The sequence below is a fragment of the Paraburkholderia sp. ZP32-5 genome, from assembly GCF_021390495.1.
Taxonomy (GTDB): Bacteria; Pseudomonadota; Gammaproteobacteria; order Burkholderiales; family Burkholderiaceae; genus Paraburkholderia.
In genome coordinates this window covers 284,457-515,142 of the sequence record NZ_JAJEJP010000003.1, presented here as the reverse complement: position 1 = coordinate 515,142, position 230,686 = coordinate 284,457, and the positions used below count along the sequence as shown (strand labels likewise).

187 protein-coding genes and 1 pseudogene (2 of these 188 only partly in view) are annotated in these 230,686 nt (G+C 62.7%); 87 read left to right on the top strand and 101 right to left on the bottom strand.

What is annotated here, in order from left to right; genetic code table 11:
• Nucleotides 1-1,101, top strand: the 3' portion of a protein-coding gene (locus L0U82_RS34810; protein ID WP_233838176.1) for an IscS subfamily cysteine desulfurase. It extends 129 nt beyond the left edge of the window; 1,101 of the gene's 1,230 nt are visible here — the last part of the coding sequence; the start codon falls outside the window, past its left edge; it ends in the stop codon at nt 1,099-1,101.
• 8 nt (nt 1,102-1,109) lie between these two features.
• On the opposite strand, the gene L0U82_RS34805 is transcribed toward L0U82_RS34810, so the two are convergent.
• The 4 genes from L0U82_RS34805 to L0U82_RS34790 form a co-directional block, all read right to left on the bottom strand.
• Nucleotides 1,110-2,408 (bottom strand): HlyD family secretion protein, encoded by a 1,299-nt coding sequence (locus L0U82_RS34805; RefSeq protein ID WP_233838175.1) that lies wholly within the window; start codon nt 2,406-2,408, stop codon nt 1,110-1,112.
• 55 nt (nt 2,409-2,463) lie between these two features.
• Nucleotides 2,464-3,954, bottom strand: a complete 1,491-nt coding sequence (locus L0U82_RS34800) for an efflux transporter outer membrane subunit (protein ID WP_233838174.1) — start codon at nt 3,952-3,954, stop codon at nt 2,464-2,466.
• Nucleotides 3,955-4,024: 70 nt separating this feature from the next.
• The gene (locus tag L0U82_RS34795) at nt 4,025-4,462 is read right to left on the bottom strand and encodes a MarR family winged helix-turn-helix transcriptional regulator (RefSeq protein WP_233838173.1); all 438 of its coding nucleotides are present in this window, start codon (nt 4,460-4,462) and stop codon (nt 4,025-4,027) included.
• A gap of 63 nt (nt 4,463-4,525) precedes the next feature.
• The gene (locus L0U82_RS34790; protein ID WP_233838172.1) at nt 4,526-6,097 is read right to left on the bottom strand and encodes a DHA2 family efflux MFS transporter permease subunit; all 1,572 of its coding nucleotides are present in this window, start codon (nt 6,095-6,097) and stop codon (nt 4,526-4,528) included.
• A 246-nt stretch (nt 6,098-6,343) separates the two neighbouring features.
• Between L0U82_RS34790 and L0U82_RS34785 the strand changes: the two genes are divergently transcribed.
• Nucleotides 6,344-6,946 carry a TetR/AcrR family transcriptional regulator gene (locus L0U82_RS34785; protein ID WP_233838171.1) on the top strand — a complete coding sequence of 201 codons (603 nt, stop codon included), beginning with the start codon at nt 6,344-6,346 and terminating at the stop codon, nt 6,944-6,946.
• 152 nt (nt 6,947-7,098) lie between these two features.
• Here L0U82_RS34785 and L0U82_RS34780 read toward each other — a convergent pair whose 3' ends face one another.
• Entirely contained in the window at nt 7,099-8,373 is a 1,275-nt protein-coding gene (locus tag L0U82_RS34780; protein ID WP_233838170.1) for a YbfB/YjiJ family MFS transporter, read from the bottom strand.
• 309 nt (nt 8,374-8,682) lie between these two features.
• Here L0U82_RS34780 and L0U82_RS34775 point away from each other — a divergent pair, with 309 nt between their 5' ends.
• Nucleotides 8,683-9,699, top strand: a complete 1,017-nt coding sequence (locus L0U82_RS34775; protein WP_233838169.1) for an alcohol dehydrogenase — start codon at nt 8,683-8,685, stop codon at nt 9,697-9,699.
• Between the two features lie 73 nt (nt 9,700-9,772).
• Here the strand turns inward: L0U82_RS34775 and L0U82_RS34770 are convergent, their stop codons facing one another.
• Nucleotides 9,773-10,474, bottom strand: a complete 702-nt coding sequence (locus tag L0U82_RS34770) for a nitroreductase (protein WP_233838168.1) — start codon at nt 10,472-10,474, stop codon at nt 9,773-9,775.
• Between the two features lie 437 nt (nt 10,475-10,911).
• Between L0U82_RS34770 and L0U82_RS34765 the strand changes: the two genes are divergently transcribed.
• Nucleotides 10,912-11,463 (top strand): 4-hydroxylaminobenzoate lyase, encoded by a 552-nt coding sequence (locus tag L0U82_RS34765; protein ID WP_233838167.1) that lies wholly within the window; start codon nt 10,912-10,914, stop codon nt 11,461-11,463.
• Nucleotides 11,464-11,496: 33 nt separating this feature from the next.
• Here the strand turns inward: L0U82_RS34765 and L0U82_RS34760 are convergent, their stop codons facing one another.
• The 5 genes from L0U82_RS34760 to L0U82_RS34740 form a co-directional block, all read right to left on the bottom strand.
• Complete coding sequence (locus L0U82_RS34760) at nt 11,497-12,471, bottom strand: LysR substrate-binding domain-containing protein (RefSeq protein WP_233838166.1); 975 nt, start codon at nt 12,469-12,471, stop codon at nt 11,497-11,499.
• A gap of 87 nt (nt 12,472-12,558) precedes the next feature.
• The gene (locus tag L0U82_RS34755; RefSeq protein WP_233838165.1) at nt 12,559-13,815 is read right to left on the bottom strand and encodes an NAD(P)/FAD-dependent oxidoreductase; all 1,257 of its coding nucleotides are present in this window, start codon (nt 13,813-13,815) and stop codon (nt 12,559-12,561) included.
• A 4-nt stretch (nt 13,816-13,819) separates the two neighbouring features.
• Nucleotides 13,820-14,143, bottom strand: a complete 324-nt coding sequence (locus tag L0U82_RS34750; protein WP_233838164.1) for a 2Fe-2S iron-sulfur cluster-binding protein — start codon at nt 14,141-14,143, stop codon at nt 13,820-13,822.
• A gap of 29 nt (nt 14,144-14,172) precedes the next feature.
• Entirely contained in the window at nt 14,173-15,609 is a 1,437-nt protein-coding gene (locus L0U82_RS34745; protein ID WP_233838163.1) for a glutamine synthetase family protein, read from the bottom strand.
• Nucleotides 15,610-15,665: 56 nt separating this feature from the next.
• The gene (locus L0U82_RS34740) at nt 15,666-16,982 is read right to left on the bottom strand and encodes an aromatic ring-hydroxylating dioxygenase subunit alpha (protein WP_233838162.1); all 1,317 of its coding nucleotides are present in this window, start codon (nt 16,980-16,982) and stop codon (nt 15,666-15,668) included.
• Between the two features lie 385 nt (nt 16,983-17,367).
• On the opposite strand from L0U82_RS34740, the gene L0U82_RS34735 reads away from it, so the two are divergent.
• The 3 genes from L0U82_RS34735 to L0U82_RS34725 all read left to right on the top strand — a co-directional run bounded on the left by L0U82_RS34735 (nt 17,368) and on the right by L0U82_RS34725 (nt 19,533).
• Complete coding sequence (locus tag L0U82_RS34735; RefSeq protein ID WP_233838161.1) at nt 17,368-18,099, top strand: GntR family transcriptional regulator; 732 nt, start codon at nt 17,368-17,370, stop codon at nt 18,097-18,099.
• A gap of 228 nt (nt 18,100-18,327) precedes the next feature.
• Nucleotides 18,328-18,870, top strand: coding sequence for a DUF488 domain-containing protein (locus L0U82_RS34730; RefSeq protein ID WP_233839321.1), 543 nt, complete (start codon nt 18,328-18,330; stop codon nt 18,868-18,870).
• A 48-nt stretch (nt 18,871-18,918) separates the two neighbouring features.
• Complete coding sequence (locus L0U82_RS34725) at nt 18,919-19,533, top strand: uracil-DNA glycosylase family protein (RefSeq protein ID WP_233838160.1); 615 nt, start codon at nt 18,919-18,921, stop codon at nt 19,531-19,533.
• 15 nt (nt 19,534-19,548) lie between these two features.
• Here the strand turns inward: L0U82_RS34725 and L0U82_RS34720 are convergent, their stop codons facing one another.
• From L0U82_RS34720 to L0U82_RS34700, 5 genes are all read right to left on the bottom strand, one after another.
• A complete protein-coding gene (locus tag L0U82_RS34720; protein WP_233838159.1) occupies nt 19,549-20,799 on the bottom strand; it encodes an ABC transporter substrate-binding protein in 1,251 nt (416 codons plus the stop codon).
• Between the two features lie 182 nt (nt 20,800-20,981).
• Nucleotides 20,982-21,833 (bottom strand): fumarylacetoacetate hydrolase family protein, encoded by an 852-nt coding sequence (locus L0U82_RS34715; RefSeq protein WP_233838158.1) that lies wholly within the window; start codon nt 21,831-21,833, stop codon nt 20,982-20,984.
• A gap of 37 nt (nt 21,834-21,870) precedes the next feature.
• Nucleotides 21,871-22,551 carry a DUF4286 family protein gene (locus tag L0U82_RS34710; protein ID WP_233838157.1) on the bottom strand — a complete coding sequence of 227 codons (681 nt, stop codon included), beginning with the start codon at nt 22,549-22,551 and terminating at the stop codon, nt 21,871-21,873.
• Between the two features lie 30 nt (nt 22,552-22,581).
• Entirely contained in the window at nt 22,582-23,391 is an 810-nt protein-coding gene (locus L0U82_RS34705) for a shikimate dehydrogenase family protein (RefSeq protein ID WP_233838156.1), read from the bottom strand.
• Nucleotides 23,388-24,995, bottom strand: coding sequence for an acyl CoA:acetate/3-ketoacid CoA transferase (locus tag L0U82_RS34700; protein WP_233838155.1), 1,608 nt, complete (start codon nt 24,993-24,995; stop codon nt 23,388-23,390). Before L0U82_RS34700 ends, L0U82_RS34705 begins: the two co-directional genes overlap by 4 nt.
• A 302-nt stretch (nt 24,996-25,297) precedes the next feature.
• Between L0U82_RS34700 and L0U82_RS34695 the strand changes: the two genes are divergently transcribed.
• Together L0U82_RS34695 and L0U82_RS34690 are read left to right on the top strand one after the other, a co-directional pair.
• Nucleotides 25,298-25,753, top strand: a complete 456-nt coding sequence (locus L0U82_RS34695; RefSeq protein WP_206000243.1) for a MaoC family dehydratase — start codon at nt 25,298-25,300, stop codon at nt 25,751-25,753.
• 99 nt (nt 25,754-25,852) lie between these two features.
• Nucleotides 25,853-26,911 (top strand): LacI family DNA-binding transcriptional regulator, encoded by a 1,059-nt coding sequence (locus L0U82_RS34690; protein WP_233838154.1) that lies wholly within the window; start codon nt 25,853-25,855, stop codon nt 26,909-26,911.
• Nucleotides 26,912-26,926: 15 nt separating this feature from the next.
• On the opposite strand, the gene L0U82_RS34685 is transcribed toward L0U82_RS34690, so the two are convergent.
• Entirely contained in the window at nt 26,927-27,829 is a 903-nt protein-coding gene (locus L0U82_RS34685; protein WP_233838153.1) for an aldo/keto reductase, read from the bottom strand.
• A gap of 205 nt (nt 27,830-28,034) precedes the next feature.
• On the opposite strand from L0U82_RS34685, the gene L0U82_RS34680 reads away from it, so the two are divergent.
• From L0U82_RS34680 to L0U82_RS34670, 3 genes are all read left to right on the top strand, one after another.
• A complete protein-coding gene (locus L0U82_RS34680; RefSeq protein ID WP_233838152.1) occupies nt 28,035-29,291 on the top strand; it encodes an MFS transporter in 1,257 nt (418 codons plus the stop codon).
• A 503-nt stretch (nt 29,292-29,794) separates the two neighbouring features.
• Entirely contained in the window at nt 29,795-31,087 is a 1,293-nt protein-coding gene (locus L0U82_RS34675) for an MFS transporter (protein ID WP_233838151.1), read from the top strand.
• 178 nt (nt 31,088-31,265) lie between these two features.
• Nucleotides 31,266-31,667, top strand: coding sequence for a GFA family protein (locus L0U82_RS34670; protein WP_233838150.1), 402 nt, complete (start codon nt 31,266-31,268; stop codon nt 31,665-31,667).
• A gap of 29 nt (nt 31,668-31,696) precedes the next feature.
• On the opposite strand, the gene L0U82_RS34665 is transcribed toward L0U82_RS34670, so the two are convergent.
• Nucleotides 31,697-32,659 (bottom strand): LysR family transcriptional regulator, encoded by a 963-nt coding sequence (locus L0U82_RS34665; protein WP_233838149.1) that lies wholly within the window; start codon nt 32,657-32,659, stop codon nt 31,697-31,699.
• Nucleotides 32,660-32,841: 182 nt separating this feature from the next.
• Here L0U82_RS34665 and L0U82_RS34660 point away from each other — a divergent pair, with 182 nt between their 5' ends.
• The 3 genes from L0U82_RS34660 (at nt 32,842) to L0U82_RS34650 (ending at nt 36,135) form a co-directional block, all read left to right on the top strand.
• Nucleotides 32,842-33,621: an aspartate/glutamate racemase family protein gene (locus tag L0U82_RS34660; RefSeq protein WP_233838148.1), complete on the top strand. Its 780-nt coding sequence runs from the start codon at nt 32,842-32,844 to the stop codon at nt 33,619-33,621.
• 40 nt (nt 33,622-33,661) lie between these two features.
• Nucleotides 33,662-34,690, top strand: coding sequence for a D-cysteine desulfhydrase (locus L0U82_RS34655; protein ID WP_267929920.1), 1,029 nt, complete (start codon nt 33,662-33,664; stop codon nt 34,688-34,690).
• A 143-nt stretch (nt 34,691-34,833) separates the two neighbouring features.
• A complete protein-coding gene (locus tag L0U82_RS34650; protein ID WP_233838147.1) occupies nt 34,834-36,135 on the top strand; it encodes a dicarboxylate/amino acid:cation symporter in 1,302 nt (433 codons plus the stop codon).
• A 202-nt stretch (nt 36,136-36,337) separates the two neighbouring features.
• On the opposite strand, the gene L0U82_RS34645 is transcribed toward L0U82_RS34650, so the two are convergent.
• The 6 genes from L0U82_RS34645 to L0U82_RS34620 form a co-directional block, all read right to left on the bottom strand.
• On the bottom strand, nt 36,338-36,754 hold the full coding sequence (locus tag L0U82_RS34645) for an organic hydroperoxide resistance protein (protein ID WP_233838146.1): 417 nt from the start codon (nt 36,752-36,754) through the stop codon (nt 36,338-36,340).
• Between the two features lie 285 nt (nt 36,755-37,039).
• The gene (locus L0U82_RS34640; RefSeq protein WP_233839317.1) at nt 37,040-38,344 is read right to left on the bottom strand and encodes a cation:proton antiporter domain-containing protein; all 1,305 of its coding nucleotides are present in this window, start codon (nt 38,342-38,344) and stop codon (nt 37,040-37,042) included.
• A gap of 74 nt (nt 38,345-38,418) precedes the next feature.
• Nucleotides 38,419-39,720: a phosphatidylserine decarboxylase family protein gene (locus L0U82_RS34635; protein ID WP_233838145.1), complete on the bottom strand. Its 1,302-nt coding sequence runs from the start codon at nt 39,718-39,720 to the stop codon at nt 38,419-38,421.
• A gap of 326 nt (nt 39,721-40,046) precedes the next feature.
• A complete protein-coding gene (locus tag L0U82_RS34630) occupies nt 40,047-40,304 on the bottom strand; it encodes a hypothetical protein (protein ID WP_233838144.1) in 258 nt (85 codons plus the stop codon).
• A gap of 258 nt (nt 40,305-40,562) precedes the next feature.
• Nucleotides 40,563-41,147 (bottom strand): helix-turn-helix domain-containing protein, encoded by a 585-nt coding sequence (locus L0U82_RS34625; RefSeq protein ID WP_233838143.1) that lies wholly within the window; start codon nt 41,145-41,147, stop codon nt 40,563-40,565.
• Nucleotides 41,148-41,420: 273 nt separating this feature from the next.
• The gene (locus L0U82_RS34620; RefSeq protein ID WP_233838142.1) at nt 41,421-44,624 is read right to left on the bottom strand and encodes an amino acid adenylation domain-containing protein; all 3,204 of its coding nucleotides are present in this window, start codon (nt 44,622-44,624) and stop codon (nt 41,421-41,423) included.
• Nucleotides 44,625-45,258: 634 nt separating this feature from the next.
• Here L0U82_RS34620 and L0U82_RS34615 point away from each other — a divergent pair.
• A complete protein-coding gene (locus L0U82_RS34615) occupies nt 45,259-45,966 on the top strand; it encodes a response regulator transcription factor (protein WP_233838141.1) in 708 nt (235 codons plus the stop codon).
• 14 nt (nt 45,967-45,980) lie between these two features.
• Here L0U82_RS34615 and L0U82_RS34610 read toward each other — a convergent pair whose 3' ends face one another.
• Together L0U82_RS34610 and L0U82_RS34605 are read right to left on the bottom strand one after the other, a co-directional pair.
• Entirely contained in the window at nt 45,981-48,758 is a 2,778-nt protein-coding gene (locus tag L0U82_RS34610; protein WP_233838140.1) for a LuxR C-terminal-related transcriptional regulator, read from the bottom strand.
• A gap of 324 nt (nt 48,759-49,082) precedes the next feature.
• Nucleotides 49,083-49,853, bottom strand: a complete 771-nt coding sequence (locus tag L0U82_RS34605; RefSeq protein WP_233838139.1) for a response regulator transcription factor — start codon at nt 49,851-49,853, stop codon at nt 49,083-49,085.
• A 1,064-nt stretch (nt 49,854-50,917) separates the two neighbouring features.
• Between L0U82_RS34605 and L0U82_RS34600 the strand changes: the two genes are divergently transcribed.
• Nucleotides 50,918-51,778: an EAL domain-containing protein gene (locus L0U82_RS34600; protein WP_233838138.1), complete on the top strand. Its 861-nt coding sequence runs from the start codon at nt 50,918-50,920 to the stop codon at nt 51,776-51,778.
• A 61-nt stretch (nt 51,779-51,839) separates the two neighbouring features.
• On the opposite strand, the gene L0U82_RS34595 is transcribed toward L0U82_RS34600, so the two are convergent.
• Nucleotides 51,840-52,778 (bottom strand): enoyl-CoA hydratase-related protein, encoded by a 939-nt coding sequence (locus L0U82_RS34595; protein ID WP_233838137.1) that lies wholly within the window; start codon nt 52,776-52,778, stop codon nt 51,840-51,842.
• Nucleotides 52,779-53,512: 734 nt separating this feature from the next.
• Between L0U82_RS34595 and L0U82_RS34590 the strand changes: the two genes are divergently transcribed.
• The 4 genes from L0U82_RS34590 to L0U82_RS34575 are packed head-to-tail and all read left to right on the top strand — an operon-like array spanning nt 53,513 to nt 58,303.
• Nucleotides 53,513-55,552 (top strand): FUSC family protein, encoded by a 2,040-nt coding sequence (locus tag L0U82_RS34590; protein WP_233838136.1) that lies wholly within the window; start codon nt 53,513-53,515, stop codon nt 55,550-55,552.
• Nucleotides 55,549-55,761 carry a DUF1656 domain-containing protein gene (locus L0U82_RS34585; RefSeq protein ID WP_233838135.1) on the top strand — a complete coding sequence of 71 codons (213 nt, stop codon included), beginning with the start codon at nt 55,549-55,551 and terminating at the stop codon, nt 55,759-55,761. The genes L0U82_RS34590 and L0U82_RS34585 overlap by 4 nt, the downstream gene beginning before the upstream one ends.
• An 8-nt stretch (nt 55,762-55,769) precedes the next feature.
• Nucleotides 55,770-56,864 carry an HlyD family secretion protein gene (locus L0U82_RS34580; RefSeq protein ID WP_233838134.1) on the top strand — a complete coding sequence of 365 codons (1,095 nt, stop codon included), beginning with the start codon at nt 55,770-55,772 and terminating at the stop codon, nt 56,862-56,864.
• Nucleotides 56,861-58,303 carry an efflux transporter outer membrane subunit gene (locus L0U82_RS34575; protein WP_233838133.1) on the top strand — a complete coding sequence of 481 codons (1,443 nt, stop codon included), beginning with the start codon at nt 56,861-56,863 and terminating at the stop codon, nt 58,301-58,303. Before L0U82_RS34580 ends, L0U82_RS34575 begins: the two co-directional genes overlap by 4 nt.
• A 145-nt stretch (nt 58,304-58,448) precedes the next feature.
• Here the strand turns inward: L0U82_RS34575 and L0U82_RS34570 are convergent, their stop codons facing one another.
• The 3 genes from L0U82_RS34570 to L0U82_RS34560 form a co-directional block, all read right to left on the bottom strand.
• Nucleotides 58,449-59,855, bottom strand: a complete 1,407-nt coding sequence (locus L0U82_RS34570) for an amidase (RefSeq protein WP_233838132.1) — start codon at nt 59,853-59,855, stop codon at nt 58,449-58,451.
• A gap of 22 nt (nt 59,856-59,877) precedes the next feature.
• Nucleotides 59,878-60,507 carry a cysteine hydrolase family protein gene (locus tag L0U82_RS34565; RefSeq protein WP_233838131.1) on the bottom strand — a complete coding sequence of 210 codons (630 nt, stop codon included), beginning with the start codon at nt 60,505-60,507 and terminating at the stop codon, nt 59,878-59,880.
• Between the two features lie 245 nt (nt 60,508-60,752).
• A complete protein-coding gene (locus tag L0U82_RS34560) occupies nt 60,753-61,133 on the bottom strand; it encodes a DUF4148 domain-containing protein (protein WP_233838130.1) in 381 nt (126 codons plus the stop codon).
• A 490-nt stretch (nt 61,134-61,623) separates the two neighbouring features.
• On the opposite strand from L0U82_RS34560, the gene L0U82_RS34555 reads away from it, so the two are divergent.
• Both L0U82_RS34555 and L0U82_RS40055 read left to right on the top strand, forming a co-directional pair.
• Nucleotides 61,624-62,535 (top strand): LysR family transcriptional regulator, encoded by a 912-nt coding sequence (locus L0U82_RS34555; protein WP_233838129.1) that lies wholly within the window; start codon nt 61,624-61,626, stop codon nt 62,533-62,535.
• A 105-nt stretch (nt 62,536-62,640) separates the two neighbouring features.
• A complete protein-coding gene (locus L0U82_RS40055) occupies nt 62,641-63,015 on the top strand; it encodes a MarR family winged helix-turn-helix transcriptional regulator (protein WP_442793712.1) in 375 nt (124 codons plus the stop codon).
• A gap of 9 nt (nt 63,016-63,024) precedes the next feature.
• On the opposite strand, the gene L0U82_RS34550 is transcribed toward L0U82_RS40055, so the two are convergent.
• On the bottom strand, nt 63,025-65,007 hold the full coding sequence (locus L0U82_RS34550; protein ID WP_233838128.1) for an SPFH domain-containing protein: 1,983 nt from the start codon (nt 65,005-65,007) through the stop codon (nt 63,025-63,027).
• A 572-nt stretch (nt 65,008-65,579) separates the two neighbouring features.
• On the bottom strand, nt 65,580-68,237 hold the full coding sequence (locus L0U82_RS34545) for a glycosyl hydrolase family 28 protein (RefSeq protein WP_233838127.1): 2,658 nt from the start codon (nt 68,235-68,237) through the stop codon (nt 65,580-65,582).
• A 564-nt stretch (nt 68,238-68,801) separates the two neighbouring features.
• Here L0U82_RS34545 and L0U82_RS34540 point away from each other — a divergent pair.
• The gene (locus L0U82_RS34540; protein ID WP_233839313.1) at nt 68,802-69,416 is read left to right on the top strand and encodes a LysE family translocator; all 615 of its coding nucleotides are present in this window, start codon (nt 68,802-68,804) and stop codon (nt 69,414-69,416) included.
• A 40-nt stretch (nt 69,417-69,456) separates the two neighbouring features.
• On the opposite strand, the gene L0U82_RS34535 is transcribed toward L0U82_RS34540, so the two are convergent.
• Both L0U82_RS34535 and L0U82_RS34530 read right to left on the bottom strand, forming a co-directional pair.
• Nucleotides 69,457-69,873 (bottom strand): PPC domain-containing DNA-binding protein, encoded by a 417-nt coding sequence (locus L0U82_RS34535; protein ID WP_233838126.1) that lies wholly within the window; start codon nt 69,871-69,873, stop codon nt 69,457-69,459.
• Between the two features lie 226 nt (nt 69,874-70,099).
• Nucleotides 70,100-70,963 carry an alpha/beta hydrolase gene (locus L0U82_RS34530; RefSeq protein WP_233838125.1) on the bottom strand — a complete coding sequence of 288 codons (864 nt, stop codon included), beginning with the start codon at nt 70,961-70,963 and terminating at the stop codon, nt 70,100-70,102.
• Between L0U82_RS34530 and L0U82_RS34525 the strand changes: the two genes are divergently transcribed.
• From L0U82_RS34525 to L0U82_RS34480, 10 genes are all read left to right on the top strand, one after another.
• The gene (locus L0U82_RS34525; RefSeq protein WP_233838124.1) at nt 70,949-71,866 is read left to right on the top strand and encodes a LysR family transcriptional regulator; all 918 of its coding nucleotides are present in this window, start codon (nt 70,949-70,951) and stop codon (nt 71,864-71,866) included. The two genes, L0U82_RS34530 and L0U82_RS34525, sit on opposite strands and share 15 nt — an antisense overlap.
• A 266-nt stretch (nt 71,867-72,132) precedes the next feature.
• Nucleotides 72,133-72,483, top strand: coding sequence for a BON domain-containing protein (locus L0U82_RS34520; RefSeq protein WP_233838123.1), 351 nt, complete (start codon nt 72,133-72,135; stop codon nt 72,481-72,483).
• 221 nt (nt 72,484-72,704) lie between these two features.
• On the top strand, nt 72,705-73,175 hold the full coding sequence (locus L0U82_RS34515; protein ID WP_233838122.1) for a ribonuclease: 471 nt from the start codon (nt 72,705-72,707) through the stop codon (nt 73,173-73,175).
• Between the two features lie 319 nt (nt 73,176-73,494).
• Nucleotides 73,495-74,226: a GntR family transcriptional regulator gene (locus L0U82_RS34510; RefSeq protein ID WP_233838121.1), complete on the top strand. Its 732-nt coding sequence runs from the start codon at nt 73,495-73,497 to the stop codon at nt 74,224-74,226.
• 88 nt (nt 74,227-74,314) lie between these two features.
• Nucleotides 74,315-75,634: an NAD(P)/FAD-dependent oxidoreductase gene (locus L0U82_RS34505; RefSeq protein WP_233838120.1), complete on the top strand. Its 1,320-nt coding sequence runs from the start codon at nt 74,315-74,317 to the stop codon at nt 75,632-75,634.
• A gap of 127 nt (nt 75,635-75,761) precedes the next feature.
• Nucleotides 75,762-77,093, top strand: a complete 1,332-nt coding sequence (locus L0U82_RS34500; RefSeq protein WP_233838119.1) for an MFS transporter — start codon at nt 75,762-75,764, stop codon at nt 77,091-77,093.
• Between the two features lie 80 nt (nt 77,094-77,173).
• Nucleotides 77,174-78,082, top strand: a complete 909-nt coding sequence (locus L0U82_RS34495; RefSeq protein WP_233838118.1) for a dihydrodipicolinate synthase family protein — start codon at nt 77,174-77,176, stop codon at nt 78,080-78,082.
• Nucleotides 78,082-79,584, top strand: coding sequence for an aldehyde dehydrogenase (locus tag L0U82_RS34490; protein ID WP_233838117.1), 1,503 nt, complete (start codon nt 78,082-78,084; stop codon nt 79,582-79,584). The genes L0U82_RS34495 and L0U82_RS34490 overlap by 1 nt, the downstream gene beginning before the upstream one ends.
• Before the next feature lie 112 nt (nt 79,585-79,696).
• On the top strand, nt 79,697-80,623 hold the full coding sequence (gene yddG / locus L0U82_RS34485) for an aromatic amino acid DMT transporter YddG (RefSeq protein ID WP_233839311.1): 927 nt from the start codon (nt 79,697-79,699) through the stop codon (nt 80,621-80,623).
• Between the two features lie 804 nt (nt 80,624-81,427).
• Complete coding sequence (locus tag L0U82_RS34480; protein WP_233838116.1) at nt 81,428-83,770, top strand: S53 family peptidase; 2,343 nt, start codon at nt 81,428-81,430, stop codon at nt 83,768-83,770.
• 112 nt (nt 83,771-83,882) lie between these two features.
• On the opposite strand, the pseudogene L0U82_RS40050 reads toward L0U82_RS34480, so the two are convergent.
• Nucleotides 83,883-84,065, bottom strand: a pseudogene (locus L0U82_RS40050) (transporter substrate-binding domain-containing protein); the annotation flags it as partial.
• A 251-nt stretch (nt 84,066-84,316) separates the two neighbouring features.
• On the opposite strand from L0U82_RS40050, the gene L0U82_RS34470 reads away from it, so the two are divergent.
• Entirely contained in the window at nt 84,317-86,179 is a 1,863-nt protein-coding gene (locus tag L0U82_RS34470; RefSeq protein WP_233838115.1) for a methyl-accepting chemotaxis protein, read from the top strand.
• A 22-nt stretch (nt 86,180-86,201) separates the two neighbouring features.
• Here the strand turns inward: L0U82_RS34470 and L0U82_RS34465 are convergent, their stop codons facing one another.
• The 3 genes from L0U82_RS34465 to L0U82_RS34455 are packed head-to-tail and all read right to left on the bottom strand — an operon-like array spanning nt 86,202 to nt 89,321.
• The gene (locus tag L0U82_RS34465; protein WP_233838114.1) at nt 86,202-87,050 is read right to left on the bottom strand and encodes a transporter substrate-binding domain-containing protein; all 849 of its coding nucleotides are present in this window, start codon (nt 87,048-87,050) and stop codon (nt 86,202-86,204) included.
• A gap of 40 nt (nt 87,051-87,090) precedes the next feature.
• The gene (locus L0U82_RS34460; RefSeq protein ID WP_233839308.1) at nt 87,091-88,230 is read right to left on the bottom strand and encodes an iron-containing alcohol dehydrogenase; all 1,140 of its coding nucleotides are present in this window, start codon (nt 88,228-88,230) and stop codon (nt 87,091-87,093) included.
• On the bottom strand, nt 88,230-89,321 hold the full coding sequence (locus L0U82_RS34455; protein ID WP_233838113.1) for a class II histone deacetylase: 1,092 nt from the start codon (nt 89,319-89,321) through the stop codon (nt 88,230-88,232). Before L0U82_RS34455 ends, L0U82_RS34460 begins: the two co-directional genes overlap by 1 nt.
• Before the next feature lie 266 nt (nt 89,322-89,587).
• Here L0U82_RS34455 and L0U82_RS34450 point away from each other — a divergent pair, with 266 nt between their 5' ends.
• The 3 genes from L0U82_RS34450 to L0U82_RS34440 all read left to right on the top strand — a co-directional run bounded on the left by L0U82_RS34450 (nt 89,588) and on the right by L0U82_RS34440 (nt 93,224).
• Entirely contained in the window at nt 89,588-90,961 is a 1,374-nt protein-coding gene (locus L0U82_RS34450; RefSeq protein WP_233838112.1) for an aminotransferase, read from the top strand.
• A gap of 20 nt (nt 90,962-90,981) precedes the next feature.
• Nucleotides 90,982-92,424 carry an NAD-dependent succinate-semialdehyde dehydrogenase gene (locus L0U82_RS34445; protein WP_233839306.1) on the top strand — a complete coding sequence of 481 codons (1,443 nt, stop codon included), beginning with the start codon at nt 90,982-90,984 and terminating at the stop codon, nt 92,422-92,424.
• Between the two features lie 155 nt (nt 92,425-92,579).
• The gene (locus L0U82_RS34440; RefSeq protein ID WP_233838111.1) at nt 92,580-93,224 is read left to right on the top strand and encodes a TetR/AcrR family transcriptional regulator; all 645 of its coding nucleotides are present in this window, start codon (nt 92,580-92,582) and stop codon (nt 93,222-93,224) included.
• Nucleotides 93,225-93,230: 6 nt separating this feature from the next.
• Here L0U82_RS34440 and L0U82_RS34435 read toward each other — a convergent pair whose 3' ends face one another.
• The 5 genes from L0U82_RS34435 to L0U82_RS34415 all read right to left on the bottom strand — a co-directional run bounded on the left by L0U82_RS34435 (nt 93,231) and on the right by L0U82_RS34415 (nt 98,609).
• Entirely contained in the window at nt 93,231-94,547 is a 1,317-nt protein-coding gene (locus L0U82_RS34435) for an NAD(P)/FAD-dependent oxidoreductase (RefSeq protein WP_233838110.1), read from the bottom strand.
• A 61-nt stretch (nt 94,548-94,608) separates the two neighbouring features.
• Nucleotides 94,609-96,294 (bottom strand): gamma-glutamyltransferase family protein, encoded by a 1,686-nt coding sequence (locus L0U82_RS34430; protein WP_233838109.1) that lies wholly within the window; start codon nt 96,292-96,294, stop codon nt 94,609-94,611.
• 31 nt (nt 96,295-96,325) lie between these two features.
• Nucleotides 96,326-97,162, bottom strand: a complete 837-nt coding sequence (locus L0U82_RS34425; protein ID WP_233838108.1) for an ABC transporter ATP-binding protein — start codon at nt 97,160-97,162, stop codon at nt 96,326-96,328.
• Nucleotides 97,159-97,902 carry an ABC transporter permease gene (locus L0U82_RS34420; protein WP_233838107.1) on the bottom strand — a complete coding sequence of 248 codons (744 nt, stop codon included), beginning with the start codon at nt 97,900-97,902 and terminating at the stop codon, nt 97,159-97,161. Before L0U82_RS34420 ends, L0U82_RS34425 begins: the two co-directional genes overlap by 4 nt.
• A complete protein-coding gene (locus L0U82_RS34415; protein WP_233838106.1) occupies nt 97,899-98,609 on the bottom strand; it encodes an ABC transporter permease in 711 nt (236 codons plus the stop codon). The genes L0U82_RS34420 and L0U82_RS34415 overlap by 4 nt, the downstream gene beginning before the upstream one ends.
• A gap of 390 nt (nt 98,610-98,999) precedes the next feature.
• Here L0U82_RS34415 and L0U82_RS34410 point away from each other — a divergent pair, with 390 nt between their 5' ends.
• Nucleotides 99,000-100,334: an MFS transporter gene (locus tag L0U82_RS34410; protein ID WP_233838105.1), complete on the top strand. Its 1,335-nt coding sequence runs from the start codon at nt 99,000-99,002 to the stop codon at nt 100,332-100,334.
• Between the two features lie 509 nt (nt 100,335-100,843).
• Here the strand turns inward: L0U82_RS34410 and L0U82_RS34405 are convergent.
• Nucleotides 100,844-101,887 carry a LysR family transcriptional regulator gene (locus tag L0U82_RS34405; protein WP_233838104.1) on the bottom strand — a complete coding sequence of 348 codons (1,044 nt, stop codon included), beginning with the start codon at nt 101,885-101,887 and terminating at the stop codon, nt 100,844-100,846.
• 129 nt (nt 101,888-102,016) lie between these two features.
• On the opposite strand from L0U82_RS34405, the gene L0U82_RS34400 reads away from it, so the two are divergent.
• Together L0U82_RS34400 and L0U82_RS34395 are read left to right on the top strand one after the other, a co-directional pair.
• Entirely contained in the window at nt 102,017-103,192 is a 1,176-nt protein-coding gene (locus tag L0U82_RS34400; protein WP_233838103.1) for an alkene reductase, read from the top strand.
• Nucleotides 103,193-103,557: 365 nt separating this feature from the next.
• Nucleotides 103,558-104,346 (top strand): alpha/beta fold hydrolase, encoded by a 789-nt coding sequence (locus L0U82_RS34395; RefSeq protein ID WP_233838102.1) that lies wholly within the window; start codon nt 103,558-103,560, stop codon nt 104,344-104,346.
• A gap of 177 nt (nt 104,347-104,523) precedes the next feature.
• On the opposite strand, the gene L0U82_RS34390 is transcribed toward L0U82_RS34395, so the two are convergent.
• Nucleotides 104,524-105,321, bottom strand: a complete 798-nt coding sequence (locus tag L0U82_RS34390; RefSeq protein WP_233838101.1) for a GntR family transcriptional regulator — start codon at nt 105,319-105,321, stop codon at nt 104,524-104,526.
• A 212-nt stretch (nt 105,322-105,533) separates the two neighbouring features.
• Between L0U82_RS34390 and L0U82_RS34385 the strand changes: the two genes are divergently transcribed.
• The 7 genes from L0U82_RS34385 to L0U82_RS34355 all read left to right on the top strand — a co-directional run bounded on the left by L0U82_RS34385 (nt 105,534) and on the right by L0U82_RS34355 (nt 112,117).
• Nucleotides 105,534-106,943, top strand: a complete 1,410-nt coding sequence (locus tag L0U82_RS34385) for a 3-isopropylmalate dehydratase large subunit (RefSeq protein ID WP_326489787.1) — start codon at nt 105,534-105,536, stop codon at nt 106,941-106,943.
• Nucleotides 106,944-107,086: 143 nt separating this feature from the next.
• Entirely contained in the window at nt 107,087-107,695 is a 609-nt protein-coding gene (leuD, locus tag L0U82_RS34380; RefSeq protein ID WP_233838099.1) for a 3-isopropylmalate dehydratase small subunit, read from the top strand.
• 35 nt (nt 107,696-107,730) lie between these two features.
• The gene (locus L0U82_RS34375) at nt 107,731-108,744 is read left to right on the top strand and encodes an ABC transporter substrate-binding protein (RefSeq protein ID WP_233838098.1); all 1,014 of its coding nucleotides are present in this window, start codon (nt 107,731-107,733) and stop codon (nt 108,742-108,744) included.
• Nucleotides 108,745-108,755: 11 nt separating this feature from the next.
• Nucleotides 108,756-109,604 (top strand): ABC transporter ATP-binding protein, encoded by an 849-nt coding sequence (locus tag L0U82_RS34370; protein WP_233838097.1) that lies wholly within the window; start codon nt 108,756-108,758, stop codon nt 109,602-109,604.
• Nucleotides 109,601-110,416 carry an ABC transporter permease gene (locus tag L0U82_RS34365; protein ID WP_233838096.1) on the top strand — a complete coding sequence of 272 codons (816 nt, stop codon included), beginning with the start codon at nt 109,601-109,603 and terminating at the stop codon, nt 110,414-110,416. Before L0U82_RS34370 ends, L0U82_RS34365 begins: the two co-directional genes overlap by 4 nt.
• Nucleotides 110,409-111,188: an ABC transporter permease gene (locus L0U82_RS34360; RefSeq protein ID WP_233838095.1), complete on the top strand. Its 780-nt coding sequence runs from the start codon at nt 110,409-110,411 to the stop codon at nt 111,186-111,188. Before L0U82_RS34365 ends, L0U82_RS34360 begins: the two co-directional genes overlap by 8 nt.
• A 56-nt stretch (nt 111,189-111,244) precedes the next feature.
• Entirely contained in the window at nt 111,245-112,117 is an 873-nt protein-coding gene (locus tag L0U82_RS34355; protein ID WP_233838094.1) for an isocitrate lyase/PEP mutase family protein, read from the top strand.
• Nucleotides 112,118-112,204: 87 nt separating this feature from the next.
• Here L0U82_RS34355 and L0U82_RS34350 read toward each other — a convergent pair whose 3' ends face one another.
• From L0U82_RS34350 to L0U82_RS34270, 17 genes are all read right to left on the bottom strand, one after another.
• Entirely contained in the window at nt 112,205-113,452 is a 1,248-nt protein-coding gene (locus L0U82_RS34350; RefSeq protein ID WP_233838093.1) for a porin, read from the bottom strand.
• A gap of 79 nt (nt 113,453-113,531) precedes the next feature.
• Complete coding sequence (locus L0U82_RS34345; protein WP_233838092.1) at nt 113,532-114,428, bottom strand: amidohydrolase family protein; 897 nt, start codon at nt 114,426-114,428, stop codon at nt 113,532-113,534.
• Nucleotides 114,425-114,871 carry a carboxymuconolactone decarboxylase family protein gene (locus tag L0U82_RS34340; RefSeq protein ID WP_233838091.1) on the bottom strand — a complete coding sequence of 149 codons (447 nt, stop codon included), beginning with the start codon at nt 114,869-114,871 and terminating at the stop codon, nt 114,425-114,427. The genes L0U82_RS34345 and L0U82_RS34340 overlap by 4 nt, the downstream gene beginning before the upstream one ends.
• Nucleotides 114,872-115,005: 134 nt before the next feature.
• The gene (locus tag L0U82_RS34335) at nt 115,006-116,286 is read right to left on the bottom strand and encodes an MFS transporter (RefSeq protein WP_233838090.1); all 1,281 of its coding nucleotides are present in this window, start codon (nt 116,284-116,286) and stop codon (nt 115,006-115,008) included.
• Between the two features lie 82 nt (nt 116,287-116,368).
• Nucleotides 116,369-117,388: a 4-hydroxy-2-oxovalerate aldolase gene (gene dmpG, locus L0U82_RS34330; protein ID WP_233838089.1), complete on the bottom strand. Its 1,020-nt coding sequence runs from the start codon at nt 117,386-117,388 to the stop codon at nt 116,369-116,371.
• Complete coding sequence (locus L0U82_RS34325) at nt 117,385-118,347, bottom strand: acetaldehyde dehydrogenase (acetylating) (protein WP_233838088.1); 963 nt, start codon at nt 118,345-118,347, stop codon at nt 117,385-117,387. The genes dmpG and L0U82_RS34325 overlap by 4 nt, the downstream gene beginning before the upstream one ends.
• A 45-nt stretch (nt 118,348-118,392) precedes the next feature.
• Entirely contained in the window at nt 118,393-119,160 is a 768-nt protein-coding gene (locus L0U82_RS34320; protein WP_233838087.1) for a 2-keto-4-pentenoate hydratase, read from the bottom strand.
• Nucleotides 119,157-119,963, bottom strand: a complete 807-nt coding sequence (mhpD, locus tag L0U82_RS34315) for a 2-keto-4-pentenoate hydratase (protein WP_233838086.1) — start codon at nt 119,961-119,963, stop codon at nt 119,157-119,159. Before mhpD ends, L0U82_RS34320 begins: the two co-directional genes overlap by 4 nt.
• Entirely contained in the window at nt 119,960-120,169 is a 210-nt protein-coding gene (locus L0U82_RS34310; protein ID WP_233838085.1) for a tautomerase family protein, read from the bottom strand. The genes mhpD and L0U82_RS34310 overlap by 4 nt, the downstream gene beginning before the upstream one ends.
• Before the next feature lie 136 nt (nt 120,170-120,305).
• Complete coding sequence (locus tag L0U82_RS34305) at nt 120,306-121,214, bottom strand: LysR family transcriptional regulator (protein ID WP_233838084.1); 909 nt, start codon at nt 121,212-121,214, stop codon at nt 120,306-120,308.
• Between the two features lie 154 nt (nt 121,215-121,368).
• A complete protein-coding gene (locus L0U82_RS34300; RefSeq protein ID WP_233838083.1) occupies nt 121,369-122,334 on the bottom strand; it encodes a S1 family peptidase in 966 nt (321 codons plus the stop codon).
• Nucleotides 122,335-122,436: 102 nt separating this feature from the next.
• A complete protein-coding gene (locus L0U82_RS34295; RefSeq protein ID WP_233838082.1) occupies nt 122,437-123,741 on the bottom strand; it encodes a flavin monoamine oxidase family protein in 1,305 nt (434 codons plus the stop codon).
• Between the two features lie 67 nt (nt 123,742-123,808).
• Nucleotides 123,809-124,390, bottom strand: a complete 582-nt coding sequence (locus tag L0U82_RS34290; protein WP_233838081.1) for a phage tail protein — start codon at nt 124,388-124,390, stop codon at nt 123,809-123,811.
• Entirely contained in the window at nt 124,387-127,359 is a 2,973-nt protein-coding gene (locus L0U82_RS34285; protein ID WP_233838080.1) for a hypothetical protein, read from the bottom strand. Before L0U82_RS34285 ends, L0U82_RS34290 begins: the two co-directional genes overlap by 4 nt.
• Before the next feature lie 52 nt (nt 127,360-127,411).
• Entirely contained in the window at nt 127,412-128,647 is a 1,236-nt protein-coding gene (locus tag L0U82_RS34280; protein ID WP_233838079.1) for a papain-like cysteine protease family protein, read from the bottom strand.
• 110 nt (nt 128,648-128,757) lie between these two features.
• Nucleotides 128,758-129,351 (bottom strand): hypothetical protein, encoded by a 594-nt coding sequence (locus L0U82_RS34275; protein WP_233838078.1) that lies wholly within the window; start codon nt 129,349-129,351, stop codon nt 128,758-128,760.
• Nucleotides 129,352-129,466: 115 nt separating this feature from the next.
• Complete coding sequence (locus L0U82_RS34270; protein WP_233838077.1) at nt 129,467-130,015, bottom strand: hypothetical protein; 549 nt, start codon at nt 130,013-130,015, stop codon at nt 129,467-129,469.
• Nucleotides 130,016-130,644: 629 nt separating this feature from the next.
• Here L0U82_RS34270 and L0U82_RS34265 point away from each other — a divergent pair.
• The 9 genes from L0U82_RS34265 to L0U82_RS34225 all read left to right on the top strand — a co-directional run bounded on the left by L0U82_RS34265 (nt 130,645) and on the right by L0U82_RS34225 (nt 143,213).
• Nucleotides 130,645-131,658, top strand: a complete 1,014-nt coding sequence (locus L0U82_RS34265) for an FHA domain-containing protein (RefSeq protein WP_233838076.1) — start codon at nt 130,645-130,647, stop codon at nt 131,656-131,658.
• Nucleotides 131,659-131,756: 98 nt separating this feature from the next.
• Nucleotides 131,757-135,842 carry a TOMM system kinase/cyclase fusion protein gene (locus tag L0U82_RS34260; RefSeq protein ID WP_233838075.1) on the top strand — a complete coding sequence of 1,362 codons (4,086 nt, stop codon included), beginning with the start codon at nt 131,757-131,759 and terminating at the stop codon, nt 135,840-135,842.
• A complete protein-coding gene (locus L0U82_RS34255; RefSeq protein WP_233838074.1) occupies nt 135,835-136,188 on the top strand; it encodes a BMA_0021/BMA_0022 family TOMM bacteriocin in 354 nt (117 codons plus the stop codon). Before L0U82_RS34260 ends, L0U82_RS34255 begins: the two co-directional genes overlap by 8 nt.
• Before the next feature lie 7 nt (nt 136,189-136,195).
• A complete protein-coding gene (locus L0U82_RS34250; protein ID WP_233838073.1) occupies nt 136,196-136,549 on the top strand; it encodes a BMA_0021/BMA_0022 family TOMM bacteriocin in 354 nt (117 codons plus the stop codon).
• Nucleotides 136,550-136,700: 151 nt separating this feature from the next.
• On the top strand, nt 136,701-138,932 hold the full coding sequence (locus L0U82_RS34245) for a TOMM precursor leader peptide-binding protein (protein WP_233838072.1): 2,232 nt from the start codon (nt 136,701-136,703) through the stop codon (nt 138,930-138,932).
• Nucleotides 138,933-139,042: 110 nt separating this feature from the next.
• On the top strand, nt 139,043-139,852 hold the full coding sequence (locus tag L0U82_RS34240; RefSeq protein ID WP_233838071.1) for an alpha/beta fold hydrolase: 810 nt from the start codon (nt 139,043-139,045) through the stop codon (nt 139,850-139,852).
• Nucleotides 139,853-140,283: 431 nt separating this feature from the next.
• Nucleotides 140,284-141,393: a sugar ABC transporter substrate-binding protein gene (locus tag L0U82_RS34235; RefSeq protein WP_233838070.1), complete on the top strand. Its 1,110-nt coding sequence runs from the start codon at nt 140,284-140,286 to the stop codon at nt 141,391-141,393.
• Entirely contained in the window at nt 141,394-142,404 is a 1,011-nt protein-coding gene (locus L0U82_RS34230; protein ID WP_233838069.1) for an ABC transporter permease, read from the top strand.
• Complete coding sequence (locus L0U82_RS34225; RefSeq protein ID WP_233838068.1) at nt 142,404-143,213, top strand: ATP-binding cassette domain-containing protein; 810 nt, start codon at nt 142,404-142,406, stop codon at nt 143,211-143,213. The genes L0U82_RS34230 and L0U82_RS34225 overlap by 1 nt, the downstream gene beginning before the upstream one ends.
• 120 nt (nt 143,214-143,333) lie before the next feature.
• On the opposite strand, the gene L0U82_RS34220 is transcribed toward L0U82_RS34225, so the two are convergent.
• Together L0U82_RS34220 and L0U82_RS34215 are read right to left on the bottom strand one after the other, a co-directional pair.
• Nucleotides 143,334-143,627, bottom strand: a complete 294-nt coding sequence (locus L0U82_RS34220; RefSeq protein ID WP_233838067.1) for a GYD domain-containing protein — start codon at nt 143,625-143,627, stop codon at nt 143,334-143,336.
• Nucleotides 143,628-143,807: 180 nt separating this feature from the next.
• Nucleotides 143,808-144,449 (bottom strand): glutathione S-transferase family protein, encoded by a 642-nt coding sequence (locus L0U82_RS34215; RefSeq protein ID WP_233838066.1) that lies wholly within the window; start codon nt 144,447-144,449, stop codon nt 143,808-143,810.
• Between the two features lie 369 nt (nt 144,450-144,818).
• Here L0U82_RS34215 and L0U82_RS34210 point away from each other — a divergent pair, with 369 nt between their 5' ends.
• Complete coding sequence (locus L0U82_RS34210; RefSeq protein ID WP_233838065.1) at nt 144,819-145,730, top strand: LysR family transcriptional regulator; 912 nt, start codon at nt 144,819-144,821, stop codon at nt 145,728-145,730.
• 105 nt (nt 145,731-145,835) lie between these two features.
• On the opposite strand, the gene L0U82_RS34205 is transcribed toward L0U82_RS34210, so the two are convergent.
• The 8 genes from L0U82_RS34205 to L0U82_RS34170 form a co-directional block, all read right to left on the bottom strand.
• Nucleotides 145,836-147,344, bottom strand: a complete 1,509-nt coding sequence (locus L0U82_RS34205; protein WP_233838064.1) for an efflux transporter outer membrane subunit — start codon at nt 147,342-147,344, stop codon at nt 145,836-145,838.
• 10 nt (nt 147,345-147,354) lie between these two features.
• Complete coding sequence (locus L0U82_RS34200) at nt 147,355-150,627, bottom strand: efflux RND transporter permease subunit (protein WP_233838063.1); 3,273 nt, start codon at nt 150,625-150,627, stop codon at nt 147,355-147,357.
• A gap of 34 nt (nt 150,628-150,661) precedes the next feature.
• A complete protein-coding gene (locus tag L0U82_RS34195; RefSeq protein ID WP_233838062.1) occupies nt 150,662-151,837 on the bottom strand; it encodes an efflux RND transporter periplasmic adaptor subunit in 1,176 nt (391 codons plus the stop codon).
• 292 nt (nt 151,838-152,129) lie between these two features.
• Complete coding sequence (locus tag L0U82_RS34190) at nt 152,130-153,125, bottom strand: LysR family transcriptional regulator (protein ID WP_233838061.1); 996 nt, start codon at nt 153,123-153,125, stop codon at nt 152,130-152,132.
• Between the two features lie 34 nt (nt 153,126-153,159).
• Entirely contained in the window at nt 153,160-153,831 is a 672-nt protein-coding gene (locus L0U82_RS34185; protein WP_233838060.1) for a gamma-glutamylcyclotransferase, read from the bottom strand.
• Nucleotides 153,832-154,029: 198 nt separating this feature from the next.
• Entirely contained in the window at nt 154,030-155,127 is a 1,098-nt protein-coding gene (locus tag L0U82_RS34180; RefSeq protein ID WP_233838059.1) for a M14 family metallopeptidase, read from the bottom strand.
• Between the two features lie 56 nt (nt 155,128-155,183).
• Complete coding sequence (locus L0U82_RS34175; RefSeq protein ID WP_233838058.1) at nt 155,184-156,377, bottom strand: M20 aminoacylase family protein; 1,194 nt, start codon at nt 156,375-156,377, stop codon at nt 155,184-155,186.
• 127 nt (nt 156,378-156,504) lie between these two features.
• Nucleotides 156,505-157,830, bottom strand: coding sequence for an MFS transporter (locus L0U82_RS34170; protein WP_233838057.1), 1,326 nt, complete (start codon nt 157,828-157,830; stop codon nt 156,505-156,507).
• Nucleotides 157,831-158,119: 289 nt separating this feature from the next.
• Between L0U82_RS34170 and L0U82_RS34165 the strand changes: the two genes are divergently transcribed.
• A complete protein-coding gene (locus tag L0U82_RS34165) occupies nt 158,120-158,992 on the top strand; it encodes a LysR family transcriptional regulator (RefSeq protein ID WP_233838056.1) in 873 nt (290 codons plus the stop codon).
• A gap of 407 nt (nt 158,993-159,399) precedes the next feature.
• On the opposite strand, the gene L0U82_RS34160 is transcribed toward L0U82_RS34165, so the two are convergent.
• The 7 genes from L0U82_RS34160 to L0U82_RS34130 all read right to left on the bottom strand — a co-directional run bounded on the left by L0U82_RS34160 (nt 159,400) and on the right by L0U82_RS34130 (nt 168,430).
• Nucleotides 159,400-159,615: a hypothetical protein gene (locus L0U82_RS34160; RefSeq protein ID WP_233838055.1), complete on the bottom strand. Its 216-nt coding sequence runs from the start codon at nt 159,613-159,615 to the stop codon at nt 159,400-159,402.
• 171 nt (nt 159,616-159,786) lie between these two features.
• On the bottom strand, nt 159,787-162,729 hold the full coding sequence (locus tag L0U82_RS34155) for a GH92 family glycosyl hydrolase (protein WP_233838054.1): 2,943 nt from the start codon (nt 162,727-162,729) through the stop codon (nt 159,787-159,789).
• Between the two features lie 156 nt (nt 162,730-162,885).
• Nucleotides 162,886-163,086: a hypothetical protein gene (locus L0U82_RS34150; protein ID WP_233838053.1), complete on the bottom strand. Its 201-nt coding sequence runs from the start codon at nt 163,084-163,086 to the stop codon at nt 162,886-162,888.
• A gap of 84 nt (nt 163,087-163,170) precedes the next feature.
• Complete coding sequence (locus L0U82_RS34145) at nt 163,171-164,964, bottom strand: methyl-accepting chemotaxis protein (protein ID WP_233838052.1); 1,794 nt, start codon at nt 164,962-164,964, stop codon at nt 163,171-163,173.
• Nucleotides 164,965-165,393: 429 nt separating this feature from the next.
• Nucleotides 165,394-165,840, bottom strand: coding sequence for an SRPBCC family protein (locus L0U82_RS34140; RefSeq protein WP_233838051.1), 447 nt, complete (start codon nt 165,838-165,840; stop codon nt 165,394-165,396).
• Nucleotides 165,841-166,014: 174 nt separating this feature from the next.
• Entirely contained in the window at nt 166,015-166,887 is an 873-nt protein-coding gene (locus L0U82_RS34135) for a DMT family transporter (protein WP_233838050.1), read from the bottom strand.
• Between the two features lie 100 nt (nt 166,888-166,987).
• Entirely contained in the window at nt 166,988-168,430 is a 1,443-nt protein-coding gene (locus L0U82_RS34130; protein ID WP_233838049.1) for a DNA-3-methyladenine glycosylase 2 family protein, read from the bottom strand.
• A gap of 379 nt (nt 168,431-168,809) precedes the next feature.
• On the opposite strand from L0U82_RS34130, the gene L0U82_RS34125 reads away from it, so the two are divergent.
• Nucleotides 168,810-169,547, top strand: a complete 738-nt coding sequence (locus tag L0U82_RS34125) for an OmpA family protein (RefSeq protein WP_233838048.1) — start codon at nt 168,810-168,812, stop codon at nt 169,545-169,547.
• A 116-nt stretch (nt 169,548-169,663) separates the two neighbouring features.
• Nucleotides 169,664-170,437, top strand: coding sequence for an acetoacetate decarboxylase (locus tag L0U82_RS34120; RefSeq protein WP_233838047.1), 774 nt, complete (start codon nt 169,664-169,666; stop codon nt 170,435-170,437).
• 141 nt (nt 170,438-170,578) lie between these two features.
• Here the strand turns inward: L0U82_RS34120 and L0U82_RS34115 are convergent, their stop codons facing one another.
• Nucleotides 170,579-172,075, bottom strand: a complete 1,497-nt coding sequence (locus tag L0U82_RS34115) for a dipeptidase (RefSeq protein WP_233838046.1) — start codon at nt 172,073-172,075, stop codon at nt 170,579-170,581.
• A gap of 135 nt (nt 172,076-172,210) precedes the next feature.
• On the opposite strand from L0U82_RS34115, the gene L0U82_RS34110 reads away from it, so the two are divergent.
• The gene (locus tag L0U82_RS34110; protein WP_233838045.1) at nt 172,211-172,603 is read left to right on the top strand and encodes a VOC family protein; all 393 of its coding nucleotides are present in this window, start codon (nt 172,211-172,213) and stop codon (nt 172,601-172,603) included.
• A 1-nt stretch (nt 172,604) separates the two neighbouring features.
• On the opposite strand, the gene L0U82_RS34105 is transcribed toward L0U82_RS34110, so the two are convergent.
• Complete coding sequence (locus L0U82_RS34105; RefSeq protein ID WP_233838044.1) at nt 172,605-173,195, bottom strand: NUDIX domain-containing protein; 591 nt, start codon at nt 173,193-173,195, stop codon at nt 172,605-172,607.
• 30 nt (nt 173,196-173,225) lie between these two features.
• On the opposite strand from L0U82_RS34105, the gene L0U82_RS34100 reads away from it, so the two are divergent.
• Nucleotides 173,226-174,029 (top strand): DeoR/GlpR family DNA-binding transcription regulator, encoded by an 804-nt coding sequence (locus L0U82_RS34100; RefSeq protein ID WP_233838043.1) that lies wholly within the window; start codon nt 173,226-173,228, stop codon nt 174,027-174,029.
• Nucleotides 174,030-174,115: 86 nt separating this feature from the next.
• Here the strand turns inward: L0U82_RS34100 and L0U82_RS34095 are convergent, their stop codons facing one another.
• From L0U82_RS34095 to L0U82_RS34075, 5 genes are all read right to left on the bottom strand, one after another.
• On the bottom strand, nt 174,116-175,018 hold the full coding sequence (locus L0U82_RS34095) for a transporter substrate-binding domain-containing protein (protein ID WP_233838042.1): 903 nt from the start codon (nt 175,016-175,018) through the stop codon (nt 174,116-174,118).
• A gap of 37 nt (nt 175,019-175,055) precedes the next feature.
• On the bottom strand, nt 175,056-176,261 hold the full coding sequence (locus tag L0U82_RS34090) for an aminotransferase class I/II-fold pyridoxal phosphate-dependent enzyme (RefSeq protein ID WP_233838041.1): 1,206 nt from the start codon (nt 176,259-176,261) through the stop codon (nt 175,056-175,058).
• Nucleotides 176,262-176,331: 70 nt separating this feature from the next.
• Entirely contained in the window at nt 176,332-177,012 is a 681-nt protein-coding gene (locus L0U82_RS34085) for an RraA family protein (RefSeq protein ID WP_233838040.1), read from the bottom strand.
• A gap of 25 nt (nt 177,013-177,037) precedes the next feature.
• Entirely contained in the window at nt 177,038-177,538 is a 501-nt protein-coding gene (locus L0U82_RS34080; RefSeq protein WP_233838039.1) for a LeuD/DmdB family oxidoreductase small subunit, read from the bottom strand.
• Nucleotides 177,535-178,812: an aconitase/3-isopropylmalate dehydratase large subunit family protein gene (locus L0U82_RS34075; protein WP_233838038.1), complete on the bottom strand. Its 1,278-nt coding sequence runs from the start codon at nt 178,810-178,812 to the stop codon at nt 177,535-177,537. Before L0U82_RS34075 ends, L0U82_RS34080 begins: the two co-directional genes overlap by 4 nt.
• A 124-nt stretch (nt 178,813-178,936) precedes the next feature.
• On the opposite strand from L0U82_RS34075, the gene L0U82_RS34070 reads away from it, so the two are divergent.
• From L0U82_RS34070 to L0U82_RS34045, 6 genes are all read left to right on the top strand, one after another.
• A complete protein-coding gene (locus L0U82_RS34070) occupies nt 178,937-179,992 on the top strand; it encodes a LysR family transcriptional regulator (protein ID WP_233838037.1) in 1,056 nt (351 codons plus the stop codon).
• 254 nt (nt 179,993-180,246) lie between these two features.
• On the top strand, nt 180,247-181,047 hold the full coding sequence (locus L0U82_RS34065; protein ID WP_233838036.1) for a transporter substrate-binding domain-containing protein: 801 nt from the start codon (nt 180,247-180,249) through the stop codon (nt 181,045-181,047).
• 513 nt (nt 181,048-181,560) lie between these two features.
• Nucleotides 181,561-183,702 carry a TonB-dependent receptor gene (locus tag L0U82_RS34060; RefSeq protein WP_233838035.1) on the top strand — a complete coding sequence of 714 codons (2,142 nt, stop codon included), beginning with the start codon at nt 181,561-181,563 and terminating at the stop codon, nt 183,700-183,702.
• 22 nt (nt 183,703-183,724) lie between these two features.
• Complete coding sequence (locus L0U82_RS34055; RefSeq protein ID WP_233838034.1) at nt 183,725-184,339, top strand: MotA/TolQ/ExbB proton channel family protein; 615 nt, start codon at nt 183,725-183,727, stop codon at nt 184,337-184,339.
• Entirely contained in the window at nt 184,336-184,734 is a 399-nt protein-coding gene (locus tag L0U82_RS34050) for an ExbD/TolR family protein (protein WP_233838033.1), read from the top strand. The genes L0U82_RS34055 and L0U82_RS34050 overlap by 4 nt, the downstream gene beginning before the upstream one ends.
• Nucleotides 184,727-185,497, top strand: a complete 771-nt coding sequence (locus L0U82_RS34045; RefSeq protein WP_233838032.1) for a TonB family protein — start codon at nt 184,727-184,729, stop codon at nt 185,495-185,497. The genes L0U82_RS34050 and L0U82_RS34045 overlap by 8 nt, the downstream gene beginning before the upstream one ends.
• Nucleotides 185,498-185,547: 50 nt before the next feature.
• Here the strand turns inward: L0U82_RS34045 and L0U82_RS34040 are convergent, their stop codons facing one another.
• A complete protein-coding gene (locus L0U82_RS34040) occupies nt 185,548-186,402 on the bottom strand; it encodes a phytanoyl-CoA dioxygenase family protein (RefSeq protein ID WP_233838031.1) in 855 nt (284 codons plus the stop codon).
• 187 nt (nt 186,403-186,589) lie between these two features.
• On the opposite strand from L0U82_RS34040, the gene L0U82_RS34035 reads away from it, so the two are divergent.
• Nucleotides 186,590-187,447, top strand: a complete 858-nt coding sequence (locus L0U82_RS34035; RefSeq protein WP_233838030.1) for an IclR family transcriptional regulator — start codon at nt 186,590-186,592, stop codon at nt 187,445-187,447.
• Between the two features lie 81 nt (nt 187,448-187,528).
• Here L0U82_RS34035 and L0U82_RS34030 read toward each other — a convergent pair whose 3' ends face one another.
• Complete coding sequence (locus L0U82_RS34030) at nt 187,529-188,872, bottom strand: MFS transporter (protein ID WP_233838029.1); 1,344 nt, start codon at nt 188,870-188,872, stop codon at nt 187,529-187,531.
• A gap of 326 nt (nt 188,873-189,198) precedes the next feature.
• The gene (locus L0U82_RS34025; protein WP_233838028.1) at nt 189,199-189,975 is read right to left on the bottom strand and encodes an IclR family transcriptional regulator; all 777 of its coding nucleotides are present in this window, start codon (nt 189,973-189,975) and stop codon (nt 189,199-189,201) included.
• A 361-nt stretch (nt 189,976-190,336) separates the two neighbouring features.
• On the opposite strand from L0U82_RS34025, the gene L0U82_RS34020 reads away from it, so the two are divergent.
• The 5 genes from L0U82_RS34020 to L0U82_RS34000 all read left to right on the top strand — a co-directional run bounded on the left by L0U82_RS34020 (nt 190,337) and on the right by L0U82_RS34000 (nt 195,362).
• Complete coding sequence (locus L0U82_RS34020) at nt 190,337-191,683, top strand: MFS transporter (protein ID WP_233838027.1); 1,347 nt, start codon at nt 190,337-190,339, stop codon at nt 191,681-191,683.
• 19 nt (nt 191,684-191,702) lie between these two features.
• Entirely contained in the window at nt 191,703-192,707 is a 1,005-nt protein-coding gene (locus L0U82_RS34015; RefSeq protein ID WP_233838026.1) for an asparaginase, read from the top strand.
• 37 nt (nt 192,708-192,744) lie between these two features.
• A complete protein-coding gene (locus tag L0U82_RS34010) occupies nt 192,745-193,695 on the top strand; it encodes a polysaccharide deacetylase family protein (RefSeq protein WP_233838025.1) in 951 nt (316 codons plus the stop codon).
• Nucleotides 193,692-194,453: an SDR family NAD(P)-dependent oxidoreductase gene (locus L0U82_RS34005; RefSeq protein ID WP_233838024.1), complete on the top strand. Its 762-nt coding sequence runs from the start codon at nt 193,692-193,694 to the stop codon at nt 194,451-194,453. Before L0U82_RS34010 ends, L0U82_RS34005 begins: the two co-directional genes overlap by 4 nt.
• A gap of 84 nt (nt 194,454-194,537) precedes the next feature.
• Nucleotides 194,538-195,362: a phytanoyl-CoA dioxygenase family protein gene (locus L0U82_RS34000; RefSeq protein WP_233838023.1), complete on the top strand. Its 825-nt coding sequence runs from the start codon at nt 194,538-194,540 to the stop codon at nt 195,360-195,362.
• 53 nt (nt 195,363-195,415) lie between these two features.
• Here L0U82_RS34000 and L0U82_RS33995 read toward each other — a convergent pair whose 3' ends face one another.
• Nucleotides 195,416-203,614, bottom strand: a complete 8,199-nt coding sequence (locus L0U82_RS33995) for an autotransporter-associated beta strand repeat-containing protein (RefSeq protein ID WP_267929914.1) — start codon at nt 203,612-203,614, stop codon at nt 195,416-195,418.
• A gap of 550 nt (nt 203,615-204,164) precedes the next feature.
• On the opposite strand from L0U82_RS33995, the gene L0U82_RS33985 reads away from it, so the two are divergent.
• Both L0U82_RS33985 and L0U82_RS33980 read left to right on the top strand, forming a co-directional pair.
• Nucleotides 204,165-204,836 carry a response regulator gene (locus L0U82_RS33985; protein WP_233838022.1) on the top strand — a complete coding sequence of 224 codons (672 nt, stop codon included), beginning with the start codon at nt 204,165-204,167 and terminating at the stop codon, nt 204,834-204,836.
• Entirely contained in the window at nt 204,833-206,713 is a 1,881-nt protein-coding gene (locus L0U82_RS33980) for a sensor histidine kinase (RefSeq protein ID WP_233838021.1), read from the top strand. The genes L0U82_RS33985 and L0U82_RS33980 overlap by 4 nt, the downstream gene beginning before the upstream one ends.
• Before the next feature lie 57 nt (nt 206,714-206,770).
• Here the strand turns inward: L0U82_RS33980 and L0U82_RS33975 are convergent, their stop codons facing one another.
• On the bottom strand, nt 206,771-206,998 hold the full coding sequence (locus L0U82_RS33975; protein WP_233838020.1) for a hypothetical protein: 228 nt from the start codon (nt 206,996-206,998) through the stop codon (nt 206,771-206,773).
• 25 nt (nt 206,999-207,023) lie between these two features.
• On the opposite strand from L0U82_RS33975, the gene L0U82_RS33970 reads away from it, so the two are divergent.
• Nucleotides 207,024-208,094, top strand: coding sequence for a M35 family metallopeptidase (locus L0U82_RS33970; protein ID WP_233838019.1), 1,071 nt, complete (start codon nt 207,024-207,026; stop codon nt 208,092-208,094).
• A gap of 16 nt (nt 208,095-208,110) precedes the next feature.
• Here the strand turns inward: L0U82_RS33970 and L0U82_RS33965 are convergent, their stop codons facing one another.
• The 4 genes from L0U82_RS33965 to L0U82_RS33950 all read right to left on the bottom strand — a co-directional run bounded on the left by L0U82_RS33965 (nt 208,111) and on the right by L0U82_RS33950 (nt 211,563).
• The gene (locus tag L0U82_RS33965) at nt 208,111-208,527 is read right to left on the bottom strand and encodes a VOC family protein (protein WP_233838018.1); all 417 of its coding nucleotides are present in this window, start codon (nt 208,525-208,527) and stop codon (nt 208,111-208,113) included.
• Nucleotides 208,527-209,075 carry a helix-turn-helix domain-containing protein gene (locus tag L0U82_RS33960; RefSeq protein WP_233838017.1) on the bottom strand — a complete coding sequence of 183 codons (549 nt, stop codon included), beginning with the start codon at nt 209,073-209,075 and terminating at the stop codon, nt 208,527-208,529. The genes L0U82_RS33965 and L0U82_RS33960 overlap by 1 nt, the downstream gene beginning before the upstream one ends.
• Nucleotides 209,076-209,179: 104 nt before the next feature.
• The gene (locus L0U82_RS33955; RefSeq protein ID WP_233838016.1) at nt 209,180-210,163 is read right to left on the bottom strand and encodes a hypothetical protein; all 984 of its coding nucleotides are present in this window, start codon (nt 210,161-210,163) and stop codon (nt 209,180-209,182) included.
• Nucleotides 210,164-210,489: 326 nt separating this feature from the next.
• Entirely contained in the window at nt 210,490-211,563 is a 1,074-nt protein-coding gene (locus tag L0U82_RS33950) for an AI-2E family transporter (RefSeq protein ID WP_233838015.1), read from the bottom strand.
• A gap of 558 nt (nt 211,564-212,121) precedes the next feature.
• Here L0U82_RS33950 and L0U82_RS33945 point away from each other — a divergent pair.
• The gene (locus tag L0U82_RS33945; protein ID WP_233838014.1) at nt 212,122-213,360 is read left to right on the top strand and encodes a hypothetical protein; all 1,239 of its coding nucleotides are present in this window, start codon (nt 212,122-212,124) and stop codon (nt 213,358-213,360) included.
• Between the two features lie 9 nt (nt 213,361-213,369).
• On the opposite strand, the gene L0U82_RS33940 is transcribed toward L0U82_RS33945, so the two are convergent.
• Nucleotides 213,370-214,611, bottom strand: coding sequence for an NAD(P)/FAD-dependent oxidoreductase (locus L0U82_RS33940; RefSeq protein WP_233838013.1), 1,242 nt, complete (start codon nt 214,609-214,611; stop codon nt 213,370-213,372).
• A gap of 189 nt (nt 214,612-214,800) precedes the next feature.
• Nucleotides 214,801-215,586 (bottom strand): ABC transporter substrate-binding protein, encoded by a 786-nt coding sequence (locus L0U82_RS33935; protein ID WP_233838012.1) that lies wholly within the window; start codon nt 215,584-215,586, stop codon nt 214,801-214,803.
• A gap of 293 nt (nt 215,587-215,879) precedes the next feature.
• Between L0U82_RS33935 and L0U82_RS33930 the strand changes: the two genes are divergently transcribed.
• Nucleotides 215,880-216,896, top strand: coding sequence for an ornithine cyclodeaminase family protein (locus L0U82_RS33930; protein ID WP_233838011.1), 1,017 nt, complete (start codon nt 215,880-215,882; stop codon nt 216,894-216,896).
• A gap of 90 nt (nt 216,897-216,986) precedes the next feature.
• Nucleotides 216,987-217,631 carry a helix-turn-helix transcriptional regulator gene (locus L0U82_RS33925; protein ID WP_233838010.1) on the top strand — a complete coding sequence of 215 codons (645 nt, stop codon included), beginning with the start codon at nt 216,987-216,989 and terminating at the stop codon, nt 217,629-217,631.
• A gap of 16 nt (nt 217,632-217,647) precedes the next feature.
• Here L0U82_RS33925 and L0U82_RS33920 read toward each other — a convergent pair whose 3' ends face one another.
• Nucleotides 217,648-218,436, bottom strand: coding sequence for a ceramidase (locus L0U82_RS33920; protein WP_233838009.1), 789 nt, complete (start codon nt 218,434-218,436; stop codon nt 217,648-217,650).
• A 373-nt stretch (nt 218,437-218,809) separates the two neighbouring features.
• On the opposite strand from L0U82_RS33920, the gene L0U82_RS33915 reads away from it, so the two are divergent.
• Nucleotides 218,810-220,423 carry a phospholipase D family protein gene (locus L0U82_RS33915; RefSeq protein WP_233838008.1) on the top strand — a complete coding sequence of 538 codons (1,614 nt, stop codon included), beginning with the start codon at nt 218,810-218,812 and terminating at the stop codon, nt 220,421-220,423.
• 105 nt (nt 220,424-220,528) lie between these two features.
• Here L0U82_RS33915 and L0U82_RS33910 read toward each other — a convergent pair whose 3' ends face one another.
• The 3 genes from L0U82_RS33910 to tssH all read right to left on the bottom strand — a co-directional run bounded on the left by L0U82_RS33910 (nt 220,529) and on the right by tssH (nt 225,643).
• Nucleotides 220,529-221,083, bottom strand: coding sequence for a hypothetical protein (locus tag L0U82_RS33910; RefSeq protein WP_233838007.1), 555 nt, complete (start codon nt 221,081-221,083; stop codon nt 220,529-220,531).
• Between the two features lie 390 nt (nt 221,084-221,473).
• Nucleotides 221,474-221,857 carry an SHOCT domain-containing protein gene (locus tag L0U82_RS33905; protein WP_233838006.1) on the bottom strand — a complete coding sequence of 128 codons (384 nt, stop codon included), beginning with the start codon at nt 221,855-221,857 and terminating at the stop codon, nt 221,474-221,476.
• 1,107 nt (nt 221,858-222,964) lie between these two features.
• Nucleotides 222,965-225,643, bottom strand: a complete 2,679-nt coding sequence (gene tssH / locus L0U82_RS33900; protein WP_233838005.1) for a type VI secretion system ATPase TssH — start codon at nt 225,641-225,643, stop codon at nt 222,965-222,967.
• 350 nt (nt 225,644-225,993) lie between these two features.
• On the opposite strand from tssH, the gene L0U82_RS33895 reads away from it, so the two are divergent.
• The 5 genes in view from L0U82_RS33895 to tssG are tightly spaced (at most 6 nt apart) and all read left to right on the top strand, a layout consistent with a single transcriptional unit that may run on beyond the window.
• Nucleotides 225,994-227,025: a TagK domain-containing protein gene (locus L0U82_RS33895; RefSeq protein ID WP_233838004.1), complete on the top strand. Its 1,032-nt coding sequence runs from the start codon at nt 225,994-225,996 to the stop codon at nt 227,023-227,025.
• Complete coding sequence (locus L0U82_RS33890) at nt 227,009-227,854, top strand: type VI secretion system accessory protein TagJ (protein WP_233838003.1); 846 nt, start codon at nt 227,009-227,011, stop codon at nt 227,852-227,854. Before L0U82_RS33895 ends, L0U82_RS33890 begins: the two co-directional genes overlap by 17 nt.
• Entirely contained in the window at nt 227,851-228,369 is a 519-nt protein-coding gene (gene tssE / locus L0U82_RS33885) for a type VI secretion system baseplate subunit TssE (RefSeq protein WP_233838002.1), read from the top strand. The genes L0U82_RS33890 and tssE overlap by 4 nt, the downstream gene beginning before the upstream one ends.
• Nucleotide 228,370: 1 nt before the next feature.
• A complete protein-coding gene (tssF, locus tag L0U82_RS33880; RefSeq protein ID WP_233838001.1) occupies nt 228,371-230,251 on the top strand; it encodes a type VI secretion system baseplate subunit TssF in 1,881 nt (626 codons plus the stop codon).
• Between the two features lie 6 nt (nt 230,252-230,257).
• Nucleotides 230,258-230,686: the start of a type VI secretion system baseplate subunit TssG gene (gene tssG, locus L0U82_RS33875; protein WP_442793726.1), read on the top strand. 645 nt of this gene lie beyond the right edge of the window; 429 of the gene's 1,074 nt are visible here — the first part of the coding sequence; it begins with the start codon at nt 230,258-230,260; its stop codon lies beyond the right edge, outside the window.

Genomic DNA, 230,686 nt, shown 5'->3' with positions numbered 1-230,686 from the left:
CGCTCGCACTCGTACGGCTGGACCGCCGAGCAGGCGGTGGAAACCGCGCGGGAACATGTCGCGGCGCTGATCAATGCCGATCCGCGCGAAATCGTCTGGACGTCCGGCGCGACCGAGTCGAACAATCTGGCCATCAAGGGCGCTGCGCAGTTTCTCAGCGGACGCGGCAAGCATCTGATTACCGCGAAGACCGAACACAAAGCGGTGCTCGACACGATGCGCGCGCTGGAGCGCGAAGGCTTCGAGGTCACGTATCTCGATGTGCAGGAAAACGGCCTGATCGATGTCGATACGCTCGCCGCGGCAGTGCGCGCCGATACGATTCTGATTTCGCTGATGCTGGTCAACAACGAGATCGGCGTCGTGCAACCGGTCGAAGCGGTCGGCCAGTTGTGCCGCGAACGCGGCATCGTGTTTCATATCGATGCGACCCAGGCGCCCGGCAAGCTGCCTATCGATGTACTCGCGCTCAACGCGAGCCTGATGAGCATGACCGCGCACAAGGTCTATGGTCCCAAGGGCATCGGCGCGTTATACGTGAGCCGCAAGCCGCGCACGCGTCTGTCCGCGCAGATTCATGGCGGCGGACACGAACGCGGCATGCGCTCCGGCACGCTCGCGACGCATCAGATCGTCGGCATGGGAGAAGCGTTCAGACTCGCGGGATTGCAGATGGCGGAAGACACCGCGCGCATTCGCGGCTTGCGCGACCGGCTGCTGGAAGGCCTCGCGCCAATCGGGCAGATCTTTCGCAACGGCGACGCGACGCACTGTGTGCCGCATATCGTCAATCTGAGCTTCAATTTCGTCGAAGGCGAATCGCTGATCATGGCGATCAAGGACCTGGCGGTATCGTCCGGTTCGGCGTGCACGTCGGCTTCGCTCGAACCATCCTACGTGCTGCGCGCACTCGGCCGCAGCGACGAACTGGCCCATAGCTCGATCCGTTTCAGTATCGGACGGTTTACGACCGCGCAGGAAATCGACTACGCGACGGCGCTGCTGCGTGACAAGGTGGCACGGCTGCGCGAGATGTCGCCGTTGTGGGAGATGCATCTGGACGGCGTGGATATCAGCACGATCGAGTGGGCCGCGCATTAGCGCGACGCTCACCGGACCCCACGCTTCGCCACCACCTTACTCCCCACCCCCGACGGCGCAGTCTCGTTCTGCGCGACGATCCTCGCAATCTCCGCATCCGCCTGCGCGCCATACTGCGCAAACACATCCGTCTGATAGCTGGTGTTGGTGGCCGCGCCAAGCTGCGAACCCGAATCGTCGCGGATATCGACATCCGCTTGCATCGACAGACCGATACGCAGCGGATGCGCCGCGAGTTCGCGCGGATCGAGCTGCACGCGCACCGGCAGACGCTGGACGATCTTGATCCAGTTTCCCGTCGCGTTCTGCGCGGGCAATATCGCGAAAGCGCTACCCGTCCCCGCTGAAAAGCCTTCGACGTGCCCGTGATACTTCACGGCCGAGCCGTAGACGTCGGCGGTCAACGTCACCGGCTGTCCGATGCGCATATGCCGAAGCTGGCTTTCCTTGAAGTTCGCGTCGACCCACACACCGTTGAGCGGCACGATCGCCATCAACGGCGAGCCCGGAGAAACGCGCTGTCCGACCTGAACCGAACGACGCGCGACATAGCCGGTGACCGGCGCCGGCAGCGTGTCACGCGCGTACGCGAGATACGCGTCGCGCACCTTCGAGGCCGCGGCCTGCACGTCCGGGTGTTGCTCGATCGTCGTGCGATCGGTCAGCGCGCGGTTCGCGGCGGCCTGCTCGCGCGCGGCGTCAAGTGCGGCTTGCGCGGCCTTCACCGCGTCGCGCGCATGCGCGATATCTTCGGCGGAAACGGCGCCGGTGCCGGCCACCGCGTTGCGGCGCGCGAAATCGTCGTTGGCGCGCGCGAGGTCGGATTCGCGTTGCGCCACCGTCGCCGCATAGAAGTCGTTGTTCGCATAGAGACCGCTCACCTGCCGCACGGTTTTGCCGAGCGTGGCTTCGGCGTTTTGCAACGCGATGGCCGTGTCGGCGGGATCGAGCTTCACGACCGGATCGCCGGCTTTGACGATCTGCGTATCGTCGGCGTTCACCGCGATCACCGTGCCCGTCACTTGCGGCGTCAGCTGCACGAGGTTGCCGCTCACGTAGGCGTCATCGGTCGACTGGTGAAAGCGTCCGAAGCCGGCGTAATACGCACCCCATGCCGCGCCGGCCGCCAATGTCGCGCCGACCAGAAGGGCCAGCAGACGCTTGCGGCGCGCCGGGTTGCCGGTGGCGGCCTGGGGCGTTGCATCGGCGGTGTGGGTCCGTGCGGTTTGCGAATCTGCCGTGGCGCTTTCGGACACGCTTTCGGACTCGCTTTCGGCCGCGCGTTCGGATGTGATGGTATCGCTCATTTTCGTGCTCCTTGATCGGTTTGCTCGACGCTGTGTGCTGAACGAATCGCGCCGCTCAACGCGCGGCGACGACGGAATGGCTTGGCGGTACGGCAGGGTTCGACGTATCGACATAGCCGCCGCCCAACGCGGCAGCCAGCGCGATCTGGTCGTCGCGACGGCTCATCTGCAGGCTCACGAGCGCCTGGTCCGCATCCAGTGCGTTCATGTCGGCGTTGAGCACGGTGAGCTGGTTCGTGAGTCCCGCCTTGTATTGCGTGACGGCGAGCGCGTCGGCCTCGCGCGCGGCCTGTTGCGCGGCTTGCGAGTCGGCGAGCTGCGCATCGCTCGAACGGATCTGCGCAAGCTGCGTGGCGACCCCGCTGAGCGCGGTGACGAGCGTCTGGTTGTAGCCGGCCACCGCTTTATCGAATTCGGCGTAGCGGCCTTTCAGTTGCGCGCGCAACGCACCGGCGTCGAAGATCGGCAGATGAATCGCGGGACCGGCGCTCACGGTGCGGCTCGCCGCCGTCAGGAATCGACCGAAGCCGAACGCGTCGAGTCCGATCGCGGCGCTCAGGTTGATGTCGGGATAGAACTCGGCCTTCGCTTCCTTCACTTCGTGCGTGAGCGCATCCACGCGCCAACGCGCGGCGACGATGTCGGGCCGGCGGCTGACGAGGTCGGCGGGCAGGTTGTCCGGCAGACGCACGTCGTCGCCGGTGCCGAGCGACGGACGCGCGATCGCGAGTCCCCGGTCGGGCCCTTCGCCCATCAGCGCGGCCAGTTGATAGCGCGTCGTGACGATGTTGCCGTCGAGCGCCGCGAGCCGGGCGCGGCTCGTCGCCAGTCCGGCCTGCGCGGTCTTGCGTTCGACCTCGGTATCGAGCCCGGTTGCGATGCGGCCCGCGGTGATGCGGTCGATCTGCTCGCGGCGCGTCACCTCCTGCTGCGCGATGTCGCGCAACGCGTACTGCAGCGCGAGCCGGTTATACGCGCGCGCCATCGATTCGCTCAACGTGAGCCGCACCATCTCCGCGTCCGCGCGGCTCGCCTCGGTCTGCGAAACGGCGGCCCGCAGTGCCTCGCGATTCTTGCCCCACAGATCGAGGTCGTAGGACGCAGTGAGCAAGCCCTTGTTTTCGGTCTGCCACGAGCCCGCATACGGCGGCGGAATCAGCGCGGTGCTGCTGTACTGCGTGCGGGTCAGCGAGTAATCGGCATCGACGCGCGGCAGCGTGCCCGCCTTCGCTGTTTCTCCATATGCCTCGGCGGCCGCGACACGCGCGCGGGCCTGTTCGATCGTCGGACTGCTCGTGAGCGCCTCGGCGATCAGTGCCTTCAACTGCGCGTCGCCGAACTGATCCGCCCAGTCGGCCGACGGCCAGTGACCGCTTTCGGCGGGCAGGCTTTGCGTCGTCTGGTACTGTTGCGGCGCCGCGATCTGCCGGTCGTCATGAATGCCGGCATAGTTTGCGCAGGCGGAGACGATCGCGGCGCACATCACCGACATCGCGAGCCTGACCACACGGATCGGCCGGATCGATGTTGAATTCTGAGTTTTCATTTTCTGACTCGTCAGATAATTAGTTCAAAAAAAGCGAGGCGCACTTCACCTCGCCATCGATCAGTGCCGATCACTCGCCGATGAACTTCGCCAACAGCCGCTTCAATTCCTCGAACTCGGCGCGGCTGAAGTTACGCAGCCGCGCATTGAGCACAGGCGGTACGATGCCGGGAATCTGCGCGGCCACCTGCTCGCCTTTGCGAGTCAGATGCAGATTGACCACGCGGCGGTCTTCGACGCTGCGCGAACGCGCAAGCAACCCCTTGGTCTCCAGCTTGTCGAGCATGCGCGTCATCAGGCCGGTATCGATGCCCAGCAGCTTCGACAGTTCGAACGGCGTGGTCGCGATGCCGCGCTGCAGCGACAGCACGATGCCCATTTGCTGGCTGGAAATGTCCAGATCCTTCAGCGCTGTGTCGACTTCCGCTGCGACAAGATTGCGAGCCTTGGTCAGCGCGAACCCGATGCTCTGGGTCATGCTGAAATTGGCCGAGGTATAGTGATTCATCGCGTGCTCCGTCATGATTGACTTTAACAATAGCTGCACAGTCAGATAAAGTCAAGGCGGGTTTCAGTGCCCCGCCACGCTGGCCGCACCGCCGGCACCGCCGGCACCGCCTTTCGCCGGCCGGGTCACCCAGATCAACGGCACGATCACGATAAAGATCACGGCCGACAGCCAGAAGATGTCGTTCAGGCCCAGCATCGTGGCCTGCGCGTCGAGCGAATGCTCGAAGAACGCGAGCGCCTTCGGCGTGCTCGCATCGAGCGTGGTCTGAAGATTGCCGAGCGCGTCGACGAAGGTCGGGTTGTTGACGCTCGCCTGCTCGACGAGACGAGCGTGATGCAAAATCGTACGGTCGTTCCATCCGGTGCTGATCAGCGAGGTGCCGACTGCGCCCGCGAAGATCCGTACGAAGTTCGACAGGCCCGCTGCAGACGGGATTTTCTCCGGCGGCAAACCCGAAAGAATGATCGCCGTCAGCGGGGTGAAGAACAGCGCGGTCGGAATGCCTTGCAGCAAGGTCGGCAATACGAGCGTGAAGCGGTCTACGTCGGTGGTGTAATGCGAGCGCAGCAGGAACACGCCGGCAAAGCCGAGGAACGCAAGCGTCGCGAGCACGCGCATGTCCGAACGCGGCATCAGCTTGCCGAGCACCGGCGCGAGCAGCACCGCGAAGATGCCGAGCGGCGCCGTGACGAGTCCGGCATCCACCGCGCGGTAGCCGAGCGAGCCCTGGATCCACTGCGGCAAGATCACGAGGTTGGCGAAAAACACCGCATAAGCGACCGAAATGGCCACCGTCCCGCCCAGGAAGTTGCGGCCCTGAAAGAGTCGCAGATCGATCACGGGCTTATCGTGAGTCAACTCCCAGATCACGAAGAACGCGAAGGCGATCAGCGCGACGATGCCGAGCGTCCAGATCACCGGCGAGTCGAACCAGTCGAGATCCTTGCCCTTGTCCAGCATGACCTGGAACGCGCCCACCCAGACGATCAGCGAGAACAGACCGACCTTGTCGAGCGGCAGCTTTCGCGCGGGCGTCTCGCGGTCGCGGTAGATCGCCCAGATCGCGCCCGCGGCGAACAGTCCAACCGGCACGTTGATGTAGAAAATCCACGACCAGCTATAGCTGTCGGTGATCCAGCCGCCCAGCGCCGGCCCCGCGATCGGGCCGACCGTCGCGGTCATCGCCCATAGCGCCAGCGCGCTCGAGCTTTTCTGCTTTGGAAAAGAGGCCAGCAACAGTGCCTGCGAAAGCGGTACTAGCGGCCCGGCCACCGCGCCCTGCACGATACGAGCGACAAGCAGCACCGGCAGGTTCGGCGCGAGCCCACACGCGGCGGACGACAGCACGAACAGCAGAATCGCCCCCACGAACAGGCGCACCTGGCCGACGCGTTGGGTCAGCCAGCCGGTCAGAGGGATCGACACTGCATTGGCGGCCGAGAACAACGTGATCACCCACGTGCCCTCGTCGACCGACACGCCGAGGTTGCCCGACAAAGTGGGGATCGCGACGTTGGCGATCGACGAATCGAGCACGTTCATGAACGTCGCGAGCGCGACTGCGAACGTGCCGATCATGAAGCGCGCGCCGGTAAGAGGAATGGGCACGCCGGCTGGACTGGATGGCTTCATCTTCACTCCCGCTGAATTTCGCTAAATACTCAATATCTGATTTATCAGATATATGGCTCAAAATATGGGCGGACACCACCTATGTGACCGCCCTGCTCCGGATCAGATACGCCGACGCAAATTCCTGACTCGGAATATATTTGACTTTGCAGTGAATATCAAGTTTTTCTTCGCGCGCACTGTCGTCAGGACATTCCGTATCACTTGATCTAAAATTACGGTTTCACCCTTACCCCGGAGCGACACATGGGCCGTCCGCGCCAATTCGATGAAATCAGCGTGCTGGAAGCGGCATGCGGTGCCTTCTGGGCGCGCGGCTACGAAGCCACGTCGACGCGCGATCTGGTCAAGGCGACCGGCCTGACGCAGCCGAGCCTTTACAACGCGTTCGGCGACAAGCGCGGACTGTTTCTGCGCGCCCTCGACTACTACCTCGATACCACGCTGCGCGACCGTATCGCACGGGCGGAGGGGTCCTATACGCCCGGTGCGGCGATTACCGCGTTCTTTGCCGAAACGGTGCAGCGCGCGCTCGACGACGACGCGCAACGGGGCTGTCTGATGGTGAATTCGGCGCTCGAAGCCGCGCCTGGCGATAGCGAATTGAAAGCCGCGATCACGGCGGAGCTGACGCAGATACGAGACTTCTTTCTGCGCTGCGTCGAAGGCGGGAAAAACAGCGGCGAAATCACCACACAGATTGCGGCGACCGATGTGGCGCAGCACCTGCTCGCGGTGCTGCTGGGATTGCGTGTGCTCGCGCGTGTGCATCCCGATCGGGACTGGCAGGTGCGGGCCGTTACGCCGGCGTTGATACAACTGGGGCTGCTGCCGGTGGCCGGCGAGTAATCGCCGGAACCGGAACTCGAAACAGTGTCAGCCCGACGATAAAACTCACCTCCTCATCCAGCAGAAAAGCAATGGACGCTGCCCAAGGCGTTCGCCCAGCGCGCGTCCAATCCCTTACTAGCGCCGGTAATCAGAAAACGCCCGCTTAACGTTTAATTTAATGCCCTTTCCTCGTAGCTGGACTGAGCCTGCACCACCGGTTGCGTCCTGAAACGAACGACAAAATCAGCGACGAAGGCCACAGTTAGTGCCGCCATCCCGCATCCGAAGATCAATACGTAGTTTTCGCCCGAATGCGCGAACAGAAACGAGTACGCGTAGCCGCCGAGCGCCTGGAAAAGCGCAAACGACGTAGTCGCGCGGCTCCATGCGGCCCGCTGCGCGTGATGATCGTGCGCGAGCACCTCACGGATACGGCCGAGCATCGTCGGCACGATGCCGCAGGTCAATGCACCGGTCACGAACGTAGCGACGACCAGCGCTGCCGAATGACCGATGAACGTCAGCAGCGCCGCCGCTACGATCTGCACGAACAGCGCGATGCGCCACGTCGCCTTGAAGCCGATGCGATCACCAAGTTGCCCGCACACGAGCGGCCCAATCACCGATCCCACGCCGTACAACACCCAATAGTGAGCACCGCTGCCCGCACCCTGATGCAGTCCGCGCGCGACGTAGTCGACGAGCAGCACCATCGCCGGCACGAGGCCGAGCGCATTGGCCGCGTATTGCGCATATAGCAGCCGCAGCGTGCCGGCGGTACGCGCCGCATCGCCGTGCGTGGGCGCCGCCGGTTCATCCGTTTGCGGTATGACGGTGTACACGTCGTCACGTGGCCAACCCGCCCAACTGATCGCGGTCAGCACCAGCGACAGCGCACCCAGTCCCAGCCACGTGGTGCGCAGCCCGAATTGCATCAGCCATGGAATCACGGTACCGGACGCCGCGATACCGACCCCCAGTCCAACGAAGATCATCCCGCTGACGAAGCCGCGGCGAGCGATGGGAATATGCGGCAGGATCGACGTCGCGACCAGCACCATGATCACGCCGCCCGCCACGCCCGACGTCAGGCGCCACACGAAAAACCACGACAGCGACAACGGAAATGCACAGGCAACGAACGCGACGGAAGCCGCGAGCATCATCCAGCGCAGCGTGTGCTGACTCGTGAACCGATGCGCGATCGGGCGCCCGAGCATCGCGCCGATCAGATACCCGACGAAGTTGGCCGCGCCGAGCGTGACCGACTGCGACGCCGAAAACCAGTGCGCCTGGATCAGCGAAGGAATCAGCGGCGTGTATGCGAAGCGCGCAAGGCCGATCGCGACGAGGCTGCCGCAGAATCCGGCCACCGTCGCGTAGACGGCGCGCGAATCGAACGTTTGCGTGTCGAGCACACCGAGCGCTGGAGATTGAGTGGACATGACGGGTTCCTGACTCTTGCAACCGATGTTGCGATTGACGGCGCGCGCTTGCGCACAAAGGCCCGCGAACACCGACGGTTCACCTGCGGTTTCACTAGACCAATCGTTTTATATCGACGGATACAATATCTGGTTGATTCTATATCAATCGAAATAAAAAGCAAGTTTGCTTCGGTCCGCATGCCGAACGGGAACGGACTATCATGTGCTGGTTTCGTCCCAAGCCGCGCCGGTTTTCCCGCTCGAATATTCACCCACGCGGCCCGTGTTCCCCTCTTGTCCCGCTCACCACTGGAAAGGAAGAACATCATGCGCAAAATGAAAGCGATCGAAGTGAAACAGGCCGGCGGTCCGCTCGAAGTCGTCGAGCGCGACGTGCCCGAAGCCGGCGAAGGTCACGTGCGGATCAGGATTCAGGCCTGCGGCATCTGTCACAGCGATATGCTGACCAAGGAAGGCGCGTGGCCTGGTCTGACCTATCCACGCGTGCCCGGCCACGAAATCGCGGGCGTGATCGATTCCGTCGGCGCGGATGTCGACGGCTGGCAGGTGGGGCAGCGTGTCGGTGTGGGCTGGCACGGCGGACATTGCGGCAAATGCGAACACTGCCGCCAGGGCGACTTCGTGCTATGCAAATACGCGCTGATTCCCGGCATCAGCTACGACGGCGGTTACGCCGAATACATGGTAGCGCCCGTCGAGGCGTTGGCGCGAATTCCCGATGATCTGTCCGATGTCGACGCCGCGCCTCTGCTTTGCGCGGGCATTACGACGTTCAACGCGCTACGCAATAGCGGCGCGCGCGGCGGCGACGTGGTGGCGATTCTCGGTATCGGCGGTCTTGGCCATCTCGGCGTGCAGTTCGCGCGCAAGATGGGCTTTCGCACGGTGGCCATCGCGCGTGGTCAGGACAAGGCGCCGCTCGCCGAGCAATTGGGCGCGCATCACTATATCGACAGCAAAGCGGAAAACGTCGCCGAGAAACTGCAGGCGCTGGGCGGCGCAAAGCTGATTCTCGCCACGGTGACGAGCGGCAAGGCGATGAGCGCCGCGCTCGGCGGTCTCGGGCTCAACGGCAAGATGATGATGGTCGGCATTTCGGAAGAGCCGGTTGAAGTGCCGATCGCGCAATTCATCATGGGACGCAATTCGGTGCAAGGCTGGCCGTCGGGCACCTCGGCCGATTCGCAGGACACGCTTGCGTTCAGCGCGCTCAGCGGCGTCAAGCCGATGATCGAAAAATTTCCGCTCGCCGATGCGGCGCAAGCGTACGACCGGATGATGAGCGGCCACGCGCGTTTCAGGGTCGTGTTGACGATGGGCTAAAAGGGAACACAAAGGCGCGGCCTTAGGGGCTCTCGATGAGGGCCTCGCCATCAGCGCCGCGCATGCCGTCGCGCTACGACTCGAATCCCCGGAACCGTGCGAAGTTCTGCACCGGCTCGCGCTTCATTTCGAGGCTGCCGACCGGCGAATCGCAATCGGACAACCCCAGACTCATGCCACACACAACCTCGAATCCCGACGGAAGTTCGAGGTGCTCCGCGATCACATTCTGAAATCGCGCAAACGACACCTGCGGACATGTATCCAGACCCACCGCTCGCGCGGCCATCATCACGGTCTGAAGGAAGATGCCGTAGTCGAGCCAACTGAACTTCGTCAACGTCGAGTCGATCGAGAAAATCAGCCCGACTGGTGCGCCGAAAAAGTCGAAGTTGCGGGCGGTCACGCGCGCACGTTGCTGGAAGTCTTCCTTCGGCACACCGAGCGCGCCGTAATAGGTTGCGCCGAACGACTCCTGCCTCGTGCGCAACGTGTCGGGCAACAGGTCCGGCAGATACTTGAGCGGCGGATGCAGGTCTTCGTCATGAGCACGTCGCAGTACTTCGCTGAGCGCGGCTTTTTCGCGGCCGGCAAGCACATCGACGCGCCATGGCTGCGTATTCGCGTTGCTGGGCGCATTGCGCGCGACGTCGAGAATCTGGTCGACGACATCGCGCGCGATAGCGTCCTGCCTGAAGGCTCTGACAGCGCGGCGCGAACGGATAACCGCGTCGACGACGCGAGCATCCGGATGAGTGTAACGATCGTTGTTCATAGGTCGATGTCCATTAAGCGCGCTGCGCGCAGCGCACGCCGATAGATGGCAACAAGGGATGTCCGTCAGCTTAGGGACCGGCCATCAACGCGACAACGGGGAAACCCCGAAGCCGCAAAGCGGCGAGTGACCGGCAAGCAAACGACGAAAAGTACTTACCACTCCCATTCGGACGATCGCGGCGTCAGTTACCGCCCCTGAGTCAAAGCTTTACAGAAAAATCCACTGCAATAGCGATGATTTCGCCATCCCCTCATCGGGCACGCTTCGGCGATGAATTGTTTTCAAGCCGGTCTTGAACGAACCGAATTATCGAACGCACATCGCACATCGGCAGATGAAGCCGGTGCAATCCGGTAGTGCAGGAAATTCGCTTCTTTCACTCCGCCCGCTATGGCATCTTGAAGGCAAGGGCTAAATTCAAAGGAGAAGCCGCCATGTCGCAAGCAGAGACCATCAGCAGCAAAGATCAACTCGTCGCGTACTGTCTGCCGTTTCTCGAAGAGATCAGGGACATGACCACGAGCACGGAAGTCGAGCAGTGGCTGAATACCCGGTATGGCGTCGACAGCGAGCTGTACCAGAATCTCGCCCGGCTGATCAGACTCGGCGTCGACGAGGGCTGGGCCGCGGACGTTGAAATCGCGGGCCCGCAATACCGGCGTGCGCGTCTCGTTGCGCCGAGCGCGGAAACGTTCTTCTTCAGCATCACCGCGGTTCTGATGGACAGTACCGCCAACACGCAGAACAACCCGGAAAACAGCTTCCGCGGCGACTACCACTCGCATCCGTATGGCGAATTCAACATGGTCGTGCCGCTCGACGAAGGTGCCGCGCTCGCCGGTCCGAATGGCTGGTGCTACGGCGGCTGGACCGCGCCGGCGCCGGGCAGTCATCACTTTCCGGAAACCAAAGGCGGTGCGGTGATCGCACTGTTCTTCCTGCCGGCCGGACGCATCTCTTACGACATCCAGCCGACCACCCATTGAGTACCGACCGTTGCGCGCGCATTCGCGCGCAGCTCAGCAGGTTCGCACCTGCCGAGCGACATCGGCAAGCTGCTGCCTGAGCCACTGCAGCGCCGGATCGGCATCGTTGCGTTCGTGCCAAACGGCAAGCACCGTCACGTTCGGACATTCATACGGCGTCGCGTGCATTTTCAGCTCGCCGTAACGTTCGAGTTCGCGGCCCAGCGGCGACGGCACCAGCGCGAGCATATCGCTATGGCGCAATAGCGCCGGAATCACCAGCGAATGCGCGACGGCCATGCGCATGCGCGGCATCTCGGCGGTGTCGGCGAATGCGCGATTGAGTGCGGCGCGATCGAACATCTCCGATTGTCGCGCCAGCCCGCGCTCGACGATAAAGCCGCTCACCGCGCCCTCCTCCTCGCCGCCTTGTGAAATCGCCACGAGCGGATATGTGAGCAGATCATCGCGCGTAATGGCGCGATCCGCGAGCGGATGCTCGCGATTCAGAAGCAGCACGTCCGACTGCTCCCACAGCCTCATCGAACGAAAACGCGACGGCACGTCGGCAAAGATACCGATCGCCAGATCGATCCTGCCGACATCGATCTGCCCCGCGAGATCGAGCCGTGTCGACGGCCGCACGACGAGATCCACCAGCGGCGCCTCGGCGCGCAGGCGCTGACTGAGCCGCCCCAATAGCAATGCGGTGATGTAGTCGTTGGCGGCAACGACGAACTTGCGCTGCGCGACACTCGGGTCGAACCGGTCGACGCCCAGCGCCGACCTGATCTGCTGAAGCGCGGCGCGCACCGGCGCGGCCATGTCGATCGCGCGCACGGTCGGTTCCATGCCCTTGCCGGTACGCACGAAAAGATCGTCGTCGAGCACTTCGCGCAGCCGCGCCAGCGCGTGGCTGATCGCGGACTGACTGAGGTTCAGACGCTTGCCCGCCAGCGCGAGATTACGGTCTTCGAAAATCGCGTCGAAGACGCGCAGCAGATTCAGGTCGATACGATCGGCCGACATGGTCTTACCTCTTCTGATCGCTATAGTTCGCGCGAGACAAATCAAACGTGCCGGCCAAGCACCGGCCGCAGACCGGAGCGGCACATATCATGCGATTCCAGGCACCGCTGCTTCACTGCGATTCGCGAGTACCTTGAGGTCGAACGCAGGATCACCCGCCTGTTGCATCGAAATCGGCGCGCGGTTCGCGAGCAGCTTGCGCGCGAGCATATGGTCTTGTGGGCGGTTGATACTGTCAACGGCGATCAGCGCGTCATCGCGGAAGTAGAACAGCGAGAACTTCCGCTCTTCGACATTGCCGCGCACGGTAAAGCCGGTGAAGCCCGTATTCACGCCTGCCATTTGCAGCTTCAGGTCGTATTGATCCGACCAGAACCACGGCAACGCGAGATACGGTTCGGCGCGGCCGATCAGCGTCGATGCCGCCGTCTTTGCCATATCGTTCGCGTTCTGCACCGATTCGATCCGGCATGCGGACGCGCCCGCTGGCGCCCAATGCGGAACGAACGACGCGCAATCGCCGGCGGCGACGATCGCCGGATCGCTGGTGCGCGCGCACGCATCGACGGCAATACCGCCCGCCACCTTCAGCCCGCAATCCGCCGCGAGTTCCGTGTTCGGAATCACGCCGATGCCGACAACGACCAGATCGCACGGCAGACCCGTACCGTCATCGAGTTCAACTGAAACCTCACCGTGCATGTCGCGCAGGCTCACTACCTTGCGCCCGAATTCGAAATGCACGCCATGTTGCTGATGTGCCCGCAACATGAACTCGGAAACCCACGGCGACGCGACACGCGCGAGCAGCCGCTGCTCGGTCTCGACGACGGTCACGTCCACGCCCTTCTGACGCAGCGATGCCGCCGCTTCGAGGCCGATATAACCGCCGCCGATCACCACCGCGCGCCGCGCGCTGCTTGCGGTTTCAGCAAGCAGCGTGGCATCGCGCAAATCGCGCAGATAGTGAACCGCAGCGAGCGCCGCGCCCGGGCAATCGAGCTTGCGCACGCGCGCGCCGGTGGTCAGCGCGAGGTGGTCGTAGTCGATACGCGTGCCGTCGTACAGTTCGATTTGCTGCCGGTCGCGATCGATAGAGACAGCGCGCGTCGAAGGCATCCACTGGATCCGCTCCTCGTCGAAAAACGCCTGCGAACGCAGCGGTAAACGCTCCCGCACGACCGTTCCAGTCAGAAAGCCCTTCGACAATGGCGGCCGTTGATATGGCGTGTCGGGCTCGTCGCCGAGCAGCAGGATCGAGCCATCGAATCCCAGTTCGCGCGCGGATGCCGCCAGTTGCACACCCGCATACGACGCGCCGATAATCACAAGCGTGCGTTTCATGATGTCAGCCCTGCCTCGCCGGAATCTGCACGACGAGGCCGTTCATCGCGGGCGCCATCACGAGCTGGCAGCTCAAACGGCTCTCGGGCCGCCGTTCGGCGGCGACGCCATCGAGCAGTTCGAGTTCCGAATCATCGGGCGACGCAAGCTCGGCGGTCGATGTTGCATCGACATACACATGACAGGTCGCGCACGACAGGCACCCGCCGCATTCGGCGTCGATGCCGCGCACGTTGTGGTGAATCGCCGCTTCCATCACGCTGGTGCCGACGGGCACGTCGATGTCGCGGCGCTCGCCGTCGCGCAGAATGTAGGTGACGATAGGCATGATTGCTCTCCTTGACGATGGGAACACCATCAGAACGTTTCGAAATACTCCCGGTGTTCCCACTCGGTGACTTCCAGGTTGAAGCGATTGATTTCCGCTTCCTTCAGCTCGCAGAAGTAATCGACGAACGCGCTGCCGAAACCTTCACGCAGACATTCGTCGGCACGCAGCGCGTCGATTGCATCGGCGAGCGTGCGCGGCAGTGCTTCGGCATGCGTTTCATAGGGCGTATCGGCCGACGGCGGCAGCGCGAGCTTGCGGCGCAGACCGTCGAGCCCCGACAGCACCTGCGAGCCGAAGTACAGATACGGATTCGCGGTCGGCTCGCCGACGCGATTTTCGACGCGCGTCGCCGGATCGTTCGCGCCGCCCAGCACGCGCAGCATCACACCACGGTTGTCGCATCCCCAGATCGCGCGATCGGGCGCGTTCGAATACGGCCGGTAGCGTCGATAGCCGTTGATGGTCGGCGTCGACAACGCGGTCGCGCCTTTCGCGTGCGCAAGCAGCCCTGCCAGATAGTGCTGACCGGTTGTAGAAAGCGATGCACTGCCATCGGCCGGTATAAAAGCGTTGCAGCCATCGCCGACGTTGACCAGCGACTGATGCAGATGCCATCCGCTCGACACCACATTCGGAATGCGCGGGCGGCACATGAAGGTCGCGTGATAACCGTTGCGCTGACAGATCTGCTTGACCGCGCTGCGAAACAGGATCATGTCGTCCGCGCTACGAATCCCCTTGGCCGGCGCGAACGTGAATTCGAACTGACTCGGCCCGTACTCGACTTCGAGCGAGCGCACCTGCAGATCGAGTCCGTCGATGCCCCGCCGCAGCATCTCCATCACATGATCGACGGCGTCGTAACGCAGCTCGGTCAGGTATTGATAGCCATGCGACAGCAGTTCGACCTCGGGCGGCAAGCCGGGCTGTCCGGAATGCTCGGGCTTCATGTGCGGATCGGTGACCTTGAACACATGAAACTCCACTTCGAGGCCCGACATGAATTCGAAGCCGTGATTGGCGAGCTGATCGAGCGCGCGGCGAAACAGATGACGCGTGCCGAACGGCACCGGCCGCCCATTCGTGAAGTAGACGTCGCACAGCACCCAGCCGGTATGCGGCGCCCACGGCAGGATGCGGAAGGTTTCGGGGTCCGCGACCATCAGCGTGTCGCAGGCGCCCTGCATCTCAGGCATATGGAAGCCACCGCCGGTCGTGAACACCGGAAACACCGTGCGATGCGACGTATCTTTTGCAAACAGCGTGCTGGTCAACGTCACGCCAGATTTAAAGGCCTTGATCGCCTCATCGACGACGAGCGTCTTGCCGCGCAACAAGCCGTGCTGATCGGGAAACGAAAAACGTACGACCTGGATGTCGTGCTGTTTCAGCCGTTCGAGCAGATCCGCGTAGGCGGTGTGCTGCGCATCCGTCCACAAGCCATGGTTTTCTACGAAAGACATGTCGATTCGCGCGGCTCGACGCGCCGCGCGCTCCATTCAGGTTGCGGGATGCGTGCTCAAACCTTCGGCGCGGGCCACGGCGCGGCCGCGCGGCGCTTCACGTCGGAGGCCTTCCAGTAGTCGTCCCAGCCATCGGCCGGGCCGATGCCGTCGATCGACGCCGGGCCTGTCAGATGCGCGGCCTGCTGCGCGTCGAGCATCATCAGCGTCTTCTCGCCCGCCTGAGTCTTGTCGAGCGCGTCGAGCAACAGCCGGCGGAACGCGATGATGCCCTTGTCCGTCGTGCCCAGGTGTTCGCGCGTGCGGTCCTGAATCGGCCCTTGCGATTCGACCGCCCACTGATCGTGCACGTTGATGTCGAAACCCATCCCCGTGTAGGTCTCGTTCAGTTGTTCGCTCGCGTTGAAGCCGTAGTTGTTGCGACGGTTCTTGCGCGACGTGTAGTCGGGCAGCTCGTACAGTTCCAGCCGTTGCGCGCGCATCTGTTCCTTGTCGGTCGGCGCGCCGAAGCTCGTGAAAATCGCGTACCAGTAGCAGTTTTCGTCGTCGACGGGCACATGCCATTGCGTGATCGTCATCTCCGCGCTCATCGGAATCACAAACGCTTGCGGGAATACGACGTTGGTCACGCGCACATGTGTTTGCTCGTCGTTCAGCGGACGCTTTGCGATCAGACGCAAGCCGTAGTCGGCGGGGCTGACGAGAATTTCCGGCGATTCGAATTCGCGCAGCACCTTCGTGATCGGCATGTCGGAGTCCGCCGATGCGCCGCGAAACTGCTTGCCGTAGCTGTCGCTGACGTCTTCGTCTTCGAAGAAGCGATGCAGGAACGACGCGTGAGCCGGATCGATACCGACTTCCAGCGCCTGCAGCCAGTTGCATTCGAACAGCCCCTTGAACGCGAACGTGTATTCGTTCGGCGCGGCGAAGCAGTCGAAGTTGGGGAGCGCGGGCGGTTCGCCCTTGCCGATGTACGCGAACAGGATGCCACTGCGCTCGATGACCGGATACGCGCTCTGCCGAACCTTCTTGCACAGCGTGCTGCCGACGGGTTCGCCCGGCGTCGACAGACATTGCCCGTTGACGTCGAACAGCCAGCCATGAAACGCACAGCGCAAGCCGCCTGCTTCGAGACGGCCCGCCGCGAGGTCGGCGCCGCGATGCGGGCAGTCGCGATCCAGCATGCCGTAGCGGCCCTGCTCGTCTCTGAATACGACGAAGTCCTGGCCCATCAGACGCACGGCTCGCACTGGCCGCTCGGCGGGCAGTTCGTCGAGCAACGCGACCGGCTGCCAGTAGTTGCGTAGCAGTTCGCCTGCCGGCGTGCCTTTGCCGACGCGCGTGATCGTATCGTTTTGCTGGGAACTCATCATGGCCTGTCTCCGGTTGGATTGAATGCATTCGCCGAATCTCTGTATGCAGATCGGCGTTTGATGAGAACGAAGGATAGGCTAAGGAATTCACTTGTTCAATCTGTGTATGCAGGACACCAACGACTCCAGATCTTTATCTGGCTGTTTCATCTCAAAATTTCTCGATTAAAGCATTGATTTTATTATAGTTTCATACATAACCCAGGAGTTTACCTGGTACACACCATTCTCCGCGCAGCCGGGGTGAAATCGACATGTTGCATACAGCAAAGAACATCACATCGACATTTCGTGTGCAATCCCTGCCACGCCCGCCTAGCCTGATCTACAATCAGCAACACACCCAGACCACATCGCGCTGGCCCGCCCTTCACCGGAGAAAGAAATGGAATCGCAGCAAGAACGCGTACTCGTCTATCTGCGCGACCTGATACTGAAGGGCGAATTCGCGCCGGGCGAGCGCCTTGGCGAAGTCGCGCTCGCCGAACGGCTGCAGGCTTCGCGCACGCCAGTCCGGCTCGCGTTGACCACGCTCGAACAGGAAGGGCTCGTCGAACCGTCGCCCGCGGGGGGTTATGTGATGCGGCGCATCACGTCGGCCGAAATCGCCGATGCGATTGCCGTGCGTGGACATCTGGAAGGAATGGCCGCGCGCCTCGTCGCCGAACATGGCGTGCCGCGCCAGCTTGCCAATGCATTGAACGAATGCCTGCGTGCAGGCGACCGGCTGCTGGCGAAATCCAAACTCGATCTCGACGACTATGCCGGCTACACCGACATGAACAATCGCTTCCACAAGCTGATCGTCGAAGGCTCGGGCAACGCGGCGCTGATTCGCGCGATCGATATGAACAACCGCCTGCCGTTCGCCGCCGCGAGCGCGATGCTGCCGATGCAATCGGCGATCGAGGAAGGGCATCAGTGGCTTTTTATCGCGCATCAGCAGCACCACAGCCTCGTTCAGGCGATGGAGCATGGCGAAGGCGCGCGGGCGCAATCGCTTGCCACCGAGCACGTGCAGATTGCGCAACGGAACCTCACGTACGCGCTCGAACGGCCGGAGATGTATCTGAAGCTCGCGCCCGCGTTGCAGCTCGTCGCGGAAGCGGTTCTGTAGAGATCGCGAGCAAACCACGCAACGGGTCTCGCCCGTACGTCGAGCGGCGGGCCTTTTCCTGCAAGCATGAGGACTGATTCGTGCTGCGAGGATCGGTGTGTGTCGCGTCGACCCGGCGGGGCTGACCGTTAGTCGCTTTAGTCGCGTTGGTCGCAATGGATCTCAGCGCGCACACTCAACCGTTGCAAAGCCAACGTCATCGTCGCCACCAACACAGGCGAGGTCATGATGAAACGCCCGTTTTTCACGATCGGTCATTCGACCCGGCCGCTACAGGAATTCATCGAGTTGCTGAAGGGCCCGGAGATTGCGCTGCTCGTGGATGTGCGCAGCATCCCGCGCTCGCGCACCAATCCGCAGTTCAATCGCGACACGCTGCCGGCGGCGCTCGCGCCCGAGCATATCGACTACGTGCATGTCGCGGCGTTGGGCGGCCGCCGTGGCAAGCGTCGCGACGATGCGCCGTCGCCGAATGCGTACTGGACGCATCCGGCTTTTCGCAACTACGCGGACTATGCAATGGGCGACGCGTTCCACGAAGGACTGGCGCAGCTTCTCGCGCTTGGCCATCGGCAGCGCTGCGCGATCATGTGCTCGGAAGCGGTCTGGTGGCGTTGCCACCGGCGTATCATCACGGACTATCTGTTGATGCACCGCGAAACCGTGCTGCACATCATGGACGCGCATCACACGCCCGCCGCCACGATGACGCCCGGCGCGCAACCCCAACCCGACGGCACGCTGATCTATCCGGCTCAAGCGGAAAGCTGAGCCGGCTACCGTCACGACTGCCCGTCCTACTCCAATCGCACCACTTGTATGGCTGCCACGACCTCACGCGCCGCGAAGCCCGCGGCCTTCGACCTGTTGCTGAAGGACATCCGCGCCTGCACGCTGTGCGCGCCGATGCTGCCGCATGCGCCTCGCCCCGTGCTGGCGGCATCCGAACAGTCGCGCATTCTGATCATCGGCCAGGCGCCGGGCGCGCGAGTGCATGCGTCGGGCGTGCCATGGAGCGATGCGAGCGGCAAGCGTCTGCGCACATGGCTCGGCGTCGACGACGCGACCTTTTACGACGCGTCGAAATTCGCGGTCGTGCCGATGGGCTTCTGCTTTCCGGGCCGCGGTGCGAGCGGCGATTTACCGCCCCGGCCGGAGTGCGCGAACCGCTGGCATAGCGAGTTGCTCGCGCATATGCGCTCGATCCGCTTGACGCTGCTGATCGGACAGTACGCGCAACGCTTCGGACTCGGCGATGCGTTTGGACCGACTTCGACGGATACGCTCGTGCGATGGCGCGAGCTTGGGCCGGCGGTGATGCCGCTGCCGCATCCGTCGCCGCGAAACATCGCGTGGTTCAAGCGCAATCCGTGGTTCGACGGCGAGGTATTGCCGACGTTGCGGGAGCGGGTCACGGCCGCGCTGACGGAGTAAGCGCGGCCAGCACCGTCACTTGACCTTCGCCGCCACCGCCAGCGCCTGCACCGCGCTCTTCGAGTCCTGATTCGAGTGCATGAACTTCGTCACCACATCGGTCAGCGCGCCGGCGACCGCTTCGGTCTGCGCCATGCCCTGCGCGAGTGACGGCACGATCGTGTTGCTCTTGATCGCTGCCTGTTCGTCGGCATAAGAGCGCTTCGCGCAGTCGTCGAACTTGTCCATCGGAATACCGATGCGCGCCGGAATCGAGCCTTTATACAGGCTGAATTGCTCCTGGAAGCCGGGGGCCATCACGGCTTTTGCCAGCACCAGTTGAGCCGGCGTCGCGGTGTTTTGCCCATTCTGCGAGAAGAACGCGAGCGAATCGGAATTGAACATGAAGCTTCCGGCGGTTCCCGGGCGCGGCACGCAGAGATAGTCCTTCCCGGGCACCTTGCCGGCTCTCGCGAACTCCCCTTTCGCCCAGTCCGCCATGAACTGCATGCCGGCCTTGCCGTTGATGACCATCATCGTCGCGAGATTCCAGTCGCGGCCCGTTGTACTGTTGTCGAAGTACGTTTCGATCTTCCGCACGGTGTCGAACACCTGCACCATCTTGTCGGAAGTCAGCGCTTTCGGATCGAGGTCGACGACCGCCTTCTTGTAGAAATCAGCGCCCTGCGACAGCACCACGCCTTCCCACAGATTCACGTCCTGCCACGGTTGCCCGCCATGCGCGACGGGGATATAGCCGGCCGCCTTCATCTTGTCGGCGAGCGCGAAGAATTCCGGCCATGTCGTGGGTGGTGTGCCGCCCACCTTGTCGAGCACATCCTTGTTGATATACAGCCAGTTCATCCGATGGATTTCGACCGGCGCCGCCACGTAGTGACCGTCGTACTTCAGAAACTTGCCGACCTGCGACGGAATCAGTTTGTCCCAATCCTGCGTCGCCGCATCGATATTGACGAGCACGCCCTGGTCCGCCCAGTCATGAATCGACGGGCCTTTCAGTTGCGCCGCCGCGGGCGGATGACCCGCGACGACATTTGTTTTAAGAACCGTCAGCGCATTGCTGCCCGCGCCGCCCGCGACGGCAAAATCCTTCCACGTGACGCCCTGCTTCTCGACATCCTGTTTCAGCACCGACACCGCTTTCGACTCGCCGCCCGACGTCCACCAATGCAGCACCTCGATCTGGTCCGCGCTCGCCGATGCGCAAAGCCCGCTCATCAGCACGAGCACGGCCGCATGGGCCCACGATCTGGAAATCTTCGCCATTGTCTGTCTCCTCGTTTTATGTCCATCGCTCGATGGTCACTTTCGGATACGCGGACGCCGCCCGGACAACATCGACTATCGCGGTTCACCCCGGTCCGCACTGAAGGGACCGACCCAGCCTATCGCGTTCTGATGCGATCGATTTCACCGGGCCGGCGACGCTACCGCTTAGTGCTTACCGCCTACTGATCGCCCCAACGGCCGACAACCTGCTCCTGCACGCCGAGACCTTCGACGCTCAGCCGCATCACATCGCCGGGTTTCAGGTACTTCTCCGGCTTCATACCGAGTCCGACGCCAGGCGGCGTGCCCGTCGTGATCACGTCGCCGGGTTCCAGCATCACGAATTCGCTGATGTACGACACGAGCTTGCTGATCGGGAAAATCATGTCGGACGTCGACGAGTTCTGGATCCGCTTGCCGTTCAGCTCCAGCCATAGCGGCAGGTTCTGCACGTCTTCGATCTCGTCACTGGTCACGAGCCACGGCCCGAGCGGTCCGAAGGTCGGCGCCATCTTGCCCTTCACCCATTGGCCGCCCTGTTCGAGCTGGAATGCACGCTCCGATACGTCGTTGCATACGCAATAGCCGGCGACATAACCGAGTGCATCTTTCTCGCTGACGTTGTGCGCGCGCTTGCCGATCACGAACGCAATCTCGACTTCCCAGTCGGCCTTGGTGGATTTCAGCGGCAGCAGCACGCGGTCATTCGGCCCGCTGATACACGAAGGCGCCTTGTTGAACAGAATCGGCTCGTTGGGGATCGGCGCATTGGTTTCGATCGCGTGCTGAACGTAGTTCAGACCGACCGCGATAAAGTTGCCGGGGCGTGAAATGCACGCGCCGATACGCGGATTGCCGTCGACGACAGGCAGCGTCGCGCTATCCACAGCGCGAATCTTCCCGATGCCGTTTTCAGCGAAGAACGCCGGATTGAAATCGCCGACATGCTTCGACAGATCGCGAAGCTTGCCGTTTTTATCGATCAGACCAGGCTTTTCCTGTCCGACGTTGCCGAAACGTACCAGTTTCATGATGGTTTCCGTTATGCAAACAAAGGGGAAATACGGATCAGCGCGCTTTGCCCAGCCTGCTGATCTCGAGGGTATAGGCCTGTGCCGACTCGCCTGCCGCCGCGCACTGCGTCCAGTCGACCGCATTCAACACGCGGGCCGCTTCGCTCGCGCCGTGTTCGGTCGTGCATTCGATCAGCAGCACGCGCGAGGGCACCGCAAATACGCCACCGCGATGTTGAGCTTCGGTGGTCTTGACGTTGCTCGCGTCGGTGTCCGCGACGAACAGATGCGCGGCAACCACATCGGGCCGCTGCAAAATGCGCGGAAACAGGTCCTCGGATACGAAGCCGATGAGCCGCGCCGCCGACTCTTCTTCCACCCGCAATTGCAGCGTGATTGCATAAGCGCCCGTGCTTTCTCCACGCGTGTGTTCGATCTGACAGATCGAACGCGCAGTATTGCGGAAGTGCTTGACGTTGGCTTGCGTTGCGGGCGTCGGATTGTTCAGACGCTCCAGATAAGCAGGACCGGTCAGCGTATCCAGACCAGCAGCCTCGTAGACCGTCAGCCATTCAGGCGCCGCGCTTGCACCGCGATAACGCCGGCCGCGCAGAAAACCGTCGAGAGAAAGGCGCTCGGGAATATGTTCCTTGTTGTGCCACTCGTAGAAATCCGTGCGCGCTGTTTCATCCACGTCATTCCAGATCAGAACGACCGCGGAACCTAGTAACGACATGATCCATGCCTCCCGTTGCGATGAACGCGGTTAGCGAATATGAAAAAACTCGAGAATCGCGTCAATCTGCCCCGAGTGCATATCGACTCCGGTGGCAACCGGGCAGCCGTATCGGCGCGCGTGCGCGATCAACGCAGTGGGACTCTGTTGCGGGCGCAACACCACGTCGCCGACGATCACCGTGCTATCGAGCGGACCGAGATCGACCGGCATGCCGTCGCCGTCCCGCATGCCGACCACCGAAGCGTTGACGATCAGCTCCTTGCCGTCCGCGCTCGCCGGCCCACAGCGAACCTCGCAATTGCGCGATTCCTGCGCAAGCAGCCGGGCCAGTGTCGACGCGCGCGCTTCGTCCTTATCGAACAGCGTGATTTCCTTCACACCGGCATCCATCAGCGCGCCCGCGATTGCGCTGCCCGCGCCACCGCATCCGATCAGCAGCGCGCGCTTTCCGCCGACGCGATGGCCATGCGCGAGCAGGCCACGCACGAAGCCTTCGCCATCGAACATATCGCCGAACCACGTGCCGTCCGCCTCGCGACGTAAAGCATTGACCGCACCGACCCGCTTCGCGCGCGGATGCACGCGACCGGCAATCGCAAGCGCGTCGGCCTTGAATGGCGCCGTCACCAGCACACCATCGAGATTGCGCAGCTTCAGCAAGGCGGGCAGCACGTCGTGGATGTCGGCGGCGGCAATGTGGACCGGCACCAGCACGGCATCGATACCCGCCTTTGCCAACTGCTCGCAATACACTTCAGGCGAGCGCACCTGCACGATCGGATCGCCGACGATCGCATACAGCCGCGTTTTGCCGCTAATCGAAGGCAGCGCGTTCATGCACGGCTCCGATACCATTCGGCGACGCGCTCGGAGCGATAGCGACGTTCCTTGCGCGATGTCTCTTCGGCGATGCCCATCAACCCAGGCGCGAAGATGCGCGCATCCATCTCACGCAGATCCGCTGCAACCGGAGTGCGGAAATCCATCTGCCCGAAGACGTCGCGCTCGATATCGATACCCGGCGCAACTTCAATCAGCTCCAGCCCGGATGCGCCCACGCGGAACACCGCGCGTTCCGTCACGAACAGCGCGGAGTTACCGCGCTTGTTGGCGAGCGCCGCGTTGTAGCAGATCTGCTCCAGCGAGCGGACGAACTTGCGATGCCGCCCTTCCTGCACGATCGTTGCACGCCCATCGTTCCACTGCACGTCGAGTCCGCCCGCGGTCAACGTGCCGCTGAAGATCACACGTTTCGCGTTCTGGCTGATATTGATAAAGCCGCCGACGCCGACGATCTTGTCGCCGAAGCGGCTGATATTGACGTTACCGTGCGCATCGACCTCGGCGAATGAAAGAAACGCCAGATCGAGGCCGCCGCCGTCATAGAAATCGAACTGCGACGGCTGTTCGATCATCGCCGCGAAGTTCTGCGCGCCGCCGGAATCGCGCCCGGTGATCGGCGCGCCGCCAATCAGCCCCTGCTCGTTGGTCAGCATCACCGAATCGAGCAGGCCCTCTTCGGCAGCAACCGTCGAAAGCCCGGTCGAAATACCCGCGCCGAGATTACAGACCGCCGACGGGTACAGTTCCATCGCCGCGCGCCGCACGATGACCTTGCGCGGCCCGAACGGCAGCGGCTTGATTTCGCTGAGCGGCACGCGCAGTTCACCGGCGTAGCTCGGGTCGTAATCGGTCGCATAGGTTTGCCGCTGCTCCGCTTCGACGACGACGAAGTCGACCAGAATGCCGGGAATCTTCACCTGCTTCGGCGGCAGCGTGCCGCTGCGTGCCATTCGCTTGACCTGCACGATCGTGATGCCGCCCGCGCGACGCGTGGCCTGCGCCATCGCGATCATCTCGCCGAGCACCGCTTCCTGCTCCATCGTGATGTTGCCGTCTTCATCGGCCGTCGTGCCGCGCAGAAATGCGACGTCGATCGGGAAAGGCTTGAAGCGCAGCCATTCCTCGCCATCCAGTTTGATCAGTTCGACCAGTTGCTCTTCGGTGCGCGGGCTTTGCCGGGCGCCCTGCTGACGCGGATCGACAAAGGTATCGAGACCTGTCTTCGTGATCAGGCCGGGGCGGCCGCCCGCCATTTCGCGCATCAGTTGCGACAGCACGCCCTGCGGCAACGTATAGGCCTCGATGCGGTCCTGCGCGGCCATCTCCAGCAGTCCCGGCGAGTCGATCAGCGCGCTGGTGATTGCGCGCTTGAGCAGACCGTCATGAGCAAGGTGACTCGCACCGAGCGCCGCGCGGTCGCCAATGCCGACCACGCTGATCGACGTCAGATCGCGTGGCTGCTGCTCCGCGAGAAAGCGTCGCTCGACCGCGGCAAGCAGCGCTTCGGGGACCGCATGACCGCCTCCCGAGCCGCTGATCACGACCGAGTCGCCGGTGCGCAGCAGGTTTGCCGCTTCGTCAGAGGTAATTCGTTGCATAGGAATGTCTGCTTCGATTGAGATTGAAGGCCCGGCGTTGCGGCCCATTGATCTCAATGTAACCGGTCTCATTTGAAGCATCAAGGACGGTTTCATCATTCCAGGGAATACACCTACCTCATTATATTTATTCGGTAGCCGCCGCAAATTGTTCAATTTCGACGTTGCTAAATTCTCAATGTAACCGGTATTATTAAATCGCCACGCAAGGCATTCAGGTACCCAGGCGTCACGCCGAGGCCGACCATCCCGCGGGTTTCGCGATCGCGCACCCATCCCAGCGGCTTTACAGGAGCAATCAAATGGCAATCACAGGTGTTGAAATCGGCGATGAATACCGGTTCGCGAAGACGGTCGGCGAAACCGACGTGACGTTGTTCGCGGGCCTGACGGGCGATTTCAGCGATACGCACATCAACGAGCAGTACATGCAGGAGAAGTCCGCGATCGGACGGCGCATCGCGCACGGCGCGCTGCTGGTCGGCTATATGTCGACGGCGTCGACCATCAGCATCGCGCACATCATCCACCGGACCGATCTGGATGAATTCCCGGTGTCGGCCGGCTACGACCGCATCCGCTTCATCAAGCCGGTGCTGCTCGGCGACACGGTGACCGTCATCTACCGGGTCGCCGAAATCGATGAAGAGAAGCGCCGCAGCACGGCCGACATGGAAGTCATCAACCAGCACGGCGAAGTCGTCGCGGCCGGGCGTCACCTGATGAAGTGGGCGAAAAAGCTGTCGAACAAAAGCTAGCGGCGCTTCAGCGCGAGCGCTATCCGGATTCCGGCGCCGTTATAATCCGGAAAAACTGCGCACACGAACCGGCCACGCATGGCGAAGACGAAAACGACAATGGAAGACACTGCCGGCGGCAGAAAGCCGCGCGCGGCGAGCGTCACCCTGCGTGACGTGGCGAAATTCGCCGGCGTGTCTTCGGCCACCGTGTCGCGGATGATGAACGCGCCGGAACTCGTCTCGGACGAACTGCGGGCGCGCATCACCGCCGCGATCAATCACCTCGGATGGGTGCCGCACGCCGCCGCGCGCGCGCTGGCCACCCAACGCACCGGCACGATCGGCGCGGTGTTTCCGACCGTCTCGAACGAGCACTTCGCGACCGCGATCCAGGAGTTGCAGGACGTGCTGGAATCGGCGGGCTATACATTGCTGCTCGGCTGCACGCAATACGACGCGAGGCGCGAACTCAATCAGGTCCGCACGATGCTGGAGCGTGGCGTCGACGCGGTGGTGCTCGTCGGCGAATCGCATCACCCGGACCTTTATCCGTTGCTTGCGCAACGCAACGTGCCGTTCGTCAATACGTTCACCTTTCATCCGCAAAGCGAGCATCTGTGCGTGGGCGTGGACAACCACAAGGCGTTCTTCGATTTCACGACTTACCTTCTTGGTCTTGGACATCGACGGTTCGCGATGCTGTCGCAGACGGCGGATTCGAACGACCGCGCCTTCGATCGCCGCGAGGGCGTGCGCGATGCGCTCGCCGAACATGGGCTCGGCATTTCGGCGGCTCATATGGTCGAGGGATTCTGGGGCGTGCGCGTGGGCCGCGAACTGTTCTCACGTGTGATGAGCACGCCGCAGCCGCCTACTGTGATCATCTGCGGCAATGGCTCGTTTGCGATCGGCGCGATGCTCGAAGCCATGCAGGCGGGCTACGAGATACCTAAGCAGTTGAGCCTCGTCGGCTTCGACGACTTCGAGGTGATGTCCGAACTGCCGATTCCGATTACCACCGTCAGCGTGCCGAGCGCGCAGATCGGCCGCAACGCCGCGCAGATGATCCTCGCGGAACTTGCCGGCAAAGAGCGCGCGCAAAGCATCGAGTGCGAAGCAGAAATCATCATTCGCGCGTCGTCCGGGCCGCCGCCGCGAGGCAAAGGTTCGCGGTAGTTCACCTGCGGTAGTTCAACGAACCGGCTGGCCGCGCGCGGCTTCGAGAATCGCGTACCAGTCCGGTCTGCTCAATTCGATCCGAAGTCCGTCCACCGCTGCCTGCACCGATTCGAGCCGCCGACTTCCCGAAACGACATACGGCGCGCCGGGCAGCCGCGCTACCCACGCATAGGCGATCGACAGCCAGTTCGCCGCTCCATACTTGGGCTGCAGAGCGGTCATCACGCGACGCACGCGCAGCGCCACGTCATCGTCATTCGCCAACAGGCGGCCGCCACCGAGCGGCGACCAGATCATCGGCGACACGTTCGCTTGCGACAAGACGGCGAACATATCGCCGTCCAGCGCCGCCAGTTCGAAAGGAGAGAACTCGATCTGATTGGTGGCGAGCGGCACCTTCGCGTGCAGCAACTCGAATTGCCGCGCGGAAAAATTCGACACACCGAACGCGCGAATCTTCCCTTGCGCAACCAGCGCGTCAGCGGTGAGCGCGATATCGTCGATGCTCGCCAATGAATCGGGCCGATGAATCAGGAACAGATCCAGATAATCGGTCTTCAGGCGCCGCAACGATTGCTCGACGGCCTCGCGCAGATAGCCTGAGTCAGTGTCGTAGTACTTGATCGGCGCACCGTCAGCCGAAGCCGTCGCGAACCTGATCCCCGCCTTACTGACGAGCTGAATCCCGGCGCGCAGCGAGGGCTTCAACGCCAATGCTTCGCCGAACGCGGCTTCGACCGCGCCACGACCATAGACCTCCGCATGATCGAACGTGGTCACGCCACGCTCGATGCAACCCTCGACAAAGCCCAACAACTCGTTGGCAGACATCCTCCAGTCGGGCAGACGCCACAAGCCGGCGACGACCCTCGACATGCCCAGTGCCGACAACGCATGCATGTTATCCGGCTCCATATATGTAATCGGTTTCACAAATAGATAAGCACCCACTCGACAGCACGAATTCTCGGATAAATCCGGCCAATCATCAATACGTTAGGTGTATTCCCTGGACTTCATGCATCCACATTGCACACCATCATGAGACCGGTTACATTGCAAACTTCAATGACCATTTATTCAGCCGGTGGAGACAGACAGCATGCAATCGGAAGCCATCTTGTCACGGACCTCAGCCAAGCCGTGGTACCGGGAAATCACAGCGTCGCAGTGGCGCGTTCTTCTGGCTGCATGGGGCGTGTGGGTCAACGATGCACTGGATTTCCTCGCAATCACCTTCGTGCTGCGCGACATCGCGCACGCGTTCGGCGTTTCGCTCGATACCGCGTCGCTACTCCTTCTCGCGACCTATGGCGTGCGCTGGATCGGCGGTCTGTTTTTCGGCGGTCTGAGCGACCGGATCGGCCGCAAGATCCCGCTGCTGATCACGCTGGCATGGTTCACCGCCGGCGCGGTCGCCACCGGCCTGTCGTGGAATTTCATGTCGCTGGCGGTGTTCCGCCTGCTGCTGGGTTTCGGCATGGCACCGGGCTTCTCGCTCGGCGCGGCGATGGTCGCGGAGTCGTGGCCTGAACGGTATCGCGCAATCGGTATTGGCATTCTCGATACGGGCTGGGGCGTCGGCGCAATCGGCGCGGCTCTCGCGTATGAGTTCGTCTACCCGTCGTTCGGATGGCGCGGCATGTTCTTCGTCGGCCTCGCACCCGCGTTGGTGCTCGCGCTTTTCATCATCTTCTTCGTGCCCGAATCGGCGGCGTGGAAAGAAAAGCGCGCGATGTCGACCACTGAAGGCAGCAAAAATCCAGTGTCCCAGCTATTCAGCCGCTACCCAGGACGCGTCGCCTATCTCGCGCTGCTGATGTTCGTGCTGTGCTTCGGTTCGTGGCCTTTCCAGGCCTTGCTGCCGACCTACCTGCGCTCGCTCGAACTTCCCGCCGCCTTCGTCAGCTCCGTTGCGATGGCGTCGGCCGTGGGCCAGATATTCGGCTTTATCGCGTCCGGCTTCATTGCCGAACGGCTCGGCAGGCGCCTCGCCATTTCGCTGATGATCGGCGTGGGCGCGATCTGCGTCGCGGGCGTGGTCGCGGCTGCACAGACGATCGCCATCGCGCTCGTGTGCGCATTCCTGAGCGGCTTCTTTCTAGTCGGCTCTTCCGGCATATGGGGCACGATATTGACGGAGAATCTGCCGCGCGACGTTCGTGCATCCGGTGTCGGCTTTCTTTATAACTTCGGCGTGATCGGCGGCGGTGTCGCGCCGTTTATCGTGCTGTCGACGATGCATCGGCTTTCGCTGTCGATGGCGATCGGCATCGTGTTGTTCACGGTTGGCGCGGCGATTCTGGGCATGGTGTTGCTTCGCTTCGCGCGCGAAACGAAGGGCGTCGATCTGGCGCAACTCGATCAGCAGGGCTAGGTACGCAACACGAGCCCGATACGAAGCCGGCACGAGCCCAACGCGGCTCGGGCACAATCATCGAACCACGGGCGCCTGCGTCGCAGGTGTGAAGGTCCGCATCACTCGCCAGCGTAGGGTCGGAAGATCGCCCGACACAGTGATGCGGACATAGCAGCCGGCGTAACGTCCGGTCGCCCGTGGCATTCCAATAGACGGCCGCTGAAATCAGCGGCCGTATTCGTTTTCAATGCGCTAAAGCTGAAGCGAAGCCCAAACGATTCGCGCAAGTACGCACTGCGCGAATTTCGTCCTTTTCTGCAGACGAAAGTCGCTTCACCACTGCGGCGCAAGCCACCCAACCTGACGCACGGAACAACGCGGAACACGACGAAACAGGTCTCACGCGCACTCATGCGCTTTGCGTATAACATCGGGTAGCCGCGGCAAACACGATCGCGAGCACAACCCGCCGCGCACGGCGTACAACGCGCCGGCGCGGCACATGAGGTGGAGAGAGACAGTTGAAGCAGGATATCAATCGATGGTGGACCGTCGTCGGCGGTGCCATGTGTCTGTCGGTCGGCGCGGGCGTGATTTCCGCGTTCATGTTCGGCACGTTTATCAAAACGATCGCGGCGGAAAACGGTTGGAGCCGCGCACAGGTGTCGCTCGGTCTGACCATCTTCGAGTTTGCGATGGGACCCGGCACCATCGTCCTCGGCTCGCTGATCGACCGTTGGGGCGTGCGGCGTCCCACTCTGTTCTTCCTCGCGATGTTCGCACTGTCGATCGCGCTCGTCGCCGTGATTCCGGTTTCGCTGCCGCTGTTCTGTCTGGTGTTCGTGATGGTCGGCCTGTTCGCGCCGGGCAGTAATGCGCTGCCGTACGCGAAGGTGGTCTGCGCGCGCTTCGATCGGCGTCGCGGTCTCGCGCTCGGATTGACCGTGGGCGGCACCGCGATCGGCGCGATGCTGATGCCGCAATACGCGGGTTTTCTGCTGCGTCATTTCGGCTGGCGCACCGGCTACCTCGGTGTCGCGGCGATGATGGCCGCGATCTCGATTCCCGCGCTCTATCTGCTGGTACGCATGCCGTCCGGCACCGACGAAGCGATCGCGCGGCGCACCCGCCAGGCCGCCGACAAACTGCCTTCGTTGTGGACCATCTTCCGCCACGACCGCACGTTCCGGCTGCTGGGCATCTCGATCTTCTGCATGTCGGGCGTGCTGCTCGCGCTGCTGTCGCAACTCGTGCCGATGATGACCGATCGCGGCGAAACCGTGCGCGCCGCCGCGAGCATGCTGTCGATCGCGGGTTTGTCGTCGGCGGTTGGGCGGCTGTTTGCCGGCTATCTGATGGACCGTATTCACGCGCCCTATGTCGCGGCGATGTCGTTCACGCTGACGCTGTGCGGCGTGCTGATTCTCGCCGCCGGCGCAACGGGGCACGCGGCGATGGTCGCGGCCGCGCTGTTTGGCGTCAGCATCGGCGCGGAGGCAGACATCATCACGTTCATCGTCAGCCGCTACTTCGACCTGCGGCTGTTCGGCCGCGTGTGCGGCGGTATGTGGGCATGCTGGGGCTGGGGCGCGGGCATCATGATCTTTCTGTCGGGCCTGTGCTACGACCTGCTGCATTCGTATCACGCGGCGTTGTGGGTGTTCGCCGCGCTCGCGCTGGTGTCGATCGTGTCGATCCGCCGGCTCGGGCCGTATGCGTATCCGGAGCAGCGCAGTCCGCGCGATTCGGCGCAGCGGGCGCAGGGTGGCAATGCGATGGCGGCTGCCAGCGAAGTCCGTTACGAAGCGGGCTGATTGTTTGCCGGCGGTGTGAAGCGCGAGTTCGCTATCATGCATGCGCCGCTGCGTGCTGAAGGTGCCCAAGATGCCTATAAGCCAGCAAGCACGCGGCGAAGCAACGCGTCCTGCCGCCACGCAACAGACCACCCAACCGACCACGCAGCAGGCCACCCAACAGTCGAAAGGATCAGCAATGAAAGTCGAAGGAAGTTGTCACTGCGGTGCGATTGCCTATGAAGCGACAGTCGATCCGCAACGCGCGGGGCTCTGCCACTGCACCGATTGCCAGACGTTCTCCAGCGCGCCGTATCGCGCCAGCGTTCCAGCCAGCGCCGACGCGTTTCACTTGTTGAGAGGCGAACCGAAGCGCTATGTGAAAACCGGCGATTCGGGCGCGAAACGCGTGCAGGCATTCTGCGCCGATTGCGGCACGCCGATCTATACGTGTGCGCCGGACCATCCCACCCAGTTCAATCTGCGGCTCGGCACGATCCGGCAGCGCGCGCTGATCCCGCCATTGCGGCAGATATGGTGCGACTCGGCGTTGCCGTGGTCGTCGAATATCGAAGGGTTACCGAAGTCCGAGCGAGGCTGATCGCAAATGCGGCTGATGTCGAATGCCGCTCACGCGCTCCGCACCTGTTCCTTTTCCTGTTGTGCACGGGCCGCCTTCACGCGCGGCTCCGCGCTCACCGCGTCGTTCCAGATACGCAAAGCCGGCTCATGCGCGGCTGCGCCCGACGCCGTCGGCCAGCAGAGCAGGATCGATAGCGGCGCGGTCAGCGACGCATCGCCGACGATCTGCAGCGTGCCCGCGCGCAGTTCACCCCCGATCATCGACTCCGGCAGCCACGCCACTCCCTCGCCGAGCAGCGCCTCGGCCTTCAACGCTTCGACGAGCGCGCATTCGTAGCGCAGCACGGCCGGTGCATAAGACTCCATCTGCGCATGCAGCATGCTCGCGATGCGGCCGAGAAACGAATTGCGCGGATAACCGAGCAACGGCGTCACCGCGCGCGTGCCGGCGACAAGATCGAATCGCACGTGCCCTTGCGCGTCGCGCGCCGACACCGGCACCAGCCTGTCGCGCCCAACCTGCACGCCGCGCACGCCGTGCGCGTCCAGCCCGTGCGGCACCGCGTCATGGCAATAGCACAGCAGAAACTGACAGGCACCGCCGAGCAGCAGCTCGACGCATTCGTCGAAATCGGCGGTCACCACCGTGGCCGTGAGTTCGCCCTGTTGCGACTGACTCTTCCACCAGTTCGGAAAGAACGACACCGCGAGCGAGTGCGGCATCGAGAAGCTCACCGCCTGGCCGTTCGTGCCGAACTCCGCGCGGGCCTCGCGGCGGCTGCGATAAAGATCGGCGACGATCTGCTCGGCGAGCGGCAGGAAATGATCGCCGGCCGGCGTCAGCACCACCGGATAGGTACTGCGATCGACGAGCGGCACGCCGTACCAGGCTTCGAGCGCTTTCACACGACGGCTCAAGGCCGGCTGCGTCGCGTGACGCTCACGCGCGGCCTGCGAAAAATTGCGCAGCTTCGCAACTGAAAGGAAGTCCTCCAGCCACTTGAACTCCATGTCCGTTCTCCATGCATGACAGGCAAGCGGCCCAAACTATTCCGCTGCCGCATAGTTTCGGCCCAAAACGGCATTGGCGCAGCAAACTCTTAAAAACTAACATGGGTCGACGTCGCGAAGACGGCCGCGGAATCGGGCCACCAAACCGGGCCGCGCAACACAAAACAGGACGGGAGACAGCAATGAGCGAACAGGCAGCAATCGCCGCCGGCGATGAACTCGTCATCGGCGTGCTGGGCGGCATGGGCCCGCAGGCGAGCGCCGATTTTCTCGCCAAGCTGGTGGCCGCCACGCCGGTGCAGCGCGAGCAGGACCATTTGCGCGTGCTGCTCGATTCCAACCCGAAAGTCCCCGACCGCAATCGCGCGATCGCCGCCGGCGCAACCGGCGACAACGGCGCCTCGGCTACTGACGGCCCCGGTCCCGTGCTTGCCGCGATGGCGCGTGGTCTCGAACAAGCCGGCGCCAATCTGCTGGTGATGGCCTGCAACACCGCGCATGCGTTCGAAGCCGACATCCGCGCGGCGATTAGCGTGCCGTTCGTCAGCATGATCGAAGAAGCCTGCGATGCATGCGCGCGCGGCTTGCCCGGCCTGCGACGCGTCGGCGTGCTGGCCGCGCAAGGCTGTCTCGATGCCGGCCTCTATCAGCGCGCGCTCGCGCGACGCGGCTACGAGGCGCTGCTGCTCGCCGCGCCGCAACAGGCGCACTTCATGCAGCTGCTTTACCGCATCAAGCTCGGCGATCTGTCGAGCGAGCTGCGCGCGGAGATGCGCACGCTCGCGATGAACCTGATCGACGCCGGCGCCGACGCATTGGTGGCCGGCTGCACCGAAGTCCCGCTGGTGCTGGACCCCGCCGACCTCCCCCAACCGCTCGTCGATGCAACCGCCAATCTCGCGCAGCGCTGCGTGCGCTACGCCCGCCGTCTCGAAGCACTGCCGGCGGATGCGCTTCGTTGAATGCACCTCTTTCTATCAACCGCTGAACCCAGGACCCATCATGCATCTCTCCCGCTTTCCCCGTATCCCGCTCGGCCACCTCGATACGCCGCTGGAACCGTTGCCGCGCCTGTCAGCGTTGCTCGGCGGCCCGACGCTCTATATCAAGCGCGATGACTGCACCGGCCTCGCTACCGGCGGCAACAAGACCCGCAAGCTCGAATTTCTGATGGCCGACGCGCAGCGCCAGGGCGCCGATACCGTGATCACGCAAGGCGCGACGCAATCGAATCACGCGCGCCAGACGGCCGCCGCCGCCGCGCGGCTCGGCATGAAGTCGATCGTGCTGCTGGAGGACCGCACCGGCAGCCGCGACAACGCCTACCTGTATTCGGGCAATGTGTTTCTCGAACGTCTGATGGGCGCGCCGACGCGCACCTATGCGGGTGGCACCGACATGAACGAAGCGATGCGCGCGGTGGCCGACGAAGTTCGCGCGGCCGGCGGCAAGCCCTACGTGATTCCCGGCGGCGGCTCCAATGCGCTCGGCGCGCTCGGCTATGTGAACTGCGCGCTGGAAATTCTCGAACAGGCGAACCGTAGACAACTAAGAGTGCATCGTGTGGTGCACGCAACCGGCAGCGCCGGCACCCAGGCCGGCCTCGTAGCCGGCTTCGAAGGCACGCACAGCGGCATCGACGTGCTCGGCATCGGCGTGCGCGCCGCGCGCGAGCAGCAGGAAGCGAACGTGTTCAAGCTCGCGAGCGAAACGGCCGAGCTTCTCGGCATGCCCGGCGTCGTGAAGCGCGAGCGCGTGATGGCCAATTGCGATTACGTCGGCGACGGCTACGGCAAGCCGACCGCCGGCATGGTCGAAGCGGTGACGCTGCTCGCGCGCACCGAGGGCATCCTGCTCGACCCGGTCTATTCGGGCAAGGGCATGGCCGGTCTGATCGATCTGATCCGCAAAGGCCAATTCTCGCGCGACGAAAACATCGTGTTCGTGCACACCGGCGGCAGCGCCGCGCTGTTCGGTTACATGGACGCGTTCGCGGCCGGGCTGCCGCCTGCTACCGATACGCGGGGCTGAGTGGAGACCTGGGACCCGCGGGTCCCAGCGGGCTCCGCGCTCAGCCAGAGCAGTCGCGCATAAGTCGCGCATAAGTCGAGCATAAGTCGGGCATCAGAGGTCATTCGGTCATACGGCCGCCGCCGCGCGGCAAAGGAGCAGCCATGAAGCAGAATCGACTTGGCCTCGCCATTCTGATCGGCATGCTGGCCGGCATCGTCACCGGCTACCTGTGCCATCAGTACGCGGCGCCCGCTACCATCAAGACGATTGCCGCGCAGTTCTCGCTGATTACCGATATCTTCCTGCGCCTGATCAAGATGGTGATCGCGCCGCTGGTGCTCACCGGTCTGATCGCCGGGCTCGCGGCGCTCGGCAATGCGCGTACCGTCGGACGCATCGGATTGAAGGCGCTCGGCTGGTTCTTCTGCGCGTCGCTGGTGTCGCTGACGATCGGCCTCGTGCTCGCCAATCTGTTCGATCTCGGCCACACGATGCAACTGCCGATGCCGCCCAATGCGGCGGATGTCAGCACGTCGGCATTCAACCTGCGCAACTTCGTCGCGCATATCGTGCCGAGCAGCGTTTTTGCATCGCTGGCTTCCAACGAGATTCTGCCGATCGTCGTCTTCGCGGTGTTTTTCGGCATCGCGGCGGGCACGCTGAAAGACCGGCTGCCGCCGGCGCTACTCGCGTCGATCGACGGGCTGTTCGCGATCATGCTGAAGGTCACGTCGTACGTGATGTGGTTCGCGCCGGTCGGCGTGTTCGGCGCGATCGCCGCGGTGATCACGGTGCAGGGGCTCGGCATGCTGGTGACCTACGGCAAGTTCATCGGCGCGGTCTACTTCGGCATGATGGTGCTATGGGGCGTGCTGTTGCTGGCCGGCTACGGCGTGCTCGGCAAGTCGATATTCGCGCTGATGCGGCTGATTCGCGAACCGATGGTGATCGCGTTCTGCACCGCCAGCAGCGAGGCCGCGTATCCGAAAACGATCGAGCAGTTGACGCGCTTCGGCGTCAAGCCGGGCATCAGCAATTTCGTGCTGCCGCTCGCGTATTCGTTCAACCTCGACGGCTCGATGATGTACCAGGCGTTCGCCGCGCTGTTCGTCGCGCAGGCGTACAACATTCATTTGTCGTTCGGTCAGCAGTTCCTGATGCTCGCGGTGATGATGTTGACCAGCAAGGGAGTGGCCGGTGTGCCGCGCGCGGCGATCGTCGTCATCGCGGCGTCGCTGCCGATGTTCGGCCTGCCGGCCGAGGGCGTGGTGCTGCTGCTCGCTATCGATCAGTTCATCGACATGGGCCGGACCACTACCAATGTGGTCGGCAATAGCGTTGCGGCCGCGGTACTCGCGCGTTGGGAGAATGCGCTGGCGCCGTGGACTGGGCGCGCTTATCCGTTGAACGACGAGCTTGTGGTGGTCGCGCAGGCGCCTGAGCCGCTGCATCATCCGGGGTAGGCTGCGCGGGTGGCGATCGCTGATATCGCGACAATTGCCGCGATATCGAGCGGCTTGTCGCTTGGTTTGCTTCGACGTGCAGCCGCACACTTGCGGCAACGCTTCACGCTTGCCACGGAAGGGCCGACGAATCCGTCGGCCAGCCGAAACATCGATCCGGCTATCTTCCGCTTAGCGTTTCAGCGTGCCGCTTCACCATCGCTCAAACCAGCGACGTCTGCACATCCACATTGCCGCGCAACGCCTTCGAATACGGGCAGGTCTGATGCGCGCGCTCGATCAGCGCCAGCCCGACATCGCGCGGCAGACCCGGCAGATTCACGCTTAGACGTGCCTGAAGGAAATAGGCGCCATCGGTCGTGCCCAGATCGATTTCGGCATCGACACTGGTATCAGCCGGCAACGACACATGCGATGCGCGCGCGGCCAAACCCAACGCGCCGATAAAGCACGCGGACCAGCCCGCGCCGAGCAGTTGCTCGGGATTGGTCCCAGCGCCCGCGGAACCCGGCGACGACAATTTGACATCGAGGCGGCCGTCCGAGCTGCGCGCGGCGCCATCGCGGCCGCCGGTCGTGTGTGTCTTGCCGGTGTACAGCACGTTTTCGATTCGGGACATGGTGGTTCGCTCCTGTTGATTGGGTAGTGCGCGGGCGACGTGTGCTGAGTGACATACGCAGCCCGCCTTCAGATTGAAAAATCCGGGGTCGAGTCCGGCGCTGGGAATCCAGCGTGGTTGGTATCGCGGCGCGGGCTCGACTTGCGGTGAACGTATTGAAACGCCCGCGCGTATCCGGCATGTGTCTGGCGATGCCGTTTTGGTAAGCGCGCGTATCAGCGCGGCCGGCAGATACAGTGCGATACAAAGTACAAAGCGGAGATCGGCCGGACTCGGCTACACAGCTCAGCGACGCCGATCGAAGTACCGCCGCAACAGATAGTTGGCGGTCGAACCATGCAGCAGCACGGACAACACGATCGCATCCAGAACCGCGGGCAGCAGCGGCGTCATCGCGCCGCGCGCGTGCTGCAGGCCGAACATCAGGTAGTAGAACGCGCCGACGCCGCGAATGCCCATCCATCCGAGCAGATGACGCTGGCTGCTGTCGACGCGCGCGCCGAACATCGCGACCACGACGGACACCGGCCGCGCGACGAAGAACAGAAACATCGCCGGCAATACCGCGCGCACGTCGAGCATGTCGCGCCAATGCGCGGACACGACGCAGCCGATGATCAGCATCAGCGACAACTCCGCGATCCGTTCCATTTCGAGCGTAAAGCCCATCATCGATTCGGCGAGATACGCGTGCGCCTTTTCCGGATCTTTCGCCACCTCGCGACGTTCGCCGCGTTCGACATCTTCGAGGACTTCCACCGGGTTCTTGTCGCCGGTCGCGCGCAATTCCTCGCGACGCAGCGCGACGCCCGCGACGAACACCGCGACGAATGCGTACGCATGGACCAGCAACGCGGCACCATAGGAGGTCGACATCAGGCCGAGCGCGAGAAAGCCGTCGAGGCCGAGCGCTTCGCCATGACGGGTGCGCAGAAAGAAAATCGCGCGCGCGAAGACGATTGCGAATACGCCGCCGATCACGAGCGCGCTCGCGATGCCCCAGACGACCGAGCCGGCAAATTGCGCGGCGCCGCCGGAGCCCGGCATATCCGCGCCCGCCAGCGCGAGGCCGAGCAGCGCAAACGGATAGGCGGCGCCGTCGTTCATGCCGCCTTCGCCGGATAGCGCAAAGCGCAGCGGCTCGTCATCGCCCGCCTCGGTGACGCGCAGTTCGTTCGCGAGCACCGGATCGGTCGGCGCGAGCGCGGCCGCGAGAAATAGCGCGGCGCCGTCCGCGCGGCCCGTCAGCAGCGCGGTGAAGCCGAACATCAACGCGACGGTGACGAGCATCGCCGGACCGCCGAGCCGCAACGGCAATAGCCACAGCGGATTGCTCAGCCGCACGCGCAGATGCATGCCGATCGAAAACAGCGACACGACCAGCCCGGCTTCCGCGAGCGCGGCCAGCAACGCGGTATTGCCGACCAGATCGACGCCGACGAGACCGAACACGGCCGGACCGATCGCGATGCCGACGAGCAGATAAATCATCGCGCCGGTCAGCGGCAAACGGCGAATCGGCCCGCGCGCGACGGCCATGAAGGTCAGCAGCGCGCCAATCAACAGGTACCAGATCCATTCGTCGTTCATGGCGGGCATTTACGCGCGCACGGGCAGCAATGCACAAGTGAATCCGCCATCGTGAACTCGCGATAGCGTCATCGTTATCGCGAGTTCGGCGAGTTCGGCGAGTTCGGACCTCGGCTTTGTTTAGACGCCGCGGCCCTCGCAATCGCCGCATTCACCTTGACCGGCGGCTTGCCGTCGTCCGGCGGCTTCGCGATAAAGCTTTCGATCACGCCGGCTTCGAACACGAGGCAGAAGGTCGACCCACCATACTGAAAGAAGCCCAGTTCGTCGCCCTTGCGCACGTACTGCCCAGGCAGCGCATCGATCATGCACGACGACACATCGGCCATGCCGACGAACACGCAACCCACCTTCCCCACCGCAGGATCGTCGCAATCGATCACGATCACCGCCCGCGCGGCGAGCGCGGTGATGTAGCCCTGCGAATCGTTCAGCCCGCTCGGGTCCTCGCCTTCGCTATCGGCGTTCGAATAGTAGCTGCCATCCACTGCATAGGCCTGCGCAATCGTGCCGCTGATCGGCGCATGCCAGCGGTGATAGTTGAAAGCGCTCAGAAAGGCTTGATAAATGGATCCGCCCGCGAAGCACCGCGCCAGTTCGCGTTGGTGCGACGTGAACATATCTTCGAGCGAATACGGCTGCGACTTGATCCAGAATGTGTCCTGCAATTGCACGTCGTGCTGGATGTTGTACGGCGACGCCTCGCACGCGCTGACGATCAGCTTGTTGTTGTCCGGCTCGGCAACCGGCCGCGCGCCTGCGCGAAAGCGCCGCGTGAAGAAGTCGTTCCACGACCCGAAGCCCCAATACGGTTGAGACGGGTCGTAGAGGAATTGCGACAGGCCGATCCGTTTGTCGGCTTCGTCGCACAACCAGCCATCGGGCGACGACGTGTTCAGATGTTCGCGCGAATGCGGACCGCTCAGGAAGCCGCACCAGCAGTTCAGCACGTGCTTTAGTTGCGCGTTGAACGCCGGGTCGCGAAACAGTGCGTAGCCTGACGGCATGCACATCGGCCAATCGAGCACCGCATTCAGCGGGCAATGAATCAGATCGGATTCGCTGAACGGCGGCGCGTAGGTCATCAGGTAATCGATGATCGTCATCAGCTCGTCGATCGACGTATAACCGAGCACGTAGCCGGCCTGTCGCGCCTGATCGATCGCGCGCGTCATATCCATGCGCAACACCGGGTCGCCTTGCACCAGCTCCGCGAGTTCGGCGACCGCGCTGGTGCGCGGCCCCCTGCTCGCACGTTCGCGCGCTTTCGCGGCGAGCACCATCCGGTAACGCGCAAGATGCGCCTCCTCGCACGGCAGCCAGCCGCCGAGGCGATATCGGCGCGTGCGCGGCTTCGGCGTTTGATCGTTTTTCATGCATCGTCCTCGATAGGCTGATAGCAGTGCGATCGCGATTCGATCGCGGTTATTTTGCGCGCAGGGCTCGGCTCTGGATTGTCGCCGGCCGCACAGACAAGACGATCCATCTGCGGCTTCAGCACGGCCGTCGAATCGCTGGATGAGCAAGTGAAATACCAGGTCGATAGATCGCGCGGCCAGGCGACGAGTTCGGCAGCCCCATAAAAAGGGCGGCCACGAGGGGCCGCCGGGGGGGAGCTTTGCCACGAGGGCTGCTTAAAAGCCATGCCGTGAAGAGCAAAAACAGGCGATGGCGTACTGCAAAGTCAACAGCAATCACGCAATCAGGCGTGCCGGCTAGCCGATTCGGTGTCGCTCATCAGCACCGTCATCGTGCCCGTGTTCAACGCCGCCGAGATGATCTCAAGGTGATCCTCCGGACAGTCAACGAGATCCACGCTCAGCGACTCGCGCCCGCCCGCGTAGTTCACGTGCACCGACCAGCCGCATACCTGTACCCGATGCTCGATCAGACTTTTCCACACCGCGATGACGCGCAGGGACCCTGGGTTCGCATAGATCGTCAGACGTTTTACGTTCACGCTTGAACACGGCGCTACGCCGCGCCTCGATGGAGACCACGTGCATGCATCGTTGGGGACTTGCATTGAGGTTAGCTGCGCGAGCTTTCAACTCAAAGTACTCTGCGTGACAGCAATGCGACGCTTACGGACAGAGGGCGATGGCGTGCATCGCGTGTTCAGCGCGTCTGAATGCGCTGGCGCCTTTCGCGGAATGGTTGGCGCGAAACGCATCGCTCGCGTTTCGCGACGCGCGACTGTAGCGCTACGAAGTCGGTCCTACGCGGCAGGTGCGTCCGCGCGAATTCGCATCACGGTTTGGCGCGACGTGCCGAAGCGGCGCGCGACCTCGCTAACCGACTGGCCGCCGCCGAGCGACTGCAGGATTCGCTCGCGCTGTTGCTCGGACAACGACGGCGGCCTGCCGGTGTGTTTGCCCGCCGCGCGCACGGCCGCGAGACTGTCGCGGCTGCGCAGGCTGCGGCATGTAGCGTCGAGCCGTACCAGCGCGCGCAACGCTTTCATCGCGGCCGGTTCTGGCCGCCCCGCGAGGTCGGTGTGGCCGACTTCGATGCATCTGAGCAACACCTCGGCTTTGCGACATTGCATCACGGTGCCAAGGATGTCGCGCGCGTTGCAGCCGAGCGCGGCCAGCTCCAGCACCACGAGCGTATCGCGGGGCGTAAGCCTTCTTAGCAGGCATTGCAGTTCTGGCCGTTGACGCGCCTGCGTGTAGGTCGGCAAATGCTCCGTCACGAGCCGCGCGAGCGTAACCATGTAGCCGGCCTTGTCGAGCCGGATCAGCGCCTGCTCGCGCTTTGCCGCGTCGTGCGCATCAAACAGGTAAATATGAACTTTTTCCACGTCACCTTTTCCGTCATCGCAATCTGCTGATCGCGGGGTATTTCGCGTGGGTGCGGGTCTCCGCGCGAAGCTCCTTGCTGGCACTGACAGTGAGCCATGACATGCGTCGGGCAATCGTAGAGGCGACGCAATACGCGTTCCCGAGTGGTTTGTGATTCGTGTGGCCGGTTGGTCGGTTTGTATCGGCGATACGTCTGACGGATGAGTGGTCGCGTTTAGTGGCTATGTTTCAGCGGCCGCGCGAATGGCGGCCGCTCGTCACGCGCTCGATGCTTATTCAACACCTACGTGTAGCGCGCACGCTGCCTCTTCATCGAGGAATCCGATGGCCGTCCAATAGTCCAGATATCGCTGCAACAGCGCGCGATCGAAAGGTGTGTACGCGATACCGTTCGACATCGCCAATGCCCGCTCGGTATTGCTGGTGTCGTACACCGGCATCCCTTCGTAGACCTCCCATCGCGTCAGCGGACCATAGACCGGTTCGACAAGCATCGGCACGAGCGGCATCAACGGGTTGTCTTTTAGCTGTGCATCGTCGGCGAGACGCCGGACCCATTGCTGATAGCTCAACTCGTCGAGCGCGTAGCCGCAGTCGATCAGCAGTTTGAAGAATCCGCCCAGATCGACGGGCACCGCTGTACGCGGCGGCACGAGGTGATACGCGCGGGTCAGATTGGCGTTGTCGCACGCAATGCCGAGCAACGCGGCGCTGACGTAGTCGACCGGAACGAACTGCTTGCCCTGGCGCGCAAGTGCCGGATACGCGCCGATCATCGCGCAGCCCTTGACGAGGCGAGCGACGAAATCATCCGGATTACCTGCCCCCGTGCGGCTGTCGCCCATGATGAAACCCGGCCGATGAATAGCCGCCGGCACACCGCGGCGAATCGCTTCCCATACCAGTTGCTCCGCCACCCACTTGCTTTGCGAGTACCCGGTGTCGAATTTGAGGCCGCTCAGATAGTCGGTGAGATCGTCGTCTTCGTACACGCCCTCGGTGCGTTCAAGCAGTCCGGCCGGGCCGAATGAGGCGATCGTCGACACGAAGTGCAAGGGCTTGGCCTTACCCGCTGTCGCGAAACGCAGCACATTGATCGTACCGGTGACGTTGCCCGCGCGATGCGTCGAATAGGGTTGAACATAGTTCACGTGCGCGCCGAGATGAAAAACCACGTCGCTCGTTGTCGATAGCGTTTCGAAGCGCTGACGACCGAGGCCGAACCACGACTCGGAAAAATCGCCGGCAAGCGGTGTCAAGCGCGTGAAGAACGCGTCTTCCCAGATGCCATATCTGATCATGTTGTCGCGGATGCGGACCAATGCGTCGCCGTCCGACGACGCTCGCACCAGACACACGACGTCGACCACTTCCGGCATCCGCAGCAGATCGCGCAACACGAACGCGCCGAGAAAACCCGTGACGCCGGTCAGAAACACGTGGCCCTTTCCGCTTTCGCGCCAGCCATCCAGTGAGTCGAGCAATCCGGCGGGAGCCTGAATATCGGCCGGCAATTGCGCGTCGGCGCGCAACGCGGCCATTTCATCGACGGCGGTCAAACCGCCGCCGTTCAGCTTGCCGCGATCGTTCAGATAAGCAGCCAGCTTCGCCGGTGTCGGATTGTCGTAGAGGATGTGGACCGGCAACGGATAACGCAAATGCTTGCTCAATTGCAGAATCAGACTCGCTGCCTGCAATGAATCGCCACCGAGAGCGAAGAAATCGTCGTCGGGTTTGACCGCTTCGATGTTCAGCGCGCGACGCCAGATCGCACCGATGATCGCTTCCATATCGCTCGTGCCACTGGCATCTTCCGGCGTATCGGCATCCTGCTTTCGAGCCGGCGCGTCGCTGGCCTTCGCGAGCATGTCGTACTGTTGCGCGAGCGCGCGCCGATCCACTTTGCCGTTGGCATTCATCGGCAACTTGTCGACGAACGAAAGACGTGGGCGCATATAGGCCGGCAGACGGGTTGCGAGATGGCGAGCCAGTTGTTCGGCTAACGCATCCTGCTTGTGACATGCGGTGTCGCCGCTCACGCGCTGCTCGCGTGGTACGGCGAAAGCCGCCAGGTATCGGTCGCCGAGTTCCGTTTGCTGCACCAGCACGACCGCCTCTTGCAAAAGGCCACTGTCGATCAGCACCGCTTCGATTTCCTCCACCTCGATGCGGTGGCCGCGAATCTTCACCTGGTTGTCGTTTCGTCCATGAAAGTTGATGGCTCCGTCCGCTCGATGACTGCCGAGGTCGCCGGTCTTGTACAAACGCCGCATCTGGCCGTCCGAAAAGACGTCGACGTCAACGAAGCGCTCACGATTCAGTTCGGGACGGTTCCAGTACCCTCTGGCCACGCCGTCTCCACCGATATAGATATCACCCGTATCGCCGCTTTTCACCGGCCGCAGTTCGCTATCGAGAATAAAGATCTGCGTGCTGTCGATCGGCTTGCCGATCGGCACCGCTCCTGCCTCCACTTCTTCGAGGCGAATCTCGTGATACGACGAGAACGTCGTTGCTTCGGTAGGGCCGTACACATGCAGCGCATGTCGTGGCGGCGCCGCCGTCATCATCGTGCGTACCGCGTGCAGATTGATCGCCTCACCGCCAAACAGCAATTGATGAAGCCCACGGAATGTATCGGGATAGGCATGGACGGTCTGATTGAACAACGCCGTCGTAATGAACATGATCGTGATGCGCTGCACGTGCAGGCTATGACGCAACGCGCGCGGATCGATACAGGTTTGTCTCGGCAGCAATACGGTCGTTGCGCCATTGAGCAACGCGCCCCAGATCTCGAACAGCGACGCATCGAAAGCCGGGTTCGCAATCGCGGCGAAGCGATCGCTCGGCGAAATGGTCACATAGCTAGTGTTCACCGTGAGACGGATGATGCCGCGGGCCAGGACTTCAACGGCCTTCGGGCGTCCGGTGGTGCCCGATGTGAACAGGATGTGGGTGCGATGATCGGCGCGGTGTGTATCGTCTGCTGCCGGCGGCGTCGCGGGTTCCGTTGCAGAAGAAAGCGGCGGCCAGCTATCCCCATCGTCGATAAACAGCACCTCGGCAACCGGAATGCGAGGCTGCCCCGCCATCGACGCGAGCACGATACGCACGCCGAGATCGTCCAGCATGAAGCTGATCCGCTCATCGGGCGCGCCGGGATCGAGCGGCACGCAACTGCCGCCCGCGCGTATCACTGCGAGCTGGCAGACGATCTGGTCGAGGCCCGGTTCGAGCAGAATGCCAACCGGTTCTTCGGCCTGCACGCCGCGTTGCTTCAGATAAGCGGCGAGCCGGGCCGCGCGGCGATCGAGTTCGGCATAGGTGAGTTCCTGCGCGCCGTAAATCGCCGCAATTGCGTTCGGGCATCGGGCTACCTGCTGGCGAAAAATATCATCGATACCTATAAGCGCTGAATGATTCGATTCGCGACCGAAACACGCGTCGGCATGGAAATTCTCTCTCGAGTTCATGCACACCTCTTGATGGCGACTCTCAAGGATCCGGACGAATTAACGTCTGAATTTCGCCCGGCGTCGGGTTAACGTGTCGTGCAGGCGAGAACACTCGCATTTGCGTGACAGTGATGAAATAGAAAATCTGCTGCTTATAAAAAGCAGGGACAAAAAATTCGCAGGTGGACGTTCAAATTCGATCGGGCCGTTCCCGATAAAGAGGCACCGTAGCGCCATATCCAGCGTGCGCCGCAGCCATGACAGAATCAAGGCTCACGCATGACATTTCGAATATCTGATGCTTTGCGCATGAGATTATCGGGGGGTATTTGTCGCGAGATTTACTGCTATTTATGCGATCGCAGAAACATATTGCGAAATGCATTGAGCGCGCAAATTTTTATGTTGATTCTATTTTATCGTCGAACGTTCGTTCGCTAATTTTGGTGTCGATTGACAAGGTGATAAATTCAGAGTTTTCTGACTTATTCTTAATTTTTTATTCCCGATTTGAGCAAGCAAATCCTCAATTCATTGCCCAATTCCACATTTCATATCAGAATAGGCCGCCAGCGCCATCCAAAGACGACACTCGTTCACGATCTTCCGGTTCGATTTCGTCACCAATCGTTAAAACATCAAGACTTATCAAATGGATCATTTCGCCATTCGGGTCATGCTCGCCGATGATCACCCTACCGTCGTAGCCGGATTGTTCCATACGCTCAAGGAGCATCGCGCGCTGAACATTATCGACACGGCGGCCAATTCCGACGAACTGCTCGCCGCGCTCGGCCAACAGCCGTGCGATGTGCTGGTCTCCGATTACGCGATGCCGGGCGGCAATTACGGCGACGGCATCACGTTGTTTTCGTTTTTGCGGCGCCGCTATCCGGCTACGCGAATCGTCGTCTTGTCAATGATCGACAATCCCGGCGTGATTCGCGCTTTGCTCAAGCTCGGCGTTCAATGCATCCTCAGCAAAGCCGATGCCAACGATCATCTGATTGCCGCCATTCACGGCGCCTATGCACAGGAGCGCTATTTCTCTCCGACCATTGCAAAAATCGTCGAACGAGTCGACTTCGAAACGGCGGACTCCAGTCACCACACACTGACCGCGCGTGAATTCGAAGTGGTGCGGTTGTTCGTGTCCGGACTCTCGGTCAATCAGATTGCGGCGCATCTCAAGCGCAGCAAGCAGACCGTCAGTTCGCAGAAAGTCAGCGCGATGCGCAAGCTAGGGGTGGATACCGATACGCATCTGATCAAGCACACGATCGGTGCGACGCTCACGGACAAACACGGAAACACTATCGGTGGTGACGGCCCCGGTATAGCGGCTGCGAACCGGGGCTAACGTTCACGACAGCGTTATGCGATGCTTCCTCCCTCGTCGGGTTCATCGCCGAAAGCACTCTGCACGGCTTCGAATCGCGAACTCACATTCAGCTTTTCGAAGACGTTCTTCATGTGCCATTTGACCGTCTCGGGCGCCAGATTCAATTGCCGGCCAATTTCCTTATTCGACAGACCGCGCGCAACGTGGCCCAGTATTTCCAGTTCTCTCGCGCTCAATGCAGCCGACATCGTCTTCATCTGTGCATACCTCGGCAGTGCGGGGGGTGCGTTATTCAAATCATCGAAGGCCGACAGCAATGTGTCGATATAAGCGGTTTCGCCCACGGAGGTTTCCGCTGAATCACGGCGAAACCGTTGCAGTAACGCGCGCACCATCGGCCCTTCGTCGACGAAACCATTGATCATGCCGAGTGCGTTTCCGATCCGCAGCGCGCTCTTGAGCGCCGCGAACGCGTCTTCGAATTCGCGGACCTGCTCATAAGCGAGAGCAAGCAGTAGCAACACGGTGGCCTCCGAATAGCGCCAGCCCATTGCGACCATGTTGTCCAGCAAGCGCGACAGAAAATCGATCGCGTGGCCGCCGGCATTCTCGGCGAGCAGAACGCGCGCCTGCAGCACGCAGTAACTGGCCCACGTTTCCATCGCGGACCCGTGCCGCCCTTCGCACATCATCGGGACGGTCGCGCTCAGTTCGTCGGCGATCTGCCTGGCTTCGACGATATTGCCGTCGGCAAGGAGCTGTCTGACGGTTTCGGCATCACATCCCAGCTTCAGACGCAGCCATCGACGCGTGATCGCGGCCTGCCGGCTGTCTTCGAGAACCGCCAGCGCCGCGCCCTTTTCGCCGTCACGCCACAGCACGCGTGACGCGCAAAGCGTGCAGCGCATCAGCGCGGCGAGCGGCGCGGTCTCCAATACCACCGGCATGCGATCGGCGATCATCCTGCGCGCTTTGGGCAATTCATCGCACTCGTAGTAGATCGACGCAAGACAACCCGACAACGCGGCGACACCCGCGGTCGATTCGCCGAGAATGCCTTCCGCGCGCTGCAGCGTCGCTTCGAAGATCCGCTTCGCGTCGGGCAGCTCGCCATAGACGAGCGCGGCGAGACCGTACACCGCATCGCGAAGCATGTCCGAGTAGTTCGGCGTGTAGCCGCGTTCAATCTGATCGGCCGCCGCTTTCCACGTGTGGAATATCTGCTTGAACTGCCCTCGATACATCAGGCCGAAAATCTGCGCGCTTTGCGCAAAATGCCGCGCCCATTGCGGCACGAGTGCTGTCGACGCGCCAACGGCATTGCCCAGTTCAAGCGCCCGCTCGCTATCGTCACTCATGCTCGCGATCACCGCATCGATCGCATTGATCTCGGCCCATGCTACGTCGGTGACCAACGTCGGATCCTCGCGCTGCATGCGTTCGATGTCCTCGGCAATCGCGCTGGTTTCGTTCGAAGCGCGCACCGTGTCGAACGAAATCGCAAGAGCCCACGCGCTCGCGAGACGCAAGCGCCGCCGACCGAGCATGACGTCCGGCGGAAGTTTGCCGATCCATCCTTGCAGCCGCTGGTGGTCGCCGCGTTCGAGCATCTCCATCGCGCAGTTCTCAGCCCAGTGCGCCGCCTGCTCGTGGTCCCCTGCCGCCAGCGCATGGCGAACCGCCTCGCGCCACAAGCGTTCGCGCGCAAACCATCGGGATGCGCGGCGATGCAGCGACGGCAATTCCTGCGGCACCTGACGAACGAGACGCCGCCTCAGCGCATCGGACAGCAGCGCGTGATAGCGATACCAGTCTTGCGTTTCGTCGAGCGGCCGGATGAATACGTTGTGTCGTTCGAGCCAGTCCAGCTTCTCTCCGCTGCCGCCTTCCTCGCCTACCACCTCGTCGCACAGCGCGGCCGTGAGTCGCTCGAGAATCGACGTGTACAGCAGAAACGTCAGCATCGGCGGCGGCAATTGCGCAAACACCGTATCGTTCAGATAGCGATCGATTCCGAAACGCGAGCCGGAAAGATTACTGGCAAGCGTGGCCGCATCGTCGACCTGACCCAGTGCAAGCGAGGCCAGTTGCAGACCGGCGACCCATCCTTCCGTTGCCTTGTTCAGTAGCTCGACGCTATGGCGACCGAGCGGCACGATACTCGCGCGATCGAAAAACGCCTGAGCGTCGTCGGTCGAAAAGCGCAGATCGTCGGCGGTCACGCGAGTGAGCTTGTCGGGCGATCTCAGTTCGTTCAGCGTCAACGCCGGTTCGCCTCGCGCGCCGAGCAGCATGTGCAGATTTTCCGGCGCATAGCGCAGCAAACGCGCGACGACCGCAAGAACGGGCTCCGCGCTCAGACGATCGACGTCGTCGAGTACGAGGAACACGCTGCGGTTGTACGCGGCGATGCCGTTCAATAGCACCGAGATGATCGTTCTGGCCGACGTCCGCGCATCGTTATCGAGAATCTGCTGCGCGTGCCATGCAATGTCCTTCGACACACGGGAAAACGCCGCGACCAGATACGCACAGAATTGCTGCGGGTCGTCGTCCTCGCCGTCGACACTGAGCCATGCAACCGGACGCTTCTTTCTCGACTGCGCATCGCTCCATCCGGCGAGCAGCGTGGTCTTGCCGAAACCCGCGGGCGCAATCACGAGCGTCACATGATGCGGGCGTCGTTCATCGAGCAGATGCAGCAATGCAGGCCGCTGCACGCATCCCACGGGAAGACGCGGCGGCATCATCTTGGTCTGGATCAGCGACACGATCCATTCGCGCTCGAAGCTATTCAGAGGTGTGTTCATGCTTGTTCCTCTCACCGGCTATCCGCGAGAGGTATCGATGGATCACTGTGAGTGAGTTTTAAGATACGCCGAACTTCGTGACGACTCAACGTCGAACGGCGCGGCGATGCCGCCAGCACTCTGGTCAGGGCTTTGACGGCACGCGCAACGCGTCCGTGACGAAGGGATCATCGACTCATTCGCCGCGCGAGGCCGGCACAATGGATATCCGTGCCGGTTCACAGACGGGGCAGAGCGATGACCAACCCGAGGGCGGCAACCGGTAACCGGTACTCGGTCAAGGCGACGAAAGGGCTCGTTTCAGGATGGCGGGCGAGAATTGCTTCACGCGCCCTGCTCCGACTGGTCACTGCGTTCGACGTGATCGTCGGGCTCGGCAAGCACGGATATCGGCGGTTCCGCTTTACTGACCTCGACCTCGTCGAGCCGGTATCCGTGCGTATAAACCGTCGTCAAACGCACACCGTTCTCCGGACCCAGCGCGAGCTTGCGCCTGAGCCGGTAGATATGCGTATCGATCGTGCGGGACGTGCTGTCCAGCTCGCGGCCCCAGGAGAGCTTCGCTAGCAGCCGCTTGGACACGACCCGGCCAACGTTGCCGAAGAAATAGGCGGCGACGTCGAATTCCTTTTCCGTTAATACGATCGTTTCGCCGCGAAGAAATACACTGCGCTGCGTGATGTCGAACACGTATGGCCCGACCGATATCGCGCTTTCGATCTTTTCGCTGCGCCGCGTGCGACGCAATAGCGCGCTCATCCGCGCAACCAGCTCTTTGGTGCGAAACGGTTTGATCACGTAATCGTCGGCGCCGGCGTCCAATGCCTTCACGATGTCGACTTCGAGAATCCGGCTGGTCAGGAACAGCACAGCCGGTTCACGGCCCAGATTGCGGCGCATCCAGTACAGCACTTCGAATCCGCTCACACCAGGCAATTCCCAATCGAGCACCACCAGATCGACTTCATTGGCCTCGAGATAAGTAATTGCGGCCTGACCATGCGCAACCCTATGCACCGCGTGTCCGGCCTGGCGAATGGCCTTTTCGGCAACATCCGCCTGCGCGGGATCGTCTTCTACCAACAGGATATTCATTTACGACCTTTGTCTTTCGCCCCGGACCGAAAAACCCGACTCCCTCGACAAATGCGGCGAAAAGCATGCAAAGCCGATTCTCCGGCTGCACGGGGAATTAAGTTAAACGTGCCGAAAATATTCATGAAAAATCACATACGCCAAACGATTGCCTTGATCCGTCGCCGGCGGCAGGCCCCTTTTGCTTTGTGAACTTTGTGAACACACGATAGAGGTAGTCGGCTTTGAAAGCCCCCCCTGCGAGGAGGGGGTATTTCGCTTTTTGAAGGGGGGCGATTTCCGTTGACAACCCCCTCTTCGACAACGAGAACAGCCGGCGTCGATAGGTTCGATATCTGACACGCATAATCGACATGGCCGTTACGTACGTCATGGCACAGTGCGCCGCGCCATCGGAATATCGCTCTGCCGCTTGCACCACGAGAGAACGCAGGAAAATCAATGCGTTGATCTGATCTGGACCCACGACGCTCATGTATCGAAGTTGTCATGCCCCCCACCCCACCCGCCAGCGTGGCGGGCGACAAAAACTATCGAGACAGCGTGGCAAACGAAGCCGGCTCCACAACCACCGCTTGCCGCCGCATTCGTTGATTACCTGATTCGGATCCCGCGTTAAATCGGGAAAAAATTTAAACACTTATCGAATTTCGCAATTCACAATTCGTGATTCATTGTTCAAATTTTTCGCTACTCTATCCACTTCCCAAATGGAACCCAATCGCGATCGAATCATATCGATCGCCGGAATCGTTGTTGCAAATCTTTGTGAAATCAGCTGACTTGTGAGCAATCGACTTCATTGGTCACGAATGTTCACACGCCGCGTAATCCGCTCCGATACGATTTCAATCACAGTGCAATCGATCGAAAAATAGGCTCTATAAAAATGCAAAGATCGGTTTGCGAACTTCATCAACACGTGAAGCCATTCACGAAATTCACAGGAAATTGACATCGAAAAGCGTGCATTTGCCCATTCGAATTTCCGTGTATCACGGAATAGTGGTCGACAGGTCGATTCCGGATACGGGACTTGCCGCACACGCGCATCAGAGATCGCCATGAAACATTTCACCGCGCACGCTCCCACCCATTGCACGATCGACGACGCCCAACGTGGGCTCGCCAATCGCGAATTCTTCTTCGTCTACCAGCCCAAGCTGCGAATGGGAGAAGGCCGGCTGTCGGGTTTCGAATCGCTGCTGCGATGGAACCATCCGTCGTTCGGCGTGCTGGCGCCGGCGTCTTTTATCCACCTTGTAGAAGACTCTCCGCTCACCGGCAGCTTCACCGATTTCATCACCGCGGATGCAACCCGGACGCTCGCCGATTGGAGCGTGCGCGGGTACGACACGCTTTCGCTGGCGATCAATCTGCCCGCCGCCGAAATCGCCCGCCCCGGCCTCGCCAGTAAACTGTCGGCACTGTGTTGCAGCCGTTCGGTTCGAACTTCGCGGCTACAGATCGAACTCACCGAATCGAGCGATCCGGGGTCTATCGAAAAGCTCGCGTCGGCGGTGGAATCGCTGAAAAAGTCGGGCATCAGCGTTGCAATCGACGATTTCGGCGCGGGCTGCTGGTCGCTCGCAATTCTTCATCGTCTCGGCGTCGATACGTTGAAGCTGGACCGCAAATTCATGTGCGGCATTCAGGACAACGCGAATTCGAAGGTCGTCGTCGAATCGCTGATCGAGTTGGGGCAGCGGCTAGGGAAGCGGGTCGTCATTGAAGGCATCGAGACGGCCGAGCAGTTCGCATGGCTCAAAACCATCGAACAGATCGAATGCCAGGGCTATTACATCTCCGCGCCGGTCGCGGACGAACAGATCGGCGAACTGGTCGCGCGGCACGGCATGGTTCACCAGGCCCCCGTGAAGATACTTGAATCTTCACGGATGAAAATGGCTTCGGGGTCTCGTTGATCGAGTACCGGGCAGAAACGGTTCTCGAGCGTCTCTACTATCGGTTGCAAGCGAGAATGAATTAGTAGCCCTCGAACTTCGGCTTGCGTCCCTGGTTATCGGCCTGACGACCCTCTTCAAAGTCACGTGTATGAAAGAGTCGGCCGAATTGCGCGTCGATCTGGGACAGTGCAGGGGTTTCGTAGGGAACGATTGCAAGGTGAGCGGACTCGAGTGTTGCTCCCACTCCAAGTGGCGCACATGCTGCAATTTTGCTTGCGATCGCTAAACCTGTCGATAACGCATCGGCTGGAGTGCGCGCGACGGCTTGCACGAGCCCCATCCGGTACGCTTCGTCGGCACTCCAATGATCGCCTGTCAACATGTAGCGCATGGCATTCCCCCATCCAGCCTCACGTACGAATCTCACTGTCGATCCACCACCAGGAAAACGACCGTGCGTATTTTCGTCTTGCCCGAAGTTGGTGTTGGCAGCGGCGACTCGGATATCCGCGGCAAGGAATATTTCGTGCGCCATATTCCACGTATCGCCATGCACGACCGCGATAAGCGGCTTCGATAGTCGAGCTGAAGATGCCTTTTCCAACGGGTCCTGTGCTTCCCGTTCAGATTTCGCCAGAAACGGCTGACCCGATGCAATAAGCGGCGCGAATCCGGCCACGTCGATGCCTCGTGAAAAGTTGTCACCGTGACCAAAGAGAATCGCTGCGCGCAGTGAATTATCGTTGTCGAATGCAAAAAGCGCTTTAGCTAGCGCGAGATACGTCTCCGGATCTATTCGATTTTGAATCTCGGGCCGATTGATGCCAATCAGCGCGACTGTATCGCGACGTTCGATCGTTACCTTGGCGCCCGACGCCAACGAGACCTCTGTCAGCGAGGTGCTTCGTACATTCCCTGGACTTTTCAGTTCCACGGTTGCTGCGGAGACTGGAAGTACCGAGAAACCGCCGAGAAGCGCGGATGCTTTCAGAAAATCACGTCGTTGAATGTCAGGCACGGTGGTCTACTCTCTAGCTGTGGCGTCGTTAAAAACACGAACGATTTACGGGAAATTCTTAAGCGTCTCGACGAAATGAACCGTAGCGCCGCCGTCTTCGGTTTCCATCAGCAGATGGTGGCACGGCGTGCTTACCGACCAATAAGCGTGGTCGCGAGCATCCATCGTCGTCAAACGTCTACAACGAGCATGCGGCGATACCGCTACCGAACGACCACGTCGGACCGCAAATTACCTCAGTGCACGTAGCCCATGTCGAGGCGGTCATCCCGAGCAACGCCTACGCTCAGCATCGCTTCGTCGATAACGCGTTTCCAATGCCTGGCTGAAGTCGGCACCTTCACCTTCTTGCAGATCTATGCGAACGAGTGGCATGTTGGCTCTCCTGAAACGGCTGCCAGTGCGTGATGGCGGTCACAGTATCTGCATATGCTTATACTTTGTCAATTGTCAGCATATGCTGGTAGGAGAGTGACCCTGATCTGTTAGAGGAATGGATCCGTTGCGATGACAGGCGGAAAGCCGCCGCTTTGGCGGTCAGCGACAGACGCGTCGAAGTCATTCATGACGGAAGTGCGAATTTGCACTTGCATGCATATGCTAGTATCATGCATCGGGCGTCCACGCGCATCTGAATCTTTGACGTGATCCCGATGTTTTTCTTTAGACAGACGAATGACATCGATATCTGGGTATAACTATTCTCGTGAACACGCTCTATTCCTGGTGGAAACATGATCTTGAATGAGCGGAACGGGAGAGCAGTCACGATTGCCGCAGGCAGTTACCTGGCCGTGATCCTGGCGCTATATACCGCGTTTTCTTTCGACCTCACTAATCCCTGGTGGGCAATGGTGACGGTCTTTCTGACGCAACCCCTGCAACCTCTGACTGGAGCCATCTGGGCGAAGGCGTTCTATCGCGCGTTGGGTACAGTGATTGGCGGGATAGCATGTGTCGCACTTATTCCAGGAGTCGCGAGCTTCCCGGCGCTACTGCTTTTTGTCGTCGCATCGTGGCTTGCACTATGCATCTACCTTGGCGCACTCGATAGATCGCCTCGGTCGTATGTATTCTTTCTGTCTGGGTACACGTTGGCTTTTCTGGGACTGCCGTCGGCAAAAGCGCCTGAAAATCTGTTCAATACGACCGTAGTTCGCGTTGAAGAAATTCTGGTGGGTGTGTTTGCTTTCGCCATCATACAAAGTCTCTTTTTTTCCAGGAGCGTCGGTCCGGTTGTTCTTGAAAAACTGGATCAATTGATGGATGACGCCAGAAAATGGATCATCGATGGACTTCATGAACCCACTATAGGAAAGCTTCCAGACGGAACCGCCAGCCGTCTCACGGAAATTAATCTGCTAACCACCGACTGGTATTTCGAAACGGAATTTTCAAAAAATCGCAGACGCGCGTTCTGGGCTCTGGAGGAGCGGCTGGTCATGTTGTTGCCGACTGTTGCTGCTGTTCATGATCGTCTTGTCGATATCTCTGTCCAGGGAAATCAAGGCGAAGATATCAAGGAAATTCTCGCGAAGATCAGCGAGTGGATAGAAACGCGCCATGGCAAGGTAGATGCGTCATTTGCAGAATTTGAGCCGTTGCTGACATCACTGGCCCCATCACTTGCCGCGAACTCTGGATGGACGGATCTGGCGCGAGCAAGTCTGGCCGTGAGGCTCGCGGACCTGATTCGGCTCTGGAGAGAATGCGAGGCGTTGGCGGCCGTCGTCCGTTCGCCGGACACGGCGGTGGACGAAGACGCTGCAGCAATGATTGCGTCTGCACAGCCACGCGCCCTTCATGTCGATCATGGAATAGCGCTGCAGTCGGCCGGCGTCGGCGCGTTCATCGTAGTGGCGGCGGGCATTTTCAGCATTGCAATGCAGTGGGAAAGTGGCACATTCGCAGTCGCCATTGCAGCGATGGCATCTGCGCTGTTTGTAGCACTGGATGACCCGACACCGGTGATCTGGGGTGTCACACGCGGCTACTTTCTGGCTCTGCCTTTTGGTCTTTTTTACCAATGTGCCGTTTTGCCGGCGATCGATGGATTCCCGATGCTAGCGGTTGCGCTGTTGCCGATCCTCGGCGCATTGCTTCTGCTTTATGGCAATCCGAAGTACATGCTCACCGGACTCGGCATGCTGGTGGGCTTTTCGTTATTGCTGGCAATACAGCCGACATTTGATGCCGACGTTGCCGGCATGCTGAATACCTTTCTGGGTGCCGGTGTAGGTTTTCTTTTCGCGCTTGGCGGAATTGCGATTGCGCGGGTCATCCCGCTGGAGCGCGCGATCGACCGGCTGTTGCGAGCGGGATGGCGGGAGCTGTCCCTGCAGATACGGGCTCCCGTTTCATTGGGTGTCGCGCAGGCTCGAAGTAAAGCACTGGATCGGGTCGGCCTGCTCGTCACACGCGTCGCTCGTTTGCCGGCAGACGAGCGTAATGCAGTGGCTCAGATTCTACGCGACGCAAAACTGATAAGCGCTGTCGAAGAGCTCAAATCGTTGCGGTCAACGGCGAATCCATTGATCGCTCACGATATCGATATCGCGCTGACGACACTCGCGGACTACTTCGAGAAATTGAGTCGGGGCTTAACCGTCGCCGTTCCCGCAAACCTGATCGAAAAGCTGGATAAGACCATATCGAGCGTTCTGAATCTTGCGCACGAGTACGAGCGTCGAGCGGGGATCGACGCAGCGCTCAACCTCCGGCGGGTTCTCTTTCCTGATGTAACAGGACATAGCTCAATGGTAGAAAGAAGATGATCGGAGAATTCAATCTGTTTGGCGTGTATGTCGCCGCGGCGGTCGTCACGGCAGGCATCGCTGGTGCTTTATTGCTGCCCGTCACGCGGATGATGCGGCAAATGAATTTTTATCGCTTCTTTATCAATCCGCGCCTGGTTGATCTGGCGGTCTTTGTCATTTTGTGGGCGTCCGTGTCCCGACTGATTGCGCTTTTCCGATCTTTTTAAAGGATGTCATGATGCGTTGGACAATTCACGGCAGGCGTGCCGTCGCTACGATGGTCATCGTCGCAGTGGCTTTCCTGGCCGCGCTCTGGTTGTGGAACTACTACCGTATCGACCCGTGGACCAGGGATGGACGATTGCGCGCCGACGTAGCGAAGGTAGCGCCGGACGTGTCGGGTCTTGTCACTGAAGTCGATGTGAGCGACAACATGCCGGTTCGGCGTGGACAGGTACTTTTTGTGATTGACCGGGCGCGATTTGAAATTGCCTTGCAGCAGGCCGACGCGGCCCTCGAACAAAGCCAGGCTGGAGAGGAACTGGCACAGTCGAATATCGCCGAGGCTCAAGCGAAGGTTCAGGCAGCGTCCGCGACGCTCCGTGCCCAATCCATACTGCTTGCCGAAGCACAGCGCGAAGACATCAGAAACCGAAAGCTTGGTACGCTGGTGTCGACCGAGAGCGTTCAGCAAGGGGCCACGAAAGTAGCGCAGCTTGATGCAACTGTCGCGCAGGCGCGTGCGTCGTTGATAGAAACGACTGCCGGCATCTCCCAGGCCAAAGCGTCATTAAGTCAGGCAAAGGCGACTGTCGCGCAATCGACTGCGGCACGAAATACGGCGCGGTTAAATCTTCAACGCGCCTCCGTTGTTGCACCTGTCAATGGTATTGCAGCCGATGTCCAGTTGCGACCGGGCGACTATTTGACAGCGGGTCACCCGGCGTTCGGCGTGCTGGATGCAGCATCCCTTCACGTTGATGGCTATTTCGAGGAAACCAAGCTGCGCAGCATCCACATTGGAGACCAGGCCACCATTCAACTGATGGGCGAAGGGCGGGAATTACGTGGTCACGTGGAGAGCATTGCACCTGGCATTGCGGATCGCGACCGCACGGGAAGTGGGGACCTCCTCGCGAACGTGAATCCTACCTTCAATTGGGTGCGACTTGCGCAACGCGTGCCCGTGCGCATCCATATCGATCAGGCACCTTCTGAACTCCTGCTGATCGCCGGCCGGACAGCTACTGTGACTCTTGAATCCGGCTCAGCGGATCACGCTTCGCTGCAGATAAAGCGGGATCATCAAGGGCAGGAGAAACTGCAATGAAGACCGCGCGGATTTTCATCGTGCGTGGGATAGCCGTGACTTTCTTCTGCGCGATCCTCGCAGGCTGCGAAGTCGGGCCGAACTATAAGTTGCCGGCAACCGCGCAGATCAATTCGGCTGCGGCGCAAGCTTCATTCATCGGAACCCGAAACAACCCCGCAGTCGAAGAAACACAGTTGCCTGATCGCTGGTGGCACCTCTATCAGAGTGACGTTCTGGATCGCCTTGTGGAAGAGGGTTTTGCTGCCAATACGGACCTGCGAATGGCGGAAGCCAACCTGAGCCGCAGCCGGTCGATCGTTCAACTTGCCCAATCACAAGAACAACCGCAACTCAACTTTGGGGGCGCCGTAGAGCGTTCGCTGCTGTCCGCGGAATCGTACCTTTCACCGGCCGACGATCTCCCTCCGGATAACCTCTACGACATCGGGCTCTCCGCGTCATACGAAGTAGACCTTTTTGGCCGTGTAAGACGTGGAGTCGAAGCATCGCAAGCCGATTCAGAGTCAGTTGCCGCGGCACGGGACTGGGTTCGCGTTACCGTGGCAGCCAGAATCACTCGCTACTATGTGGAGGTTTGCTCGGATGGCGATGAACTCGCCGTCGCCAACCAGTCCGTCGACCTTCAGGAACGAAGCCTCGATTTGACGCGGCGGCTTCTCGATGCTGGCAGAGCTTCACGGCTTGATTTGACGCGTTCGGCAGCACTGGTGGAACAATTGCGCGCCGCGGTCCCTGTCATCGAAGCGCGCCGGCAAAATGCGCTGTTCCAGATCGCCGTCCTGACAGGCAAAGCGCCGCGCGAGTTCGATCAGAGTCTCACGAGCTGTGTCAACGTTCCGCCGATCTCTACGCCGATACCCGTTGGGAACGGAATGACGCTGCTCAGGAGACGCCCGGACGTACGGGCCGCGGAACGTCAACTCGCCGCAGCCACTGCGCGTATTGGCGTGGAGACGGCTGATCTTTATCCGAAAGTCGTGTTGCGTGCCGCCATTGGATCGACCGGCGCGACGAGCGATTTTGCGCAGCACCGCACGAACGAGTGGTCGATTGGACCGGTCATCCAATGGCAATTGAATCAAAGTGCCACTCGGGCCCGAATCGCCGGTGCGAATGCAGCTCAACGAACTCAGTTGGCAAAATTTGACGGAACGGTTCTGGGCGCGCTTCGCGATGTCGAAACTTCACTGAATAATTACAGTCACGACCTCCAACGGGAACGCTCCTTGGCGTCAGCTCGTGACGATGCCGCGACGGCCGCGAAGGATGCCCATGAACTTCAGGCTGAAGGCCGGAGTGGCGATCTTGTCACGCTTGATGCGGAGAGAACACTAGCGAACTCGCAAAGTGCACTTGCAGCCGCACGATCGAAAACAGCTGTTGATCAGGTCAATCTTTTCCTGTCTCTTGGCGGAGGATGGGAATCGGCCGGTTGACGTGCTAACGGACCTCCGCTGCGATCGACGCCCGGCCGCTGATCACGCCAAACAGCCCGTTGAGCCGCTTGAGCGCGTCGATGACCAGCAGCCGGATCGGTCGCAGCGGATGGCAGTAGCCAGCCTCACGCGATGATGGTCATGCTCACAACTGCGGATGGAGATCGCGGACCGAACTTACCGACTCGAGCAATGCGCCGAGGTGCAGAATTGTCGATTCCGCCAACCAGGGCGAAACGAGTTGCACGGCGATCGGCATCCCATCTTGACTAGTACCGAAGCGCATCGACAAGCCGGGCAGACCGGTTGCACTAAACGGTGCAGTAGCATCCATCACATGCATGGCCGAAACGGTCTGACCGTTGATGTTGAACTCGCTTGCGTCATGCCCGTGGGAGGCTACCGGCAGCACTGGGCAAAGCAAAGCATCGTAGCGCTGGAAGTACTGTGCGAAACCGTCGCGCATGGTTTCGACCTGCTGCTCGGCGGTAACGAAGTCTTCGATCGAGGTGTCGGGGGTATCCAGTACGGCTTGCACGTGCTTGTAGATCAGGTGTTCGAACCCCGCCGTTGCTGCTTTGAAGGCAGGTTTGGTTTCCATCACCTGAAGTTTCCACGCCAATTCCAAGGCGTTGAACTGTTCCAGCACAGGAATGCGCACCGGCTCGACAACGATGCCAAACTGTTTGAGGGCTTCGCCCGCAGCAAGCACCGTCGCTGCGACCTCGTTGTCGACCAGGCCAAAGCCAGGTTCGACCAGAACGCCCACGCGCACCGGGCGCACTGGCTTGGCCCCCACACCGGCGTCCAGTGTCAGTGGGCTGGTGGAGAAGCCGTCCTGCCCATCCGGGCCGGCTAGCAGTGAGTAAGCCAACGCAACATCGCGCACCGAACGGGCCATGGGACCAATGTGCCAGAGTCGACGCGGTACGCGTGGGAAAATGCCCGTCATGGGAAGACGGCCGTGAGTGGCCTTGAGTCCGACCACACCGGTCAATGCAGCGGGTCCACGAACCGAAATCGTGACATCGGTGGCCAGTCCGATGGGTGACAGGCCGGCAGCGATGGCAGCCGATTCACCGCCACTGGAGCCGCCTGGCGTGCGCTCCAGATTCCATGGATTCAAACTGCGTCCCGAGAGCAAATTATCGCTCTCGATCCAGTAGGCAAATTCCGGCAAATTTGTCTTAGCCAGCACGATGGCGCCGGCGTTCTTCATGCGAGCAACGGTGGTCGCGTCGGTATCCGGCGTGCGACCTTTAAAGATTGGCGAGCCGCGTTGCGTTAGCACCCCCGCGGTATCAATCGAGTCCTTCACGGAAAACGGGACGCCGTGGAGCGGACCGAGGTTTTCTCCTGCCATCACGGCAGCTTCCGCGTGCCTGGCGTTCTTCAAGGCATCGTCCGCTACAGAGACGACAGCATTGATCTTTGGATTAATCGCTTCGATACGATCCAGATGCGCCTGCATGACTTCGACGGGCGACACTTCTTTGGTGCGAATCAGCTCAGCGAGTTTGGTGGCGTCTTGATAAAAGAGTTCGGTTTTCATGGCTTGGTGTCCTTGAGTGAAATTACAGTTGTCCAATGGCGCGGAGGTTTGAAGCAAAAATGTTGTCGCACGACGTGTACGTCGGATCTTGCAATCTTTCGATCCATTCATCAGTCGTCATGGTCGCGGCGTACGTAGACTCCATAATCACGCTGATAATGCGGTGCATCTCTTTTGCGCTTGCCTTGCCCGCCTTGTTTTTATAAGGAAGCGAGCCGGCTGCATCCGGAAGGAATTCGACGTGGTATCCCCTGTGCATCGCCTCGCGCATCGTGGCGTCATTGCAGTTGTGGGTCATGTAACCGATAACGGTCAGGGTATCGATGTCATTCTCTTTAAGCCATTCGTCAAATCCTGCGCCTGAAAACGTACTCGGCAGAACTTTCGTGACTACCAGATCGTGTTTCCGGTTCTTGACAGTGGGGTGTAACTGAACACCGATGCTCCCTTCCGCAAAGATTGGTGCGTCTGCCGGGAGAACGTGCTGAACAAGAACTACTGGAATATCGTTCTCATTTGCCGCATCGATGGCTTTACCAATGTTCGAAAGAGAACTTTCAACGGGCGGATATTCAATTCGAAAGTTTCCATCGACATATTCATTTTGTACATCGATGACGATTAACGCGCGACGTGGTGCTTGCGTGGACATGGTTGATAAGTCTCTGGTGGGTTGTGCTTTAAGGGTTATCCGCGTGAACTTCACTAAAAGAGATATCTGACAGTGCCCTTGCCGCCTTTTTAAAACCAGCATGAATCGGAGGTGAAGCCCCGAACACGTACCCACCGAATGCAGTTCCAGGAACGTGCGACAGGTATCAATAAAGACGCGGGGGGCTTACAGAGGCGCTCTGCCCATACCGCTTTCGAGCGGCATGGTGTTTCAATCAAAGAAAATCAACTGCCGAAATAAATCTGATCGAAATGTCCTACGGAATGCGATTCTTTCGGAGTGAACGTCTTTTGAACCGGCGATTGACCCGCGCCTGCCTTGCCTGACCGACCGGCCTGCGAATTGCCTGCCGTATCAGAGCCGTAAGACGAAGTGGTTTTGCCTTCCGTGGCGACCTGTTGTTGCGCAATACGGGCTTCCGCATTCTGGATATCGTGCGGGTATTGCACGTCATTCGCACCGGGCCTGTAGCCTTCCTGTTCAAGTTGAATCAGCTCTGCACGGACTTGCGTACGAGTGATCGTCGTAGATTGGCTCTGCGCAAAAGAAGTGGAAGCTGCGGTAAGAGCAAAAGCGACGATTGCGGTTTTGATGGTGGCTTTCATGATTTTCTCCAAAATTTTTTCGGGTTAGGCTTCTCTGCGGTTGAGTGAAGCGTTGAGGTCACTTTAGCCATCTGGTCACGTGCGATAAATATCCGCGGTGTGAACGAATTGTTGCGTTTGCGGGAAACAATCGGGAAACAACGGGTATCCATGTCAACAGAACAGGGTTTGGGACCGTCGCGGTGAGCGCTGCAGCGAGCGCTGCGGATATTGAAGTACTTCTTTGTGCACTTGCCCGGGCGGGCTATCGACAGACTAATCCGCAAAGACGGCTCGGCCGGCCAGGTGGCTGGTCACGCACGTCGATCAGTTCGGCTTTTACTATCGAAAAAACTACGAACAGTCCGTCTGGACCGCGTCAACCGGCTTTATCTGCGACCATCAAATAAACATTGGGGGACAGACCAGTGCAATCTTGGTGTGCTTTTGTGGGCGTACTCCTCGCTCATTTCCTAAGCCAGCGTCTAGCGATATTTATTAGAGAACTCCTATGGAATACATCGAAAGCTTGCGTCTATTTCGAGCAATCGTCGAGCTAAAAAGTTTTACGCGTGCAGCTGACCAGCTTGGGTTGTCCCGACCGAGCGTGTCTCGTGCGATTGCCGTGCTCGAGGAGCGCATGGGTGCGCGTCTGCTGACCCGAACAACCCGGCAGCTTTCTCTCACTCGATCGGCCGAGCGGTTTTACGAAGGGTGTGTGCGAATTCTCGACGAATTAGATGCGCTCGAAGCCGATATCGCCGGCGAGCACCGCGAAGTCAGTGGGGTACTTCGACTCGTTGTGCACACGAGCTCCGCCTTGACCCGCATCGGTCCACTGATTGCACAGTTCAAGCGCGCACATCCGAAAGTGGTATTGGAAATTGCCTTAACCGAGCGAGCTATCGACCTGGTTGCTGACGGTTATGATCTCGGTTTGATCATCCCATATCAATTGGCGAGCGAGACGGCTATAGTGCGCACTCTCGAGCGTATCCCCATGGCGATTGTTGCCGCGCCCTCTTATCTTGCCAATCAGCCATTACCGACTAAGCCGTCCCAACTCGCGGATCATCAATACGTCGTTATGGCGCCTTATCTACGTCGTCCAGTCCTCGTCTTCGAGGATGAACAAGATGGAGTAACCATCCCGCTAAATTACGATATTTTCTCCAATAGCCCTATTTTCAATCATCAGATGGCCTTGGAGGGTCTGGGCATTTGTATCGTGCCCGTCCATCTGGTAGAAAATGACGTGGCTGCAGGACGCCTGGTCAGGCTGCTGGAAAATTATCGGATGGCCGAGCACGCCGTTGAAATTCAGCTGGTGTATGTCAATCGGACTCTCGTTCCGGCCAGGCTGCGCGCGTTCATCGACTTTGCTGTGAAATACTTCGAAGAGCTGCCGTCGCGTTACTCCTAGCCCATTGCTCGGCCTGACGAAGTTGCTATTAGTAAAAGAAATGGCAACAGTTTAGTTCGCCCCCAGGCATCGTCAAAGAATGTTCGGGCGACTTATCTTGGGCATATGAAGAGCAATCAAACTCCCAACGACTATCGCGGCACGCTGCAAGCGGCGACTCGGCACCTCTATAAGTTGTATGGGGGTGGTCCCCGGCTATCCGACCTGAGTGACAGCCAGTTCTGCGTTCTGTTGGTGGTTCGACACTTCCCAAACCTGGGCATCTCGGATTTAGCCGACGCCATGGTGATGGACCGAGCCACGTTAGTCAGGGCACTTCGCGCTTTGAAGCGCCGCGACTATTTGCTTGTGAATTTGGACCACCTGGATCGTCACCGATACGAACTAACCTCAACTGGCGTAAAGAAACTGGAAGAGGCCAGGAGACTGAGATTGGATGCGCAACGCTGCGACCCGGTGAACGGGCTGCCGCAACGTTGAGCGCAGCCGTCACGCCCCGCTCTGATCGATCGAGGTCCGGCCGTCGCGATACTCCGCCGGCTGGGCTGTCGACTTCGACAGCTCCACCGCCTTCAACGAACTCATCAGCGTCATCAACGTCGAGAATGCGTTTCCATCGGTGCCGCCACCTAGCTGTATCTGCGGCACGAGCGGCACCTTCGCCGCCTCGAATGCTTCCGCAAGCCGCAGCATCACGGTTTGCATCAACTGCTTGTCGGCACCTTCGCCCTGCAATGCTTCCGACTTCGCCTTGATCGCCGCGGCTTCCGCCTCGCCCACCGAGCGCACCGCCGATGCCCGGCCCGACCCCTCCATTTCCTGGCGGAATTTCTCCGCATGGGCAAGCGCTTCGATTTCCTGGCGGCGCTTTTCGGCCGCTTTCACGCTTGCCGAGCCCTGGTTTTCCTTGATGCTGATGTCCACCAGCGAACCCGTCAGTTCCTTCTGCTTCGCCGCGCGCTGTTCCGCTTCGTTCAATTCGCGCTGCTTGTCCGCGGCAATCTGCTTCTGCGCGAAAGTCTCGACCTGCTCGCGCGCAATCTGGCGATCCCGTAGTTGCGCCATGATGTTCTCGATCTGCACATCGCCCGTCTGCGCCCTCGGTGTGCCGATCAGTACCTCTTCGAATTCGAGCGAATAGGCGAGGAAGCGCTCGCGCATATCGTTCGATGCATTCATCTGCAGTTCGCTGCGCGACTGGATCAGTTCGATAAAGGTCTTCGTCTGCGATACGTTCTTGAAGTAAGACGACACCATCGGATCGAGCGTCTGTTCGACGAGCTGCGCGACGTTGCCGAAACGCTGCACGACCATCGGCGCCTTGCGATAGTCGATGTGCACGACGACCGACAGCGGCAACTGCGGCTCGAATGCATCCTTCGTAATGAGCGTGATTTCGCGCAGATTCGAATCGAAGTTCGAACCGCTTTCGCCCGACTCCCACAGCAGCACGAAGTTCGTGGTCGGCACGAGCTCGATCGTACCGGCGTAGGTATTGAATGCGTACTTGCCGGGCATCAACGGATCGCGCCATACACCACGGCAACCGGCTTCCACCAGTTCTCCGTGACTGTATTCGCTGCCGGACAGATCGTTGCCGCGACGCCCCGTATAGGACACGACAACGCCAACGAAGCCGACCGGAATCACGGTCTTGCGGATGAACTCGACGGTGGCGAACAGCCGGTTGATGTACCAGGTGCCTTCGACGAGCACACGTTCCTGCCGTCCCCGATGGCCGCCGGCAGCGAGGAACTTCTCCGGCTCCTGATACGAATTGTGGACGTCGCCGACATCCGGCGCGAGCAGTTCGTCCTTCGGCAATGCGGGGCCATCCTGGACCGTCACGATGGCCAGAAGATCGGAATCGTGCTCACCCTCGGCGCCTTTGACGATCACAGGCGAGAACCCCTTGCGCTGATCGAGCAGCTCACGCATCGTTCCGTAATAGGCCTTTTCCTGTGCGTTGAGCGACAACGCATAGGTCGCCTCCTCCGTCATCACGACAAACAGCGCAGGGTTCAGGATGTGCGTACCTTCGCGCAATACCTTGCGCTGAGGTCCTTTTTCGCCGCCTTTTTGCAGAAACGCGCCGACATCGCGGAAATCGTCGACATCCGCATTGTTCGCCAGCGTTTGCCCGGCAGGCAGATCGCGTCCGTCACGTGCGAACACATAGCCGATCTTGCCCTGCGTCACCGACACCATCGGATGAATGTGGACGCGATACTGGAACGGCGCAAAGAAATGGAACCCGCCTCGGCGCAAGTCCGGTTGAAAGCCGGCTTCTCCCTGCAACGCAAGCAATCCGTTCTTGACGGACCCATTCAGACTCCACAGCTTCTCCACAACGCCGATCTTATCGTTCGGGATATAGCGGATCACGCGCGCGGCCCAGAACAACAGTGCAATAAGCAGCACAACCGCGAGAACGATGCCCGCCGTTTCGCCGATATGTAATAAATCATTCATATGCGTTGGTCTTCCTTTTCTGGTTAGTGCACATCAACGGCTCGCCCGCGTGAAAACTTTGCGATGCGGCCGCTTTTCTTGAAAAGACGAACAATCATAAGAGCAAGTGTCGATGCCGGCCATCGCACGGCGAACTGTAAGCTACGGTCTGCCTCGCACGTAAGGCGCGCGAGCCGGTCGCAGACGTGGCCTCGCTGCTGAATCGCCGCGCTTTTTATCCATCATCATTACGTTGCGCAAAACCGACGGATTGTTAATTTCAGGCGCATTTCTATTTCTATTGAAGTCAATTGACATGCTCTTCAGTGCCTGCCGGCTATAGCACAAAAAACCAAAAAAAGATCTTTAAATACTGTTCCGCTATATCCGCATCGACCAATAGAGACTTTTTGCTTTTAAAAGCATATCGCAATCAACGGCGCGGAGGTGTCACCAATAGTGACCTGCGCAATCGGGCAATCGGTCTTTCGTGTGAACACTCTCCAGAGCAAAAAAAGCCCCACAGTTGCCTGTGGGGCTAAACACGACTCGCAGCCTGACACCGCGAGTCCACCGCTAGCACGAAACTATCGTTACTTCACATTCGGGAACACCGGCCAGGACGAAGCCTGATCGCACAACTGCATCTTCGAATTGTGCGAGACGATCGTCGCAGCGGGATTCGTATCGCCCGCGGCACCCGCATCGTCGCTGCCATTGACGCTCAGGTTCAGCGTGTTGGTCGGAGCCGTGTACTTGCCCGCGCCGCTCGACGTGTTGGTCAGGATGCCGCCCGAACCGTGTGCGAACGACTGACCGATCAGGCTCACGTTCGCGCCGAGATTCAGCGTGGCGTTGGCCGCTTTCGATTGCGTCGAGCCGTCGAGCGCGCCGATGTTCAGCACCGGCTTGCTCAGGTTCGCGATACCCATCACGACGTCGTTATCCGCAACCACGTTATCCATGTTCACCTGGATCACGCTCTGCGTATTGGCGTAGCTCGTGTCGGCATGCAGACCGCGGAAGGTCAGATTGCCGCCGCCGTTCTTGTTTGCTGCCTTGTTGGCCGGGATGTTCATCATGCGGACATTGCTGATGTTGATGTCATGGAAGCTCGGCACCTGCCAGCCCAGACCGGTGTACGAAATCGGATCGGCACTCGGACCCGTGTAGTACATGTCGTAGACCAGGAAGTCCTTCACACCACGCATACATGCGCCGTCGTAGTAGATGTTGCTGACGTCGCCGCCGCGTGCCTGACCGCTCTTGATCCGCAGACCGACGATGCCCATATCCGTCGCCGCATTGGTGCCGTCGTAGACGTTGTCGAAGTAGTTGTCGTAGAAGTGGATGTTGCGCACGCCTGCATTGGTCGGGCTGCCGATCGACAAGCCGTGGCCGTTGTAGTTGTGGTTGTGCGCAACCGTGATGCCGTAGGTGCGGTTCGACGAAACGTCGCGGTTACCGTCGATGCCCCACGTCATGTTGGCCGCTGTTCCACCACCCTGCGGACCACGTGCCGCGGTCGGCCGCGGATCCTGCAAGCCACCCTTGAACGCGACGTTGTCGTCGGACGGGCTCAGGAAGTTGTAGACGATCGCGACGTTCTTTACGTAGCCGTCGAAATACACCTGCCCCGAAGACGTCGTCTTGCTGCCGGTGCCGAGAGCCGCGTGCTCCGGTCCCGCTGCAACGCTCGGATCGACACCGTCGGTGTTCTTCACGCCGGTCGAGCTGGCGTCGATCGTCGCGCCGGTATAGAGACGCGAGTACGAACCGCTGAGCCCATCGAACGCGTCGTTGTTCATCCCCACGGCGGCCTGGTTGGCCACGTCCGGAAGCAACGGCGTGATGATCTTGATGCCCCACACGGTGAAGCCGTCCACGCCGTCGGCTTCGACGGTGAAGAACGTGCTGTTGCGGAACGTGATCTGATACAGCGACAGATTCTTCGACTGCTGCATCCACAGCATGCCCGGGTTGCCCTGGAAGCTGTACGGACCGCCGCCGATGTCCTTGTTGCCGTGGTACGAGATATCCCACCAGCTTGCCGGCACCCAGCGCGCGCAGCCCGCCGTGCCCGCGACGCAACCGCCGCCGTTGACCGTGTAGCCGCTCGGCACACTGGTGGCCTGGCGGTTCACCACATAGGCGACCGCCGGCGTGGTGAGCGTCGTCTTGCCCATCGCGGTGACCACGTCGCAAGCCGTGCCTTCAGGTGCCAACACGCCCGCGCGATAAGCGGCGATCGTGTTCGTGCAGCTGAACTTCGGCGTCGTCACGCTCGCGATGTTGTTGCCCGAATACGTGAACGCTTCGGTCACGCCGGTGGCCCAGCGGATCGTCGGATACAGCGACGACGAGCTGATCAGCGGCATATAGCCTCGCGCATCGATCGAACCCGTGCCCATGATCGCCGCGTTGACCGTGTGCGTGCCGCGGATCAGCGGATAGCAGTTCTGCATGCCGCTCGTGCCCGCGATCGTCGCCGCGCCCGCGTTGACGGTGCCGGCCGGCGCCGGAAGGCCATCCGGATTGTTGATCGCCGCGCCGCAGGTGATCTGGTTCGGCCGGTCTTGCGTGCTCTTGTCATAGACCACGACGTCACGGCTCGCGAACAGCGTGACGCCGTCGTCGACCCACAGCGTGACGCCCGACGGCAGAACCAGCGGGCCGCTCAGGAATGCATTGCCGGCGCCGCTGCTGTTCTTGACCAGACGCACCGCGAATTTGGTGGCCTTGTAGCTCGGGTTCGACAGCGTTTCGCTCGACGCACCCGCGATGTTCACGAGCGCGTTATTAGCGGACTGTTGCGTGGCCGCGGCCTGCTGATCGGCTTGCGTGATCTTCGCGCCGACTTCCGCGTCCACGGCTGCGCCGCATGCGTCGAGCGCAGCCTGGATGCGCGCCTGGTCCGGATTGTTCAGTGCCGTCGTCGCGCCGCCATAGGTGGCCGGCGTCGGGTCCGCGCTCGCCGGCAGCGAGCCGTCGGCGTTCTTGATCAGGTTGTTGCTGGCCTGCAAGGTCGTGCAGACCTGCGTATCCGCCGGCAGCGACGGCGAGTCGGGCAAGTTGGTATCGGCGGCGTAGCGGCCCGGTGTCCACACCGGATTCGTCGGCGTGGACGGGTTCGACGAGGGATTGTTCGAGCTGGAGCCTGAACCGGAAATGCCATCTCCGCTGCCGCAGCCGGCGACGGTCAGGACAAACAGGCCGAGTACGACTAACTCTCGGGCTGAGCGCATTTTCATAAGTAACCTCCTTGGGAATGGATCCGCTTTGTGCTTGATGACGGGCCGTACTTTCCGTGCGTCGACCGTAAGGAAAGCGGCGGCTCATGCCGAAAGCATCAATATTTGTTATAAGACATCGTATGAGATATGAGGCGAAAATTTGTTAGCAACTATTCGATACGTGCCCGGCTGGAGCCGGGCTTTTCGTACTTATGTCGACACGACGGTTCGGCGTATTGCCGGGATTGCAAGTGCTCTGATGCACTTTGAATCGTTTGCTGCATGGCGTTTCGTAAAAACACGTACGCGGCGACGCTGCTGTCTGCATTGCTCCGTTCGACGCCATGCCCAACCCGCACTCTTCTTCGCAGTTGTTAGGCAACGACATAATTCATCGTACAACATACGACGGATGTTGCTTCAGATAGTGAACTCCTTTCAATTACAGTAAACCCGACCTTGCGCGAATCGAATCGTGTCTGACGCTGCACCACGAAGCTAAAAGTCTGATGATTGGTGCGCGCATCAACCGGCAAATCGAACTCTCAAACGAACTCACATCGAGCTCACCACCGGAGGCCTCTGTTGCAATCCATCAATCTGCTGCTCGCACTCGCGGGCGTCCTGCTGATCAGTGTCGCGAGCCCCGGACCGAACTTTCTGATCGTCACGTCGACGGCGATCGCGTCGCGCAGCGCCGGTGTGATGACCGGCCTCGGACTGGCTGCCGCCTCCGGCACGTGGGCGTTGATCGCCATCGCGGGGCTGAGCCTGATCGTCACGCACATCACGTGGATCGGCGCGGTGCTGCGGATAGCCGGCGCGCTCTATCTGATCTGGCTCGGCATCAAGATGATCGTGAGCGCGCGGCGTCCGTTATCGGCGCCAGCCCGCGCCTCTACTTCCGGCTGGGCGGCAACGAAAAAGGGCTATTTCGTCAGCATGACGAACCCGAAATCCGTCGCGTTTTACGGCAGTGTGTTTGCGCTGATGGTGCCCGCGCATGCGCCGCTGTGGCTCAATTTCGCGGTCGTGGTGTTGTCGAGCGGCATCTCGTGCGCGTGGTACTGCGCGATGGCGCTGCTGGCCTCGCATCCGGCGATCAGTCAGATGCTGATCCGCCGCAAGGCCGCGCTCGATACGGTGGCGGGCGTGCTATTGATGGGGCTCGGTGGACGGATGCTGGCGGGTCGTTGAACGGTGTTGCGCGAGGCGCGCTCGTCACCGCGCTCGCCACTTAGCCGGCGGAGTTCGCGTCGGGTCCGCCGCGAATCACCAGTTCGAGGAAACCTGTTTGCGGATCGGACTCGCGCGCGAACGAATAGCCGGCCAACGACACGAGTATCAATTCGACGGTCGTGCGCACCGTGCAACCGCGCGTCACATGACCGCCGAACACTTTTCCTTGCGCATCCGCGATCGACATATGCAGGTGCGCGCCGTCAGGCGAAACGGAACCGGCGAGCGTCAGTATTTCGAGGTCGCCGCGAATTTCGGTTGGCGTGTCGGCGCCGGCAAATCGCAAAGCCGCGACATCGAGACTACCGATGCCCTGAATGACATAGCCCGCCTGCAGTTTGCGTTCGCGCAGCGCGTGTTCGATGGCGGTGCGCACGTCGTCGCGCGGAGAAAGTCGGAGCGGGTAGGCTTGCATGTCGGGCTCGCGTTCGTCGTTACATGTTGGGGAAGTTGATTGGCGTAGTAGTCGTGGCTCTCCCCATCATATAGATCACGAGTTGCGGATGTGTCTTGCGATTGATAGACCGCTTAAGTGGTGAAGTCGACGAGCATCTGTTGCATGTCGCTCCGGTGAATATGCATCACATGGCTAAGCTCATTCACCCCCAAGCAAACAAGACTTCTCAGAACATCGACAATCGTCACCCGTTCTGAACAGCGGCCGCCGCCTTGCGAATCACGTCGATAACAACATTCGGCTGAGACAGCATCGGCACGTGGCTGCTTGCCACCTCCGTGACGCTCGCTCCCATGCGCTTCGACACCCACCGTTGCAGGTCGGGGTGCACCGTGTGATCTTGCGTCGCCAGAACATACCAACTCGGCTTCGACTTCCACGCGACGTCATTCGCACCGAGCGTCTGTTGCTGGAACAGATCGAAGACGGGAGCGTAGTGGGTCGCCCACACGAGCTTCTGCTCCGCCGGCGGAAGATCTCCCGCAAAGAACTCCGTGCCGTTCGGAAGCATCCAGGCTCGCCCGTCCGCCACTTCGACGCGCGAGAAAATGTCCGACGGATACTTGTCGAGCTGGTTCTGCACGGTTTCGCCGGCATCCGGGGCAACCGCCGCGATATAGACCAGGCCCACCACGCGATCATCGACTCCCGCTGCCGTGATGGTGGCACCGCCATAAGAATGACCGACGAGAATGACGGGGCTGCCGACGCGGTTCAGCGTGCGCTTCACCGTCGCGACATCTTCTTCGAACGAGTCAAGGCCATACTGAGTCGCGATGACATCATGCCCGTCCGCCTGCAATGCGGGGATCACCTTGCTGAAGCACGAGCCATCGGCCCAAATGCCATGACAGAACACGATGCCTGGTTTGCGAGCGCTAGACATTGCCTTCTCCTTCGCGGATTCAACTGGTTTGACTGAGGGCTTTCGTTGGCGCACGAACGGCGCTACCAGGAAGATAGGCGGCGCTTTCTCCGATGACAAAGACTTTGTATGATTCGGCCTATGCCTTGAAGGTATATCGGAGAGCCAGTGGAACTTCGACATTTGCGTTATTTCATTGCCGTTGCCGAAGAAGGCAGTCTATTGACGGCGGCTCAACGGCGACTGCACACGTCACAGCCGTCGTTGAGCCGGCAGATCCGTGATCTGGAATCCGAAGTTGGTGTGAAGTTGCTGGAACGCCAGCCGCGTGGTGTGGCACTCACCGCTGCCGGAAAGATTTTTCTCGATCATGCGCGCCTGGCACTGTTGCAAGTTGAAGCGGCTACCGACGGCGCTCGACGGGCAGAACAGCCTGAAAAACCTGCCCTGTCCATGGGTTTCCTTGCTGGACAGGAAGTCGTGTGGCTGCCCCATGTGCTACGTATCCTGCGCGAAGAATCACCGGAGGCCGAAATCAAGCTGTGCAGTCAGTCCTCTCCGGAACTGGCTCTCGGTCTGATGCGAGGAAAGCTGGACGTTGCCTTTCTTCGTCCGGAGGTGCACACCGTTGGCCTTTCATTCAGATTCCTCGTCAAGGAGCCTCTGATCGCCGTGCTGCCGGCGGGCCATCGCCTGACATCACGCAAAACAATCCGGCCACAGGATCTTGCGCGGGAAATCTACATCAGCTCATCGAGAACATCTCCGGTATTGGAGTCCGTGATTCAGGATTACGCTTCGAAAATAGGGATCACGCTTAAGGCGGGATACGAAGGCGAGAACCTGCCGTCGGCGATGTCGCTCGTGACGTCCACGGGCGGCATCACGCTTATCCCGTTGTATGCGCAAAATATGCTGACACCGAATGTCGTTGCCCGGGCGCTCGACGGCGTGCCTCCGACAATTGATCTCGCGTTGGGATACAACAATGCGAATACCACTTCATTGCTTCATCGGCTTTTGTTGCGTGCCGACGAGTTGGTCGCAAACGTTCAGGACCAGAGCATCATCCGATACGTCGTGTAGATATGGAACCTCGACCTGTAACGATGGATATGCACACTTCGACTGCGAAGACATCGTGAAGTGCGAATCGTGTCTTATTGAATTCCAGTCGCTGTGGCATTGCAGGTCTTCATGAACACGATATGCGATGATGTTTGCGGCACTCGGCATAGCCGCCTTGTCTTGTGAAGCGCCGCGTGCCGTGCTTCCATTTAGCGCCTGCACAGGAAAATCGACTTCATGGCACAGTCCCTGCCTAGTACACGAAACTGGATGCCGTAACTGACATGCGAAACACGCCACACATCAAAACCCGATTGCTGCTCGTCGCTGCGTTCGCGTTGCCCGCGTTCGTGTTCATCAACGGCTGTAAGTCGACGGAACCGCGACCCGTGACCGCGCCGGCGCCCGCGCAGATCGCCACTGACGACGCCGCACTCGCCGCTCGGGTGAAGCAGGCGCTCGCCGCGGACCCGGGACTGAGATCGTTGCCGATGAGCGTTGCGACCTATCGAGGCATCGTGCAGTTGTCGGGCTCCGTGGATTCGGACGTACAGATTCAGAAAGCACTTGCCGTTACGCGTGGCGTGCCAGGGGTGCAGTCCGTGAACAACGATCTACACCTCAGACAGCAATGACGCGCGTTCATCGGCAAACCGATGACGAACGAATAACGTGGGAGAGCGCGCCAAAGCGGACGGCATGCGACGTAGTCCCGCACTGCGGAAAACGGTACAGCGATGTGATTGCCGTGTAAAAAGTGCCTCTTTCCGGCCGAGCATTGATTCACTCTGTCATTAGCGATACCTTTTCACCTATCCTGGTCATCAGGTTCTGGTCAACGAGGGAGAACCGTTCCGTGAAGACAGCGTGGATTTTCTCCTGCATCGTCGTCTTGAGCGCGGCCCTCGGCGGATGCGGCAAGGGTGGATCGCAAAACGCCAACGAGGCATCGGGCGCATCCGCGAGCTCTGCGCCGGTCCTGCCAGCGCAGGGCGCGAGCGATATACCCGCCGCCTCAGGCGCGCAAAAAACGGGCATGCTCGGCACCGTCACTAAAACGCAGTTGCCGGCGGAAGCAGCCGAAACACTGCGGTTGATCAAAGCGGGCGGCCCCTTCCCTTTTGGCGAGGACGGCGTGCTGTTCCGTAACAGTGCACTTTTGCTGCCGCAACATCCGCGCGGCTATTACCACACGTACACGGTTCGCACACCTGGCTCGACGGATCGCGGGCTGCGACGGGTCGTATGTGGCGGCCCGCGCAAGCAAACCGGCGACTGCTATTACACCGACGATTACTACGTGAGTTTTAAGCGTATTGCAGAATAACGACGAACCCTGATCCGGACATTCGGTTGACCGCTGTGCCCAGATAGCGGTCGTCTCGTCTAACCACCGCGCGGCGTCATAGCCGTCGGCGTACCCAACTTCCCCACCCGGTATCGTCTTCACCCATATCTGGGCGAATCCACCCGGTTCACGTACTCTCCAACCCGTTGCGATTCTGCGACTAGGGCTGGTCGCGGCACCGTGACCAAGCCCTCGGCGGACCGCCCCAACACGTCACCACCAAGCGCGTAAACCCTTATTTTTATGCAATCTATTATCAACCTATACTTTGTCTACAGTTTGTAGACACACGTGAGCCATGCCTAAACCGAAACTTCAACTTGCAGCCGCGGACACCGAATCCGGATTGTCGGCAGATCGTAAGAATGTGATGGCGGAGACGCTTCGGCGCCGCATCGTGAGCATGGAGCTCGCGCCCGGGGCCGTGGTCGACGAGCTGGCCATTAGCGAAGAGTTCGGGCTCTCCCGGCCGCCTGTGCGCGAGTTGATGCGCCAGATGGCGGCGGAGGGCTATCTGGAACTCGAACCGAACCGGCCTGCACGCGTCTCGCCGATGAGCTACCAGTCGTTACGTAGCTTCTTTCTTGCGGCCCCGCTCATCTACGTCGCGACGACACAAATGGCAGCGAGCAATGCCACGTCTGAAGACGTAGAGCGATTGAAGGAGATCCAGACACTCTTTCGCGCCTCGATCGAAAACAACGACCTTCAGTCGCGTGTGCTGCGCAACGACGAGTTTCACTTCGAAATCGGCCGGATCGCGCGTAACGCGTACCTGATGCCCAGCCTGCGTCGCGTATTGATCGACCACGCGCGCCTCGGCAAGATTTTCTATCGCTCGCCAACCACGAGCGACATGCAAAAAGACCTGGAAAAGGCCGTTGAGCAACACGACCAGATCATTGAAGCAATCGCTCTTCGCGATGCGCAGAGCGCCGGCGACCTGGTCCGCAGTCATATGGAGTTATCGCGCCGGCGCATGGCTGAGTATGTGATCCCCGAAGGGTTGAACGTACCCATCCAGTTTTAAAGGCCGCGCAGGACGGCGCACATTATTTTCGATGCGCCGCCCCGTTTGAGGGCACGGCGTTGACTCATATGCGACCAAGGAATTAGTAATGCTTAATATCACGTCACTCCCTGCGGACGACAGGATGTGCGGCTGGTATCACACGAGCCAGCGTCGCGAACCGAGACCGCATCACACCGGTGAATCAAAGGCGCGCTGGGCGGTAATCGGCGCCGGCTTCACCGGCCTTGCCGCCGCACGGCAACTGGCTCTGAATTTCCCCGACGACGAGATCATTCTCGTCGATGCTCAAGAGGTCGGCTTCGGCACCTCGGGGCGTAATGCGGGTTTTGCAATCGACCTCCCGCACGATATCGGCGCCGACGACTATATCGGCGATATTGCCACGGCCAAATCCACGCTCAGGCTGAACCTGCTCGGCCAGACGATCCTGCGCGACCTCGTGAGCGAGCACGGTATCGACTGTCATATGACCGCGTCCGGAAAGTATCAGGCTGCCGTGGAAGAGCGCGGCGTGGCCGTGCTCGATGCCTATCGGCGCGGCCTCGACAAGCTCGGTCAGGCATACGAAGTGATCGAAGGCAAAGATCTGCCGCGACACATCGGCACGTCGTTCTATCGCAAGGCGCTGTTCACGCCTGGAACGGTGCTCGTGCAACCGTCAGCGCTCGTCAAGGGATTGGCCGACTGTCTGCCGCCCAATGTGACGCTGCACGAGCACACGCCAATTACCGATGTCGAATATGGCGAAAAGATCGTGCTCGCGCATCGCAATGGCCGCATCACCGTCGACAAACTACTGCTCGCGAACAACGCGTTCGGCACGCGCTTTGGCTTCCTGCAGCGCACGATGCTGCCGGTCTTCCTGTATGCGAGCCTGACCCGGCCGCTGACCCGCGCCGAACAGGAGCAACTCGGCGGCAAGCCGTTCTGGGGCGTGATACCGGCGGACCCGTTCGGCAGCACGCTGCGCCGCACGCACGACAACCGCATTCTGGTGCGCAACAGCTTCAGCTTCAACCCGGACGGTCGGCCCAGGGAGCAGTACCTGCCGCGCTTCGCGGAACGCCACCGGCTGTCGTTCGAACGACGCTTTCCGATGCTGCCGAAAGTCGAGTTCGAATACACGTGGAGCGGCTCGCTCGCGCTCTCGCACAACCATAAGGGATTCTTCGGGCAACTCGCGCCCAATGTCTACGGCGCGCTGTGCTGCAACGGTCTCGGCATTACACGGGGAACGGTGACGGGCACGCTGCTCGCCGACTGGCTCGCGGGCAAGCGCAGCGACCAGATCGATTTTCTGCTGGCGACGTCGGGACCGAGCAGGGTTCCCCCGGAGCCGTTCCTTTCTCTCGGTGTCAACGCCACCCTCTGGTGGGGACAACGCAAGGCAGGACTCGAAAGCTGACGACGTATCGGTCGACGTCGCGAGTCCGCAATTCGGCCGAACCAACCCTATACGAGGGACGCAGATGCAACACCCCATCGCTGACGCGAGGACGGCTTGCGCCCAATTTCATGGAAGGAGACAGACGATGTCGAAGAATCACGTGACCATCGAGGACGTGCCGCTCAATGGCTTTCACCAGCTGCTGACCATTCGCTCGAGCGGCGGCTGGCTGATGGACGGCTACGTGCTCAGCATTATCGGCGTGGCGATGGTGCAGTTTTCCGCCGCTCTGAAACTCAGCAGCTTCTGGGAGGGCATGGTCGCCGCTTCGGCGCTGATCGGTATTTTCTTTGGCGGGTTCCTCGGCGGCTGGCTGTCGGATCGGCTGGGGCGTCAAAAGCCCTACTTCTTCGGGCCGGTTATTTTCTTTATCTGTTCCCTCGCGCAGTTCTGGGTCCAATCGGGTGAAGCGCTATTCGTTCTGCGATTCCTGATCGGTATCGGCGTGGGGATCGAGTATCCGGTCGCGGGTTCGCTGCTCGTCGAATTCATGCCCCGCAAGTACCGTGGACCGCGCCTCGCGATGCTGACCATCATCTGGTTCCTTGGCGCCGCACTCGCTTATATCGTCGGCAACGTGATCCTGGGCTTCGCCGGGCCCGACGCGTGGCGCTGGGTGCTGGCTAGCCCGGCGGTCATCGGTATCGCGCTGTTCGTCGTGCGGATCGGCACCCCGGAATCGCCGCGCTGGCTGCTGAGCAAAGGCCGCGCCACCGAAGCCGAAGCGGTCATCAGGAAAGTCTACGGTCCGTCGTTCTCGCTTAAGAACCTGCCGGAAGAGCAAACCGGAAAGAAGATCTCGCTGTGGGCGCTGCTGCATTCGGGCTATGGCAAACGCATGTTGTTCGTTTCGGTGTTCTGGAGTTGCTCGGTGATTCCGGTGTTCGCGGTCTACTCGTTCGCACCGCGTGTGCTGGAAGCACTCAATCTGACCGGAAAGTGGGAGTCGCTCGGCTCGGTTGCCATTACGTTGCTGTTCGTCGTCGGTTGCATCATCGCGACGCGCATCATCAATGAACTTGGCCGTCGCGCGATGGTGATCCACAGCTTCCTGTGGTCGGGCCTCGCACTGCTCGCACTCGGCGCATGCTCGAACGGCCCCGCGCTGGTGATTCTGGTTCTGTTCGGCGCTTACGCTGTGCTTATCGGCGGTGCGCAGGTGCTGCAACTCGTCTATCCGAACGAGATCTTTCCGACCGACATCCGTGCATTTGCCGTTGGCATGGGCGCGTCGCTGTCGCGAATCGGCGCGGCCATCGGCACATGGCTGGTCCCGATCGCGCTGCAAACCGTCGGTATCGGCAACACCATGTATGCAGCGGCGGCCGTCTCTTTCGTCGGTCTCGCGGCGTCACTCGCTCTCGCACCCGAAACGCGCTCGCTGAGCCTGCAGGAAGCGGCCTCGCTGAATCATTGATATCCCCGTCATCGGTGTGGCGCCGTCACGGACGGCGGCACGCTTTCCATCAAGACTTACGCTCTACCTGGAAGAACATCATGAAGTTTGAAGGCATCTATACCCCAGCCATCACGCCGTTGAATGCCGAAGGTCAAATCGACAGGGCGGCATTTGCCGATGTACTCGAATCGCTGATCGCAGCGGGGGTTCACGGCATCATCATCGGTGGCTCGACTGGCGAGTACTACGCGCAGAGCGCGCAGGAGCGTTTCGATCTGGGCGCATGGGCGAAGGAAGTGATCGGCTCGCGTACGCAGTTGGTCATCGGCACCGGCGCTGTTCGCACCGAGGATTCAATCGAATACGCGAAGGCGGCCAAGGAGATCAACGCGGATGCGATTCTAGTCGGCTCTCCCCCGTATGCGCTGCCCACGCAGCAGGAAAACGCCGCACACGCACTCGCGATCGATCGCGCCGCCAATCTGCCGATCATGCTCTACAACTACCCTGGTCGCATGAGCGTCTCGATGGGTCGCGAATTCTTCGATACGGTGCTGAAGGCGTCAAAGAACTTCGTGGCGATCAAGGAAAGCTCCGGCCAGACGGCGCAACTGCATATGCTCGCGCGCGAATTCCCGAGCCTCGACGTGTCGTGCGGCTGGGACGATCAGGCGCTGGAGTTCTTCGCGTGGGGCGCGCGCAGCTGGGTGTGCGCAGGCTCGAATTTCCTTCCCGCCGAGCACATTGCGTTGTACGAGGCTTGCGCCGTCGACAAGGACTTCGATAAGGGCCGCCGCATCATGTCCGCGATGCTGCCGCTGATGGATTTCCTCGAAGAGGGCAAATTCGTTCAGTCGATCAAGTATGGCTGCGAGATTGCAGGCCTTCGCGCAGGCGGTGTGCGCGCTCCGCTGCAAGGACTGGACGCGCAGGAGAAAGGCCGACTGCGCAGCGTCGTCGCCGAGCTTAAACGTGAAGTCGCATCGGTTACGGGGAGCGACGCCTGATGTCCCATCTGCTCAGTGCGTCAGAGTACGCGTCGATCGCCGCGGAACTGCGGCTGCCGACCCAGGCGTTCATCGACGGCGTGTTCCGGCCGTCGACTTCCGGCAATACATTTCCGGCGATCAACCCGGCCACAGGCAAAGTGCTCGCGGAAATCGCGGCGTGCAATGCCGCCGATGTGGATCTCGCCGTTGCGAACGCAAGGATCGCATTCGAGGACGGACGCTGGCGCTGCCTCACGCCTTCGCATCGAAAGTCCATTCTGTTGAAGTTCGCCGATCTGTTGGAACAGCACGCGCACGAACTCGCGACGATGGAAAGCCTCGACAGCGGCAAGCCGATTCGCGAATGCCAGAACACGGATTTGCCTGAAACCATTCATACGATTCGCTGGCACGCCGAACAGATCGACAAGATCTACGACCACACCGCTCCGGTGGGTTCGAGCGCACTTGCGATCGTTGTGCGCGAGCCGATCGGTGTCGTCGGCCTCGTGTTGCCGTGGAATTTTCCGCTGCTGATGCTCGCGTGGAAAATCGGACCGTCGCTCGCGTCCGGCTGCTCGATCGTCGTGAAGCCCGCGAAGGAAACCACGCTGACCGCCTTGCGTGTCGCGCAACTGGCCTACGAAGCCGGCGTACCGGCTGGTGTCTTCAACGTCGTGCCGGGCGGCGGAAAGGAAGTCGGCGAGCCGCTGGGCATGCATCCCGATGTCGATATGGTGAGCTTCACCGGCTCGACGGAAACCGGGCGGCGCTTCCTCCGCTATGCAGCCGATTCGAACCTGAAGCGCGTCGTGCTTGAGTGCGGTGGCAAGAACCCCGCAGTCGTGTTGCGTGACGTCGACGATCTCGATGCGGTTGCGCAGCACATCGTCAATGGCGCTTTCTGGAACATGGGCGAGAATTGCTCGGCATCCTCGCGCCTTATCGTCCATGCCGATATCAAGGACGCGCTGTTGCAGCGTATCGGCGTGCACATGCGCGAATGGAAAATGGGCAATCCACTCGATCCGGAGCATCGGCTCGGCTCGATGGTGAGCAACGCACATTTCGAAAAGGTGCGCTCGTATCTCGAGCATGCCAGCGCGGAACGCCTGCACGTTGCATTCGGCGGCGACACGAAGAGCGGCATTTTCGTCGAGCCGACCGTGGTGGACGGCGTAGATGCTGATAGCCGATTGTTCCAGGAAGAGATATTCGGTCCGGTCCTTTCGGTGACGACCTTCACCGACATCAGCGAGGCAATCGCGCTGGCAAACGACTCCGTCTACGGACTCGCGGCCTCCGTCTATACCCGCGATCTGAATCAGGCCATTCGCCTGTCGCGGGAAATTCGCGCGGGGGTCGTCACCGTCAACTGTTTCGGCGAGGGCGACGTCACGACGCCGTTCGGCGGCTACAAGCAGTCGGGCTTCGGCGGCCGCGACAAATCCATCTGGGCGCACGATCAATACACCGAGATGAAAACCATCTGGATTGATGTCCCGGCGAGTTTCACGTAGGCTCCTGGCTCGTTGCGTCATGAGCCGGTGGCGGCCATCCATTGTGGTGGTCGCAACCTGCTGCTCCTGTTGCGACGACAACGTATCGAATCATCTGAGGCTGGTGGAAGGCATGAAAAACAGGAAACAGGCAACGCTTATCGGGCTCATCGCAGTCCTGTTGTGGGCTTCGATCGTTGCGCTGATCCGCGGCGTCAGCGAAAGCCTCGGCGCGACCGGTGGCGCGGCGATGATCTATACGGTGGCTTCGGTCCTGCTCTTTTTCACGGTTGGCTTCCCGAAGCTCAGCGAATTTCCGCGCCGCTATCTCGTGTGGGGGAGCTTGCTGTTCATCGCGTACGAACTGTGCCTCGCACTGTCGATCGGTTACGCCAACAACGGCAGACAAGCGATTGAAGTCGGCATGGTCAACTACCTGTGGCCGACCTTTACGCTGATCTGCGCGATCGTATTCAACCGGCAGAAGGCGACCTTGCTGGTCGTCCCCGGTTTCGGGCTGTCGATGCTCGGAATCTGCTGGGTGCTCGGCGGAGACCGCGGATTCGATTTGCCCGGAATACTGGCGAACGTCCGTGACAATCCGCTGAGCTACGGACTGGCGTTTGTCGGCGCGGTGATCTGGGCGGCCTATTGCACGGTGACTGCGCGCATCGCGAATGGCAAAAACGGCATCACGCTGTTCTTCATTCTGGTGAGTGCCGTGCTATGGGCAAAATATCTTGCCGAAGGCGGCGGCACGATGGCATTCAGTTTCGAGGCGATTGTCTATCTCGTGCTGGCCGCTTCCGCGATGGGTTTCGGCTACACGGCATGGAATGTCGGAATCCTGCATGGCAATGTCACCGTGCTCGCTGGCGCGTCGTATTTCATTCCCGTGTTTTCCGCGGCGTTCGCCGCGGCCCTGTTGCACGCGCCACTATCTATTCAGTTCTGGCAAGGTGCATTGATGGTCTGCGGCGGATCGATCCTTTGCTGGCTCGCAACGCGTAAGCGACAAGCACGCACCTCCGTGTCCATCCGGGTCGGCGAGAGTTCCTGACGCAAGCGCTATTAGCTCAAGGAACATACATTGCGTGCGGCACGACAAGCAGCGGCGCACCTGCGCTGAACAGTTCTGAAGACAGGCGTTATCCGCCAGCACACATCCGCCACGCCGGATCGAACGATCGTGTTTAGTGACGCGCCACGCGGCCCTTCTTTTTAAGGACAATCCCTACTATTCATACAGGGAAGCGGCGCGCCATAGGGGCTGAAAATGTGGCCCTGTTTCCTCGAGCCGCACGCCATATTCCCACTTCATAAAAAATGGTAAGGTCGTCTGACCGTCTGTCCAGTAACTAACCCGCGAATAGTCATCAAGTTTGCTCGCGCGGTACCGACAGGCCAATCATCGCTTTGTGCGCCCCAACCCTGTACCCAATGTGACGCGAACAACGATGATCCAGCTCAAACGGATTGCTATCGGCCTTGTCGAAACCGACGAGCGCGCCCAATTCGCCGGCTACTTCGCGAGGCCCGCAGCCCGTTCCATTTCACTAGGTAAACGTAACGCGTGGGCAGGCCTGATTCGCTCACGTGGCATCGTCACGGCAATCTGCGCCGCTTGTGCGCTGATGTCCGGATTAGGCGCATGCAGTTCGCAAGCGCAGACATCGCCCGTTCCACCTTCTGCCCAGCCACCTGCAAGCGTCAGACTCTGGTGCGCCGAACCGCCCGGCTATTACCCGTCCGTACAAACCTGTGCGAGCGGCTGGCAGCGACGCGCGCCCGATCTGCCCGCTTCCGCGGTTTCTCCACCCGTGCTGGTCATTCCGGTCCAGCCTCCCGCAGAAGGACGATCCCGATGAAAACTATCCGACCGGTTCGTTGCACGCTCACGCGTGCCACCTATGTGACAGCAGCGCTCGCGCCGCTACTGCTGGCGGGATGCGGCGGTAGCAGTGACGATTCGACGGCGTCGAGCAGCACGAACTCCGCGAAGCTCGCGGACACCTCGTCAGGCACGAGTTCGGTGTCGTTGTCGCCGCTGTCGAGCACGGTGGCAAGCACGCTGATGAGGCCGGCGTTCTATACGGCCCCGGTGGCGTTGAACTCACCTTCCGACATCGACAGTGCGGCGCCTTCCGCGTCGGCCAATCAAGCTCCTGCCGCGCAAGCGTCGACGTCGGCAATGGCGGCCGTGTCGCTTGCACAGTTGACGCCACAAACGATTGCACGATATGCCACGAGGACGGCGCGAGCAGCGTCGAATTCAACGCAGGTGACGACGTATACGCCGGCGCAGATTCGCGCCGCCTATCAGTTGCCGGCGCTGCCGTCGTCGTGGAGCAATCCGAGCGCGAGCGAGGCCGCGCAAATGGGCGCGGGCCAGACGATCTACGTGATCGACGCGATGAGCGATCCGAACGTCGTCAACGAACTCGCGGCGTTCAACCAGAAGTTCGGTCTGCCGGGTTGCACGACGACCACCATCGCGCCGAACGCATCGCTGCCGCTCGCGGCCCCTGGCAACAACGCGTGTCAGTTCTCGGTCGTGAACTCGACGACCAGCGGCGCGATGACATCGAACGCGCCGGCGTACGACTCGGGCTGGGCCACCGAAATCGCGCTCGACGTGCAGTGGGTCCACGCCACCGTGCCGCTCGCGCGCATCGTGCTGATCCAGGCGCCGGATGCGTCGGCCAACAGCCTGATTGCGGCGGTCAACCTCGCGAACGCGATGGGGCCCGGCGTCGTGTCGATGAGCTTCGGCGCTCCCGAAGGCTCGTGGACCAGCTCGGTCGATTCGGCGTTCAAGCACGCGAATATGACCTACGTGGCCGCTACCGGCGATAACGGCACCGGCGTCGAATGGCCGTCCGTGTCGCCGAACGTGCTGGCCGTCGGCGGCACCCATCTGAACTACGACGGCACGACCAAAAGCGAAACGGTGTGGTCGAGTACCGGCGGCGGCATCAGTCAGTACACCGCGACACCGGCGTATCAGAACACGTCGGTACCTGGCCTCGGCACGCTGACGAAGCGCTCGGTTGCCGATGTGTCGTTCAACGCGGATCCGTTCAGCGGTCAGTACGTCGCGGTCATCACGCCCGACGCGACCGCGCCGAGCTGGTACAGCGTCGGCGGCACCAGTCTGTCGACGCCGCAATGGGCCGGCATCGTCGCCGTCGCCAATGCACAGCGGGCGCGCAACAGTCTCGGTGCACTCGGCCTCGCGCAGACGCAGTTGTACGGTAACGTGTCGACCGACGCGGGTCTGTACGCGACCGCGTTCTACGACGTCACGTCGGGCAACGACGGTTCCTGCACGAGCTGCTCGGCCCATACCGGCTACGATCAGCCGTCGGGCCTCGGCACACCGGTAGCCGGCAGCCTGCTGTCGACGCTCGGCGTGTCGAAGGCGCCGCCGCCGGTCGTGTCGGCCGCGACGGTCAAGGGCACGGCGGGCAGCGCACTGTCGTTCACAGTGGCGGGCAGCTCGTCGGACCCGCTCAGCTGGTCTCTCGCGAATGCGCCGCAGGGCATGAGCATCGATAGCGCCGGTCAGGTGACCTGGGCGAAGCCGGTCGCCGGCACTTACAAGGTGACCGTGACCGCGAAGGATACGGTCACCGGCTCGACGGGCAGCGCGAGTGCGAACGTGACCATCGTCGCGGCATCGAAGCCGGTTGTGCAGGCAGCGACGATCGTGGGCCAGACGAAACAGCCGCTCAGCTATCAGGTCGACGTCAGTGCGGCCGATCCGGTCAGGTTCTCGCTCAGCGGCGCGCCTTCGGGCATGTCGATCAGCAGCGCCGGTGTGATCAGCTGGAAAGCGCCGGCGAAAGGCACGTATAGCGTCAACGTCAAGGCGACCGACACCAGCAACGGCCAGTCCGGTTCGGCGACGATGAGCGTGCGGATCTCGCCCGGGGCAACGGGCCCCGCGATTTCGGCTGCGCCGATCAGCGGTGTCGACGGACGCGCGGTCAGCGGCGTGATCAGTATCGACGACCCGGGCGCGGACAATGTGAAGGTCGACATCAAGGGAGCGCCGTCGGGCATGGTGTTCGTTGAGAGCGGGCCGGGTTTCGTTGCTAAATGGAAGCACCCTGTCGCTGGAACCTACACGGTGACGCTGACGGCGGTCGATTCAGCGGGGCTCAGTTCGCAGGCGAATCTGGTGGTGACGATCGGCTCGCGCTGAGCCGGCTCGTCGTGGTGCCGCAACGTCGCTGTTGGTGACGTTGCGGCGCGTGGTTGGTTGATCGTTCATTGAGCGCGGCGTCGACGGCAACTTGCAAGGGCACAGTGGTCATGCTTGAGAACGCAACCTGTGTTTCGCGTTTCGGTGTGACCGACATCGCAGACAGAATTGCGTCGAACTTTCGCCCTTGCAACGCGGGAATGACGCCGTCGAACGCGGTTTCGACCCACATACACCGGGTGCGGAGCCGTCGGCAGATTTCGTTGCCGAGATCGATTTCAAATCCCACGAGCTTCTTCATGAAAGTTCCTATGAGAAATGATGGCCGGGCGTGGCCGTCGGTTTTTCAAGCATAGGAACTCAATAACTTGAAGAACAGAGGTCTGCCGATGTGCGTTGGTTAAGTATTTCTAAAACGTGGCGTGCACCACGATGCCGGGCGACCTCAATACGTAATCGGTTATGCCTGGCATTCAGGCTGACGTCTCAAGTCCTTCGAAAAGATACCGATAGCTCGGTACTGGTCGCACTTTCCGAGGAACCTTCGTGAACATCTGGCGAAAGCTTTCCATTCAGCACAAGCTGATTCTGAGCATGACGAGCTGCCTGCTCGTCTTTGTCGCAATCACCAGCGGATTAAGCTTCTGCCTGATCGGGAACGCCGTGCGCGAGCGCGTGGTGCAGGACGAACTGCCCACCGCCCTGAACGGCATCCGCGCCGACGTGCAGCGCCAGCTCGCCGGGCCGATTACGGCGTCGCGATCCATGGCGGTCAACGCCTTTCTTCAGCAATGGGAAGCCGATGGAGAGCCCGAGGCCGGCACCGCCATCTGGAAGCGGTTGGCAGCCAACATGAAGGCGGACCAGAAGGCCGCGGGCGTGCAATGGGTGTCCGCGGTTACCGGCAACTACCTCACCGAAGCGGGCCTGCAGCGAAAGATTACCGGCCAGGATGGGTGGCTGCCGGCCTTTCTCGCCTCCGGCAAACCCTACGAAGTCAACATGGACCGCGATGTCAGCGTCGGCGGTTACATGATGTTCATCAACGCCCGTGTGGACGGGGCAAATGGTCCGATGGGCGTAACGGGCATGGCGCTGTCAGTGGACTCGCTGGCCCGGGGAATCGCGGGCTACAAGATCGGCGACACAGGATTCGCCTATCTGGTGCATCCCGACGGCGCGATCATGATGCACCGCGACTCCGCGCTGGTCGACGGCAAGCATTTCCTGAAAGACATGCCCGGGCTGCCGGGCGACGCCACGGCCGCGTTGCTTGCCGGCAAGCCCTACGCTTATCTGAGCTACGCGGCGCCGTCCGGACAGCGCTTCATCGCCACGTCGTTCATCCCGGAGCTGAATGCCTATGTCGTCGTCGAAGTGCCGCAGGCGCAACTGCTTGGTCCGGTGCAGAGCGCAGTCCGCACTGCCTCCCTGATTGCAGCCGTGGTGGGGTTGGGGGTGGCGCTGACGGTGATTCTGCTGGTCGGTCGCACCATTGCCGCACCGGTGCGGCGCGCGGCAAGCCTGTTGTCCGAGATTGCCAGCGGACGCGGCGATCTGACCCGCCGCATGACGCTCGAAAGCGAGGATGAGGTCGGCCAACTGGCCGACGCGTTCAACCGTTTCGTGGCGTCCATGGCCGCCCTCGTACTTCAGGTTCGGGCAGCCTCCAGCTCGATCGCCACGGGATCGACGCAAATTGCAATGGGCAACGCGGACCTCAGTCAGCGCACCGAGGAACAGGCCGCCAACCTGGAGCGGACCGCGGCATCAATGGAGGAAATCACCGCCGCGGTGAAGAACAACACCGACACCGCTCGCACCGCGGCCGGGATGGCGAGCAACGCATCCAGGGCCGCCGCGCGAGGCGGCCAGGTAGTCGGCGAAGTGGTTAGCACGATGGAACAGATCAGCGCCGCGTCACGAAAGATCTCCGAAATCATCGTGGTCATCGATAGCATCGCCTTTCAGACCAACATTCTCGCGCTCAATGCGGCGGTCGAGGCGGCGCGCGCCGGCGAGCAGGGGCGCGGGTTCGCGGTGGTGGCCTCGGAGGTTCGTAACCTCGCGCAGCGCAGCGCGCAGGCCGCCAAGGAGATCAAGGCGCTGATCGAAGATAGCGCGGGAACGGTGAACGTTGGCTCGCGCCTCGTCGTCGATGCCGGCAAGGTCATGGACGACGTCGTGTCGCAGGTTCAAAGCGTCAGCACGATGATGAGCGAGATCACGTCGGCCAGCATCGAGCAAAGCTCCGGCATTGGTCAGATTGGCGACGCCGTGCAGCAACTCGACGAGGTGACGCAGCAGAACGCGGCACTGGTCGAAGAGAGTGCCGCGGCCGCTGCGAGCCTGAAGCAGCAGGCGGCGGAACTGGACCGGTTGGTGGCTGTATTCAAAGTCGAGGGGTGATCTATTGCGCTCGGACGCAGCCTCATTTTTTCGGCGCGATGTCGATGTGAAACCACTTCATCGACAGCCGGCTCAACGTGCCGTCGTCGCGCGCCGCGGCAATCGCGGCGCTGAGCTTGTCGCGCAGATCAGTGTCCCCTTTGCGCACTGTGATCGCCGAGCCTTCGCCGAACAGGCCGCCGTTGAAGCGTGGTCCGATGAAGGTCAGCGCGCGCCCTTCGGGCGTGTCGAGCGCACCGCCGATAAACGCAATGCCGTCGAATGCCGCGTCGATGCGCCCCGAACTGAGGTCGAGCATCATGTCCTGCGAAGTCTTGTATTCGCGCACCTGCACGACACCCTTGAAGAACTGATCGAGAAACTGCGCATGCGTCGTCGCTGTCTGCACGCCGACGATCATCCCCTTCAACGCCGGCTTCAACGCATCGACCGCTTTCTGCACGCCTTGCGGATCCTTGTCGAGCAGCAGCACTTGCTGCGACTCGCCGACTTTCGCGAGCGGTCCGCTTTTCTGAACGACGAAGCTGCGAGCGCCGACCGCATACGGAATCGTGAAATCGACTACCGCCTTACGGGCAGGCGTAATCACCATCGCGGCGGTAATCGCATCATATTTGCCGGCGTTCAGCGCGGGGATGATGCCGTCCCACGATTGCGCGACGATCTGGCAATCGGCCTTCATGCGGCGGCAGAGATCGTGCGTCACGTCTATGTCGAAGCCGGCCAGCTGGCCGTTCGGCTCGACGAAATTCCATGGTGCGTACGCGCCTTCGGTCGCGAAACGGATCGTGTGCCAGTCATTGGCAAACGCGGAGATGCTTGTCGATAGCGCGACGAGCGCGGCCAGCAAAGTTCGGATCATCGGCTTCATGCACGCTCCCGATTGACGACCAACGGTTGACGAAGACAGTTCACATCGATTCGTTCAGTATCGCGACGTAATCTTCACGGCTGGGCGTGCGCGGATTGTTCGCATGACCACGATCTTGGAACGCATAATCGATCAGTGCATCGAACACCGCGTCGGTCACGCCGAGCGCGCGCAGGCCATCCGGTAAGCCAAGGCGTGCGTTCAACTGGCGGAACGCGGGCACGATTGCGTCGACGCGCGCCACGCCGATCGCCTCGGCAATACGCTCCATCTTGTGCGCGTCGACCACCGATTGCGCAGTGCGGTTGAACGACAGCACCGCCGGCAATAGCAGCGCATTCAGCGTGCCGTGATGCAATCGCGGATCGATCGCGCCGAGCGCATGGCTGATGCTGTGCACGCAACCGAGCCCTTTCTGGAACGCAAGCGCACCCTGCATCGACGCGCTCATCATCTGCTCGCGCGCGATGCGGTTATGCGGCTCGAAAGTCGCGGTCTCGATGTGGCGCCACGCGCGGCGCAGACCGTCGATAGCGATCGCCTCGGCCGGATAGTTGATCGCGGGCGCGAGGAAGGTTTCGACGCAATGCGCGATCGCGTCCATGCCGGTCGCGGCGGTCAGTGCTGCGGGTAACGTGAGCGTCAGTTCGGGGTCGCAGATCGCGGCTTTCGGTAGCAGATGCGGCGAGATCACGCCGAGCTTGCGGCCATCCGCGAGGATCAGGATCGCGCCGCTGCCGACCTCGCTGCCGGTGCCGGCAGTCGTCGGAATTGCGATGATCGGCGCCGCGTTCGACGTGATACGCGCGGCGCCGCCTTCGATCGCCGCGTATCGCTTCAGCTCGCCGTCGTGACGCGCGCACACCGCGACGCCTTTGGCGAGATCGATCGACGATCCGCCGCCAAGCGCGACGATGCCGTCGCAATCCGCTTCACGAAAGCAGCGCGCCGCGTCCTGCACCGCGGCCTCGTGCGGATTCGCCGGCGTCGCGTCGAACAGCGTCGCGGCTTTGCGGTCCGCCAGCCGCGCCAGCACGCGCTCCAGCAGCCCCGCCGCGACGACGCCCTTGTCCGTGACCACGAGTGGACGCGCGATGCCCGCGCTCGCGGCCTCTTCGCTCAGTGCTTCGAGACTGCCGTAGCCGAAGCGGACGCGAGTCATGTAGTTGATCAGCGAAATCATGGCGTCGGAACCTTCGCGACATGCTGCTGCGCGCGTTCGATCGCCTCGCTCTGATGCGCGAACAGTTGTTGCGACGACTGCTTCGCGACGTTGGCAAGAAACGGATCGACGACCTCGGTACGCACGCCAGCCAGTGTCTCGATGATCGCGAGTCCGATGAACGGCACCAGCGTTGCGCTGTAGCCGCCTTCGTGACACAACACGAGACGGCCGTCGCAATGGCGTTGGGCCGCGTCCATCAACCGCGTCGTCATCGCGCGATAGCTGTCGGAATGCAGGTTCATGCGGCCGAGCGCGTCGTGGGACGACGCATCGAGGCCCGACGCAACCAGAATCAGCTGCGGAGCGAACCGGTCGAGCGCGGGCAGCACGACCCGATCGAACGCGCTCAGATACGCGTCGTGACCCGAGCCCGCCGGTAGCGGCACGTTCAGATTGGTCGTGCGCCGCGGATCGGGGCCGGTTTCGTCGCTCTGTCCGCCGGGCAGCGCGAACAGTCCGTCCTGATGCAGCGAGATCGTCAGCACGCGCGGATCGTTCCAGAAGATCGACTGCGTACCGTTGCCGTGATGCACGTCCCAGTCGACCACCGCGATGCGCGCGACGTCACGCGTATCGAGCGCGTGACAGGCGGCGATCGCGAGATTGTTGACGATGCAGAAGCCCATGCTGGCGTCGCGCGTCGCGTGATGGCCGCATGGACGCAATAGCGCGTATGCGTTGCGCACCTGACCCGACAGGACCGCGTCCACCGCCTCGATCGCCGCTCCCGCGGCAAGCCGCACGATGCGCTCGCCGCCCGCGCCGATATGCGCGTACCGGCCGATCGACCCACCGCCTGCCCGGCTCGTCGCAACGATCTTTTCGAGCAGTTCGGGCGCATGCGCGCGGAGGATTTCAGCGTCGCTCGCCTCGCGCACCACCAGGGGCTGCAGTTGCGCCAGCAAGCCGCTGACGTCGAGCAGATTGCGGAACCTGCGCTTCGCATCCGCGCTGTCGGCGACAGCGGCCGGCTCGACGTACGGCAGCGGATACGTGCCGGCGTCGTGCCAGGCGAACAGTTCGTGCCACGAGAAACCGGTTTTCACATTGCGCCTCTCGAAGTGGGGAGCGGGGTCAAAGCGAGATGACAACTTGACCTTGACCGGTCACGCCTCTCTCGCCTCATCTTATGTGGATAAAAATTTTATATCAACAAAATCATCGTTGAGTTTGGTTGACATGTATAGCTTGAATTACGCTTTCAAAACGCAACTCCCGTTTACACATAACTTTTATTCAAATAAACTTTTTGCACTGGTCGGGTGCCAGACGTCCCGCCATTCCGTACCCCTTCGCCGCAGGAGAACCGACGATGAATCTTTCCACGCCCGACCAACTCGCCCGCCTCCGTGAGGCTGATCGCAACTTCCATATGCATCCGCAGGCGAACGCGCAGGCGCAGGAGCGCGACGGGTCTGTCGTCATCACGCATGGCGAGGGCTGCTATTTTTTCGACGACCAAGGCAAGCGCTATCTCGACATGCACGCCGGTCTGTGGTGCACGGCGCTCGGTCTCGGCGACGGCCGGCTGCGCGACGCCGCGGTGCGCCAGTTCGACAAGATCGCGTATGCGGCCGTGTTCGGTCAACGCACCACCGAGCCGGTCGCGGAACTGGCCGAACAGTTGATCGCGATTGCGCCGAAGGGCATGGTGAAGGCGACGTTCCAGGGATCGGGCTCGGAGGCGAATGACACCGCCGTGAAGATTGTCTGGTCGTACTGGCGGGCGCACGGACAACCGGCGCGCCGCAAGGTGATCGCGCGCACGAGGGCCTATCACGGCTCGACGATCGTCGCCGCGAGCCTCACCGATCTCGCCCACATGCACGACAGCTTCGGTCTTCCGCTACCCGGCTTTCTGCACGTGCCGCATCCGGATCCGTATCGCGGCAAACACGACGACGAAACCGACGACGCCTACGTGCAGCGTCTCGCACGCGAACTCGACGAGCGCATCGTCGCCGAAGGGCCGGAGACGGTTGGCGCGTTCATCGCCGAGCCCGTGATGGGCGCGGGCGGCCTCTATGTGCCGCCGAAAGGCTACTTCCCGGCGATCAAACGCGTGCTGGACCGGCACGGCGTCCTGCTGATCGCCGACGAGGTGATCTGCGGGTTCGGGCGCACCGGTAACTGGTGGGGCTCGCAATCGTTCGACATCGAGCCGGACATCATCACGTGCGCGAAGGCGCTGTCCTCCGCGTATCTGCCGATCTCCGGCGTGCTCGTGAACGGCCGCGTCTACGATGCGCTGCGTCAGGAAAGCGACCGGGTCGGGCTGTTCGGACATGGCCACACGTATGGCGGCCATCCGGTGTGCGCGGCGGTCGCGTGCGAGGCGCTGCGCATCTATCAAGCCGAAGGGCTCGTCGAGCAGGCCGCGGAAAAAGGCCGAGCGCTGGAAAAAGGGCTGCGTTCGCTCGAAGGCCATCCGTACGTCGGCGACGTGCGTGGCATCGGCCTGATGTGGGGCGTCGAAATCGTCAAGGACAAGGCAACGAAGACGCCGTTCGATGCATCGCTGAAAGCCGGTCAGAACCTGTCGGCGCGATGCTTCGACAAAGGGCTCAATACGCGTGCGCTCGGCGGGCACACGATGGCGTTCACGCCACCGCTGATCGTTACCGGCGAGCAGCTCGACACGGCCGTGAACATCCTCGGCGAAGCGCTGCGCGAGATGGAACAGTGAACGCGTTCAGGGAGGAAAACGTGTATCCGGACACACAACTGTTCATCGATGGCGCATGGTGCGCGGGCGGCGGAGGGAAGTCGTCGGCGGTTCTGAATCCGGCAACGGAAGAAGCGATCGGCTGTGTCGCGCACGCATCGCGCGACGATCTCGACCGCGCGCTCGCCGCCGCCGATCGCGCGTTCCGCGCATGGCGCCGCACCCCCGTATTCGAGCGCTACAAGCTGATGCGGCGAGCGGCCGCGCTGTTGCGCGAGCGTGCCGCCGAAATCGGCCGCGTGATGACGCTCGAGCAGGGCAAGCCGCTTGCCGAGGCGATCGCCGAAGCCGAACGCGGCGCGGACGCGATCGAATGGTTCGCCGAGGAAGCGCGTCATGCTTTCGGGCGGCTGGTGCCATCGAAAGCACCGGAGATCTACCAGATGGTGACGCCCGAACCTGTCGGGCCGGTCGCCGCGTTCACGCCATGGAATTTTCCGATCAACCAGGCGGTGCGCAAGATTTCGGTCGCACTCGCGGTCGGCTGCACGGTGATCCTCAAGGGCCCGGAAGAAACGCCCGCGAGCTGCGCGGCGCTGGTGCAGGTATTCGCCGATGCCGGCCTGCCCGACGGCGCGCTCAATCTCGTGTTCGGTGTGCCGGCCGACATCTCGTCGTATCTGATTGCGCATCCGGTGATCCGCAAGATCTCGTTCACCGGGTCGACTGCGGTCGGCAAGCATCTGGCGATGCTGGCCGGTCAGCATATGAAGCGCGTGACGATGGAGCTCGGCGGTCACTCGCCGGTGCTGATCTTCGATGACGCCGATCTCGACGCCGCCATCAACGTGCTCGCGCAGAGCAAGTTCCGCAACGCCGGCCAGGTGTGCACGTCGCCCACGCGCTTTCTGGTGCAGAGCGGCATCTACGACGCGTTCGTCGAAGGCTTCGTCGCGCAGGCGCGACGCGTGAAAGTCGGCTCCGGGCTGCAGCCGGACACGCAGATGGGGCCGCTTGCGAACGTACGGCGCAAGGACGCGATGCGCGCGCTGGTCGCCGATGCGGTCGCGAAGAAAGCGCGTGTGCTGACCGGTGGCGACAGCCCCAACGGCGCCGACGCGCCCGGCTATTTCTTCGCGCCGACCGTGCTCGCCGACGTGCCGCTCGACGCATCGATCATGAACGACGAACCGTTCGGCCCGGTCGTGCCGATCCGCCGTTTCGACACGCGCGACGAAGCGCTGAGCGAAGCGAACCGGCTCGCGTACGGACTCGCGGGCTACGTCTATACGCGCTCGGCGGCAAACGCGGCGCGCGTCGCCGCGGATCTGGAAACCGGCATGATCTGCGTCAATCATCACGGCCTGGGTCTGGTCGAACTGCCGTTCGGCGGCATCAAGGATTCCGGCTACGGCTCCGAAGGCGGCATCGAGGCGATGGAGAACTACGTCAATCACAAGATGGTATCGATGCTGAATCTGTAGCGTCCGCTTGCATCGCCTAAAATTCGCGGACTCCATGGAAGGCCGTCTATACGGCCATTTAGCGAAGATCGCTTTCTTGAGCTTAAAACTGTCGTCGGCTACACTGCGAAGTCGCCGGCCATCCTGGCCGGACGGCTTCGATCAAGAAAACGAGCATGGTGACAGTCAAGCGGCAAACCGGTCTGCGGGTCAGGCAGCGGGAAAAGCGCAAGGAAAACATCCTGTACGCGGCGGGTGAGCTGTTCGCGTCGGCGGGCTATGACGCGACGAGTCTCGAACAGATCGGAGCGGCCGCGGACGTGTCCGTGCCGACCATCTACACGTTCTTCGCGTCGAAGGAAGATCTGCTGCTCGGCCTGCTCGAAACCGATCGGCGGCTGCTCGTGCCGCATCTCGAAGACATCCTCGCGTCGCCCCCCGACGATCCGATCGAAGCGGTGCTCGCTGTCTCGCTGACCGTGCTCACCGGCGGCTACGACATCGACAAGAAAAGCGTGTGGCGCGAAATCCTCGCCGCATCGTTTCGCGGCAGTCCCGAACGCCGTCATCAGTACACCAAGCTCCAGGTGCTGCAAACCGACTATCTCGAACGCATCGTCAACCTGATGCGCGATCGCGGCAGTTTGATCCGCGGTATCAACGCGCGGCGCACCGCGCGCGTGGTACATGCGATCGGCCGCTACTGCTTCCGCGAATTCCTGATGGAAGACGATCTGAAGCGCGACGATCTGCGCACGCTGGTCGAAGCGGATGTGCGCGAATATCTCGCGCATGCGGTCACCGGCGCGGCCAAAGCCTGAGCGCCGTCACGCACCGCGCTTGATGCCCGCAATCCATCCGAGCGCGCGTCCATACGTGATGCGCGCGGCCGCGCCGATCGGCCAGCACGCGTGAAACGGAATCGGTTTGATCGGTAGCACCGGAACGTCAAGTTCGTGTGCCGGCGCGCCGCCGATGCGCCGCGCGATCTCGCCACCCATTGCCGTCGCCATTGCAACGCCACGGCCGTTGTAGCCAAGCGCGGCGATCAAACCCGGTGCCGGCTCGTGAAAATGCGGATAGTGATCCAGCGTGACCGCGATCTGGCCATTCCACCCGTGGGTCCACGTGACATCACCGAGAAACGGCCATAGCCGCAGCGCGTATCGCGTGAGCATCGTCAGCGCATCGGGACCTTCGATTGGCCGCAACTGGCTGCGTCCGCCGATCAACAGTCGCCCCGCTTCATCGATCCGGTAATACACGGTGATCGATTCGTGTTCGTACAGCACGTAGCGGCCAGGCAGAATGCGGTTGGCGATCGACGGTGGCAGCGGCGCGGTCGCGGCAATACCGCTGAATACCGGCACGATGCTGCGGCGCAGGCCGGGCCATAGATCATCGGTGTAACCATTGGTCGCGAGTACGACCCACTGTGCTGTGATCGTCGCGCGCGGCGTGCGCACCGACCAGCCGTCGTTCGATCGCGTCAGCGACAGCGCCGGCGTGTCGCCACATACGCGTGCGCCTGCGCGCTGCGCGACTTCGGCAAGGCCGCGCGCGTAGCCGAGCGGATTGACCGAGCCGCCGCGCCGGTCGAGCGCGGCAAACACATAGCGATGACAGCCGCTTTCATGCGCGATCGCGTCGCGCTCCAGCGCTTCGACGGGCGCGCCGCGCGCCTGCCACGCCGCGGTCGCCTCACGCAACACGGTCGCGGACTCGTTCGAAAATGCCGCGCGGATCGTGCCGGTGCGCTGCGCGTTGCAATCGATGCGGTGTCGATCGATCAAGCCGAATACCTTCGACGGCGCGTCGCCCGACAAGCGCACCATGCGCGCGCCGAGGTCCGCGCCGAAATCCCGTTCGATCTGCGCCGGTTCGAACTTCAGCCCCGGATTGACCTGCCCGCCGTTGCGCCCCGACGCGCCCCAGCCGGGCTCGTTCGCATCGACGACGATCGCCGCGATGCCCTGCTGTGCGAGATGCAACGCGGCCGACAGCCCAGTGAAGCCCGCACCGATCACCACAACCTGGGTCTGCGCGTTCGCGTCTAACGCAGGCGCATCGACAGGGGCACGTGCGGTTTCGGCGTAGAGACTGCGCGGCAGACGGGACGGCGCGACGCGGGTTTCGGCAAGCATGAAAGGCTCTCTCCTCTATGACGTTCGATCGTCGGGCGATCACATCGCAGGCAACGTAAGCTCAGCGCGCGATCGCATACGCTGGCTGGCGCGGATCGGCGCCCGCGCGCAGGAAACCGCCGCCGGGCTCCGCGAGGATCGCCTCGACGCTCGCAGTCTTGCGCGTGTAGTCGGGATAGACCTCGACCGTATGGCCGCGCTTTTCCAACTCGGCAATCACGTCGGTGGGGATGCGCCCTTCGATGCCGAGCAGCCCCGGGTAGTGCTCGTACGGCGCAAACGACGACGGGAAACTCCACGACCGCACGCGCGGCGCATCGATAGCTTCCTGCACATCCATCCCGAAGTGAAAGATGTTGAGGAACACCTGCGCCATCGACTGCACCTGCGAGTCGCCGCCAGGCGCGCCGAACGGCATCACGGCGCCGTCCTTGCGCACGACGATCGCCGGGTTCGGCGTGAGACGCGGCCGCTTGCCCGGCGCAAGTCCCGACGGATGACGCGGGTCGGGACGCGATTGCGTGCCGCGTCCGGACGGCACGATGCCGAGCCCGGGAATGACCGGCGAGCGCCACGACGCATCGGACGGCGTCGCGGAAAACGCATTGCCCCAACGATCGACCGCGCACAGATACGACGTATCGGGATCGCGCTCCGGAGAGCCCTTGCCGATCCGGTAGCGCTCGGCATCGCGCCCGATCGGCGGCGGCATGTCGGGCATTGCGCGCGCGCGATCGATCAGCGCAGCGCAATCGGCGAGGTGGGCATCGCTAAACAGATGATCGAGCGGCACGTCGAGAAAACTCGGATCGCCATAGAAATACTCGCGATCCGAAAACACGCATTTGATGACTTCAGCGTACAGATGCAGATAGTCGGCGCTGTTGTGCTTCAGCCCTTCGAGGCCGCATTTTTCGAGCAGCAGCAGTGTCTGGATCAGCGTCGGTCCCTGACACCATGGACCGCACGTGATCAGTTCGACCTCGCGCCACGGCGCGCGCACCGCCGGTTCGTAACGGCTGCGGAAGGTCGCGAGATCATCGCGGGTCAGATAGCCGCCATGCGTTTCGTGATACGCGACGATCTTCTGCGCGATATCGCCGACATAGAATGCCGCGCGCGCCGCTTCGAGACCCGCGACGCGACCGCGCCTGGCCGCCGCGCGCTCCTCGTCGGCCATGTACTGGATTGTCGCGGCGAGATCGCGCTGCACGAAACGTTCGCCGACTTTCGGCACACGACCGTTCGGCAAAAAGATCGCCTTGTTCGAGTCCCAGCGCGAATAATCCGCTTCGTGCTTGCGGATCTCGGCTTCGAGAAACGGAAACACCGAAAAGCCGTCGCGAGCGAACTCGATCGCCGCGCTCGCGACATCAGCGAAGGACATCGTGCCGAAATCACGTAACGCGGTGATCCACGCGTCGGGCGCGGCCGGTACGACAGTGCGCAGGATGCCATCGGGCATCTCGCCGCCGTGTTCGCGCATGAAAATGTCCGGTGGAATTGACGCGGGCCAATGGCCGAGTCCCGCGATCGTCACGACCTTGCCCACACCGGTACGGATCATGATCGGCGCGACGCCGGCAAAGTTGACTTCGTCCGGATGCAATACGCCGAGCGCGATGCCCGCGCAACAGCCCGCGTCGATCGCGTTGCCACCTGCTTCGAGGATCGAAAAACCGGCTGCGGCGGCCAGATAGTGGCCGGCCGAAACCGCATGACGATTGCCGTACAGCGTGGGTCTCACGGGCTTACCTCTTCGGATCGGATGAAAAATGTCATTCGCCGGCGCGCTTGATGAAACGCCGGAAGCGCTCGCTCTGCGGCGACGCGAACATCGCCTGAGAATCGCCTTCGGCTTCGATCAGCCCGTCGTACAGAAACACGGTGCGCGTCGACACATCGCGCGCAAACGCCATCTCGTGCGTGACGACCAGCATCGTGCGGCCTTCCTCGGCGAGCTTGCGCATCACTTGCAACACCTCGCCGACCAGTTCGGGATCGAGCGCGGAAGTCGGCTCGTCGAACAGCAGCACGTCGGGGCGCGTCGCGAGCGCACGCGCAATCGCGACACGCTGCTGCTGGCCGCCCGACAGATTGGCCGGGTATTGGTGGCGCTTGTCGGCGAGACCGACCTTCTCGAGCAACGCCTCGGCTTCGTCGATGCATTCGCTGCGGGCGCGCTTCTGCACGAACAGCGGCGCTTCGATCACGTTCTGCAGCACCGTGCGATGCGACCACAGATGGAAGTTCTGGAACACCATCGCGACGCGCGTGCGGATACGCGTCAATTGCCGCTGATCGAGTCGGGCCGCGCGCTGTTTGCCGCCGGAGTTGCGCACGACGACGCGTTCGCCGCATAGATGCAGCTCGCCGCTATCGGGCGTCTCAAGCAGGTTCACACATCGCAACAAGGTTGACTTGCCGGACCCCGACGGACCGAGGATCGCGATCACGTCGCCGGCGTCGGCGCGCAACGACACGCCTTTGAGAACGGCCGAGTCGCCGAACGATTTCCTGACATCGACGACACGGATTTTCTCGCGCGATGCCGGGTTATCTGGCGTGACGACTTGACGCTGCGGGTCGAGAGCTCGGGCGGCGATGGCGTTCATGAGACGGCTCCAGCACTACGCGCGCGCTGCGTCGTGATGCGTGCGATTCGCGCGGCCTGCCGGCGATCGGGCCACAGCCATGCCTCGATGCCATACACGATTCTCGACAGCACGAAATTCAGCGCAAGATAGATGACCCCCGCGCACACGAAGACTTCCACCGATCGATACGTTTCGGAGATCAGCTTCTGCGCGAGGCCGGTGACTTCCATGATCGTGATGATCGACGCGAGCGATGTGCCTTTGACCATCAGGATCAGTTCGTTGCCGTAAGCGGGTAACGCCTGGCGAAACGCGAGCGGCAGGGTCACGCGACGCCATCGCATCGCGCGGCTCATTCCGCAGGCCGCTGCCGCTTCGAGCGCACCAGGAGGCATGGCGCGCAGGCCGCCACGGATGATCTCGCTGCCGTACGCGGCAGTGTTCATCGATAGCGCGAGAATCGCGCACCAGTACGGCTCGCGAAAGAACGGCCAAAGCCCCGCGTCTTGCAGCAGCGGGCGAAACTGGCCGAGCCCGTAGTAGATGAGAAAGATCTGGATCAGCAGTGGTGTGCCGCGAAACACGAATACGTACGCGCGCACCGGCCAACCTAGCGTGCGCGGCGCCGATAGTCGCGCGAGCGTCAACAGTAACGCGCCGGCGAAGCCGATCGACACCGAGACGAAGGTCAGATTGAGCGTCAACGGCACGCCACCAAGCAACGTGCGGAACGTTTCAATCATGAAGGCGGGGCTCATCCGGATTTCCTTGCATGTGGCACGCGCTCGAGCCAGCGGAAAAGCGAACCGGAGACAGTCGTGATCGCGAGATAAAGCAGGATCGCGGCGAAGTAGAACGTGAACGGCTGGCTCGTCGAGCCCGCGCCCACCTGCGAAGCGCGCAGCAGTTCGACGAGGCCCACGACGGAGATCAGCGCAGAGTCCTTGAGCGCCAGTTGCCACACGTTGCCGAGGCCCGGCAGTGCAAGCCGCAGTACATGCGGCCCGGTCACGCGTCGCAACACCAGCCATGCGTTCATGCCGACCGCGCGCGCCGCTTCGACTTCCCCCTTGGGCAGGACCAGCACCGCACCGCGAAACACCTCGGCCTGATACGCCGCCGATACGACGCCGACTGCGACAGCGCCAGCCGTGAACGCCGGCACGCCTATGAAATCCCGATGGCCAAGCCAACGGCCGATTTCAGTGAGCGCCGTGCTGCCGCCGAAATACAGTAGATAGATCACGAGCAGTTCCGGCACGCCGCGAAACACCGTGATGTACGCATCGGCGAGCGTGCGTGGCAGCGCGTGCAGGCGCAGCTTTAAAAACGCGAGCCACGCGCCCAGCAGCGCACCGATCAGCATCGACGCGACGGAGACCAGCACCGTCATCGCCGCGGCTTCGAGCAGCGTTTTCCCCCAGCCGGTCGGTCCGAAACCGACAAGAACGATCCCATCAGGCATGGTTCAGAGCGACATCCTCGAAAGACGACGGTCATGATCGGTGAACCGGCGACATGCCGATTCGCGTTCGTATAGTACGAGTATAAATTTTTTAAGTAAATAAAGTTTGTGGCGTACACGAGTGGAACTGCGGTCGCGATATGGCCCAGCTATTCGTAAGCTACAAGTAAGTCCGGCGAGTCACCGGCAATGAATCCTGGCGACGTAGAGGCGACTTGCGGTCCAGCGGATGACGCTCCCACCTGAGCCAGCGACCCGCCTTCGGTTCTTGTTGACACACATTTTTTACGCGAATAATCTTTTTTTAGTCGATTAAAGTTTGACGTCGGCAGCCGGGCTGGCGACGACAGTCGCGCCTCCCGTCGCGCGGCATCACTGGGAAACGATCCGATGAACGATATCGCTGCTGGTTCCGCGCGCCGCTGGGTCATCGTCGCTGCGCTGTTCGTGCTGTACATCATCAATTTTGCGGACAAGACCGTGATCGGCCTGGCCGCCGAGCCGATCATGCGCGAGATGCACCTCACACATGCCGAGTTCGGGCGAATCGCGTCGAGTTTCTTCCTGCTGTTCGCGGCATCGACCGTGGTGGTCGGGATCATCGCGAATCATGTGAAAACGCGCTGGATCCTCGTCGTGATGGTGATCTTCTGGTCGATATCGCAGTTACCGCTACTGTTCGTGACAGTGCCGGCCACGCTGCTCGTCTCGCGCATACTGCTCGGCGCAGCAGAGGGGCCGGCGTACACGATCTGCGTACATTCGCTCTACAAGTGGTTTCGTCCCAACGAGCGCACGCTGCCGACCGCGATATTCTCCGTGGGCGGCTCGGTCGGGATCGGCATCATCGCGCCGCTTGTCACGTGGGTGATCGTGCATTCCGGTTGGCGCGCCGCATTTATGACGCTCGCGGGCAGCGGCCTCGTGTGGGTCGCGGTCTGGCTCGTGGTCGGCCGCGAAGGGCCGCTCGCCGACAAGCCGGACGCACGTACACGTGCGTCATCGTTGACGCTGACGCGCGCCGACCAGTTCGGCATCTACATGCGCATGCTGTTTTCGCGCACCTGTCTCGGATCGATCCTGCCGGGTTTCGTCGTCTATGTGTCGCTGACGATCGCGACGATCTGGCTGCCAAGCTATCTCGAACGCGTCGACAACTACTCGATGCGCGAGGTCGGCTTCATCATGATTCTGCCGTCGTTCCTCAATATCGTGATTTCGCCGTTGCTCGGCTGGTGGGCGCAGCACATGCAGGCGCGAGGCGTGAGCATGCGTCACGCGGTTGGCACGCTGAACGGCGGCATCGTCGCGATCTCCGGCGTCGCGCTACTGCTGATCCCGGTGCTGACGACGCGCTGGATGGAACTCGTCGCCGTCACCGTCGCATTCTCGATCACGTCTTTTGCCTTCTCCGCGGGCGTCGCGCTCGTCAGCACGATCGTGCCGAGTTACAGGCGCGGCGCATTGCTCGGCATCAGTGGCGCGATGCAGACGATCGCCGGGCTGATCACGCCTATCGCGATGGGCTATGCGATCGACATGTCGTCGTCGGTCGTCGACGGCTATCGGAACGGCATGATGATCGCGGGCGGACTGGTGATCGTCGGCGGTCTGCTCGGCGCTCTGCTGATCGATCCGGCCGGCGACCGCCGCCGCTTCGTCGATGCGGCCGGCACGGAGGATTCAGGCGTGCTGGAACGAAGTGCGATCGAGTCGTCGATATGAATAATTGGTTGGTATGTGCGGATTATTGCTGCTTGGGATATGCGCGGCACTAGCGATAGCAATTGACCGGCGCTGTGTGTGCGCCGGATATCGGGGTGATTTGAAGCGTCAGTTCTTGGGTCCAAATCGGTCGTTCGACGGAAGATTGCGACGGACTCTTCCTGAGCGAGTCCTGCCTGACAGTCAGATCGAGCACTTCGGCCAAAGGAGACGTTGAGCTGTCGACGTTTGGGAGGCAGCTCGACGTCTCCTTTCCGACATCCGTATGTCTGCCACGGTGAATGTCACACGCGTGTTGGGCGAATGCGTACTGTCGTTAAGGGTTATTCGATGCCTGCCCATGCGCACAGGACCGTGCGGCGCTTGCGGGCAGGCGTCGAATAAGCCTTAACGCACGCAGCCGTCCGCGCCTGCGCGACGGGGTCGCTCTGCCGTCCCGGCAAATACGCGGCAGGCACACTAGTGTGCTATCGAGGCGCCACCGAGATGCTGGTCTACACCAGCCAAAATCAACGTAATGCTCGACCCGAAGCGGGCTTCACAAGTCCCGTGGACCCATCCGATGGCTCAGCAGGCATCGACTGGTCGTAGCAGCAGGCATCGGTTGAAACGTCCACGCTGGACCCGCTCGCCGACAACGCATCCCTCACCACCTCCACCGTTAGGCGGCGCAGCCATACCGAACGGCTATCGACCTGGTCGACACGCCGATAAAGCATGGTCACCGGCTCTGCCGGCAGTTCGAACGGCGGTTCCGAAATCGTCAGATCGTATTGCTGCGCCATGCACCGGGCCATGTATTCCGGGATGGTCGCGATCGCTGGAAGTGCCAGCAACGTCGTCGGCAGAGCGGAGAAACGCGGAACCGTCGCTACCACCTGGCGACGCTGGCCGAGCCGCGCAAGCGCTGCATCGACATTGGCTGCACTGGTACTCCCCTCAATCGAGACGCTGACATGCGGCGCGGCAGTGAAATGCTTCAGGCTAAGCGGTGCGGGGTACTTCAGATGACGCCCGTCGTAAATGCAGAGCGATCTTTGTTCGAATAGCGGTGCACGCACATGCCACGACGACGGCTCGTCATGCGCAGAGATGCTGAAATCGTAAGCACCTTCGTCCAGCAAGCGGGCGACATTCTTCCCGTCGAAGGCCACGCTGATCAGCTTTGCATGCGGTGCCTCCTGACGCAGTCGGGCCAGCAGCGGCCCGAAAAATGACGATTCAAGGTTGTCGCATGTGGCGATGCGCAATTCGCCCTGCCAGCTGGCCGGATCGAAGGCGTCCAGCGGCCGGAGGGCCCGCTCGATGTCGGAAAGAGCATCCTCGATCGCAGGCGCGATAGACAGCGCCCTGGGCGTCGGTTGCAACGTGCGACCGACGCGCACGAACAATTCGTCACCCAGCGTCTCGCGGAGCCGCCGAAGTGCAGCGGAAAGACCCGGCTGCCCCACAAACAGTCGCTCGGCCGCACGGCTCACGTTGCGCTCCTGCATCAGCACAGAGAACGTCAACAGCAGATTGAGATCGATTTTTCGCAGCACCGCATCATTCATTGCTGGCAGTAATACCTCGTATGGTTACGATCAATTTCAAATATGGTTTGAGCATATCTAAGATTGGGTCCTGTCGCAACGAACCTCGTTAGATACGGCAACGATTAGCTCTGAAAGGAAACGATCCCGATGACTTCTTTATTCGATCCCCTTGATCGAGGTGGCCTTCACCTCAAGAACCGTGTCGTCATGCCTCCGATGACCCGCACCCGCACGACCGAGGGCGCGCTCCCGACTGATGGCGATCTCCCCAATGCGTTGATGGCCAAGTATTACGGCCAGCGGGCAAGCGCCGGTCTTATCATCACGGAGCCAGGCGACATCGACCAGTCCAGCCATGGCTACGCGCGCACACCGGGCCATCACTCGAAAGCCCAAATGCAAGGCTGGCGCCTCGTGACCGATGAGGTTCACCGTCATGGCGGCACGATTTTCACGCAAATCTGGCATGTCGGCAGGCTCGCCCACTCCTCGATTCTGCCAAATGGCCAGACCCCGGTCGGGGCGACCACGGAACGGGCAGAGACTTCGCAGGTGTTCGCCCACGGTCCAGACGGAAAGCTGCAGTTCATGACCCCCGACACGCCAAGGGCGCTCAGCACGGACGAGGTGGCGGCCATGGCCGGCACTTTCGCCAAAGCTGCCGCCAACGCACGAGCTGCCGGTGCAGACGGTGTCGAGATCCATGGAGCCAACGGCTATATTTTCGAGCAGTTCATGAACTCGGTGCTTAACACACGCACCGACCGCTACGGTGGTGACGTGGAAGGCCGCACGCGTTTCCTGATGGAAGTCGTCGATGCGGTCGTGGCTGAGCTCGGGCCGGGTCGCGTGGGTGTTCGCCTGTCTCCGTTCGGCAGTTACGGCGACATCCCGAAAGATCCACTTGTTGAAGAGACGTTCCTCTATGTCGTCGAGCAACTAGGGCGTCGCGGCGTGGCCTATGTCCATCTGGTCTATGAACTGCTGCCCACTGGAAATATGGAGACGGGGGAAGTCAGGCCTCCGGAATATCTCGACCACGCTCTGCTGACCAAGGCCCGGGCGGTATTCCCTGGCGCGTTCATCTGGTGCGGCGGCTTTACGAACAGGGAGCGTGCTCAGGCCGCGCTCGACACCGGGCTCGTGGACCTGATCGCGTTCGGCAGGACATATATCGCCAACCCGGACCTCGTTGAGCGCCTCCGTCATGGCTGGCCATTGGCGGAACTGGATCGGGCAGGCTTCTATACCCGCAATGGCGAGGTTGGTTACACCGACTACCCCAACTATTCGGACGAGACTGTCGCAGACAGCGCCGCCTGACTGAACAACGGGCTGACGCAAGTCTCACTGGGTCGGCCCTGCAAAATTCACCCGCCGGACCCAGCCAGCCGGCCGACGCCATCGAACGCTTCGAGTGGTTCCTCCCATAGCCGGCATCGCCTTGCAGCTCGCAATGTCGTCGAGCACGCCGACGAAAGTGAGCGCCTTCACGGCATCGAATACGGGTAGAGAGGTCGAGCTGGCTTCGTGCCCGGACATCGGCTCGGGGCGGAAAGAGCAGGTTGAAAAGATCAATGGCCATACGCGCTAAGGGCCCGGCCGGGGTCGGTTATTCGACCGATACCGTCTTGCCGACCGTCTTGCGAAACTGACGCCAGTTTCCAACCATCCCGAGGAGCGCAATCATGAGTCAACTGCTGAAAAAAGTCCTGGCATCCGCCATGGTGGCCGGTAGCCTGTTCGCCGTGGGCGCCACGCAAACCACTCAGGCCGCAACGCCGCAAGATCTCGCGGGCCGCAACATCGTGCTCGTGCACGGGGCGTTCGCCGACGGTTCGAGCTGGAGCAAAGTGATTCCGTTGCTGGAGGCGCACGGCGCGCATGTGGTCGCCGTGCAAAACCCGCTGAGTTCGCTCGCGGACGACGTCGCCGCAACCCAGCGCGTGATCGACGCGCAGACCGGCCCCGTCGTGCTGGTCGGCCATTCATGGGCAGGCGCGGTCATCACACAGGCCGGCAATGACGACAAGGTGAAGTCGCTGGTATATGTCGCTGCGTTTGCTCCGGACAATGGCCAGTCGATCAGCGACGTGCTGAAAGGTCTGCCTGCGCCTGCCTGGACAAATCAATTGCGCAAGGATTCGGCAGGCAATCTGACCTTGACGACCGACGCCGTTATTCATCAGTTCGCGCAGGACCTGCCGCCCGCGCAGGCGCGCATAATCGCAGCGACGCAAGGTCCGTGGGCGTCCACCGCTATCGACGACAAGGTAACCACAGCCGCATGGCACGCGAAGCCATCGGCGTTCGTCATCGCCGATCACGACCACATGATCGATCCGCATCTGCAAGCGAAGATGGCAGCGGAGATCGGCGCGACGGTCACCCACGTGAATGCGAGCCACGTCGAAATGGTGAGCCAGCCGGCGGCGGTCGCCGCGGCAATCATCGCGGCGGCGAAGAAAGTGAACTGAACGCCGCCGCGCCACGCAGCATCGATCGCATCGGCCAGCACTCGCTTGAGCCCGTCCCTGTCGCACTCGCCATCGGTCTCCATGGGACCGATGGCGAGTCCGCGGGGAATTTCCTGCTTCGATCCATGCCTCTCACCACCACACCGCACGGCAGTATGTCCGCCCCTGGCGTGCAACTCACCCGTTATTCCACCCACCATCTCGAGTATTCAACCGCCGCATTCTCGGCTTACCGCCCGCTTCCGCGGCAGGGCTATCCCCCCTGCTGATATCCACGCTGAGCGCCAGACTCGCGCGCGAACCCGCCACGTGTTGCCGCATCAGGCGCTCCGCCAGCTCGCCGTCGCGCGCGCGCATGGCTCGCAGAATCTCGCGGTGCTCGTCGTCGGCGTCCGCGCGCATCGGCGTGACGCCGGTACGCGCGCGGTACAGACGCAGCAGGTAATACATATCGCCGCACAGGTACTGGATCAACTGCGCATTGCGGCTACCCTGCGCGACGCGCGAATGGAAATCCCACTTGTGCGGCTTGCGATGCAGCGGGCTCGTCGCCGGCGGCTCGGCCGACACATGGCGAAACTCCACGCACGCCTCCAGTTCGTCGAGCTCCGCGTCGCTCATATGCAGCGTGGCCAGCCGGCACGCGAGGCCTTCCATCACCTCGCGGATCGCGAAGATTTCGCTGATGTCCCAGTCGGACAACGCCACGACCCGCACGCCGATATGCGGCACGCGCTCGACGAGCCGCCGGCCTTCGAGTCGGCTGATCGCCTCGCGCAGCGGCCCGCGGCTGATGCCCAGCCGCAGCGCGAGTTCGGCCTCGCTGAACTGCGTGCCCGGCGGCAGCTCGCCGTTGAGAATGGCCTGATCGAGCATGTCGCACGCACGATCCGCGAGCGTCTGCGCGGCGAGGCGCTTGACCGTCTTCTGATCGGAATCGTCCGCATCCGGCAGTGAGATGTCAGAAATCTGCATGGTCGTCGTCATCGATTCGTTTAAATTCGACTGTTGACAGTCTAACTTTTGCAAAGCTAATCTTCCAGCACAAATTGAAGGCGCACTCCGCCGGCGGCATTCGTTGCCATCCATCGGACGCGGCGCCTCGGTGCAAGCTCGCGGCAGCAGGCGGTCCTCGCTCGCGGCTGCCGGCGTGACGCGACATGCTGCGTCAGGAGACACAGGAGACAGTGTTGAAAACGCTTTTCGACGTGATCTGGGACGGCCATTTCGTGGCCACGCGCAGCGACGGCCTGTCGCTGATTCATATCGACCGCCACGTGCTGCACGATCTGCACGCGCCGCCCGCCTTCGCGCGGCTCAACAAAAGCGGCTATGCGGTGCGGCGGCCCGACCTCACTGTCGCGGTCACCGATCACACCGTATCGACGCTGCCGGCGCGCAACGCGAACAGCAGCCCGCAAAGCGCCGAATTCATCGCCGCGACGCGTGCCGGCGCGACGCGCCACGGCATCACGCTGCTCGACCTCGATCATCCCGCCCAGGGCATCGTGCACGTCGTCACGCCGGAACTCGGCATCGCGCTGCCCGGCGGTACGCTCGCCTGCCCGGACAGCCATGCGTGCACGGTCGGCGGCCTCGGCACGCTCGCCTTCGCCACCGGCACCACGGAACTGGTGCACGTACTGGCCACGCAGATGCTCGCGCTGCGCCGCCCGCGCCAGATGCGCATCCGTCTCGATGGCGTGCTGCCGCCGCACGTGAGCGCGAAGGATCTGATCCTCTATCTGATCGGCCATTTCGGTTCGAGTCTCGCGCGCGGGCACGCGGTGGAATTCAGCGGCGCGGTCGCGCGCGCGTTGCCGGTCGAAGCGCGCCTCACGCTGTGCAACATGGTGACCGAGCTGGGCGGCCGCACCGGCATCATCGCGCCCGACGACACCGTGTTCTCCTGGCTCGCCGGCCGTCCGTGCACGCCGCAGGGCGCGCAATGGGACGCCGCACTCACGCATTGGCGAACACTCAAGACCGACGACGACGCCCAGTTCGATCACGATCTTTCGGTCGACTGCAGCAAGCTCGAGCCGCAGATCACCTGGGGCGTCGACCCGACCCACGTGCTGCCGGTGTCGGGCCATGTGCCGGACCCCGCCGCGCTCGACGCGAACGCACGCGCACCACTCGAACAGGCGCTCGACTACATGGGCCTCGCGCCCGGCACGCCGCTCGAAGGCGTGCCGATCGATCGCGTGTTCATCGGCTCGTGCACGAACGCGCGTCTGTCGGACCTCGAAGCCGCCGCGCAAATCGTGCGCGGACGCAAGATCGCCGCCGGCATTCAAGCCGCGGTGGTGCCCGGTTCGAGCGGCGTGAAGGCGGAAGCGGAACGACTCGGGCTCGATCGCGTGTTCGTCGAGGCGGGCTTCGAGTGGCGCTCGTCGGGCTGCTCGATGTGCGCGGGGCTCAACGGCGACGAAGGCCGCGCGGGCGAGCGAATCGTCTCGACGACAAACCGCAATTTCGCCGGCCGCCAGGGCGCGGGCGTGCGCACGCACCTCGCGAGTCCCGCGATGGCCGCGGCCGCCGCGCTCGCCGGACATATCACTGACGTGCGCCGCTACAGCGGCCATAGCCACTAGAACCACTAGCGCCACCCAGCCGCGAGGCAAACGCACACCGCCAAACGCGCGCGCGACCAACACGCGCATGCAGCCCGGCGTCGACGCGGTTTCAACATTCACGCACCAGGGCGCGCCAGCGCAGCCCTCGCAGGAGACGGACCATGCAACGTTTCGAACGTGTGACCGGCGCGGCGGTGCCGCTGCTCAGAGAAAACATCGACACCGACCAGGTGCTGCCCTCGGCCTATATGCGCGGACTCAACCCCGACTACGCGGCCGGCCTGTTCGGCACGGCGCGCAAGGATCCGGCCTTCGTGCTGAACCAGCCGGCCTATCGCGCTGCGCGCATCCTCGTGGCCGGCGACAACTTCGGCTGCGGCAGCACGCGCGAACATGCAGTCTGGGCGCTGGAAGCATTCGGTCTGCGCGTCGTCGTGTCGACGAGTCTGCCCGACGTGTTTCGCGATAACTGCCTGAAGAACGGCATCCTGCCGCTCGTGTTGAACGCGGCCGACCACGCCCGTCTCGCCGAGGCGGTGCTCACTACAGCCGGCAACGAACACTTCACCGTCGATCTCGTCGCGCAGCGGATCACAGGTCCCAACGATTTCGCGCTCGGCTTCGACATTCCGCCCGCCCAGCGCAAGGTGCTGCTCGAAGGGCTCGACGAAATCGGCCTGTCGCTGCTCGAAGAAGCCGCGCTCGCGGCCTACGAAGCGCGCGAGCGCGAGCTTCATCCGTGGCAGCAGGCTTTCCATCATCCGGTCTGAGCCGCCCACCTCTTCACGATAAAAAAGGAGACAACATGGCACGTCCTGTTACCCCGGCGCGCGCGTCGCTCGCGGCATGGTTCTCGGCGAGCATCATCGGCTGCGCCGCGCTGCTTGGCTCGACCGTCAGCATGCCCGCGCACGCGGGTCAGGTGGTGGTGTCCCACTACGCCGAACTGATGTACGGCGCGCCGTGGGCCATCGCGCTCGATCAGGGCTACTTCAAGAAGCGCGGCGTCGACGTGACCGCGCTGCTGTCGTCGGACGGCGGCGGCACGACGATTCGCAACATGATGGCCAGCGACATGCCGTACACCGAAACCGCGTTGAGCGCCGCGCTCGCTGCGATTCACGACGGCCTCGATCTGAAGATCGTCGACGGCGCGGTCAACACCGCCGCGGACCTGGTATGGGTCGTGAAGCCGAACTCGCCGCTGAAGAACATCCACGATCTCGCCGGCAAGAAAATCGCCTACACGCGGGCCAGCTCGACCACGCAGATTCTCGGCCTCGCGGCGCTGCAGTCGGCCAAGGTCGATCCGTCGAAGGTCACGATGCTGTCGCTCGGCACGATCGGCGGCGGGCTGACCGCGCTCGACCAGGGCGCCGTCGATGCCGCGCCGGAACTCGAACCGACCTACTCGCGCAACGCCGCGAAGTACCGCGTGCTGTTCGCGGTCTCCGACGTGATGCCGCCGGTCACGCAGCACGTCGGCGTGGTCAGCGAAAAATTCCTCAAGGAACATCCGGATCAGGTCAAGGCGCTGATTCTCGCGCGCCGCGATGGTGTCGACTTCATGAAGGCGCATCCGGATCAGGCGATCGCGATCGTCGCGAAGGCCTACGACATGCCGCCGGGTCCGGTCGCGCTCGCGTTCAAACGGCTGATGGCCGCCAACTACTGGAGCGAAGGCAAGCTCGACTACAGCGCGATGGATCGCGCGGTGGTTGGTCTGCACGTGGCGGGCGTCTATCCCGATGCGAAGGTCGACTGGAGCAAGGTGGTCGACGAATCGGCGCTGCCGGCCGATCTGAGGACCACCAAATGAGCGCGCCGGCCATGACGACATCCATCACGCCGGCCGCTGCTACTTCGGCCACGGCTTCCACCACCGGCAGCCGCGGTCTGCGCATCGACGCGAAAAATCTCGTGCGCCGCTACACCCGCGCGGACGGCACGGTGCTGCAGGCGCTCGGCCCGCTCGACCTGTCGCTCGAACCGGGCGAATTCTTCTCGATCGTCGGACCGTCCGGCTGCGGCAAGTCGACGATGATCGACATTCTGTCGGGCCTGGCTCCCCCCGATGAAGGCAGCGTCAGCGCCGATGGCGTGCCGTATCGCGGCGTGCCCGACGGCGTCGGCCTGGTGTTGCAGGAAGACGCGAGCTTTCCGTGGCTATCGGTGCGCGACAACGTCGCGTTCGGCCTCAAACGGCTCGCGCGCCGCCCCGACGATCTGGCCGAGCGCGTCGATCATGCGATCGACTTCATGGGCCTCGCCGATTTCGCGCACGCCCGCCCGTCGCAACTGTCGGGCGGCATGCGTCAGCGCATGTGCATCGCGCGCACGCTGGTGCTCAGGCCGCGTTTCCTGCTGCTCGACGAGCCGTTCGGCGCACTCGATCAGCAGACCCGTCTGTTGATGGGCGACGAGCTGCTGCGCATCTGGCGCGAGACCGGCGCGACCGTGCTGCTGATCACCCACTCGCTCGACGAAGCCGCGATGCTGTCCGATCGCGTGGGCATCATGTCGGCGCGCCCGGGACGACTGCTCGAAGTGCTGCCGACCGGCTGGCAGCGCGAGCGCGACAGCACCGTCGCCAGCAGCGCCGCGTTCGGTGCACTGACCGCCCACCTGTGGGAGCAACTGCGCGGCGAATCGATGAAGTCGATGCGAGGTAACGTATGAGCCCCTCCGCTCCGGTCGCGGCACGCGCTCCGGCGCGCCGTTGGCTGCGGCCCGCCACTGTCAGATGGGCGCTCGTGATCGGCGTGCTCGCGCTGCTCGAAATCGCCTGCCGCGCCGGCTTCATCGCGCGTATCACGATGGTGCCGCCCAGCACGATGCTCGACGCCGCCTGGCAGGTGCTCGCCGATCCGGCCTTACGCGCGTCGGTACTGACGACGCTCGAAGAGGTGCTGATCGCCGCGGCGCTGTCGATCGTGGTCGGCATTCTGCTCGGCCTGTGCCTGTTCGCGCTGCCCTGGCTCAAGCGCCTCGCCGACCCGGTGCTGTCCGCGTGGTACGCGGTGCCGGTGTTCATCTTTTATCCGGTGATGATCGTGCTTTTCGGCATCGGCGAGCGGCCCATCATCGCGATCTCGTTCGTGTTCGCGCTCGCGTCGATGGTGCTATGCACCGTCACCGCGCTCGAACGCATTCCGCGCGCGCTGCTGAAGACCGCGCGCGTGATGCGGCTCAGTCCCGCGCATCGCTTCATCCATATCTGGCTGCCGGCCGCGCTGCCGCATCTGGTCGTGGGCTTGCGTCTGGTGCTCGCGTATTCGCTGATCGGCACGATTGCGGGCGAGTTCATTCTGTCGAGCATCGGCATCGGCCACGACATCGCGTTCAGCTACGACAACTTCATGACGGCGCGCATGTATGGGCTGATCGTCATCGTGATCGCGGCGTCGGTCGTGCTCAACTATCTGCTGTCGCTTCTGACCGGCTGGCTCGGCGGACCGGGGCGCGTGTTGAAGGGGGTGTCCAGTGGCTGAAGCCTGGCAAATCAAACTGTCCGCCGGTGCGCGGCGCCGCCCGCGCTGGCGTCCGGGCGGCGGCACCGCGGCCGTGCTGTGCGTCGTGCTATGGCAGGCGGCGGCGCTCGCACTCGGACACGACGCGCTGGCGGGCCCGGTGCCCGCGACCCAACGGCTGCTCGCGATTCTGGGCGGCGCGCGTTATCGCCCCGACCTGTTCGCGACGCTCGGCTCGTTCGTGCTCGCGCTGGCGATCTCGTGGTGCGGCGGCCTGCTGCTCGCCGCATGGCTCGGCACGCGACACTTCGCCGGCGAAGTCGCCGAACCGCTGCTGGTGTCGTTCTATGCGATCCCGAAGGTCACGCTGTATCCGATCGTGCTGCTGATCTGCGGGCTCGGCACATGGTCGAAGGTGACCTTCGGCGTGCTGCATGGGATCGTGCCGGTCGTGCTGATCGGCATGGCGGCGATCCGCAACCTGAAGCCCGTGTATGCGCGCACCGCACGCGCGCTGTCGCTGTCGCCGCGCGCGACGTTCGTGCACGTACTGCTGCCGGCGATCGCTCCGCAATTGCTGACCGGCATGCGCATCGGCCTGTCGCTGACGCTGCTCGGCACGCTGATCGGCGAAATGTTCGGCGGCGAGCACGGCATCGGCTACATGCTGGTGCGCGCGATCAACCTCGCGGACAACGACACGATCATGGCGCTCGCGTTGCTGCTGATGGTCTTCGCGATCGTCGCGAACTGGCTGCTCGGCGTCGCGGCGCGGCGCTTCGCCGGCGACTGACGGACCCATCGCAGCGAGCACAAACAAACTCAAGAACACGACAAGGACACTCTCAGATGCATCCTGGAATCCGTTTGCGCGCGCTGCTCGCGCGCCCCGAGATCGTCGTACTGCCCGGCGTGTACGACGCGCTGTCCGCGAGACTCGCGCAATCGCATGGCTTCGAAGCGCTGGTGGCGGGCGGCAATGCCGCAACCGGCGTGCTGCTCGGCGAGCCCGATCTGGGTCAGCTCAGCATGCGCGACTATGTCGATCACTATGCGCGCATCGCCGCGGCGACCACGCTGCCGCTGCTCGTCGATGCCGACACCGGCTTCGGCGGCGTGCACAACGTGCAGCAAATGGTGCGCTTCTTCGAACGCGCGGGCGTGGCAGGTCTTTTCATGGAAGATCAGGCGACCCCGAAGCGTTGCGGTTATCTCGCGGGCAAAGCGGTGATTCCGGTCGGCGAGATGATCGGCAAGATCCATGCGGCGCTCGACGCGCGCCGCGACCCGGCGCTCATCATTTGCGCGCGGACCGACGCGCTCGGCATTCATGGCCGCGATGAAGCGATCGAGCGCGCGCAGCGTTATCGCGAAGCGGGCGCCGACATGACCTTCGTGCAGGGTGCCGACCGGATGGAAGATCTGCGCGCGATTTGCGAGGCGGTGCCCGGCCCGCAGTTGGCGAACGTATCGCAGGCCGCGCAGATCGGCGCGCAGCCGGTGGCGGAAATCGAGCGCGCCGGCGCGGCCGCGCTGATGTATTCGATCACGACGATGCTGGCCGCCGCGCGTGCCGTCGACGGCGTATTGGGCGCATTGCGCCGCGATGGGCACCTTGGCGCGGTCGGATCGCAACTGATGCCGATCCAGCAATACAACGAGATCGTTGGCCTCGCCGCGAAGGAAGAGGCGGAAGCGCGCTACGCGGCGCATTCGTCTTGAGGCTGATGACGGCGACGGCTGAAGTGGAAGTGCGCCGCCATCGGAGCGATCGAACAATAAGCGCAATCGCTCCGTGACGGCTCGCGCTTAGAACTTATGCCGCATCCCCACCCGTAAGATCGCCTGATGATTGTTCGACGACGCGGTCGCCGTGTTCAGGTTGGCGACCGCGCGAGCGCCGGTGGAATCCGTGCCGCTCGCGGTCTGAAAAATACCAGCCACGTACACGTCTGTTCGCTTCGACAGCGCATAGTCGGTCGCCAACGCGAACTGATCGTATCGCGCGCCGCCGAAAGCCTTGCCGTTCGCTCCCGTCACCGAACTGCCCGCGGTATGCGAATAGGCCCCGCCAATTTGCAACGCAGGCGTTACGCGCCAGATCGTATTGACCTCGACCGCATTGAAAATCGCGGTGCCGCGGCCGCCGCCGGCCGGTACGGCATTCGTCCCGATCGCCGACAGGCTGCTGCCGAGATGCTGGAACTGAACGTTCGAATAGATCATGCCAAGGCTCACCGGACCCAATGCATACGAGCCGCCAGCCGACGCCACCTGATACGAATTCGCGCTCATATAGCCGCTATACACCGGTGTCGTTACGCTGGTAGTGGCGGTTCCGATGGTCCCGGCGCTCGTCGCGCTATTGCTGAACACCGACACGTTCGGCTGATTCGCTCTCAGATAAGCCGCCGCCAGATTCAACGGCCCATGCGCATACCCGATGCCCGCCGAGTACACCTGATTGCGCGCGCCCGCGCCTGCCACGCCGCCCAGGCTATACATCGCGCCGAAGGTAAGCCCCGCATAGTTACGGCTCGCATACTTGATCGCGTTATTGATGCGCTGACCGCTGTCGGCATTGTTCATGTCGCCGGGCAGTGCCGAAAAGATCGAGCCCATTTTGCCGGCGAAAATCAGCGGGCCGATATAGTCGACCACGTCGTCATACTGGCGGCCCACGCTAATCGTTCCGTACTCGTCGCTGCTCAAGCCAACGAATGCCTGCCGGCCGAATAGCAGACCGCCTTGCGCAAGCGCGCCGCTATTCAGATTAAAACCGCTTTCCAACGTGAATATCGCTTTGAGCCCGCTGCCCAGATCTTCCGCGCCGCGGATGCCCCAGCGGCTACCGTTGATACCTGACAGCGAATCGAGGTAGTACCGGCGGCCACCGGTGCCCGGACTGCCGGTCGCGGGGTTCGCCGCGGTAATGCGCTGATTGCTTTGCACGACCAGCGCCTCGTCGATAATTCCATACAGCGTGACGCTGCTTTGCGCATGCGCGACGCCGGCAAATACCAGCAGCCCCGCTGCGAGAAAAGGGGACTTGTTCATTTCTTATCTCCACCACTGATCCTCGCGGTTTGGTCTTCGCCACTCCGCGACTGTTATTTTCCAAACGGCTATCAGCCAGTCAGCTATCGAATCCGTACAGGCGCGCCGGGTTATCCACCAGTACCTGGCGCTGCAGTGCCTCGGTCGGCAGCCATAGCGGTATCAGGTCGACCAGGTCGCCGTCGTTCGGCATCGGCACCGGGCAGATCGGATGCGGCCAGTTGCTGCCCCATAGCACCCGGTCAGGACGATGCGCGACCACGCGCTCGATCATCGGCAGCAGGTCCGCATGCGGATAGGCTTCGCCCGACAGCCGGTAGAGGCTCGCGAGCTTGACCCAGCAGCGGCCGGTATCGAGCAGACGCATCATCGTGCTGAACGCGGCCGAGGCCACGCCTTCGGCTGCTGTGATACGCGCCATGTGGTCCAGCACGAAATCGCTTTGCGTACGCTGCAGCAAGGCCTCGACATCCACCAGTTCGCTGGAACGGTTGAAGTGCAGCACCAGATGCCAGCCCAGCGGGCTCGTCTCGCGAGCGAGATCCTGCAGATGCTCGAAGCCCGCGCCGCCGCTTACCACGGTCGACATCCGACAGCCGCGCATCCCACGCCTGTGCATGTCTTCGAGCGTCTTTTGCGGCAGACCCGGCTTGATGACGGCTACGCCACGCATGCGGTTCGGCGAGCGGTCCAGCGCGGCGAGCGTCACCCGGTTGTCGATACCGTGCGCGCCGCCATGTACGACCACCACACGGTCGATACCCAGCGTGTGATGCAGCAGGTCCAGATCGTCCGCCGTGCAGTCTTCCGGCGTGTAGCTGCGTGCGTCACTGAATGGGTAGGCGGCCTGCGGCCCGAATATATGCACGTGGCAATCGCAGGTTCCCCGCGGCAGCCTGAACGCCGGCCGCTTCGTATTGCGATCCGGGCCAGGACACGCGTGATCCGTCGGCCTCGCGGTAGGGTCGACGCTCATTGCGCCGCGCCTTCGGCTTCACGCATCGCGATCGCGGCCAGCATGTCGGCGCCGCGATTGGCGGCCGGCACCCCTCGAAACAGGTAACAAAGATTGATCACGGCCTGCAACTCTTCCCAACTGGCGCCGGCGCGGCGCGCGGCGATTGCGTGCATCTGCGCCGCGTCGTTCAGTTGTCCGAGCATGATGCCGAACACCATCAATTGCGTGGTCTTCTCGTCGAAGCAGGCGGGGGCGAGCGCGTGATCGCGCGCGTCCTCCTGCAGCGACAGCATCGCCGGATCGAGTGCGCCGGTCACAGCCAGGCGAGTCTTGACACGCGGCGGCACGAAGCCCGCCATCTGCTCGTAGGTCTGCGCACGCTGTGCCGCTTTGGGATCGCGCTCGCTCGCGTCGCCGAACGCCTGCTTCAATACCGCGGGATCATGCTTGCTATCAGCCATTTGAGGCTCCTTGAATTAAGTTGATACGCCCGGTGGGTGAAGACGCGAAAACGCGAAAACGCGAGCGCTATCGAGATACCGAACCGGGTGCCGATGATGCAGGCCACTGCCAGGCCGGATACGACCAGGGTCGATCAGGCGGGACGCTCGGAGCGCAGATGGCTTTGCCGCTGCCGGTTATCGTCCGGTTGTTCGTTGGTCAGTTCGTCGCGCCGCGGCGCTTTCATGAACGCCACCGCGATCGCTGCCAGCGCATAGGCCGCGGATGCGAATACCGCAATCGCCATGCCGAGCGACAGATACGCACTGATACCGCCGACGATTGCCGGGAACACCGCGCCCATCCCGCGTCCGAAGCTATACGTGAAGCCCTGGCCCGACGCGCGCAGCAGCGTCGGAAAGAGTTCGGCGAGAATCGCGCCCACGCCGCCGTAGACACCGGACGTAAAGAAGCCGAGCGGCAGCGCCATCAGCGTGAGACCGAGGTGGCCGACGGGAATCAGCATGTACAGCACGATCGCCAGCGCCGCGCACAGTGCAAAGCCGATGAACGTGATGCGCCGGCCGATGCGATCGCTCAGATAGCCATGCGAAAGATTGCCGCTGAACGATCCGACGATCACCACGCACAGGTCCAGCGCGGTATGGCCCATCGAAAAGCCGCGCACGTTGGCGAGATAAGTCGGCAGCCAGCCTTGCACCGCGAAGTACCCGCCTTGCAGACCGAAGGTCATCAGGCAGCCGAGCAGCGTGTTGCGGCGCAAGCCGGGCGCGAAGATCGCACCGGGCGACGGCGGCTGCACGGACGCCTGCTTCGCCTTCACGAACACCGGCGATTCGGGCAGCTTGTGGCGCATATAGACGACCAGCAATGCGGGCACTGCGCCGAACCACAACACGACGCGCCAGCCGATGCTGTCAGGGAACACGATAAACACGCCGCCGACCAGCAGAATCGCGCAGCCCCAACCGACCGACCAGCCGCTCTGCACGATGCCCATCGTCCTGCCGCGATTTTCCGGCCGGACCATTTCGCTGATCAACGCGGCGCCCACCGCCCACTCGCCACCAAAGCCGAATCCTTGCAATCCGCGCAGAACCAGCAACTGGTCGGCGTTGGTCGCAAAGCCGCACAGCGCGGAAAAAGCCGCAAACCACAGCACGACCCATTGCAGCACCCGCACGCGGCCGTAGCGGTCGGCCAGCACGCCGGCCACCCAGCCGCCGAGCGCGGACGTGAAGAGCGCCGCCGATGTGATCGCGCCGGCCTTGCCGTGACTCATGCCGAGCGTCCTGATCAACACCGGCGTGATCAGCGCAAAGCACATGAAGTCCATTGCGTCGAGCGCCCAGCCGGCAAACGTCACGCCGAGCACCCTGTTTTCCAGCTGTTTTTGATTGTCTTGTGTAGTCACCACCGTCTCCATTTATGCTGCTGCCAGGCGCAGGGCGCTCTACGGGCGCTCGTTGCAAATCCTGTCAGCCGATGCTGCGATGTCAGACGACCCGCGAGCGCAAATCCAGCGCCACGTCGACGATCATGTCCTCCTGGCCGCCGACCATCTTGCGCTTACCCAGCTCGACGAGGATGTCGACGGTCTTCAGGTCGTACCTCTTCGCCGCGATTTCGGCATGGCGCAGGAAGCTCGAATAGACCCCCGCATAACCGAGCGCGAGCGTTTCGCGATCCACACGCACCGGCCGGTCCTGCAGCGGACGTACCAGGTCGTCGGCCGCATCCATCAGCTTGTAGAGATCGCAGCCGTGGTTCCAGCCCTGCCGCTCGGCCGCCGCGATGAACACTTCGAGCGGCGCATTGCCGGCGCCCGCGCCCATTCCCGCGAGGCTCGCATCGATGCGATCGCAACCCTCTTCCACCGCGACGATCGAGTTCGCGACGCCGAGGCTCAGGTTGTGATGCGCATGCATGCCGGTTTCGGTCTCGGGCCGAAGCACATCCTTGAACGCGCGAAAGCGCTCGCGCACATCGTTCATGCCGAGCGCGCCGCCGGAATCCACCACGTACACGCACGACGCGCCGTAGCTCTCCATCAGCTTCGCCTGCTCGGCGAGTTTTTGCGGCGTGGTCATATGGCTCATCATCAGAAAGCCGACTGCGTCCATGCCGAGTTCGCGCGCGAATTCGAGGTGCTGCCGCGAGATATCCGCTTCGGTGCAGTGAGTGGCGACCCGTACCACGCGCGCGCCGGCGTCGAACGCATTGCGCAGATCATGCGTGGTGCCGATGCCGGGAAGCAGCAACGTCGCGATCTTCGCGCGCTTCACGCTCTGCGCCGCGGCAGCAATCCATTCGACGTCGCTGTGCGCGCCGAAGCCGTAGTTGAAACTCGAGCCTTCGATACCGTCGCCATGCGCGACTTCGATGCTGTCCACGCCGGCCTCGTCGAGCGCCGTCGCGATGGCTCTGACGTTTGCGACGCTGTACTGATGGCGAATCGCGTGGCTGCCGTCGCGCAACGTGACATCCGAAATATAAAGCTTGCTGCGTGCGGTCATTGCGTGCTCTCCAGTTTGCCGCGAGCGATGCCCGCCGCCATCCGGCGGCTTGCCATCAGGTCGCCGCACGCGAGCGCGGCGGAAGTCATGATGTCGAGATTGCCGGCGTACGACGGCAGATAGTGCGCGGCCCCTTCCACTTCGAGGAATACCGAGGTCTTCAGGCCGTGCATCGGACCGAGGCCCGGTACGTTCAACGGCTTCGACGGCTCGATCACGTCGAACTGGATCTGCTGCTTCAACCGGTATCCCGGCACATAGGCCTGCACGCTGGCGACCATCTTCTCGATGCTGTCGCGCACCTCGCCCTCGTCCGCCAGCTCCGACAGCACGAACACGGTGTCGCGCATGATCAGCGGCGGTTCGGCCGGATTGAGCACGATGATCGCCTTGCCGCGCGTCGCGCCGCCGAGCTTTTCGATCGCGCTGCGCGTGGTCTCGGTGAATTCGTCGATATTCGCCCGCGTGCCCGGTCCCGCCGATTTGCTCGCGATCGATGCGACGATTTCCGCGTAATGCACCTTCACGACGCGCGACACCGCCGCGACGACGGGAATCGTCGCCTGTCCGCCGCACGTCACCATGTTCATGTTGGTGGCGTTCTCCGCTTCCAGATTGATCGCGGGAATCACATACGGGCCGATCGCCGCGGGCGTCAGGTCGATCACCTGCACGCCATGCGCCTGCAGCAGATCGTTATGACGCTTGTGCGCGCCGGCGGAGGTCGCATCGAACACGATATCGATGTCGTTGAACACGTCGAGACCGAGCAGACCGTCGATACCCTCGGCGGTCGTCGCGACACCGAGACGCGCGGCGCGCGCGAGACCATCGGACTGCGGATCGACGCCGACCATCGCGCCCATTTCGAGGTGCCTGGCGTTGCGCATCACCTTGATCATCAGGTCGGTGCCGATATTGCCCGGACCGATGATCGCCACTTTCACTTTGCCGTTCATGAGGTTTCCTGTTGCGGAAGTTTGGCCTGTTTCGGCGCTCTGCATTCAGCGCTTCACATGGAAGCTGGCACTGCCGAGCCGTTCCATGTCGACCGAAACGTGCTGGCCGGGCTTGATCCACTCCGCCGGTGTCGCGCCGCCGGCCATCACGATCCAGCCGGCCTGCAACGGTTCGCCGGCCTGCGCCGACAGACGTGCCGCGGCGACCAGCGAACGCAACGGATGCCCGAGCAACGCGGCCGTCGAACCGATCTGCAGCGGCCGGCCATCGATATTGAGCGTCAGGCCGAGATTGCCGAAATCGATGCAAGGGCTGCACCATGGTCCGACGACGAAGCCGCTCGACGACGCGTTATCCGCGATGACTTCGGGCAGCGTGAACTTGAAGTCCTGATAGCGCGAGTCGATGATCTCGAGCGCCGGTGCAATCGCTTCCACGGCCGCGAGTGCTTCGGGAGCCGAAACATCGCCGGCCAGCGGACGCTTCAGCACGAATGCGATTTCAGGTTCCACCCGCGGATGGACGAAGCGCGAGTAATCGATCGCCGTGCCTTCCTCGATCTGCATGCCCGAGGACAGACGCCCCCAGATCACGTCGGACAAACCCATCTGCACCATCTTCGCGCGGCTCGTGAAACCCATCTTCACACCGACACGGCGCTCGCCACGCGCGACGCGCAACTGAATGGACGCGCGCTGGATTTCATACGCATCCTCGAGAGACAGACGGCCGTCGCTATCGAACTGCGCGGTTGCGCGTGCTTCGCGCGCGGCGCTGTCCAGCGTCAGCGCTACTTCGTCGATCATATTCATGCGCGCACCTCGTCCGGGTCGTGTTCAAAAACGGCCCGCACCGCGCCGAGTCCATTGATTCGTGCTTCGAAAACATCGCCGGGCGTGACGCTCACCATCGGGCCAAGCGCGCCCGACAGCACCAGGTCCCCGGCTTTCAGCGGCGTGCCGAGTTCGGCCATCGTGCGAGCGAGCCACACCACCGCATTGATCGGATTGCCGAGACAGGCCGCGCCCGCGCCCACCGAGACCGGCTCGCCGCGACGCTCGATCACCATGCCGCACAGCCGCAGATCGAATTCCGACAGCTTGCGCGGGCTGCTGCCGAGCACGAATGCCGACGACGATGCGTTGTCCGCGATCGTGTCCGCGATCCGGATATTCCAGTCGGCAATGCGGCTGCCGACGATCTCCAGCGCCGGCAGCGCGTAATCGATCGCATGGATAACGTCGAGATGGCCGGGCTTCGGCACCGTGATATCGCGGCCGATCACGAACGCGACCTCCGCTTCGATGCGCGGCTGCGTCAGAATCGATGCGGGAATCGGCTCGCTGTCGCCGTAGCTCATGTCGTCGAACAGCATGCCGAAGTCGGGACGGTCCACACCTAGTTGCTTTTGCACCGATAACGACGTCAGGCCGATCTTGCAGCCGACGACGCGGCGCCCTTGCGCGAGCCGCTGCTGGGTATTCAATAGCTGAATCGCGTACGCATCGTCGATGCTCAGTTCGGGCCAGGTGTCGCGCAAAGGCGCGATGTAGTGCCGGCTTTGCGCGGCTTCGCGCAGCGCGGCGGCCGCGGCGTCAAGACTGGACGGCGTCATCTTTCGCCATCCTTGAAGGCGGATGCTTCGTCCTTCGTACGATCGCCCACCGCCCAGTGTTGGGCCGGCACAATGGTCGCGATGACGCGGATCGATTCCAACGGCGCGTCGAGCGTCTCGTGGATCGTGCGCGCGACTTCCTTGATGCATTGCTTGACGAGTGACGGATCACGTCCCTCGAGAAGCGAAATCTGAACGATCGGCATGGCTCTCCAATGATGTTGATGACGCGTGGGCCGCGTCGATGAACATCATCTTGTCAAACCATGGGCGATGTCGTCCAATACTGAATTTTCAGATCTTGATACTGTTTCGGTATCGAGTTGGATTGGACTCTGCGCGTCAGATCTCGATACGCCGGCTGCGTTTGGCGGCGAATTGCCTGATGACTTCGAGGAAGAAGTGCAGCGTCGGCGATGCGTCATCGCGACGATACAGACAGCTCAGCTCGATCGCGCCCAGGTGCCTGCTGCTCAAAGGCCGGTAGACCACGTGCGGCAATCGCAGGTTGGCGGCTGACTCCGTCGTGACGGCCACGCCGAAACCGCTCGCGACCAGGGCGATGCATGTGACGACATCTTCGACCTCCTGTTCGACACGCAAGCGCAGCCCTTCCGCGCGAAACGCCAGCGCGACTTCCTGTGCAAGGCCGTGAACCGGGGCGTTCGGATAGAGGATCATCGGTTCGTCGTCGAGATCGCGCAGCGACACCGTTTTTTTCGAACACAGCCGGTGCCCTTCATACAACGCCAGCAAAAAGCGCTCTTTCATCACGGGCTCGACACACAGACCTTCGTCGGGAGGAATCAGACGATTGAAACCGATCGTGATCCGGCGATCATGCAAGGCCGCGATCTGGTCGGCCTTCGACATGTTGTGAACACTGATTTTCACGGCCGGCCGCGCCTTATGAAAATCGGCCAGCAAACGCGGGATCACGTTGAGAATGCCGGAGCTGAAAATACCCACATCGAGGCGGCCAAGATAGCCTTCGCCAGTCAATTTGGTCTCTTCCTCGGCGCGGCTTGCCAATAGCAGCACATTCGGGACCTGGTCGAGCAAGGTCTGCCCGGCCTCCGTCAGCACCGCGCCCTTAGGCGTGCGGATAAAGAGTTGCACGCCCAGTTCTTCTTCGAGCGCGCGGATGTGCCGTGTGAGTGGCGGCTGCGCCATATTCAGCCGGGCCGCGGCGCGGCCGAAATTGAGGTCCTGGGCGAGGGCCAGGAAATAGCGCATCTGTTTCAGGTCCACAGCGTCTCCACCGCATTTTTGGGTCGGCGTACTCTAGCAGACGCGTTGCGATGGGCGTGCACCAATGTCTGTGGCCACGGCGGACGACGCTCGCGGCTTCGACCCGGCCGCGGGCCGGGTCGAAGCGCACAGCATCACGACCACGCAGCGATAACTACAGCGTAACCGTCGGCAACCCCAGCGTCAGATCCAGATCGCGCTCGACATTCATCCACGGGCTGATCACCGCATAGGTGCCGTTATCCGCGGGCGGCCATTCGCCCTGATCGGGCTGGGGGTCCGCGTGGTCGGCGAGCGTCGCGCCGACGTTCAGTCCGACCATGTACACCGACGCACCGTCGGCGACATAGAACACCGGTGCGCCGCTGTCGCCGCCGGAGCTGCGGTAGTTCGCCAGCAGTTGATCGGTCAGCACGCCCTGATCATCGAACGTGACCGTCACGTTCTTCGCGCAGATCACACCTGTGCGCAACGTCGTCTGAGTCGACGCTCCCTGCATCGCCACGGCGACGCCGCGAGCCGGCGCGTCGTAAATGCCGTCGACGGTGTACTCGGTGCCGTTCGATTTCCAGATCGCGCGTTCCCTGATGCCGGTCACGCAGGAGACGAACGCGCTGTCGCTGCTCGCGATGCTGGCGTAGCCGCTGACCGCGACCACCTGCCCCACGAGCCAGTCGTTCGCCTGGCTTTGCCGTGGTTGATAGACCCTGACGTCTTCCCGCACCGCCACGTGTCCGCAGGTCACGAAGCCCGTCTGACCGTGACGTTTCGCCTCGAGACAGAGCGTCCCCTCGCTCTGCACCTCCGGACAGCTGAGATAAAGCCCGCCCAGCAGCGGCCGGTTGTGGTCGCGCTTGTTGGCATGACGCACGGCGGGCGCGCAATGAAAGAGTCGCAGCGGCGCGTCGCCCGCCAGCGCTTCGAGATCGCGGCGCACGTGCGGGATGGCCGCCGCCGTGTCGATGCCGACGGCCACGTGGCCACACTCGGCGTCGATATGACAGAGCGTGACCGGCAGACGCGTACCCGCGCCCGTCATCATGTCGCTGATGCGCTCGTGCGCGCGTTGCAAAACAGCGCTGCGCGCCGGATAGTTCGTTACGCTGACTGTGCGATACATCAGATGGCTCCCTTTATCGATTAACCGCATCGCCGGCCCGTGCCGATGAGTCGGTCCTGACTCCCGCGCGGCGGATGCCGCGCGATTCGAACGCGGCACCGCTCACGTTGCGCGGCTGTCCTCCAGCACCTCCAGCGCCGCGCGCTCGCCCGAGAAATAAGCGGCCTGCAGCGTGCCGTAACACGCGGGGTCGGTGGCCTCGCCCGCGAAGTGAAGCTGCTTCACGGGTACGGCCAGCGCATTGCGCGCTTTCAACGCGTTCGGATCGTCGGGTCCGCCGCCGATGAACGCGCTGTACGAATACGCACCGCGTGCGGCAGGTTCATTGCTCCAGTTCGTGATCGCACGGCCGGTCGTAAAGAACACGCCATCGCACGCGGTCTGGATGCGGCTCTTGAACAGCGTGAACACTTCGCTATCGGCGAGACGATCGAGCGCCGCGGCGAAGTCGCCGGCCGCGTGCGCGATCAGCACGTCGGCCGCGTACGGCAGACGGTAGTACTGCCAGACGCCCGGCGGCTCGTCTTCGGCGAGGTAGTAGTTGGTGCCCGGCACGATGTCGGCGGGCGACGTGCGCAGCCGCAACGCCAGCTTCTTGTACGAGCCGAGGCGCAGCACCTTCAGCGCGTTGCGGTGCGTGTCCGGCAACGCCGGTTCGAAGACGATGCTGCCGTCGCCGAGCACCGACACCGGCACGGTGACGATGCACGCATCCACGGCGAGGCTTTGGGTGCCATACGTGAGCGTGACCTGATCGTCGTCGTAGGCAATCCTCGACACGACCGCGCCGAAGTGCTCAGTGTAGGTGCTGGCGAAGGTCGGCCGCAGTTTCTTGCCCCACGCCGCGACCAGACTGCCGATGCCCTCCTTCACGAACAGATTGTCCTTGCCGTCACCCTCGGCCTCGCGCGCGCGATCGGCGGCGATGTACTGCCACGTCTCCGCCGATTCGGTGAACGGACCATACGTCGACGTCGCATGGCCGAACAGTTCGGCGTCGCCGATCTTGCGCGGTTTGCCCGCGACGATCACGTTGGGCTTCTTGCTGTTCCGATCGAACGACGCCTGAATTTCATCGACGATCGCCTGAACCGCGGGCTCGGTAGTCGGCAGCGTTTCCCAGCCGTTTTCAGTCTCGACGCGCAGGCGGTAGTCGGCGCGTTCCTCGACGGTGTGGAAGCCGAGCTTCGCCGCGATCGCCGTCAGCGGATTGAGCGTCGGGTCCTGGATGTACTGCGCGCCCTTGTCGAATGCAAAGCCGGGAACCGACATGGTGTCGGTGCAGGCCCGTCCGCCGTAGCGACCGGTCGCCTCGAACAGATGCACGGCGCTCACGCGTTTGTCCGCGAGCAGCGTATAGGCGGCCGCGATACCCGCGACACCGCCGCCGACGATTGCAACTTTCATGACAACGCTCCTTTTAACGAAGGGGGCGGCGCGTACGCGGGCAACATCCCGCGAGCCGGCCGCCGGTTCAGCGATAACGGATCAGGTAGTTCAGCGCGAGATTGACCGCGCGCGTTTCGGACGCGACGCGCGGTGTGCCGTGCGTGTTGTCGGTCGTCACGCCGGTGGTCGGCTGTTCGGGCTCGGGGATCAGCAGCGGAGCGCCAGGCGGTTCGGCGGTCTCGGGGCCTTCCATCGTCGACGTGTAGAAGTGTTCGTGGCCCTGGAACGCATCGGCCTGCCACGAGCCCACGTGATCGCCGGATGCGCCGCTCGGCGGTTTCGCGGTGCGCGTGCCCGCGTCGGGATCGTTGCCCGCGCCACCGTCGACGCCGCGCACGAAACGGCCGCGCAGATCGGGCACGTTGAACGTCGTCGCGTCGCCGCCGAAACTCGTGCCGATCACGCCATACAGCTCCCAGTACGCCTGCATCGAATAGGCGCTGCCGTCGCAATAGAGCCAGCCCTGACGGCTCAGTTGAGCGCGGATCTGGTTGATGATCGTGCTGCTCGCATCGGTTGCGGCCAGCAGGCCCGCATACGGAACCACGATGCCGATCGGCCAGCCGAACGGGTCGCGCGGGTCATGGACGGATGAAGGGGTTGTCATGGCGTCTCCGAGGGTTCGTGCGGCGCTTGCGGGCCGAATTGCGGCAGCGCATCGCCGCGTTGCAGATAGATCAGCGGCAGCGGCACGCGCAGCGTCCATGCGCGGCGCGGCTCGGTGAGCACGGCGGGCTCGCCGCGCTGTTCCTCGAGCGCAATGACGGTCGATTGCGCGACCGGCACATCGGCGCCGCCATCGACGCGCGGCACCGGCGGCGCGGGCCAGCGCGCCTGCCATTGCAGTGCGAACAGCGCGGCATCCTGGGTCTCGGCGCGCAGCGGAATCAGCACCCATGCGAGATCGGCAGCAAGGAAGCGGCGAAACAGACGCGCCGACGCAGGTTCGGTCACGACCGGTGCGGCCGGCGCATCGGTCAAACGCGGCCCGGTGCCCGCCGGAGGCGAGTCGTAATGCCAGCTCATGCAGCTCCAGTCAAAGAAGCCGGTCAGTGCCTGCGGATCGTTCGTCGCGCTGGTCGCGCACAGCAGTTCCAGACATTCGCCCTGCAGCACGCCGCGCTGGATTTCCGCGGTTTCGCCGGCACTCGCCGCCGCGATGCGCGCAGCCGCATCGGCGTCGTAGGTGCGTAACTGGTCCTGCCACGCGCGCAGCAGCCGCGTGTAGACCTGCATCTGCCATTCGACGAGCAGCGGGTCCACGACGTTCTGCGTCACCGGATCGGTCAACGTCACGCGCTGACAGCTCAGCTCGACACTGAGCGCGAACAACGGCGCATCGCTCATCACGGTGACGGGCACCGCGCCGCGCGCGCCGACGATCGCATCGGTACTCTGGAACACGGTGGTGCTCAACCACGCAACGGGCGGCGACGGCGGCGTGAGCGTGGGATTGCTGACGCTCGACGACGAGACCGTCGGCATCGTCACGCTCACCGCGGCCGGCGCACCGGCGGTATTGCCCGTCAGCGACGTGCCTCCGACGCTCGCGACGAGACCATACGCGGTGCTCGCCATCGCCAGCGTCGCGCTGCCCGACGCGACCGCATAGCCGTCGGGGACGCGCAGCAGCGACCTGTCGGCGACCGTCACGCGATTGATCTGCGCGGACACGGCGATCTGCTGCGGAGGCGGCGCGGGCAGATCGGTCAGGCCGTATTGCGCGCCCCAACTCTGATAGTTGGTGGGCGTGACGAGCGCATAGCCCTGACCGTCGGCGGTGCCGAAGGCGGCGAGCGGCGTGGGCTTCACGAGCGGCAGCGGCCCTTGCGCGAGCACCTGCGCGATCCACGCGCTCGCGGGCGACTGCAGCTGCACGGCCAGCACCAGATGACGGCCGCGCGGTTTGAGCGCTACGCGCAGCAGCCGGTCGACCCAGCGATAGACGCCGACCAGACGCTCGCCGTCGCGGTTGTCGATACATTGCGATTCGCGGCGCTCGCGCCACTCGCGCCACACGTCGCGCCGCTGCGCGTTCACGCGGTCGGCGACTTTCTGCGCGGCCTGTTCGCTCATCCGCTGCACGAGCCGCGCGACGTTGCCGCTGTCGAGTTTCAGCTTTCCCGAGCCATCGGCGGCGGTCCCGGTCAGCAACAGATTCAGATTGCTGTAGCTCGGCGTCACGTTGCTCAGATTGCGCACGAGTCCTTCGGTGCACATCGCCTCTTTCAGCGTGTCGGCGAGTTCGCTCATCGCGTCGCCGTGGCTCGTCTGATCGTCGCTGCGGCTGCGCTCTTCGTCCTGGCTCGTTTGCCGTTCGCTGGCCTGCACGCTGCGCTCATGCCGTTCCTGCCGCTCACGCGGCATCAGGTTGACGACCTCGGCGAGTTCTCCCGGCGCATAACCTGTCAGCGTCTGACGCGCGACCTCGACTTCGCCGACACCGAGCAGCGACCATTGGCCGATGATGGCGGGGGGTTGGGTTTGGGTTGGTGCTCCCGTGGGCGCTGGTGTGGGCGTCGGTGCTGGTGCGGGCGCCGGTGCGCTGCTGCTGCCCGATAGCGGCGCGGCCGTCACTGCATCGGGCAGCGATGGTGTCGCGTCGAGCAGTAGCCGGCGCACGGCCTCGGCGCACATCGCGGCCGTGTTCGCCGCAAGCGCCTGCAGGTAATGCATCACCCGCAGCACGTCGACGAGTTGCGCGGCCAGCATGCCGTCGACCGTGGTGCCGACCAGTGCGAGCACGAACACGCTTTGCCATGCGTCCTGCAGCGCGGTCGTGTAGACCGGGCTCGCGAGAAAATCGGTGACGCTTTCGCCGAGCAGTGCTTGCGCCTCGCTCAGCAGTTCGTCCAGCGTGCGAGGGCCGGCCGTCGCGAGCAGCGTTACGCGCATCGCCGGCAGCTGGTTGATCGGCGCGGGCTGCGTCGCGACATCGGAGATGAATGACGAGGTGCCGCGAAAAGCCGTTGCCGCTTTCTGTTTCGCCGCGGCCGCACCGGCACCGCTGATCGCGGCAAGCTGCTGGTAAAGCGGCAGACTCGACGGATCGGCGACGCTCATGTAGCGCAGCAGCGCATCGGCCAGTTGCCCCGCGCTCGGCGGACGCAGCCACAGCAGCGGGAACAGATCGGCGGCGCCGGGCAGCGCGTCGATCGCGATTTCTTCGGGATCGTCTGGATCGTCGGGATCATCAGGAATGGGATCGGGCGGCGGCGGAAGCGGCTTGTACTGCGCGATCGCGTCGGAGAAGAACTCGTCGGGCTTCAGCGGCACGTTCGCCCACAGCAGCGAATTCGCGTCCGGGTGTTCGCGGCGCAGGCTCAACGTCACGTCGACCGGCGCGTCGGCCGAGCCGAACACCCAGGTGCGGCTACGCAGACCTGCCGGGGCGAGGCTAAGGATGCCGGTGTAGTGATGCGGCATGCCCGGCCCCGCCAGTTGCAGCAAATCCACGTCGATACGCTGGCCTTCGTCGTGCCACTTCCAGTCGACGCGCAAGCGCACGCCGGTACGGATCGTGACATCCCATTGGCCGTCGCCGCATGGAATCGGCGCTCGGGTGGATTCGTTCATGAACAGCTCCGTGTCGGGTCAGATAGGTATCGGATCGGCGTCAGGTTTGCGGTCAGGTTTGCGACCCGTCGATCGGCCACGACGCGATGACCTTGTGCACGCCTTCCGCCTGCGTCAGCGGATAGGACGCCCACAGGTTGGCCTGAGTCGCCGGACCGCCGGACTTGGCCGACACATGGCTCAGCGTGAGCGTCAATTCGAGCGGCGCGCTCGCCGCGCCGAACTGCCAGATGCCCTGCTTGCTCATGCCGGGAGTGCGGCCCAAAACGGCCTGATAACTGCGCGTCTCGCCGGGGCCACCCGTTTGCGCGATCGTTAGCTGGACGCTGGCGCCATTGCCCTGCGCGGCCCAGTCCACCTGCAGCGCGACATCGCCGCGGGCTTCGCCTGTCCATGGGCTGACCTCGGTGGGGGGCGGTGCGGGTGTGGGAGTTGGTGCTGGTGTCGGCGCTGGCGTGGGTGTTGGTGCTGGCGTGGGTGCTGGTGCTGGCGTGGGTGCTGGCGTAGGTGCTGGTGCTGGCGTAGGTGCTGGTGCTGGCGTGGGTGCTGGTGCTGGCGTAGGTGCTGGTGCTGGCGTAGGTGCTGGTGCTGGCGTGGGTGCTGGTGTCGGCGTGGGAGTCGACGTCGGCGTGGAAGTCGATGTCGGCGTAGGCGCCGCAGCCGCTGTCACAGGCGCGGCCGAACGAACCAGCACCGGCGACTGTGCAATCACGTCATCCGCATCCATGTCTTCGTCGTCGCTTTGCACGTACGGCGAATATTCGGATACATACGATGTGTTCTGCCAGTACACGCCCGGCTGGTAGATCGTGTCGCTATACGGCCGCTGATGAATCAGCCCGTCGTCCGGGTCGAACACATCGATCGTCGCGTCGTCCTGATTGCTGCTGATACCGATGACGACGACCCAATGGCCCTCGGTGCACGCCCGATTCGGGCTTGGATTCGGCGGAACGGCGGCGACGATCGCGAGCAGCGGTTCGCCGAGGTTGATCGAGTCGTAAACTTCGGCCGCGGTAGGAAACGCCCGCTCATCAATGTTGTTGTTGAAATGCAGATTGGCGAGCGCCAGCGCCGCGGATCGCTGGACATTGATATCGGCGTACGCCCGATTATTCGTGGCAGTCGCCCACGCGTTCGCGAACGCCTGATCCGAGCCATAGAACGGCCCGTTCGGAATTCCGCGGCCGGTACTGCGATACCAGTTCGTGATCGAACGCGCCGCGCTGGCCCAGCACGAGTTGGGCGCTTGCTGCTGGGCGTGCGGATAAGGATTGAGTACTGGCATGACTAACCTCGAATGGAATGACGCAGCGGTTGATGAATGAAAGCGGCCTGCCCGGTCCGCATGTTTCTTCGGTACGTTTCAGCGTGTTGCCGTGTGCTTGCGCAGACCCATCAATCAGCCGGGTCGCCCACGTCGCGTTCCCGCGCGGACAACGGCCCGATCAGCGGAAAACCGCCCACGACAGACGACGGCTCGATGACCCACGCGCCCTCAGCCGCCGGTAACCGCTGCACGACGCTCAGACCGTCCTGCACGATCACCAGATCGAGCGGCGCATACGCGATCCGCAGCGTGCGGCCAGGCTCGACGAATCCCGCCAGCCGATACGGACTGTCGAGATAGCGCGCGACGAAATCGAGCATCCCCTTGCTTTCGTTGCGCACGTGCAATCCGGGCGCCGCGGTTTGAGGGCTAGCGTCGAGCGTGAACATACGGGCGCCGCTCTGCAACACGAGCCGCGCGGTGATCGCGCTGACTGCGTCCACGCTGGCCGCGGTGCTGTGATAAGCGACCTGTGTAGCGCGCTCGATGACGCGCGCGTCGAGAGTCAACCGCTGCGGTGCAAAAGCGGGGGCCAGCGCGGCTCCCATCGGCGTAACCCAGACGTCCCAGATCATGTGATCCGCGCAGGACAGCCGCACGCGCGCCGCCCGTGCAGTGCGGTTGACGACGTGCAGCATGTGGCCAGACGTGCGACTGGACATGTGGCTCGAAGCGGGAGAGTTCATAGGTATCGGCTACGCTGGGCACGAGTGAGAACCTTCGCTCGCGGACCGCACATGCGGCGCGCCTCGCGCGCTACGTGTGCGGCCGCGCCAATTACGCCGTGGTGAGCGTGAAGTAGCCCGACTCCAGATCGGTGTTGTCCATCTGCGCCGTGATCACCGCGCTCGCATTGGTGGTCTGCGTCGTGCCCGTCGTCACGCCGTTGATCACCGCGTACATCGAGTACGTGCTACCGATCTGCAGCGTCTTCACGAGGAACGAGTTCTGCACGACGACGCTTTGCAACTGCACGCCGTTCTTCGAGATCGTGAACGTCACCGGGTTGATCGTGGTCTTCTGGAACACCATCTGGTCGGCGGCATTGCTCGCTTCGACCTTCATTTCGAAGTCGTAGGTGCCTTGCTGGTTGTTCTGCTTGACCTGTGCGACGAAGCCCATCGCACCCGACACCGTCGCCGGCGCGGACGTGTACGTGTTGCCTTCGAGAATCGTGCTGGCCACGACCTGGTAGGTGTCGTCCGACGGAACCTGCAGTTGCGCGTTCGGCGCGATGCCCGGCAGGCGGGCTACGATCTGTTCGCCCTTGTACACGACGAACTGGGCAATGTACGGAGTCGTATTGAGAAAAGTCAGTGCGCTCATTTGTAAATCCTCAAGAAAAAATCGGGTTTGGACATCGAAGTTGACAGCGGACCGGTTTCGTTCAACAGGCGCTCGCGTTTCCAGCAAATTCCATGGAAAGCCGTGGAAAACCGTAGAAAACGACGACGCGCACTGCAACGAAGACTCAGAGAAAAAAGTGTTCGTGGCCATCCGTTTGCGTTAAAAAATCAACGCTGAAAGCCCCCCGAGCCACGAAGAATTTCCTGTCGTTCTGAGTGCATTCATGTTGAAACGACTGCGGCGGTTCAGCAATTACAGGCCATTACACCTCGATCCACGCGGAGAATATTGCGCGCCTGCTTCAGCACGGATTTATTGCGTTCTGATGTCCGCCGCATAGCCGATAACTCATAACGCATGAACTTTTTTGCTGCTCCAGCGTTGATGATAGCCATGTAGCGACAAACGCTTGCGCGGACATTAGACCTCGTGCACTATTGGCACCCGCTTATAAAATTTGAATAAAAAATCGCTGCGTATATACATGCGGCATTGAATGGAGGCGATTAAAAATGCCGATCTGGCCATTCGGCAAGTCGATTTATCCATTAGCGATAAACGTAAAATAAATGTAATCGTACAGAGAACAGACACGAGAAGGTGTGGCAGTGGCGACACTTGAAAACAGTTTTCCGGGGAAGTCCTGTCTGCTGCGCGCGCATCACACGTTCGGACGGGACAGCAGGCGGTGCGATACGGTGATCGAAGATCCGTACGTGTCCAGGATGCATGCGCATATCCGCTGGTCGGGCGGGCGCTGGGAATTGCACGATCACAGCAGCAACGGCACGCTGGTTTCCGGCACGCTCGTGCGGGACGGCGAACGCGTGGTGCTGCGGCAAGGCGATCTGATTCACTTCAGCAAGGCAAGCGCGGCGCATTGGCGGGTCGGCGAGTTGAGCGATCCCGCGGACATGTTGTGGCCGCTGTGCGAGCCCGCCAAACCGATTCTTCTCGACACCGTCCATCTGCTGCCTGGCGACGCGACGCCCGCGGTCACCGTGCTGCGCTCCGCCGACGGCGACTGGCTGTGTGACGACACGCCGGCAATGCGCGTATTGCGCGACGGCGACGAGATCGTGTCGGGACATCTGGCATGGCGCCTCGTGCTCGCGCACGGACCTCGTTCGACGCTGGCGATGCGCGAACCGTCCGAGCTGTCCGGACAATTGCAGCAGATCGACTTCACGGTGAGCCGCGATGAGGAGCATGTGCGCGCGGTGCTGCATACGCGCGGCGGAACGGTCGACCTCGGCGAGCGCGCGCATCACTATTGCATCGTGACGCTGGCGCGGCGCCGTTGCGCGGATGCGCAGGCCGGCTACGACACGGCGTCGCAAGGCTGGGTCGATCTCGAAGCGCTCGCGCGGATGCTCGGCACCGATGTATCGCACGTCAACGTGCAGATTCACCGCGCTCGCGCGCAGGTCGGCGCGCTGCTGTCACCGGGAAGCGCGCAACTGGTCGAACGGCGCCGCGGCGGCGTGCGCTTCGGCGCGACCGGTTTTCGCGTGTTTCGCGGCGAAGCGCTCGAATGCCAGTCCGCGCCCGCCGCGCCGGCCGACTGCGCGCTGTATCGGCCGCTCCCGGCGGTCACGCTGCCGTCGTTGCACGCCGGCTGAGCGCGATCGTGACGGCCACGCTCTCCGTGACCTCGGTAACGTCATCAGTGGCGTCCTCGGGGGCGTCCTCAGCGAAGCCTTTATCGACATCACTGCCGATGCTCGATGGCACATTCGCAAGCGGTCCGCGCACGCATCGCTACCTACCCGGTGCGCTGCTCGGTGAAGGGGCGAGCGGCTCGATCTATCGGGCCACCTGCATCGAGACCGGGCACACAGTCGCGATCAAGCTGTTGCGTGAAGACGCGGCGCAGCCCGGCGAGGCGCGCGAGCGTCTGCGCCTGCGTTTCGAGCGCGAAACGCGGCTCTGCGAGCGCCTGCATCATCCGCACGTCGTCGCGCTGCTCGATAAGGGCGAGACGCCGGACGGCAGCCTGTTCGCCGTATTCGAGTTCGTGCCGGGGCGCACGCTGCGCGACGTACTGCGCGCAGGCGGCGCATTGCCGGCCGTCACCACCGGGCTGCTGATGACGCAGGTGCTCGACGGTCTCGCGAGTGCGCATCGCGCCGGTGTCGTGCATCGCGACCTGAAGCCGCAGAACGTGATGGTCGCGACGATCGACGATGCGCCGCACGCGAAAATTCTCGACTTCGGCATCGGCGCGTTGCTGCCGGACATGCGACATGTCGACGAGCACACGCTCACGCAAACGGACGATGTGCTTGGCACGCCGCAATACTGCGCGCCCGAGCAGTTGCGCAACGAAGCGCCGACCGTTGCGAGTGATCTTTACGCATGGGGGCTGATGGTCATCGAATGCCTGACCGGGCAGGCGGTGATGCAGGGCGCGAGCATCGCGGAGATCCTCTATCAGCAACTCAGCCCGGTCGACGTTGCACTGCCGCCGCCGATCGCCGCGCATCCGCTCGGCACTGTACTGCGTCTCGCGCTGAACAAGGACCCGCGGCAGCGGGCCGGATCGGCGGACGAACTGCTCGAACGGTTTCGCGACATTCATTTCGCGGCGCTGGTCGGCGAGTTCGGCTATCGTCCGGCGCGACGCAAGCCGCTTTCGCGCGCGCCCGATTCCGCACACATTGCCGTGCACGTCGCCGCGCCGGATGCAACACCTACAACCACGCCCACGGCCGCACCCGGCGCCGACGCGGCGACGCAACGCGGCGAACGCAGACAGGTCACCGCACTGTGCTGCAACGTCACGATCGCCGGCACGGACGAGCCCACCACGCCCCCCCACCCCGACCCGCTCGACGCCTACGAAGCGCAATGGCTGACCCGCTGCGCGGACATCGCGATCCGCTACGGCGGTCAGGTCGCGGGCATGCTCGGCGACACGCTGCTGTTCTACTTCGGTTACCCGGACGGAATCGATCGTGCGGCGCGGCGCGCGGCGCGGGCCGCCTTCGACATCGTGCGCACGGCGAGCATCGCGCCGAGGCCGCCGCCCGATACCGGCAATCGCACACCGCGCTGGCGCGTCGAGATCGCCGCGGCGCTACACGTCGGCACGCTGTTTTCGCAGACATCGACGCGGCCGGTCGGCGCGATGTCCGGCGAGGCCGTCCGCTTGTTGCGGCGCGCGCAGCCCGGTCAGATCCTGCTGAGCGACGATGCGCGCCGCTCGCTCGAACGCTACATCGATTACGGGCCGACCTCGCTGCAATTCGCGACCGCGGGCGCGGCGGCGCGACCGGTCCATGCGCTGCTGGGCGAACGCCACGAGCATGCGCAATTCGATTCGCTCGATCAGCGCGCATGCGTGCCGATGATCGGCCGCGAGCGCGAGCGAAACACACTGATTCGCGCTTGGCGTGCGTTCGTCGCGGCGCAGTCGCCCGATGCTGTGCCTGCCTCCGGCAAGCGCCCGGATGCGCGGCTGATCGTCGGCGAAGCGGGCATCGGCAAGTCGCGTCTCGTGCATGAGCTATGCGAGGCGGTGCGCGCGGAGCATCGCACGATCGCCCGTTGCGTGTGCCTGCCCGAGCAGATCAATGACGCGTTGTTTCCGGTGCTACGGTTCGTCAGGTCGCACTGGCAGATCGATATCGACGGGCCGCCCGAGATTGCGCTGGCCGTACTCGAACGAATGCTCGCGCCGCTCGACTGCGATCACGCGGCGGCGCGCGCGACGCTGGCCGCATGGCTCGGTATCGGTATGGGCAGCGGCAGCGGTATAGCCACGCTGCGCTGGTCGGGCGCGCGTCAGCAGCAGATGCTGTTCGATGTGTTGCGCCAACTGCTCGTGTCGGTCGACGGCGGCGCGCCGGTGTTGCTCGTTATCGAGGACGTGCAGTGGATCGATCGCGCGACCGCTGATTTCCTCGATGCATTGAGCCGCCATCCCGGCGGCGCACCGGTCTGGGTGGTACTGACGTCCCGTCCCGAGAATCTGGCGCGCTGGCGCGGCCTCGCGAGCTGGCTCACGCTGCGCCGTCTGTCGCGCGCCGACACGCGCCAGCTGATCGCCGCGCTGTTCGCGCACGACGACATCGAGCCCGCATCGCTCGAATTTCTCGCGCATCGCACGGCCGGCATTCCGCTATTCGCCGAGGAAATCATTCGCGAACTGCTCGTGAGCGGCGCGGCGACCGAGCCCGGCCGTCCGCTGGCGGGCGTCGCGACGTCCGGGCATTACCCGTTGCCGGGCAGTCTGCGCGACATGCTCGAACTGTCGTTCGACCGCGTCGACGACGCGCGCGACACCGCGCAGCTCGCCGCGACGATCGGCCTCGAAGTGGATGCGCAACTTCTGGCCGCCGCGTCACCGCACGATGCCGCGGTGCTCGACGAACATCTGCGGCGCCTGCTCGAAGCGCGAGTCGTCTACGCGCGGCATCGACTCGGCGGGGTCTCGTATGCATTCCGTCATGCGTTGATTCGCGACGCCGCCTACGGGTCGATGCCCGCCCGACTCTGTCGCGGCAATCACGAGCGTGTCGCGCATGCGCTCGCCGCGGCGGCCGGAGACCCGGCACGCGTCGCCGACCATTTCGCCGCCGCGAGCCTGCATGCCGATGCCGTGCGGCATGGACTGCGGGCGGCGCGCCGCGCACTCGAACGCGCGCTGCACGACGATGCGATCCGTTACGCGCAGACCGTGCACACATGGCTCGAGCATTGCTGCCACGCGGACCGCGAGCTGGACACCGCGCGCGCGGATCTCACGCTCACGCATGCGCGAATGGCCCGCTTCGGCTGGGCAGCGCCCGAAGTGCGCGTGGATGCGGAGCGCCTGCTGCGGCGCGTCGACAGTCCCGGCGGACTTGGCGAACTCGACGATGGGCACCTTGCCGCCAGCGCGCTGTGGACGCTCGCCACCTATCACCACGTCGCGAGCGATCGCGCCGCCGTGCGCGACATCGCGGCGCGGCTGATGCATCTCGCCACGACCCGCGACGACGACAGCATCGGCGTCGCCGCGCACGCGATGCACGGCATGAGCCTGTGGATCGACGGGTATTGCGCGCCCGCGCGCGTTGCTCTGCAAAAGGCACTCGACTGCTACGACGTGTCGCGCGACGCCGGTCATTGGCGCACGTTTGGCCTCGACATCCGCGCGTGGTCGATGGCCGCGCTGGCGAGCGTGATGTGGTGCATGGAAGACGGCACCGACGCGGCGCTGCAAAAAGCCCACGAAGCGGTGTACAGCGCGACCTGCAGCGACCATCTGCCGACGCTCGGCGTGACGCTGATGTATCTCGCGAGAATGCAGCAATGCGCGGGCGATCGCGACGGCGCGCGTATCACGTCCGCGGAGATTCTGCGGCTGTCGCGCCTATACGGTCTGAACGCCGTCGAGCGCTACGCCGCGATCGTGCATGCGTGGTGCGACGGCGACCGCGACGCGGCCGTCGCGCACCTCGACGCGCTGCGCCGCTCGGGATGCCAGCTTGGCTTGACGTACTACGCGTCGCTGGTTGCGGAGATCGATGCGATGCACGGCGACCGTGCGGCCGCGCTAGCCGGTATCGATCAATGCCTCGCGCTATGCGATGCGCTCGACGAGCGCTATTACGAAGCCGAACTGCTGCTGAAGAAAGTCCTCTATCTGCCAGATGCGGACGCGCACCACGATCGCACCGAAGCCATCGCGCTGTGTCGCCGCGCACTGGCGCTCGCGGAGCCAGTCTCGATGGTTCGCGTCACACGGAAGGCGCAGGAAGCACTGCGACGATTGCAACACACCATTCAACCCCTCCAACTGGAGAGCATCAATGAGTGAGCTTGGCAGTTTCCCGACTTACGACGAGTTTCTCGAGTACCGCGCCGTGATCGTTCAGGCGATCGCGGCGGCGTGGCAGGATCCGGCGTTTCTCGAACAGTTGATCGAGCACCCGAAAGCCGCGCTGCTCGAACGCTTCGGCTATCACTATCCGTTGAACCTCGCGCTGAAGGTGAATCCCGACAGCGCGTCGTGGTCGCCGCCCACCAACGGCGGCTGGATCACAAAGCAGAACAATGCACTCGAACTGATGCTACCGCCCGCACCGGCGCAGCAGGACCAGTTCGCCATCGCGCTCGCGGCATACAACGCGAAGCACATCGACATTCTTGAATGCGGCGAGTGAGGCTGACATGGCACTGAACAATACCGTTCCCACCCTGGAATCGATGCTGGCGTTTCAGGAGGTTTATCTGCGCGCGATCGCGCTCTCGTGGAAGGATCCGGAATTCAAACAGGCGCTGCTGAGCAATCCGTTCGACGCGCTCGGCCGCTATTTCGACTATCAATGTCCGTGGCTGCTGGACCTGAAGATCACCGAGCCGGATCCGGACTTCGGCTGGAACGCGAACACGCAACGCTGGCGTCTGCCGCAGAACGCGATGACGTTCGGCATTCCGGCACGACCGCTGCCGAGCGACGAAGAAGCGGTCGCGCTGTCGGTCTATAACGATGCGGGGCCAAGCTACCTGTTCACCTGCTGCTGACGCGTCCACGCGACGCGTATGAAGCCGGCCGGCGCGTTGTGCCTGACTGCATGCCTGACTGCGCGCCGGCCGGCGTTCGCGATGCGATGCGCCGGGCGTGCTGTTCTCGTACGTTGTTTTCTTCTGCCACTCAACATCCGTGGCCTCTCTCATGCTCGACGACTTTACGCGCACACTGCGCTTCAAGCCGCATCTGCTGATACTCGACGCGGGTCCGGACACGCTTTTCATCGTCGACGAATTCGCGCGCACGATGCTGTCGGGCGCGGTCTATGTGCGGATCGCCGCCTGCGTGCGCGAACGGATGACGATCGCGCGAATCTTCGCCGCGCTGTCGCAGGAGTTCTCCGAATGGCAGGTGCTGGCGGCGCTCGACCGGCTCGTGCAGAAAGGTTGTTTGCGCACCGACGAGCCCGACGAACACGATCCCGCGCGCGGCTTTTTCGAGCGTACCGGCGTCGATGGCGACGCGGCGCGCGCACGCGTTGCGCAGTTACGCGTCGCGGTCCTTGCCTTCGGCACGCCGGCCGTACCGCTGCGGCGCGCGCTGTCGGACTGCGGCATCGCCGTCACCGACGACGCGGATGCGCCGTTCACGATCGCCGTCTGCGATTCTTACGACCGGGTCGAACTGAGCGAAGCCGTCGCGCGCATCACGGCACGCGGCGATGCGGTGCTGACTGTCGTGCAGGAGGGCGCGCAGCCGATGTTGGGGCCGCTGTTCGCGTCACCCGCGCAAGACGGTCCTTGCATTGAATGCGTGCGCTACTGGACCGCGCGCAACCGGCCGGTCGAGGCGCTGCTCGGCCGTTATCACGAGCCCGATTCGACGCGGCTTCCGCCCGCGCATTCGCGCGCCGGGCTCGGCGTGGTCGCCGCGCTCGCCGCCGCGTTCGTCGAACGGCTGGTCGTCAGCGATGAGCGCTGGCGACACGCGCGCTCGCATCTGCTCGCAGTGCGGCTCGATACGCTCGCGACAACGACGCATCGCGTCGTACGCCGGCCGCAATGTCCGCGCTGCGGCAATCCGCACTGGATGCACGAACAGGCGCAACGGGCACCGCAATTGTCGGCGTCGCCGGCGACCGTCCACGGTGACGGTGGTTATCGCAGCGCAGATCCTCAGCAGGTGTTTCAGCGCTACCAGCATCTGATCTCGCCGGTCAGCGGCGCGGTCGCCTATCTGCATCCGATGCCCGGGCGTCATGCGGGGATGCGCAAAGTTTACGTTGCGGGCTATCTGACGTGTCCGGGCGCGGTGCCGCGCAGCAACCGCTTCGACAGGATCTGTTCGGGCAAGGGCCGCACCGACGAACAGGCGCGCGTGAGCGCCCTGTGCGAAACACTCGAACGCTTCAGCGGCGAATATCAGGGCGACGAAGCCACGACGCGCGCGAGCTTCGGCGAGCTGGACGCCGACGGCGCGATTCACGTGAACGCGTTGCAGCAGTTCAGCGACAGGCAGTTCGAACAGCGCGACGTGATCAACGCGCGCACCGATGACATCCGCAAACAGGTGCCGCAACGTTTCGCGCCGGATGTTGCGATCGACTGGACACCGGCGTGGTCGCTTGCAACGGGCCGGCGTCACTGGGTGCCGCTCACCTACTGCTATGCGGATGTGCCGGAGCGCGGCGAGCCGTTCTTCTGCATCCACAATCCAAACGGCAGCGCGGCCGGATCGTGTATCGACGAGGCGATCCTGCAGGGGCTGCTCGAACTGGTCGAACGCGATGCGGCCGCGATCTGGTGGTACAACCAGATCGAACGTCCGGGCGTCGATCTCGCGGGCTTCGCCGATCCGTACTTCGACGCGCTACGGGCCGAATATGACGCAATGGGCTGGCGTCTATGGGCGCTCGACATCACACACGACCTGCGCATCCCGACGATCGTCGCGCTTGCCGAGTGCTCGCAGGCGCGTGCGGACGGCCCGCGTTTTTCGATCGGCTTCGGCTGTCATCCCGACTACCGGATTGCCGTGCAACGCGCGCTGACCGAGGTCAATCAGCTGCTCGACGTGTCGGCGGACGGACCGCCTCCGTGGGATCACGCGCGGCTGTCGTCGACGCGTTTCCTGTATCCGGCGCAAGGCGCCGCCGAAACGAGCGCGCCGGCATGGAGGCATACCGCCGAAGGTACGCTCGGCGATGCCATCGCTTACGTCACCGGGCAGATTGGAGCGGCGGGACTCGACACGCTCGTCGTCGACAAGACGCGGCCCGATATCGGCTTATCGGTCGTGCAGGTCATCGTGCCGGGCCTGTGTCACTTCTGGCCGCGATTCGGCGCACCGCGCTTGTATTCGGTACCGGTCGAGCAAGGCTGGATCGCGCAGGCACGCGATGAAGCGGAGCTTAATCAGGTGCTGCTGTTTCTGTGAGCCGATACGAGACGTCGCGCCCAACGTATCCCCGCGAAGAAATGGCAGTCGAAGTGGTGCCGCATAATGGCCGCCTACTCCACTGACCTTTGCTCGAAGCAATCCAATCAATGACGAACTGGACGACGGGTGTCTGCGAGGCCGACGGCGCGGACATCCACTATCTGAGAACCGGACGCGCGCTACCGCCCGTGGTACTACTTCACGGACTTATGGCAAACGGAGCCTGCTGGACGCCACTGGCACGCTCGCTTGAAAGCGAATTCGGCGTGGTGATGCCCGATGCCAGGGGTCACGGCAAATCGACGGCACCGCTGTCCGGCTATCGATACGACGATCACGCGAGCGACGTCGTCGCCGTCATCAAACAACTCGAACTCGCCGCGCCGATTCTGCTGGGCCACTCGATGGGGGGCATGACGGCGGCCGTAGTCGCGAGCAGATTCGGCACGGACATCGGCGGCGTTATCCTCGTCGATCCGACCTTTCTGAGCCCCGAGCGCCAACGTGAAGTAAGCGACAGCGATGTCGCCGAACAACATCGCCGCGTGCTCGGCCAGAACAAGGACACCGTACTGGCCGATGCGCGTCGTCGCCACCCGCGCCGCTCGGCTGAGATCGTCGAACTGCAGGTCGACGCGAGATTGCAAACGCGGATGCCTGCATTCGATGTGCTCACGCCGCCGAACCCCGACTATCGCCAACTGGTGAGCGCAATTCGCGTGCCGATTCTGCTTGTGATCGGCGATACCGGCGCAGGCGCCGTCGTGTCGCATGAAGTGGCCAGCGAATTGCAAAGGCTGAACCCGCGCGTGCGGATCGAACAGATTCGCGATGCGGGCCACGGTCTTCCCTATGACCACCCCGGCCGCCTCGCGGTAGTAGTGAAGGCCTTTCTGAAATCCATAGTCGCCTGTTAGTAAGGCGACATCGAACGTCTTTCCGCCGACGTCTGCCATTGCGTGATATTCGGCGTGCATCAGCGATGCATGCGCGCGCACCCAGTTCTCTTTCAAACAGCACTTGCAATGGCCGAATATCAACCGCGATTGCTGCCCTCGCTTCGCGCTTCGCGCTTCGGGCCATTTTTCCCAATAATCGGGTATTCGTAACTCGCGCACTCAAATAGTCCGACTAGTTAGGGGTATACAGGTATTAGGAGCGGCAAGCACGTTGCATTAACATTTTTTTCGGTACCGCACGGCGCACATCGAGCGCATTCAAATCGGGGTTGCACGTCTCCATGCCCTAGTCCCGCGCTGCCCAGCGCACTCTCGGTGCCGTCCAGCATCTGCACGCGATCGACTCAACGTCGACCACATCGACCAACGAAGAAAAGAGCGAGGAAGAGATGGCACAGCAACGGGATGACGACCAGGAACACGGCAACAACAGTTTCAATGCAGGACGGCGCGGGCTGATGCAAGGCGCGGGATTGGGCGCGGCGCTTTCGCTGATGGGCGCGCTAGGCGGCACCGGCGGACTGATCAGCAGCGCGCAGGCGGCGGAGGCGGCTTTCCCGTCGCACAAGAAGTGGAAGATCGTGTTCGTCAATCACGTCACCACCAACCCGTTTTTCGTGCCCACGCAATACGGCATTCAGGATGCGTGCTCGCTGCTCGGCATGGACTATCAGTGGACCGGCTCGGCCACGTCCGACGCGGGTGAAATGGTCCGCGCGGTGAACTCGGCGATTGCCGCGAAAGCCGACGCGATCGCCGTGCCGATCGTCGATCCGAGCGCCTTCGACAAACCGATCCAGGCCGCGCTCGACGCCGGCATTCCGGTGTTCGCTTATAACGCCGACGCGCCGCGCGGCAAAAAGAATCCGCGCCTCGCCTATATCGGCCAGGATCTGTATCTGTCCGGCTATCAGATGGGCGAGCGCATCGTGAGTCTGATCGACAGCGGCATGGTCGCGCTGTTCATCGCGACGCCGGGGCAGTTGAACATTCAGCCGCGTCTGGACGGCGCGAGCGATGCAATCAAGAAGTCCGGCAAGAAGATCGACATCCAGACCGTGGCGACCGGCGCAACCGTCAACGAAGAGTTGTCGAAGATCAAGTCGTTCTATCTCGGCCACCAGGACCTGAAAGGCATGTTCGCGGTCGACGCGGGCAGCACGCAAGGCGTCGCGCAGGTGATGAAGGAATCGAACCTGCCGTCCAAAGGCGTGCACGGCGGCGGCTTCGATCTACTGCCGACCACGGTGCAGCTGATTCACGAAGGCTTCCTCGACTTCACGATCGACCAGCAACCGTACGTACAGGGCTTCTATACGGTGATGCAGGCGTTCGTGACGCTGGCCTCCGGCGGCCTCGTCGGCCCGGCGGATACCAACACGGGTCTGAAATTCGTCACGAAAGATACCGTCGAGCCGTATCTGAATACGTCGACGCGTTATGAAGGCAAGACCACCAAGCCGCAAATCGTCCCGATGCAGGGCGCAATCAAGTCGTAAATGAACACAGTGAACGAAACCGGCAAGGTCGAAGCAGCCCGCGCGCCCCGGCGCGCGGGCGTTTCATTCGCATCGCACTGGGCGGCCGAGCTACGCATTCTGCTCGTGGCCGTGCTGCTGGCCGCCTACTTCGAATTCGCGAACCGCGATTTCCTGCTCACCAACGCGAGTCTCATGAACCTGTCGCAGTTCATCGCGCCGGTGGCGATCATTGCGTTCGGCGAGATCATGCTGATGATCGGCGGCGACATCGATCTGTCGGCGGGCATGGTGTTCGCGTTCGCACCCTTCATGATGGTGTTTGCCAGCGACGCGGGCGCGCCGATGTGGCTCGCAGTGGTCGCTGGCCTGGTAGCGGCGGCGCTGATCGGCTTCGTCAACGGCGCGGTAACGGTGTGGCTGCGGCTGCCATCGTTCGTCACGACGCTCGGCACACTGTTTCTGATCAACGGCATCACGCTGACCGTGTCGCGCGGCACGCCGGCCCCCACACCGGGGTCGCCGATGTTCTCCGCAGTCATGGGCGCGTGGGGCTACAGCGAGATCATCTGGACTTTCGCGATCGCGTTCGCGATGCACGTGCTGCTGCGGCATACGCGCTGGGGTCTGCATACGCAGGCCGCGGGCGCGAATCCGATCGGCGCGAGCGAAGCCGGTATCCATGTGAACCGGCTGCGCCTCGGCAACTTCATCATCGCCGCGGTGCTCGCGGGCTTTACCGGCATCCTCGAAGCCTTCCGCATTACATCGATCGATCCGCAGGCGGGCGGCAACCAGATCATGTTCCTCGCGGTGGCGGCTGCCGTGATCGGCGGCACGCCGCTGACCGGCGGCTCGGGCACGATCGTCGGCGGGCTGATCGGCGCGGCGGTGCTCGGCATTCTGAACGACGGCTTCACGCTGATCGGCATCAACGCGTTCACGTTCAACATCATTCTCGGCGCCGCGATTCTGGCGGCGATGATTTTCAACATCCACGTAGGCCGTATTCGCCGCAAGGGAGCGCGCTGATGGACGAATCGCAAAGCGCGTCGCCCAGCGTGCATGCCACCGCCGATGCGCCGCTCGCGCTGCGCGGCGATAGCCTCGTCAAACGTTTCGGCGCGGTGACCGCGCTCGACGGCGTGTCGCTGACGCTCGGCAAGGGCGAAATTCTCGGCATACTCGGCGACAACGGCGCGGGCAAGTCGACGCTCGTGAAGATTCTCACCGGCTATCACCAGCAAACCGGCGGCACGCTGCATATCGACGGTCAGGAGACGCTGCTGCGCTCGGTCGATCATGCGCGTTCGCTCGGTATCGAATGCGTGTATCAGGATCTCGCGCTCGCGAATTCGTTGAGCATTTACCACAACATGTTCCTGAATCGCGAGATCGTCCGGCGCGGGCCGTTCAGGCTGCTCGACCACAAGCAGATGCGCGAGCGCGCCGCGCAATGCCTCGACGACATCGGCGTGCATGTGCCTTCGGTCGATTTGCCGGTGGAACGTCTGTCGGGCGGCCAGCGCCAGGCGATCGCGGTGGCGCGCGCCGTGCATTCCAACGCGAAGATTCTGCTGCTGGACGAACCGCTCGCCGCGATGGGCGCGCGCGAGGCGGGGCTGATCATCGATCTGCTGATGCGCCTGAAGGAGAAAGGCGGTCTGTCGATCATCATGATCATGCACAACTATGCACAGACGCTCGATATCGCCGATCGCATCATGCTGATGCAGCGCGGCCGCGTGACCTATGAACAGAAGAGCGCGCTGACTTCGGTGGCGGAGTTGATGGATATCGTGCGGCGCGAATACCGGGCGATGCGCACCGCCGGTGCGTAGTAAGCGCATCGATCAATGCAACGTCCGGGTGGATAACACCAGCCGCCCGGACGCTTCACCGTTTACCATTTGCATCGTCGCTGCATTTCGCGATTAAACGCGCCGCCTGTAGTGGGGCGTTTATGAAATTTTGCCGACGACCGCGCTGAATTCATCCTTGGTAAAGGCGCGCAGCGTTTGCGTGCGAATGTTGCCCGCGGAGCCGAGCGCGCAACCGAACGACATGAAGCTTTGCTCGTCGGCCGCTTCGATGACCGTGACGAGGTCATATCCGCCCAACGTCCAGTAGATCTGCTTCATTTCGCAGCCAAACGATCTGGCGAGTTCGGCCGCCTGGGTCGCGCGTTGCGGGCTGTTCTTGACCGCGCGGATGCCCTGGTCGGTGAATTGCGCAAGAACCACATACGTCATCATGATGATTCCCCTTACGAATAGGACGAGATGACATTCACGCGCGCAGGCCGGACAAGCGAAGCGGTATTGCAGACGGCGGTGCCCGCCAGCCGTCTGCGCGTAATCCGAGTGTAGGCAATCAGGTAACGGGGGCACCGCCATTTTCTGATGCCCAATGGCCGGCTCGTGCTAGCCGGCTGCTCAGACCGCCAGTTGCTCCTGATGCTGGCGCACCACCTCGGCTTCGTCTTTCAGCGCCTTCTGTACCGAAGGACGCGCTTCGATGCGCGCGATGTAAGCCATCAGATGCTTCAAATGGTCGAGCTTCACGCCGGAGCGCTCGTGCCACATCGTTGCCCACACATACGCGTCCGCGACCGTGAATTGCTCGCCGGTCAGATACGCGCGGCCATCGGCCAGACGCGCATCGAGTGACGCGTACGCGTTCAGCAGCTTGTTGGTCGTGAATGCGATGCCTTCCGGCGTCATCAGTTTGCGCATCAGCGGAATGTGCTTCTGCGCGATTTCGGTGGCGATAAACGTCAGCAACTGGTCCATCCTGACGCGCTCCAGCGTGCCGTGCGCGGGGATCAGCCCCGACTGCGGATGGCGATCGGCCAGATACGCGGCAATGACGATGGTTTCGGTGAGCCGTTCGTGATCTCCGCTATCGAGTTCGAGCACCGGCACGTAAGCGAGCGGATTGACGTTCGCGAAGCTGATGTTGTCGGTCGTGGTCTTGCCGAATACGTCGTAGTGCACCAGTTCGGCGGACAGGCCCAATTCGTTGAATACGGCCTGAACCGCGAGGGAACATGTCGCTTGAGCAATATAGAGTTTCATCGGAGTGCCTTTCGGTAAAGTGAATATCGGATCGTTCGCGGGTGCCCGTAAAACCGCTGGAGGGGAAGAAGTCGTGCACCGTTGGAATCAAGTATTGCGGGATTCACTCGTGCGATAAACACCGCTCGGGGAGTCGCTCTGTCGTGTTCACGGCGACAATCGTCGCGCGTCAGAAGGCTCGAATCGCTCTACCCCAATGGCTGAGAATCTGGCTGAAAAACTGGCTGAAAAGCCGATTGTCGCTTTCAGAGCGACGCTGTGAACACGCGGGTGCCGTTTATTGGCGATGTCGCGGTCGTCAGAATCGCCTGTACGATAGGCCGTCTCCGATAAGACGGCTTTTTTCCCTATTTCCGAACGGATTGAGAAATGAGCGAACGCGTTGATGCACCGATGGCCGAGATCGCGGTATTCGTCGCCGTCGCGCAGACCGGCAGCTTTACCCGCGCCGCCGAAGACCTCGGCAGCAGCAAGTCGAACGTCGGCAAGGCCGTGCAACGACTGGAAACGCGGCTCGGCACGAAGCTCTTTCAGCGCACCACGCGCGCGGTGCGGCTCACCGAGGATGGCGAAACCTATCTGGCCGCCGCGCAGGATGCGCTCGACGGACTGCGCGACGCGGAACAGCAACTCGCGGCACGGCGCTCGGAGCCCGCGGGACGCGTCAAGATCGATCTGCCGGCCGGCTTTGGCCGGCTGCTGCTGCCGAGCTTCGTCGGCTTACGCGAGCGCTATCCGAAACTGACGCTCGAAGTCGCGCTGACCGACCGGATGTCGGACGCGATTGGCGAAGGCTGGGACGTCGTCGTGCGGATCGGCGTGCTGCCGCAGGATAGCGAGCTGACCGTGCGCAAACTGTGCGACCTGCGCCTTGGTTTGTATGCATCGCCGGATTATCTGCAGCGGCGCGGCAACATCACATCGCTCGCCGAACTGGCCGAGCATGACGCGGTGGTGTTCCGTGGGCCCACCGGACGACTGCGTGCGTGGACAGTACGGGACGGCACGCATATTCGCGAGCTGGCGCCGTCGCCAGTACTGGTGCTTGCGGACGGTCAGGCGCTGGTCGAAGCGGCGATTGCGGGCTTCGGCGTTACGCAGATTCTCGACCGCGTCGCGCTGCCGCATGTCCAGGCGGGAAGACTCGTGCATCTGCTGCCCGAGGCCGACACCGATGGGCCGCCGGTCCACGCGATTATTTCGTTGGGTCAGAAGATGGCCGCGAAAACCCGTGCGGTGGTCAATCATCTGGCCGACACGCTGCAAAAGACTGCGGGCTAAGCAGCCCGCCCGACGCTGCAAAGCGCGGCGCACGCCCCAAATAACGAGGCCCATCCGATGCATCATCGGATGGGCCTCTTTTACGCCCGGACAAACAGCGTTCGATTACTTCTGCGCCGCCGCCAGTTGAGCAGGTTGCGGTACGACATCACCCCATCCGCCGCCAAGCGCGCGAATCAGATTCACCGTCGACGCGGCCTGCACACCCTGCAACTGGACCGCGATACGCTGCGCCTGCAGCACTGTACGCTGTGCGTCGATGACGTCGAGATAGTTCACCGCGCCCTCTTCATACTGCACACGAGACAGATCGGCCGCGCGTTGCGACGCCTTCACCGCGTCGTTCTGCGTCGACGTCTGCGCTTCCAGAATGCGCAGGTCCGACAGGTTGTCTTCGACCTCGCGAAACGCGACCAGTACCTGCTGCCGATAGTCCGCCGCATCTTCCTCGTAGACAGCGCGTGCATTCGCCAGATTGCCCTTGCGGCGTCCGCCGTCGAAGATCGGAATGTTCAGCGCGGTGCCCGCCAACGGCCCCAGCAGAAATGCGCGGCTGCTCCACTTGAACAGATCGCCGAGCGTCGCCGACTCGAAGCCGCCGGTGCCTGTCAAAGTCAGCGATGGAAAGAACGCGGCCTTGGCCACGCCGATCCGCGCATTGGCCGCGGCCATCGCGCGTTCCGCGGCAGCAACATCAGGGCGGCGCTCCAGCAGCGACGACGGCAGTCCCGGTGGAATACGCAGGTCCACCGGCTTGAGCGGATCGGGGGCGAGCGAGAATTCCGCCGGCGTGTTGCCGAGCAGCACCGCGAGGCTGTGTTCGGACACCGCGCGCAAGCGTTGCACGGTCATCGCGTCGGACTGCGCGGTCGCCAGTTCGGCGGTGGCGCGCGACACGTCGAGTTCGGTGATCTCGCCCTCGGTGTAGCGGCGCTTCACGAGTTTGAGTGCCTGCTGCCGCAACTGAACAGCCTGTGCGATGACCGCCGCTTCCGCGTCCAACTCGCGCAGCGCGAAATAGTTCTGCGCGACGTCGGCTTGCAGCGCGAGCAACACCGAGCGGTACAACGCTTCATTGCGCTGCGTATCGGCGCGCGCGGCATCGACCGTCGAGGCAACGCGGCCGAACAGATCCACCTCATAGGAAGCGCTTGCCTGCGCGCGCCAGAACGTCTGCGTCGGCACGTTGGTGCCGTCGGGCTGAAAGAGCGACGCCGCCGACACCCGTTCGCGCGTCGGGCCAAAGCCTGCATCGAGCGACGGAAAGAACCCTGCGCGCGCCGCCTGGTTCATTGCGCGCGCTTCCTTCACACGCGCGGCCGCGGCCTTCAGGTTCTGGTTCGCGTCGATCGCACGGTGCTCGAGATCGTTCAGCGTGGCATCGCCGAACACGGTCCACCACTCGCCCCGCGCGACCTCTTCGGACGGCTGCGCGGTTTTCCATGCGCCTGTTTGGTCCGCGGACGGCGTTTGCGGCGCCTCCTTGAAGGTGGCCGCAGTCGGCGCGGCCGGTACTTGATAGGCAGGCGCAAGCGAACATCCTGCAAGCACCAGCAATGTGCCCAGCAGAACCGAACCGGTGAACGCGCGTTTAATCGAAAACCATCGTTTCATGATGTTCTCCTTAGTCCTGCAACGCCGTTTCCGGCTCCTTGGGTTGCGGCGACGGCGTGACGCTTGCGTCGCGCGAATCAGCCGCGCCGCCTGCTTCGGAATCGCCGTCATCCGGGCCATGAATATGCGGCTCGCGACCATGCCTGTCCTTCAACTGCTTGCCGCCGGCGAGCTTGCGCAGCAGCACGTAAAACACCGGCGTCAGCAACAGACCGAAGAACGTGACGCCCAACATGCCGAAAAACACCGCGATACCCATCGCGCGACGCATCTCCGAACCGGCGCCGGTCGAGATCACCAACGGCACGACGCCCATGATGAAAGCGATCGACGTCATCAGGATCGGACGCAGCCGCAGACGTGAAGCCTCGATCGCGGCTCGCACGATAGAGCGGCCCTGCATTTCCAGTTCGCGTGCGAATTCGACGATCAGGATCGCGTTCTTCGCCGACAGGCCCACCAGCACCATCAAACCGATCTGCGTGAAGATGTTGTTATCGCCTCGCGTGAGCCATACACCGAACAGCGCGGACAGAATGCTCATCGGCACGATCAGCAGAATCGCGAGCGGCAACGTCAGGCTTTCGTACATCGCCGCAAGCACGAGGAACACCAGCAGCACGCTGATCGGAAACACCCACAGCGCGGCATTGCCGGCCAGAATCTGTTGATACGTGAGGTCGGTCCATTCGAACTTGATGCCGCGCGGCAAGGTTTGCGCCGCAATCCGCTCGACGGCCGCCATCGCCTGACCCGACGAATAGCCGGGCGCCGGACCACCGTTGATATCGGCGGCAAGAAAGCCGTTGTAGCGAATCACCGTTTCCGGCCCGAACGTCGGCGTGACTTTGACGAGCGATGACAGCGGCACCATGTCGCCGGTGGCATTGCGTGTCTTCAGTTCGAGGATGCTTTCCGCCGATGCGCGAAACGGCGCGTCTGCCTGGGCTCGTACCTGATACACGCGGCCGAACTTGTTGAAGTCGTTCACGTACAGTGAGCCGAGATAGATCTGCATCGTGTCGAACACATCCGTCACGCTGACACCGAGCTGCTTGGCCTTCTCACGGTCCAGTTCGACGTTCAGTTGCGGCACGTTGATCTGATAGCTCGAGAACGACGGCCCGAGTTCGGGCGCCTTACTTGCGGCTGCAAGGAATGCCTGCACGGCCTTGTTCAACGCTTCATAACCGAGCGCGCCACGGTCCTCGATCTGCAGCTTGAAGCCGCCGATCGTGCCGAGACCCGACACCGGCGGCGGCGGGAACGTCGCAATCGCGGCGCCCTTGATACCGCCATATTCCTTCTGCAGGTTGCCGACGATGGTCGCCGCCGATTCGCTCTTGTCGCGATACTTCGACGGGCTCATCACCGGAAACACGAGGCCGCTGCTCGACGAGTTCATCAGGCCGGTCACGTTCAGGCCCGGAAACTCCGGCGTATGTTCGACACCGGGCTGACGACGCGCAATCTCACCCATCTCGTGCACAACCTTCGCGGTCCGATCGAGCGACGCACCCGGCGGCAACTGCACGATGCTGACGAGATAGTCCTTGTCTTGCGCGGGCACGAAGCCACCCGGCACGATCTTGCCGAACAGCACGGTCGCGCCAAGCAGCACGCCGTACACGACCATCATCGCCATCTTGCGGTTGATCACGCCGCTAATGCCCTTGCCGTAACCCTCGGAGCCGCGGCTGAACACCTTGTTGAAGATCTTGAAGAACGGCCCGAGAATGCGGTCGATAATGCGCGTGAGCCAGTCCTTCGGCGCATGGTGACTTTTCAGCAGCACGGCCGCCAGCGCAGGCGACAAGGTCAGCGAGTTGAACGCGGAGATGACGGTCGAAATCGCAATCGTCATCGCGAACTGCTTGTAGAACTGCCCGGTCAGGCCGCTCATGAACGCGAGCGGCACGAACACGGCCACCAGCGTCAGCGCAATCGCGATGATCGGCCCGCTGACCTCGCGCATCGCTTCGTACGATGCTTCGAGCGGCGACAGTCCCGCCTCGATATTGCGCTCGACGTTTTCCACGACCACGATTGCATCGTCGACGACGATGCCGATCGCCAGCACCATGCCGAACAGCGATAGCGCGTTGATCGAGAAGCCGAAGCCGAGCATCAACGAAAAGGTCCCGACGATCGACACCGGCACCGCGACCAGCGGAATCAGCGAAGCACGCCACGTCTGCAGAAACGCGATCACCACGATCACGACGAGCACGATCGCTTCGAACAGCGTGTGGATCACCGCATCGATACTCTCGCGAACGAACTGGGTCGGGTCGTAGACGATCTTCGCCTGCACGCCATCCGGCATGTCCTTCTGCAGCTCGGCGGTGATACGACGCACGTCCTGCGAGATCTGCAGCGAATTGGCATTGGGCTGCTGGAAGATGATCAGTTGAACCGCCGGCTTGCCGTCGAGATTTGCCTGCAGCGCGTATTCGGCCGCGCCCATTTCGATCCGCGCGACGTCCCCCAGATGCGTGACCGCACCGTCAGGCCCCGTCTTCAGGATGATGTTGCGGAACTCGTCTTCGGTCTTCAGCCGTCCTTGAGCATTGACGCTCAACTGCAACGGTACGTTCGTCGTCATCGGCGCGCCGCCGACGATACCGGCCGCGACCTGCACGTTCTGCTCGCGAATCGCGCGGATCACATCGGTGGCCGTCAGGTTATGGCTCGCGACGCGAGTCGGATCGAGCCAGACGCGCATCGAGTAATCGCCGCCGCCCCACATCGCGACTTCACCAACGCCCGGCACCTGCGCAAGCCGGTCCTTGATGTTGATCAGCGCGTAGTTGCGCAGATAGGTCAGGTCATAGCGGCCGTTCGGCGACGTCAGGTTCACGCCCATCGTCAGCGTCGGCGACGATTTGACCGTGACGACGCCGAGCCGCTGCACATCCTCGGGCAAACGCGGCATCGCCTGAGCCACACGGTTCTGCACCAGTTGCTGCGCCTTGTCCGGATCGGTGCCGAGCTTGAAGGTCACCGTGGTGGTCATCGCGCCGTCGCTGTTGGCCTGCGATTGCATATACAGCATGTCTTCGACGCCGTTGATCTGCTCTTCGATCGGCGAGGCCACCGTCTCGGCGATCACCTTCGGATTCGCGCCCGGATATTGCGCGCGCACCACGACCGACGGCGGCACCACTTCGGGATACTCGGCGGTGGGCAGCTTCGTCAGCGCGATAAGGCCGGCGAGAAGAATGACCACCGATAACACGCCGGCGAAAATCGGCCGGTCGATAAAATACCTGGAGATGTTCATGATGAGCTTCTCTGTCGTGATTCTCTGTGTTGAATTACGCGGCGGACTTCGCGGCGTCGGTCATGTCGACCATGTTGGGCCGCACCGTCTCGTTCGGACGGGCGCGCTGAACACCATCGACGACGATGCGCTCGCCGGGCTTCAAACCCAACGTGACGACGCGCAGATTGTCGTGAAGGCCGCCGAGCTGGATCTCGCGGTACTGCACCTTGCCCGCGGCATCGACGACCAGCACGTATTTCTTCGCCTGATCGGTGCCGATGGCGGCGTCGCTGATCAGAATGGCCGGGTGCGCTGCGCCGCCGCCGACTTTCACGCGCGCATACAGGCCCGGCACCAGCGCGCCATCGGCGTTGTCGATACTCGCGCGCACGCGGATCGTGCCCGACGACGTATCGAGTCGGTTATCGACCGACGTGACCTTGCCCTGGTGCGAGTAGCCCGTTTCATTGGCGAGACCCATCGATACCGGCACCGCCGCATTGCGATCGCGGCCGAGGTATTGCAGATACGTCTGTTCGTCGACATCAAACGACACGTAAATCGGCGACACCGAAACCAGTGTCGTCAGCAGCGGCGCGCTTGCGCCGGTCGACACGACATTGCCCACCGTCAATTCCGCGCGCGATACACGGCCCGCTACCGGCGCGGTGACGTTCGTATAGCTGAGGTTGATCTGCGCGGCTTCGAGCGCGGCCTGCGCGGCCTTGACGCCTGCCGCCGCTTCGCGTGCGCTGTTCTGCTTCTCGTCGTAATCGCGTTTGGCAATCGCGTTGTCGGCGAGCAGACGATCGGCGCGTGCCGCATCGGTCGATGCGTAGCTCGCGCGTGCCTGCGCGGCCGCAAGTTGCGCGCTCGCGCGATCGACTTCGGCGACATACGGACGCGGATCGATCGTAAACAGCGAGTCGCCCTTCTTCACCAGCGCGCCGTCCTTGAAGTGCACCGCGACGATGGTGCCGGAAACCAGCGGACGCACGTCGACACGATCGACTGCTTCGAGCCGGCCGGAATAGCTCTGCCAGTCGGTGATCGTTTGCGATAGAACGGTAGCGACGTCGACTTCCGTGGCGGCGCTCGGCATATCGGCTGCCTGCGCCACACTGACGGGCGACGGCGCGTGCCCGCGGCTCACGCCGATGCCCGCGACAGTGCCCACCACGACCAGCGCGCCAAGCGCACCGGCAATACTTTTTCGATGACTAAACATAGCTAGTCTTCCTTATCTACAGAGATTCGTTCAGAGAGATTCAAAGGTCGGGCCGGACACCGGATCGCTCGATGGCGTTGGGTCGGCGTGATGCGTTGACGGGAGTATCGTCTTCGGCCTGGGGGCGATAAAGTAGGCGGCGGTGGTTTCTTTGTCGCTTCGCGGGCGACAATCAAAGCGCTTTAATTCGAGCGCTGGCAGTGCGCGTCAAAGCGCAAGAAGACGCACGACGATGAGGTCGTGGATGGTGCTGCTGGGGTTTCGGTAAGTGCTGTTTTGACTGCTCTTGCTGTCAGACCACAGCCGGGTCTGCTATCGATTGCGCCGCCAAACAGGCAGCCGTTCGTGCCGCGCTATTGGCGATTTCGTTGGGTGATACGTGATGGGTTCTCAGCAACGCACACTGCTCGAAGCGTTGCGCGACCCAATCGATGAACGCGCGCACCTGTGGCGACAGATGCCGGTTCTGCGGATAAACGGCCGACACCGGAAATGGCATGGGACGCCATGGCGCCAACACTTCGACGAGGCGGCCCGATTGCAGATGCGAATACGCGAGGAAATGCGGCACCTGGATAATGCCAAGGCCCTGCAAGCCGCATTGCAGATAAGCGTCGCCATCGTTCGCCGCCAGCTTCGAACGCATCGACACTTCAACAGGCTTGCCGTCCACGACGAAATCCATCGCGACGATCCGGCCGCTGCGACTCGAAAAGTAATTGACCGCGACATGCCGGTCGAGATCGGCCAGTACTTGCGGCGTGCCGTTCTTGCGCAGATATTCGGGACTCGCCACGGTGACGAACTCCGCCACGCCCACTCGCCGGGCAACGAGCGTGGAGTCCTGTAGCGGTCCCATCCGAATCGCACAGTCGACGCTGCTCTGGACCAGATCGACGGCCTTGTCGCCGATGCCGAGCATCAGATCGATGTCCGGATAGCGGGTGTGAAAATCATCGAGTGCCGGCACGATAACCAGCCGGCCTAGCGAACCCGGCATCTCGACCTTCAGTTTGCCGCGTGGAGACGCGGACACGGAAAGCGCATTCTCCGAGTCCTCGACATCGGCAAGAATGCGCAAGCAACGTTCGTAATAGGCCGCGCCGTCCGGCGTCAGACTGATGCGGCGCGTGGTGCGGTTCAGAAGACGCACCTTGAGGTGAGCTTCGAGACCTTGAATCGCGGTCGTCACGGAAGAACGCATCATATCCAGCGCGGCGGCGGCGCCGGAGAAGCTGTTGGTCTCCACCACCTTGGTGAAGACCTGCATCGCCTGAAGTTTGTCCATTGCGTTTACGCCGCGCAAGCATCGACGGCTTGCGTCATTTGCCTGCCGGGCGGCGCGACAACAGCCGTTGCACTTCACCGGCGAGGGCGTCGATATACGGATCGTACAAGCGGCACTCGTCGAGCGCGGCATGCAGCTTGAACAGGTACTCGGCGTTACTGCCGAATCGTCCCGCGGCACTCGCGATCAGCGGCGCAACCGTCGACACACGCGAATCGACCGCGTACTGTTCGACATCCGTTTCGGCGACGAAGGCGATCGCGTGCGTTGTTTCGCCATCGGCCAGCGTAATCGGCACCCACAACGGCCGATACGAACCCAGCACCATCTCGCGAATCCACACGAGCCTCAGCTCTTCGGCCATCGTCGGCGACGACAGTTTCAGTGCGACAGCATGCGTATGACCGCCTTCTTCGAGCGCGAGCATGCGCCCCGGCGTCTCGGTACTGCCGCGGCCGATATGCATGTGAAGACAGAAGCTGCGATGCCAGCCGTGCAGCGTCGCGACCTGCCGGTCGGCGAAGTGCACGAGTGGATTCCACATCAGCGAGCCGTACGCGAAGATCCAGATATCGCGCGTTTGCGCGGGCTTCGATTTGATGGTTTCCGCGAGCGAGCGCTCGATGCGCTCCGTCGACCAAAGGTTCGGCAGCGACTCGAAATGGTCGAGATATTCGCCCGAGTCGATCGCCTGTCTTGTAAGCATGGACGCCGCCAATTGAAAGTTCCAGAAGCGCCCGGAGCCGGCGCGTCGATAGAACGGTGCGCGCTCAGACTCCAGGCATGGAAGCAGTATGGCGGTGCGTCAGTGGCGGATAAACATGCATCCGGGAGACGCTTTGTTGATGTTGCGGAGACAATCCTTAGGGATCTTGGGGATTGCGGAGGGTGCTTTTTTCTAGGGTCAGGCCGCCGCATCTCGCGACAAACCCATCACCGCCTGCAAGATCGCCGCGCGCGCCTGGCCGAGAATCAGCCCGCGCCACACATCGTCTTCGCAATAGAAGCCAGCACGAATCTCCGCGCGAATCGTGTCGATCTGCCGCGGGTCGGCGTCCGGATGCTGGCGCACCCAGCTATCGGCGCGCAGCCGGTGCAGCATGTCGACGAGCGGCACCGTGCCGTATTCGATCGCGATCGCCGTCGTGCGCGCATGCGTGCAAGTGCGGCGCAGCGTGTCGAGCACCGGGCCCGCGACATTGGCCGCGACCGATGTGCCGTCGAGCGGACTCGTCACGTCGGCGCCCCACCATGCGCGCGCCCGTTGCAACTCCTGCGCGCCGAGTTGCCCGACGCAGATTTTCTCGCCGTGTCCGTAAGGACCGAGCCCCGTATGAAAATCGATCCAGCCGATGCTGTCGCACGCTGTGCCGAATTTTTTGAGCAGCGTCTGCAACAGACGCGTGCTCCACACCGTACGCGCGCCACCGAAGAACATTCCGTCGGCATGCCGATATTGCCCGATAGTCAGCGCCTGTTGATAAGCAGATTCGCCGCGTTCCTCGATGTATTTCGCGATCGCCGCCGCGTTCTCCTGCGACGGCGGCCACTCTTGCGGCACCAGCAACGCGTGCAGATCGTCATACGCGGGATTGACCGGCAACGGCTTCGAGAAATCGATGCTGTTGCGGTTCAGGTCGACGTTGTCCTCGTTGGTGCGGCTTAAATGCGAAAAGCCATACGGATTGATCGCATGCACGACGAGAATCGCGACGTTCAGCTTGTCGAGCAGCGCGTGCAGCGGCCGGTCATGCAATAACGCGACCTGTGCGGCCGAGCCGCAAAAGCCTTCGACGCCATGTGTACCCGAAGTCAGCACCAGCAAGCGGCGCGCGCTTTGAGGGCCGAGCCATACGACATCGGTGGCGAGTTCCTCGCCTTCGAGGCCGCGCTGATCCGGGATCACGTGGCTTTCGAAGTACGCGTCCGTATCCGCGGCGGACCGCTGATACAACTGCCGCGCGTTCTGATACGACGAAGCGAAATACGACGATGGATTCATTGCATCTCCAGATAACGCGCGCGGCGAGGATACGGACGGCACAGTTACGACAACGATCAGGCCTGGCTCAGGAACGATTCGGTCAGACGCACCCAGTACGTCGAGCCGAGCGACAGCACGTCGTCGTTGAAATCGTAGCTGGTGTTGTGCAGCATGCACGGCCCGAGCCCGTGACCATGGTCGCGGTGCGCGCCGTCACCATTGCCGATGTACGCATAGCAGCCCGGCTTTTCGAGCAGCATGAACGAGAAGTCTTCGGCGCCCATCGTCGGATCGATGTTCGTTTCGACGTGGTCGTTGCCAACGATTTGCTGCATCACGCCGAGCGCGAAGTGGGTTTCCTTCTCGGTGTTGACGGTCGGCGGATAGTTGCGGCGGAACGAGAACTCGACCGAGCAGCCATATGCGAGCGCGGTTGCTTCGGCGAGCTGCTTCATGCGGCTTTCGATCAGATCCAGCACTTCCACCGAGAACGTGCGCACCGTGCCGGCCAGCGTCGCGGTATCGGGAATCACGTTAACGGCTTCGCCCGCGTTGATCTGCGTGATCGACAGCACGGCCGCGTCGATCGGACGCTTGTTGCGCGTCATGATGCTTTGCAGGCCGGTGCCGATCTGCATCGCGGTGAACACCGGATCGATGCCGTTGTGCGGAATCGCCGCGTGCGCGCCGACGCCCTTCACCGTGATCTTGAATTCGTTGCTCGATGCCTGGGTCGCGCCGACACGCGCGCCGAATTCGCCGGCCGGCATGCCCGGCCAGTTATGCAGCGCGAACACCGCATCGACCGGAAAGCGCTGGAACAGACCATCTTCGATCATCGCCTTCGCGCCGCCGCCGCCTTCTTCGGCCGGCTGGAAAATAAACACTACCGTGCCGTCGAAGTTGCGATGCTTCGACAGATACTGCGCGGCGCCGAGCAGCATCGCGGTATGGCCGTCGTGGCCGCACGCGTGCATCTTGCCCGGATGCTGCGACGCATGCTCGAACGTGTTCAGTTCCTGGATCGGCAGCGCGTCCATATCGGCGCGCAGGCCGACCGCCTTGCTGCTCGAACCGTTGCGCAGTACACCAACCACACCGGTCTTGCCGAGCCCGCGCGTGACTTCGAGGCCCCACGATTCGAGTTGCTTCGCGACGACGTCGGCGGTGCGGTTCTCTTCGTAGCACAGCTCCGGATGCGCGTGGATGTCGCGGCGAATCGCCTGAATGCCGGGATTGGCGTGCGCAATTTCGGGGATGATCTTCATTGGGGTTTCCTTTTCTTCAGCGGCCGTTCGAACGGTGCGCATCATGCGCGCGGATGTGAACGGCCGGGTTCGGGTATCGAAAGTATCAGCGGATCACAGCTTATATCTACAAATAAAGCAGCGACAATCAAAGCAGCGGTTGCTTCGAGCGGTCCTTCAGCATCGCGATCGTCACGAGACCGATCACGCAGCCGAACAGGCCGTAGTACACGACAGCGAGCTTGTCTTCGGTGATCTTGATCAGCAGCGTGGCAATCGCGCCCGCAAAACCGCCGAAGATCATCACCGCAAAGTTGTAGCCGATCGCCATGCCGGTCGAGCGCACATGCGACGGGAACAGCTCGCAGACGAATGCGCAATACGAGCCCTGGAACAAACCGAGCGACGCCATCAGGCAGCACTGCACGAAAATCAGCACCGGCAAGGTCGGGTGGCTCGTCAGCAGCGCGAACAGCGGATACGAGATCACGAGGCTCAGCACGGTCGACGCCACCATCGGCTTCTTGCGGCCCAGCGCATCGGAGATAAAACCGGACGCGAACGTCGCGACGATATACGCGATCGCCGCGCAGCACGACGCAATCACGCTGCTCGCGAACGGGATGTCGAGCGTCTTCGTCGCATAGCTCGGCATGTAGTAATAGAAGATATACGTGCCGATCGTGCCGTACACAGTGAGGCCGAAGCCGGCGAGAATCGCGCGCCAGTGCACGACGATCGATTCGAGAAACGGCGCCTTTCTGGCCGGCGCGTGTTTGGCCTGCTGCCTGAAAACCGGCGACTCATCGAGCTTCGAGCGCACATAGAGACCGACCGGCACGATCAGCAGACCGAGCATGAACGGAATGCGCCAGCCGAAATCTTCGAGTTGTTGCGCGCTCAGCAAACGCGTGAGCGCGACACCGGTCAGTGCGCCGAGCAACATGCTGCAGGCCTGGCTGATCATCTGGAAGCTGCCGTACACGCCGCGCCGCTCCACCGGCGCGTGTTCGACCAGAAACGCGGTCGCGCTGCCCACTTCGCCGCCCGCGGAAAAGCCCTGCAAAAAGCGGCCGATCAGCATCAGGATCGGCGCGAAGATACCGATCTGCGAATAGGTGGGCGCCAGCGCGATGATGCCGACGCCGACCGCCATCAGCGAAATCGTCACGACGAGCGCGGATTTGCGGCCATGACGGTCCGCGTAATTGCCGAGGATGATGCCGCCGAGCGGCCGCGTCAGGAAGCCGACGCCGAACGTGGTCCAGGCGGCGAGCAGCGATGCGGTGGCGTTGTCACTGGGAAAGAACTGCTTCGCGATGATCGCGGCGAAGAAGGAGAAGACGGTGAAATCGAACCATTCGAGCGCATTGCCGATCGTGGCGACGACGATCACCCGAGCGTCGAACGACTTTGCTGCCGGTGCGATATGGGGCAACGCGTCGGCCTCGCGTCGTTGCACGGATACATCCATTCCTGTCTCCTTGTGTGTGCCGCTGGGTGAGTTCCCGAGTGCGGCATCGGTTGTTTTCGCGTGAATCGCGCGGGCTGTAAATCGGGCTTTGAATCTGGCTGTAACCCGCGCTGGCGGCCTGCGCGCGACATCGCCTGATGTTTGAACCTCATTGTCCATAGCCACTTAAATCAAGAAAAGCTAAAATTTCTTGTCATTCGCTTCAAGAAATTTGATGTATCGGCGCGCGGCTGAATGGTCGCGCGCGCACTCGCTTCCCCTCCATCGCTTCTTTCCCGCCGAGGCAATCTTGAGCACGATCCGCTTTCTGCGTACTTTTACGGCCGTCGCGCGCCACGGCTCGTTTGCGGTTGCCGCCGAGCAGATGGCGCTGACCCAGTCGGCGGTCAGCATGCAGATGCGCGCGCTCGAAACCGAGTTCAAACATGAACTGTTCGATCGCAGCGGCCGCAAGGTGATGCTCAACGCGATGGGCAAGAGCCTGCTGCCGCACGCGCAGCGTCTGCTCGCCGTGTACGAGGCGATGCGTATGACGGCCGGTGGCCTCGAGGAAGACGTCGGGCCGGTATCGATCGGCGCGGTCGAATCGGTCGTCGGCGCGCTGGCCGAAGCCGCCGCGCATCTGAAGATGAGCCGGCCGAATCTCGATGTGCGTATCACGGCTGCGAAATCGGTCGACCTCGCCGCGCGCGTCGATTCCGGCGAGATCGATGCGGCCGTGATCATCGATACGCCGGGCCGGCGGCCGGCCAGCGTGCAATGGACGCCGCTCTATTCGGAACCGCTCGTGCTGCTCGCGAATACCAACATGGCCAAGGAGTCGGTCGCGGAACTGCTGCGTACGCAGCGCTTTCTGCGCTTCGACAGAACGCAGCGTACCGGCGCGATCATCGATCGTGCGTTGCGCAAGCAGCGCATCAAGGTCAACGAGTTTCTCGAACTGAACTCGCTGGAAGGGATCGCCGAACTCGTGCGCCAGGGGATCGGCGTCGCGGTGGTGCCGCTGCTGCGGCGTTCATCGTGGATGCGTGATGAAGCGCTGCGCGTGGTGCCGCTGCCGGAGACTGGCGGCAAGCGCAACGTCGGCATGCTGGAGCGTGCGCAGCACGACAAGATGGGGGTGACCGCGGCGATCGTGCGGCAGTTGAAGGAGGTGATTTGAGTGCTGTGAAGGGGATTTTCTGAAGGCGACTGAAACGCGAACCGCGTAAAGCACACCGCACGCACATGCGCTACTGCGCCGGCACCGCCATCGGCCTCGAAAGCCGCTCGGCTCGTCGCGAAAAGTAAGCGCTTCTTTCTGCCAGCCAATAGGAGCGATGGCTCAGCAATAAAACTCGGGGTTGACGTTTGTCTGCGAGAACCGATCGGCTAGACAGTTAGTTGCCTTCCGAAGCCGGCGGGCAAATATCACCCTCGCTCGAATCCAGCGTGATGTCTGATACGTCAGTTAAACCACTCGGCGCTCAGCTCAGCTCAACTCAGTCCGTACGAGCTTCATTACCACCCGGCAAATCCAGCGCGAATTGCGCGTACGAAGAATCACGCATCGCACATCGCGAATCGCAATCAATCGCCGATGTCGCCCGTCGCGCCATGGCGCGCCGCATGGTAGCGAGACACCAGAGCAGCCAGTTCGTCGATCACCGCATACATCGCGGTCGTCGTGTCGACGCGGGTCTCGACGTTGGGCGCCCAATCGGGCGCGGCGCCTGGCCAGGTGCCATGCTTGAGCAGATATTCCCAGGCTGCGTAGCGCGGAGCAATAGGTCGGAAGTCCATCATGTGCCAATACTTGATGACGCCTCATCTGGCATCGGGAAACGACGCTGCGAGGCCATCGGAAATGGCCTCGCAGTTCAGAAGTGATTCATCGAAGCGAGCGGCGCGCTTCCAGCCGCGACGACGCGTACTACACCGTCGTCACATCGGATGCGCGACCGCCCATCAGATGGCTCAGGGAGCCACTGCGATACCGAAGATGTGCATCTTGCCGGCGCTGACATTCGCGGGCAGCGTCACGCTCTTCACCGTCTTGGCCGGATTGATCGTGATGGCCTGCGAGAACAGGTAGCTCTTCGTGTTGTCCTTGCCGCCCGTCGCCGTGTTGCGATACGGCATCAGCGCGACTTGCGTGTTCGTCAACGTACCGCCGCCGCCGTTCAACGTGCCATCGTCCAGCGTCAGCGACGCGGATGTGTTCGTGCCGTCGGTGTAGTTGACCACCACCGTGCCCGTGCTCGGACCGTTACCCGACGCGCCGAGGAACACCACGCTCGAACCCGTCGAACCGGCCGGCATGTCGATCGTCTGACCGGCCACCACGACGTTGTCGAGCGCCTGCTGGTTCGCCGTCAGATTGACCGGCAGCGTGAACGTCGCACCGAGCGTCGTCACCGTGCCTGCACCACCGATCACACCTGCCAGCGCCGTCGTCGAATAGCTGTTCAGGCTGCCGTCGAATGCCGCGCCGAGGCCGGTGTTCGCCACGCTGCCGTCAAGGCTGAAGCCCTGGTTGTTGAACGCGGCGGCAAGGTTTGCGTACTCCGGCAGACCGAACGACGGCGGTACATTCGCCGCACCCGTGCCCCACGACGAAGCCGAGCTACCCATCGCGTAGGTCATCGTCCCGCCGTTCGACACGTCGGAGTACGACAGCCACGGCGTAGCAACTGCCTTGCCGTTCACCTGCAGCGACTGCACGTAGTTCGAGTTCGGCGCACCAGCCGCGGTGATCGCGATCGTCTTGCCGTTTTCGAGCGTGATCGTTGCACCCGAAACTTGCGGGCTATGCAGCGCGAAACCTGCCACACCCGGCACTTCCGGATACATACCGAGCGTCGCCCACACATACCAGCTCGACATCGCGCCCATATCGTCGTTGCCCGGCAGACCGCCCGGCGTTGCAGCGAACTGCGTCGTGACGATCTTCTGGATCAGATCGCTCGTCTTCGACGGTGCGCCTGCCCAGTTGTACACCCACGGAATCGCGAACGAAGGCTCGTTACCGATGTACAGGTTAGCCGCGCCATTGCCCGCATTGAGGTTGGTTTGCAGCGCGTCGAGTCGCGTCTGGACCGTCGTGTTGCCGCCCAGCGTGTTGACGAGACCGGTCAGGTTCCAGGGCACCATCCACGTGTACTGCTCCGCGCTGCCCTGATCGTAGTTGTCGGTACTGGTCGGCGTTTCGCTGTCGAACGCACCGCTCGTCTGACGGCCTTCGAGCAGCGGCGGCGTGGACGCCGTGTTGATCGAATACTGCCAGCCGGCCGAACGGCCCAGCGCCTGCTGCGCCATCCACGTGTTGCCGAGCGCGGCCGCGAACTGCGATGCGGCGAAGTCGGTCTGGTTGTACTCGAGGCTCGACGAAGCGATCGCGGTTTCACCCGACGTGATGTAGCCGAACTTCAGATACGTCGAGCGGCCGCCGTTCACGCCGATCGTCGTACCGGATGCGTTCTTGCAAACGGCCAGGTTGTTCGTGTTCAGCTGCGCCATGATGTGGTTCAGCGCGCTAGCCGTGTTGAAGTTCTTCGCGCCGAATGCGTATGCGCTCGCAACGATGTTCGTGCCGCCGTCGCCGACCATCGTGCCGGAGTCATAGTTGTCGTTGACCCAGCGCGGAATCGCGCCGCACTGATCCGCGTCGTTCAGCAGCGACTGCACCATGTCGCTCGTTTCGGTCGGATACAGCATCGCGCGCAACGGCATCTGCGAACGATAGACGTCCCAATTCGAGAAGCCGGAGTACTGCGCCTGCTGGCCGCTCGCGAGCGTATGGGTCGTGCCGTCGAAGCCGAGGTACTGGCCGTTCGAGTCGCTGAAAATGCTCGGCGCCCACAGCGTGTGATAGAGCGCGGTGTAGAAGTTCGTCATCGTCGCGGCCGGGGTGCCCGACGCGAGGGTGATCGACTGCAGACGCTGGTTCCAGGCCGTGTCGGCGGCATTCTTGGTACCGTCGAAGTCCCAGCCGGCGTTTTCGTTCGTCACGTTCAGCTTCGCGTTCGCCATGCTGACGTACGAGATACCGACCTTGACGAGCACCGGCGTGCCCGCGTCGAACGAGAGCGTCGCTACACCGGAGCTAACCGTCGACGTGGCCGAGAACGGCTGGTTGAACACAGCGTAGAAATAGACCGGCACGCGGCTCGCCGCGCCTTCGAAGTCGCCGCCCACCGAAAAGCCGGCCAGTTCGGTGTTCGACAATTGCGTGATCGAACCCGTCGTCGCCGTCAGCGTGTTGGTATGCGTCGTATCGATCCGGACGAACTCGGGGCTGCTCGCCGGGAACGTGAAGCGCCCCATGCCCGTGCGCAGCGTCGCGGTCAGTTCGACCTTCACCTGGTTGTCGAGCGCCACCGCGTAGTAGCCCGGCTTCGCGGTCTCGTTCGCGTGCGAGAACGTCGGCGTCAGGTTGGCGAGCGTGGTCGTCGCCATGAACGGGATTTCACCGTCATTGCCCTCGCCGCCCGTACCCGTCATATGGGTCAGGCTGAAACCGGCGATCGAGTTGAAGTCGTAGTAGTAGCCCGGCGGCGAGCCCGGCTCGGCGGTGTTGCTGCCCGCCGGGGTCGTGTTGGTATCCGGGCCCCACTGCACCATGCCCGACGGCAAACCAGCCGCCGGCAGCGTGTTGCCGCCCGCGCCGTGCGCGGTCGGCGTCGGCGACGTGCCCGGTGCCGTACCGATCAGCGGGTTCACGTACTGCGTGAGCGAGTTGGCGACCGGGGGAGTCGTCGAACCGCCGCCCGGGTTGGACGTGTCACCGCCCGAAGGTCCCGACGGTTGCGATGCCCCCGTCGACGAACCCTGCGATGACGGATTGTTCGAACCACCGCAAGCCGCCAATAACAGGGTTATGGCTACCCCTACGGCGCCATTCCGTATTTCTCTTAGCATGAAGTTTTACCAGGTTGTACAACGATTGGCGGCTTGTCAGCACCGCCGGATTCTGTCTTTATTTCGCTGGTGTTAAATCGCGTAAATCAGCCGGCCATAGCCGATCGCTGCGCGAGCGAAGGGCGTTCCTCTCGGGCAGTTACGCTTACAGCGAATTTAAGGGAATGAAACAAAGGCCGCATTATTGGCCCGGAATATAAAGAATTTGTTTAGGTTTTGTTTAAAAGGCGTGACGGCAATTGGCCGATTGGATTTTGAAAGACCAATGCGAAAAGGTTCGCGCAGCGTTTGCAACGAACGGGTAAAGCCACAGCCCGTAACACAGCCCATAAACGAAACGCGGGCGGTGAGTGCCATGAACACTCACCGCCCGCTGACCATCGTCCACTCACATCAATTCACATCAATTGCAAGCGCCGTGTTGGTTTAATGTTCCGGACGCTACGCCTCGACACGGAATTGTCCGACCGCTTCCGCCAGGTCCGTCGCCTGCGTTTGCAGCGTCGAAGCGGCGGCGGCCGACTGTTCGACGAGCGCCGCGTTCTGCTGGATCATCTCGTCGAGTTGCGCGACCGCGCGGTTGACTTCCTGAATGCCGCGAGTCTGTTCGTCCGCCGCGCCCGCGATCTCGCCGATGATCGCGGTGGCATTCGAAACGCGTCCAACGATGTCTTCCATCGTCTGCCCGGCTTCCTTGACCAGCGACGCCCCGCCCGAGACGCTGTCGACGTTCGTCGCAATCAGCACCTTGATTTCCTTCGCGGCCTGCGCGCTTCGCTGCGCGAGCGTGCGGACCTCGCCGGCAACGACGGCGAAGCCCCGTCCGCCGTCTCCGGCGCGGGCCGCTTCGACCGCTGCATTGAGCGCGAGAATGTTGGTCTGGAAGGCAATGCTGTCGATGACGCCGATGATGTCATTGATCTTTCCGGACGCCGCTTCGATATCGCGCATCGTCGACACGACGCCGGCCACCACCTGCCCGCCTCGCGACGCCGCACCCGCCGCCGCGGACGTCGTTTCATTCGCGAGACGCGCGGAGCCCGCGGCCTGCGTCACCGTCGACGTGATCTCCTCCATCGACGCGGCCGTCTGTTGAAGACTCGCGGCGGCTGCTTCCGTGCGGCGCGAGAGATCGAGGTTACCCGAAGCGATCTCGCTCGCCGCGTGCTGCACCGACGCGCTGGCATCGCGGATGCGGCGGATCACGTCGTGCAGCTTCGCGACGAAACGGTTGAACGAATCCGCGATTTGCGCGACTTCATCGTTGCCCGCGACCGGCAGCCGCTGGGTCAGGTCGCCGGTGCCGCTGGCGACGGCCTGCATCGCGTCGCGCACTTCACCGAGCCGGCGGAACGCACCGGACGTCAGGAAAATGGCCACACCGACCGCGGCCAGCGTCAGCACGACCATCGCAGTCGCCATTGTGCGGATCATGCTGCGCAGACCGGTCGTCGCTTCGGTCTTGTCGAGCGCAATCACGACGTCCCAATCCGTGCCCTTGACCGGTGTGACCGACAGCAGCTTCGGCGCGCCGGCGATCGTCACTTCGGATGGCGAGTCGGCTCCCGCCATCTGGGTCAACCTGTCGGGTGTCAGTTCGGGCGCGACGTCCGTGGTCGGCTTCAATGCAAGCGCCGCGTCCGGATGCGCGATGACCTGGCCGTCTTTCGACACGACGAAGGCAAGGCTCGAAGGTGTTGGGTGAACGGCCTTCACGACGTCGCGTATCCCGTCGAGCGTCACGGCGCCGCTCAGCACGCCGACCGCCTTGCCGTCGCGAATCATCGGTGTCGTGAAGGCCACGAAGGGTTGGCCCGTGACGGAATCCGGGTAGGGCTTCGTGATCACGAGTTTAGCCGCGTCAATCGCGGCCTTGTACCACGGGCGAGCTGTCGGGTCGTAGGTCGGCGGCGTCTGCGCGGTCGAGAAAAACGTCTTGTCCGTCCAGCCGACGGTCGCGACGAAATCGTCGTTCCTGGCCATCTGCGCGACGTGGCCCTGAGGGTCGCCGTGTTCCACCGTCGCGGCGGTTTCGGTGACCGCGCGTTCCTTCGAAGCCACCCACTGGCTAATGGTTGCCGTATTGCTGCCCGCTATCGAATTCAGGTTCGCGTTGATTACGTCCATCGTGTTGGCACGAACGATTGCGTAAGTCACAGCGCCTGAAAGAATAAGGGCTCCCACAACGGTGGCAGAAGAAATAATGACGATCCTGCCTCTTAACGTTAGAGCCATATCGCAGTCCCGGGTTATTTTGTAATTTAGAGTTCCAGCAAAAGTACTGGATGACCAATTCACGACCGTGTTTTCCGGCACGGGTCGACTTACGGGTAAACGGCAGATAAGCGGGAGATCTTTACCCTCGACCGGCGCGGGATGCACCGGCGGTGTTGACGCGGTTATCGGAGCTGTAACTGCAGGCGCGTAGGGCTTTTCGCTGAGAAGCGCTAAGAAGCGCGGGCGCTCTCGCGGGTGCTCTCGATTGCAACCATTTATACCTGTTTATACCTGCTAACAGGGACTAATGAATCGCGAATGTCATAGCCTTTGCGTCGCACCGCGGCCATGACTGCGTCGATATTGAGCAATATAAATTCGCGGATGAAACGCACACGACAGGCGCCGTCGTGGCCGGCGCCTGCCGTCATACGTAGCGTGCGGACTTCAATCGGGAATCACCGGCTCGACCAGCTTCGCCAGTTGCGCGAGCGATTCCTGCCAGCCGAGGCAGCACATTTCGACGGGAATGACCTCGGGAATGCCTTCCTGCACGATGGTCAATTCGGTGCCGCACGACACCGCGCGCAACGAGACAGTGGTGATCATCTGGCCGGGCAAATTCGGATCGTCGAAACGGTCCGTGTAGCGAATCTTTTCGGACGGCACCAGTTCGATGTACTCGCCGCCGAACGAGTGGCCATTGCCGGTGCCGAAGTTGCGGAACGACATTCTGAACGTGCCGCCGACGCGCGCTTCCATCTGATGAACCTGACACGTGAATCCATACGGCGGCAGCCACTTCGCCAACGCGTCGGGTTCGAGAAACGCGCGATAGAGCCGCTCGGGAGTCGTGCGCAGCACACGGTGAAAATTGACGGTTCCGGTAGCCATGGTGATCGCCTTTCGCTGGAGGGGTTGAACATACTCTCACGACGGACCGGCGACGTGGATATCGACAGCTGGCAGACCAGGAGAAACCCGAATCGGATATTGGCCTGGTCGCTTTGCGCGCCGGATGGCGAGACGACACATTCACATTCGCGCACTGTGTACGGCAAGCCGGTTTCAGCTGGCACGTACGCGCATCGAGCGAAGTTTCCCGATTGCGAGCGCGGTGCCGACAAGAATCGTCGCGCACCCGGCGATCATCCGCGGCGTGATCCTCTCGTCGAGAAACATCGCGCCCCATAGCACGCCGAAGATCGGAATCAGGAACGTCACCGACGCCGCATACGCCGCCCCGGCGTGCTCGACCAGCCTGAAGAACAGCACATAGGCGAAGCCGGTGCACAGAATGCCCAGCGCGGCCACGCACGCCCATGTCGAAGGCGTGACCGCATCACGTGGCCACGCGAGCAGCGCGAGCGGCACCAGCATGATCGACGCGAAAAGCTGGCTGCCGAATGCCACGACAAAAGGCTGCACGCCCGCGAGACGCCGCTTCGAATAGTTGACCGCAAAGCCGTAGAAAAGCGTCGCGAACAGCGCCGCGCCGATCGCAAGCGGAACGCCCTTCACGCCCGCGCCGAACATGTCCGATACCAGTACCACCACGCCGGCGAGCCCGAGCAGCAGACCGAGCGCTTGCAAGCGTCCCATCGGCGACTGGAACAACGTGGTCGCGATCAGCGCGGCCCACAGTGGCGTCGTCGCATTCAGTACCGAGTCGAGCCCGGCATTCAGATAAAGCGTCGAATAAGCGAGCAGACAGAATGGAATCGCGGAGTTGGTCACACCGACGACGAACAGCGGCCACAACTTCGAGCGGAATTGACTGCGTGCGTCCGCCGTGCGTAGCGCGGGGATCAAAACCAAAGTTGCAATGCCGACCCGAAGCGCGATCAACGCAATCGGCCCGAGTTCTGGCGTGGCGACGCGCATGAAAAGAAAAGACGCGCCCCAGATTGCCGCGAGCAGACAGAGTTCGATAAGGTTCATGGCCGTGAAGAGGAATTGACGTCGAAACATCGCCCGCGATGCGCAAAGCGATTTGCGCGCGAGCCGTGGACTGCGGACTGCGGACTAAATCAAACAGCAGTTAGCAGCGGCACTGATCTTCGTGACGGCGCCACATATGGAGCGCGGCGTAGGCGCGCCATGGCTGCCACTGTTCGGCGTGTCGATTCAGCGCTGACGCGCTCGAATAGCCGAGTTGCTTCTTCAGCACCGCGTCCCCCTCGGGAAACGCGTTAGGCCATCCCAGCGAGCGCATCGCGATGTATTGCACCGTCCATTCACCGAGCCCGCGAATACGTCGAAGCGCGTGCAGCGTGGGCTCGAGCGGCGCGGCCGGTTCAAGCATGATCCGTCGCGACGCGACTTCGCCGGCGAGTGCGACGATCGCCTCGGCGCGGGCGCGCGTGATGCCGGTTTGCTGCAATGTGGCGACCGGCAATCGGCTGAACGTCGCCGCGCCTGGAAACGTCCGCGTCAATCCATAAGGGGCCGTTGTCGTCGTTCCGAAGCGCTCCGCGATTCGCGACAGAATCTTCCGGCTATCCGGTACTGAAGCGTGCTGCCCGACGATCGCCCGCACTGCGATTTCGAAGCCATCCAGCGCGCCTGGTACACGCATGCCGGGATGCTCGATCGCAAGTTCGCCGAGACGTTCGTCGATCAGATCGGGACGCGCCGACAGATCGAACATGCGCCGCACTCTCGCGAGCACTTCCGCCAGAACCGGTATCACGGCCACCGGCATCGTCACGTTGATCGCAAAACGTAGCGGGTCGTTCGTGACGCTGATCCAGCCGACCACGCTCTGCTCGCCTTTGTTGATTTCGATGACACGGCTGTAGCGATCGTCGCTGACTGCCTCGACGCCGCTGATCTGTCGCTGCCTGAAAAAGCTCTGCATGCCGGACCATGAAAACGGCGGCCGATATCCGAGCGCGAAACACAGCGTGTCCGGCGGATTCGCGTCGGTTGTTTTGCGAAATCGCTGCGGATTCAGGCCGTATTTCTTCAGAAACAGATCGTTGAATCGCCTGACACTGCCGAACCCCGCCGCCAACGCGATCCGCGTGATCGGCAGACGCGTGTCGGTCAGCAAACGCTTGGCCATCAGCAAGCGCTGCGTCTGCGCATATTCGACGATCGACACGCGATACTCGGCATCGAAAATGCGCCGCAAATGACGATCGGTTACGCCGACGCGCGCCGCCAGTTCGGGAATTCCAGCGCTGTTCAGGAAGCCCTCTTCGATCAGCGTGGCGGCCGATCGCGCGAGTTGCGCGGACAGGTCGAGAAGACCGTTGCCGGGCGCCAGCTCAGGGCGGCAACGCAGGCACGGACGAAAACCCGCTTTTTCGGCGGCGGCCGCGCTGACGAAGAAATGGCAGTTCTCGCGCTTCGGCGTGCGCACCGGACAAACCGGCCGGCAATAGATGCCCGTCGAGGACACGCCGACGAAAAACCAGCCGTCGAAACGACGGTCTCGCGCGAGCAGCGTCTGATAGCAGGTGTCGGGGTCGAGTCGCATGGTTCAACTGTAGCCGAAGCCCGGCCATGATTCTGGCCAGATTCGGACATGTGTATCGGCATCGATCGTGCTGGCAATGCGAACCAGCCATTGAGCGTTTGACAGTCGTTTAACAGGTGTATCGCCGTCGTCTACGTTTATTACCCGTCATTACCCTCGCGGTCGCATCGGAGCGTGCGCTACAGTCGTCTCACTCCCCGCGCAACACCTCACCGATGCACCAAAGCGGCTCGTTCCATCAACGACGTTTGCTTACACTCCGCAAAAACTTTTCATCGTGCGAACCGTTAGCCTTTGACGACGGCATGAATGCCCCTACGCCCCATACGCGCTTTACGCCCAGTACGCGTTGAACATTCAACTCTGATACGACATGAAAATGAAACACGCCAATACACGTGACAACACCGCTAGCCCGCGCCGCCGCCTCGCCATCGCACTGGCGGCAAGCAGCGCACTCGCCGCTGCATTGTTCGCCGGCAGCGCGCCGGCTTCCGCGCAGGTGATGGTGCTCGCGCCGCCGACACCGGTCTACGAAGCGGCGCCCGCGCCGCGCGTCGGCTATGAATGGGAGCGTGGTTATTGGGGCTGGCAGTATGGCCGCTACGTGTGGGTGCCGGGTCACTGGACCGAGGTCGCGCGCCGCGCGGAGTTCGCACCGCGCGTACCGGTCGCACCGGCCGCGCCGGTTTCGCAGGTGATGCGTCTGTCGGCCGATGCTTTGTTCCCGTTCGATCGCGGCGATGTCGGCGACCTGCTGCCGGGCGGGCGCGCCGATATCCGCGACATCGCCGCAAAGCTCGGCGCGACGCATTTCGGCCACATCGAGGTGCGCGGCTACACCGATCGTCTGGGCTCGTCGGCGTACAACCAGCAACTGTCGCAGCGCCGTGCCGACGCGGTGAAGGCGATGCTGATCCAGCACGGCATTCCGGCTGATCGCATCGATGCGCATGGCCTCGGCGAGCAGGATCCGCTCACCCATTGCGCCGACAATCAGCCGCACGACAGCCTCGTCGCCTGTCTGCAACCGGATCGCCGGGTCGAGATCGTCACTTTCGCGCGGACGGACGACCGTTATATGCCGGCGCCGCGCGGCGTCGCGATGATGCGGTAGTAACGCGCGCGGCCATCACTGACACAACAACACCACGAACAATTTCTAGACTTGAAAAGCTTGAAGATTTCGTGTCCCAAGATTGATCTCCCCGGCAACCTTCTACCAGGAACGATATGGACATCGACTCGATCCGCCAGACCGCGTTTGCAATGCCCGCGCACAATCCGGCCTATCCGCGCCCGCCATTCCGGTTTATCAACCGCGAGTACTTCATCATCTCGTACGAAACGGAGATGGACGCATTGCGCGCGATTGTTCCGGAGCCGCTGAAGCCGGAAAACGCGCTGGTTCACTATGAATTCATCCGTATGCCGGATTCATCGGGCTTCGGCGACTATACGGAAAGCGGTCAGGTGATCTCGGTGCGCGATATGGACGGACGCATCGGCAACTACACGCATTCGATGTATCTCGACGACGAAGGTCCGATTGCCGGCGGCCGCGAGATCTGGGGCTTTCCGAAGAAGCTCGCGCGCCCCAAACTGGGCGTCGACGGCAACGACACGCTGCTCGGCACGGTCGACTACGGCACGCAGCGTATCGCGACCGGCACGATGGGCTACAAGCACCGCACGCTCGACATCGAAACCGAGCGCGCGAAGCTTGCCAATACACCGAACTATCTGCTGAAGATCATTCCGCACGTCGACGGCACCGTGCGTATCTGCGAACTGGTGCGTTTCTTTCTGCGTGACGTCACCGTGCTCGGCGCATGGAGCGGCCCGGCCGCGCTCGAACTGCGTCCGCACGCACTCGCGCCGGTCGCGGATTTGCCGGTCAAGCACGTTGTTGGTGCGCGTCATGTGATTGCGAATCTCACGCTCGATCTGGGTGAGGTCGCGTTCGATTATCTGGCGCCGGTTGAGGTGGAAGCGGAAGCTGCATAACGTTCGGCATCCGGCTACTAGCCTCGACTCGACGTACGAGTTTGCCGCTTTCAGAACCCGCAACGATTGTCAGCCAGTCCGGCAATCGTTGCGGGTACTACGGCTACGGGGCGCCGCGCACTATCTGACGCACGGCGCGAATCAGGCCATCGAAGCCTCGAACACGCGCCGGTAGTTGCCACCCAGCAGCAGTTCGGTTTCCCGCTGCGAGAACCCGGCCGAAACGAGCGCCGCGCCCAGCGCCGGCAACTGCTCATAACTGCGGAACACCGGCGGCGAAATAAATCCGAGCATGTCCGTGCCGAGCCCAACATGCTCGACGCCGACGACATCCACCATTCTCCTGAAACCGTGCGCCATGCCGGCGAGATCGCGGAACGTTCCCGAACTCGGCCACACGCCGATCACGCCGCCGGTCGCGGCGATCGCGCGCGCGTGATCGGCGGTAATCAGGCGGCTGCGCGCACCGGGATGCGCGGCGAGCGCGGTATGCGACAGCACCAGCGGCTTCGTCGTCACCGATGCTGCCCGTTTGACGAGATCGTATGTGCCGTGCGCGACATCCACGACGATGCCGAGCGTGTTACAGCGACGCACGACGTCCGCGCCGAAATCGGTGAGCCCGCCATGCACGGGCGCCTCGGTTTGTATATCGCCGAGTTCATTGACGCGGTAATGCGTCAATTGAAGATGCCGCAACCGATGCCGCGAATACGCTTCATCGACGCGATCCACCTGGCCTTCCAGAAAATCGGCGCCCTCGGCCGAGATAATCACGCTCGGCTTCGCCGGGTCCACCGATGCAAGCATGGCCGCGTTCGTTACGACCACGAGCTGTTCGCGCTCGACCAGCTCCGCTGCGCGCACGAACTCCTCCTGGCCGAGCTGATAAAGCTCGCCCGGCTGCGGTGTGCGCCACGCCTCGAAGCGCTTTCGATCGGCCGATACGTGCGTGACGACCGTGTCGGTCACGATCGCGAGGCAGATCACGTTCATGCCGCCCGTGCGCATCGACGCGCTCACGGGTGTCAGCGGCCGGTTCGCGCCAATCTTCAGATTGCGCGACACGGTCACATGGCCGGCGTGGCTATGCATGTCGATGGTCAGCGAACCCGCGGAGGCCTGCCACTGGGCGGGTTCGTCGTCGCGCGGCTGGGCATCATCATGTGCGTCATGTGCATCGGTGTAGCCGGCGAACCGGCCAGGCGCGCAGGCCGCAAGGCCGAACGCGGCGCTGGAGGCCAGAAACGAACGGCGGCTCATTGTCGCCGGCTGCGCTAACGAGCCGCCCGGCTCCGGCACCCGCCGCGCCAGTTCGAGCCGGTAACGCCAGCCGGCCGGATCGTCGATGAGCTGCATCAGGCGGCCACGCAACGGCAATGAGCCGCTTTCAAGCGCGATCGGTTCGCTCGCGGTCACTTCGATACTGCGGCGCGGATCTCGCGGCACGCAGCCGCCGCAGCAGGGTTCGTCTTGCGCGAGCAGAAAATAGTCGGCGCTGCGAGCCGACGGTTCCAGCGGAATCATCCAGCCGCGGATGTCCACCGTCGATCCATGCAGAGTGCTCGCCGCGTCGCCGTTGATCTCATCCCATACTGCTTCTATTTGCGCGGGCGTGCGCTTGTCGTCAGCTGGCATGGGCGGTCCTTGCCGCATCGGTGCATGCAGACCGTTTAATGGCGCATCACCTGGTTAGAAGATAATCGAGCATATCAACGCGTGCTTTCGCGCGGCCTGCAATCGATATCGAGCTTTTCTGTCTGGAGATGCGCGGTGATCTCACACATCTTTATCGGCGTGAACGACTTCGATCGTGCGTTCGAGTTCTATTCGGCTCTAATGCGAGAACTCGGTCATCAGCTCAGGTTCTGTGAGCACGATCAACCATGGGCCGGCTGGATGGCGCCGAACGCACCGCGACCGCTGTTCCTGATCGGCAAGCCCTACGACGGCAATCCGGCATGCGGCGGCAATGGTCAAATGGTGGCTCTGCTCGCGCGCGACAGAGCAACGGTCGATCGCGCTCACGCGCAGGCGATTGCGAACGGCGCGACGTGCGAAGGGCCACCCGGTTTGAGGCCGCAGTACCATCCGCACTACTATGGCGCGTACTTTCGCGACGCCGATGGCAACAAGCTATGCGTGTGCTGCCACGACCAGCCATGAGTTAGTCATGAGTCAGCTCGCGTAACGCGACATACTGCAAAAGCATGATCGTCTTGCCGTCGACGATTTCCCCGTCGTCGATCAGTTGCAACGCGCGGCGCAAAGGCATTTCGATCACTTCGAGATCTTCTCCTTCATCCTCGATGCCGCCGCCGTCATTCACGCGCATCGACGCGTCGTATTCGCCCAGATAGAAATAGAGCTTCTCGGTCACCGAGCCCGGGCTCATATAGGCCTCGAAAACCTTGCGAATATGACCGACGCGATATCCGGTCTCCTCCTCCACTTCGAGGCGGATACGCTCCTCCGGCGATGCATTGTCGAGCAATCCAGCGGCCGTTTCGATCAGCATGCCGTCGTGGCCGTTCACGAACACCGGCATGCGGAATTGTCGCGTCAGCACGACGTTACCGGTGCGCCGGCTATGCAGCAGGATCGTCGCGCCGTTGCCGCGATCGTAGGTCTCGCGGCTCTGGCGCTGCCACGTGCCGTCGCGGCGCAGGAAGTCGAACGTGACCTTCTTCAGCGTGTACCAGTCGTCCGACAGTACGGTGGAATCGACGATGCGAATCCGGTCTTTCGTTGCGGTCATGGCGCCTCCTGTCGACAATCGATAGGGCGCATGGTATCGTGCAGTTTCGTGCAATATCAAGATATTTCGTGCAACGCTGTGTTGACCACCCAACGGAAGAAAGCGATTCTCGACGAGCTCGCGCGCAACGGCCAGGTGCTGGCCGGCGAACTGAGCGCGGCATTCGGCGTATCGGAAGACACGATTCGCCGCGACCTGCGCGAACTGGCGGCGGAGGGGCAATTGCAGCGCGTGCACGGCGGCGCGTTACCGGCCTCGCCGGCGCTTGCGTCGTTCGAGCAGCGCCAGGATATCGAGTCGGCCGCGAAACGCCGTATCGCGCGGCGAGCGGCCGAAATGATCGCGCCGGGACAAACGGTGATCGTCGATGGCGGCACGACGTCGGCGCTGCTGGTGAAGGAACTGCCCGCCGATCTGCGGGTGACGATCGTTACGCACAGCCCAAGCGTCGCGACGGCGCTCGCCGATCATCCTTCGGTGGACGTGATCCTGATCGGCGGACGGCTCTACAAGCATTCGATCGTCGCGGTAGGCGCCGCGGCGATGGAAGGCATCGCGCGCATTCATGCCGATCTGTATTTCATGGGCGTGACCGGTGTGCACGCAACCGCTGGCTTGAGTACCGGGGATTTCGAGGAAGCCGCGATCAAGCGCGCACTTGCCGCGCGCGCGGCGGAGACGGTCGTGCTGGCGTCGTCATCGAAACTCAATGCGGCGTCGAAATTCGTGATCGGCGAGATCACGCTTGCGCAGACGATCGTTGTCGAGAAGAAGACCGATGTGGAATTGACAAAGCCGATCGAGGCGGCGGGGGTGACGGTGGTGCGGGCTTAAGGATTACACTGCGGCGGTTTTTTACAGCCGGAGCAATGCAACGACCGGGCGAGCCATCAGCACGCCCGGCGGTATATCTGTTGCGTTTAATCGTCCATCGGCCGGTCGTTCGGATGCTCGAACACTGCCTTCATCGTGTCGCTCATCGGCATGTCGAGATTGATGCCCTTCGGCGGAATCGGCGACATGAACCACGTTTTATAGAACTTGTCGGCCTGGCCATTCTGTTCAAGCTTTGCAATCGTGCGGTCGACAATCGCCTTCATCGCGGTATCGCCCTTCGGCAACATGCACGCGATTGCTTCGTGCGTTTGCGGCTCGCCGGTCACCACGTAGCCGGCCGGATTGCCGGAGGTTGCGCGTTCCGCGGATAGCACGTCAGAGTCCATAAAGAACGCCTGCGCGCGCCCCGTCTCCAGATTCAGAAACGAACCGCTGTGATCGCGCGCGGACACGATCGTGATATTCGCGTGCTTCTCCTCGACGTACTTGCGCAGGAAGCGCTCCGATGTCGTACCCGCCGTCACCGCAACCGTCTTGCCGCCCAGATCGTTGAACGAGTGGATGCCGGAATCGGTTTTGGTCAACAGCCGGGTTTCAGTGACCGAGATCGTGTCGGAAAAGCCCACCTGCTGCGCACGTTCCTTGTTATTGGTGGTGCCGCCGCATTCGAGATCGATGGTGCCGTTCTGCATCAACGGGATGCGGTTTTGCGCGTTGACCGGAATCATGCGCACCTGCAGCGACGGCGCATTGATCGCCTGCTGGATCTCCTTGACGATTTCCTGCGCGATATCGCGTGAATAGCCGACTACCTTTTGATCGTTGTCGTAGTACGAATAAGGCAACGATGATTCACGGTAGCCGAGCACGATCGTATTGCGCTCCTTGATCGATGCAAGCCGGCCCGTCAGATCCTGCGCGTATGCGCCGACGGAAAGGCAGCCTATCAGTAGCGCCGGAATGGCGCGTCGTATTAGCGTATGCATGGTTGTCTCCTTGTTTATTGTCAGATTCCATTCATGCTCAGGCTTGCAGCGATTCGCACGCGAGCGCTATGCGCCGGCATCCTTCCTGCAACTGTTCGTACGAGGTCGCAAACGAAATGCGGAACGCCGGCGATAAACCGAACGCGGCGCCCTGAATCACGCCGACGTCCTGCGTTTCCAGCAGATACATCACGAAGTCGCCATCGTTCTCGATCACGCGGCCGTCCGGTGTGCGTTTGCCGATGACGCCCGCACACGACGGATACACGTAGAACGCGCCAGTGGGACGCGGACAATAGAGCCCGTCGATTGCATTCAGGCTGTCCACCACGAGATCGCGACGACGCTGAAACTGCGCGCGCCAATCCGCCAGAAAATCCTTCGGACCGTTGAGTGCCGCCAACGCGGCCGCCTGGCTGATCGCCGACGGGTTGGTCGTGCTTTGCGATTGCAGCTTCGCCATTGCCTTGATCAGCGCCTTCGGACCACCGGCGAAGCCAATTCGCCAACCGGTCATCGCATACGCTTTCGATACGCCGTTCACGGTCAACGTGCGCTCCTGAAGCTGCGGATTGCACTGCGCGAAAGTCGCGAATTTGAGGCCGTCGTAAATCAGATGTTCGTAGACGTCGTCGGTCAGAATCCACACGTGCGGATGGCGGTTCAACACCTCGCCCAGCGCGACCAGTTCGCTCGCGGTATACGTCGCGCCCGTCGGATTGCATGGCGAATTGAGCACCAGCCATTTGGTGCGCGGCGTGATCGCGGCTTCCAGTTGCGCGGGCGTCATCTTGTAGCCGCTGTCGACATCGCACTCGACGATCACCGGACTTCCGCCATTGAGCAGCACCATGTCCGGATACGACACCCAGTACGGCGCCGGCACGATCACCTCGTCGCCGTCGTCGACCGTGCAGGTGAACGCATTGAAGATGACCTGCTTGCCGCCGTTGCCGACGCTCACCTCGTCCTGGGCGAATACGAGGCCGTTTTCGCGTTCGAACTTGTCGCGGATCGCGCGCTTCAATTCGGGTGTGCCATCAACCACCGTATAGCGCGTCTTGCCGCTTTTCATCGCGTCGTACGCGGCTTCGATGATGTGCGGCGGCGTATCGAAGTCCGGCTCACCGACGGTCAGGCCGATGATCTCCCGGCCCGCCGCGCGCAATTCCTTGACCCGCGCGGTCGCCATCGAACTCGGCGACGGTTTGATGCGGTCGAGGCGTGCTGCAATCAGTTTCATGTCTGTCCTCTGCTTCTAGCCCATTACTTCTAGTACTTTTGCTTCTGGTGCCTTCGGCTTGCACTGCGTGTCAGGCGATCACGCCCTGCTCTTTCAGATACGCGTCGATCCAGCCGCGTTTGTCCTGGCCCGCGAGAATCGCTTCCTTGCGCTGCGCTTCACGCTTCGCCTGCGCTTGCGCAGCTTGCAGCACTTCGCCGAGCCGCTCGGCCGGTACCGCGACGAGGCCGTCTTCGTCGCCAACGATCAGATCGCCCGCTTCGATCACGAGACCACCGATCGCAACCGGCACATTGATTTCACCGGGGCCGTCCTTGAACGGGCCGCGATGCGTATTGCCGCGCGCGTAGCACGGAAAGTCGGCCTGGTAAAAAGCCGCGACATCGCGAATCGCGCCGTCGATCACGAAGCCCGCGACGCCGCGCACCTGCGCGTGCATCTGCATCAGTTCGCCAACCAGTGCCTGCGTCAGGTCCGCGCCGCCATCGACGACGATCACGTCGCCGGGCTCGGCAATGTCGATCGCCTTGTGGATCATCAGGTTGTCGCCGGAGCGCACCTTGACCGTCAACGCGCGGCCGACGAGCTTTTTCTCGCGGTGATAGCGCTGCAATCCGACCACGCCGCACAGGCGGTGCATGTTGTCGCTGATATGCGGGGTGACGATCGAACGGAACGCGTCGACCGTGTCGGCCGGAATCGCCGCGGGCATCGGCAATATCCGGAATCCCAATCGATTGGGATGGCTCATGGATGTTCTCCTGAATAGGCTCGAATCAGAAATTCGGATGCTGCCGCAGATACGGGACCAGCCCACCTGCGTCGAGAATCGCGAGCATGTCGTGTGCGATCGGCGCAGCCCGCAGCGGTTCGTCCAGGCCATCGCAGCGAACGGTGACGTGCGCGCCGAGTTCGATGTGCAATGCCGCGCCCTCCGCGATGCGGCTCGTGTCGCATTCGATCGGATAGAGCCCGTTGTTCACCGCGTTGCGGAAATAGGTGCGCGCGAAACTTTGCGCGAGCACGACATTGATGCCGGCGCCGACGACGGCTGTTACCGCGACCTCCATCGCCGAGCCGCAGCCGAAGTTCTTGCCGGCGACCAGAATGTCGCCCGCGCGCACCGTCGCCGCGAATTCCGGCGCGATCGTCTCGAACAGATACTGTTTCAGCACCGCGGGATCGAGCGATTCGCGCTTGCGCCGCGATGAAATGATGTAGTCGGTATTGACGTTGTCGCCGAAGCGCCGCGCGCTGCCGTTGATGGAAATTGTCATGTCGATTGGCGCCCGGCGGCCAGCATGCGTGGACTCGCGATGCGGCCGGCGACCGCGCTCGCCGCGCACACTTCCGGAGACGCGAGAAAGATATGGACGCTCGGATTGCCCATGCGCCCCTTGAAATTACGGTTCGCGGTCGAAACGACGTTCGCGTTGTCCTCCGGAATCGCACCGCAAGTGCCGCAGCACGCGCCGCAACCCGGCGTGACGATCACCGCGCCGAAGCCGATCAGCTCGGCGAGTTCGCCGCCTTGCGTCAGTTCCAGCAGCACTTCGCGCGAAGCCGGCGTGATCACCAGTTGCACGCCGTCGGCCGGTCCGCCGAATTCACGGAACACGTTCAGCGCCTGGCGGAAGTCTTTCGTGCGGCCGCCGGTACAGGTGCCGAGAAACACCATCTGCACCGGCGTCGGATCGAGCGATTCGACGCCGACGTTGTTCGACACCGCGTGCGGTAGTGCGACAAACGGTTCGAGCGCGGTGAGATCGATGTCGAGCGTGCGCGAATAAATCGCGTCCGGATCGGCGCTGACCGCGCCGGAAAAGTCAGTCACGCGGTCTTCGAGGTAGGCCCGGCACGCGTCATCGAACGGGAAGATCGCGTTCTTCGCGCCGAGTTCGACCGACATGTTGGCGACCACCAGCCGGTCTTCGAAATCGAGGCTCCGCACGCCATCGCCTTCGAATTCGAGCGTTTCGTAGGTCGCGCCGTCGGTGCCGAGCAGTTGCGCGAGATACAGCGCGAGATCTTTCGGATAGACGCCTTGCGCGAGCTGGCCGTGCAGTCGCACGCGAATCGATGTGGGCACCTTGAGCCAGACCTTGCCGGTCTTCATCACGCCGGCCAGGTCCGACGAGCCGATGCCGGTCGCGAAGCAGTTGGCCGCGCCATAGGTGACCGCATGGCTGTCCGCGCCGACGAGCACACGTCCCGGCGCCGCAAAGCCCTTTTCGACGACGAGCTGATGGCCGATCCCCTCGCCGATTTCGAATAGGCGTATACCCTGTTCCTTCGCGAAGCGGCGGATGCCCACCTGCAGCAATGCCGCTTTCGGGCTCGGCGCCGGCGCGTAGTGATCGAGCGCGAACACCAGCCGCTCCGGCGCATTCACGCGGCCGCCGCCCATCGCTTCGAAGTAATCGACCGCCATCGGAATCGAACCGTCCGTGCCGAGCGCGCAATCGACCTCGCAGATCACGACGTCGCCCGCGCGCACATCGCGGCCCGACTTCGCCGACAGAATCTTTTCCGACAGGGTTTTTCCCGACATGGCCTCGATCTCGCCGATTGGATTTCGCGTTGCCGGACGCCCGTTAGCGCGCGGGGCAACGTAATATCGGCACAGTATGGCAAAGACGTGCATGGCAAAGGAGGAGTAATCGGCATCGCGAACCATGAAAAAAATTCCTGGTTCGGCAAGCGCCGCTTGCCATAAAGCGCGCCGGCCACCGATACTGCGGGTTATCCCGACGCTCGCGTCGACGTCGACCGCGACGCCGCATCCTCTCACTTGCAACTACTTTGTTTTTCCGACCTCCGTGATTACGCTCAAACAGCTCGAAGCGGTTTACTGGGTGGCCCGGCTCGGAACCTTCGCGGCCGCGGCGGATCGCCTGCACACCACACAGTCCGCGATTTCCAAACGCGTGAACGAACTGGAAGTGTTCTTCTCGACGCCGCTATTCGATCGGAGTCACCGCGCGCCGCGTCTGACGCCGAAAGGCCGCGAACTGCTCGATACCGCCGAGGAAATGCTGCAATCGCGCGACCGGCTGCTCGAGAAGATGGGCAAGCAGGTGGAGGAAGTGCGGCGCTTTCGCATCGGCATTACCGAACTGATCGCGCTGACCTGCCTGCCGCGTCTCGTGCGCGAAATCCGGCTTGCGTATCCGGCGCTGTCGTTCGAACCTGAAATCGACGTCAGCACGAAACTGACGTCGCGGCTGTTCGCCGGCGAGATCGACTTCATCATCGCGCCGACCGCGATCAGAACTCCGCGCTTCACGTCGCTCCCGCTGCGCCGGCTCCATCTCGACTGGATGGCGAGCCCGTCGCTGGTCGGCGAAACGCGCACGCTGTCGCTCGACGAAATCGCCGCGTGGCCGATCCTGATGCAAGCCGGCACCTCGGGCGTCGATGCCATCTACGAACGCTGGTTCGAATCGAACAACGTATCGATCCGGCGCGCGTTCGCGGGCAACAGTCTGATCTCGCTGTGTTCGCTGACGATTGCCGGCGTCGGTGTCAGCTATCTGCCGGCGCTTTATTTCGCGGACTTCGTTCGCCAGGGCGAACTGACGGTACTGCACTCGAAGCCGCAACTGCCGCCGGTGCGGTACTACGCGATCTATCGCAACGACGGGCCGCGACAACTCTATTCGCACGTCGCCAATCTGACGCGCGAGTTCTGCGATTTTTCGAAGCCTGAATTTCATCCGCCGGCAAAATAGAAGAACGCATGAACTGTCGCATGGACCTGAGCGGCGGGCTTTCGCACAAAGATCGAACAGACGACTTTTGGAGTGCTAGGATGACGCCGCAACCCGACGCGTTGCGTGCGTTGGCACGACATTCACGGGTCGCGATTGATACGTCGAAGACACGCCATCGAACCGGCAATCTTCGCGAGCAACCCGAGGTAATTCCATCATCGTGGAATCGTCGCGTTGCGCAGCCTGACACTCAAGCACAGAGGAGACACTCAATGAAAATTTCTAAGCTGCTCATAAGCGCGCTGGCTTTGTCGGCCTTCAGCTTTACCGCCGTCGCGGCTCATGCCGAAGATCTGCTCGACTCGGTCAAACAGGCCGGCGTGCTGAAGATCGGTCTGGAAGGCACCTATCCGCCGTTCGACTCGCGCAATAAGGACGGTCAGCTCGAAGGCTTCGACGTCGATGTCGCGAAGGCCGTGGCGGCGAAGCTCGGCGTGAAGCCGGAGTTCGTGCCGACCGAATGGAGCGGCATTATCGCGGGGCTGCAAAGCGGCAAATTCGACGTGATCATCAATCAGGTCACGATTACGCCGCAACGCAAACAGATTCTCGATTTCAGCCAGCCGTATACGTTCTCGGCCGCGCAGCTGATCCAGCGCGCCGATGATAAACGCGAGTTCAAATCGCTCGACGAATTCAAGGGCGACAAGAAGCTCGGCGTGACGCTCGGCACCAACTACGACCAGATGGCGCGGGCCGTGCAGGGCATCAACGTGTTGACCTATCCGGGCGCGCCCGAGAAGCTGCGCGATCTCGCTTCCAAACGGATCGACGCGACCATCGACGACCGGCTGATGCTGCCGTACATCATCAAGAACTCGCAATTGCCGCTGCGTCCGGGCGCTGTGCTGAAGGGCGCCGATCAGGAAATGGGCATCCCGTTCCGCCAGAACAACCCGAAGTTCGCGAAGGCACTCGACGATGCACTGACGCAGCTGAAGCAGGATGGCACGCTGAAGAAGATCTCGATGCACTGGTTCGGCACGGACGTGACCAAGCCGATTTCGCAGTAACGCGCTGTTGATGCGCGCGTTTTGATGTTCCGGTTGCATGTTCCTTCGCGACCTGGCCTGATACAGAAACCGCTGGCTTTTGCCGGCGGTTTTTTTATTGTCGCGGTGAAGCGGTCGCATTGAATTCTCTTTTTATCGCTGCAATGGCGCCAGACATGCGCCATCCCTCCGTTACGTTTTCGCGACACTAACGCAAGCCCGCCGAGCACATATCAAAGCAACGTCCCTTCGCTATGCCCACCATGGTGAACCGCGGACGAACGCATCGCTGAAGCCATCCTCTCAGCGCCAAACATCAAACCTTTCAAAAATCTTAAGCAACGAAGCGGTTTGAATTTCAAACGTTATGATATAACATTCGCAGCCAGCACCCTGGATGCCGCTGTCAGGCCACCGAGCCTGTCCATTGCCGCCACGGCGATAAGCGCGCAGCCGACCCTTTATCCAACGTGACATCGTCCGTGTATCGAGTGGGCGACACGCTGGTTCGATACTTCGCAAATAACTGACAAGATGAAAAATCGCCACCGCATCACTCTGGCTGCGCTGCTGCTGTTCGCGCTCGCGGCCCGCGCCAACGCGTCGGACGACAGCTCGGTCACCGACGTAACCGCCGACAGCACAGCCAAGCCCACCAGCGACACAGTCGATGTGCAGGTCAATGCGCAGCGTCTGAATCAGGCTCGCAACGGCCTGCTCCCCGAGACCGGCAGCAGCGTCTATCGCTTTACCCAGAGCGACATCAGCGATCTGCCGGCCGGACAGAACACACCGCTCAATCAGGTTCTGCTGCAGGCGCCCGGCGTCGCCGCCGATTCGTTCGGCCAGCTGCACGTACGCGGCGATCACGCGAACCTGCAGTACCGCATCAACGGCATCACGATTCCCGAGCCGATCAGCGGTTTCGGGCAATCGCTGGACACGCGCATCATCGACCAGATGAATCTGCTGACCGGTGCGCTGCCCGCCGAATACGGCTACCGCACAGCGGGCATCGTCGATATCCGCACGAAGACCGGCGACGACGGCAGCGGCGGTTCGATCGATGTATTCGGCGGCACCCAGAGCACGATCCGCACGAGCGCCGATGTGTTCGGCAGCAAAGGGCCGTTCAGCTACTACTTCAGCGGCTCGGTCGGCCAGAACGGCCTCGGCATCGAAAACCCGACGTCGACTGTCAACGCGCTGCACGATCAGACGCGCCAGGGCAACGCGTTCGGGACCATGTCGTACATCATCAATCCGCTGACGCGCGTCAGCGTGATGTTCGGCGTCACCAGCAACCAGTTCCAGATTCCGAATACGCCGGGCCTGACGCCCCAGTTCGCGCTCAATGGCGTCAACAGTTTCGATTCGAGTCAGTTGAACGAAACGCAATCGGAGCTGAACCAGTTCGCGGCGATCGCGCTACAAGGCACCAACGGCGGCGCATTCGACTATCAGCTGGCATTCGTGACGCGTTATTCGCGCACGCAGTTCAATCCCGACCCGATCGGCGATCTGCTGTTCAACGGCGTCGCGGCGAAGGACTTCCATAGCGACACCGCGAACAGCCTGCAATTCGACAGCACGTACCGCCTCAACGACAAACACACGATTCGCGCCGGCGTGTTCGCGCAGCAGGAGCACGCGGTTTTCGACAACGATCTCTCGGTGTTCCCGGTCGACGCAGACGGCAACCAGACCTCCAATCAACCGGTCAACATTGCTGATTCGAGTTCGAAAACCGGCTACCTGTACAGTGCCTACGTGCAGGACGAATGGAAAGTCACCGGCAAGCTGACGATCAACTACGGTCTGCGCTACGACAAGATGGACGAGTACGTCAGCGCGAGCCAGTTGAGCCCGCGCGTCGGCATCGTGTATGCGCTGACGCCGTCGACGACGGTGCACGCCGGTTACGCGCGCTACTTCACGCCGCCGGCCTTCGAGCTCGTGTCGAACGGCGACATCGCGCGCTTTGCCGGCACCACGGCTCAGGTGAACGGCCAGAACGATCCGGTGCAACCCGAGCGCAGCCATTACTTTGATCTCGGCGTCACGCAGCAGATCACGCCGGCTCTGAGCGTCGGTGTCGATGCGTACTACAAGAAGTCGACCGATCTGCTCGACGAAGGCCAGTTCGGTACGGCGCTGATCTTCACGCCGTTCAACTACCAGTACGGCCGCGTGTATGGCATCGAATTCACGTCGAACTACCGGCAAGGCAATATCTCTGCGTATGCCAACGTCGCGCTCAGCCGCGCGCAGGGCAAAGACATCAACTCGGCGCAGTTCAATTTCGACCCCGATGAACTTGCCTACATCTCAAACCACTGGGTGTATCTCGATCACGATCAGCGCGTGACGGCGTCGCTCGGCGGCACTTACACCTACGGGCGGACCACCTTCAGCGTCGACGGCATCATGGGCAGCGGCTTGCGCGCCGGCTTCGCGAATACCGATCGGCTGCCCTGGTACACGCAGCTGAATCTCGGCGTCATCCATCATTTCGAGTTCAACAATCCGCTGCTCGGCAAATTCGATGGCCGTCTGCTGCTGATCAACGCATTCGACCGCGTGTACGAACTGCGCGACGGCTCGGGTATCGGGGTCGGCGCGCCGCAGTACGGTCCGCGCATCGCGTTCTATGCCGGCATTACCCGGCACTTCTGATGCGTGACGAGGACATGCCGATATGAACGACTGGATGACTTTTGCGAGTGCGGTGCAGCTTGGCGGATGGGTGATCTATCCGCTTAGCGTGCTCGCCGTGATCGCGATCACGATCGTGATCGATCGCTCGTATGTGTTTCTGCGCTTCGCGCGTACGCCTGATGTCACTGCGCGCACGGCGGCCGATGGCTTCGACCGTCTGCCTGCGCGTCATGTGTTCAGACGCCTGAGCGTGCCGCTGACGGACCACGCCGCCGCGCCGATCTGGTATCGCGAAACGAAGACCGAAGCGCTCGCGGCGACGATCGAACGCGACATGAGCAGAGGCTTCTGGGTACTCGAAACGATCGTGACCGCGGCCCCGCTGCTCGGTCTGCTGGGCACGATCGTCGGCATGATGCATTCGTTCCAGCTGTTCGGCGGCAACGGCCTCGTCAATCCGGGCGGCGTGACGGGCGGCGTCGCGCAGTCGCTGGTGGCAACCGCCATCGGCCTCGTCGTCGCGCTGTTCTCGCTATTCGCGTTCAACTACTTCTCGCGGCGTCTCGAACGGCTGATGGACGAACTCGAATCGTTCGCGAACGAACGTCTCAGCGAGATTCGCCTCGCCGCCGAACAGCAGGGTGCCGCGCCGTGAAGTTCCGCCTTTCCCGCGCCGCACGGCGTGGCCGCATCGAAATCATTCCGATGATCGACGTGATGTTCTTTCTGCTCGCGACGTTCATGCTTGCGTCGCTCGCGATGCAGCGGCTCGATGCGGTCAAGGTGAATCTGCCGTCGGGCCGCGCGCAGCAGATGTCCGCGGATGGACCGCCAACCCTGAGTATCGACCGCGGCAACGCGATCTTCGTCAACCGTGAAGCCGTGCGGCCCGATCAGGTGGAGCCCGCGATCAGGCGTGTGCTGCGCGCGGACCACGACGTCATCATTGCCGCCGATGACGCCGCGTCGCACGGCGTCGTCGTGCAGGCGATGCTGGCCGCGCGACGCGCGGGCGCCGAGCATTTTCTCATTGCGGTTCATCGTGAATAGCGCCGCGCGACGTCTGATCGACGCGAGCGACAACCGGCGCGTCAGAGTCATCGTTGCGGCCGTGCTGGGCACCATCGCATGGGGACTCGTGCTCGTCGCGATGGGACGCGGGCTGAGCGCGACGTCCGTCAGCGAAGAACCGAAGCCGGAACCGCCGCTGGAGATGAGCGTTGTCGAACTGCCGGCTCCGGCTTCAACGCAGCGCTCGCCTTCGGTCGCCACGGCAACGCACGAAGTCTCGCCGCCGAAGCAGCCGGTGGTCCAACCCACGCGCGTGCGTCCGCCGCCCACTCGCCCACTGATAGCCGTACGACCGCCTGCGCCAAGTGCTCCTGCTCCGGCGCCGCCGCAGCCCTCACCGGCAACCGACGCCGCAACCACTTCGCATGCTCAAAGCGCGGCAGCCGACACCCATCCGTCACCATCGGATTCCCACGATACGGCCGCAGCCTCAACGACCGCTGCCCCAGCAGCTACCACCGAATCGGCAAGCGGCAATTCCCCCGCCCGCGCGATTTCACAACCGCTGCCCGCCGTGCCCGACGACTTGCGCGAGCAGGCCTATCGAACCGTTGCGATCGCGCACCTCGTGATTCATACCGATGGCTCCGTCGCGGTCGAACTCGTCAAGCCGACACCGTATCCGCGTCTGAATCAGATTGTCGTCGAGACGCTGCGAGGCTGGCGCTTCGCTCCGGCGCTACAGAACGGGCACCCGGCGGAAACGCAGCAGAACGTGCGGGTCCATTTCAACGTGAGCTGATAGCGCAGGCGGCACGTTGGTGTTGGTCAAACAGCGGCGCTGTGCCTCGCTCAATACTTCGCCGCCTGCTCCGCGATCAACTGCTGGAACTTGCCCACCGAATGCGCGTGCGCCGCGCGTTCGGCTTCGCCGTAATCGACCTGCGGACGCGGCTCGTCATCGTAGTAGCCCCATTTGTCCTCGCCGCGCACCAGCATCGCGGTCATCCGCACGTCGCTGACGCAGCGCGACGATGCCGGGATATAGCTGAATGCCATGCCCACCCGGCGAAAATCGGCCTGATTCGGCCCGGACGCATGAATCAGATACGTGTCGTGCAGCGAGCATTGCCCTGCTTTCACCGGCATGAACTCGGTGCGCGAGCGATCGTAGGGCACGTCGATCGTCTGGCCGCGCGACAGCAAAATCGTGTCCGACGGCACTTCCGAGTGATGCAACTGACCGAGCTTGTGCGAGCCGGGCACGACCTCCATGCAGCCGGCCTCGACCGGCGCATCGGCGAGCGCGATCCACACGGTGACCTGCGATGCCGGGTCGAGCGCGAAATACGTCGAATCCTGGTGCCAGCTAATGTAAGCGGGATCGCGCGGATTCTTCGGCCACACAGCGAGATTGAAAAGACGGATATCCGGGCCGATCAGATCTTCGACATAGTCGAGAATCACCGGGTTATGCGCAATCTCGTCGACCCAGCGAAACAGCAGATGCGGCTTGAAGTTGAAGCCCTTGCCCTTGCGCGGACGAAAATTACCCGCCACGCCGGCTGCGCTGTTCTGTTCAGCCTCGAAGCCTTCCAGTTGATCCAGATAGTTCTTCGCCTGGGCCGCACTAAACACATCCAACGGATACAGAAAGCCTTTTTCGTCGTACTGCTCGAGCTGGGATGCCGTCAATCGCTTAGCCATCGTCTTCTCCTTAATTTCCGTTTTTCGGAATTATTAATTCCGTATATTAGAATCACAAAAACGCTGGGTCAATCACTTTCTGTACCTCGCAATAGCGTTGACACGATCGCCGTCGATCTTATAAATTCCGTAAAACGGAATTTTCTATACCACTCGTTACCACTCTTCAGTCATTTCCGGACCACTTATGTCGACCCAACCTGCGGCAAGCAAACCGGTGGCTGGCACCTCCACGACGACGGCGAGCCAACCGGCCAAGGTGAAGAAGGATCCGCGCGATAACGCGCCACACGCGTCCGAACAGCCGATCGATCGCATTTTTGCCGTGCTCGATGCTGTCGTGGACGGAGCACGCGCGATGACGCTCGCCGAGATTTCCGCCGCGACCGGCCTGCCCGCGCCGACGGTTCATCGGCTGATCGGCAATCTCGAAGAGCGCGGGCTCGTCAAACGCGCGACCGGCTCGCGCCGTCATGTGCTGGCGGGCAAACGGCTCGTGTCGTTGAGCCGGCGCGTGCTGTCGAATGCGCTGGTTGTCGATGCGCCGCACGCGATCCTCGCGAAGCTCGCCGCCGAGTTGGGCGAGCATTGCCAGATCGGCATGCTGTACGACAACGAAGTGCGCTACGTCGATACGGTGAGCGTGCGCCGACATGGCGGCCTGCATCTCGAACAGGGACGCGGCGCGCCGTTGCATTGCACGTCGATGGGCAAGCTCTTTCTCGCGTCGATGCACAAGCAGGCGTTGCAGGCATGGTTCGATACCCGCTCGCTGCAGAGCTTCACCGCGAATACGATCACCGAGCCGGCGGTGCTGAAACGGCAGCTCGCGATCGCGCGGCGTGACGGATGGGCGACCAGCAACGAGGAATACACGCCGGGCGTGATCGGCTGCGCGGTGCTGGTGCCGGATGCGGGCGAGCCGGGCAATCTCGCGCTCGGCATCTCGGCGCCGAGCGCGCGCGTCACGCATGACATGCTGCGGCAGTTCGTTACGCCGCTGGAACGCGCCGCGCGGGAGATAGCGGCGGCACTGGCGGAGTGAGCGGTTTTATACGCTGCCGTTAGGTATCGCTGAATCGCGGTGTCCAGATCGCATTACGCGTTCCGCGCCTCTACATCCCCCTCACACCGATTGCCGCTTCAACGGCGACGCCACCGCCCCGCTCCTGACCATCGCCGCGAAGCGCCAGCACAGCACCAACGCCACCGCCATCAGCCCCGCGAGGATAAACAGCATGAACGTGAAGCCGCCGGACACATCGCGCGTCCAGCCGATGAACGCCGGCTCCACGACCCCGCTGATATTGCCCACCGAGTTGACGAATGCAATCGCCGCGGCCGCCGACGTGCCGGTCAGAAAAGTCTGCGGCAGCGTGAAGTAGACAGGGAAAGTCGAGAAGATGCCGACGCACGCGACGCTCAGGCCGATCACCGCGACGACCGGCGTATGCAGCGAACACGCGGCGAGCAGAAAGCCGCAGCCGGCGAGCACGGTGGGTATCGCGACGTAGCGAATGCGATCGTCCTTGTGGTTGGCGAAGCGCGACCACAGCACCATGCCGACCACCGACGCGAGATACGGAATCGCCGTCACCATGCCGATCTTCACCGTCGAGAAACCGAAATCCTTGACGATCTGCGGCAGGAAAAAGCCGATCCCGGTCGATCCGCAAATCAGGCAGAACAGCAGCACCGCCAGCATCACGACGCGTGGCTCGACAAACACCTGTCTGAGCGACACATGTCCGCCCGCTTCGGTCGCCCTGCGCTCGGCCTCCAGCTTGCGTTCGAGACTCGCGCGTTGCGCATCGGTCAGCCATTTCGCCTCGGCCGGCCGCGACGGCAGCAGCCACAAGCACGACAAACCGAGCGCCACCGACGGCAGGCCCTGGATCAGAAACAGCCATTTCCACCCCGGCAAACCGGACACGCCGTGCATATGGGTGAGGATCAGTGCCGAGACCGGCGAGCCGAGCACACCGGCGAGCGGCATCGCGGTCTGGAACATGCCCATCGCGCCGGAGCGCTCCTCATGCGGAAACCACTGGCTCAGATACACGACGATGCCCGGCAGAAAGCCCGCCTCCGCCGCGCCGAGCAAGAGCCGCAGCCCGGCGAGACTACCGGGGCCGCGCGTGAAGATCGTCGCAGCGGAAACGAGGCCCCACGTCACCATGATCCGCGTGATCCACAAGCGCGCACCGACCTTGCCGAGCACGATATTGCTCGGCACCTCGAACAGGATGTAGCCGACGAAGAACATCGACGCGGCAAAGCCGTAGGCCGCCATCGACAGCCCCAGATCCTGATTCATCGTGATCGACGCGAAGCCGATGTTGAAGCGGTCGAGGTAGGCAAAGAAGTACAGCAGACACAGGAACGGAATCAGACGACGCGCGATCTTGCGAGTCGGTATATCGGACGCGCTACTGGGCGCGGCTTGCGGAACACGCTGCGATACGGTCACGATCGGGCTCCTTGCTGTCCGGATTGCCAATGGAATGGGTTCTTCCGGCACGGCATCGACGATGGCGCTTGTCCTCAAGCGTCACTCTTAGCGACCGGAACAATAAATTCCGTTTTTTGGAATTTATTGTTCCGCAGGATAGAAATACAAAATCCGTATGTCAACTGAATTTGCGCGAGGAGGCCGCCACCGGATCGGTCGAAATCGCGCGAGTCCATCGCCGGCGCGGCTGGCCGGAAGATCAGACGAAAAGAAGAAAAAGCGGCGCGCGCCGCCGCGAGACTGAAACGCCCGCACCGGCACGGCTGCTTCGGAAAGAACCGTGTTTAGCCGCCCGTATCGCCAATCGCCGCGGCGATCTGCGCAGCGGCGGCTCGCAGCGGCCCGATCAGATCGGGCAATTGTTCGAACGGCACGCGCGCGCTGGGACCCGACATGCCGACGCACAGAAAGTCGCGCTGCGTCGACAGCGGAATCACCACCGCGCAACCGATCACGCCCTGACCGTATTCCTCGTTGCTGAAGGCCCAGCCGTGCTTGCGCACCTCGCGGATGTGCGCGGCGAACGCGTCGCGGTCCGTGATCGTGTTCGGTGCGAGCGAAACGAGCCGATGCGCGTCGAGCCACGCATCGAGCGCGTCGTCTCCGAGCGACGCCAGATACAGCTTGCCGATCGACGTGCAGTGCAACGGCGCGCTGCGCCCCTGTTCCAGTTGCAGCCCGCTGGTGCGCCGTACCTGCACCGCGTCGATGTACAGCACCTCGCCGTTCGCGATCGTGCCGATCTGGCAGTGCTCCTGGATCTGCGCGGCCAGCCGTTCGAGGATCGCATGCGGCTCGTCGGCGACCACCGCCGCTTCCAGCACCTGACTGCTCAGCTCGACCAGCTTCGGCCCCGGCAGCACGAGCTTCTTCGACCCGATCGCGCGCTTGAGCAAGCCGCGCTCTTCGAGGTTCCCGACCATCCGATGCACGGTCGGCGCCGGCAGGCCGACCGCGGCGCCGATCTCGGCGAGGCTCAACGCGCGGCGCGCACGCACGATCGCGCCGATCACGGCAAAGATCCGGTCGATGGGCTGGTCGTTCGAAGGCGTCATGGGCATGGATGTGTCGAGGCGGGTTGACAGACAGGTTGAGAAGCGGGCTAAGCAGCGCGTTGAGAGGCGGGTTGAAAAGCGGACCGAAAAATCCGCCGTCGCGGACGGCACCCGGCATTTTAGCCTGAAGCACCCGCGCCGCCACGCCTCGCGCCTTGCGGGACGCGGCTCGGCAGGTTTTCGATGCATCGCGTTCGCACCTGCGCCGCTCGCAATGGAACCGGTCCCTGCTGCATCGCAATTTTGAAATCGATTGACGAACGCCGCCTTAAATCTCCAATATCGGAATTGTTTATTCCGTTTTATGGAATTTACGCGAACACTTTCCAGACGGCGCAGGCCGGACTCATCAGTGAGGTAGACCAACATGAATCTCGAATCGACGGCCGATATCGCCGCGAGCGCGCCTGCATCGGAGGCGGCGTTGTCCGTCACGGTCGCCAAGGTGGCGCGACGGCTGATCCCATTTCTGTGCATCCTTTATTTCTTCGCCTATCTGGACCGCTTCAACGTCGGCTTCGCCGCGCTGACGATGAACCATGACCTCGGGCTGTCGGTGGCCGCCTATGGCTTCGCGGCGTCGATGTTCTTCTGGGGATACATCCTGTTCGAGGTGCCGAGCAATCTCGTGCTCGGCAAGGTCGGCGCGCGCTTCTGGATTTCGCGAATCATGGTCACGTGGGGGCTGATTTCCGCGGCGACGATTTTCGTGACCGGTGGCACCAGCCTGTCGGCATTGCGTTTTCTGCTCGGCGCGGCCGAGGCCGGCTTCCTGCCCGGCATCCTCGTGTACCTGACCGAATGGTTTCCGCGCGGCGACCGTGCCCGCATGATCGGCATGTTCCAGATCGCGATGCCGCTGTCCGGCGTGCTCGGCGCGCCGGTTTCGTCGCTGATCCTCGCGCATATGCATGGGCTCGGCGGGCTGGCGGGCTGGAAATGGCTGTTCCTCACCCAGGGCCTGCCGTCGGTGCTGCTCGGCATCTCGTGCCTGTGGCTGTTGCCGTCGCGGCCTTCGGAGGCGAAGTGGCTCGGCACCAGCGAACGCCTGCAACTGGAACGCGTGCTCGACGCCGAGCGCCGCCAGACCGAAGCCGTGCGCAAATTCACGCTGCGCGAGGGCTTCACCAATCCGCGCGTGCTGGTGCTCGCACTGCTGTTCTTCTGTCTCGTGTGCGGCTCGACCGGCGTCGGCTTTTTCCTGCCGCTGATCGTCAAGGACTTCGGCCTGCCGACCGTGCAGATCGGCGTGGTCACCGCGATTCCGTATCTGCTGTCGGTGATCGGCATGGTGTGGTGGTCACGCCGCTCGGACGCGAAAGGCAAACGCATCGAATACGTCGCGCTCGCGGCGATCTTCGCCGCCGCCGGTTTTCTGCTCGCCGCGTTCACGCTGAAGACGCCGGTCGTCGCGGTGATCGGTCTGAGCATGGGCTGTATCGGCGTGTTCGCGAGCTTCCCGGTGTTCTGGACGCTGCCGCCGTCGTTTCTGACCGGCATCACGGCTGCCGCGTCGATGGCCTTCATCAACTCGCTCGGCAACGTGAGCGGCGTCGTCGGACCGGGCTTTATCGGCTGGACCCGCGACGTGTCCGGCGGCTTCACGCTGATGTTGGCGATTCTCGCGGTGCTGATGACCGGCGCCGCCGCGCTGTCGCTGGTGTTCGCCCGTATGAACCGGCGCGCGACCCCGGCGTCGCTCAGCCGCATCTGAAACCTGGATCTTCCGAAACATGACTCGCATGCAAGCCTTACCCGAGATCGCGTTGATCGGCTGCGGCGGCACGATCTCGACGCTCGCCGCCGATCCGCTCGACACGATCGACTATCCGGAAACCGGTGAACGGCTCGACGTCGCCGCCGTGCTCGAACGCGTGCCGCTCGTCGAACGCTTCGCGCGGATCAAGGCGGTGCCGTTTCGCGCGACCGGCTCGTCCGCGTTCGGTCCCACCGAGTGGCAGGATTTGCGCGCCGCCATCGAGGCGGTCGCGCCCACGGTAGACGGCGTCGTCGTGCTGCACGGCACCGCGACGATCGAGGAAACCGCGTTCTTTCTGCACATGACGCTGCGCACCGGCACGCCGGTCGTGCTGGTCGGTTCGCAGCGGCCGCTGAACGTCGTATCGAGCGATGCCGCGATGAACCTGCTCGCCGCGCTGCGCGTGGCCGGCTCGCCCGACGCGCGAGGCCATGGCGTGCTGGTGGTGCTGAACGACGAAATCCACAGCGCGCGCGATGTCGTGAAGACCTCGAACTACCGGCTGCAGACCTTCGCGTCGCCGCTGTACGGTCCGCTCGGCTATATCGAAGGCGACGGCGCGTATTTCGCGCGCCGCTCGCTGCGCCGTCACGCGCCGGATAGCGCACCGGCCGCATGGCAAGCCGATGCGCCGCTGCCGCGCGTGGACGTCGTGTATTCGGTCGCGGGCAACGACGGCGCGCTGATCGACGCCGCCTGCGACGAGGGCGCGCGCGGCATCGTATGCGCCGGCCTCGCGCCGGGCCTGCCCTCGCCGCTTGAACGCAAGGCGCTGCTACGCGCGAGCGAACGCGGTGTCGCCGTCGTACAGACGAGCCGCGCGCACAGCGGAACGATCCCCGCGCGACGCTGGCTCGCCGAACACGGCATCGTCGCCGGCAGCGATTTCACGCCGCAAAAGTGCCGGATTCTGCTGATGCTCGGCATCGCACTCGGCTATGACACCGACGGCTTGCGCGAGCTGTTCGCCACGCACTGAACGCGCGGTCCGTCGCCCCAACATGCAAGGAGAACTCATGCTGAAACTGCCCCATCACAACCGCTACGAATACAGCGCAATCAGGAATCGCAAGGACTACAACTGGCCGGGCGGCAAGCGGCTCGCGCTCTACTTCGGCATCAATATCGAACACTTCTCGTTCGGCCACGGCATGCGTCATGCGATCTCGACGCAGCAGGTGCCGCCCGATCCGCGTACGTTCAGTTGGCTCGACTACGGCAACCGCGTCGGCGTGTGGCGTCTGTTCGATCTGTTCGACGAGATGAAGCTGCCCGCGTGCCATCTGATCAATACGACCGTGTTCGACTACGCGCCCGACATCCTCGAAGCGATCAAGGCGCGCGGCGACGAAATCATCGGTCACGGACGCACCAACGCCGAGAAGCAGGGCGACATGTGGGAAGAGGATGAAACGCGCTTTCTCGGCTATATCCACGACAAGATTCGCACCGACAGCGGCACCGCGCCGCGCGGCTGGATGGCACCATGGATGTCGCAATCGCACGTGACGCCCGATCTGCTCGACGAAGCCGGCTTCCGTTTCGCGATGGACTGGCCGTTCGACGACCAGCCGATCTGGATGCGCACGCGTAATGGCCGTCTGATGTCGCTGCCGTATCCGCTCGAAGTCAACGATTCGCCGCAGGTCATCGTGCAGAAGCAGACCGGCGAAGCGTTCGCGCAGTCGATCATCGACCAGTTCGACGAAATGATCGAGCAATCCGAAAAGCAGCCACTGGTGTGCGGCATCGCGCTGCATACGATGGTGGTCGGCCAGCCGTTCCGTCTGCGCGCGCTGCGCCGCGCGTTGCAGCACATCGTGTCGCATCCGCTGTTCGACCGCGTGTGGCTCACGCGCCCCGGTGCGATCTACGACCACTGCTGCTCGCTGCCGCCGGGCACGATTCCCGGCGACGACTATCCGTCGCGCGAAGGCCAGCAAAACACGCGGGAGGGCACGCGATGAAACTCGCCGACCAGGTCGCCATCGTGACCGGCGCCGCCTCCGGCATCGGCGCGGATGCGGCGCGCACGTTCGCGCGCGAAGGCGCGAAAGTCGCGCTCGTGGATCTGAACGGCGAGGCGCTCGCGCGCGTCGAGCGCGAGATCGTCGAAGCGGGCGGCGAAGCGCTCGCGATCTGCGCGAATGTCGCCGATGCCGACGCGGCGCAAGCCGGTGTCGCACGCGTGCTGGAGCGCTGGCAGCGCATCGACGTGCTGCTGACCTGCTCGGCGATCTCGCCGGGCGGACGCGTGCACGAGCTGGACGAAGCCACATGGGATCGCGTGTTCGACATCAACGTGAAGGGCTGCTTTCTGTGGTGTCGCGCGGTATTGCCGACGATGCTCGCGCGCGAGCGCGGCTCGATCGTGCTGGTCGGCTCGCAACTGGTGGCATCGAGCGGCGGCGGCAACGCGTCGTATGTCGCGAGCAAGGGTGCGGTCGCCACGCTCGCGAAGACGATGGCGGTCGACTACGCACCGCACGGTATCCGCGTGAATGCGCTGATGCCGGGCGTAATCGACACGCCGATGTCGCGCGCGTCGATCGGACGCAACAGCGATCCGGATGCGACTCGCGCGCGCTGGCAGAACCGGCACGCGATGAGGCGTTTCGGGCGTGTGGAAGAAACCTCGCGCGCCGCCCTCTTTCTCGCCAGCGACGATTCGTCGTTCACCACCGGCAGCTGGCTGTTCGCCGATGGCGGCTGGTCCGCCATGTAGCCGCGGGCATCGCCGTATCGCGTTACCACTGCGCTATCTCATTGCAGCAGTACATCAATCAGTTATCGAAGGACACTCCGCATCATGGGCAAGAAGCTTACCGACGCACAGATCCAGCACTACCGCGACTTCGGCTATGTCAGTCCGGTCGACGCGTTTCCGGCCGATCAGGCCACCGGTTATCTGCAGCAACTCGAAGCCTTCGAGGCAACCCGCAACCAGCAGATGGGCAAGGGCTTCAATTTCAAACCGCATCTGCTGTTTCCGTGGGTCGACGAAATCGGCCGTCACCCGGCGGTGCTCGACGCCGTCGAAGATCTGATCGGCCCGGACATCCTGCTGTTCAATCTCGCCGTGTGGCCGAAGAAGGCGCATGACGCGGCTTACGTATCGTGGCATCAGGATGCGACCTACTTCGGGCTTGAGCCGAGCACGCAGGTGACGATCTGGGTCGCGCTCACCGACGCGTCGATCGAGGCAGGCTGCATGGAAGTCGTTCCCGGCTCGCACAAACTCGGCCAGCTGCATCACGGCGAAGTGCCGTCGAAAGATATTCTGTTGTCGAAAGGCCAGACGATCGATGTGTCGTACGATCGCAGCAAGACCGCGTTCATGCCGGTCGGGCCGGGGCAGTTCTCGATCCACGATACCTATCTGATTCACGCATCGGGGCCGAATCAGTCGGATCATCGACGCGTCGGGCTCGGCTTCAGCTATATCCCGACCAACGCGCGCAATATCGGCTCGACTCGTCTGACGGCCATGCTGGTGCGCGGCGAGGATAAGTTCGGCTATTACGATGACGAGCCGCGTCCGCGCGTGAGCAACGGCGAAGCGGAGCAGGCGTTTCATCGCGAGGCGGTAGCGCGGTTTCAGCGCGGGCTCGATGAGCAGGCGAGGAAGTACTGAGGCTTGAATGCGCGGGGGCTCATGTAATCGTGCTGCGGGAGCCCCCGAAGCAATCAGAAGCTGTACCCAACATGCACGCTGGCCTGCTGCGCCGATGCGTGCGTCGTGTTGATCAGCGCGTCGTAGCTGATCGATACGTTCAGGTTCTTCTTCGGCTGCATCGTGATGCCGGCGCCCGCCGTCAGGTAACCGCGCGGCAGGCTGGTGCCCGGCGCCGTGAACAGCGTGCCGTCCTGCGTGCTCACGCTGATCGCACGATTGCCGTCGAGCAGTTCGTGCGCGTAACCGACTCGCACCTCGACGTTCACCGGCCTCAGCGCATCGCCGAACGCGCGATCCATCGTCAGTTGCGCGTACGGCTGCAGACTGCGCACGTTGTCCGTGCCGACGTTCAGGTCCTCGCCGCCAGCGCCGCTTTCGCCGAAGCCGTTCGTGTGGAAGTACGCGTAGCGTAGACCGATGCGCGGCGTCAGCGTCACGCGGCCGAACGTCATCGGCAAACTCGCCTGGCCGCCGACGTTGAACTCCTGGCCCATGTGGTCGCCTTCGGCTGCATCGGTCGCGCCGAATGACCGCTTCTGCGACAGGAAGTCGAGGCCCGCGCCGAGCGTTGCGGCGAGATTGACCGGGCCGGCGAAACGGCTGCCGTAGAGTGCCGCGCGCAGCGTGTCGGTCGTGCCCGAATCGCCCGTTCCCGATTCGTCGATGTCCGCATGGTCGTAGCCCACCGCGATGCCCGCCGTGGTCTCGCCATATCGGCGCTCGAGCCCGGCGAGGAATCCGTAGCGGTTTGACTGGAAGCCGGGCGTGTTACCGGTGCCGCCCACCTTCGTCTGGTTGCCGGTCGCGGTGACCCAGCCCGACGGTGTAGCGGCGGTCGCATCCGATGCCTGTCCGAGCCGTTCGAGCACGGCGGCGCCCTGCGATTGCGCGCCGAGCACGGCAGCGGTGCCCAGCGCCGTATAGATGCTGGTGTCGACCGGCGCGACGACGAGCGGCGGCACGGTTCCCCCCGTTTGCCCCGTCTGTGCTGCGGCCAGCACCAGCGACACCGCATTCGCGCCATACGCAAGCGATGGCGTCAGCGTGCCGAGGTTCGATGCGCCTGTGCTGCTGGTCCCGTCGAACGCGCCGCTGACACCCTGGCCAGCCGATACCAGCGTGTACTGGGTCGCCGTATACGTGCCCGGATCGTAGGTAATCGCCAGCACGCCATGCAGCGTCGCGCTGCCGTTGACCTTCAGCTGCGAAGCAGTCGTGGGACTGACTTCGATAGCCAGCGTCGCGCCGTTTGTCTGCGTGTAGTTGCCCCCGATCGTCAGCGTGCCGATCGAGCCGCCCGGTGCAACCGTGCCGCTGTTGCCGACGTTGCCGAGCACAGTGCCATGGCCACGCAGCGTGCCACCTGTGTCGACCGCGACGCTGCCGCCGAGCGCAGCCTGCGGACTGCCGGCGTCGCCGACTTCCACCAGGCCGCCTGACACTTCGGTCGTGCCGGTGAACGCCGCACCGTCGCCGTCGAGCACGAACGTGCCGTTGCCCTGCTTGATCAGCGTGCCGCTGCCCGTGACGGTGCCGCTGAACGTGCTGCTCGCGCCGGTCGCGCCGGTCATCGTCAGCGTGCGGCTGCCGAGGTTCACGGCGCCTGTGCCGCTCAGGTTCGCGATAGACGCGCCATTCGTCGTGTTCGAGATATCGAAGGTGCCGTTCGCGACGACACCGCCCGATTGCGCAATGCTGCCCGCACCCGATAGCGCCAGCGTGCCGGCGTTGATCGTGGTCACGCCGGTGTAGGCGTTCGCCGCGCTCAGTGTCTCGGTGCCCGCGCCGTTCTTCACGAGCCCGCCGGTGCCGCTGATCGTGCCGTCGAACGTGCCGTCGTTCCGGCTGCCGAGCGTCAGCGTGCTCGCGCCGAGCGTCACGGTCGAGCCGACCACGCCGTTCAGCGCGCCGATGACCGGCGTGCCGCTCGCGGCGCTCACGTCGAGGCGTGTGCCCGTATTCGCGAGACTCACATCGCTCGATGCCGACAGCGTGCCTGCGCCCGCCAGTGCAATCGTGCCGACGTCGATCGTCGTGGTGCCGGTGTAGGTGTTCGTGCCGCTCAGCGTCTCGGTGCCGGTGCCCTGCTTGACGAGACCGCCGCTGCCGTTGATGACGCCCGCGAAGGTCTGATCCGTCATATCGCCAAAGGCCAGCGTGTTTGCACCGAGCGCGATGCTGCTGCCCGCCACGCCCGACAGCGCGCCGATCGTCTGGCCACCCGTCGCGCCGCTGATGTCGAATGCCGCGCCCGCGCCGGCCACATTGACCGCGCTGCCCGTGGCAAGGCTGCCGCTACCCTTCAATGCGAGCGTGCCGGCCGCGATCGTCGTGCCGCCGGTATAGGTGTTCGTGCCGCTCAGCGTCTCGATGCCGTTACCCTGCTTGACGAGGCCGCCCGCGCCGCCGATCGTGCCACTGAAAGTCTGGTCCGTCTGGTCGCCGAAGGTCAGCGAATGACCGCCGAGCGTCACCGCGCTGCCCGCCACGCCCGAGAGCGCACCGATCGTCTGGTCCGCGCCCGAGTGACTGATGTCGAAGCTCGAAGTGGTGCCGTTCAATGCGAGGCTGCCGCTTGCCGCGAGACTGCCCCCGGTGCCGAGTGCCAGCGTGCCGGCGTCGATTGCCGTGCCACCGGTATAGGTGTTCGCGCCGGTCAGCGTCTCGGTGCCCGTACCGACCTTCACGACGCTGCCGCTGCCGCCGATCGCGCCGGTGAAGGTACCGTCGCCGGTATCGCCCACCTGCAGCACGTTCGCGCCGAGGTCCACGGCGCCGCCGCCGGTCAGCGTGCCGAATACCTGCTTGCCGCCGCCGGCCGACAGGTCGAAGGTCGCGCCATCCGCGACGTCGACGATGCCGCTCGCGTCGAGGCTCGCGTGGGCGCCCAGCGCGAGCGTGCCGGCGTTCACCTGCGTGCCGCCGCTGTATCTGTTGTTGCCGTTCAGAGTAAGGGTGGCCGAGCCGTCCTTGGTCAGGCTGCCGGTGCCGCTGATCGTGCCGTCGATCGTCAGGTCGTGTGTGCCCGCGACCGTGAGGCCGGCGTTCAGCACGATGTCGTTGGCCAGTTCGGTGGCGGTGCTGCTGTCGAGCGTCGCAGTACCGCTCACCGTCAGCGTGCCGGTGCCGAGCGCCTTGTTGTTGCCGACCACGAGACCGCCAGCCGCGAGCGTCGTGCCGCCGCTGTACGTGTTCGCGCCGGTCAACGTTTCGGTGCCGGTACCCTGCTTGACGATACCTCCGCTGCCGCCGATCGTGCCGGCGAAGGTCTGGTTCGAGCCGTCGCCAACCGTCAGCGAGTTGCCGCCGAGCGTAACCTTGCTGCCTGCGACACCCGCGAGCGAACCGATCGTCTGGTTGCTGCCCGCATCGTTGATGCTGAAACCGGTGTTCGCGCCGGCGAGGTTGACCGCGCCGCCCGCGGCGAGGCTGCCGCCGGTGCCGAGCGCCAGCGTGCCCGCGTTGATCGTCGTGCCACCGATATAGCTGTTCGCGCCGGTCAGTGTTTCGGTGCCGGTGCCGCTCTTTACGACAGCACCGCCGCCGCTGATCGTGCCACCGAAGGCCTGATCCGTCTGATCGCCAAAGCTCAGTGAATTGCTGCCCAGCGTCACCGTGCTGCCCATTACGCCCGAGAACGCGCCGATCGTCTGGTTCGCGCCGGAGTGGCTGATATCGAAGCTCGAACTGGTGCCGTTCAGTGCGAGGCTACCACTCATCGCGAGACTGCCGCCGGTGCCAAGCGCCAGCGTGCCGGCGTCGATTGCCGTGCCGCCCGTGTAGGTGTTCGCGCCGGTCAGTGTCTCGGTGCCGCTGCCGACCTTCACGAGACTGCCGCCACCGCCGATCGATCCGGTGAAAGTGCCGTCGGTCACATCGCCAATCGTCAGCACGTCCGCGCCGAGCGTCACGGTGCCACCGCCGGTCAGCGTACCGAATACCTGCGTGCCGCCGCCCGCCGAGAGATCGAAGGTCGCCCCGTCCGCGACGTTGACGATGCCGCTTGCGTCTAGGCTCGCGTGTGCGCCCAGCGCGAGCGTACCGGCGCTCACCTGCGTGCCGCCGCTGTAGTCGTTGTGGCCGTTCAGAGTCAGCGTTGCCGCGCCGTTCTTGGTCAGGCTACCGGTGCCGGACATCGCGCCATCGAGCGTCAGGTCGTGGCTGCCGGTAACCGTGAGGGCTGCGTTTAACGCGATGTCGTTGACCAGTTCCGTGGCGGTGTTGCTGTCGAGCGTGGCGGCGCCACTTACCGTCAGCGCGCCGGTGCCGAGCGCTTTGTCGTTGCCGACTATGAGACCGCCCGCTTCGAGCGTCGTGCCGCCGCTGTAGGTGTTTGTGCCGGTCAATGTCTCGATGCCCGCGCCCTGCTTGATCAGGCCACCGCCGCCGGTATCGCTGATCGTGCCCGCGAAGATCTGGTCCGACGCATCGCCGAAGGTCAACGTGTTCGCGCCGAGCGTGATCGCGCTGCCTGCCACACCCGTTACAGAGCCGATCGTCTGGCCGGCGCTCGAATGGCTGATGTCGAATGTCGCGCCCGTATTGACGAAATCGACCGCGCTGGTAGCGGCGAGACTGCCGTTGTCCGCGAGCGCGAGCGTGCCGGCCTCGATTGTCGTGGCGCCGCTGTACGCGTTCGCCCCCTTCAGCGTGAGCGTGGCCGTGCCGTTTTTGATGAGGCTGCCGGTGCCGGTGATTGCGCCATCGAGCGTCAGGTCTTCGTTGCCCATGACCGTGAGGCCCGCGTTCAGCTGGATCTTGTTGGCCAGCTCGACGGCCGTGCTGCTGTCGAACGCGGCGGCACCGGTTACGGTCAGCGTGCCGCTGCCGAGCGCCGTAGCGCTGCCGACCACGAGACCGCCCGCTTCGAGCGTCGTGCCGCCGCCGTATGTGTTCGAGCCAGTCAGTGTCTCGATACCCGAGCCCTGTTTGACGAGGGCCGCGGTGGCCGTGCCGCTGATCGTGCCGGCGAACGTCTCGATCGAGGTATCGCCGAAGGTCAGCGAATTGCCGCCGAGCGTGAGTGAACTGCTGGCTACGCCGGACAGCGAGCCGATCAGCTGGGGGCCGGCCGCGTGGCTGATGTCGAGCGTCGCGTGGCCGCCGGCGATATCGACTGCGCTGGCGCCTGTGAGGTTGCCGCTGCTCATCAGTGATAGCGTGCCCGAGTTGATCGTCATGGCGCCGCTATACGCGCTCGCCCCTTTCAGCGTGAGGGTCGCCGTGCCGTTTTTGGTCAGGCCGCCGTCGCCTGAAATTGTGCCGTCGAGTGTCAGCTGGTTGCTGCAGTCCACCGTAAGTCCCGCGTCCAGCACGATGCCGTTAGCCAGCTCGATAGCGGTGGTACTGCCGAGCGTGGCGGTGCCGCTCACCGTCAGCGCCCCGCTGCCGAGTGCGGTGTTGTTGCCGACCAGCAGACCGCCCGCGCGGAGCGTCGTACCACCGGTGTAGGTGTTCGCGCCGGTCAGCGTCTCGCTACCGGGGCCCTGCTTGACCAGCGCGCCGCCGCCGGTATCGCTGATCGTGCCCGCGAAGGTCTGATCCGTCCCGTCGCCGAAGGTCAGCGAATTGCCGCCGAGCGTTACCGAACTGCCGGTCACGCCGGACAGTGAGCCGATCGTCTGGCTACCGCTCGAGTGGCTGATGTCGAAAGTCGCGCTTGCGACATTGACCGCTGCGTCCACCGCGAGGCTCCCCGTGCCCGTTAGCGCCAGCGTGCCGCCGTTGATTGTGGTGGCGCCAAAGTAATCGCTCGCTCCCTTCAGCGTCAGCGTGGCCGCGCCGTTTTTGGTGAGACTGCCGGTGCCGGAGATCGCGCCGTCGAGTGTCAGATCGTGGGTGCCAGTGACCGTGAGGCCCGCCTTCAGCGTGATCTGGTTGGCGAGTTCGATGGCGGTGGTGCTGTCGAGTGTGGTGGCGAGGTTCCCCGTCATCAACGTGCCAGTGCCGAGCGCCGAATCGTTGCCGACCACGAGACCGCCCGCCGCGAGCGTCGTGCCACCGGAGTAGGTGTTCGCGCCGCTCAGCGTCTCGATACCCGTGCCCTGCTTGAAGAGGCCGCCGCCAGCGGTACTGCTGATTGTCCCCGCGAAGGTCTCGTTCGCCGTACCGCCGATGGTCAGCGAGTTACCGCCGAGCGTGATCGCGCTGCCCGCCACTCCGGACAGCGAGCCGATCGTCTGGCTGGCGTTCGCGTGGCTGATGTCCAGTGTCGCGTTCGCGCCTGCGACGTTGACCACGGTGTCGTCCCACACAAAGCTGCCGCTGCCCGCCAGCGCGAGCGTGCCGCCGATGATCGTCGTATTGCCGAGGTATGCGGCCGCGCCGGTTAGCGTCAGGGTAGCTGCGCCCGTTTTGCTAAGGCCCCCAGCGCCGCTGAGTTCGCCGTCGAGTGTCAGATCATGACTACCCGCGACCGTCAGGCCCAGACCAATCCCGATGCTGTTGGTCAGCTCGGCAGCGACGCTGCTGTCGAGCGTGGCCCGGCCGCTGACCGTCAGCATCCCGGTGCCGAGCGCCTTATTGTTGCCGATCACGAGACCGCCAGACTGGAGGGTCGTGCCACCGCTGTAGGTATTGGCTCCCGTCAACGTCGTGGTGCCGGTGCCGTCCAGCAAGACGCTGCCGGAGCCGCCGATCACATTGCCGACCGTCAGGCTGCCGGAGCGGTCGAACGTCAGCGTGGCGTTGTCGGTGACCACGCCGGTTCCCAGCGTGCCGCTGGCATCGCCATTGCCGACCTGCAGCGTCCCGTTTGTGATGGTGACGGCGCCGCTGAAACTGTTGTCGGCGGCGAGCACGGTGGTGCCGTTCCCGCTCTGCCTGATCGTGCCGCCACCGCCGATGGAGATGGCGAGGTTGGTGGTACCGCTCTGGTTGAAATTCAGCGTGCCGTTGTTCGTGAGGCTCGCTCCATTGATGCCGCCCGACGATGTGTCGCCGGGGATCGCATCGCCGAGATTGAGCGTGCTGCCCGCGTTGATGACGGCAGTAGCGCCGGAACCGAGGTTCAGCGTGCCGCCGAGGTTGAGGATGCCCGCGCCACCGGCACCGCTGCCAGTGGAGGGATCGAGAGTTCCGCCGTTCGCGCCCCCCAGAATCAGCGCGCCACCAGCGCCGATATCGATCGTGGAGCTTGCGTCCACGCTGACGGTACCCGCCCCTCCATTGCCGCCAAGTTCGAACGAGTCGGCACTGGAACCGCCGCCACTGCCGCCAATGAGCAGGGTGCCGGCCACGGATAGCACGGCATTTTGCAGGGTCAGCGTGCCAGCCCCTCCATTGCCGCCCTTGGAACCGATACTACCGCCACCGCCGCCTCCGCCGACCAGCATGGAGTCGTCTACGGTCAGGGTTGCGCCGGTTACGCTCAAACTGCCTGCGCTCCCGCTGCCACTCGCGTTGTTGCCACCACCACCACCACCGCCGCCAACGCCGACATAGCCGTAAGTGACACTGGTCCCGAGCACGAGACTAGTCTGAGCGGCCGCACCGGCACCACTTGTCTGGCCGGAAATGGCGTTACCACTACCGTCGACCACGCTGCCACCACCGCCGCCGCCGCCGAAACTGTTGCCACCGCCTCCGCCACCACCGTAACTACTGCCGGCACCGCCAGAGCCGGGAACAGTGCCAGCCTCGCCAGTCGCACCCGAACCAGACGGCAGGACCCCGGCCGCACCTCCGTCACAGTTCTCGCAGGCCCCACTACCACCGGCGCCGCCCAGCGCGCCACCACCGCCGCCGGCTGCGCCGCCGATGCCGCTTGCTCCTCCTCCGCCCAGCCCTCCCTGGCCACCGCCCTGACTGCCGCCTGCGCCACCCGTCGCATCACCGCCGCCGGCACCACCGGCGCCACCGAAGACACCGAGGCTGGCGCTACTGCCGCCATTCCCACCGGTGATGCCGCCCCCGCCGCCGCCACTGTAGCCGCCGCCGCCGCCGCCGCCGCCACCGCCAATCCCGCCGCCGCCCCCGCCTCCGAAGATGTTTGCGGCGCCGCCATTGCCACCCGTGCCCACCAGCAGGTTGTCGTCAGCGAGCGCTGGCGTGGCAAACGCAGAGGCCGTCAGCGCGGCAACGCCGAGCCACCCCGCCAGCAGCAGCCGATGCGCGGCCCGTCTGTTTTTTCCGCGGCCCATCGCAAGCTCGGACACCACCTGCCATACCCCGACTCGTGCATTGAAGACAATGCGATAGCTGCGATTCATGTGCGACATTCCCCGTGTTTGGTTCCGGTGGCGACTGTTTCTCGGGCCTCGTTTTTATGGTTCGGCGACGATCACGACGGAAGCTTCAGATGATCCGGCTGAACCGCGAGCGTCGATGTTGTCTTTGAATTGCCGCATCGCCTTTGCCGGCGAATCGAGGCAATCGACTACCCGCTCATTGCTGCGCGGTCGGTGTGATGAACTCGCGGGCCCGCCTTGGTCAGCCGCGAGAAAGCGATGCCCCTGTGCCGCCAGGCCGAACTGTCCCAATGTCGCGCAGCCCGGGCCAACGAATCGACTGCGGCGTTTCAAAGTCCCGTAGCGTGAGATGGCCCTCGTGTGGTGCAGCCGCCGGCTGAACGCCGGCGTACTCCGAACGCGCGTAAGAGTAATCAGCGCGGGACGAATCCACATCCCATGAAAAAGGGAGAGATGCGCGGCTGCAACGCGAACTGCGTCGTGTCGCAACGCATCCGTTACCATACGCGCGCGGCCGTAGCCGGCATGCCGGCTACGGCCGCATAACGCAACCATTCTCGGCGATACCGATATGAGCGAGACCGCGCCGGTCGGCGTATTTCTGGTGGAAGACGATGCCGCGATGCGCGAAGCGTTCGAGCGCATGGTCGATACGCATCCGCAGCTCACGCTGGTGGGCACCGCGACCACGATCGCGGAAGCGCAGACCGCGCTTGCGCAGCTGCACGCGCAAGTCGCGATCATCGATCTCGGTCTGCCGGATGGCGATGGCGACGTGCTGATCGAAAGTTTGAGGGTGTCGTCGCCGGAAACGGCGGTGCTGGTCAGCACGGTCTTCGGCGACGAAGCGCACGTGGTGCGCGCGATCGAGGCCGGCGCGCGCGGCTATCTGCTGAAGGACACGACGCTCGACGAATTCGCCCGTTCGATATTGCTGGTGGTCAGCGGCGATGCGCCGCTGTCGCCGCAGATCGCTCGGCATCTGCTGAAGCGCTTCGCGCCTTCAGTTGCGGATGCACGCAAGCCGCCGCGCGCCGCGAAAGACATCCAGGATCTGACGCCGCGCGAATTCGCCATTCTCGAGCAGATCGCCTACGGTTTTACCGTTGCGGAGACGGCGGCGATACTGAAGATCTCCCATCACACCGTCACCACGCACGTGAAGAACATCTACAGCAAGCTCGCGGTCACGAACCGGATGCAGGCGATCAACGAGGCACGCCGCAAAGGGATGATCCGTTGACGCACCCGATCCCCGCCCGGCGCGCGGGCTGTGCAGCGCGTGCCGCGCGCGGTGCCTGGCTGCGTTGCCGCGTGATGCGCAAAGCCGCGCTCGCCGCTGTGTTCACCACGATGCTTACCGCAGCGCTCGTCGCAGCGCTCACGTTCTCCAGCTTCGCCGCGCAGGCTGCGGACACCGCCGCGATCGATTTGACGCTGCGCGCCGCCGACTTCAACGCATCCGCTTCGCCGACACCGCCGCTCACCGGCTGGGCACCCGTCACGCTGCCCGACAACTGGGTCGATAGCCACCCGGGGCTGGGTGGATTTGCCTGGTATCGCGCGCATTTCCGGCTCGATGCGATGCCCGACGCACCGCTTGCTCTTTATGTGCCGCATGTTTCGCTGGTCGCTTCGTTCTATCTGAACGGCTCGCTGCTCAATGGCGACGTGTCCTACGACACGCCGCACGGCCGCATGGGCTCGGCGATGAACGACAAGCCGCTGTACATCGTGCTTCCTTCAGGCCTGTTCCGCAGCGGAGACAACACGCTATATGTGCGCCTGCAGGGCGACGCGAATATGCGCAGCGGCATTTCGGCGATCGAGATCGGACCCGCGCCCCTGCTCGAATCCCGTCAGTCCCTGCGCCATTTCGTGCAGGTCGTGTTGCCCAATGCCGTGTTCGTGATGATCATCGGCGCACTGATTTTTCTGGTTGCGCATCTGTGGCATCGGCGCAGCGTACACCTGATCCAGCTCGTGACCGTGGTGGCCATCCTGAGTCTCGGCTCGTACCTGACGTTGTCGTTTCCCGTGTCGCGGGATACGGAAGTCTTCGTGCGGTTGATCGCCCATATCGTTTTGCTCTGGGGATTCACGATAGTGGGCTATCGTCTCGCCGCGCACCCGGCGCGATGGTTCCTGCTGCTCTGGCATGCGGTATCGATCGCGACGATTGTCGCCGCGATCGTGTTCTACGCCATCGGCAAAACCGGCGACCCGATGTGGATGCTCGCGTGGCCGCATACGCTGCTGCGTTTCATCGTCCTTTACTGGATGTTCGCGCGCGCGTGGCGGATCCGCTCGATCCGGATCGGCGCGCTCGCGCTGAGCGCAACGTTCTGGAATCTGACGATGCTGCAATCGGCCTTCATCGTGATGGACTGGCTGCCCTGGGACTCGGTGCGCACGAGCACGCTTGGCGTGGTGCCGTTCTGCATCGTGTTGCTGTTCGTTTTTGCGGAGCAATTCATCCTCGATCGCGAACAGGCGGCGAGCGCGCAACGCGACGCGGTCACCGCCGAAAGAAACCGGATTCTGCAGGATATGCATGACGGAATGGGCGCGCATCTGATCGCCGCGCTGCATCTCGCGCGACGCGAGGACGTCGAACGCGGCGCGCTAGTGCGTTCGATCGAGGATTCGATTCAGGACATGCGATCCATCATCGATTCGCTGGACTTCAACGGCCATGATCTGATCCCGCTGCTGGCCAACCTCAGAACTCGCCTCGAACCGCGACTGAACGCACTCGGCATCGAACTCAAATGGGGCGTCGTCGCACCTTTACCCGAGATCGTGCATATGACACCGGGCAAGGCGCTCGCGGTCATGCGCATCGTTCAGGAGAGCATCAACAACGTGATCCAGCATGCGCAAGCACGCACGATACGGATCGGCGCCGCCGCGGATGGCGACGCCGTGCGCATCGAAATCGCAGACGACGGCCATGGCTTCGATCCGACTCGGGCGCGCGCAAGCGGGCGCGGCATCGTGGGTATGCGCACCCGTGCGAAGACGCTGCATGCCGCGCTCGACATCGTCGGAGGCGTTGGGACCACGATCGTATTGCGGATTCCGTGCACGATTGCGCGGTCGGCGGCGGGGATTCAGTAATAGTTGACGACCATATGGACCTGCATTGCATTTTCGTGACGGACAAAACGATCCCGGTCAAAAGCGCTCAAAACTAGCCTTTTTATGGGATGTCGCGCCAGTACGTGCCGATGTAAATTCCCAGCGTCCGGTTTTCAGAGACCCGATTACGCCTAACGCCTCAGCGAAAAAGAGCGCGGCCTTGAATGGAGAGTCGCAAAGTTCAGTACCGATCGGTGCGGCGGCCGAAGCAGATAGCGTTGAAACGACACCGGTTGAAACAACACCGTCGAGTCGGTCATTCAAACAATTCTCGGGGGAATGCAGTCACATGGCAAAGACCAACATAGGGGCCGCCTTTGGTGCGCTGGCGCATAACTCGCTAGACGCGAGCGGGCTCGCGCTTAGCGCAAGGATCGCCTGTCGGCTGACTGACATGTCGCCTGCAGAGGTCCGTGCCATAGACTCGGACCTGAGCTTCTTTGCCAAGTCGATCACGCTGCGACCGACCAGCGGCTATACCGCGGCCGAACTCGTGGACTATCGGCGAGCGTCCGAACTGATCCGGAAGTCTGGAGAGTCGAGGAAACAGAGCCCGAGCAGCTTTGATCAGCAGGCGCACTTTAACTACATCAAGGACGCGAAAAATGATTTGCCGGGGCCTGACCGTCCTGGCTTCTATTTCGGGGCCAGTTATTGGGCTTACTCAGACCACGCAGAGCGTGTAAAGACCCGGCTTGCCTGGAACGAGGCTGGCCATCAGCTGACGGCAGGTATCGGCGTGATCGAGACTTTAGATTTCACCGAACGCAAGAATCTTTTCAGGCGCTGGTTCGGCAATGCCGGACCGGATGTCGTGAAGTTGGTACTTCAGCGGACGTTGACCGGTATAACCACCAGGTGCACAGGCCTGCTTTACGCGGGTCAAGCCGCACGGGGCAATCCATTAGGTCTCTCGGAAAACGGTATCGCCGATCGCGGCATGGCTGCCGCGGTCCGCTCCGACGAGTTTTGGGGCATCGCCTACTACGGTGCGCCATACATACGCCTCGGAACCTGCTTTTTCGACGAATCCGAAACAGGCGGGCAGCCTACGCGGTACCACTCGCGCGATGTCGTCGGTGCCATGGAGGTATCACGCGGCGGCGCGATCGTGCATGAGGCCACTCACCTGTTCGCGGAAACTACTGACGTGCGGTTGAGCGATGTGCCAAACGACGCCGTTTTTCTTCGATTGAACGTCGCGGTCACCAATCAAAACCGAGACGCTCAGGGCTACGGTCCGAGGGTTTGTCACGCGCTTGCCCAAGTCAGCGGCGCGATGGCCGCAAAAAACGCGGACAACTATCGGTTGTTCTGCGAAGACGCTTTTGCGCAACTCACCTCTTCGGCCAGAAGCTGACGACGACACCGGCAATTCACTTCGTATTCGCCGGTGCCTCGATCATCTTCCAGCCATTGCCGGCCGGATCACGAAAGCCCGCATCGACGCTGCCATAACGATCGACGGGCTCCTGCGTGAATTCCACGCCGCGCGCCTTCAACTGCTCGTAGCTCGCGCGGCAGTCGGCAACCGACAACACCAGCGGCGGCATCGCCCCCTTCGCGACCATCGCGCGCAACGTCTGCGCGGTGGCGTCGTCGTGTATCGGCGGGCCGGGCGTGAAGAGCCCGAGCTGAAACGACGGCTGGTCCGGATGCTGGACCGTCAGCCACCGGTAGGAGCCATTGCGCACGTCCGTGTGAACGCGAAAGCCGAGTTTGTCGACGTAGAACGCCAGCGCCTCGTCCTGATTGTCGACGTACAGGCCGACCACATTGATACCCTGATTCATCACTCCTCCTTCGTTGACGACTTCGATGGTTTCGATGGCTCGACTGTATCGCCGGCGACGCGGCGGCGCTTCTCCAAAACTGCGATCGTCAGATCGGGACGTTGCGCGGCCTTCAGCACGCAGGCGGGCACGCGTTCGAGTTGCAATGGCTCGGCTCGCGCATCGATCCGCATCTCGCCCGGGCTGCGGCCGGTGATGTCGCGAAAGATGCGCCCGAATGTGCCGAGGCTTTCCCATCCGGTCGCGAACGCGATGTCGGTGATGCCGAGGTCGGTGTCGCGCAGCAGCGTGGTGGCCTGCTCGATGCGCCGTGTCAGCAGATAGCGGTGCGGCGGCAAGCCGAAAGCCCGCTTGAACGAGCGCGCGAAATGCGCTTCCGACACGCCGCTGACTTCAGCGAGACGCCGAACCGGCCACGCCTCGTGCGACGCGGCATCCATGCGATCTTTGGCGCGCAGCAGACGACGCAGCAACGCGGGGTCTTCCAGCGCGCTGCTGGTGGTCTGGGATGGAGAGGTTTGAAGAGGAAGATTCTGGCGGCGGGGCATGGGCTTGGGCGGGCGGCGCTGACAGTGAACCGCTAGTTTAAGCGCGCCGCAGGCAGGCGCCTCGCGCGGCAAACTTGTAGAGGCACCTACCCCGTTACATCACGTCAGAACCGATACCCGATACCGCCGAGAATCACATCAGTATCGCGGCTATATCGCGTCATCACGCGATTCCACGTCACGCGCGCCGACCAGTGCTGCGTGACGCGATACGTGGCCGTCAGCGACAGCAGACCCGACAGAATGCCGTCGCCGGTGTCGCGATCGTCGTTGGAATCGCCGTGATGGATCGCCGCGTACGCGCCCGCGCCGACGCCGATCGCGAAACGGTCGTCGAAGAACGCGCGCGTGAGCCACAGTTGCGCGGTCATGCCGTCGCGTCGCGCGGATATGCCATTGCCTTCGTGCAGATAACCGAGCGTCGCATCGAGATACGGCAGCAGGCCGCGCCGGTACTCGATCGCTTCGGCCGCCGACGTCTGCGATTCGAGGCTGTTCAGAATCGTCTGGCCCGCCATCAGCGTGATTTCGTTGTTGGTCACCTTGCTCGTGCGCGGCAGCGCGAAATCGCGCGGACCTGGCGTATCGGGTGCATCGAGCTGGTAGCCGACACCGAGCATGATCGCGGTGGTCGACTCGCCGTTCTTCACCTGCACATGATTGAGTTGCAGATTCGCGGTCCAGCGATGCGTCGAATACCACGTGGCACGCGCGCTATAGACGACACCCCAGCTATGCGTATTCGAATAGCCTTCGCCCTGCTCGGCCGCTTCGGTATCGAAGTAGCGATACGGACCGACACCGAGCGCGAACACGAAGCGCCGGTCCATCACGGGCAGCCGGCCCCAGACCTGCGCAACCGGACCATCGCGATGATGGCCGGGTATGTGACCTTCGTTGAGCCAGGTGAAGCTGCCCGCGAAGTAATGGCCAAAGCCTTCCGTGTAGTCGAGCGCCCATGAATACGTGTGATCGTGCTCGCCCGTCAGCGGTCCGCCGTACAGCCCGAGTTCCTGGGCAGAAGCGCCTTTTGCCGTTATGCCAAGCGCTGCGGCGGCAATCAGAAATGTCCAGGTAGCCTTGGTCATCGAGTTGTTGGTCTGATGGTTAGGGGAAAACGCTTAGCCTGACAACCCATGGCCGTGCTCGTGATCTGCCGCGCATTGTGGCATGGCTTTGCGTGAATTCCGCGTCAACCGGCTCGCCGATATTTTTCGATTTATTTAAAAGACTTGAAACGCGCCGCCGCAAATGGCGCTTTGCGAAGTGTCTGAAGATGAAGAAAGGCTCTTCGCGCTTCGACCGGTTCGATCCGGTTATCGCCGTCGATCGACGCGAGTTCCGATACGTTGCAGTACACCTGAACGACGTTGACAATTGCGACGCGCGCGCTTCAGCAGCCGCGCCAACCGCATCACGCCACCGGCTGGCTCTTGCCGTAAGTCAGCCGGCCGTTTTTCGACAACAGCACCGCGACCGGCCGCGTCATTTCGAATTCGGAGAAGATGATCGTCATGCTGACCGTGATCGGCACCGCGAGAAATGCGCCTGGCACGCCCCACAATGCGGACCACACGGCCATGCTGGCGAGAATCGCAAACGGGCTCAGATTCAGCGAATTGCCCATCAGGTACGGATCGAGAATATTGCCGATCACGAAGTGAATCGCGGTCAGCGACACCAGCACGATCAGTATCGAATTCAGGTCGCCGAATTGCAGCATCGTCATCAGCACCGGGAACACGATGGCGAGCACCGAGCCGATATATGGCACGTAGTTCAAGAGCGCGGTCAGCACCGCCCACAACCCGGCGAATTCGAGGCCGATGCTGCGCATCGCCGCCCAGCAGACCGCGCCGAGCAGCACGCCGAGAAACGTCTTCAGCGCGAGGTACGCGCCGATGCGGCGGTTGATATCGGTGACGACCGCGCGGATGCGCGCCGCATTGCTCGAATTCGCCGACATATTCGCGAGCTTTTCGCCGAACGTGCCGCGCTCGACGAGCAGAAAAGCCGCGTACAGCACCACGACGAAAATATCGATGATGATCGACGACAGCGACGTCAGCATGCCGGTCACGATCGCCTGAATGTTGATCTGCGCGAGCATGTTCCGCCGCAGCGAATCCCACGTCGGTTCGCTTTCCAGATGAAGCAGCACGGAGATCTTGTGGATCATCGCGAGCAGCGAGTCCTGATAGCGTGGAGCAAGTGCGACCAGCGCGTCGTAGTTCTCGACCAGCATATCGACCGCGAGGAAGATGCCGGCGGCGATCAGGAACATCGAGAGACCGTAGCGCAGTTGCGCCGGCAGCCGTTTGCCGATGACCGGAATGCGCTGCAACAAACGCGTGAAATCGATGACCACATACACCGCGATCACGCCGAATACGATCGGAATGAACACCGCGCGTCCGATATACAGCACCCAGCCCACAATCAGCAGCAGCACCACCACGCATACGGACGCCTGCAATCTGTCGGTCATCTGTCAGTGCTCCATTGATCCGCAAACAAGTTCGCGCAGGAACCGATCTTCGCACATAACGATGACAGCCCGAACAAAACGCGACAGATCGTCCCGGCGGCCGGCTACGCGCCGGCCAGCGCGACTTCGGCGTGATTTCCGGACTCGCTTCAAAGCGATTTCGTGGCGAGTCCGGAATGACTTCAAGGTGACTTCGATCGATGCCAGACGTCACGTGAATGTGAACTCGCAGCGGCTTCGAACACGGCGCCGCGTCTGCTATGCCATTTCGGACACCCCGAAACGCGCCATCAGAAAGTCGCAAATCGCCGTGATTCACCGGGTCCGCTCGGGGGACGCATCTGCTACGCTGATTTGAAAGGTTTCATCCGGTCTGACGTAATCCGACGCGCGGGCATTCGACACGCGGCGGTCGTGTATTGCCGTCATCCCTGCAGCGAAGTCCGTGCCGCCGATCTTGCGTGGGTCGCGCGCGGCTGTCCGCGCGGTATCTGTTCGATACCCGCGCGCGATATCTGCTGCACGTCCCCTTCTTATCAACGGCACACGGAGCACGAGATGCTGGAACGGCTGGGAGTACGATTTGTCGCAATAAGCCTCGTCCTGAGTTTCGCCGGTTGCGGCGGTGGTGGTGGCGGTTCGAGCCCGACTGGCACTGGCTCGAATGGCGCCGCGGGAGCGTCAGCGCCCGCGTCGAGCCCGACACCCGCATCCAGTCCCACGCCGGCATCGGGCGCGACCGGCACCACGCCGACGCTCGCCGCCGCGACGCCGATCCTCGACGGCACCACGCTCGGCGACACCAACTGGCCCGCCGGTGTTACCGCGACCGGCGGCACCGGCCAGCCGGTCAGCGGCCTGAACTGCACGCTGCGCAGCACCTCGTACACGTACGCGCATCTGTCCATTTACCAGAACGGCAAGTTGCTCTCGCTGCCGCAGAACATCGGCATGGTCGAGCCGACCATGGCCGCGCCGACCGGCTGCGCGTACCCGGTCCATACGGTCGACGCGAGCGGCAAGATCCATATGGATGCGACGACCGGCGCGTCTTATACGCTCGGCCAGTTCTTCGCGATCTGGGGCGAGACGCTGAGTGCGACGAACGTCGCGGGCCTGACCGGCTCGCCGATGACGATCTATGTGAACGACGGCGGCGCGCTGACGCAATATACGGGAGACCCCGCGAGCCTCGTGCTGAAGCCGCATGAGGAAATCACCGTGATGATCGGCACGCCGCTCACGCAAGTGCCCACCTACACGTGGACCGATCCGCCGCCGTTCGACCCGAACCCGATCACGCTCGTGTATGGCGGCGTAGTCGGTGCGACCGGCACCTGGCCGAACGGCAACACCGCAACCGGCGGGACAGGCTCGCCAGTCGACGGGCTGACCTGCGCGCCGAACATGTCCGTGCTGTATCACGTGCATGCGCACCTTGCGATCATCAACAACGGCAAGTGGCTCGCGACGCCGATGAACGTCGGTATTCTGTCGCAATGCACATATGAAATGCATATGCACGACCAGACCGGCATCATCCATATCGAGGCACCGAGCGAGAAAACCTACACGCTCGGCCAGTTCTTCGACATCTGGGGAGAGCCGCTGACGAACACCAACGTCGCGGGCATCCAGGGCGACGTGGTCGCGTATATCAACGACAACGGCGATTCGCGGCGCTACATGGGCGACATACGCAACATCGAGTTGACGTCGCTGCGCGATATCACGTTGCAGATCGGCACGCCGCCGGTGAGCACGCTGGCCACGTATTCGTGGTACGAGCCGCAGTGATTGGCGTGATTAGCCGAATCGCTCGGGACGGAACGGTCGCGCGTCGATAAACGGCGTCGCGCCCGTCATCAGCTCCGCGAGCAGTCGTCCGCTGATGGGCCCGAGCGTCAGGCCGTGGTGGTTGTGGCCGAACAGAAACCACAGGCCGCGATGCCGCGGCGCGCGGCCGATCACCGGCCGCATGTCCGGCGTGCACGGGCGCAGCCCGAGCCACGGCGCGTCGTCCAGACGCTCGCCCAGACCGAACAGCGGCCGCGCAATCCGTTCGGCGCGTTCGAGTTGAATGCCCGTCGGCGCAGCCTCGCGGCGCGCGATCTCGACGCCGGTAGTCAGCCGCAAACCGGCGCGCATCGGCGCGATCACATAGCCTTCCTCGGTATCGACGACCGGCACGCTCAGCGTGGTCCGCGCGGGCCGGTAGTGCATGTGATAGCCGCGTTTCACGCGTAGCGGAATGCGATAGCCAAGCGGCGCGAACACCGTGTCCGACCATGGCCCGAGCGCGACCACCGCGTCCTTTGCGCTGATCTCGCCGGCGCTGGTCTGCACGGTCCATGCGTCGCCGTGCGCGCGCAGCGTGGCGGCATCGCCGGTCAGCAGCGTGCCGCCGCCCTGTTCGAACAGACGCGCGTAACCCTTCGTCAACGCACCGGGGTCGGAAATGCTCTTCGGGTCCTGCCAATGCAGCGCGCCGCAAAAGCCGTCGGCAAGCGCGGGCTCGCGCACGTGCAGCGCCGTCGCGTCGAGCGGCGTGACGCGCAGACCGTGTTCGCGCACCGCGGCTTCGGCATGCTGCGTCTGCTGCTCGAACTCAGCTGGTGTGCGGAACGCTTCGATCCAGCCGCCGTCGTGCGCGAGGCTCTGCAGACCCGCGCGCGCGATCAGCGCATCGTGTTCGGCGACACTGCTGCGAATCAGCGGCAGCATGTCGCGCGCCGCCGACGCCAGCCGCTCCGGCGACGACTCCCACCAGAAGCGGCCGAGCCAGCCGGCAAATGCGGGCAGCGCCTTGTAGTCCCAGTACAGATCGGTCGACTGATTGCGCGCGTAGCGCAGCAGCGTGCCGAGACGGCGCGGAAAACCGTACGGCACGATCGATGAACTCTCGATCAGCCCCGCGTTGCCAAAGCTGGTTTCCTCGCCGGGTGCGCGCCGGTCGACGAGCGCGACGCGACGGCCGCGCTCCTGCAGATGCAGCGCCGCCGATACACCGACGATGCCGGCCCCCACCACGATGACGTCGAAATCCATAGGCTCTCTGTGCCCGCGCCTCGTGGCACGGGTGGAAATGGTGCCTGCCGGGCCCGGGCCCGGCGGGCGCATGGGTGGCGCATGGCCGGCGCTACTGATGCAGCGGCTTGCCGGCGTTACGTTACGCGCTTCGCGATCCTGACTTCGCGAGGTTCGGCGGGCAACTCAGCGGGCAGCTCGCCTGGCCACTCATTTTGCAATGATGTCGCGCTTGAAATACTTGACCGACAGATTGCTCAGCGTGCCGTCCTTCTTCAATTCGTCGAGCGCGGTATTGATCTTGCCGGCGAGCGCCTTGTCGCCCTTGCGCAGACCGAAGCCGGTGCCTTCGCCGAGCGTGGCCGGATCCTTCAGCGGCTCGCCGACAATCATGTAATCGCGGCCGGCCGGCTTGTCGAGAAAGCCTTCCTGCGCGGTCTGCGCTTCCTGTACCGCGGCGTCGAGACGCCCCGCGGTCAGATCCGCGTACACCTGATCCTGGTCCTGATACGACACGACAGTCACGCCCGCATTCGCCCAGTGCAGCTTCAGGAAGTCCTCCTGCGACGAGCCTTGCAGCACGCCAACGCGCTTGCCCTGCAGGCTCTTCACGTCGGGCAGCAGCGGCGAGCCACGCTTGACCACCATCACGATCGGCACCACGTAGATCGCCGGCGTGAAATCGATGCTCTGCTTGCGCTTCGCGGTGATGTTCATCGCCGAGTTGATGACGTCGAACTTGCGCGCTTCGAGCGCCGGAATCAGCCCGTCGAACGAGTTCTCGACCCATACGCACTTCACGCCGAGCTTAGCGCAGACAGCGTTGCCGACGTCCACGTCGAAGCCCACCAGCTGACCGCTCGGCGACTTGCTCTCGAACGGAGGATAAGCCGCCTCGATGCCGAAGCGCAGGGTGCCGGTTTCGGCGTGGGCCGCGCCGCTCAGGCTGACGACAGCGGCGGCGAGGCAGACGGAGAGCGTGTGCTTGAGAGTCATGATCAGATCCGGGCGGGAAAAATGGCGCAACAGGGCGTCAGGGAAACGTCGATAAGGTCGCGAAAAAAGGGCCAGCCGAAACAGCACAGGTCTTCGCGGAGCCAGAAAAATGGACGCAGCTCTGCCGCTGTTCTGGAATGGAAGTCTATTCTGGACCACAATAATTGCAAGACTTTTCAAAAATAATTTTCCAGACTGGACTTTGATTTTAGAATTGACGCAGCGCCGGACCGCCGGCATCGATCCCCGCAACGAGATTCCAGCACACCTCCAGTCCATCTATGAGCCGCCCCATGAGTCAAAACCCTACCCCGTTCATCGTCCAGCACGAGGCTGTGCGCGACGCGCTGCCGGCGCTCGACGTACGCGGCGCGCTCGCCGCCATGTTCCGCGCGCTGCATCGCGAACAGGCGGTGCAACCGCCGCAGAGCCTGACGCTGCTGCCCGGCAACGCGGGCGATTTCATCACGTACCTCGGCGCGATCGCCGACGCGAAGGTATTCGGCGCCAAGCTGTCGCCGTATCTCGTCACGGATACGAAGCCGATCATCACCGCGTGGACCGCGCTGATGTCGATGGAAACCGGCCAGCCGCTGATGTGGTGCGATGCGGGACTGCTGACCGTCGAGCGCACCGCCGGTGCGACCGCGCTGGCGGTCGAGCATCTGGCCGCGCCCGGCGCGCGCCGGCTCGCCGTGGTCGGTGCCGGCGCGGTCGGTCAGGCGCATCTGCGCCATCTCGCGCCGCTGCGTCCGTGGGAGTCGATTCAGGTGTTTTCGCCGGGTCTGGCCGATGCCGCGCAACACGCGGCGAATGCCGGCAACGCCGCGCAGCGCGCTACCGCTGTCACGCTTAGCGCGCTCCGCGCGCTCGATTCCCGCGTGAGTATCAGCGCGACGCTCGAAGACTGCGTGCGCGATGCGGACGTGGTCGCGCTGTGTACGTCGTCGGGCACGCCGGTGCTCGCCGACGGCATGCTGAGCAAGCCCGCGTTGATCACATCGATCAGCACGAACGTTGCGAACGCCCACGAGGTGCCACCCGCCTGGCTGCCCGACATGGACGTGTATTGCGACTATCGGCGCACCACGCCCGCGAGCGCCGGTGAGATGAAGCTCGCCGCCGACCTGCATGGCTGGTCCGCGCAAAACGTGGTCGCCGATCTGCCCGAACTGGTGAGCGGCAACGGCAAGCTGCCGTCGTATCAGCGGCACGCGTTGTTCCGCTCGATCGGCCTCGGACTCGAAGACGTCGCGATCGCCTACGAACTGTTCCGCTATCTGAGCGAGCGCGACAGCATGGCAAAATAACGCCGCTCACCGGCGAGCGACGAAGTTCACAAGCGTCACAACACCAGACACCACGGCATCGCCGCCCGCCACGAACCCGCACTCCACCTCATGCGCAAGACAAAATCCACGCCGGCGCGCCGGCTGCTGCTCGAACGCTATAGCAGTGTCGCCGACGGTATCGCGATGCTGTTTTTCCCCTATGTCGAAGTCGTGATTCACGATCTACAGAGCCAGACGATCGCGTATATCGCGAACAATCTGTCGAAGCGTGAGCTGGGCGACGAATCCGCGCTGGAAGAAATCGATCACGACGCGCAACCGGGCACGATCGGCCCGTACGAGAAGCTCAACTGGGACGGCCGGCGCATGCGCTGCGTGAGCACGATGCTGTTCGACGATACCGGCACGGCCACCGGCATGATGTGCATCAACTACAACATCGCCGTGTTCGATGAAGTGAAGCACGTGATCGATCGCGTGATTTCAGGCGTCGGCATCGTCAAGCAGCCGGAGGCGCTGTTCAAGGATGACTGGCAGGATCGTATCAACACGTTCCTGCATGCGTGGTTGCAGGAACGTCATCTGGCGCTCAACTCGCTGACACGCGATCACCGGCGCGAGATCGTCGCCGCGCTGTGGGAAGAAGGCGCGTTCAACGGCAAGAGCGCGGCGAATTACGTGGCAAACGTGCTGGGGATGGGACGTGCGACCGTCTACCAGCACATCAGGGATTTGCGCGACGGTTCGTTGTGAGGGCTTGGGCCGCGTATCAACGCGGCGTGCCCGAATGCCCGATCCCGCCCGGCCGTCGCGGCACGATTCCCGCGATGGCTCTCGGCACTGCGTTTGCGACCAGGATCAGCGACGCGCCCGCCAGGCCGCTCGACACATGCTTCAACGCATGGCCGGCGATCACATGACGGGTCAGCTCCCACACCTGCCAGTCGAGGCTTTCGAAAATCTTCGCGACGCCGTAGAAGACGATCACCAGCGTCCATGCGAGCACGCCGTCTACCCGGCGCGTCAGCGTCATCACGATGATGAACGCGAGGCCGCCGAACTGCAGGATCGCGTAAGGCCATAGGCTGTTGAACAGAAGCCAGTAACCGACTGTCGCCGGCGATACGACGGCCATGATCAGCAGTTGCGGCCAGCCGACCCGGCGGCCGCTCCACGATGTCCACAGCATCGCGAGAATGCCGGCGAACACGATCGTCATCGGCAGACGATCCCAGACGAGCGTCGCGTCGGTCGGCGTCATATGGTAGTAAGCCGAGCCGAACGCGGTCAGCACCAGTCCGAACGCGGCGACCACCATGCCGGGGAATTGCGCCGGCTGATTCGACGCATGCCGCCGCACCCAGTCCAGACACAGCAAGCCCGCGATCAGAATCACGACGTTCGATAGCACGTCCGACGCATTGTGCAACGCGCCGAGCGAACGCTCGTCGGCGAAGTGGTGATAGGAGGCCGGCTGCGCAAGCGGCCAGATCAGCTGCAACACCGTGCCCACCACGAAAAGCATGATGCTGCCAAGCAGCAAGCGGGAGATCTTCACGTTGCTCGACTCCGAAAAGGCGCAGCACTGAAATACTCGATGGGACACGCTGCGGGACCCGATAGCGATCGACGCAGCGCTGACCGGCGGCGCGCGCCGGACGGATCGCCGCTGAGAGGATCCCCATTCGAATTCACGCAGCCTGTCCGTATCATCTGACAAAGCGGTTTGCGCAACAAGACCGGCTTGCGGGCACCGCTGACTGCCCGCTCATAGTATTCTCCTTACGCAATGCAAATTGCGTGCGAGATTGCGAATAAAGAACACGCTGGCAAAGCGGTAAGGCCCGGCGAGCAGCGACGACGCGATGTCTGCGCGACGTTTCGATCAAAACCAGCAGGGTCGCGACGACCCAAAGGACCTGTTGGACTTCATGCAAGCGCAGAAAGCCCCCCCGTTCTACTCGTCGCGTCGATGGCTGGGCGCGGCGCCCGCGCTGCTGCTGTGCGCGAGCCTGCTCGGCGGTTGTGCGTTGCCGCCGCTCGAAAACCGCACCGAATCGCATGCATTGACGCCCGAGAAAGCGGCCAGCACCGATCTCGGCCGCGCGGTGGCCCCCGAACTCGCTGCCCATGCGGGCCTCGCCGGCATCTATCCGCTGGCTGATGCGCACGTCGCATTCGCCGCGCGCATGGACCTGATCCGCTCGGCGCAGCGCACGCTCGATATCCAGTACTACATCTGGCGCAACGATCTGACCGGCACGCTGCTGCTCGAACAGATCCACGAAGCGGCGGATCGCGGCGTGCGGGTGCGGCTGCTGCTCGACGATCTCGGCACGCCCTCTTCGCTCGACCCGACGCTCGCGGCGCTCGACGCGCATCCGAATATCGAGGTGCGTCTGTTCAATCCGTTCGTGGTGCGCAACCCGAAATTCGTCGGCTTCCTGACAGATTTTCCGCGCGCCAACCGGCGCATGCACAACAAGTCGCTGACCGCCGACAGCACCGCGACGATTCTCGGCGGCCGCAATATCGGCGACGAATACTTCGATGCGACCGACGGCGTCGTGTTCGCCGACCTCGACGTGCTGGCCGTCGGGCCGGCAGCCGCCGACGTCTCGCGAGACTTCGATCGCTACTGGGCAAGCGCGTCGGCCTATCCGGCCGAGCGGGTTCTGCCGCACGAGAGCGTCGACCAGTTGGCGGTGCTCGAGCGCAAGGCGCAAGCGATCGCCGAAGACCCCGCGGCGGCCGCCTATATGTCGGCGCTGCGCGGCCCGCACGTCGTGCAAAAAATGTTCGACCACACGCTGCCGTTCGATTGGGCCAAAACGCAAATGATCAGCGACGATCCCGCGAAAGGTCTGAACAACGCGCCGCCGGAAGCGTTGATTCCTCATCAGATGCGCGAGGTGCTGGGCGATCCGACGAAGGAAATCGATCTGGTGTCGCCGTATTTCGTGCCGGCGCGCACCGGCACGCAGTACCTGACTGGCCTCGCCGAGAAAGGCGTCGAGGTGCGCGTGCTGACGAACGCGCTCGAAGCCACGGACGTCGCCGCGGTTCACTCCGGCTATATGAAGCGGCGCGTCGAACTGCTGAAGAACGGCGTGCATCTATATGAACTGAAGCGCACGGCGGTCACGCCTGGTGCGCCCGGTACGCCCGGTGCGCCTGACAAGAAAGAACAGTCACCGGGACCGTTCGGCAGTTCGGGCTCCAGTCTGCATGCGAAGACGTTTGTCGTCGATTCGCAACGGGTGTTCGTCGGCTCGTTCAATTTCGACCCGCGCTCGGCGTATCTGAATACCGAGCTTGGTCTCGTGATCGACAGTCCGGAGCTTGCGACCCAGGTCGATCGCAAGTTCCTTGCGTTGCTACCCAAAGTCGCGTACACGGTGCGCCTCGACGAAAACGGCAAGCTCTACTGGATCGAGCACAACGGCGATGTCGAAATCCGCCACGACACCGAACCCAATACCACGTGGTATGGCCGGCTCGGCGTGTGGATGTTGTCGATTCTTCCGATCGAGTCGCTGCTGTAGCGAGTGCGCAAAAAAGCCAGGCATAGCGGGCTATGCCTGGCTCCTTTTCCCTGCGTCCATGCTCCATGCAAGCGGACCGCCACCACTGGCGTGTTGCCGCGGCAATCAGAAACGCCGTAAGTCGCGATCGCGCATTGGATCGGGCGTGCGCGACACTTCACGCAACACGCCGCTGGTGTCGAACGAGAAGTTGAACAGCAAAGGTGTGATGTTGTTTTCCGTATAACGGTACGACCACACTTCGCGCTGCGAGCGGCGGAAGAACGCCGTTTCAGCGGGGCGGCCGAAGTTGGTCAACACGTCATCGCGTGTCCATGTACCAATTTGCGCGCGATTGAATTCGCTGATCTGCAATACCTGACGCACGCTGACGATCTTGCCGGAAGCGTCGATATCGGCGGCGACGGTGGTGGAACCCATCGGCTGCGTCGGCCACATGAGCCGGCGGCCACCGTTGGGCAATTGATAGACCTCGCGAGGCGGCCCCATCCGCGCGATGATCGCTGACTGATCCTCACCGGCCTGAAACTGTTGCCACGGCTGCGCGCAACCTGCCAGTATCAGCGCCATCGCACACGCGAGCGCCGCGCGACGCCAACTACCGGATGGGCGCGCGGCTCGCGCGGCGGAATCGGGAACATACGCGACGCGCGTGAACATGGCTTCCTCCCGTGACGTTCAATGGCGAGTAGCTTCGGTATTGCCGACAGCCTGGCTTCGCGATGACGCGGAAATGTTCGCGAATCGCGTTTGGGGCATAAGCGCGCGCGGCGTGCGAGTTTGCGACGTGCGCGTGTGCGACGTGCGCGTGTGCGACGTGCGCGTGTGCGACGTGCGCGTGTGCGACGTGCGCGTGTGCGACGTGTCTGTTCGCGGCGCTGGCGTTATGTTAATGCGCATCGATGCGTGTGTGTGCCATCGCCATTACGCATTGATGCGCCGTGGATGCGGCGTCGGTGCGGCCTTGATGCCAAACAGATAGTAGCTTGCCGCCATCGACGATGCGGGCAACGCCTCGCTCGCCGACAGCGGCCGTCAGCGACGTGCTGTTTAGCTTACGAGCTTTGCTCGCAGCTTTGCGTGCTCTTCCGCGGAAATCGAGCCAGACGCTTTCAGGCGATCGAGCTTGTCCAGTTCATCGGCGACGCTAAAGCCGACCACGTTGCGCAGGTCTTCCCGCATCTGTTTGGCGCGCGCCTGATCGCGCTCCGCCATGCCGCGATGCTGCGTAAGCAAATACGCGAAGATACCGATATACGGCAGGATGATAAGAAAAATCACCCAAAGAACTTTGCCCCAGCCCGACACATCATGACGGCGGAACAGGTCGCCCGAAACCGTAATGAGCAGCCAGAACCACAAAATGAACATGAAGATCGAAAAGAGATCGGCCAGGAAGTTCGTGAATGTGAAACCATCATTAAAGAAAAGCATCCTTGTTCTCCAGTCATTCCGGTTGCAATTGAACGGCTTATTCGATTTCGAACTAATGGTTGCTTGCTATGGACGGTTTTTGCAATCAGCCCAGCAGCGCTGAAAACTTACCACGAGCGGATGTCAGTGCGTACGCGCATGCTTCGGTTTGTATTAACGGCATGGCTAAGCTCGGGGACAGCTTGCATAAAACGACGAACCGTCTGTTCAGCGCGTGTTTCATTTTTTCTCCGCTGCGTTGCACGAGATACTCGTGATGCCGACCCTTTTTATCTTATATCGTAACTCTGCACGATAACGCGAGCACTTTTTCGGGGGGTTAGTCTGTGCCCGCCATTGAGATTCAAGTCCACGATGCCAGCAATGTCAATTTCATTCCGTCGATAAACGACAATGATCATGTGTTTTTTCTCGAGAGATTGAAAGGCATTGCAAAGGATCGGGGCTTCTTGGGTGGCTTGTGGAGGAGGCAGTCACTGTGAGGAATGCGGTGACGAGCTGTGAATGACAAGCGGTAATGACCAGTGACAAGCGGGCTAGGCTCTAGTCCGTATCGGCTGTGGGCCAGAGACCGACACTTGGTGCGCGGTGCTACGGGTTGCGAATTTTCGGCGCGGGGAATTGGGTGAGCCTTGCGCTATTGCGTGGCATCGTGGGAGCGCGCGGCTTGGTGGTCGCCGGGCCGCCGCAGCCGCGTATTGAGATCGATCAGGGAAAAGAACTAGACACAACGAAGGTCGCAGACCATCGGCGGATGGCATGAAACGACTAACGTGCATTCACAACCAATCTCTGTTCGGCGCTGAGTCTCAACATCCACCATCACCAACGCTTGCGGCATCGCAAAAAAATTCATGGGGCACGCGTACAGACAGAATATTTTTTCGGGCGCTGATATCGTTAGGGCGCGACATTTTGGTTCGATATCGCGGCCGAGTAGCTTGGCTGTAGACGTAACAAAGCATAGGACCGCGCAAGTATTGTCGGCGCGCTGGTTGGTCGTAAGCGTGACCACCAGCGTAGCCATATGCTTGACCACCAGCGATGTCCGAGAATATTCCAGCTACACAGCAGTTCGGTCGGAACGCCCGAAGATTGATCTCCCGGTTATACGAGGTTGGCAGCACTGAACGCAATCGCTTCGTCAGGTGCCGCGGTTGGATCGACGACTTCGATCGCGATGTGCGTCAGCGCTTCTTTTGCCGCGGAAGCGTTAAGCCATTGTCGAGCCAGTCGTGGCAGTACATGCTGTTCGATAAAGCCGATCAGCACACGCGCACCAGTTTCCTGCACGAGACACCGTCCAACTATGTAGTCGACCACCTCCGGAGCGTATGTCAGCCGGATCTGATTGTTTTCGGCCATACGCCAAACCACCCGGTTCAGATGCAGGCGCACGATCTCTGCAAGGGAATTCTGCCCCAATGGGCGATACGGTACGACGGTCACTCGACCGAGAAACGCAGCGGGAAACGTCTTCAGCAGTTCGGGAGTTAACGCCGATCGCAGCCCGTCCATGTCCGGCGCAAGCATCGGATCGGCATACAAGCTCGCGGTCAGCTCAGCGCCGACGTTACTTGTCATCAGAATCGTGGTGTTGCGGAAATCGATATAGCGGCCGTCCCCGTCTTCCATGTAGCCTTTATCGAGTACCTGGTAGAACATTTCGTGTACGTCGCCGTGCGCCTTCTCGATTTCATCGAGCAGCACGACCGAATATGGACGCCGACGCACCGCTTCGGTCAGCACGCCGCCTTCGCCGTACCCGACGTATCCCGGTGGGGCGCCCTTGAGGCCGGAGACGGTATGTGCTTCCTGATACTCGCTCATGTTGATGGTGATCAGGTTCTGCTCACCGCCATAAAGCGCCTCGGCAAGCGCGAGCGCGGTCTCAGTCTTGCCGACACCGGACGGCCCCGTGAGCAGAAACACGCCGAGCGGCTTGCGCGGATCCGCGAGGCCCGCGCGCGCAGTCTGTACACGTTCCGCGATCTGTCCCAGTGCATCGTATTGGCCAAACACTCGCGCCCCGAGTGTGATGGGTAGCAACTGAATGGCGCTCACCTCATCGGTCACCATGCGTCCAACAGGAATGCCTGTCCAGTCCGAGATAATTTCCGCGACAATTGCTTCGTTGACTTCGGGGAATACGAGCGGTTCACCCGCCTGCAGGTTCGACAACTTCTGCTCCAACTCGCGTAACCTGCCCATCTGCTTATCGACACCCTCAGACGCGCCGCCCTCCACAGACGCACTCAATGCATCGCGCGCATCTTCCAGTTCCCTCACCATCTGTATCTGTACTTGCCACGCAATCTCGACAGCGAACTCCTCGGTCTGCAGTGTCGCGATGCCCTCGTTGATCTCTGCAAGCGCAACACCGTCACCAAGACCGATGCGCGCCTCATCGGTCAACATCTCAGCCTCGACCCGCGCGGCCCGCAGCCGTTCGCGAATGCCCTGCAGCTCACGCGGCGGCGCATGTTGCGATAGCGCGACGCGCGCACAAGCGGTATCGAGCAGGCTAATCGCCTTGTCCGGCAACTGACGCGATGGAATATAGCGATGCGACAGCGTGACTGCCGCGCGAATCGCTTCATCGAGCACCACGACACCATGATGGTCGCCAAGTGCACGAGCGAGGCCACGCACCATGTCAATAGCGGTGGGTTCCTCGGGTTCCGCAATCTGTAGCACCTGGAACCGGCGCGTGAGAGCTGGGTCTTTCTCGATGTGCCGTTTGTATTCAGTCCACGTAGTTGCGCCGATCGTGCGCAATGTGCCGCGCGCGAGAGCCGGTTTGAGCAGGTTGGCGGCGTCGCCGGTGCCGGCCTGACCGCCGGCGCCGATCAGCGTATGGATTTCGTCGACGAACAGCACGATCGGCGTAGAAGATTTCGCCGCTTCTTCGAGCACGGACTTCAATCGCGCCTCGAACTCGCCCTTCATGCTCGCGCCGGCGAGCAGCGCACCAACGTCGAGACTCAACAGACGGACGTCGGCAAGCTTCGGCGGCACTTCGCCTGCCGCGATTGCGAGCGCGAGCCCTTCGACAACTGCCGTCTTGCCCACGCCAGCATCGCCGGTCAGCAGAGGATTGTTCTGACGCCGACGCAACAGTACATCGATCATCGTGCGAATCTCGACTTCACGACCGACCACGGGATCGATCTCGCCAGCCCGCGCCCGCGCGGTGAGATCCGCGCAGAACTGCGAGAGTGCCGCACCCTTCGTCGGCGCTACCAGCGCGCCTGACGCCTCGCCCGGCACCGCGGACGAGAAATCGCTCCGGTCATGCGGCACCTCCTTCGCTTCAGGCGATCCGTCGATCCATACCGGCAGCGCGTCATGAAGTCCGTCAGCCGGAATCTTGCCGAACGCTGGCGATATGGACAGCAGCACGCGCCGCAACTCCGGTGTCTCAACGAGCGCGGCGATGAGCCACGCGCCACGAATCCGGTGCTCGCCGAACGCCAGCGTCGTGACCACCCATGCTCGCTCGATCGCCGCTTCCACATGATGCGAAAAGTCTGTGAGCGCGCTCGCACCCGACGGCAACGCCGTCAGCGATGTTTGCAGATCTCTCTCGAGCAGTTCGCGGCTAATGCCGCAATGCCTGACGATACGATGCAGATCGCTATCGGGCTGCATCATCAGCTGATGCAGCCAGTGCACCAGTTCGATATACGGATTACCGCGCAGCTTGCAGAGCGCGGTGGCGGACTCGATGCTCCGGAAGAGCGTCGCGCCGAGCTTGCCAAACAGTGCATGACGTGAAATGGACATATGACGTGACCGTTGATTGCGGGTTATCTGGATGCTGAAGCGAACGAAGCGCGAGTTCGGTCGACATTCGGCCTGGTGACGAGATGTTCTCGACAACTCGCACACATCGCATTGATCGTGGGTCAAAGCATAGCCCGTCACGTGTCGTATGTATTTGGGCCGTTGCCCATATTCCCGTTGAAACGCGCGAAGTACTATTCATTCCGTAATGCATCCCGTCATACGTCGCGCGCTATTTTCATGCGGGCAGGTTTGGCATTTAGTCTTCTCACTCCTCGCAGGAGGATTCCCAGCGTGCACGTTCTATCGGCAGATTTCTCTCGCATTCGTCGTATTCGCAAGGCGCCCTGATGATGACCGGATATCAGGCCCGATGGGACAACTCACCCATCAAAGCAGACGCGCTGACGATGTTCGCAAGGACGATCCGCTCGTTCGCGGCCATCAGGCCGATGGGATCGCAGGAGACCATCACGCCGAGAACCTTGGGAACCCTGATAACCACCACGCAGCGCTCATCAGCTTCGCATACCGATTTATCCGACGCGCACACGACTGGCTGTGCATTGGGCACAAGCGTAGGCGATAGCACAAACGCGGGCGATATCTCCAACGGCAATTTGCTCTCGCGTGGCGACGATCAACCCTTGTCCGATTCGCCCTCGAAGCTTCCAGACGAAACGACGAACCCTACCGAAGCCGACAGTCCCGCACACCTAACAAACGAGCCGCTGGCGGAGCCGCTCCAACCTGTGCTCGCGAAGCCGGAAGACTGGAGCGATCTGATCGCACTCGCCGGTGACGACCATAGCGCGATCCAGCCCAAGCCGCTGCGACGCGCGAGCGAACCACCCGCTCCGGAAAACCCGCAGCACGACAGCGACTCGTTGTTTTGGCCGGCTGGCCTGGGCGAAATGGGAGCGCTCGAATCAAATGCGTCTGAAGCGGACCCGCTCGCCATGCTCACGCTCGAATACCGTCAGGCACTCTTGAGTCGGAAAAGCGGCAACGTGCACGCTCTGAAAAAAGCAAGCACGGATAGCCACGGGTCGGCCATCACACCGCAGCACGATCCGTTCGCCGAACTCGCGCTGTCATCGCAGGGCGAGTCGTCCGTATTCGATCTGCTCACTCAAGGCAGAAATATCGACACGCTGCTGGACAGCCTCGACGCGTTCGGCTCCGGTCAGATCTTCGAAGCGGACGAACCACACGAAATCCTAGCGCTGCTCGCGCCCGGTGGCCTCTCGCCGCGCCGTACAAGCCAGACCGCGCCGCTTGCGCGTCAGGAACACCACCTCGTCAGCGTAGACAGCCCTATGTCCGTGCCTGACTCCACCGAATACGAAGTAACCGCATCCCCAGATGAACACGACCGCTAATCCGCACGCGTCACCAGCACTAACGCTTCAAAGCTGGCTCAACACGCAAACCCTCGCCGAACTGAAAGCGCAGACCATCGACAACGTGCGCAGACATCCGTCGAACGTCCGCGAACGCTGGCTGCTGTTCGAGCTGCTGTGCGTCGACGGCGAATGGGAACGCGCGCTGCAGCAACTGCAAACGTGGGCCACGCTGGAACCAGAAGGCGCATCGCGCGCGCACCTGTATCACGGACTGATCCAGAGTGAGATGTTCCGCGCCGAGGTGTTCGCGGGCCAGCGCACACCTGGAGAAATCGATCCACTGCCGACGTGGGTGAACTCGCTGATAGAGGCCAACGTCAAGCTCGGCAAAGGTGACCTCATCGCCGCCGACGAACTGCGTCATGCCGCCTTCAGCGCCGCACCGGCAACGCGCGGCCGAGGCGCACGGGTCGGCACATTCGAATGGCTGGCCGACAGCGACAGCCGTCTTGGCCCGGTGTGTGAACTGGCCGTCGCGGGCGGTTATCGCTGGGTGCCGTTCGACGCGATGAAATCGCTCACCCTCGGCCCCACCACCACACTGATCGACCTCGTCTGGCGCTCGGTCATCGTGGGTCTGCGCAATGCAACCGTGCTGCGCGGCTATCTGCCGGTGCGCTATCCAGGTTCGGAAAGCAGTCCGTGCGCAACCAGGCTCGCCCGTGAAACCGTGTGGACCGACGTCGGTGAAGCCGGTGTGATCGCGCTCGGCCAGAAAACCTGGTGTACCGATAGGGGGGACTTCGGCTTGCTCGACCTCGACGAATGCCACTTCATTCACGACGAACAGACCGAGCAGACATGAGTATGTCCGACATCCGGCATCGGCAGGCGTATCTGCCGTCGTTGATCGACCGTCTACTCGACGACGCACCGCAACGGCAAACCGAACATCCGGACGCCTATGCGCCGAACGCCGAACGCATGCACCGCATCGTCGAACGCGACCTGAGTCTGCTGCTTAACACGACCAGCCTCAACGATGAGTTCGATGAAACGCGACATCAAGCAGTGGCCAATTCGGTCGTCAACTACGGCATTGCCCCGCTGTCCGGCAGCTATCTCACCAATCGCAGCTGGGAGGATGTCGCGAGCGTGGTCCGTGCCGCGATCAAGCGCTTCGAGCCGCGCCTGATATCTGATTCGGTGCATATCCGCCCACTGCATAGCAAGGACCCGATCCGCTACAGCCAGCTCATATTCGAGATCGACGGACTGATGCACTGGTCGCCCTATCCGCTCGAATTTCGCATTCAAAGCGCGTTCGACATCGAGACGAATCAGGTCACGTTCGATACGGATCTCCGCCGGGAACGCTGATATGGATCCGAAATTTCTCGAGTACTACAACACCGAACTGACCTATATGCGGGAGATGGCCGGCGAGTTCGCCGCGCAGCACCCGAAGATCGCGCGACGCCTCGGCATGGATGGCATCGAGGTCGCCGACCCGTATGTGGAGCGGCTCATCGAGGCATTCTGTTTCACATCGGCTCGTACCCAGATCAAGCTCGACGCCGAGTTTCCCCGCTTCACGCAGCGTCTGCTCGAAGTGGTCTATCCGAATTACGTCGCGCCCACGCCATCGATCGCGGTTGTGCAGTTGCGGCCCAGCCTGAGCGCTGGAGATTTCGTGACGGGCGTACAGGTGCCGCGTCATAGCATGCTGCGCTCGGCGATTCCACCCGGCGAGCAGACCGCATGCGAATTCCGCAGTAGTCAGGACGTGAGGCTGTGGCCGATCGAGATCGTCGACGCACAGCTCACCGCCGTGCCGCCGGATATCCCAAACACCGATCGCCATCTGCTGCCGCATCAGCAGTTACGCGGCGCATTGCGGCTGCGGCTGCGCACAACAGCCGAGGTCAAGTTCAGCCAGATGCAGAATTTCGATCGGCTGCCGGTCTATCTCGGCGGCGACGAACGCATCGCCTCGCATCTGTTCGAGCTGGTCCACGCGGGCAGCGTTGCTTCGGTGGTGCGCACGTATGGCGCGGCGCGCGGCGAAGGGCATGTGGTCACGAAATCGCCGGTGGAATTCGAAGGGCTGCAACCGGCGCAGGGGCTGTTGCCGCTCACGTGGAATACATTCCATGGCCACAATCTGCTGCAGGAGTATTTCGCGTACCGCCAGCGCTTTTATTTCGTCGCGCTGACGCAGCTCGCACCGGGCCTCGCACGCGTTGACAGCAACGAAGCCGAAATCGTGTTGCTACTCGACCGGCTGCCCGAAGAACTGGCCACGCACGTCGACGCATCGCGCTTCCTGCTGTTCTGTACGCCGGTCGTCAATCTGTTTCACAAACGCACCGACCGTGTCGAACTCAATCGCGCGCATACAGACTTCCACCTGCTCGCCGACCGCACGCGCCCGCTCGACTATGAAATCTTCTCGGTGTCGCGGGTGTTCGGCAAGAAGGCCCAAACATCGCTCGAAGTCGAATTCAATCCGCTCTATCAGACATTGCACAGCGACGTGGGCAACCACGGCCGCTATTTCTCGGTGCGCCGCGAGCAGCGCACGCTGTCGGCCAACGCACGCAAGTACGGCACCCGCACGCCGTACATCGGCACCGAGGTCTATGTATCGCTGGTCGATCAGGCCGAAGCGCCTTATGCCGACGACATCCGTTACCTGTCAGTCGATGCCTGGCTCACGAACCGCGACCTGCCGCGTCTGATCCCGCGCAACGGCAAGACCGATCTCACGATGCCCGACTCAGTACCCATCGAAGGCGCCAGCCTCGTGCATGCACCCAGCGCGCCGCGTGCGCCTTATGCGAGCGGTGAAACGGCGTGGCGTCTGATCCGTCAGTTGAGCTTCAACTACATGCCGCTTGCCGAACTCGATCACGGCGACGGCGGCCAGGCATTGCGCAACATGCTCGGCCTGTTCATCACGCCGGGCGAGCGCGAACAGGCGAGGCAGATCGAAGCACTCGTCGGCGCGCGCACCGAGCCGGTCGTCCGGCGTCTACCTGGCGACGGCCTGCTCGTCTACGGGCGTGGCGTGCGCTGCGAACTGACCGTCGACGAAACGGGCTTCTCCGGTATCAGCCCGTATCTGTTCGGCCTCGTGCTCGAGCATTATCTTGCCCGTCACGTGTCGATCAACGTCTTCACCGAAACCGAACTCCGTTCGATGCAACGTGGCCTCGTCACGCAGTGGCGGCCGCGCATGGGCGGACGCGGAGCAGTGTAGATGGATATGTCGAACACATCCGCTGCCGCGTCGGCGCCGCTGGGGCTCGATCCGCAAGCGCCTGGTACCCGGCTGAACGCGTGGTTCGACCCGCAAGCGCCGTGGCAATCCGGCTTCATGAGCGTATTACGCGCGATCGCGGCACGCGCGCCGACGATGCCGTTGCCCGGTACCGCGCGGCTACCCGGCGAGGAACCGTTCCGGATCGGCCAGCAGCCGACGATGACATTCGCGCCGCGAGAGATCGCGTCGCTCGACGTGCGCAACGGCCGCCTCGACGTGCGTCTGTTCGGGCTCGGTATTTGGGGGCCGCAGGGGCCGCTGCCGTTGCATATGACGGAGCTCGCATACAGTCGCGCGGAAAGTCATCAGGATCACACCCTCGTTCACCTCGTCGACCTGTTCCATCACCGTGCGCTGTCGCAGTTCTATCGC

Coding starts and splice junctions, on each gene's coding strand:
- L0U82_RS34105 (WP_233838044.1), bottom strand. CDS start 173,195: ATGACCGCAACGAAAGACCGGATTCGCATCGTCGATTCCACCGTACTG.
- L0U82_RS34370 (WP_233838097.1), top strand. CDS start 108,756: ATGACGACATCCATCACGCCGGCCGCTGCTACTTCGGCCACGGCTTCC.
- L0U82_RS34210 (WP_233838065.1), top strand. CDS start 144,819: ATGAGCGAACGCGTTGATGCACCGATGGCCGAGATCGCGGTATTCGTC.
- L0U82_RS34040 (WP_233838031.1), bottom strand. CDS start 186,402: ATGGCTAAGCGATTGACGGCATCCCAGCTCGAGCAGTACGACGAAAAA.
- L0U82_RS34135 (WP_233838050.1), bottom strand. CDS start 166,887: ATGAACCTTATCGAACTCTGTCTGCTCGCGGCAATCTGGGGCGCGTCT.
- L0U82_RS33910 (WP_233838007.1), bottom strand. CDS start 221,083: ATGTTCACGCGCGTCGCGTATGTTCCCGATTCCGCCGCGCGAGCCGCG.
- L0U82_RS34055 (WP_233838034.1), top strand. CDS start 183,725: ATGAACGACTGGATGACTTTTGCGAGTGCGGTGCAGCTTGGCGGATGG.
- L0U82_RS34150 (WP_233838053.1), bottom strand. CDS start 163,086: ATGGCACTCACCGCCCGCGTTTCGTTTATGGGCTGTGTTACGGGCTGT.
- L0U82_RS33915 (WP_233838008.1), top strand. CDS start 218,810: ATGCAAGCGCAGAAAGCCCCCCCGTTCTACTCGTCGCGTCGATGGCTG.
- L0U82_RS40055 (WP_442793712.1), top strand. CDS start 62,641: ATGAAGAGCAATCAAACTCCCAACGACTATCGCGGCACGCTGCAAGCG.
- L0U82_RS34350 (WP_233838093.1), bottom strand. CDS start 113,452: ATGAACAAGTCCCCTTTTCTCGCAGCGGGGCTGCTGGTATTTGCCGGC.
- L0U82_RS34375 (WP_233838098.1), top strand. CDS start 107,731: ATGGCACGTCCTGTTACCCCGGCGCGCGCGTCGCTCGCGGCATGGTTC.
- L0U82_RS33950 (WP_233838015.1), bottom strand. CDS start 211,563: ATGACCGACAGATTGCAGGCGTCCGTATGCGTGGTGGTGCTGCTGCTG.
- L0U82_RS34695 (WP_206000243.1), top strand. CDS start 25,298: ATGGCAATCACAGGTGTTGAAATCGGCGATGAATACCGGTTCGCGAAG.
- L0U82_RS34545 (WP_233838127.1), bottom strand. CDS start 68,237: ATGAAAATGCGCTCAGCCCGAGAGTTAGTCGTACTCGGCCTGTTTGTC.
- mhpD (WP_233838086.1), bottom strand. CDS start 119,963: ATGACGCCGTCCAGTCTTGACGCCGCGGCCGCCGCGCTGCGCGAAGCC.
- L0U82_RS34060 (WP_233838035.1), top strand. CDS start 181,561: ATGAAAAATCGCCACCGCATCACTCTGGCTGCGCTGCTGCTGTTCGCG.
- L0U82_RS34570 (WP_233838132.1), bottom strand. CDS start 59,855: ATGAAAACCGAACTCTTTTATCAAGACGCCACCAAACTCGCTGAGCTG.
- L0U82_RS34125 (WP_233838048.1), top strand. CDS start 168,810: ATGAAACACGCCAATACACGTGACAACACCGCTAGCCCGCGCCGCCGC.
- L0U82_RS34405 (WP_233838104.1), bottom strand. CDS start 101,887: ATGAATGATGCGGTGCTGCGAAAAATCGATCTCAATCTGCTGTTGACG.
- L0U82_RS34260 (WP_233838075.1), top strand. CDS start 131,757: ATGCTCGATGGCACATTCGCAAGCGGTCCGCGCACGCATCGCTACCTA.
- L0U82_RS33905 (WP_233838006.1), bottom strand. CDS start 221,857: ATGCTTTTCTTTAATGATGGTTTCACATTCACGAACTTCCTGGCCGAT.
- L0U82_RS34245 (WP_233838072.1), top strand. CDS start 136,701: ATGCTCGACGACTTTACGCGCACACTGCGCTTCAAGCCGCATCTGCTG.
- L0U82_RS34440 (WP_233838111.1), top strand. CDS start 92,580: ATGGTGACAGTCAAGCGGCAAACCGGTCTGCGGGTCAGGCAGCGGGAA.
- L0U82_RS34740 (WP_233838162.1), bottom strand. CDS start 16,982: ATGATGAGTTCCCAGCAAAACGATACGATCACGCGCGTCGGCAAAGGC.
- L0U82_RS34065 (WP_233838036.1), top strand. CDS start 180,247: ATGAAAATTTCTAAGCTGCTCATAAGCGCGCTGGCTTTGTCGGCCTTC.
- L0U82_RS34750 (WP_233838164.1), bottom strand. CDS start 14,143: ATGCCTATCGTCACCTACATTCTGCGCGACGGCGAGCGCCGCGACATC.
- L0U82_RS34800 (WP_233838174.1), bottom strand. CDS start 3,954: ATGAAAACTCAGAATTCAACATCGATCCGGCCGATCCGTGTGGTCAGG.
- L0U82_RS34645 (WP_233838146.1), bottom strand. CDS start 36,754: ATGTCCCGAATCGAAAACGTGCTGTACACCGGCAAGACACACACGACC.
- L0U82_RS34685 (WP_233838153.1), bottom strand. CDS start 27,829: ATGGAGCCGGATAACATGCATGCGTTGTCGGCACTGGGCATGTCGAGG.
- L0U82_RS34115 (WP_233838046.1), bottom strand. CDS start 172,075: ATGCCAGCTGACGACAAGCGCACGCCCGCGCAAATAGAAGCAGTATGG.
- L0U82_RS34320 (WP_233838087.1), bottom strand. CDS start 119,160: ATGAATATGATCGACGAAGTAGCGCTGACGCTGGACAGCGCCGCGCGC.
- L0U82_RS34020 (WP_233838027.1), top strand. CDS start 190,337: ATGAATCTCGAATCGACGGCCGATATCGCCGCGAGCGCGCCTGCATCG.
- L0U82_RS34090 (WP_233838041.1), bottom strand. CDS start 176,261: ATGAAACTGATTGCAGCACGCCTCGACCGCATCAAACCGTCGCCGAGT.
- L0U82_RS34035 (WP_233838030.1), top strand. CDS start 186,590: ATGTCGACCCAACCTGCGGCAAGCAAACCGGTGGCTGGCACCTCCACG.
- L0U82_RS34120 (WP_233838047.1), top strand. CDS start 169,664: ATGGACATCGACTCGATCCGCCAGACCGCGTTTGCAATGCCCGCGCAC.
- L0U82_RS34340 (WP_233838091.1), bottom strand. CDS start 114,871: ATGGCTGATAGCAAGCATGATCCCGCGGTATTGAAGCAGGCGTTCGGC.
- L0U82_RS34805 (WP_233838175.1), bottom strand. CDS start 2,408: ATGAGCGATACCATCACATCCGAACGCGCGGCCGAAAGCGAGTCCGAA.
- L0U82_RS34425 (WP_233838108.1), bottom strand. CDS start 97,162: ATGAACGCCATCGCCGCCCGAGCTCTCGACCCGCAGCGTCAAGTCGTC.
- leuD (WP_233838099.1), top strand. CDS start 107,087: ATGCAACGTTTCGAACGTGTGACCGGCGCGGCGGTGCCGCTGCTCAGA.
- dmpG (WP_233838089.1), bottom strand. CDS start 117,388: ATGACCGCACGCAGCAAGCTTTATATTTCGGATGTCACGTTGCGCGAC.
- L0U82_RS33995 (WP_267929914.1), bottom strand. CDS start 203,614: ATGAATCGCAGCTATCGCATTGTCTTCAATGCACGAGTCGGGGTATGG.
- L0U82_RS34180 (WP_233838059.1), bottom strand. CDS start 155,127: ATGAATCCATCGTCGTATTTCGCTTCGTCGTATCAGAACGCGCGGCAG.
- L0U82_RS34205 (WP_233838064.1), bottom strand. CDS start 147,344: ATGAAACGATGGTTTTCGATTAAACGCGCGTTCACCGGTTCGGTTCTG.
- L0U82_RS34435 (WP_233838110.1), bottom strand. CDS start 94,547: ATGCTTGCCGAAACCCGCGTCGCGCCGTCCCGTCTGCCGCGCAGTCTC.
- L0U82_RS34280 (WP_233838079.1), bottom strand. CDS start 128,647: ATGCCAGTACTCAATCCTTATCCGCACGCCCAGCAGCAAGCGCCCAAC.
- L0U82_RS34080 (WP_233838039.1), bottom strand. CDS start 177,538: ATGACAATTTCCATCAACGGCAGCGCGCGGCGCTTCGGCGACAACGTC.
- L0U82_RS34550 (WP_233838128.1), bottom strand. CDS start 65,007: ATGAATGATTTATTACATATCGGCGAAACGGCGGGCATCGTTCTCGCG.
- L0U82_RS34075 (WP_233838038.1), bottom strand. CDS start 178,812: ATGTCGGGAAAAACCCTGTCGGAAAAGATTCTGTCGGCGAAGTCGGGC.
- L0U82_RS34490 (WP_233838117.1), top strand. CDS start 78,082: ATGTCCCATCTGCTCAGTGCGTCAGAGTACGCGTCGATCGCCGCGGAA.
- L0U82_RS34575 (WP_233838133.1), top strand. CDS start 56,861: ATGAAGACCGCGCGGATTTTCATCGTGCGTGGGATAGCCGTGACTTTC.
- tssF (WP_233838001.1), top strand. CDS start 228,371: ATGGATCCGAAATTTCTCGAGTACTACAACACCGAACTGACCTATATG.
- L0U82_RS34100 (WP_233838043.1), top strand. CDS start 173,226: ATGGTATCGTGCAGTTTCGTGCAATATCAAGATATTTCGTGCAACGCT.
- L0U82_RS34495 (WP_233838118.1), top strand. CDS start 77,174: ATGAAGTTTGAAGGCATCTATACCCCAGCCATCACGCCGTTGAATGCC.
- L0U82_RS34220 (WP_233838067.1), bottom strand. CDS start 143,627: ATGATGACGTATGTGGTTCTTGCGCAATTCACCGACCAGGGCATCCGC.
- L0U82_RS34345 (WP_233838092.1), bottom strand. CDS start 114,428: ATGAGCGTCGACCCTACCGCGAGGCCGACGGATCACGCGTGTCCTGGC.
- L0U82_RS34170 (WP_233838057.1), bottom strand. CDS start 157,830: ATGGATGTATCCGTGCAACGACGCGAGGCCGACGCGTTGCCCCATATC.
- L0U82_RS34000 (WP_233838023.1), top strand. CDS start 194,538: ATGGGCAAGAAGCTTACCGACGCACAGATCCAGCACTACCGCGACTTC.
- L0U82_RS34390 (WP_233838101.1), bottom strand. CDS start 105,321: ATGCAGATTTCTGACATCTCACTGCCGGATGCGGACGATTCCGATCAG.
- yddG (WP_233839311.1), top strand. CDS start 79,697: ATGAAAAACAGGAAACAGGCAACGCTTATCGGGCTCATCGCAGTCCTG.
- L0U82_RS33965 (WP_233838018.1), bottom strand. CDS start 208,527: ATGAATCAGGGTATCAATGTGGTCGGCCTGTACGTCGACAATCAGGAC.
- L0U82_RS34200 (WP_233838063.1), bottom strand. CDS start 150,627: ATGAACATCTCCAGGTATTTTATCGACCGGCCGATTTTCGCCGGCGTG.
- L0U82_RS34005 (WP_233838024.1), top strand. CDS start 193,692: ATGAAACTCGCCGACCAGGTCGCCATCGTGACCGGCGCCGCCTCCGGC.
- L0U82_RS34730 (WP_233839321.1), top strand. CDS start 18,328: ATGAAACGCCCGTTTTTCACGATCGGTCATTCGACCCGGCCGCTACAG.
- L0U82_RS34765 (WP_233838167.1), top strand. CDS start 10,912: ATGTCGCAAGCAGAGACCATCAGCAGCAAAGATCAACTCGTCGCGTAC.
- L0U82_RS33890 (WP_233838003.1), top strand. CDS start 227,009: ATGAACACGACCGCTAATCCGCACGCGTCACCAGCACTAACGCTTCAA.
- L0U82_RS34230 (WP_233838069.1), top strand. CDS start 141,394: ATGAACACAGTGAACGAAACCGGCAAGGTCGAAGCAGCCCGCGCGCCC.
- L0U82_RS34270 (WP_233838077.1), bottom strand. CDS start 130,015: ATGAGCGCACTGACTTTTCTCAATACGACTCCGTACATTGCCCAGTTC.
- L0U82_RS34795 (WP_233838173.1), bottom strand. CDS start 4,462: ATGAATCACTATACCTCGGCCAATTTCAGCATGACCCAGAGCATCGGG.
- L0U82_RS34235 (WP_233838070.1), top strand. CDS start 140,284: ATGGCACAGCAACGGGATGACGACCAGGAACACGGCAACAACAGTTTC.
- L0U82_RS34175 (WP_233838058.1), bottom strand. CDS start 156,377: ATGAAGATCATCCCCGAAATTGCGCACGCCAATCCCGGCATTCAGGCG.
- L0U82_RS34605 (WP_233838139.1), bottom strand. CDS start 49,853: ATGAATATCCTGTTGGTAGAAGACGATCCCGCGCAGGCGGATGTTGCC.
- L0U82_RS34070 (WP_233838037.1), top strand. CDS start 178,937: ATGAAAAAAATTCCTGGTTCGGCAAGCGCCGCTTGCCATAAAGCGCGC.
- L0U82_RS34655 (WP_267929920.1), top strand. CDS start 33,662: ATGCATCTCTCCCGCTTTCCCCGTATCCCGCTCGGCCACCTCGATACG.
- L0U82_RS34185 (WP_233838060.1), bottom strand. CDS start 153,831: ATGCTTACAAGACAGGCGATCGACTCGGGCGAATATCTCGACCATTTC.
- L0U82_RS33945 (WP_233838014.1), top strand. CDS start 212,122: ATGCTGGAACGGCTGGGAGTACGATTTGTCGCAATAAGCCTCGTCCTG.
- L0U82_RS34615 (WP_233838141.1), top strand. CDS start 45,259: ATGGATCATTTCGCCATTCGGGTCATGCTCGCCGATGATCACCCTACC.
- L0U82_RS34450 (WP_233838112.1), top strand. CDS start 89,588: ATGAATCTTTCCACGCCCGACCAACTCGCCCGCCTCCGTGAGGCTGAT.
- L0U82_RS34785 (WP_233838171.1), top strand. CDS start 6,344: ATGGGCCGTCCGCGCCAATTCGATGAAATCAGCGTGCTGGAAGCGGCA.
- L0U82_RS34660 (WP_233838148.1), top strand. CDS start 32,842: ATGAGCGAACAGGCAGCAATCGCCGCCGGCGATGAACTCGTCATCGGC.
- L0U82_RS34285 (WP_233838080.1), bottom strand. CDS start 127,359: ATGAACGAATCCACCCGAGCGCCGATTCCATGCGGCGACGGCCAATGG.
- L0U82_RS34420 (WP_233838107.1), bottom strand. CDS start 97,902: ATGAGCCCCGCCTTCATGATTGAAACGTTCCGCACGTTGCTTGGTGGC.
- L0U82_RS34480 (WP_233838116.1), top strand. CDS start 81,428: ATGAAAACTATCCGACCGGTTCGTTGCACGCTCACGCGTGCCACCTAT.
- L0U82_RS34190 (WP_233838061.1), bottom strand. CDS start 153,125: ATGGACAAACTTCAGGCGATGCAGGTCTTCACCAAGGTGGTGGAGACC.
- L0U82_RS34505 (WP_233838120.1), top strand. CDS start 74,315: ATGCTTAATATCACGTCACTCCCTGCGGACGACAGGATGTGCGGCTGG.
- L0U82_RS33930 (WP_233838011.1), top strand. CDS start 215,880: ATGAGTCAAAACCCTACCCCGTTCATCGTCCAGCACGAGGCTGTGCGC.
- L0U82_RS34195 (WP_233838062.1), bottom strand. CDS start 151,837: ATGTTTAGTCATCGAAAAAGTATTGCCGGTGCGCTTGGCGCGCTGGTC.
- L0U82_RS34275 (WP_233838078.1), bottom strand. CDS start 129,351: ATGTCCAGTCGCACGTCTGGCCACATGCTGCACGTCGTCAACCGCACT.
- L0U82_RS34585 (WP_233838135.1), top strand. CDS start 55,549: ATGATCGGAGAATTCAATCTGTTTGGCGTGTATGTCGCCGCGGCGGTC.
- L0U82_RS34725 (WP_233838160.1), top strand. CDS start 18,919: ATGGCTGCCACGACCTCACGCGCCGCGAAGCCCGCGGCCTTCGACCTG.
- L0U82_RS34640 (WP_233839317.1), bottom strand. CDS start 38,344: ATGAACGACGAATGGATCTGGTACCTGTTGATTGGCGCGCTGCTGACC.
- L0U82_RS34700 (WP_233838155.1), bottom strand. CDS start 24,995: ATGCAACGAATTACCTCTGACGAAGCGGCAAACCTGCTGCGCACCGGC.
- L0U82_RS33955 (WP_233838016.1), bottom strand. CDS start 210,163: ATGACCAAGGCTACCTGGACATTTCTGATTGCCGCCGCAGCGCTTGGC.
- L0U82_RS34780 (WP_233838170.1), bottom strand. CDS start 8,373: ATGTCCACTCAATCTCCAGCGCTCGGTGTGCTCGACACGCAAACGTTC.
- L0U82_RS34010 (WP_233838025.1), top strand. CDS start 192,745: ATGCTGAAACTGCCCCATCACAACCGCTACGAATACAGCGCAATCAGG.
- L0U82_RS34500 (WP_233838119.1), top strand. CDS start 75,762: ATGTCGAAGAATCACGTGACCATCGAGGACGTGCCGCTCAATGGCTTT.
- L0U82_RS34395 (WP_233838102.1), top strand. CDS start 103,558: ATGAGTCAACTGCTGAAAAAAGTCCTGGCATCCGCCATGGTGGCCGGT.
- L0U82_RS34670 (WP_233838150.1), top strand. CDS start 31,266: ATGAAAGTCGAAGGAAGTTGTCACTGCGGTGCGATTGCCTATGAAGCG.
- L0U82_RS34565 (WP_233838131.1), bottom strand. CDS start 60,507: ATGTCCACGCAAGCACCACGTCGCGCGTTAATCGTCATCGATGTACAA.
- L0U82_RS33985 (WP_233838022.1), top strand. CDS start 204,165: ATGAGCGAGACCGCGCCGGTCGGCGTATTTCTGGTGGAAGACGATGCC.
- L0U82_RS34400 (WP_233838103.1), top strand. CDS start 102,017: ATGACTTCTTTATTCGATCCCCTTGATCGAGGTGGCCTTCACCTCAAG.
- L0U82_RS34745 (WP_233838163.1), bottom strand. CDS start 15,609: ATGTCTTTCGTAGAAAACCATGGCTTGTGGACGGATGCGCAGCACACC.
- L0U82_RS34300 (WP_233838083.1), bottom strand. CDS start 122,334: ATGTATCGCACAGTCAGCGTAACGAACTATCCGGCGCGCAGCGCTGTT.
- L0U82_RS34145 (WP_233838052.1), bottom strand. CDS start 164,964: ATGGCTCTAACGTTAAGAGGCAGGATCGTCATTATTTCTTCTGCCACC.
- L0U82_RS34735 (WP_233838161.1), top strand. CDS start 17,368: ATGGAATCGCAGCAAGAACGCGTACTCGTCTATCTGCGCGACCTGATA.
- L0U82_RS34590 (WP_233838136.1), top strand. CDS start 53,513: ATGATCTTGAATGAGCGGAACGGGAGAGCAGTCACGATTGCCGCAGGC.
- tssH (WP_233838005.1), bottom strand. CDS start 225,643: ATGTCCATTTCACGTCATGCACTGTTTGGCAAGCTCGGCGCGACGCTC.
- L0U82_RS34650 (WP_233838147.1), top strand. CDS start 34,834: ATGAAGCAGAATCGACTTGGCCTCGCCATTCTGATCGGCATGCTGGCC.
- L0U82_RS34240 (WP_233838071.1), top strand. CDS start 139,043: ATGACGAACTGGACGACGGGTGTCTGCGAGGCCGACGGCGCGGACATC.
- L0U82_RS33970 (WP_233838019.1), top strand. CDS start 207,024: ATGGCAAAGACCAACATAGGGGCCGCCTTTGGTGCGCTGGCGCATAAC.
- L0U82_RS34295 (WP_233838082.1), bottom strand. CDS start 123,741: ATGAAAGTTGCAATCGTCGGCGGCGGTGTCGCGGGTATCGCGGCCGCC.
- L0U82_RS34290 (WP_233838081.1), bottom strand. CDS start 124,390: ATGACAACCCCTTCATCCGTCCATGACCCGCGCGACCCGTTCGGCTGG.
- L0U82_RS33940 (WP_233838013.1), bottom strand. CDS start 214,611: ATGGATTTCGACGTCATCGTGGTGGGGGCCGGCATCGTCGGTGTATCG.
- L0U82_RS34535 (WP_233838126.1), bottom strand. CDS start 69,873: ATGCAAGCCTACCCGCTCCGACTTTCTCCGCGCGACGACGTGCGCACC.
- L0U82_RS34085 (WP_233838040.1), bottom strand. CDS start 177,012: ATGAGCCATCCCAATCGATTGGGATTCCGGATATTGCCGATGCCCGCG.
- L0U82_RS34715 (WP_233838158.1), bottom strand. CDS start 21,833: ATGAAACTGGTACGTTTCGGCAACGTCGGACAGGAAAAGCCTGGTCTG.
- L0U82_RS34310 (WP_233838085.1), bottom strand. CDS start 120,169: ATGCCGATCGTTCAGATTTCGCTTCTCGAGGGACGTGATCCGTCACTC.
- L0U82_RS34225 (WP_233838068.1), top strand. CDS start 142,404: ATGGACGAATCGCAAAGCGCGTCGCCCAGCGTGCATGCCACCGCCGAT.
- L0U82_RS34365 (WP_233838096.1), top strand. CDS start 109,601: ATGAGCCCCTCCGCTCCGGTCGCGGCACGCGCTCCGGCGCGCCGTTGG.
- L0U82_RS33925 (WP_233838010.1), top strand. CDS start 216,987: ATGCGCAAGACAAAATCCACGCCGGCGCGCCGGCTGCTGCTCGAACGC.
- L0U82_RS34760 (WP_233838166.1), bottom strand. CDS start 12,471: ATGTCGGCCGATCGTATCGACCTGAATCTGCTGCGCGTCTTCGACGCG.
- L0U82_RS34705 (WP_233838156.1), bottom strand. CDS start 23,391: ATGAACGCGCTGCCTTCGATTAGCGGCAAAACGCGGCTGTATGCGATC.
- L0U82_RS34325 (WP_233838088.1), bottom strand. CDS start 118,347: ATGAACGGCAAAGTGAAAGTGGCGATCATCGGTCCGGGCAATATCGGC.
- L0U82_RS34620 (WP_233838142.1), bottom strand. CDS start 44,624: ATGAACTCGAGAGAGAATTTCCATGCCGACGCGTGTTTCGGTCGCGAA.
- L0U82_RS34530 (WP_233838125.1), bottom strand. CDS start 70,963: ATGTCGAAGTTCCACTGGCTCTCCGATATACCTTCAAGGCATAGGCCG.
- L0U82_RS34755 (WP_233838165.1), bottom strand. CDS start 13,815: ATGAAACGCACGCTTGTGATTATCGGCGCGTCGTATGCGGGTGTGCAA.
- L0U82_RS34580 (WP_233838134.1), top strand. CDS start 55,770: ATGATGCGTTGGACAATTCACGGCAGGCGTGCCGTCGCTACGATGGTC.
- L0U82_RS34770 (WP_233838168.1), bottom strand. CDS start 10,474: ATGAACAACGATCGTTACACTCATCCGGATGCTCGCGTCGTCGACGCG.
- L0U82_RS34560 (WP_233838130.1), bottom strand. CDS start 61,133: ATGAAAGCCACCATCAAAACCGCAATCGTCGCTTTTGCTCTTACCGCA.
- L0U82_RS34690 (WP_233838154.1), top strand. CDS start 25,853: ATGGAAGACACTGCCGGCGGCAGAAAGCCGCGCGCGGCGAGCGTCACC.
- L0U82_RS34025 (WP_233838028.1), bottom strand. CDS start 189,975: ATGCCCATGACGCCTTCGAACGACCAGCCCATCGACCGGATCTTTGCC.
- L0U82_RS34635 (WP_233838145.1), bottom strand. CDS start 39,720: ATGAAAAACGATCAAACGCCGAAGCCGCGCACGCGCCGATATCGCCTC.
- L0U82_RS34555 (WP_233838129.1), top strand. CDS start 61,624: ATGGAATACATCGAAAGCTTGCGTCTATTTCGAGCAATCGTCGAGCTA.
- L0U82_RS33960 (WP_233838017.1), bottom strand. CDS start 209,075: ATGCCCCGCCGCCAGAATCTTCCTCTTCAAACCTCTCCATCCCAGACC.
- L0U82_RS34095 (WP_233838042.1), bottom strand. CDS start 175,018: ATGCATACGCTAATACGACGCGCCATTCCGGCGCTACTGATAGGCTGC.
- L0U82_RS34710 (WP_233838157.1), bottom strand. CDS start 22,551: ATGTCGTTACTAGGTTCCGCGGTCGTTCTGATCTGGAATGACGTGGAT.
- L0U82_RS34250 (WP_233838073.1), top strand. CDS start 136,196: ATGGCACTGAACAATACCGTTCCCACCCTGGAATCGATGCTGGCGTTT.
- L0U82_RS33895 (WP_233838004.1), top strand. CDS start 225,994: ATGATGACCGGATATCAGGCCCGATGGGACAACTCACCCATCAAAGCA.
- L0U82_RS34255 (WP_233838074.1), top strand. CDS start 135,835: ATGAGTGAGCTTGGCAGTTTCCCGACTTACGACGAGTTTCTCGAGTAC.
- L0U82_RS34600 (WP_233838138.1), top strand. CDS start 50,918: ATGAAACATTTCACCGCGCACGCTCCCACCCATTGCACGATCGACGAC.
- L0U82_RS34160 (WP_233838055.1), bottom strand. CDS start 159,615: ATGATGGACTTCCGACCTATTGCTCCGCGCTACGCAGCCTGGGAATAT.
- L0U82_RS34775 (WP_233838169.1), top strand. CDS start 8,683: ATGCGCAAAATGAAAGCGATCGAAGTGAAACAGGCCGGCGGTCCGCTC.
- L0U82_RS34415 (WP_233838106.1), bottom strand. CDS start 98,609: ATGCCTGATGGGATCGTTCTTGTCGGTTTCGGACCGACCGGCTGGGGG.
- L0U82_RS34610 (WP_233838140.1), bottom strand. CDS start 48,758: ATGAACACACCTCTGAATAGCTTCGAGCGCGAATGGATCGTGTCGCTG.
- L0U82_RS34410 (WP_233838105.1), top strand. CDS start 99,000: ATGAACGATATCGCTGCTGGTTCCGCGCGCCGCTGGGTCATCGTCGCT.
- L0U82_RS34130 (WP_233838049.1), bottom strand. CDS start 168,430: ATGCGACTCGACCCCGACACCTGCTATCAGACGCTGCTCGCGCGAGAC.
- L0U82_RS34015 (WP_233838026.1), top strand. CDS start 191,703: ATGACTCGCATGCAAGCCTTACCCGAGATCGCGTTGATCGGCTGCGGC.
- tssE (WP_233838002.1), top strand. CDS start 227,851: ATGAGTATGTCCGACATCCGGCATCGGCAGGCGTATCTGCCGTCGTTG.
- L0U82_RS34510 (WP_233838121.1), top strand. CDS start 73,495: ATGCCTAAACCGAAACTTCAACTTGCAGCCGCGGACACCGAATCCGGA.
- L0U82_RS34790 (WP_233838172.1), bottom strand. CDS start 6,097: ATGAAGCCATCCAGTCCAGCCGGCGTGCCCATTCCTCTTACCGGCGCG.
- L0U82_RS34665 (WP_233838149.1), bottom strand. CDS start 32,659: ATGGAGTTCAAGTGGCTGGAGGACTTCCTTTCAGTTGCGAAGCTGCGC.
- L0U82_RS34140 (WP_233838051.1), bottom strand. CDS start 165,840: ATGGCTACCGGAACCGTCAATTTTCACCGTGTGCTGCGCACGACTCCC.
- L0U82_RS34155 (WP_233838054.1), bottom strand. CDS start 162,729: ATGCTAAGAGAAATACGGAATGGCGCCGTAGGGGTAGCCATAACCCTG.
- L0U82_RS34355 (WP_233838094.1), top strand. CDS start 111,245: ATGCATCCTGGAATCCGTTTGCGCGCGCTGCTCGCGCGCCCCGAGATC.
- L0U82_RS34215 (WP_233838066.1), bottom strand. CDS start 144,449: ATGAAACTCTATATTGCTCAAGCGACATGTTCCCTCGCGGTTCAGGCC.
- L0U82_RS34465 (WP_233838114.1), bottom strand. CDS start 87,050: ATGAAGCCGATGATCCGAACTTTGCTGGCCGCGCTCGTCGCGCTATCG.
- L0U82_RS34520 (WP_233838123.1), top strand. CDS start 72,133: ATGCGAAACACGCCACACATCAAAACCCGATTGCTGCTCGTCGCTGCG.
- L0U82_RS33935 (WP_233838012.1), bottom strand. CDS start 215,586: ATGACTCTCAAGCACACGCTCTCCGTCTGCCTCGCCGCCGCTGTCGTC.
- L0U82_RS34720 (WP_233838159.1), bottom strand. CDS start 20,799: ATGGCGAAGATTTCCAGATCGTGGGCCCATGCGGCCGTGCTCGTGCTG.